Source organism: Algoriphagus terrigena DSM 22685, assembly GCF_000429445.1.
In the GTDB taxonomy this organism is placed as follows: domain Bacteria; phylum Bacteroidota; class Bacteroidia; order Cytophagales; family Cyclobacteriaceae; genus Algoriphagus; species Algoriphagus terrigena.
The window spans coordinates 1-173,128 of record NZ_AUBW01000011.1; the positions used below are offsets into that span (position 1 = coordinate 1).

134 protein-coding genes and 2 tRNA genes are annotated in these 173,128 nt (G+C 48.4%); 87 read left to right on the forward strand and 49 right to left on the reverse strand.

The features are described 5' to 3' along the window. Together G459_RS27270 and G459_RS0111225 are read right to left on the reverse strand one after the other, a co-directional pair. Positions 1 to 295 (reverse strand): hypothetical protein (locus G459_RS27270; RefSeq protein ID WP_026968009.1); only part of this gene is annotated, 295 nt, incomplete at its 3' end. A 36-nt stretch (positions 296 to 331) separates the two neighbouring features. Continuing rightward, positions 332 to 1,054, reverse strand: a complete 723-nt coding sequence (locus G459_RS0111225) for a hypothetical protein (protein ID WP_026967743.1) — start codon at positions 1,052 to 1,054, stop codon at positions 332 to 334. A gap of 220 nt (positions 1,055 to 1,274) precedes the next feature. Here G459_RS0111225 and G459_RS0111230 point away from each other — a divergent pair, with 220 nt between their 5' ends. From G459_RS0111230 to G459_RS0111250, 4 genes are all read left to right on the forward strand, one after another. Then, positions 1,275 to 1,703 carry an Hsp20/alpha crystallin family protein gene (locus tag G459_RS0111230; RefSeq protein WP_026967744.1) on the forward strand — a complete coding sequence of 143 codons (429 nt, stop codon included), beginning with the start codon at positions 1,275 to 1,277 and terminating at the stop codon, positions 1,701 to 1,703. Between the two features lie 171 nt (positions 1,704 to 1,874). Next, entirely contained in the window at positions 1,875 to 3,371 is a 1,497-nt protein-coding gene (locus G459_RS0111235; protein ID WP_026967745.1) for a S1C family serine protease, read from the forward strand. Between the two features lie 99 nt (positions 3,372 to 3,470). After that, entirely contained in the window at positions 3,471 to 4,748 is a 1,278-nt protein-coding gene (locus tag G459_RS0111245) for a serine hydrolase domain-containing protein (protein WP_026967746.1), read from the forward strand. 144 nt (positions 4,749 to 4,892) lie between these two features. Further along, positions 4,893 to 5,576 (forward strand): dioxygenase family protein, encoded by a 684-nt coding sequence (locus G459_RS0111250; protein ID WP_026967747.1) that lies wholly within the window; start codon positions 4,893 to 4,895, stop codon positions 5,574 to 5,576. 50 nt (positions 5,577 to 5,626) lie between these two features. On the opposite strand, the gene G459_RS0111255 is transcribed toward G459_RS0111250, so the two are convergent. From G459_RS0111255 to G459_RS27275, 6 genes are all read right to left on the reverse strand, one after another. Next, entirely contained in the window at positions 5,627 to 7,090 is a 1,464-nt protein-coding gene (locus G459_RS0111255) for a sodium:solute symporter family protein (RefSeq protein ID WP_026967748.1), read from the reverse strand. 100 nt (positions 7,091 to 7,190) lie between these two features. Beyond that, positions 7,191 to 8,129, reverse strand: coding sequence for a dihydrodipicolinate synthase family protein (locus G459_RS0111260; RefSeq protein WP_026967749.1), 939 nt, complete (start codon positions 8,127 to 8,129; stop codon positions 7,191 to 7,193). Positions 8,130 to 8,150: 21 nt separating this feature from the next. After that, entirely contained in the window at positions 8,151 to 9,158 is a 1,008-nt protein-coding gene (locus G459_RS0111265; RefSeq protein WP_026967750.1) for a sialidase family protein, read from the reverse strand. 137 nt (positions 9,159 to 9,295) lie between these two features. Next, complete coding sequence (locus tag G459_RS0111270; protein ID WP_245588166.1) at positions 9,296 to 9,532, reverse strand: helix-turn-helix domain-containing protein; 237 nt, start codon at positions 9,530 to 9,532, stop codon at positions 9,296 to 9,298. A gap of 122 nt (positions 9,533 to 9,654) precedes the next feature. Further along, positions 9,655 to 9,963: a type II toxin-antitoxin system HigB family toxin gene (locus G459_RS0111275; protein WP_026967752.1), complete on the reverse strand. Its 309-nt coding sequence runs from the start codon at positions 9,961 to 9,963 to the stop codon at positions 9,655 to 9,657. Between the two features lie 201 nt (positions 9,964 to 10,164). Further along, positions 10,165 to 11,604 carry a PhoPQ-activated pathogenicity-related family protein gene (locus tag G459_RS27275; protein ID WP_051315176.1) on the reverse strand — a complete coding sequence of 480 codons (1,440 nt, stop codon included), beginning with the start codon at positions 11,602 to 11,604 and terminating at the stop codon, positions 10,165 to 10,167. Between the two features lie 369 nt (positions 11,605 to 11,973). Here G459_RS27275 and G459_RS0111285 point away from each other — a divergent pair, with 369 nt between their 5' ends. Both G459_RS0111285 and G459_RS27280 read left to right on the forward strand, forming a co-directional pair. Continuing rightward, positions 11,974 to 14,355, forward strand: coding sequence for a TonB-dependent receptor (locus tag G459_RS0111285; protein WP_026967753.1), 2,382 nt, complete (start codon positions 11,974 to 11,976; stop codon positions 14,353 to 14,355). Beyond that, complete coding sequence (locus tag G459_RS27280) at positions 14,355 to 15,521, forward strand: PepSY-associated TM helix domain-containing protein (protein ID WP_035455717.1); 1,167 nt, start codon at positions 14,355 to 14,357, stop codon at positions 15,519 to 15,521. The genes G459_RS0111285 and G459_RS27280 overlap by 1 nt, the downstream gene beginning before the upstream one ends. A 488-nt stretch (positions 15,522 to 16,009) precedes the next feature. Here G459_RS27280 and G459_RS0111300 read toward each other — a convergent pair whose 3' ends face one another. Next, complete coding sequence (locus G459_RS0111300; RefSeq protein ID WP_035455719.1) at positions 16,010 to 17,185, reverse strand: sialidase family protein; 1,176 nt, start codon at positions 17,183 to 17,185, stop codon at positions 16,010 to 16,012. Between the two features lie 147 nt (positions 17,186 to 17,332). Between G459_RS0111300 and G459_RS0111305 the strand changes: the two genes are divergently transcribed. From G459_RS0111305 to G459_RS0111320, 4 genes are read left to right on the forward strand one after another with little or no spacing between them, the layout of a single operon-like run. Further along, a complete protein-coding gene (locus G459_RS0111305) occupies positions 17,333 to 17,911 on the forward strand; it encodes a TetR/AcrR family transcriptional regulator (protein WP_026967755.1) in 579 nt (192 codons plus the stop codon). 25 nt (positions 17,912 to 17,936) lie between these two features. Beyond that, entirely contained in the window at positions 17,937 to 19,274 is a 1,338-nt protein-coding gene (locus G459_RS0111310) for a TolC family protein (protein WP_026967756.1), read from the forward strand. A 1-nt stretch (position 19,275) separates the two neighbouring features. Then, positions 19,276 to 20,379, forward strand: a complete 1,104-nt coding sequence (locus G459_RS0111315; protein ID WP_026967757.1) for an efflux RND transporter periplasmic adaptor subunit — start codon at positions 19,276 to 19,278, stop codon at positions 20,377 to 20,379. Between the two features lie 36 nt (positions 20,380 to 20,415). Then, positions 20,416 to 23,589, forward strand: coding sequence for an efflux RND transporter permease subunit (locus tag G459_RS0111320; protein WP_026967758.1), 3,174 nt, complete (start codon positions 20,416 to 20,418; stop codon positions 23,587 to 23,589). Between the two features lie 202 nt (positions 23,590 to 23,791). Here G459_RS0111320 and G459_RS0111325 read toward each other — a convergent pair whose 3' ends face one another. Beyond that, positions 23,792 to 24,643 carry a DUF6624 domain-containing protein gene (locus G459_RS0111325; RefSeq protein ID WP_026967759.1) on the reverse strand — a complete coding sequence of 284 codons (852 nt, stop codon included), beginning with the start codon at positions 24,641 to 24,643 and terminating at the stop codon, positions 23,792 to 23,794. 642 nt (positions 24,644 to 25,285) lie between these two features. Between G459_RS0111325 and G459_RS0111335 the strand changes: the two genes are divergently transcribed. The 8 genes from G459_RS0111335 to G459_RS0111370 all read left to right on the forward strand — a co-directional run bounded on the left by G459_RS0111335 (position 25,286) and on the right by G459_RS0111370 (position 34,721). Next, positions 25,286 to 27,637, forward strand: a complete 2,352-nt coding sequence (locus G459_RS0111335; protein WP_245588167.1) for a TonB-dependent receptor — start codon at positions 25,286 to 25,288, stop codon at positions 27,635 to 27,637. A gap of 14 nt (positions 27,638 to 27,651) precedes the next feature. Continuing rightward, positions 27,652 to 28,887, forward strand: coding sequence for a DUF4374 domain-containing protein (locus G459_RS0111340; protein ID WP_026967761.1), 1,236 nt, complete (start codon positions 27,652 to 27,654; stop codon positions 28,885 to 28,887). A 98-nt stretch (positions 28,888 to 28,985) separates the two neighbouring features. Then, the gene (locus G459_RS0111345; RefSeq protein ID WP_026967762.1) at positions 28,986 to 29,675 is read left to right on the forward strand and encodes a hypothetical protein; all 690 of its coding nucleotides are present in this window, start codon (positions 28,986 to 28,988) and stop codon (positions 29,673 to 29,675) included. Between the two features lie 139 nt (positions 29,676 to 29,814). Beyond that, complete coding sequence (locus tag G459_RS27285) at positions 29,815 to 30,141, forward strand: hypothetical protein (RefSeq protein ID WP_035455721.1); 327 nt, start codon at positions 29,815 to 29,817, stop codon at positions 30,139 to 30,141. A gap of 3 nt (positions 30,142 to 30,144) precedes the next feature. Beyond that, positions 30,145 to 30,426, forward strand: a complete 282-nt coding sequence (locus G459_RS0111355) for a hypothetical protein (RefSeq protein ID WP_026967763.1) — start codon at positions 30,145 to 30,147, stop codon at positions 30,424 to 30,426. A 15-nt stretch (positions 30,427 to 30,441) separates the two neighbouring features. Further along, a complete protein-coding gene (locus G459_RS27290; protein WP_035455724.1) occupies positions 30,442 to 32,058 on the forward strand; it encodes a PepSY-associated TM helix domain-containing protein in 1,617 nt (538 codons plus the stop codon). 263 nt (positions 32,059 to 32,321) lie between these two features. Next, complete coding sequence (locus G459_RS0111365) at positions 32,322 to 34,007, forward strand: sulfatase family protein (RefSeq protein WP_026967764.1); 1,686 nt, start codon at positions 32,322 to 32,324, stop codon at positions 34,005 to 34,007. Between the two features lie 384 nt (positions 34,008 to 34,391). Further along, positions 34,392 to 34,721 carry a DUF6686 family protein gene (locus G459_RS0111370; RefSeq protein WP_026967765.1) on the forward strand — a complete coding sequence of 110 codons (330 nt, stop codon included), beginning with the start codon at positions 34,392 to 34,394 and terminating at the stop codon, positions 34,719 to 34,721. A gap of 112 nt (positions 34,722 to 34,833) precedes the next feature. Here the strand turns inward: G459_RS0111370 and G459_RS30400 are convergent, their stop codons facing one another. Next, positions 34,834 to 34,971: a hypothetical protein gene (locus G459_RS30400; protein WP_245588168.1), complete on the reverse strand. Its 138-nt coding sequence runs from the start codon at positions 34,969 to 34,971 to the stop codon at positions 34,834 to 34,836. After that, positions 34,968 to 35,711, reverse strand: coding sequence for a PIG-L deacetylase family protein (locus G459_RS27295; RefSeq protein ID WP_245588169.1), 744 nt, complete (start codon positions 35,709 to 35,711; stop codon positions 34,968 to 34,970). Before G459_RS27295 ends, G459_RS30400 begins: the two co-directional genes overlap by 4 nt. A 448-nt stretch (positions 35,712 to 36,159) precedes the next feature. On the opposite strand from G459_RS27295, the gene G459_RS0111385 reads away from it, so the two are divergent. The 3 genes from G459_RS0111385 to can are packed head-to-tail and all read left to right on the forward strand — an operon-like array spanning position 36,160 to position 38,727. Further along, the gene (locus G459_RS0111385; protein ID WP_026967766.1) at positions 36,160 to 36,423 is read left to right on the forward strand and encodes a hypothetical protein; all 264 of its coding nucleotides are present in this window, start codon (positions 36,160 to 36,162) and stop codon (positions 36,421 to 36,423) included. Positions 36,424 to 36,477: 54 nt separating this feature from the next. Continuing rightward, positions 36,478 to 38,073, forward strand: coding sequence for a SulP family inorganic anion transporter (locus G459_RS0111390; RefSeq protein ID WP_035455727.1), 1,596 nt, complete (start codon positions 36,478 to 36,480; stop codon positions 38,071 to 38,073). Between the two features lie 12 nt (positions 38,074 to 38,085). Beyond that, positions 38,086 to 38,727: a carbonate dehydratase gene (can, locus tag G459_RS0111395; protein ID WP_026967768.1), complete on the forward strand. Its 642-nt coding sequence runs from the start codon at positions 38,086 to 38,088 to the stop codon at positions 38,725 to 38,727. 205 nt (positions 38,728 to 38,932) lie between these two features. Here can and G459_RS0111400 read toward each other — a convergent pair whose 3' ends face one another. Continuing rightward, positions 38,933 to 39,829, reverse strand: a complete 897-nt coding sequence (locus G459_RS0111400) for an AraC family transcriptional regulator (RefSeq protein WP_026967769.1) — start codon at positions 39,827 to 39,829, stop codon at positions 38,933 to 38,935. A 165-nt stretch (positions 39,830 to 39,994) separates the two neighbouring features. Between G459_RS0111400 and G459_RS0111405 the strand changes: the two genes are divergently transcribed. From G459_RS0111405 to G459_RS0111425, 5 genes are all read left to right on the forward strand, one after another. Then, a complete protein-coding gene (locus G459_RS0111405) occupies positions 39,995 to 41,602 on the forward strand; it encodes a fucose isomerase (RefSeq protein ID WP_026967770.1) in 1,608 nt (535 codons plus the stop codon). 253 nt (positions 41,603 to 41,855) lie between these two features. Next, positions 41,856 to 43,817 (forward strand): FG-GAP repeat domain-containing protein, encoded by a 1,962-nt coding sequence (locus G459_RS0111410; protein WP_026967771.1) that lies wholly within the window; start codon positions 41,856 to 41,858, stop codon positions 43,815 to 43,817. A 134-nt stretch (positions 43,818 to 43,951) separates the two neighbouring features. After that, on the forward strand, positions 43,952 to 45,295 hold the full coding sequence (locus tag G459_RS27300) for a DUF3748 domain-containing protein (protein ID WP_169725020.1): 1,344 nt from the start codon (positions 43,952 to 43,954) through the stop codon (positions 45,293 to 45,295). A gap of 32 nt (positions 45,296 to 45,327) precedes the next feature. Further along, positions 45,328 to 47,004 carry a ribulokinase gene (locus G459_RS0111420; RefSeq protein ID WP_026967772.1) on the forward strand — a complete coding sequence of 559 codons (1,677 nt, stop codon included), beginning with the start codon at positions 45,328 to 45,330 and terminating at the stop codon, positions 47,002 to 47,004. Between the two features lie 167 nt (positions 47,005 to 47,171). Further along, positions 47,172 to 47,711 (forward strand): SRPBCC family protein, encoded by a 540-nt coding sequence (locus tag G459_RS0111425; protein ID WP_026967773.1) that lies wholly within the window; start codon positions 47,172 to 47,174, stop codon positions 47,709 to 47,711. A gap of 167 nt (positions 47,712 to 47,878) precedes the next feature. Here G459_RS0111425 and G459_RS29850 read toward each other — a convergent pair whose 3' ends face one another. From G459_RS29850 to G459_RS0111440, 3 genes are all read right to left on the reverse strand, one after another. Continuing rightward, positions 47,879 to 48,070: a hypothetical protein gene (locus G459_RS29850; RefSeq protein WP_026967774.1), complete on the reverse strand. Its 192-nt coding sequence runs from the start codon at positions 48,068 to 48,070 to the stop codon at positions 47,879 to 47,881. A gap of 119 nt (positions 48,071 to 48,189) precedes the next feature. Continuing rightward, a complete protein-coding gene (locus G459_RS0111435) occupies positions 48,190 to 48,531 on the reverse strand; it encodes a hypothetical protein (RefSeq protein WP_026967775.1) in 342 nt (113 codons plus the stop codon). 532 nt (positions 48,532 to 49,063) lie between these two features. Then, positions 49,064 to 50,464: a glycoside hydrolase family 2 TIM barrel-domain containing protein gene (locus tag G459_RS0111440; RefSeq protein ID WP_169725021.1), complete on the reverse strand. Its 1,401-nt coding sequence runs from the start codon at positions 50,462 to 50,464 to the stop codon at positions 49,064 to 49,066. A gap of 313 nt (positions 50,465 to 50,777) precedes the next feature. Here G459_RS0111440 and G459_RS0111445 point away from each other — a divergent pair, with 313 nt between their 5' ends. Then, on the forward strand, positions 50,778 to 54,437 hold the full coding sequence (locus G459_RS0111445; RefSeq protein ID WP_245588170.1) for a glycosyltransferase: 3,660 nt from the start codon (positions 50,778 to 50,780) through the stop codon (positions 54,435 to 54,437). A gap of 175 nt (positions 54,438 to 54,612) precedes the next feature. On the opposite strand, the gene G459_RS0111450 is transcribed toward G459_RS0111445, so the two are convergent. Continuing rightward, complete coding sequence (locus G459_RS0111450; protein WP_026967778.1) at positions 54,613 to 55,956, reverse strand: Gfo/Idh/MocA family protein; 1,344 nt, start codon at positions 55,954 to 55,956, stop codon at positions 54,613 to 54,615. Between the two features lie 482 nt (positions 55,957 to 56,438). Between G459_RS0111450 and G459_RS0111455 the strand changes: the two genes are divergently transcribed. Further along, positions 56,439 to 56,882, forward strand: a complete 444-nt coding sequence (locus tag G459_RS0111455; RefSeq protein WP_026967779.1) for a GNAT family N-acetyltransferase — start codon at positions 56,439 to 56,441, stop codon at positions 56,880 to 56,882. 78 nt (positions 56,883 to 56,960) lie between these two features. On the opposite strand, the gene nagB is transcribed toward G459_RS0111455, so the two are convergent. Then, positions 56,961 to 57,791 (reverse strand): glucosamine-6-phosphate deaminase, encoded by an 831-nt coding sequence (nagB, locus tag G459_RS0111460; protein ID WP_026967780.1) that lies wholly within the window; start codon positions 57,789 to 57,791, stop codon positions 56,961 to 56,963. Between the two features lie 380 nt (positions 57,792 to 58,171). On the opposite strand from nagB, the gene G459_RS0111465 reads away from it, so the two are divergent. Next, on the forward strand, positions 58,172 to 61,444 hold the full coding sequence (locus tag G459_RS0111465) for an amidohydrolase family protein (RefSeq protein WP_026967781.1): 3,273 nt from the start codon (positions 58,172 to 58,174) through the stop codon (positions 61,442 to 61,444). A gap of 262 nt (positions 61,445 to 61,706) precedes the next feature. On the opposite strand, the gene G459_RS0111475 is transcribed toward G459_RS0111465, so the two are convergent. Then, positions 61,707 to 63,035, reverse strand: coding sequence for an ammonium transporter (locus tag G459_RS0111475; RefSeq protein WP_026967782.1), 1,329 nt, complete (start codon positions 63,033 to 63,035; stop codon positions 61,707 to 61,709). A gap of 349 nt (positions 63,036 to 63,384) precedes the next feature. Here G459_RS0111475 and G459_RS0111490 point away from each other — a divergent pair, with 349 nt between their 5' ends. The 6 genes from G459_RS0111490 (at position 63,385) to G459_RS0111515 (ending at position 72,559) form a co-directional block, all read left to right on the forward strand. Further along, a complete protein-coding gene (locus tag G459_RS0111490; RefSeq protein WP_026967783.1) occupies positions 63,385 to 63,825 on the forward strand; it encodes an SRPBCC domain-containing protein in 441 nt (146 codons plus the stop codon). Positions 63,826 to 64,202: 377 nt separating this feature from the next. Further along, positions 64,203 to 65,192 carry a glycosyltransferase family 2 protein gene (locus G459_RS0111495; RefSeq protein ID WP_026967784.1) on the forward strand — a complete coding sequence of 330 codons (990 nt, stop codon included), beginning with the start codon at positions 64,203 to 64,205 and terminating at the stop codon, positions 65,190 to 65,192. A gap of 44 nt (positions 65,193 to 65,236) precedes the next feature. Next, positions 65,237 to 67,066, forward strand: coding sequence for an ABC transporter ATP-binding protein (locus G459_RS0111500; RefSeq protein ID WP_026967785.1), 1,830 nt, complete (start codon positions 65,237 to 65,239; stop codon positions 67,064 to 67,066). A gap of 277 nt (positions 67,067 to 67,343) precedes the next feature. Beyond that, entirely contained in the window at positions 67,344 to 69,254 is a 1,911-nt protein-coding gene (locus G459_RS27305; protein WP_169725022.1) for a glycosyltransferase, read from the forward strand. A 34-nt stretch (positions 69,255 to 69,288) separates the two neighbouring features. Then, complete coding sequence (locus G459_RS27310; RefSeq protein WP_051315179.1) at positions 69,289 to 71,604, forward strand: glycosyltransferase; 2,316 nt, start codon at positions 69,289 to 69,291, stop codon at positions 71,602 to 71,604. Next, on the forward strand, positions 71,597 to 72,559 hold the full coding sequence (locus G459_RS0111515; protein ID WP_026967787.1) for a glycosyltransferase family 2 protein: 963 nt from the start codon (positions 71,597 to 71,599) through the stop codon (positions 72,557 to 72,559). The genes G459_RS27310 and G459_RS0111515 overlap by 8 nt, the downstream gene beginning before the upstream one ends. 256 nt (positions 72,560 to 72,815) lie before the next feature. Here G459_RS0111515 and G459_RS0111520 read toward each other — a convergent pair whose 3' ends face one another. Next, entirely contained in the window at positions 72,816 to 74,003 is a 1,188-nt protein-coding gene (locus G459_RS0111520; protein WP_245588172.1) for a glycosyltransferase family 4 protein, read from the reverse strand. Positions 74,004 to 74,427: 424 nt separating this feature from the next. Between G459_RS0111520 and G459_RS0111525 the strand changes: the two genes are divergently transcribed. The 7 genes from G459_RS0111525 (at position 74,428) to G459_RS0111560 (ending at position 92,354) form a co-directional block, all read left to right on the forward strand. Then, positions 74,428 to 75,300 (forward strand): hypothetical protein, encoded by an 873-nt coding sequence (locus G459_RS0111525; RefSeq protein WP_026967789.1) that lies wholly within the window; start codon positions 74,428 to 74,430, stop codon positions 75,298 to 75,300. Between the two features lie 5 nt (positions 75,301 to 75,305). Next, positions 75,306 to 75,707 carry a hypothetical protein gene (locus G459_RS0111530; protein WP_026967790.1) on the forward strand — a complete coding sequence of 134 codons (402 nt, stop codon included), beginning with the start codon at positions 75,306 to 75,308 and terminating at the stop codon, positions 75,705 to 75,707. 572 nt (positions 75,708 to 76,279) lie between these two features. Further along, positions 76,280 to 78,844, forward strand: coding sequence for a metallophosphoesterase family protein (locus G459_RS0111540; RefSeq protein WP_026967792.1), 2,565 nt, complete (start codon positions 76,280 to 76,282; stop codon positions 78,842 to 78,844). A gap of 96 nt (positions 78,845 to 78,940) precedes the next feature. Further along, entirely contained in the window at positions 78,941 to 82,510 is a 3,570-nt protein-coding gene (locus tag G459_RS28950; RefSeq protein WP_026967793.1) for a DUF6603 domain-containing protein, read from the forward strand. Between the two features lie 19 nt (positions 82,511 to 82,529). After that, complete coding sequence (locus tag G459_RS0111550) at positions 82,530 to 85,679, forward strand: hypothetical protein (protein ID WP_026967794.1); 3,150 nt, start codon at positions 82,530 to 82,532, stop codon at positions 85,677 to 85,679. A gap of 31 nt (positions 85,680 to 85,710) precedes the next feature. Next, positions 85,711 to 90,582 (forward strand): hypothetical protein, encoded by a 4,872-nt coding sequence (locus G459_RS0111555; RefSeq protein WP_026967795.1) that lies wholly within the window; start codon positions 85,711 to 85,713, stop codon positions 90,580 to 90,582. A gap of 5 nt (positions 90,583 to 90,587) precedes the next feature. Continuing rightward, positions 90,588 to 92,354 (forward strand): hypothetical protein, encoded by a 1,767-nt coding sequence (locus tag G459_RS0111560; protein ID WP_026967796.1) that lies wholly within the window; start codon positions 90,588 to 90,590, stop codon positions 92,352 to 92,354. A 16-nt stretch (positions 92,355 to 92,370) separates the two neighbouring features. Here G459_RS0111560 and G459_RS27320 read toward each other — a convergent pair whose 3' ends face one another. The 3 genes from G459_RS27320 to G459_RS0111580 all read right to left on the reverse strand — a co-directional run bounded on the left by G459_RS27320 (position 92,371) and on the right by G459_RS0111580 (position 93,799). Next, positions 92,371 to 92,784 (reverse strand): hypothetical protein, encoded by a 414-nt coding sequence (locus tag G459_RS27320; RefSeq protein ID WP_051315180.1) that lies wholly within the window; start codon positions 92,782 to 92,784, stop codon positions 92,371 to 92,373. Next, a complete protein-coding gene (locus G459_RS0111570; RefSeq protein ID WP_026967797.1) occupies positions 92,781 to 93,335 on the reverse strand; it encodes a hypothetical protein in 555 nt (184 codons plus the stop codon). The genes G459_RS27320 and G459_RS0111570 overlap by 4 nt, the downstream gene beginning before the upstream one ends. 390 nt (positions 93,336 to 93,725) lie before the next feature. Continuing rightward, a tRNA-Asn gene (locus G459_RS0111580) sits at positions 93,726 to 93,799 on the reverse strand. Positions 93,800 to 94,093: 294 nt separating this feature from the next. Here G459_RS0111580 and G459_RS0111590 point away from each other — a divergent pair. The 5 genes from G459_RS0111590 to ctlX all read left to right on the forward strand — a co-directional run bounded on the left by G459_RS0111590 (position 94,094) and on the right by ctlX (position 101,000). Continuing rightward, complete coding sequence (locus G459_RS0111590) at positions 94,094 to 95,383, forward strand: Gfo/Idh/MocA family protein (protein ID WP_026967798.1); 1,290 nt, start codon at positions 94,094 to 94,096, stop codon at positions 95,381 to 95,383. A 253-nt stretch (positions 95,384 to 95,636) separates the two neighbouring features. Beyond that, positions 95,637 to 96,095 (forward strand): (2Fe-2S)-binding protein, encoded by a 459-nt coding sequence (locus G459_RS0111595; protein WP_026967799.1) that lies wholly within the window; start codon positions 95,637 to 95,639, stop codon positions 96,093 to 96,095. Between the two features lie 21 nt (positions 96,096 to 96,116). Beyond that, positions 96,117 to 98,417 (forward strand): xanthine dehydrogenase family protein molybdopterin-binding subunit, encoded by a 2,301-nt coding sequence (locus G459_RS0111600; protein WP_026967800.1) that lies wholly within the window; start codon positions 96,117 to 96,119, stop codon positions 98,415 to 98,417. A gap of 918 nt (positions 98,418 to 99,335) precedes the next feature. After that, positions 99,336 to 100,064 (forward strand): hypothetical protein, encoded by a 729-nt coding sequence (locus G459_RS28955; RefSeq protein ID WP_157373320.1) that lies wholly within the window; start codon positions 99,336 to 99,338, stop codon positions 100,062 to 100,064. A gap of 3 nt (positions 100,065 to 100,067) precedes the next feature. Continuing rightward, on the forward strand, positions 100,068 to 101,000 hold the full coding sequence (gene ctlX, locus G459_RS0111615) for a citrulline utilization hydrolase CtlX (protein ID WP_026967802.1): 933 nt from the start codon (positions 100,068 to 100,070) through the stop codon (positions 100,998 to 101,000). 66 nt (positions 101,001 to 101,066) lie between these two features. On the opposite strand, the gene purB is transcribed toward ctlX, so the two are convergent. After that, on the reverse strand, positions 101,067 to 102,410 hold the full coding sequence (gene purB / locus G459_RS0111620; protein WP_026967803.1) for an adenylosuccinate lyase: 1,344 nt from the start codon (positions 102,408 to 102,410) through the stop codon (positions 101,067 to 101,069). Positions 102,411 to 102,622: 212 nt separating this feature from the next. Here purB and G459_RS0111625 point away from each other — a divergent pair, with 212 nt between their 5' ends. Next, positions 102,623 to 103,726 (forward strand): ferredoxin--NADP reductase, encoded by a 1,104-nt coding sequence (locus G459_RS0111625; RefSeq protein ID WP_026967804.1) that lies wholly within the window; start codon positions 102,623 to 102,625, stop codon positions 103,724 to 103,726. Positions 103,727 to 103,737: 11 nt separating this feature from the next. Continuing rightward, positions 103,738 to 104,232, forward strand: coding sequence for a hypothetical protein (locus G459_RS0111630; RefSeq protein WP_026967805.1), 495 nt, complete (start codon positions 103,738 to 103,740; stop codon positions 104,230 to 104,232). Between the two features lie 45 nt (positions 104,233 to 104,277). Here the strand turns inward: G459_RS0111630 and G459_RS0111635 are convergent, their stop codons facing one another. The 7 genes from G459_RS0111635 to polX form a co-directional block, all read right to left on the reverse strand. Beyond that, positions 104,278 to 105,204 carry a DUF4097 family beta strand repeat-containing protein gene (locus G459_RS0111635; protein WP_026967806.1) on the reverse strand — a complete coding sequence of 309 codons (927 nt, stop codon included), beginning with the start codon at positions 105,202 to 105,204 and terminating at the stop codon, positions 104,278 to 104,280. An 18-nt stretch (positions 105,205 to 105,222) separates the two neighbouring features. After that, positions 105,223 to 106,041, reverse strand: a complete 819-nt coding sequence (locus G459_RS27330) for an outer membrane beta-barrel protein (protein WP_169725023.1) — start codon at positions 106,039 to 106,041, stop codon at positions 105,223 to 105,225. 149 nt (positions 106,042 to 106,190) lie between these two features. Further along, a complete protein-coding gene (locus G459_RS0111645) occupies positions 106,191 to 107,237 on the reverse strand; it encodes a porin family protein (protein WP_026967807.1) in 1,047 nt (348 codons plus the stop codon). Positions 107,238 to 107,365: 128 nt separating this feature from the next. Further along, positions 107,366 to 108,151: a hypothetical protein gene (locus G459_RS0111650; protein ID WP_026967808.1), complete on the reverse strand. Its 786-nt coding sequence runs from the start codon at positions 108,149 to 108,151 to the stop codon at positions 107,366 to 107,368. Continuing rightward, positions 108,144 to 108,713, reverse strand: a complete 570-nt coding sequence (locus tag G459_RS0111655; RefSeq protein ID WP_026967809.1) for an RNA polymerase sigma factor — start codon at positions 108,711 to 108,713, stop codon at positions 108,144 to 108,146. The genes G459_RS0111650 and G459_RS0111655 overlap by 8 nt, the downstream gene beginning before the upstream one ends. 145 nt (positions 108,714 to 108,858) lie before the next feature. Then, positions 108,859 to 109,146, reverse strand: a complete 288-nt coding sequence (locus G459_RS0111665; RefSeq protein WP_026967810.1) for a hypothetical protein — start codon at positions 109,144 to 109,146, stop codon at positions 108,859 to 108,861. A 216-nt stretch (positions 109,147 to 109,362) separates the two neighbouring features. Next, positions 109,363 to 111,072, reverse strand: a complete 1,710-nt coding sequence (gene polX, locus G459_RS0111670; protein ID WP_026967811.1) for a DNA polymerase/3'-5' exonuclease PolX — start codon at positions 111,070 to 111,072, stop codon at positions 109,363 to 109,365. A 177-nt stretch (positions 111,073 to 111,249) separates the two neighbouring features. Here polX and G459_RS0111675 point away from each other — a divergent pair, with 177 nt between their 5' ends. From G459_RS0111675 to G459_RS0111710, 8 genes are all read left to right on the forward strand, one after another. Then, positions 111,250 to 111,648, forward strand: coding sequence for an EVE domain-containing protein (locus G459_RS0111675; RefSeq protein ID WP_026967812.1), 399 nt, complete (start codon positions 111,250 to 111,252; stop codon positions 111,646 to 111,648). Then, a complete protein-coding gene (locus G459_RS0111680) occupies positions 111,645 to 113,267 on the forward strand; it encodes a hypothetical protein (RefSeq protein WP_026967813.1) in 1,623 nt (540 codons plus the stop codon). Before G459_RS0111675 ends, G459_RS0111680 begins: the two co-directional genes overlap by 4 nt. Positions 113,268 to 113,301: 34 nt before the next feature. Beyond that, positions 113,302 to 113,850 carry a bifunctional pyr operon transcriptional regulator/uracil phosphoribosyltransferase PyrR gene (pyrR, locus tag G459_RS0111685; protein ID WP_026967814.1) on the forward strand — a complete coding sequence of 183 codons (549 nt, stop codon included), beginning with the start codon at positions 113,302 to 113,304 and terminating at the stop codon, positions 113,848 to 113,850. Positions 113,851 to 113,852: 2 nt separating this feature from the next. After that, complete coding sequence (locus G459_RS0111690; protein WP_026967815.1) at positions 113,853 to 114,779, forward strand: aspartate carbamoyltransferase catalytic subunit; 927 nt, start codon at positions 113,853 to 113,855, stop codon at positions 114,777 to 114,779. Positions 114,780 to 115,372: 593 nt separating this feature from the next. Next, positions 115,373 to 116,089 (forward strand): ABC transporter ATP-binding protein, encoded by a 717-nt coding sequence (locus tag G459_RS0111695; RefSeq protein ID WP_026967816.1) that lies wholly within the window; start codon positions 115,373 to 115,375, stop codon positions 116,087 to 116,089. Then, positions 116,082 to 117,719 carry a putative ABC exporter domain-containing protein gene (locus G459_RS0111700; RefSeq protein WP_026967817.1) on the forward strand — a complete coding sequence of 546 codons (1,638 nt, stop codon included), beginning with the start codon at positions 116,082 to 116,084 and terminating at the stop codon, positions 117,717 to 117,719. Before G459_RS0111695 ends, G459_RS0111700 begins: the two co-directional genes overlap by 8 nt. 175 nt (positions 117,720 to 117,894) lie before the next feature. After that, positions 117,895 to 119,262 carry a cystathionine beta-synthase gene (locus tag G459_RS0111705; RefSeq protein WP_026967818.1) on the forward strand — a complete coding sequence of 456 codons (1,368 nt, stop codon included), beginning with the start codon at positions 117,895 to 117,897 and terminating at the stop codon, positions 119,260 to 119,262. Between the two features lie 193 nt (positions 119,263 to 119,455). Further along, on the forward strand, positions 119,456 to 120,112 hold the full coding sequence (locus tag G459_RS0111710) for a DUF2189 domain-containing protein (protein WP_026967819.1): 657 nt from the start codon (positions 119,456 to 119,458) through the stop codon (positions 120,110 to 120,112). Here the strand turns inward: G459_RS0111710 and G459_RS0111715 are convergent. Next, complete coding sequence (locus G459_RS0111715; RefSeq protein ID WP_342664328.1) at positions 120,090 to 120,818, reverse strand: lysophospholipid acyltransferase family protein; 729 nt, start codon at positions 120,816 to 120,818, stop codon at positions 120,090 to 120,092. The genes G459_RS0111710 and G459_RS0111715 overlap by 23 nt on opposite strands. A gap of 424 nt (positions 120,819 to 121,242) precedes the next feature. Between G459_RS0111715 and rpsA the strand changes: the two genes are divergently transcribed. The 3 genes from rpsA to G459_RS0111730 all read left to right on the forward strand — a co-directional run bounded on the left by rpsA (position 121,243) and on the right by G459_RS0111730 (position 124,998). Then, a complete protein-coding gene (gene rpsA / locus G459_RS0111720) occupies positions 121,243 to 123,021 on the forward strand; it encodes a 30S ribosomal protein S1 (RefSeq protein ID WP_026967821.1) in 1,779 nt (592 codons plus the stop codon). Between the two features lie 253 nt (positions 123,022 to 123,274). Beyond that, positions 123,275 to 124,528 carry a hypothetical protein gene (locus tag G459_RS0111725; protein WP_026967822.1) on the forward strand — a complete coding sequence of 418 codons (1,254 nt, stop codon included), beginning with the start codon at positions 123,275 to 123,277 and terminating at the stop codon, positions 124,526 to 124,528. Between the two features lie 62 nt (positions 124,529 to 124,590). After that, positions 124,591 to 124,998, forward strand: a complete 408-nt coding sequence (locus tag G459_RS0111730; protein ID WP_026967823.1) for a hypothetical protein — start codon at positions 124,591 to 124,593, stop codon at positions 124,996 to 124,998. Between the two features lie 5 nt (positions 124,999 to 125,003). Here G459_RS0111730 and G459_RS0111735 read toward each other — a convergent pair whose 3' ends face one another. From G459_RS0111735 to G459_RS0111745, 3 genes are all read right to left on the reverse strand, one after another. Beyond that, positions 125,004 to 127,244, reverse strand: a complete 2,241-nt coding sequence (locus G459_RS0111735; RefSeq protein ID WP_026967824.1) for a xanthine dehydrogenase family protein molybdopterin-binding subunit — start codon at positions 127,242 to 127,244, stop codon at positions 125,004 to 125,006. Between the two features lie 2 nt (positions 127,245 to 127,246). After that, entirely contained in the window at positions 127,247 to 127,717 is a 471-nt protein-coding gene (locus tag G459_RS0111740) for a (2Fe-2S)-binding protein (RefSeq protein ID WP_026967825.1), read from the reverse strand. Positions 127,718 to 127,925: 208 nt separating this feature from the next. Further along, positions 127,926 to 127,996: transfer RNA gene (locus G459_RS0111745), tRNA-Cys, on the reverse strand. A gap of 365 nt (positions 127,997 to 128,361) precedes the next feature. Here G459_RS0111745 and G459_RS0111750 point away from each other — a divergent pair. From G459_RS0111750 to G459_RS0111850, 21 genes are all read left to right on the forward strand, one after another. Continuing rightward, entirely contained in the window at positions 128,362 to 129,621 is a 1,260-nt protein-coding gene (locus G459_RS0111750) for a c-type cytochrome (protein ID WP_026967826.1), read from the forward strand. A 39-nt stretch (positions 129,622 to 129,660) separates the two neighbouring features. Beyond that, positions 129,661 to 132,744 carry a TAT-variant-translocated molybdopterin oxidoreductase gene (locus G459_RS0111755; protein WP_026967827.1) on the forward strand — a complete coding sequence of 1,028 codons (3,084 nt, stop codon included), beginning with the start codon at positions 129,661 to 129,663 and terminating at the stop codon, positions 132,742 to 132,744. Positions 132,745 to 132,761: 17 nt separating this feature from the next. Continuing rightward, positions 132,762 to 134,126, forward strand: coding sequence for an NrfD/PsrC family molybdoenzyme membrane anchor subunit (gene nrfD / locus G459_RS0111760; RefSeq protein ID WP_026967828.1), 1,365 nt, complete (start codon positions 132,762 to 132,764; stop codon positions 134,124 to 134,126). A 2-nt stretch (positions 134,127 to 134,128) separates the two neighbouring features. Continuing rightward, positions 134,129 to 134,659 carry a DUF3341 domain-containing protein gene (locus G459_RS0111765; RefSeq protein WP_026967829.1) on the forward strand — a complete coding sequence of 177 codons (531 nt, stop codon included), beginning with the start codon at positions 134,129 to 134,131 and terminating at the stop codon, positions 134,657 to 134,659. Between the two features lie 13 nt (positions 134,660 to 134,672). Next, positions 134,673 to 135,368: a c-type cytochrome gene (locus G459_RS27340; protein WP_084454472.1), complete on the forward strand. Its 696-nt coding sequence runs from the start codon at positions 134,673 to 134,675 to the stop codon at positions 135,366 to 135,368. A 2-nt stretch (positions 135,369 to 135,370) separates the two neighbouring features. After that, positions 135,371 to 136,666 carry a hypothetical protein gene (locus tag G459_RS0111775; protein WP_026967830.1) on the forward strand — a complete coding sequence of 432 codons (1,296 nt, stop codon included), beginning with the start codon at positions 135,371 to 135,373 and terminating at the stop codon, positions 136,664 to 136,666. 24 nt (positions 136,667 to 136,690) lie between these two features. Next, positions 136,691 to 137,728, forward strand: a complete 1,038-nt coding sequence (locus G459_RS0111780; protein WP_026967831.1) for a cytochrome c oxidase subunit II — start codon at positions 136,691 to 136,693, stop codon at positions 137,726 to 137,728. 11 nt (positions 137,729 to 137,739) lie between these two features. Then, a complete protein-coding gene (locus tag G459_RS0111785) occupies positions 137,740 to 139,626 on the forward strand; it encodes a cytochrome c oxidase subunit I (protein ID WP_026967832.1) in 1,887 nt (628 codons plus the stop codon). Then, positions 139,610 to 140,686 carry a COX15/CtaA family protein gene (locus G459_RS0111790; RefSeq protein ID WP_026967833.1) on the forward strand — a complete coding sequence of 359 codons (1,077 nt, stop codon included), beginning with the start codon at positions 139,610 to 139,612 and terminating at the stop codon, positions 140,684 to 140,686. Before G459_RS0111785 ends, G459_RS0111790 begins: the two co-directional genes overlap by 17 nt. 2 nt (positions 140,687 to 140,688) lie before the next feature. Beyond that, the gene (cyoE, locus tag G459_RS0111795) at positions 140,689 to 141,594 is read left to right on the forward strand and encodes a heme o synthase (protein ID WP_026967834.1); all 906 of its coding nucleotides are present in this window, start codon (positions 140,689 to 140,691) and stop codon (positions 141,592 to 141,594) included. Between the two features lie 3 nt (positions 141,595 to 141,597). After that, positions 141,598 to 142,179 (forward strand): cytochrome c oxidase subunit 3, encoded by a 582-nt coding sequence (locus tag G459_RS0111800; protein ID WP_026967835.1) that lies wholly within the window; start codon positions 141,598 to 141,600, stop codon positions 142,177 to 142,179. Between the two features lie 28 nt (positions 142,180 to 142,207). Further along, positions 142,208 to 142,984 (forward strand): cytochrome c oxidase subunit 3, encoded by a 777-nt coding sequence (locus tag G459_RS0111805; protein ID WP_026967836.1) that lies wholly within the window; start codon positions 142,208 to 142,210, stop codon positions 142,982 to 142,984. Positions 142,985 to 143,004: 20 nt separating this feature from the next. Continuing rightward, positions 143,005 to 143,334: a cytochrome C oxidase subunit IV family protein gene (locus G459_RS0111810; protein WP_026967837.1), complete on the forward strand. Its 330-nt coding sequence runs from the start codon at positions 143,005 to 143,007 to the stop codon at positions 143,332 to 143,334. Positions 143,335 to 143,407: 73 nt separating this feature from the next. Then, the gene (locus G459_RS0111815; protein ID WP_026967838.1) at positions 143,408 to 144,076 is read left to right on the forward strand and encodes an SCO family protein; all 669 of its coding nucleotides are present in this window, start codon (positions 143,408 to 143,410) and stop codon (positions 144,074 to 144,076) included. Next, positions 144,063 to 144,617 carry a DUF420 domain-containing protein gene (locus tag G459_RS0111820; RefSeq protein ID WP_026967839.1) on the forward strand — a complete coding sequence of 185 codons (555 nt, stop codon included), beginning with the start codon at positions 144,063 to 144,065 and terminating at the stop codon, positions 144,615 to 144,617. Before G459_RS0111815 ends, G459_RS0111820 begins: the two co-directional genes overlap by 14 nt. Before the next feature lie 71 nt (positions 144,618 to 144,688). Further along, complete coding sequence (locus tag G459_RS0111825) at positions 144,689 to 144,934, forward strand: hypothetical protein (RefSeq protein WP_026967840.1); 246 nt, start codon at positions 144,689 to 144,691, stop codon at positions 144,932 to 144,934. A 54-nt stretch (positions 144,935 to 144,988) separates the two neighbouring features. Beyond that, positions 144,989 to 148,693: a sensor histidine kinase gene (locus tag G459_RS0111830; protein WP_035455739.1), complete on the forward strand. Its 3,705-nt coding sequence runs from the start codon at positions 144,989 to 144,991 to the stop codon at positions 148,691 to 148,693. 44 nt (positions 148,694 to 148,737) lie between these two features. Further along, positions 148,738 to 152,202: a hypothetical protein gene (locus G459_RS0111835; RefSeq protein WP_035455741.1), complete on the forward strand. Its 3,465-nt coding sequence runs from the start codon at positions 148,738 to 148,740 to the stop codon at positions 152,200 to 152,202. Between the two features lie 63 nt (positions 152,203 to 152,265). Then, positions 152,266 to 152,970: an SDR family NAD(P)-dependent oxidoreductase gene (locus G459_RS0111840; protein ID WP_026967843.1), complete on the forward strand. Its 705-nt coding sequence runs from the start codon at positions 152,266 to 152,268 to the stop codon at positions 152,968 to 152,970. A 3-nt stretch (positions 152,971 to 152,973) separates the two neighbouring features. After that, positions 152,974 to 154,956 carry a (E)-4-hydroxy-3-methylbut-2-enyl-diphosphate synthase gene (gene ispG, locus G459_RS0111845; RefSeq protein ID WP_026967844.1) on the forward strand — a complete coding sequence of 661 codons (1,983 nt, stop codon included), beginning with the start codon at positions 152,974 to 152,976 and terminating at the stop codon, positions 154,954 to 154,956. 87 nt (positions 154,957 to 155,043) lie between these two features. Next, complete coding sequence (locus G459_RS0111850; RefSeq protein WP_026967845.1) at positions 155,044 to 155,238, forward strand: DUF6728 family protein; 195 nt, start codon at positions 155,044 to 155,046, stop codon at positions 155,236 to 155,238. A 16-nt stretch (positions 155,239 to 155,254) separates the two neighbouring features. Here G459_RS0111850 and G459_RS0111855 read toward each other — a convergent pair whose 3' ends face one another. Continuing rightward, the gene (locus G459_RS0111855; RefSeq protein WP_026967846.1) at positions 155,255 to 156,145 is read right to left on the reverse strand and encodes a sterol desaturase family protein; all 891 of its coding nucleotides are present in this window, start codon (positions 156,143 to 156,145) and stop codon (positions 155,255 to 155,257) included. 169 nt (positions 156,146 to 156,314) lie between these two features. Between G459_RS0111855 and G459_RS0111860 the strand changes: the two genes are divergently transcribed. Next, positions 156,315 to 157,391 carry an amidohydrolase family protein gene (locus tag G459_RS0111860; protein ID WP_169725024.1) on the forward strand — a complete coding sequence of 359 codons (1,077 nt, stop codon included), beginning with the start codon at positions 156,315 to 156,317 and terminating at the stop codon, positions 157,389 to 157,391. Between the two features lie 2 nt (positions 157,392 to 157,393). Here G459_RS0111860 and G459_RS0111865 read toward each other — a convergent pair whose 3' ends face one another. The 6 genes from G459_RS0111865 to G459_RS0111895 all read right to left on the reverse strand — a co-directional run bounded on the left by G459_RS0111865 (position 157,394) and on the right by G459_RS0111895 (position 162,565). After that, the gene (locus G459_RS0111865) at positions 157,394 to 158,014 is read right to left on the reverse strand and encodes a hypothetical protein (RefSeq protein WP_026967848.1); all 621 of its coding nucleotides are present in this window, start codon (positions 158,012 to 158,014) and stop codon (positions 157,394 to 157,396) included. A 127-nt stretch (positions 158,015 to 158,141) separates the two neighbouring features. Further along, positions 158,142 to 159,398 carry an LVIVD repeat-containing protein gene (locus tag G459_RS0111870; protein ID WP_026967849.1) on the reverse strand — a complete coding sequence of 419 codons (1,257 nt, stop codon included), beginning with the start codon at positions 159,396 to 159,398 and terminating at the stop codon, positions 158,142 to 158,144. A 171-nt stretch (positions 159,399 to 159,569) separates the two neighbouring features. After that, positions 159,570 to 159,908, reverse strand: coding sequence for an avidin-fold protein (locus G459_RS0111875; RefSeq protein ID WP_026967850.1), 339 nt, complete (start codon positions 159,906 to 159,908; stop codon positions 159,570 to 159,572). 216 nt (positions 159,909 to 160,124) lie between these two features. Continuing rightward, positions 160,125 to 160,745, reverse strand: a complete 621-nt coding sequence (locus tag G459_RS0111880; protein ID WP_026967851.1) for a hypothetical protein — start codon at positions 160,743 to 160,745, stop codon at positions 160,125 to 160,127. A gap of 33 nt (positions 160,746 to 160,778) precedes the next feature. Next, positions 160,779 to 161,198 (reverse strand): GreA/GreB family elongation factor, encoded by a 420-nt coding sequence (locus G459_RS0111885; RefSeq protein ID WP_245588173.1) that lies wholly within the window; start codon positions 161,196 to 161,198, stop codon positions 160,779 to 160,781. 365 nt (positions 161,199 to 161,563) lie between these two features. After that, complete coding sequence (locus tag G459_RS0111895; RefSeq protein WP_026967854.1) at positions 161,564 to 162,565, reverse strand: amidohydrolase family protein; 1,002 nt, start codon at positions 162,563 to 162,565, stop codon at positions 161,564 to 161,566. Positions 162,566 to 162,912: 347 nt separating this feature from the next. On the opposite strand from G459_RS0111895, the gene G459_RS0111900 reads away from it, so the two are divergent. Then, a complete protein-coding gene (locus tag G459_RS0111900) occupies positions 162,913 to 163,527 on the forward strand; it encodes a hypothetical protein (protein ID WP_157373322.1) in 615 nt (204 codons plus the stop codon). Positions 163,528 to 163,580: 53 nt separating this feature from the next. Continuing rightward, a complete protein-coding gene (locus G459_RS0111905) occupies positions 163,581 to 164,327 on the forward strand; it encodes a hypothetical protein (RefSeq protein WP_157373323.1) in 747 nt (248 codons plus the stop codon). A 176-nt stretch (positions 164,328 to 164,503) separates the two neighbouring features. Here the strand turns inward: G459_RS0111905 and G459_RS0111910 are convergent, their stop codons facing one another. From G459_RS0111910 to G459_RS0111920, 3 genes are all read right to left on the reverse strand, one after another. Continuing rightward, positions 164,504 to 165,349, reverse strand: coding sequence for an SDR family oxidoreductase (locus G459_RS0111910; protein WP_026967857.1), 846 nt, complete (start codon positions 165,347 to 165,349; stop codon positions 164,504 to 164,506). Positions 165,350 to 165,386: 37 nt separating this feature from the next. Then, positions 165,387 to 166,211 (reverse strand): 4,5-DOPA-extradiol-dioxygenase, encoded by an 825-nt coding sequence (ygiD, locus tag G459_RS0111915; RefSeq protein ID WP_051315187.1) that lies wholly within the window; start codon positions 166,209 to 166,211, stop codon positions 165,387 to 165,389. Between the two features lie 210 nt (positions 166,212 to 166,421). Beyond that, on the reverse strand, positions 166,422 to 167,000 hold the full coding sequence (locus tag G459_RS0111920) for a Crp/Fnr family transcriptional regulator (protein ID WP_026967859.1): 579 nt from the start codon (positions 166,998 to 167,000) through the stop codon (positions 166,422 to 166,424). Positions 167,001 to 167,287: 287 nt separating this feature from the next. Here G459_RS0111920 and G459_RS0111925 point away from each other — a divergent pair, with 287 nt between their 5' ends. Next, positions 167,288 to 167,680: a GNAT family N-acetyltransferase gene (locus tag G459_RS0111925; RefSeq protein WP_245588174.1), complete on the forward strand. Its 393-nt coding sequence runs from the start codon at positions 167,288 to 167,290 to the stop codon at positions 167,678 to 167,680. A 148-nt stretch (positions 167,681 to 167,828) separates the two neighbouring features. Here the strand turns inward: G459_RS0111925 and tssD are convergent, their stop codons facing one another. The 3 genes from tssD to G459_RS0111945 form a co-directional block, all read right to left on the reverse strand. Beyond that, positions 167,829 to 168,320 (reverse strand): type VI secretion system tube protein TssD, encoded by a 492-nt coding sequence (tssD, locus tag G459_RS0111930; protein ID WP_026967861.1) that lies wholly within the window; start codon positions 168,318 to 168,320, stop codon positions 167,829 to 167,831. Between the two features lie 527 nt (positions 168,321 to 168,847). After that, positions 168,848 to 169,717, reverse strand: a complete 870-nt coding sequence (locus tag G459_RS27350; protein ID WP_051315185.1) for a TlpA family protein disulfide reductase — start codon at positions 169,715 to 169,717, stop codon at positions 168,848 to 168,850. A 193-nt stretch (positions 169,718 to 169,910) separates the two neighbouring features. Further along, a complete protein-coding gene (locus G459_RS0111945) occupies positions 169,911 to 170,522 on the reverse strand; it encodes a transposase (RefSeq protein WP_026967862.1) in 612 nt (203 codons plus the stop codon). A 272-nt stretch (positions 170,523 to 170,794) separates the two neighbouring features. On the opposite strand from G459_RS0111945, the gene G459_RS0111950 reads away from it, so the two are divergent. Together G459_RS0111950 and G459_RS0111955 are read left to right on the forward strand one after the other, a co-directional pair. Next, positions 170,795 to 171,142 carry an MmcQ/YjbR family DNA-binding protein gene (locus tag G459_RS0111950; RefSeq protein ID WP_026967863.1) on the forward strand — a complete coding sequence of 116 codons (348 nt, stop codon included), beginning with the start codon at positions 170,795 to 170,797 and terminating at the stop codon, positions 171,140 to 171,142. Positions 171,143 to 171,551: 409 nt separating this feature from the next. Then, positions 171,552 to 172,511, forward strand: coding sequence for an ABC transporter ATP-binding protein (locus G459_RS0111955; RefSeq protein WP_026967864.1), 960 nt, complete (start codon positions 171,552 to 171,554; stop codon positions 172,509 to 172,511). Between the two features lie 331 nt (positions 172,512 to 172,842). Here G459_RS0111955 and G459_RS0111960 read toward each other — a convergent pair. Beyond that, a partial coding sequence (locus G459_RS0111960) for an integrase core domain-containing protein (protein ID WP_026967865.1) occupies positions 172,843 to 173,128 on the reverse strand: 286 nt, incomplete at its 5' end.

Consider the following 173,128-nt stretch of genomic DNA (forward strand, 5'->3'; position numbering starts at 1 on the left):
GTTTTTGAAGCTCTCTTGGATCTTGCAGGTTGTCTTTGGTGGCCAAAACGGGTTGTTGTTGTCTGGTAAAACCCGAAGATAAATGTCTTTTAACTGGATTTTCGATTTTATCAGAATAACCGAGCATTCGCATCCACTTAAGAATTTTCCCATGTTCTGTAGATTGACCCGTGTACTTGTTCCAAATCTCAACTTTAGAGTAATTCCCCGAAAGATATTCTTTGATCATTTCTTCCCGCTCAGCCCAACTCAGAGACCCTATTCCTCTCGTCTTTTTTTCTTTTTGTCGTTTCATAGTAGTTTACCTGGTGTAAACTCAATTCAGGACAAGTCACTCTTTCTTGAGGAGGTTCTTTTCCAGCTGCGTTCTGCCTGCTCGGACATAGCGGCGAAGCTCCATGATGCCAATGGTGATCGAGCTAAGTTTCGACTGGTATCTAGCTGATTGAAGCTCCTGCCGATAGATGGTGCTGTCGATTCGGTGGATATTGTTTTTTAAGTTTTCGATCTCGACAGAATAGGTGGGGAGGAGGAGGGTGTCCCTGATCTTGTATTTGAAAAAATCATCTTTCTTCATCGTCCCGAGCAAGCTGTCAAGATTTTGGAGCCGGTCAAGCCTGTCCTGAACCAGTTCGTTCAGCTCCTGATTGGACTCCTCCGTGCTTTGCAGGATCCTAAGAAGCGCATTGACGTAGCGGAAGTTGAATTTGGCGTTTGGGTCTTTTGCTCTCTCTCTGATTGAAGCAATCATCCGTTCCATGACGGGAATTTCATCCATTAACCGGCTGGTGTCAAGCGGTTCCTCCAATTCCAGCATGATCTCATTGGCCTGCAGGCTGTAGGTCCGGCCCTTGTAGATCAATACTTCCAAAGAAGGAGGGGCGATCGTCTCCTGCACAGCTTCCTGAATTAACGTAGAATCCAAAAAGATCAGGCTGTCCTTTGCCGAAATCAAAAGGGTATCAATTTTTTTGGAAGCGGGCTGTTCCTGACCGGAAACTTGGACGACAATGAGGAGTAAAAAGGAGAACAGAAGCGAAAAATGTGTTTTCATCGGGTTGGGATCGGTAACTAAAATTAGGGATTAAATCCAGAATTGCAGGAAAGAATGCGGGCGTGATTTTGTCGAATTTTCAGCTCTGATGAATTGTTTTTAGGACAATTTGACTGAATTCGGTGTTTAGAATAATGGCTTCAAGACAAAAAGGCCGAAAAATCCACTTGGAACAAAATTTACAGATAGGCAACCATAACTATCTAAAAATACAACCACTATGAAACTTGTAAGATACAATCACCTCGAAAACCAAAGTCCTGCCACATTCAGTGCGGTGCTTGACCGTTTGTTTAGCGATTCGGTGAATGCCACCAGGAAACAATTTAGTCCTGCCGTGGACATCGCCGAAGACGAAAAATCCTACGAAATCCAGCTTGCCCTGCCGGGGATGAAGAAGTCGGATTTTAAGATTGATTTGGTCGACCGCAAGTTGACGATCTCAGGCGAGCGAAAGCATGAGGAGAAAAAAGAAGGAAAGAATTTCCACAGCGTTGAGACGCAGTACGGTTCCTTCAAGCGATCTTTTTTTGTGCCGGATGACGTGATCGAAGAGAGCGTGGAGGCGAGCTACGAAGATGGGCTGCTCAGCTTGGTACTTCCCAAAAAGGAGAAAAAAGTGAGCAAGGCGACCATCGAAGTCAAATAATTGGGAAGTGGGTTCGCCCACTTCTTTTTATTTAAGGATATCCTTCGAAATCCTCCCAAAAGCGGTTAAATCTTGTTAATTTGAAGGGTTGGATTAATCGCTTTGGTATAGATTGGAGTCTATACTTCCGAATAGTTTGTATTGAGAAAAATTGAAAATCAGAAGAAAATTATGAGCAAGAGACAGTACTTTCTGGGCATACTTCTCGCGGCGATTATCGGCGGAGTAGTAGCCTTGGCAGGCGTGAGTTTTCTGATGAAACCACAAAATGCCGGAAATTTTGACGAAAAACAGCAAGCAAGTTTTGTAAACCTACTTTCGGGTGACGACTTCACCATTCCCGACGGGATCAACTTCGTCGCATCTGCACAGGTGGTAACCCCCGCCGTCGTGCACGTGAAGAGTCAGGTGAGCTATGCCGCCCGGTCCGAGCGGGATCCAGTGGAGGAATATTTTGGATTTCCGGATCCAAGACAAGATCCAAGAGGAGGAGACGGCAATATGCCGATTAGCTCGGGATCTGGAGTGATCATCTCTCCCGATGGCTACATCGTTACCAACAATCACGTAGTCGAGGGAGCCACCAAGATTGATATCTCACTGGATAACAACAAGCGCTACGAAGCTACCGTGATCGGTACAGATCCTACGACAGATTTGGCCTTGTTGAAGGTTGACGGTAAGAACCTTCCATTTGTCAGATTTGGCGACTCGGATGAGACCAAGATCGGAGAGTGGGTTTTGGCGGTCGGAAACCCTTTTGACCTGAATTCCACGGTGACTGCGGGGATTATCTCTGCCAAAGCCAGGAATATCGGCATCCTTCGCGGGGTGGAAAACAACCTCCAGATCGAATCTTTTCTGCAGACTGATGCCGTGGTCAACCCGGGAAACTCCGGAGGGGCTCTGGTTAATCTTGCAGGTGAACTGATCGGGATCAACACCGCCATTGCGACACAGACCGGTACATTTTCCGGTTATTCTTTTGCAGTGCCGAGCACCTTGGTGAAGAAAGTAATGGATGACCTGATGGAGCACGGAGCAGTTCAAAGAGGATTGCTGGGTGTTTCTATCCAAAATGTCAGTCCAGAGCTTGCTGATTACCTTGACAAATCGTTCCCAGTGGAGCAGGGAGTCTATGTAGGCGGCGTAAATGAAAATTCCGCAGGACAGGAAGCTGGCTTAAAAGAAGGTGACATCATCATCGGTATCGATGGCAAGACTGTAAACAGCGTTGCCAACCTTCAGGAATTGGTTGCCCGCAGAAGACCAGGCGACAAGATCGACGTAGAGTACATCCGGGAAGGTAAAACGGTGAAGGCTTCGGCCACGCTGAAGAATTTCGCAGGCGACACGGATATCGTGAAGCGGGTCGTGCCAAAGACTTATACCTTTGAAGGACTTCAGTTTGAAGATGTGAAGGATCAGATCAAATCTCAGCTGGAGTTGTCTGGTGGGGCGGTGATTAAGATGAATGCGAATGATGCCTGGAGACAAGCAGGAGCCAAAAACGGCTTTATCATCACCTCTGTGATCTCTGACAGCGGCCGAACCCGCATCAACAATGCGCAAGAGATGATCGATTTTCTCGAGGCTAATTCAGGCGAAGATATCGTCGTCTTGGGGATGTTCCCCGATGGGACCGAGTACTACTTCGAAGTGAACTAAGTCAAAGTTCAAGAGAATCAGTTGAAAATAGTCGGAGCGATCCGGCTATTTTTTTGACCTCTTTTTCCTACTTTGAGAGCCATTAAACCTAAAATCTCCATGAAGAAAAGATTTGTTACCGGACTGGCGCTCCTGTTAGTTAGCTGCCAGCTGTCGTTTTCTCAGACCATCACCGATCCCGGCAAAAGTCCCGTCGCTGGAATCTCACAGGAAAGGGTCGCCAAGCTAGATGCAATGCTCGAGGAGGCGATGCAGAAAGAGCAAGTCCCCGGTTTGGTCGCCATGGTGGTCAAAGACGGCAAGATCGTCTATCATTCAGCCAAGGGAATGGCCGATGTAGCGTCGGGCAAAGCCATGGAGAAAAACACCATCTTCCGCATCGCTTCGCAGTCCAAAGCCATCACCTCCACAGCTGTGATGATGCTCTGGGAAGAGGGGAAATTCCGGTTGGATGACCCGATTTCCAAATACATCCCTGAGTTCAAAAACCCTCAGGTGCTGGGCACTTTCCGCTATGCAGACACCACTTATAGCACCAAGCCAAGTACGAAAGAAATTACGATCAGACATCTGCTCACCCATACGTCAGGCTTGGGTTATGGGGTGATCGACGGCGATGAGCGCATGAAGATGATCTATCACAAGGCTGGTGTGATGGATCTGTTTACCACCGAAAATATCACGATCGGAGAAAGTGTCAAGCGTCTCGCGGCTCTTCCGCTGCATCACGAGCCGGGAGCGAAGTTTACATACAGCGAAGGCCTGGACGTCTTGGGCTATTTGATCGAAGTGGTGTCGGGCATGCCTTTTGACCAGTTTCTGAAAACCAGACTTTTTGATCCGCTGGGAATGAACGACACCCGGTTTTACCTGGATGATGCGCAGGCTCCAAGACTCGTCACCGTGCATACCCGGAAAGACGGGAAATGGGCTTCTTACCCAGTCACCTTCTACGATCCGGCGTATCCCAAGACCGGCGCAAAAGCCTTCTTTTCCGGAGGTGCGGGACTCTCCAGCACCACGGAGGATTACGCCAAGTTCCTACAGATGTACCTAAATGGAGGAGTCTACAACGGAAAGCGAATCCTCAGCCCTCAGACGATCCAGACCATCATGACCAATCAAGTCGGCGATTTGCTCGGCGATGGGGGCAAAGATTACGGTTTGGCGTTTGGCTTAGTGGATGAAAAGGGAGTAGCTCAGGGAGGAATTGGCAGCTTGGGAACCTTTGACTGGGGTGGCTATTTCAATACCCAGTACTTTGCCGATCCGGAGACCAAGGTGATCGGCCTGATATTCAAGCAGACCTCCGGTGCTGGCAACGGTGACGAGACAGGCTGGAAATTCCGTCAGATGGTTTTCAGCTTATTGGAGTAGAAATCGGCGAGCTTGTCCGCTTCGGAGGATTGGAAAATCAGGACTGCGCAAGGATTGGATCTTTGCGCAGTTTCTTTTTGTGAAGCACTGGGATAAGGTGTTGAAATTCAGTAAATTTTGTAATCCTAAAAAACCCAAAGAGCCATGAAAAAACGTGATTTTCTAAAGAAGACCCTGACCAGTTTTGGCTCCATCGTGGCACTGCCGGTATTGGCGGGCAAGACATCTGCTGATAAGACAGACGACAAGGTTTTGGCTTGTGAAGTGTCACCAAAGGAAACCCGTGGACCGTTTCCGATCAAGTCACCAGCCGAACTGATGCGGGCGAATATCATCGCCGACCGCCAGGGGATTGCCCTACAAATCAACCTCAAGATCCAGGCGCAAAAAGCAGAATGCTCGCCGATGTCCGGAGCGCAGGTGGACATCTGGCACTGCGATGCAGAAGGGCACTATTCGGAATATGGGGGAGTTCGGCTGCAGGAAAAAGACTACACCCGGGTGTCTTTTCTCAGAGGCAGGCAGACTACCGATGAAAACGGCGAGGTTTCTTTTATCAGCATCTTTCCGGGATGGTATCCTGGCCGAGCACCACACATCCATGTGGACGTGTTGGAGGAAGGGAAGATCGTGCTCAGCACCCAGGTTGCCTTTCCGGAGGAGAGTACCGCCGCAGTGTATGTGAGCCGGGGATATCAAGGAAAGGAAGATACACCGAATAAAAGCGACGGAGTGTTCCGAAACAGTCTTGCCGGGAATGTGGCAGATTCGGTGACAGGAAATCCAGCGGATGGCTATACGCTATCCAAAGTGCTCACCGTGGGTTGAGAAGGATTTTTGATTTACGTCGGAGTGAGTGCTTCCCACTTCCTAGAGTCTTACTTTTTCTTTCCCAGCCAAGCCAGTCCAAATCCCACCAAGAAGATCGTCAGCGTTCCCATCACGATCGCCATATTGGCGTGGAGGGGATTTGCCAAAGTTTCTGGAAGCCCGTTTTTGACCAAAAGCGCCGACAGGCTCATCCATCCGATCACCAACACTCCCAGGATTACAGCGAAGACCGCCTGTGGATTTTTTGCTTTGGAAAGCAATCCCAGAAGGAAAAGTCCCAAGATACCGCCGCTGAAGATCGAGGAAAGCGCCCACCATGCATCCAGTGCGCTGGTGACTCCATTGAAGGCGAGACCTACCACAATGCTGAGCAAACCCATGGCCAAAGCGCTGAATCTCAAAACCCGCAAAGAAGTTTTGTCAGAGGGGTCTTTGTGGATGTATTTGCGGAAGTGATCCGAGAGGATAACGGTAGCCGAACTGTTGATACTGGTCGAGATGGTACTCATTCCCGCTGCAAAGATCGATGCGATGAGCAAGCCTGTGAAGCCGACGGGAAGCTGATTGACGATGAAATAAGGGAATACCTTGTCGCCCGGTGTGCCTGCCGGGAGCAATTCCGGCTGAGCTTGGTAGAAGGCAAACAAAGCCGATCCGATAAAGAAGAATAGGAGCGAAACAGGTACGAAGAGCAAGCTTCCCAACCAGGTTGATTTCTTGGCTTCTGCCTCGGTTTTGGCAGTCAAATAGCGTTGCACATAGCTTTGGTCGATGCCAAAATTCTGCAGGTTGATGAATAGGCCATAAACCAAGATCATCCAAAATGTCGAGGTCGTAAAATCCAGCTCGTAGCTGCCGAAGCTGAACTTGTCAGCCTCATTTGCCACGCGGAACACTTCGGAAGCTCCGCCTGGGATCTCGGCAAAGATTACAAAGATGCAAGCCAAGGCCCCGCCGATCAGGATGATCCCCTGTACGGCATCCGTCCAGATGACTGCCTCGATTCCTCCCCACATGGAGTAGATGACCACGCTGATGCCCGTAATCACGATGATCGAGGGGATACTCATTCCGAGAAGTGAGTTCATCGGGAGCGCCAGCAGGTACAGGATCGCGCCCATTCTGGCCAGTTGCGTAAGCAGATAGCAGATCGAAGCATAGATCCTCGCCCATGGACCGAAGCGCTGCTCAAGGTAATAGTAGGCCGACTCGCTTTTCAGATTCCGGTAGAGCGGGACAAAGTACTTGACGGCTACCCAGCCAGCCAGGGGGATGGATAAGCTGAATACGAATCCGTTCCAGTTGGTACTGTAGGCATTGCCCGGGTAAGCCAGAAAGCTGATGCTACTCACAAAGGTCGCGAAGATGGACATCCCAATGGCCCAGGCCGGAAGTCTGCCGCCACCGGTGGTATAGTCTGAAGAAGATCTTTTACGAAAGGAAAATGAAACCCCAAAAGCCACAATAGCAACCATGTAAATCAGGAAAATGGCAAGATCGAGAATCGGCATGGGGGTAACTGGGTCTGGTGGGGTAAGAAGGGATAAAGCAATATAAGGTGCAAAGCGGACATCCTCATGAGAATGTGCTTTGCACCTTAAGATTGTAATTTTAGATCGTCTGAAGCACCGCCTGTTCTACGCGGTCTTTGATGAATTGGAATTTTTCCCGAAGGGCCTCCTGATCTGACTCAGAATACGCATATAGCGGCAGCGCGAGGATACCGTTGCACAGCTCCTCAAATGAAAGGCAAGCCTTGAGGCCTTTGAGGTAGCTGGACTTATAAGTGCCGTTTTGATAGATGTTTGCGCTCAGCAGGAGGATCGTTTCCTGTAGACTTTGAACTTTTTCTGTCTCGTTCTTTTGAAAAGCTTCAAACAGACTGACGTAGAGTTTTGGAAACATGTTGGCGCCGCCTGATACGCCGCCATGGCCGCCCATTTCCAGCGCTTCTGCCAGGATTTCTTCAGGACCGATGAAAAGCCTGAAGTCGGGCTGACCTTTGAAAGCTTCGCAAAGCGCTGCAAAATTGGCCTTGTCTCCGGTGCTGTCTTTCAATCCGAAGATGTTGGGATGAGCCGATAGCTTTACCGCAGATTCTACTTCGATCTTCACCTTGGTGTGCGATGGCATATCGTAGAGGAACAGCGGCAATTTCACCGCATCGGCAAGTTTTTGATAGTAATTGACTACCTCGTCCTGATCGATGTTGATGTAGAAAGGAGTCGCGGCCACCAGAGCACTTGCCCCGGATTCGTGTGCGATAGCTGCGAGATCGAGGCTTTGGACAAAGGAGCTTTCGGTGATTCCGACCAGTACGGGTACTCTTCCGTTCACTTTTTTGCAAGTCAGACGAATCAGATCGCTCTTGACGTCGGGACTGATACTCGCGGACTCGCCGGTGGTGCCGATGATAAAGATGCCATGAACCCCGCCTTCGATAAGGTGTTCGATGAGTTTTTCGGTGCTGGCTACGTCCAGAGAAAAGTCGGGATTCAATGGCGTAATCATGGGAGGAATTATTCCCTGCAGTGATTGGATAGGGTTCATAGGTTGATGTTTGGAAAGGTATTAGACTTTAATTTGGAGGTGCTTCACCTTGACCCTGTTGAATGTGTAGCTGACGTGAACCGTACCGTCCTTTGCCTCGATAATGGCCGGATAGCTGAATTCACCCTCTTTTTCATCTTCCAGAATCAGGAGTTCCTCCCAGGTAATACCGTCAGACGACCCAAAAAGACTAATCTTGTTTCTTCCTTTTTTTATGGGATTGCAGACCAGCAGGTGATAGCCGCTCTTCAACGTCACTCCGTCGATACCGGAATTGTTGTTGATCAACGTGGTCGCTTCCATCTTGCTCCAGCTTTTACCCTGATCAGTGGACCAAGTCGTAGACACCACGCCCTCTTTGGTTCTGCAGAGCATCTGGAGTTTTCCATTGGCGTGAAAAAGCACCGTCGGTTGGATGGCATTGAAGTCAGCATTGTCAATGGCCGTTTTCTTCCAGTTTTTGAGATCGGCATCGGATGTCTCGACGTGGGTTGTCCATCTTTCGGAGGTCTCAAAGCTGCTGGGGTACAGGATGGTACCGTCAGCCAGCCTCACCGCCTTGTCTTTGATTGGGCCGAGTAGATTGTCAGGGATTGCGATCTCTTGCGACCAGGTCTTTCCCTCGTCATTTGATGTCTTGTACACGCCCCACCAATCTCTCGGTGTTGGGCCGACTTTGTAGAAAAGAACCAGTTCGCCGTCGTCTTTTTGGTGGAGTACAGGATTCCAAGTTGGATAGCGAAGGGTATCATTTTTCACGCCGACTGCGGCCATTTGAGGGACAGACCAGATTCCGTTGCTGAGTCTGGCTGTGTAGATACTCACGTCTGGGTTTCGCTCACGGGTGCCACCAAACCACGACGCCATGATTCCCGAGGGAGTTTCGACGAGCGTCGATGCGTGACATTGTGGAAAAGGAGCGGATTCGTAGATGAAGCCGGAAGAAAGGATGATTGGTTCTGGTCTTTCTGTTTTCTGAGAGATAGAAAGCATGCTAAATAATCCTAAAATGCTGATAAATAGATTCATGCGAAATGGAGCTTGGGGTTGGAAAGAATTATTCAACTTGACAAAAAAGCCGGACAAGTCTATAAAACTGTCCGGCTGTGACCTGATGAGCAAGAGATTGGGGCAAAAGGAACGCTAGTCTTTACCTTGTTTACTCTTTAGGATAAAAGAACTTCAGCGGGGATTTTTAATTCCTTGTGGAAGATTTTTGCAATTTCGAGTGTGAGGGGTTTTCTCCTGTTGAGGATGGAGGAAATGTATCCTTTGCTTCCAATTTTTCCCACGAGATCTTGATTTTTCAAACCCAATTCTTGCATTTTAAGTTTTATCGCATCGATTGGGTCGGGGAGTGGGATAGGGTAATTTTCATCTTCGTAATTTTTGATCAGGATCAAGGCGACTTCTAATTTTTTACCTTCGGCCGTGTTTGCTTGAACCTTTCTATCGAATTGTTCATCTACCCAATTGAGAAAAGTCTCGTAGTCTTGCTCAGTTTTTATAACAGATAGTTCCATGATTATTTTTTAAATGATACGGTAGAGACATCTATTTTGTCATATTCTGCGTGTGTTCCGAACCATTTGATTTGTACAGTTTTGTATTCGAAAACCACTCTTACAACCAATCGGTATTTGTTTCCCATAATATTGAAAACCACTCGATCATCTTTTACAATACTAGCATTTCCAAAAACTGTCTTCAACTCGTTAAATGAGTTGAATTCTAGTTTTTGAAACTCGTGATACCATTCGAACAATGCGTTGGCGGCATTTGGATACGCCGCGGCAAAAGCAAGGAGGGTTTTTCTGGTTATGATGTTAAACATAAGTAAAAAATAAAAAGTTTACCAATAGAAAACTAAATTAAACCTTCTTTCAGTAACTTAGAGGAAAAGACTTGGACGTTCCTTGAATACATCGGCGCCAAGTCACCAGAGAAGTTTGGATTTTGTCAGAGAAAGTCAATAGGCGTTTTTGGACCGGATGAGATGAATTCAGGAGGCTTTGTGGGGCCTCCTGAATTGAAATTATTTTATTTTGGCGGGTACAAACGGCTCAAATGGGTACGTTCTCGGCAGGACATCGATGCCGGTAGTGACCTTCAGCGGAGTGGCTCCGGCATAGGTCAGCTCCACGAAGTAGCCTCTGTATCCTTGCTCAGGAGTTTTCATCAGTATTTCCAGTTCGCCATTTTCCGGCATCTTGATTTCCTCGGCTACCCAGTTTGGCCCAAACACATCGATCCGGAAGTCGCGGGAAAGCTGATTGAGTGCTGACCAGAGTTTGACAGATACAGGTGGGTTACTAGGATCTGTTTTAACCAGGATTTTGTCTCCTTCGATCTTCCAGGAATACTCCGGACGAGGGGTTTTGTTCAAGATAGATGCATAGAAGGAGATCAGATTGGGCAATGCGTCTGATTCGCCGACATCGTGTCCGGAGTTGGGAACGTACATCACGTGCTTTTCTCCCGGCAGACTGTCCCAATAGAATTTCCAGCTGTCAGGCTGAAAGAACTCATCGCCCGATGCGCTGATCAATAGCTTGGGTTTATTTACAAATTCCTGTCTGAAACTGTACGGCTCGGTGATCTCCATCATCCGGTCAAATTCCGGCGTGCCCATCCAATTCATGACGCCTTCCCGCTCATAATCCTCGATTGCCGGAGCCCAAAATCCATAGTTTCTCCAATGGTGCTGGAAGGAGGGGACCATATTCAGCAGATCGATGACCACAGGTACGATCGCCACGACGCGGTCATCCACTGCTCCGGTAGTCCAGGTAGTCCAGCCCCGCTTGGATGCTCCGCCCACCACAAAGTGGTCGACATTCTTGCTGTACTCAGATTTTACCACCGCTGTGACTGCGTCCATGGCCAGCTTGGCAGCTTTGGTCATCGGGAGACGAGCCAGCCAGATCGCGTCTTCGTCCTTTGCTCCTCCTTCGAGGAATTTTCTCCAGCCATAGGAGATGATCTCGTCCTCGTACCGCTCCCCAAAGGTGTCATTGGCGAAGGTGATCGGCTGGAAAGGAACATTGTGAATCTTGGCGACTACCGAGTTGGTCTGGGTGGAAGCGGCCAGGATAAGTGGGTCGGGCTCCTCCGGCATCTTGGAGTTGGTGCTGCCGCCGCTGATCCACAGCATACCTGTCTCATGAGGCGTGTCCTTGGGGACGATCATCGACACCCAGTGCCACCACTCGGTTTGGTCCACGATATCCGGAGTCAGCCAATGCTGGGAATACATCTTCAATACCAGATAGTCCGCCTTTTCTCCGGGTACTTTATGGACGATTTCGTAGCGAAAGGTCGAGTCAGGAGCATGAACATAGTCCTTGAGTAGGGTGGAAGATCGGGTCTCAGGCTCGGCGGTTTTCTCTGCGGGCTTTTGGCAGGAAAAAAGCACGCATGTACTAAAAAGCAGGAGTCCCCACTGAAAAGCGGCGAGAGGTTTCTTTTGAAACATAGGAGGTTGGGTTGTTAATTTTTTAAAATGTAAGCAGAAAAGTCTTCTACTACAAAACCCTCAGTGGTCGGGAAAAGACTAGCGGGCTGGGGGAAAATAAGCGATTGACTGTGATCGATTTTAACCGCTCTGCCCGTCCGCCTGCTCAATCACAATTTTCTGATCGTCAGACCGCTGGTCGATGCGGATCTCAATTTTGGCCCTGTTGGAGTCGATTTACAGATGTACGCTCAAGTTTTGCCGTCGATTATAGACCGGGATCAACTAATCAATAATCGGATAAATTTATCTGGATTATTTCTAAACAACTTGTTTGGAATCATTCTACTTAATAGGTTTGCAACGTCAATTGAAAACAAAACCAACCGCATGAATCGTAAATTTCTACTCTATTTTAGTTGCTTTTTTCTCGCCATTGGCAGCGTGTATGCCCAGAATGCAGGCCTCAAAGGCCAGGTAACGACTTCCGACAGCAAGCCCATTGAATTCGTCAACGTCGGTATCAAGGGTGTTTCCAAAGGGAATTCCACCGATAGATTGGGTAACTATGAGATCAAAAATATCCAGCCGGGTACCTACACCATCTTTGCTTCTTTGGTAGGTGCAGAGAAACAGGAGCAGACAGTCACGCTGGCCGCCGGCGAAGTGCTGACACTGAATTTTACCCTGTCAGAGAGCTCCACTGCATTGGAAGAAGTGATTGTCTCGGATATTTCCACCAACAGATTCTATTCGGACAGTACATTCACAGTGGCAAAACTGCCGCTGAAAGACCTGGAGAACCCTCAGGTGTACAATTCCATCTCTTCCAAACTCCTCAAGGAGCAGGTCGTGACCACCATGAACGATGCTTTGAAAAATGCCACGGGTGTCACCCGGCTTTGGGAGTCAACCGGACGCGGTGGCGACGGAGCTGAGTTCTACGCCATGAGAGGATTTGCCGTACAGCCGTCAATGGTTAATGGTCTGCCAAGCGTCAACAATGGCTCTCTGGATCCTGCAAATGTTGAAACGATTGACGTAATCAAAGGCCCATCGGGCACGTTGTTTGGCAGCCCGATGATCTCGTATGGAGGTTTGATCAATATCACTACCAAGAAGCCCATGGACCAGTTCAAAGGTGAATTTGGATTCGTCACGGGCAGCTTTGGCCTGAACAGACTGACTGGAGATGTCAATGTACCGCTCACTGAGCAAGCATCGATGCGTGTAAATACTGCCTACCAATCCCAGAATTCTTTTCAGGATGCCGGCGGGAGAACAAGCTTTTTTGTGGCACCTTCTTTCAAGCTCAAAGCGAGCGAAAGGCTGACATTTTTCATCAACACGGAGTTTTTGAGTTCAGAATCGGCAAATGCCCCCATGGTCTTTTTGAGCCGGTATGCCCCAATTTCTTTCAGTTCTACGGAGCTTTTCGACCGGAATTATGAGAAATCATTCACCAGCGACGAACTCACGATCCAGAACACCACCTATGCCATCCAGGCACAGGCTTTTTACAAACTTTCGGACAAGTGGACCTCTCAGACGGCCATCTCCAGAAGTATGACCAAGACGGATGGCTACTACCAATACCTCTGGGACCAAAGCAACGGCAACGATTTCCTGAGATATATCTCGAATAGAAACGGCCAGACGCTGACCACGGACATCCAGCAAAATTTCATTGGAACCTTTGATCTGGGCTTCCTGAAAAACAAGATCGTGATCGGCGTGGATTATTTCCAGTCTCAGATCAGGAACAGCAGCAGCGGCTGGGTAGGAGACGGGATCGTATCCTTTGAGGATGGCAACGATACCGGCGATCTGACCAAGGCTGGCGTGGATGATCTCCTCATCGGGTCTTTTGAAGGAAACTCTACTGCCGAAAACGAGATTCTGAGTGCGTATGTCTCGGATGTGATCGAAGTGCTGCCAAACTTCTCAGTGATGGCGAGCGTGAGAGTTGACCGATTCAGCGGTCAGACCGCTTATTATTCAACAGATGAAGTCAAAAGCCAAACTGCTGTTTCTCCGAAGTTCGGATTTGTGTATCAGCCGATCAAAGACAAGGTGTCGGTTTTTGGAAACTACATGAACGGATTCGTCAATGTGGCTCCGGCGCAGGTCAGCGATATCGATGGCTCCAATCCAAGAATGATGGCTTTCGATCCAGAGCATGCAAATCAATATGAGTTTGGAGTGAAGACGAACCTGTACCAGGAAAAGATCTCGTTGACTGCCAGCTATTATAATATCACGGTGAACAATCGCGTGATGACTGATCCCAACAATGTCAACAATTCGATCCAAGGCGGTGCGGTAGAGAGCAAGGGCTTCGAGCTGTCGCTTATCGCTACACCGGCCACCGGCTGGAACATCGTGGCGGGATTCTCCAAAAACGATGCTGAAGTCACCGAAGACAATCCAGGGGACGGCTATCTGGGCTTGAGACCTGAGGAAGCCGGTCCTGAAAATCTCGTCAACTTCTGGACGAGCTACACCTTCTCCCAGGGAGCACTGAGAGGATTTGGTTTGGGCTTTGGTGGCAATACCGCAAGCGAGTACCTGACCCTGAACAGAGCCGATACCGGTACGTTCACTTTGCCTGCCTATCAGGTGTTTAACGCCTCAGTCTCCTACGCGGGCGCTCAGTATTTGCTGGCTTTGAAAATCAACAACTTATCTGACGAGAAGTACTACACGGGTTGGTCTACTTTGACTCCTCAAAACCCAAGGAATGTGGCGCTTAGTCTGAACTATCGATTCTGATGGATTTAAAAAAATGGATTGGAAAAATTCACCTCTGGCTCGGACTTTCGTCCGGGCTAGTGGTGTTTATAGTGGCAGTGACCGGTTGTATCTACGCTTTTCAGACCGAGATCAAGGATTTAACCTACTCGTTTCTTTTCGTCGAACAGCAAGAAGGGCCGGTCTTGCCTCCCAGTGAGATCAGCAAGATCGCGTATGAAGCCTTCCCGGAGGGACACCTTCACGCGGTCCTTTACCCTACACGGGATCGATCCGCCCAAGCGATATTTTTCAGCTATGGAGAGGGACACGATCATTTCATGACTGCTTACATCAACCCCTACACAGGCGAAGTACTTCGGCTGAAAGACGAATATGCTGACTTCTTCCGATTCATCTTGGATGGGCATTTCTACCTCTGGCTTCCCATTGAGATCGGTCAGCCGGTGGTTGCTACGTTTACGCTCATCTTTTTGGTGATGGTCATTTCGGGATTGATTCTCTGGTGGCCAAGGAAGAAAAAGAACCTTCAGCAAAGTTTGACTGTAAAATGGGATGCCCGCTGGCGACGAAAAAACTACGACCTCCATCAGGTGTTCGGTTTCTATGTGATGACGTTTGCGCTGGTATTTGCCGTTACCGGTTTGGTTTGGGGCTTTATCTGGTTCAGAGACGGGCTCTACGCTGCTACTACCGGCGGTAAGAAATTCGTCGAGTACTATGCTCCTGTGTCAGACTCTACTAAGATAAGCCCGGAGAATACGCCTGCTTTGGATCGGGTCTGGATGAAGATGGTTGCCGAATACCCGCAGGCCGAATGGATCGAGGTTCACCCGCCCGATTACGAGCATGGGGCAATCGCTGCCAATGCCAACCCGGATGCTTCGACGTATTGGAAGATGGATTACCGGTATTTTGACCAGTACACGCTGGAGGAACTGCCGGTGGATCACGTGTGGGGGAGACTTCACGAGGCTACTTTTGGAGACAAACTCAACCGGATGAACTACGACATCCACGTCGGTGCGATTGCGGGATTCCCGGGCAAGCTGCTGGCGTTTTTTCTCAGTGCAATTATTGCCTCGCTTCCCGTGACTGGATTTATGATCTGGTGGGGGAGAAGGTACAAGGATAAAAAGCCGAAGCCCAAGAAGGCAGCCCTTCAAGAAACCTATGTAAAAGCCTGAGAAATCAGGTTTTTTTTTTGTGAAAGATTCATTTTGTTCTCGCAGATCTGCGCAGATAAGGACACAGATTCCCACAGATTGTTAAATGATAGAGATTGCTTTATGACTATACGGATCTTGCCACTAGCCAAACTAAATTCCTTACGCACCTCGACAAGCTCGGTGGCCGTGGAGATTTGATTTAGAGGAGGGGAGAAAAAGTGCGGCTCCGCCGCACTTTTTCTCCCCTCCTTCTCACCAGCTTAAGCCGGAGGCCGAGCCCGTCGAGGCCATTTGTCAATATATACTACTGGCAAAGAAGCGTATAATCATGAACTGCTTTCAGCACTCGGGATGAGTTTTTCTAATTCACGACTATTTCGTCCCAATCCAAAGTCCGTCTGGGTTTATGATTTTGGTAAAGTAAATCACAACGACGAAAAGGTCTTGAAGCAAGTTTGCTTGAGGAAAGTGAGCGAAAGTTTCTGCGCCTTTTGCCGGAACGAATGCTACTCTCTTTTCCATACCACCGGCTTGAAGATGATTTCCTGATAGTCATCCCGTTCGTAGATAATACCCAAGGTGGATTCGTTGAGATTGACCAAGTCAGAATAGGCCGTCCAAGGGAGTTTGGACTCGTCGCCGGTGTAGTCGATGGGCATTGTCAGTTCCCAGGTTTTGCCTTCGTCAAAGCTGATCTTGACCGTCAGCTGGTTTCGCTCGGTCTCGTTTGCGTTATTCGAATGAGCCAGGATCGTCTGTCCGTCAACTTCTCCCAAGTCCAAGATCGAACCCTGACAGACCGGATCGGGCAAGTCCTCGTCGAAGGCTGCTTCATCCCAAGTTTGCCCGCCGTCGGACGAGTAGGCGAGAATCCGCTGTCTGATGTCCCCCTTTTGATTTCTGACACTCATGATCATCCGATCTGCGGACAGCTCGGCCGCGATGGATTCATTGGAGCCGGGGATCGCGACAGACTCTGAGACACCGAAGCTTTTCCCATGATCATCGGTGAAGAATCCATGCGCCTGATATTCCGCGAAATTGTCCTGGGGATCGCCGACTGAGTGATTGGCGGCGACGTAGATCCGGCCCTTGTATTTCCCTTTTTTGAACTGAAAAGCATGCCCGGGCGTGTTGGCATAGTGCCGCCAATCTGCCGGGTTTTTGTACTTGGGATTGAAGGCAGGGTTGTTGGGCTTGTGAACTTGGAGGGTGATGTTTTCAGGCGTTCCCCAGGTTTTTCCCAGATCGACAGACTTCATCATCCATACCTCCCGCACGCCGCGGTTCATCCGGATGTCGTATTCGTGGTTGTTTCCCGTGTTGTAAAAAAGATAGACCACGCCCTGCGGATGTGCCGGGTCAAAAAGATCTACCACCGGAGCGGGATTGCCGGCCTGAAGCGTGTCAAAGTCCAGCAAAGTCTGGATGCCCGACCAGGTTTTGCCCTGATCCGAGCTTCTCTTCATGACCAGATTCACGTCGCCAAAATCGTCACTTCCGTTGACCCGGCCTTCGGCAAAAGCCAGCAGTTCACCGTTTGGCAGATCGATGATGGCGGGAATCCGGTAGATCGCGTGTCCTTCCTGGCCGCCTTTGAATACTGTGGTCTCCTGCGCGGAGACAAGTTGGATGAGGGAAAAGGCGAAGATAATCGCCAGGATGAGCTGGTTAGGTTTCATGGGATTATAGTTCAAGTGGTCAAACTAGCACAAGCTTGCTGATTTTCAAACCCTGAAAATCCCGCAGAAAAAAAGATTCAAAAAAATGCAAGCGAGCGGGAACCAAGTTAGCCGATCCGTGATTGAACGTTCATTCAGTCATTATCAATGGATCAAATATCAAGTAAGAAAGTCCAGATTCTCGAAAGCGCCCTCGAGCTAATCCGGGAAAAAGGTTTTCACGGGAGCCCTATCAGTCAGGTAGCAAAACACGCCTCAGTGGCTGCAGGGTCAGTATATACCTACTTCGAGAGCAAGGATGAGATGATTTTTGAGCTTTACCGCTATGTCAAATCGGAAGTTTTAAAAGAAATCAGTGAAAAAGATGATCCCAAAAAGAACTTTGAGGACCGTTTTTTTGATTTCTGGAATAACCTGACTTCACTTTATCAGGAAAGAGTGGCATTTCAGAGCTTTTTGGAACAGTTTACCAGCAGTCCCTACAATACCGAGACGATGCAGCTGGAGACGGACCCTTGGGGAAGATGGACTGAGGCTTTTTTTAGAGAGGGAGTTGAGTCTGGACAATTGCGGCCACTGAACCCCAAAATTCTTTCGATGATGGTCATGGGAAGTGTGATTTCCCTGATTCGTTTTAGAACCTATTTCAAAACCAAAACTGCTTCGGCATCCCAAGATCTCCACCTGATTCCCCAAATGGTTTGGGACGGAATCAAATTTCAATAAGAGTATTTTAAACCAACTAATTTTAATGAGACAAAGACGATTTCTACTTTGTGTTTTTTGGCTGATTTCGGTCTCGGGCTTACAGGCTCAGGATCAGCCAATCGACAGTACCCGATTCAATGTGGAGGAGATGGTCAAGTTTGCCATGCTCCACAGTCCTCTGATCCAGATGTCCGAACTGGATGCCGAGATTGGCGACCAGCAGATCAAGTCCAGCCTTTCGGCCTGGTTTCCACAGATCGCTGCCAATACGCAGTGGAGCAACAACCTGAAGCTGCAGACTCAGCCGATCGGCGATCAGCTGATCACCTTTGGGCAGCCGTATTCGGGTAACGTGAACTTTACGGTCGATCAGGCGATCTTCAACCGGGACGTGTTCCTGGCTTCCAAAGGATCGAAGCTGGCGAGAACCCAGCTCAGCCAGACGCTGGAAACCCAAAAGATCGATGCCGTGGTCACTGTGGCTCGGGCGTTCTACGATCTGCTGCTTACGATTGAGCAGATCAAGGTGTTTGATGAAAACATCGTCCGACAGGAAAAGCAGTACAAGGACGCGAAGACCCGTTACGATGTGGGCTTGGTGGACAAGACGGATTATCAGCGGGCAAGCATCAGCCTGGCAAATCTCCAGAGCGAGCGCAACCGTCAGGTATCTTCGCTCGAAGCGAAATATTCCTACCTGAAGCAGGTGAGTGGCTATCCGCTGGATCGCGAGCTGACGCTTCACTACGAATACGGGGAGATGGCCGGAAGAGCAGAGCTGGAGTTTTCTCCGGACTTCCTTTTGGAGAGCCGCGTGGATTACCAGCTCGCCAAGACCCAATATTCGCTGACAGAGCTGGAGACGAGCTATTCCAAGTGGGCTTACATTCCTATGGTGAGGGGATTTTACAATTACAATTTCCTCTTTTTCGACCAGCGGTTTTCGGGGCTTTTGGATGAATCCTATCCGACTTCAGCGATAGGCTTGGCTGCAACGATTCCGATCTTCCAGGGCGGAAAACGTGCGCATGACGTGAAAGTGGCGAAACTGAGACAAGAGCGATCTCAAGTGTCCCTCACTGACTACGAGAAGCAGCTCAACACCGAGTACGAGTCAGCGCTGGCGGCCTACAACAGCAATTACTTCACCTGGCAGACCCTTCAGGACAATCTGGCCCTGGCAGAGGAAGTCTACAACACCATCAAGTTCCAGTACGACGAGGGGGTCAAAGCTTATGTGGATCTGGTGGTCGCCGAGTCCGAGCTTCGAGCCGCCCAAATCAATAATTACAATGCCCTCTACAGTGTTCTCTCCAGCAAGCTGGATCTCCAGCGCGCCATGGGCCAGATTAATCCAACTTCCATCGAATCCTCTTTCTAACATGAAAAAATATTTTAATCCAAGCATCTTATTCTTTGCTATCCTGGCCGTGGTAGTCACTGGCTGTGGAAAATCCGCGCAAGCTCCACCTCCTCCGCCACCAACAGCTGTGTCTGTATATACCGTAGCGAGCAAGTCAGTGAAGGGTGTCGATACCTATCCGGCCACTGTAGTCGCGCTCAATGAGATCGAACTCCGTCCGCAGGTCAGCGGCTACATCACCCAGATCTTTGTCCAGGATGGACAGCAGGTGACCAAAGGCCAAAAACTGTATCAGATCGACCAGAGCAAATATGTGGCGTCAAGAAATCAGGCGATGGCTACGCTTGCTTCCGCAAAAGCGAATCTGGCAAGAATCAAAAAAGACGTAGACCGCTACGAGCGACTCGATCAGAATGAAGCGATTGCCAAGCAGGTATTGGACAATGCGAAAGCTGACCTGTTGGCTGCTGAGGCGCAAGTGCAGGCCGCGGAAGCGCAGGTTTCCTCTGCTGAGACCGACTTGGGATATTCCCTGATTACCGCACCGTTTGCCGGTCGGATCGGCATCTCGCAGGTTAGACTGGGTGCGCAGGTTTCTCCGGGCCAGCCTTTGTTGAATACCTTGTCTTCGACCGATCCGGTTCAGGTTGATTTTGTAATCAACGAAAAAGAGATTCCCCGCTACTACAAACTGGTAAACGCTCCGGACGCTCCGGATTCTCTTTTCTCGCTGAGACTCAGTGACGGAAGCCTTTATCCTCATCCGGGAAAGCTAGCCACCGTCGACCGCGCAGTCGGACGCCAGACCGGCACGATCAATATCCGGGTGGAGTTTCCTAATGCCGACCGGATGCTGGTACCAGGGATGACCGGAACGCTCCAAGTGGTGAACGACGACCACGGAGATCAGTTGGTGATCCCGCACAAGGCCGTGACCGAGCAGATGGGTGAGTATTTCGTGTATGTGGTCGGTCAGGACAGTACAGTCACTCAGCAAACGGTAAAGCTGGGGACTGTTTTTGGTACCGACGTGGCGATCCGCGAAGGGCTTGCCTCTGGGCAGACGATCGTGGTAGACGGGCTTCAAAAACTCCGTCAGGGTTCGAAAGTCCAAATCCAGTAGGAGGCTCTCATTTTTTCTAAACAAGAATTCTAAGAAATGATATCAGAAATATTCATAAAACGCCCTGTGATGGCGATGGTGATCTCCATCGTGATCGTATTGGTGGGTGCGCTGGCGGCGCTTACGCTGCCGGTGACGCAGTATCCCGACATCACGCCGCCGGTTGTGTCCGTGTCGGCGACCTATCCAGGAGCAGATGCCCAGACCGTGGAGCAGACGGTGGCGACACCTATTGAGACTCAGGTCAACGGTTCTCCGGGGATGGCCTACATCAGCTCCAACAATACCAGCACAGGGCAGATGCAGATGAACGTGACCTTTGATGTGGGGACGGACATTGACATCGCTACGCTCGATGTGCAAAACCGGGTAAGTATCGCCGAGCCGGTAGTTCCCGAGGCTGTCCGAAGGCTGGGACTCGTGGTGCGGAAGAGAAATCCGAGCATCATGATGGTGATCAGTATCTACTCGCCAAAGGGTACCCACGATCCAAAGTTTCTCTCCAACTACACCAACATCTACATCAAAGATGCACTCGCACGGGTGCAGGGAGTAGGGGATATCAACGCCATCGGGCAGGATTTCTCCATGCGGGTGTGGCTGAGACCGGACAAGATGGCCCAATATGGCATCTCTACAGCTCAGGTAAACGCCGCGATCCAGGAGCAAAACCTTCAAGTTGCGGCCGGTACAGTCGGCGGTATGCCACAGTTTAACTCGCAGGCCTTCGAGTATCCGATCACGGTCAATGGCCGCTTGGTCGAGCAGGACGAGTTTGAAAGCATCATCGTCCGAACCAATCCTGAGGACGGGTCCTTGGTCTATCTCAAAGACATTGCACGAGTAGAACTGGGTCAGTTTGACTATGGCCGATACTCTACTGTAAACGGACAGGAAGCCGCGATCCTTCTGGTGTATCAAGCTCCGGGAAGCAATGCCCTGGAGACTGCCGAGGGCGTTTATGCAGCCTTGGATCAGCTTAAAACTGCCTTCCCGGCCGATATGGACTATGTGGTTCCTTTCGAATCGGTGTCTGTGGTCGAAGTATCTATCAATGAAGTACTCAAGACATTTGGCGAGGCACTGCTCTTGGTAATCGTCGTCGTGTTTCTTTTCCTGCAAAGCTGGAGAGCGACTCTGGTTCCGATCTTGGCGATTCCTGTCTCGATCGTCGGGACGTTTATCTTCTTTATCCCGCTGGGATTCACTATCAATACTCTTACGATGTTCGGCTTTGTGCTGGCGATCGGGATCGTGGTGGATGATGCCATCGTCGTGGTCGAGGCTGCGCAGCATTATATTGACCGGTTTAAGCTTTCTGCCAAGGAAGCTACCAGACGGGCGATGAAAGACATCACCGCTCCGGTTATTGCCATTGCGTTGATCTTGGCGGCGGTGTTTATCCCGGTAGGATTTATCCCGGGTATTGTCGGAAGGATGTATCAGCAGTTTGCGATCACGATTGCAATCTCTGTATTGATCTCGGCTTTTGTTGCTTTGACTCTGACTCCAGCGCTTTGCAGTATTTTGCTCAGACCGTCAGAAGTCACTCCGGAGGGAAAGGGCCTGAACAAGTTTTTCTACAAGTTCAACAACTGGTTTGAGCGGGTGACTTCCTCGTATTCCAGCGGGGTAAAAACCTGGATCAAGCGTGCGCCGCTGGTCTTGGTGATCCTGGTCTGCATCTTTGCGGGGACTTTTGGTCTTTTCCAATTGAAACCAACCGGCTTCTTGCCTACGGAAGATGAAGGACGGCTTTTCGTCTCTGTCGAGCTTCCTGAGGGAGCTTCAAGTTCTAGAACCCGCGAAGTGATGGCGGAGATGACAGAACTGATCCGAAGCACCGAGGGTATCAACAACGTGACAGGAATCGGTGGACTGAATGCGATCAACTTCTCCTTTAAACCAAACTCTGCCACCTTCTTCGTGCAGATGCATCCTTGGGAAACCAGAAAGGACCCTTCGCTTCAGCTCTTCGGGATCATCGGAGCCCTCAATCAGAAGTTTCGGGTGATCAAAGGTGCCAATATCGTCGTGGTGCCGCCGCCGGCGATCCCCGGACTGGGGCAGACGGGCGGATTTAGCTTTATGCTCGAGCAGCGTGCCGGCGGAGACGTGAAAGAACTCGAGGGAGTTCTCGGACAGTTCCTCCAGGCTGCCAACGCCAGACCGGAGATTGCGATGGCTTATAGCTTCTTTACTGCGAAAACTCCCGGCTATCATGTGGAAGTGGACCGCGAAAAGATCAAGAAACTGGGCGTTTCGATGACCGATGTGTTCAGCACCATGTCTAGCATGATGGGCTCCAGCTATGTGAACGATTTCACCAAGTACGGCCGAAACTTCCGCGTCGTGACGCAGGCTGACACCTCGTTCCGAAGCGGGATCGATGACCTGCAGAAGTTCTATGTGCTGAACAGAAACGGGGAATCCGTTCCCCTGAGTGCCTTGGTGAACTACAAAATCGTGGAGAACGCCCCCGTAATCTCCCACTACAACCTCTTCCGCTCGGCGGAGATCAACGGGAATGCCGCACCGGGATTCAGCTCCGGGCAGGCGATCCAGGCGCTGGAGGAAGTGGCTGCGGAAGTCCTTCCTGACGGATATGGCTATGACTTCTCCGGCTTGAGCCGGGAGGAGATGTCTGCCGGCAACAGCACGATCCTGATCTTCTCGCTGGCGATTATCTTGGTTTCACTCTTGTTGGCGGCCTTGTATGAAAGCTGGTCTGTGCCGTTTTCGGTCTTGCTGGCGCTTCCTCTAGGTGCATTTGGAGCGATCCTGGCCTTGACCTTCCTGCCCAAGCTGGACAACAACGTCTATGCGCAGATCGGTCTGATTACGCTGATCGGTTTGGCTGCCAAAAACGCCATCCTGATCGTGGAATTTGCCAAGGAGCGGGTGGACAAAGGCATGCCGCTGATCAAGGCGACGATTGATGCGGTGAAGCTGCGTCTCCGTCCGATCATCATGACCTCGCTGGCCTTTATCCTCGGCGTGGTGCCGCTGGCGCTTTCCAATGGTGCAGGTGCCGTGGCCAGACAGACCATCGGCTGGACGGTAATCGGAGGGATGCTCTCGGCCACCTTCCTGGCGATCTTCTTCGTGCCGGTCTTGTATGTGGTGATCACCAAGATCGCCTATGGCAAAAAGGGCTTGCAGAAGCTGGAGGAAAATGCGGATCTAAGCGGATTTGAAGAGCATCACTAAGCTCACTGATTGAAAATAGAAAAAGCTGCCCTGATAAGATGGGGCAGCTTTTTTTTGTGGTGATTAGAGATCCCATCCGCCGCCGGGAAAAGTTTAAAAAACTTTCGAGATCTTATCGGGTTTCTGAGTGTCGAAATTGCTTTTTCGCTTTATTTTTTCTTTTGCCAACGGTAAGCTATATGCAATGTCCTACGCAGTTTTTTTATTCAATTTGTTCAACGTTGAATTCGATGTCCCAACGCTTTAAATAGTCTTGTAGTGGCCCAAATCCCATTTCTGCTCTCCTTTTATTTACAGTTTCAGGATTGGATAGTTCATACAGCACCCATTCATTCCCTTCTTTGGTTACTTGAGTTCCGTAAATCTGAGGTTCACCATCCATCATCATTGTTCTATCTTTCAACATAGCGATTTGAGTTGCAGCGAGATCTCCGTTTTTCGCAGATTGTTCCAAGAGCGGTAAGTACTTTTTGCGATTGACATTATCTCCGTGTTGAAAAACCACCCATATCGCACTCATTTGAATATCATCAACTTCGGATAAGGTAGGCATTCCGCATTTTTCTAGAAGGCTAATTACTGTTGTAAGATTTTGAAAGTCAGTTTCAGGATTTATTGTACCGTCTTCTGTGCGCATGCTCTGATCACTTTCAAACACTTTTTGTAAAATTTCTTGCTTCTGCTCACAATCAATATCAACCAATTCAATTGGCGGTTGATATTCAAAGGCTTCTTTTATTTTTTCTCGGAGTTCTTTATCATGAGCTGTGGCTCTTCTTAAAATTAGTTCCTTTACAGTGCCATTCTTGTCAACATAACTATCTGTAGCCCACTCATCGGGATTTTGAATTTTTTGGATGGAATCGAGACTAAGTAATTCTCCTTTTTCATTTCTAAAAACCAAAGTTTCTGAGTCAGGGAACTTCTTTTGTTTTGCTCTCTCAATTAATTCTGTATCGGAGAGTTTGGTTAATCCTTCTGGTTCATATGTTTTGTCTTTACAGGAACTTAAAAACATTATGAAAAGGCTGTAGACGTAGATTTGATATCTCATTTAATGGTTTTCTCAAATTGCATAGAACATCCGAAAAGTACTACCCCGTCGACGAGTGTCGTGTATATCCGTTTTGGATGAAGCGTTGACTTGCGGATTGCTCCTTCAAATTAATCAATTCGGAGATTTTCGCAAGCGGGAAAACTAATTCCGGAAAGCGATTGTCTTTGAGAGTTCTGATCTGAAGGCCTGAGTCATTAAGGCGGGACTTTCCACGATCACTGGTGATTGACATTTCCCTGCTCGGGCTAATTACCGTACTTAGGGATCGATTAGGCCTTCCAAAAACCGCTGACTTTTACCGATTTGAAATTTTTTTGAGGAAAAAAATCAGAAAACGTTTGGCAACCCGAACTCCGGGTGTACATTTGTCTTAATTTAAAATCAATCTAAATAAAAGGATGGTTTTGCGGATTCTTTCGGGACGTAAAAAACACAAGATCAAAATCATGCGCTAGCGATTTTTCCGGCTAGACAAATCAGAGGAAAATCTCCAAAGCTTAAGCGGCTTTCGGAATGAACCTCGAGTCGATAACCGGTCACATATTTCAGTAAAAAAAGAAGCCATGCAGCGGGAACTGCACGGCTTCAGGTAAACACTTTCTAACTCGTCATTACAAAGCCGTGCAATATACGAAGATATTGGCAACAGCATTTTTGTGCTGTCTATTTTTCCAAACCCTGCTAGCTCAGCAAACTCAGATCAGCGGGCAGGTCACCGATCCGGATGGAGCAGCGCTCCCCGGAGTGCTGGTGAGAATCTCAGGTTCCACAAGTGGTGTCGTCAGCGACGCCGAGGGCAATTTCCGGATTCCGGTTGCGAAGCCGGACGGGACGGTTCTCGAGTTTTCGTTTTTGGGTTACGGCATGCGGCAGGTAGCCCTCTCTTCGGCTAGCTTTTCCGAAAAGATAAAAGTCACCCTGGAGACAGAGGCCAGCGAACTGGAGGAAGTCACAGTCTTGGGCAAGTCGGAGCTCGCCGAAATCCGCGAGAAAGCCTTCAACGTTTCCGTCGTGGACGCCCGCAAGCTGCATCACACGAACCTGGATCTGGGGCATGCGCTCGACCGCGTCTCGGGCGTTCGGGTGAGAGAGAGTGGGGGCGTGGGATCACGGATGAATCTGTCGCTAAACGGCTTTTCGGGCAAGCAGATCAAGTTTTTTATCGACGGAATTCCAATGGATGACTTTGGGTCGTCCTTTCAGCTCAACAATATTCCCATCAATCTCGCCGAGCGGATTGAAGTCTACAAGGGCGTGGTGCCGGTCGGCTTAGGAGCCGATGCGCTGGGTGGAGCGGTCAATATCGTGACGAAAAACACTGCGAAAAACTACGCCGATATCTCCTACAGCTACGGCTCGTTCAACACGCATCGCACGGTCGTCAACACCGCCTACGTCGCGCCCTCTGGCTTTACCGTCCAGCTCAACGCCTTTCAAAATTACTCGGACAACAGCTATTGGGTGGACGTCGATGTGGCAGACATCAACACAGGCAAGTACTATCCGAATCAGCGGGTGAGGAGGTTTCATGACACCTATCACAACGAGACAGTGATCGCCCAGTTCGGCTTCCAAAACAAACCCTTTGCTGACCGGCTCTTGATTGGCTTGACCGCGGGAAAGAACTACTCCGAAGTCCAGACCGGAGCGCGTCTGGTGACCGTGTTTGGCGCTTGGCACCGCAAGGGAAATATCTTGATGCCGACGCTGAAATACCAGAAGTCAGGCCTGCTCAACGACCGCCTGACGGTGGCGCTGAATGCGAATTACAACTTTGGCACAGAGCAAAACATCGACACGCTCAATCGCCGCTACAACTGGTTTCAGCAATACAAAGAGTATGACATGCCGGGCGGGGAAAGATCGCGCTCGATGTACAAATACAGCAACAACAACGCCGTCGTATCGGCAAACGCCCGACTGAAAACAGCCAAAAACCAGTTTCTGACGCTGAGCTATGTGTTCAATCACTTCAACCGCGAGGGAAGTGATGAGCTCTATCCGGAAAACAATACCTACGAGCAACCCCGGCAGACCCAAAAGCAGATCACAGGACTTGGCTATGAGTTGAACTTTCGGGACAAGGGGAGTTTCTCGGCCTTTGGGAAATACTATGCCCAGAGCAACTTCCTGGCGCGGGCATACAATCCTACGGGCAACTACGGTGATGTCGCCTACCGCAATCAAGCCGAGACGACGCACGACTTTGGCTATGGCGTGACCGGGGCTTGGTTTGTCACCGGAAATCTCCAGGTGAAAGCTTCCTTCGAAAAGGCGTATCGGCTTCCGGAGCCTGAGGAGCTGTTTGGCGACATGATCAATCTCGCCGGTAATCTTGACCTCAAGCCGGAATCCAGCTACAACTACAACCTGGGCATGAGCCTTTGGAAACAGCTGAAAAAGAACCACCGCATGGATTTCTCAGCCAATGGATTCTACCGTGACGCGCGGGATTTCATCCGGGCGCGACTCAACAACAACCAGGCGATGACCATCATGGACAACCTCTACAATGTCACCAATGCAGGGGTAGAGGGAGAAGTCAGGTATTCTTTTATGGACCGGTTTTCCACCGGATTCAATATGACCTGGCAAAACCTGCGAAACAACACGGAGTATGAGCCGGGACAAAGCATTCCCAGTCTCGTCTACCGTGACCGCATCCCCAATATCCCTTATTTCTTCGGCAACGGAGACGTCCAGTTCAACTTCCCCGGGCTGATAAAAGAGGGTCAGGATCTGTCGCTTGGCTACAACGTCCTGTATGTACACGACTTCTACCTGTACTGGCCAAGCCTGGGCAGTGATAAGTTTGACGTGCCGAGCCAGGTGTCCCAGGATATCAATGTGACCTATACGGTTGGCAAGAAAGCCAAGTGGCAGTTTACCGCTGAGTGCAGGAACATCTTCGATGAAAAACTCTACGACAATTTCAGCCTTCAGAAGCCTGGAAGGGCCTTTTACGGCAAAATCCGATTCTTCATTTATTAATTATTTCAAACTCCATGAACACTAAATTTCAGTCTTTTGCACTATCCGCATTGTTCGGAGCTGGCTTGCTGGTCGGCTGTAGCGATGATCCCAATCCAATTCCTCCCGGCGAAGTCGGCACTTCCCGTTACATCATTGCTTCCACGCCGCAGTCTTCGGACGGGGTGGCCGACTACCTGCTCACGGCTGAGAGTCTGACCGAAGGTACGATCAGTACCTTGGGCAATGGTACCGAGCAGGACGGCACCTATCGCTACTATGTCACCGCGGGCAACAAGTTTTTCTCGATGCTCTATGGTCAGGGCAATCCCGGTGCAGTGACTACCTATGAACTGGATGGCACGGGATCGCTGGTGAAGCTTTCCAATTTCCAGTCGGAGACGGTACATGCCTTTGCAGCAGTGGGAGATGATATCGCGATGGTCAGAGTGGCGCGAAGCGGTGAGCCGATCGGTTCCTGGTTTAGGATCGACACCGAGCAGATGCAGATCGTAGCCGACGGACAGTGGGATCTCGCGGCCATCGCCAACAATGGCGAACGCGCTCATTTTTCATGGATTCACCAAGTCGGTGACAAGCTTTTTGCACCCTATTTCAGCATCAAGGGCTGCTGCGGAGACAGCTTTGGCACCGCTTATCCTGACAGCGCTTGGGTAGCAGTGTTCAGCTATCCTGAGATGGAGTTGGAGAAGGTGATCAAGGACAACCGCACCAGCTTCATCGGGAGATATTTCGTCCCCGGAATGGATGTGGATGAGAAAGGTGACGTCTACGCTTTCTCGTCTTCGGTCGCTACCAGCAACGGCGCGATCACGTCGACTCTGCCTTCTGCTTATGTGAAGATCAAGAAAGGCGAATATGAGTTTGACCAGTCTTACTACTTCAATGTGGAGGAAAAAGCCGACGGCAACTACATCACCTCGCATGTCTACGTCGGCAACGGGAAGTTCATCGCAACGATGAATGACGTGAAGGGAGCCTATGACACCGGAAAAAGATTTGGCGTGGTGGATGTGTACAACAAGACATTCACCTGGATCACCGGAACGCCCGATCCGGCAGTCGTTCAGAGTGTCACCATCAACAATTACAGTCCAAAGGACGGCGTCCATGCCTACATCGGTATCACCACCGACCAGGGCAGCTGGGTCTATGAGTTCGACGCATCTACCGCTCAAGCGACTCAGGGGCTGAAAGTGGACGGAGGCGTCATCACCGCGATCAGCAAGCTGGAAGCACCTACTGAATAAGGAAAACACAAGTCCTGGGGATGCTTCTGTCATTTCTAGGTGGATTTGAAGCAATCCCCGGGCACCAACTCAATCAATTTTATAACCATCCATTCATCATGAAAAATATAAAAACCACCATCCTTAGTCTGCTGTTGATGGCCTTGGTCGTGAGCGGTGTCCAAGCACATGCCCTTTGGATCCACACCGCCTCCAAAGCAGAGCTGGGCAAAGCCCATGAGTTCACCATCTACTATGCTGATTACAATGAAAAAGCCATCGAGAAGGTCGATGACTGGTATTCGGATGTGAGTGATTTTGAGCTCTACGCGGTAAGTCCAAGCGGCAAGAGAAGTAAGCTTTCTTACGAAAAAGGAAAAGAGAATGCCAAAGGCAGCTTCATTCCCGAAGAGGAAGGGGTGTACCGTCTGGAGATCGGCCATAGCTCAAAGACAGAGCCGGGCGAAACGGTCTACCAGTTCAACGCGGTGGCTTATGTCCATGCCGGGAAGGCAACGGGCGCTGCGGGATTTGAGTTGGCGCCGGATTTGGTGTTGGCGCCGCAAGCAGGTGGATATCAAGTATTGCTTTCGGGCGCTCCGTTGGCGGATTCAGAGGTTGGGATATTATGTCCAGACGGTAAATCTGTCGTTTTGAAGACCGATTCCAAAGGATTCTTTGCCTCAGACCTGAGGGCTTCCGGCACCTATTTCATTGAAGCGACGACCTACAAAGAATTGCCTAAAAACGATCCGAGTGGGATGAAAGCCATTTGGCGATGCGCTACCCAAGTAGTGGTGGTCGAATAGCTTGGATTACTTTTTCACTGGCTTTTTGAACGTTGAGCATCCGAGTTTTTCGACTGATTTTTATTTAGGGAAGGGCTGCTGATCAGGGTCAGCAGCTCTGCCTTCTTTTTTGAAGATGAAGCAATATGAATTATAAAAAATGGCAACACTATTGAGTTTTCTTACACTTTTGGGTTTCGAACTCCTGTACTATTCCTCCCAAAAGGCACAATTTGCCCGAAATCCCTGGCTGGACGGCTGGGTGATCAGACTTGGCAAATCCGTCAAGTTCGTCGCGCTTGGGCTGCTGCTGGTGAGCCTTGTCGGATTTCAGTGGTTTTATGGCTTGGGCTCGGGATCGTTCTACTTCCTGGCGGCACTTATGCTCGCGGGCGGACTGGCGTTTCTCTTATCTCCGATCCGGTATTTCGACCTGCAATGGGTGGCGCTCGCCTTCGTGGTTTTCATCACTTTGGAACTGATCTGACCTATGCCTGCCAACAAAAAATACCTATCGAGCCCACTGCAGCGGATCGCGAAGATCACCGCGGGACTCATCGGCGGCTATGCCGTCACGGTCTCGTTTTTCCTCATGCTATCGCTCTGGCTGGACAGGCAATCGACCTTCTTTGCGCTGATATTCGCGGGATTTCTGCTGTGGTGTGGACTTCTGATCCTTGCTTTTTTGGCAAAAAACGGCTGGAAAATCTGGCTCGTCTACCTCGGGATTGCTTCCCTTTTTTCCCTGGTTTTCTATCTCAATCCTGCTTGATAACAACCCGTACTCATGAACAACAGAGTCTATAATATCCTTTTTCACACCCATACTATCAGCGGAATCTTTATCAGTCTGGCGCTGTACGTGATCTTCTTCGCGGGGTCATTCTCCTTTTTCAGGGATGAAATCGTGAGCTGGGAACGGAACGAACCCCTGAGCGAGGACTGGGGAGGGTTGGGCAAGACCGACTTCGACCTAGTCACGGATACCCTGGACAGCCGCAAAGGCCTGCAAGGATGGGATATCTCATTCAATCAGTATTACGACGAGCAGCGGACTTCCGTCAGTTTTTCACCTCCTCCCGGAGTCGAGGTAGAGCGAAAGGGTCGACGCGGGAATTTCATTTATCTGAACACCGAAAACCTCAAAAGCTACGACTATCAGAGTTCTTATTCTTTTGGCGAGTTTCTATACCGGCTTCATTTTTTTGCACAGCTCAATCTCTGGGGCAGATCGGGATATCTCTTGGCCGGGATCGTTGCCTTCTTTTTTCTCTTTGCCGTGATCACTGGAGTGGTAGTCCACTGGAACAAGATTGTCAGCAATTTCTACCTTTTCCGACCCTACAACAGTCTGAAGAATCTCTGGACTGACGCGCACACGGGTTTGGGGATACTGGGATTGCCGTATCAGTTTATGTTTGCGCTGACGGGAGTGTACCTGATTGTCGGCTTTTCGATCATGTCGCCGCCGGTACTTTCTTTTGCCTACGGCGGAGATCAGGAGAAGCTCAACGAAGAATTTGAATTTAATCAGCCCAAGTTTGAACCGGCGGGAAAGCCGCTTGAAGCATCTGTTTCCGTCAATGCCCTGGTCGAAAAGACGCTCGCAATGTGGCCCGATATGGTCATCCGCAATGTGAATGTCTTCAACTACGGGGATCAAAACATGCACGTGAAGATCGACGGACATCCTTCCTTCAGTTCGAAGTTTGCCGGGCTCGGCGGCATCGTCTATCATGCGGCCTCCGGCGAGATGGTATCCAAGCGGGAGTTGATGACCGAGACGTCCTTTTTCAACGGTGCCCGAGCGACGATGATCCGGCTGCATTTCGGGGATTTTGGTGGAGTAGGTTTGAAGCTGATTTATTTCGGATTGGGGATCTTGTCCTGCTTTGTGATCATCTCCGGCGTGCTGATCTGGCAGGTGGCGAGGGACAAAAAACACGTGGAGCCCGCCAAGCGAAAGTTCAACGCCTGGCTGGTGTGGTTTTATCTGGCGGCGGCGCTGAGCATGTTTCCTGTCACGGCGCTCACATTTGTGGGGATCAAATTCTTTCTTGAGCCCGATTCCCTGGACCGGTCGACCTTTATTTATCAGACGTTTTTCTGGAGCTGGCTGGCGCTCACGGTACTTTTCACGGCTTTGCGAAGCAATTGGCTGACGAACAAGCTTTGCCTGATTTTAGGTGGAGCGCTGGGGCTGGTGGTCCCGATTGCCAATGGGGTCAAAAGTGGTACTTGGTTTTGGGAAAGCTTCGCGAATGGTCACTCTGACGTGTTTTTGATCGATGTATTTTGGTTGGGATTGGGGATGATTACGCTCTGGATAGGCTTTTCACTGAGGAGAAAAGACGTAGAATCGCCGGTGCATGAAAAACCCAAGGCAATGGCAAATACAATTTAAGCTAGTACGGGTATTTAGTGTGAAAACCGAATGGGATGTTCCGTTCGGTTTTTTTTGTGAATCATGGGCCGCTGAGCGCATGAAGCTTTTGGGATGTTGACGGACCAGTAGCTCGGTTCAGCGTGCGATAGTCCACGCGTGTTTTTTTGATACTAACCCCGTGGGTTCACTGTGTCTTTTCAAAGCAATTGATCGGCGAAAAACCTTCTCCTTCAGTCGATTTTGTTTTATCCTTGTATATCCAATAACCTCCCGTTTTTATGATGCTAAAGATCAGACCGATCATCGCCGTTCTTTTTGCCTGTCTTTTTTTTTCCTGCGGGGAAAAACAGGCAGAGGAGACCAAGCGTCCGAATATCATCTTTATCATGTCGGATGATCATGCATATCAGGCCATATCGGCCTACAGCGACAAGCTCATCGAGACGCCAAACATTGACCGGATCGCCAAGCTGGGCATGCTGTTCACCAACGCTACGGTGACCAATTCAATCTGTGCGCCTTCGCGGGCGACGATCTTGACAGGAAAGCACTCCCACATCAACGGCAAAGTCGACAACCATTTTCCGTTTGATACTACTAATGTCACTTTTCCCCAGCTTTTTAAGGACGCGGGATATCAGACTGCGATGTTTGGAAAGCTGCACTTTGGCAACAGCCCCAAAGGCTTTGACCAGTTCAAGATCCTTCCCGATCAGGGGAAATATTACAATCCGGATTTTATCACCAAGGATGAAGGAAAGATCACCGTGGAGGGTTATGTGACGGATATCATCACGGATATGACTTTGGACTGGCTGGAGAAAGGCCGGAAAAAGGAAGATCCTTTCTTGCTCTTTTACCTGCACAAGGCGCCGCACCGCGAGTGGCTGCCGGCAGAGCGGCACATCGCAGAGTTTACACAAAGGACTTTTCCCGAGCCTGCGACGCTGTTTGACGACTACTCGGGAAGGGGCCGCGCAGCTCATGAAGCAGAGATGAACCTACTGAAAGACATGCACTGGGCGGGTGACTCCAAGATCTATCCCGAGGTGATGGACGAGCTGGGAATCCAGCCAACTTCCAGCTGGGACAAGGCTGCGTTCGAAGGCGAAGTCGGCAGGCTCAACGCCTCCCAGCGCGCCAACTGGGATGCGGCCTACGGCAAAGTCAATGAGGACTTCAAAAAAGCCTATCCGACCATGACCGAAAAGGAGAAGATGCAGTGGAGATATCAGCGCTACATGCAGGACTACCTGGGTACGATCAAAGCCGTGGATGAAAATGTCGGCCGCGTCCTCGATTACTTGGAGGCGAATGGGCTGATGGAAAATACCATCATCGTCTACACGTCGGATCAGGGATTTTATCTGGGAGAGCACGGCTGGTTTGACAAGCGCTTTGTCTATGACGAGTCTTTCAAGACGCCGCTGCTGGTGGCTTGGCCGGGCAAAGTGGCTGCGGGCTCCAAGTCGGATGAGATGGTGCAGAACCTGGATTTTGCCCAGACTTTTCTACAAGCTGCCGGCATAGAAGCCCCCTCGGATATGCAAGGCGAGAGTTTGATCCCGCTTTTGACAGGGAAGACTGACCAATGGACTCGCAATGCGGTCTACTATCATTACTACGAGTATCCGTCTGTACACATGGTGAAGCGGCACTACGCGATCGTGACCAAGGAGTACAAGCTGGTGCATTACTATTTTGACACGGATGAGTGGGAGCTGATCGACCGGATCAAGGACCCGCAGGAGCTGAAGAATGTGTATGACGATCCTGCGTATGCCAACGTCAAAGCCGAACTGCACCAAAAACTCGACGGATTAAGGAAAAAATACGGGGACAATTCCGAGATATCGCAGCGATATCTTAACGAGTATCTGGACTACCTCGAAGGAAATAACTCCAGAGCGGGCGCCAAAGACACCGCGCTGTTCAACAAGATATTCAGAGACAGGGCAAAGCAGTGATATCGCTCCCAAAACCTGCAAAAACTGAACGTGGATATACAAAAGTCCGGCTCATCAGAGTCGGACTTTTGCGTTTTTTAAGGTTTGCCGGGGCAAGAAGGGAGGGGTAGAAGTCGTTTTAGATAGGATTCCGGTTGGTAAAAAGAACACCGGAAACGCGCTGACAAACCGCGGCAAAAAACTTTCTAAAAAAATCCAAAAACACTTTGCCGGATAAAGATCGAGGCTTAGATTTGCTTAATTTAAAATTAATCTAAATAACAATAGAGCGATTTTTGACCCACAGAAAAACATTAAGTCCTGGGAGATTTGCGGAATTTGGAAACTAAACCACCACTCGTTACATCCCAGGCACCAATTTTTCACTTTCAAATCCAGTCGTGTATGTCATCCTGCCAAGCCGAAATAATCTATCAAATTGAGGATTTTGTTTTTACCCGATGCCAGGACTGCGGACGCATGGGGCTGATGTACAAGCAGGCGATGATTGCCTTCGATGAGCTGAATTTTGACGCGTTTCGCAGGTATATGCTTCGGCTGGATTTTGAGCAGGAGAAGTATCCGTTTTTTGACGGATTGGATCGGGTGGTGATCGAGACCTATCATCCGGACGTTCAATTCACGCTGCTCGAGGAAGAGTTTTACAGGTTAAAAGCTTGCGTAATCGAGGCCAATATCAATCTCCAGCTGATAGACGCAATCCGAAAGATGTGAGGATGTGGAAAAGAGAAGGAAGAATCAAGATGTAAGACAATAGGCGGAAGAAGGAGAAGACCGGAAACGGAATTTTGTGACGGCTTACTGCGTACTGCCTGCTGAAGACTGATCACTGTTTCAGCATCGGAAACAGCCGCTTCAGCTCTTCCTTATCTGGCTGGGTACCATATTCACATAGTTCAAATGCCTCAGCAAACTGTACTGTGGCCGCTTTCTCTCCGCCGTACCATTCTTCCAATGCCTTCATGACTGTTGGATTCGGGGCTGAAGTTCGCTTGGATTTGAGCCAGGCTTTACGGGCCTCTGTTCCTTCCGGGACCGATCGGGGTCATTGGCAATCCAGGGAAGCCATTCGTAAAACTGGGAAACATGCGCGTCAAAAGCATCGATCTTTTTGTCAATCACCGCCGTGATGTCGATTGCAATGTCCGGCTCGAACGGGTTGGGCTTTTGGAAATGGTCCTGATAGTAGAGGAAGACCGGATTTTTGCGGAGGGGAGGAGTATCCGCCGCAATGTTGGGCACGCCGACCATGAAAGCTGCATCCTGTACCAATATCCCCGTGTAGCGATGGTCGGGATGGTAGTCGTTGGAGCGGTGGGAGATGACCACGTCAGCATCCCATTCGCGGATTTTCCGGATGACGTCAAGGCGGATCTCCAAAGTAGGCAGCAATTCCCCGTCGTGATTGTCCAATACGTCGTAGCTGATGCCCAGGCGCTTGGCTACTTCCTGAGTTTCGTCATAGCGCCGCTTCGCCAGCATGCCACCGCCCATCTCCATGTGGCCAGCGTCGCCATTGGTGACTGAGAGAAATTTGACTTCATGCCCCATCGCAACAAACAATGCGGCAGTTCCACCGGCTTTGATGTCGCAGTCATCGGGATGTGCGCCGATCATCATGATTTTCAGCGGTTTTTCTTGGGAGAAAACAAAGGCGTTACTGCCGGAGAAGAGGAGGGTTATTAAGATGAGAGCGGCTTTCATGGGCGTTGATTTGAAAAGAAAAAGCTATGAAATGGAACCGTGAAAACCTATCGATCTTATCGGCGTGAAAAAATCAAAACCCAAATGCCGCTGGATTTTCCGTTTTACGAAACCGAAGGAGCCGGTTTCAAAAGACATTTGCCAAGGGTCTGTTTGCTTCACATTCCTTTTTCTGGATAGAAAAAACGGGTCAAATATTTCCTTTCGCATTTGAGTGTTTTGTAATAAGATACTGATGATATTGATCTTATTTTAAGACGAATATTTTGTGTTCCGCTTTTCAAAAAATATAACCGCACTTGTAGAAAAGAGCCTGATCTCAAAATTTTGAAACCATTTTTGTCGAATCTGGTTATAACGAGTTATAAAAAAGCCCTAACTTCCCAAAAATCCACTTCTCAGAAGAGTAACGCACGTGAAAAAACTACTGATTTTGTTAAGTTTTTCCATGGCAATCCATTTGGTTGCCTGCACGAGCTATAGCGTGATTGTGTTGAACGCAGAGGAACTGGTGGAGAATATCGGCATGCAGCAGTTGCTGGAAGAAGAAGTACTCAAGAAAAGTGATTTTATCCGCTCTTCTTTTACGCTGCAAAACCCTTTTCAAGAAGAATTTTTGACTTTTTACTTCAATGAGAACTCAGGCGGATTTTCCAGCTATGTGCAGGAAATCCACGTACCACCCCCCAACTTTTTCCCGGTTATTTCTTGATTACCGGTCTCAGAATCCAATTCTGGGTTAACATTCTCATTTAAAATTCAAAGTATGACTTCCTTATTTAAGCATGTCGGCAAAGATTTGTCGGCGAGCATTGTGGTGTTTTTTGTGGCACTGCCACTTTGCCTCGGCATAGCCTTGGCCAGTGGAGCTCCGCTGTTTTCAGGACTGATCGCTGGGATCATCGGCGGAGTGGTCGTGGGATCTCTGAGTGGATCTGCACTGGGAGTGAGCGGACCGGCAGCGGGACTTGCCGTCATCGTGCTGACTGCGATCGGCACGCTGGGTAGTTTTGAAAACTTCCTGCTGGCCGTGATTCTCGCGGGAGCTATCCAGATCGTATTGGGTGTATTGAAAGCTGGAGTCATTGGCTACTATTTCCCCAGTGCGGTGATCAAAGGAATGCTCGCCGCTATCGGTATTATCATTGTGCTGAAGCAGATTCCCCATGCTTTCGGCCACGACGCGGACTATGAGGGAGACGAGAACTTCGTTCAATCAGACGGAGATACCACGTTCACCGCGTTGTCCACCATGCTTGACTCGCTTACGCCTGGAGCGATTGTGCTGTCGATTTCGGCATTGCTTATCCTGATCTTGTGGGACAAAGTACTTGCCAAAAAGCACCAGATTTTCAAACTAATTCCCGGCCCATTGGCTGCTGTAATTATGGGTCTGGTCTTCACTTCTGTAGTTCCAGAGGGGTCTTACCTTTACATTGAAGCCACGCACCTGGTCAATGTGCCGATTCCGGAGAACCTAAACAGTTTTCTCGGCCAGTTTACCCTACCGAATTTCGGAGCTATTACCAATCTGGATGTCTGGACCGTTGCTTTTACCCTGGCGGTGGTTGCGAGTTTGGAGACGCTTCTCTCCGTGGAGGCAGCTGACAAGATCGATCCGGATAAGCGCGTGACGCCGACCAACCGTGAACTCTTGGCTCAGGGAACGGGTAATATCCTGTCAGGACTGATCGGCGGTATCCCTGTAACCCAGGTAATTGTCCGTTCGTCCGCGAATGTGATGTCTGGGGGGAAAACCAAACTGTCCACCATCCTCCATGGATTGTTCCTGTTGCTGGCGGTGATCTTGATTCCGGCGTTGCTAAACAAGATCCCTCTGGCTGTGCTGGCTGCCGTACTGCTGATGGTTGGATTTAAGCTCGCCAACCCGGCAATGTTCAAGTCCATGTATCGATTGGGTTGGGCGCAATTCCTGCCGTTCATCGTCACGGTACTCGGGGTTGTTTTCACTGATATTCTCGTGGGTATCTCGATGGGGATGGTCGTTGCGGTAGTTATCATCCTGATAGAAAACTACAAAAACTCACATTTCCTGAATGTGGTGAAGGACTCCAGCAAAGACAATCACGTCTATATGACCTTGGCCGAGGAGTTGTCCTTCCTGAACAAAGGAGCCATCTTGCGCGAGCTGAGCAATCTTCCCGACGGGACTTTTCTGGAGATAGATGTCCGCAAGACTATTCACATGAACTACGACGTGATTGAGATTTTGGAAGATTTCACTTCCAAAGCCAAAGAGCGCAACATCAACATCAAATTAATTTCAACCAGAGGAACCGTCGAAAATCCAGAAAGCTACAGTGAGTTTTTCGGTGTCAACGCTTCAGCTTCTTCACATTAAACAACTACCAAAATGAATGACTCTTTCTATAAAAGCCTGTTAGACAACAATAAAAAATGGGTTGAGACCAAGCTGGCCATCGATCCTGAATATTTTCAACGACTGGCCAACGGACAGCAGCCACCCTTGCTATGGATCGGCTGTGCAGATAGCCGTGTGCCTGCAAACGAGATCATCGGCGCTCAGCCGGGCGAGGTGTTTGTCCACCGAAATATTGCCAACATGGTCATCCACTCCGACATGAATATGCTCAGTGTGCTGGACTACGCGGTAAACGTGCTGAAGGTAAAGCACATCATCGTCTGCGGCCATTATGGCTGTGGTGGGGTAAAAGCGGCTATGGGTTCCGACGCCATCGGTCTGATCGACAACTGGATCAGACACATCAAGGATGTGTACCGTTTTCACCATGCTGAACTCGACTCAATCAAAGATGAGACCGAGCGGTTCGATCGTTTTGTGGAGCTGAATGTGACCGAGCAGGTGCAGGACTTGGCCAAAACATCCATCGTGCAGGGAGCCTGGAGAAACAACGCCGAGCTTACGATCCATGGCTGGGTCTATGGAGTGGGTTCCGGAGTGATCAAGGATCTCGGTGTGAATATCGAGTCCAACGACACCCTGGATGCGGTGTACCAGTTGAAGATCAAGTAAGTATCAAGGTGTAAGACGTCCGTATCAAGACGTTGAAAGTTGGAACATCTGCAATTGAAAAAACTCCGGGACATTGCTTCCGGAGTTTTTTGTTGTTGGGGGCCTAGTTATCCTGCTTCTCCAGAAGCTGGACTTAGATTTCTTTGCCGCTTTCCGCCTCTGTGAGACCCAGCGCGATAGCTCGCCAAGGTGCACGAGAGAAAACTTAGGCCACTTTTCGCGAGATTTTTATACCCGAGGCGACGGTTTTCTTGTAAACGTAGGGAGTCATTCCGGTGACTTTTTTGAAATGGCGATAGAAATTGCTGATGTTTTGAAAGCCGCATTCCGAGCTGATGATCTCCAATGGTACCGTATTTTCCAGCAGCGCTTTGCAGACGTTGGAGACCCGCACTTCCACCAGAAACTCAAAGAAGGATTTGTTGGTCATCTTCTTGAAATACCGGCAAAAACTGGTAACACTCAGGTTGGCAATCGAAGCCATTTCCTCCAAACTGATGTTTTTGCGGAAGTTGCCCATGACGTAGGAATAGATTTTTTCCAATCGCTCCATCTCAGAGAGATTGTGGAGGTGACTGAAGGAATATCCCGGTGAAATGGTCTCAATTTCCTGCGATTCCGCGAGGATATTGAGGATTTGGAGCAGATGGATCAAGCGATCCAGCGGTGAAGCTTCTAGGAGCGCATACAGGAGTTGGCTGATTTTCTCTTTGGTCTGCCCAGTGATCTTTAGGCCTTTTTTGGCTTTTTCAAAAAGAATCGGGATCTGCTTTGCCTCAGGAAGTTCCAGGAAATTTCTACCCAAACAGGAGGGAGAGAAATGAAGCACGACCGCCTCGGCCTGCATCTCGTCATCGCCCCGAAAATACTCTTGGCTGCACCGCCAGGTATGGGGGAGATTTTCACCCAAGAGGATCAAGTCCCCGTCTGAGAATCCGCTGACCGTGTCCCCGATGTATTGGATGCCACGGCCATTGATGATGAAATGCAGCTCCAGCTCGGGATGGAAGTGCCATTGGGTGCCAAAGTTTGGCTTTCGATCATGGCGTATCCCGAATGACTGGGCCAATCCGATGGGGACTTTGTGATAATGTGGCTTCATCGCTGTGTGTAGATTTCTCTGGAATACTCCCAGTCCTGTGCCGAAGGACTAGTGCGGCGGGTGGATTTGTGATAAGATCCTATAGTTTTTTGCTAAAAACTGACAAAACGTCCGTGCTGGATTTATCCACCTTTACTGGATTTATCAGCAAAAATCCAAACAGACATGACTGCAAACAGAACGATCCAAGTGGTGGCCAGCGGTGACCTTCGCCTGTCCTCCAACCGCGTGGGATGGAAATACCAAGAAGCGATGGAAGCCAAGTTGGCGAACGCGCTGCATCAGCTGGGCTACGAAGTTCGTAGAGGGCATCCCATCGATCCTGTAAAACAGCACGGATTTATCGATTCGCAAAAGATGGGTTTGGAGGTTTTTCGCAACCTCGATCCCCACGCCCCGATCATTGTGGCGGAGAGCGTCTGGCAGTATTCTCACCATGTATTGCCGGGATTGACCACACAGAAAGGGCCGATTCTTACCCTTGCCAATTTTGACGGAGCGTCTTCAGGATTGGTTGGTTTGCTGAATCTAAACGGCTCGCTGACCAAAGCCGGAGTTGCCTACAGCACGCTCTGGAGCGTCAATTTTGACGATGACTTTTTCTTAGGGAAGCTGGAAGAATGGCTAAAACATGGCGTAATCACCCACGACGAATCGCATGTGGTGTCTTTGGAGTCCATTGCTGTGGACGCGGCTGTGAAAGCAGAAGCATTGGCTTATGCTGAAGATTTTCAGCGCCGAAAAGCCATCATGGGAGTCTTTGACGAAGGATGTATGGGCATGTTCAATGCCATCGTGCCGGATAAACTACTCAACCGGCTTGGCCTCTTCAAAGAGCGCCTGAGCCAGTCCTCGCTGTATGCTGAAATGCTAAACGTAACGGATTCCGAAGCGGAGGAAATCCTGAGCTGGCTGCTGGAGAAGGGTATGAAATTCAATTGGGGCACGAATCCAGAGATTGAATTGACCCGAGCGCAAACTCTCGAGCAATGCAAGATGTACATCGCGGCGCTTCGGATAGCAGATGAATTTGGCTGCGAAACGATCGGTATCCAATATCAGCAGGGCCTGAAAGATCTGGTTGCCGCCAGTGATCTGGTCGAGGGACTGCTCAACAATGTGAATAGACCGCCGGCATTAAGCCAGGATGGCAAAGAACTGTTTCCAGGCAAATCCCTTCCTCACTTTAACGAGGTGGACGAGTGCGCGGGAATCGATACGCTAATCACCACTCAGCTGTGGGAGAAGCTGGGACTTTCTCCTGAGAATACCCTTCATGACATCCGCTGGGGAGAAGATTTTACGCTGAACGGAAAGTCCGAATTTGTCTGGGTGTTTTTGATCTCGGGAGCGGCGCCACCCGAGCACTTCATCGGAGGCTATGCCGGTGCAGAGAGCGACCGTCAGCCGCCGATGTATTTCCAAAAAGGAGGAGGAAGCCTGAAAGGTGTTTCCAAACCGGGACCGATCGTCTGGAGCCGTGTCTACATCGAAAACGACCAGCTGTGTGCTGACATGGGCGTGGGTGAAGCGGTCTTTTTGCCGGAGGCAGAAACCAAAAGACGCTGGGAAGCCACTACCCCGGCCTGGCCGATCATGCACGCGGTGCTGCCGGGAATCTCCAGAGACCAGATGATGGGACGACATAAGGCCAATCACATCCAGGTTGCTTACGCCAATGATCAGGCATCGGCGGTCCACGCGGCTCAACTCAAGGCAGAAGTCTTCGCTGCATTGGGGATCCATGTTTTTTGGTGTGGCGAGCAGCCGTAATATGTTGGGAAGTATCTTGTCCGCTGACAAGTCCTAATCTCTAGACGACTCCCATTCCGTGGGATAATATTCTCAATGATCAGCCGGGAAAAGAAATTGTTTCCGGCTGATTTGTTTTTGTTCGGCTGGTAGTCTCTTTTATTGTCGGAGACAGTTATTATGAAAGCAGATGATACTGACATTACTTCGGACTCCAACTCTTTTTATTGGCCGCATTCCTTATTTTGCTCGAAAAACCCAAAGTCAAACCAGCATGAAAAACCCAAAAGTCTCTTGTTCTTTCTTTGGATTCTTGCTCTTGGCTTTCAATGTTGGAATCGGTGAGATTTTTTCTCAGGAGATCGGCGAGTTCAAGATCGTCAAATACAATAACCCCGGTGCGACTTCATTTGTAGGGGTGGGTCTTTGGGCTTGGCCCCTGCCGATGGATTACGACGGAGACGGCGATATGGATTTGTTGGTTTCTTGCCCGGATAAGCCGTTTAATGGACTATATTTCTTTGAAAACACGTCGGGAGAAAGCTTTCCTGTCTTCGAGCCGCCGGTTCGGCTAGGCCCGGCGATCCCGCAGGTGCAGGTGTCGCATACAGACGGCAAAGCTAGAGTTTTGGTGCCGGGGTCAGAATTAAAAGACTTTCAGAAAAGCATGGATCAAAGACCGGAAACACTTTTTCCGAAGGAAGAAATCCTGAAAGACTTTGCGAAAAATCCCCGATTCAATCAGTGGAAGATGGTCGACTACGACGGGGACGGCGATCAGGATATCTTGGTTGGGGTCGACGACTGGAGCGATTACGGTTGGGACAATGCGTTCAATGCCGAAGGCAAATGGACGAACGGTCCGCTTCACGGCTATGTCTACTATGTGGAAAATGAAAACAGTGCGTACCAAAATCGGGGTAGAATCCAGGTGAATGGCAGCGATCTGGACGTCTATGGAGCGCCTTCGCCTAATATGGCGGACTTTGACGGTGATGGGGATTTGGACCTGATTACCGGCGAGTTTCTGGACAAGATGACCTACTTCCAGAATACCGGAACCCGTACGAAACCTGAGTTTTCCGCCGGAAAACTCCTCAGCAATCCGCAGGGAATCATCAAGATGGATCTGGAGATGATCCTGCCTGTCGCGGTCGATTGGGATCAGGATGGTTTGGTTGACTTGGTTGTAGGAGATGAAGATGGACGGGTTGCTTTGATAAGAAACACCGGAGAGATCAAAGACGGGATCCCGGTTTTTGACTCGCCGAAATACTTCCGTCAGAAAGCTGAAAACCTCAAATTTGGTGCTTTGGTGACACCTGTTTCATACGACTGGGATCAGGATGGTGACCTGGATATGGTGGCGGGAAATTCCGCCGGGTATATCGCCTGGATCGAAAATCTAAAGGATGGCCCGGCTCCGACTTGGGCCGAACCCGTACTTTTGGAAGTGGATGGAAAGCCCTTTCGGGTGCAGGCTGGTGACAGCGGCTCGATCCAAGGGCCGGCCGAAGCCAAGTGGGGTTACACAACATTATCAGTCGCAGACTGGGATGGAGACGGCAGTGGCGACCTGCTCATCAATTCGATCTGGGGGAAAGTAGAATGGCTCAAAAATGCCGGGAATGGAACACTCCTGGCCCCAATGTCGGTGGAAGTAGCCTGGGGAAATCTACCAGTCCCATCTCCAGCCTGGAACTGGTGGAAGCCTTCAGCGACAGAACTCTCCACCCAATGGAGAACTACTCCCTACGCCATCGACTGGAACAAAGACGGCTTGATGGATCTGGTGATGCTGGATCACGAGGGCTATTTGGCTTTTTTTGAGAGAAGAATGATTGACGGGAAATTGATGCTCACACCAGGTCAGCGGATTTTCTACGGAGAAAATGGGTCGGTTTTTGGAAACAAAAATGAAGTCGTCGATCAAGCTCCGGGGATCTTGAGACTGAACAACCGGGAAGCAGGCGGAAGCGGCAGACGCAAGCTTAGCTTTCTCGACTGGGATGGCGACGGTGACATGGATCTGCTGGTCAACAGCATCAACGTTTCCCTTTTTGAGCAGGTGAAATCCGAGGATGGTAGAGTCTATTTCAAAAACCACGGCCAACTCGCTCCGAATATTCTGGCGGGACATACGACCAGCCCGACCTTTGTCGACTGGAACAAAAACGGAACATGGGACGTCCTCGTAGGCGCCGAAGATGGACATTTCTATTACTTGGCCAGATAGAACAAATGAATCTTAATCAATCAACTAGAGCTCTCAGGTCTTTGCTCTCCAAATATTTCCCGGAGCGCCGAATGATTCTGGCACTTGGCGCCCTTATCCTAAACGCTTGCTCTCAACCAACAAACCAAACTACTGTGAATCTTACTCCCAACCCCAACGCCGAAGAAAGACAACTGACTCAAGGACTTCAGGGACATTTTGTGAACCATCGCCAGGCAATTTCCCCCGATGACCAGTGGGTGGCATTTGACGGCAGGGGAGAAGACCCTAAGATGGGTGAAAACGACCTTATCGGAATGGTCAATCTTCATTCGGGCGAAGTCAAGGAGCTATATCGGGTTCCTGGACAGCAAGTCTATGGCCCAGGTTCCGGAGCGGTAAGTTTCAATCCTCAGGGCGGTGAAGTGGCGTTTATTCGCGGTCTGCTTTCTGCAAGCCCGGAGTATCCGTACGATTTGACGAGAAGATCTGCGATAGGCTTGGACTTGCGAAATATGGACAATCCAGTGCCGCGAAACCTCGATGCAAGGGATATCACGGCACCTTACACCCCCGGCGCGCTGCGGGGCGGGAGCCATGCTTACGGCTACACCGCCGACGGCAAGTGGATCAGTTTCACCTACAATGACGCCGTACTACTGGAGACTGCCAAGACAGATTCGACGGTGAAAGATATCCGTACGGTTGCCTTCTTGATCAAAGGAAAAGCCGTGGAGGTTCAGACCGAGCTTGCGGGACAGGAGTTTTCCGGGACTGGTTTTTCAGTCATTGCGGCGGAGGTAGTTCCTTTTCCCACACCGGGCTCGGATGAGATTCAAAAGGCAGCCGAGGAAACTTGGGTGGGCATGGATGGCTTTACCCGAGCCAACGGCGAAAGGGTTTATCGGGCAATGGCATATCTCGGCGATGTCGTGACAGCGGATGGAAAAGTAGTGACGGAGGTTTTTGTGACCGAGATTCCGGAGGATTGGGAGCAGAGTCTGGTGGATACAGACTTGAATGGCTCGGCGACCAAGATGCCCGAAATGCCAAAGGCTTTCATTCAAAGAAGGGTGACCTTCCTGGCAGATAAGAAATATCCGGGAGTAGAAGGACCGAGACATTGGTTGAGAACTTCCAAAAGCGGAAATCGGATTTTCTTCTACGCAAAGTCTGATGATGGAATCGTACAGCTGCACTCAGTGTCACCCAATGGCGGTGAACCCGTGCAAATTACGCACAATGATTTTTCACCCGAAACAGGCTTCAGTCTGAGTCCGGATGAGAATTGGGTCGTTTTTGGTCACCAAAACCGGATATATCTGACGGAGGTCACCAGCGGCAAGACCACGCTCGTGGGACCTGCCCCGCAAGCCAATCACGGCCAGCTGTGGAACTTCAACTGGTCCTATTCCGGACAAACGCTGGTATATAACAAGAGAGTGGACGAAGCCGGCGGATCATTTTTTCAGATTTTCACCCTGAATCCTTTTCAATAAAAACACTCAGATCAATCGCTTTGCAGCAAATTATGGAACGTAACTATGTCATCGGAGTGGACTTTGGATCTGATTCCGTAAGGTCAATCGTAGTGGATACAGCGGACGGGAGAGTCCTTGCGACCTCGGTTTTTGCATATCCCCGTTGGAAAAAAGGGGCATACTGCAACCCAGCCAAAAGCCAATACCGCCAGCATCCTCTGGACCATTTGGAAGGACTGGAAAAGACCATCGTTGCCGTTGTGCAGCAATCGGGAATTGAGCCAAAGCTGATCAAAGGAATCGGAATCGATGCGACCGGTTCCTCGCCCATGCCTTTGCAAAGGAACGGCGAACCTCTGGCTTTCGCGCCTGAATTCGCCGAAGATCCCGATGCGATGATGGTGCTCTGGAAAGACCACTCTGCCATCACTGAGGCCGAAGAGATCACCCGACTCGCCAAGAGCTGGGGTGGGGTAGACTATACCCGATACTCAGGTGGGATGTACAGTTCGGAGTGGTTTTGGGCCAAAATCCTCTTTATCTATCGAAATAATCCTGCAATTGCACAGGCTCAACCCAATTGGGTCGAGCATTGCGACTACATCGCCGGAGAGTTGACTGGATTGCTGACGCCGGAAAGCATCAAACGCAGCCGTTGCGGCGCGGGGCATAAAGGACTCTGGCACGCGTCCTGGGGAGGATTTCCTTCCGTAGATTTTTTGAAAAAACTTCATCCGGAACTGGCGACCTTGGTCCAGATGATGGGAGATGAAACCTTGACATCTGATCAGTCTGCAGGAAATCTTTCAGCAAAATGGGCGGAGAAACTAGGCCTATCTGCCGATACCGTGGTAGCTGTCGGTACGATCGACGCCCATGCGGGAGCTGTCGGCGCGGGCGTGAAACCCGGCACCTTGGTCAAGGTCATGGGCACTTCCACCTGTGACATGCTTGTGGCAAAGTACGACGAGGTGGATCCTGAGCCGGTACCCGGAATCAGCGGGCAGGTGGATGGGTCGATTCTTCCCGAATTGATCGGCTTTGAGGCTGGCCAAGCGGGTTTTGGGGACTTTCTCGCCTGGTACAAAAGGCTGATTTCCGATCCGGTTTTTGAGCTTATCCAACAGAGTAAATTGCTGGAGCCGCAGCTGAAAGATCAGTTGACTGCCGAGATTTCGGATAAGTTGATGGGCTACCTGAATGCTGAGGCGATGACGATTCCTCTGGATTCTTCGGTGATTGCGGTCGACTGGATCAATGGCCGTAGATCGCCTGGACTGAATGAATCCTTGAAAAGTGCGCTGGCAGGTTTGGATATGGGTGTCGGAAACGGGCATGTGTTTAAGGCGTTGGTGGAAGCGCTTTGCTTTGGCTCCAAACGGATCATTGAGTGGTTTAGGCAAAACGGTGTCCGAATCGACGAAGTGGTCGGGATCGGTGGCATTGCCAAGAAATCCCCGTTTCTGGTTCAGACGCTTGCAGATATTCTTGATATGCCGATTGGGGTATCAGCCTCCGAACAGACCCCGGCCTTGGGAGCAGCGATCTATGCTGCTGTCGCTTCAGGGATTTATCCCCGATTGCAGGACGCTTCCGATGCCATTGCCAGTCCCAAGCAGGAGGAGTATCATCCGATCGCTGCAAATGTTGAATACTTTCAAAGGAAGTATCAGGAGTATTTGGCTCTGGGCGGATTTTTGGAGTTTGGCGCTGATTCGGCGAGCTAAGAGGGGTTTAGCATTCGATCAAAATAGATGTTTAAAGCTCACGGAGTAGACCACAGGTTTTTTTGAATACAGTCTTTAAAGGGCCGTAGCATAGAGATCGATTTGTTGTTGATTGATTTTCAGGTAGATAATTTCTATTTTTCATATCAATCTCAAAAAATCTAGCCATGAAAATTCTTAAAATCCTGGGCATCATTGTCCTCGTTTTGATTGTCGTTCCGCTGATTGTTGCGCTTTTTGTGCCCAAGGAGTATGGCGTTACCAGGACAGTGGTGATCCATCGCCCACTCGATGAGGTGTATGACTTTGCTAAATACCTCAAGAATCAAAACCAATACGGTAAGTGGAACCTGATTGATCCTGCGATGGAGCATTATTATGAAGGAGAGGACGGCACGATCGGCTTCGTGTCCGGTTGGAAAAGTGAGAATCCTCAAGTTGGGCATGGTGAACAGGAGATCACGGGGATTGAGGAAAGGCAGCGGATAGATTATGAACTTCGGTTTCTGGAGCCGTTCCAAAGTACAGACAAGGCGTTTATGACCTTTGCGGAGGTTGGCCCTGATCAAACAGAAGTGGGTTGGGGATTTGACGGGAAGATGGCCTATCCCATGAACCTCATGATTCCAATTATGGGCATGGAGGAGATGCTTGGGGATGATTTTCAGACTGGGCTGGAAAATCTGAAGCAGATATTGGAAAAGTGAAACGGAGGGAGGCCGGCAATTTCCTTCCCAGTTTTTCATCTAGATTCAATAAAATTGACGCAGGGGTGACTTCCTGAAAAAGCAAAACCTGCCGGAACCCATCCCGGCACGTCCACTGAAGTTCTAAACTTCAGTCCTCACCCCAAGGTTCTTTTTTAGCCCGGATCCTAATCTTCTTGTTCGGTCTTGCCGGTCTTTTTACGCTTTTCATGGATTCTGTCGAAGTCCTCCTCCTGAGGAGGTCTGGCTCCCTGATTGTTTCCCGGAGTCTTTCTGTTGGTCCCTTTGTCCACATCGTCGTCGTGTTTTTTGGCCATTCCGAGTCGCGGGATGATATATATATTTAGCGAAGTTTGCATAGTCAAGTGGTAGGTTGGTGGTATGATTGAATCGAGTTTTTGCTCAGTAACTACGAGCGAGAGGTTTGTAAATAGGGGATTATGGAGTCAATTTGGGCAAATATCATCCTTTACCTGCCTTACAGTTCCTTGAGCTCCTCCAAATCGCAGACAGGAACCCGCTTGATAAACTCGTTGTAATACTGATTGTCCTCGTCAGAGTAGGTTCCATACGCGTTCAGGATAAAGCCTTTTTCTCCGGAGTCGCTGTGCAAAAGATAGATCACCGCCATGTCCGAAGGGTCAGATTCTCCTTCGAAGCGATAAGTCTTCACGATCTTGAGCTGCTCGGGCTGTAATATTTCTTGGCCCTCATCAAACTTTGCTCCGGCTCTGCTGATGTTCAGTTCCTTGCCGTAGCCTTTCTCAGGCAACTTATTCAATACCTGCGAGTAGGTAGTCATTTCCTTGGATGTGCTCATGGTTTCTAGGTTTTAGTGAGAAACTAGTCTCTGTTGAACTGACTGTTGCAAGTCCGATTCCATTCGCTCCCTGACGGGAACTTGTTTTAATGTAGATTTCAAAAAGTGCGAAGAGACGACCTAGAAGCTTGTTTTTACAAAAACCAGAGAGTTGGAGTCTAGGGTAGCCATCTGCTAGAAGTGGTAGGTATGCCCCGATGTGTGGCGTTTTTGAAGAAAAGATTACCCGTGCGGTTAAAAGGTGTGAGATGATCCGGAGGTGTAACAGGGCCTCGAGCACCCTTGTCCGTTTTAGGAAATCGGGTTAGTCTGGAGTTGTAGCCTTAATTAATAGCAGGAAATAGGATGCCTACCTATCATCCGTCTTTAGTTTTTCATGAAGTCATTCCCACCAATTTTTGGCTTTTCCTCGCCTTGTCAGCTTGATCGGCGATCCTAATCGCCAGTCCAGATGCGAAGAAAGGGGTTTTTGCGGACTCATTCTGTCGAGTTAAGCGGTGGATCTGATCGAGTAAGGTGGGTGCAAGTTCTTTTATTTTGTGACTACATAAAACGGGATATTATGAGAAGCTACATTTTCAACCCCGTCATAAGCAAAAATAAAAATCCTATAAGGTCCTTCTTCTTCGGGGGCCTTGAACCTTACACTGTTGTCGTCTACGTTCTGAATTAGATTTTCCATACTATAGTCGCTCACAGTGTAGTCATAACCCTCCCGTTCGATAAAGTAATTTCCTTCATGTCTGATTTCCCATCTGTAAGTCAGGGAGTCCCCGTCGGGATCTTCTGTTAATGCCTTGGCAACATATTCTCTGTTGTTTTCCAGATATACATTGTCATTCACAGCACCTTGGTCCGTTTCGATAACCATGTCTGTAATATTCGGCGCTGAATTGTCTGCCCTTTGGCCTGACCATGCATACTTTAAAAAATGCAGTGATTCGGTTTTATATCCCTCTTGGGAGAATAAGCTGAACCAAGTTGGCGTTGCTTCATACTTGTAGCCCCAGTAAAACGCATAGCTTCCCACTAACATGGAAGAGTCTTCGCTGATTTTATCCCAATATTTCTTAGTCAAGGCTCTTTTTTCTGAGCTACTCAATTCCTTTGGTGCCCCCCACTCAGTACCTGTAACCTCCCAGTGGCCATCAGAGCCCCATTCGGATAGCATAAAGGCCTTGCCCCAACCTTTTTCCTCATATACTCTTTCAAAAGCCTTATCGATTTTCTGGAATGCATTAAATCCCAAGATGTCGATATTCGGCATGAGGTGTCTGTAGGATGCGATTCTATTTTGAGAGAAGACATCTACAGCAGTCATGGTCGGGTGATTTGGGTCCACTTCCTTGATCATCTTTGCGACCTTGTCGGTGATGTAAAAAACCACCGGTCGTGAACCTCCCCCGTATTCTTTTACTTCATTGCCTACTCCCCACATCAGCAAGGCAGGGTGATCTTTGTACTTTTCGATAAACGGCCTTAGCTCTTCGATCTTCTCATCAACCTCCCAAAATTTCCCATAGTTGAAATCATTTCCCCAAGCAGGCCGGCCGATTTCAACCCCTAGGGTAACGGTCAATCCCAGTTGGTGGGCCTCATCTAGGATCCTGTCAGCATCATGCAGGCTCCAAGTCCTCACAGAATTGCCCCCGTATTCAGCAACCAGATCCAAATGTTGGATTCCCGCAGCCCCTTTTATCAAGTACGGCTTTCCATGTCGGTAGAGCTTGGCCCGTCCTTTTTCATATCTTACTTCAACAGTGGGAGTCCGATTTTCTGCAACCTCATTGTTACAAGCGGAAAAAAGGATTAAAACAAGATTAAACAGGAAAAATATCCTGTGTCTATAAATAGCACATTCGGACTTAGGTAAGAGTAAGAGATCTCGAACTTGCAAAATTATTTTTGTTTTCTTCTCGGAATGTAAAAGCAAAATAACGTGATTTGTATTTCAAAAGCAAAATAATGTATTTGAAGTTGCTGATCACTTTTGGTTACAGATGAATAGAAAATTATTTTTTGGAAAAATAATTCTGATTTTTGGTGTTTTATCCTTGATCCTGTTTTTATATGGCTTTTTAGCTGAGGTTGGGGTCGGTCAAAGAATTTTGTACTGGCTTCTCACGATTTCCTTGCTTTTCAAATTGTTGAAAGTGGGATTTGAATGGTACCATTACGCCGGATTACCGGAGTTACGAAAAAAACATAGTACACCAAAACCTCCTTCTCACCCTTTTACGGTAGACATGCTCACCACCTTTTGTCCTGGAGAGCCCTTTGATATGTTGGAGCGGACCTTGCGGGCGATGGTGAACGTACGATATCCGCACACTACTTATCTGTGTGATGAGGGCAATGATCCCTTGGCTAAAAGACTTTGCAACGAACTAGGCGTCGTACATGTCAGCCGTGAAACCCATGAGGACGCCAAAGCAGGAAATATCAACAATGCTTTGAAACAGGCAACTGGCGAAATTTGTGTCATTCTTGACCCTGATCACGCGCCTTTTCCGGAATTTCTGGACCATGTCCTGCATCATTTCGACAACCCTGACGTTGGGTACGTGCAGGTGGTCCAAGCATATGCAAATCAATCGGAATCTTTGATCGCGCAGGGAGCAGCTGAGCAAACTTATGTTTTTTACGGTCCTTATATGCAGGCAATGGGTCAGTACGGTACTGCGCAGGCGATCGGAGCAAATTGTACTTTCAGAAGAAAAGCATTGGATTCAATTGGAGGCCACGCTGCGGGCCTTACCGAAGACATGCATACCTCTATGTTGCTCCACGCTGAAGGTTGGAAGTCGGTCTACGAGCCGACGATCTTATCCAGGGGTATGGTCCCGAGTAGTATATCCGCGTACTATAAACAGCAATTGAAATGGAGCAGGGGGACATTTGCCCTGTGGTTCAGACTTTTCCCGAAGTTGTTTACCAAATTTGACTGGAGGCAAAAACTCCACTACGGTCTCATGCCAGTTTATTATTTGTTCGGACTTATTGGAATAGTAGATTTTGTCGTTCCAATTTATTCCTTGTTGACTGGGGAATATCCGTGGCTGATCGATCCCGAGGTGTTTTTTGTTTATTTCGCTCCCTTTTTCCTCTTCAGTTTCGTCTATAGATATATTGCGCAAGCTTGGCTCAACGAAAAAGAGGAAAAAGGGCTACATCTGATGGGTGGTATTTTGAGAGTGGGAACCTGGTGGATATATACCATTGGATTTGTCTATACATTACTTAAAATCAAGGTTCCCTATATACCCACTGAAAAAGAGCATTCTACGAAAGGGGAATTGTTGTTGGGATTGCCTAATCTTTTTATAGCTATAGTTTCGGCCTTAGCAATAGGATACGGCTTGTCCAGAGATTGGCAACCCTACAGTATGTTGATGGCATTTTTTGCCTCGATCAATGCGTTTATTCTGTTTTTTTCCTTTGCCATCGGGCAAACTACTTGGGTAAAACATTCAAAAAGCGAATTTTACAGGTTTCGGGACCGATTCGCAATCCAAGAAAAGCAACTCTCCTATCTTAAATTGAGCCGTTTGGCTTTTCGTTCTTTTTTAATATTGTTGTTGTTCTCAACTTCTTTTTTAATCATTAGTGCCATCAGAATCGAGAATTCGAAACTTCAGACCTCGGCCTTGCAAGCCCCAAATGAAAAACAATTGGGCGGCTTCTATATGGGGATTTACCATGCCCGCTCGGATACCCAGTCGGATCTTTCCTTGATTCAAAAGCTCGAAGCTGAGTCAGGCCAACAATGGTCTGTTGTCTCTACCTATACAGCCTGGGATGACGACCAAATCCCGGCTGAAAAACTAAAAGAAATTATTGCTCATGGGGCCATTCCTATGCTTACTTGGGAGCCATTTTCCAATTTATTTGAGGACTATGCTGACAACGATGATCTAAGAAATAACAGGAGGGTTTTTAGGTACATCCTCGATGGCTATTTTGATGCGTATATCGACACGATGGCCATCACGTTGCGAGACCTACATTCCCCTGTGTTTTTAAGGTTTGCACATGAAATGGAGAACCCTATGTATCCATGGTCAGCATCCGGTAAAAACACATCTGAAGAATTTGTTGAGGCCTGGAAATACGTACACCTGAGATTTGAAAAAGTGGGAGCCCACAATGTTTCATGGGTGTGGAGCCCTTGGTCTACAGAGGGTTTCGAATCTTATTTTCCGTATGGCAGTGATAGCTCTATCAATCAATATGTTGATTGGATAGGATTAACGGCCCTAAATTATGGCATTGCGTCACGGGAAAGGTCTTCTAAATCTTTCGAGGAAATTTTCCGGCCGTTTAAGGAGCAAATCAAACGCAAGGGCTTGGAACTTCCGGTCATGTTGGCCGAGTTTGGTTCGACGTCCTACGGGGACGATGGTAGAGATTGGTTAGACAAATCGTTTCAGAATATCCGCGAGCGCCACGAGGAAATCAAAGCAGTTGTTCTGTTTTACAGCGATTTGGACAAAAACTGGATTACTGCCTGGCGTCCCTCAGAAAATACAGAGTTTATCGACTGGTCTGTTGATCTTAAGGATTTTGGAAAATCCATGTTTGAGTTTGAGCTGTTTCACGAAAGAAATTATTTAACTGAATCAAGCGACAAACAAATTGACATCATTCCTCCCACCATGCTGAAAAGCAAAGATGGAGACCATCAACTTCTGGTTGAGGGTGAACCATTTTACATAAAAGGAATCGCCTACAATAATGGAAGTGACTGGCAGGAAGGGTTTAAGCCGTTATCAAGAAACCAGTTGGACACTGACTTCCAACTTATCAAAAAGATGGGAGCCAACACCATCAGAAGGTATGAGCCCGGCATCTATGACAGAAATATCCTCAATGCAGCAAGGGATCATGATTTGAAAGTCATGTTCGGATTTTGGTTTGATCCCAAGGTGGATTATTTGAAAGATACGGAAAGGTTGAAAACCTATCAAAAGAAGGTGTTGGCAGAGGTGGAAAGGAATAAAGATAACGAGAGCATCATCGCCTGGAATCTTGGCAATGAGACTTGGGGTCTGTTGAAGAAGCACTATGGCCAACCCTACCTGAGTATGGTTAGGAGAAGTTATCTCGAATTTTTGGATGAACTAGCTGTCAGAATCCGACAAATTGACCCAGATAGACCAATTTTCTCCTCTGAGGAACATGACAATGAACGACTGATCGCTGCCATTTACCAGTATAAGGCTTATGCTCCTCATATCGATGCGATTGGTGTCAATTCCTACTATGAGGAAAATATCAGTGAGCTCCACGCTACCATGGAGAAAGCTTATCCCGGAAAGCCCTACGTCGTGTCGGAATTTGGCCCCAAAGGCTATTGGAATAAGGAGCTGGGAGATTACTGGGGAGATAGTTTGTTAATTGAAGTTTCTTCGCTCAATAAAGCGGAATGGTATAAAAACCAATGGTCGAATTACATAGAGAAATACAAAGGCAGAAACCTGGGAGGGGTAGCCTTTAGCTGGACCGATCGGTATGAAGGTACTGCAACCTGGTTTGGAATTACGGATTACAAAGGTAGATTGAAGCCTTCTTACTATTCCCTTAAGGCGGTTTGGCAAAAGGAGGACCAAGGGCCAACCGCTTTTCCGGATATTACGATCACAGGACACTGGCATTTTTTACATCCCGGAGAAAGTTTATGGCTATCTGCGGCTATTACCAACGACTACAAGGGAGAATTGGAGTACACTTGGGAAATATATGACCAGGATTGGCGAATGAGCAGTCCAATTCTTGATACTAAGCTGGACGGAAAGTATGTCGAAATTGAGGTTCCATCTAAACCTTCCAGGGTATATCTATATGCAAAAGACTCTGCAGGAAATACGGTTACAGCTTCCCGGCCTTTGTTGATCTTGGGACAGTAAGCCGTAAAAGGTTTTAAACTTTTCTGGATTTTTACAATTAATCTGGAGTCCGCGTACCGCAGTATCTTTCCGAGACTGGCTGGCGCTTGGCTTGGCATAAAAGCCAACATCTCAAAGAAAAACCCGACGGGATCATTCCCATCGGGTTTTTGCATACATATCAAAATAGCAAAGCTTAGACCGTAGCAGGTACCTCAAAACCCGGTCTATAATCGCGTGTCAGCATCTTGTCTGCCTCGGCGTCATTGACGAAAGTCTCTGTTTTCGGGTCGAAGTGCAACACCCGATCCAGCCTGTAGGCGATGTTGCCTAAGTGTGCTAGTGCCGAGGACAGGTGAGCGGTTTCTACCGGACCATTCAGGATCGAGCTGTCGCGGGCGCGAACTGCCTTGATGAAGTTTTCGAAGTGACCATCGGTGCCTCCAAGTCCACGATCAACGCCGTCTGCCACTGGTCCGCCGTCGGATTTTGACATTCCTGGTTTGTTGTCTTTTCCGAGGAACGAGGTGTACTTGTCGTAGCCGTCAACCACGATGTAGCCTTTGTCGCCGTAGAAGATATTGCCGACTCCGGCGCCGCCTTCCGTGTTGGTCAACCAAGGTCTCACTTCGAACTGGATAATTTTTTCCTGCTCAGGATAGTGATAGATTGAGGTCAGCAGTTCGGGAGTCTCCTTGCTGTCTTTCCACAGGAATTTGCCGCCCATGGAGGTGATCTTCGTAGGCAGACCTACATCCAAGCCCCACTGACAAAGGTCAGTTTCGTGGATTCCCTGGTTTCCGACATCACCGTTGCCATAATCCCAGTGCCAGTGCCAGTTGTAGTGAACCAAGTTTTCGGTAAATGGCGCTTTCGGCGCCGGGCCAGTCCAAAGTTCGTAATCCAGTCCTTCAGGTACCGGAGAAAGACCCTTGTCGCCAATATCACCTCTCATTCGGAATACCAATCCACGGGCCATATAGACCTTGCCGATGTAGCCATCACGCATGAGTTGAACGGCTTCCTGTACAGCTGGAGAGCTTCTCAACTGCACTCCGTGCTGGACGATTCGCTTGTACTTGTGCGCAGCTTCGACCATCCTGCGTCCCTCGGCAATGTTGTGCGACCCAGGTTTTTCGACATAGACGTCCTTGCCCGCCTGGCAAGCCCAAATGGTAGCCAACGAATGCCAGTGATTTGGCATGGCAATACTGACCACATCGATGTCTTTATTTTCAAAGACTTTGCGCAGATCCTGCTCTATGGCGACATCGGCATTGTACTTTTCTTTAAAGCTCACCTGATTTTTTGTAAGCAATCTCATGTCCGGATCACACAGCATGGTCACCTGGAGATCCTTTTGTGCCATGAAGCTAGAGATGTGACTTTGTCCTCTTCCGTTGATGCCCAATACGGCCGCGTTGATTCGGTCATTTGCACCAAAAGCCGACGAAGGGATGAATGTGGGAAGAACAATCGCCGCCGCACCGGCAGCAGCGGTCTTTTTGATGAATGTTCTTCGGGTTGGATCTTTTGACATATTATTCGTTGTTAGGTTATTGTTTTTAGTTCGATGAGGATGCCTTAACACCCGCATCGGATCTGCCCAGATAAACCGGGCGTGTGTACCAAAATGGGTTATTGCGTATTGGATTGAAGTTAAATTTTAATTCGCTAAACACCTTCAATAAAGTGAGTAGCGGTCAAAGTATTAACTCAATCGATTTCGGACGATCTTTTTCCTAATCGGATGGGAATCAACAGCACACCGATCGGAGCCGTGATCTGGACCGTATTTTCCCAAGCTGCCCCGAAGGGATGGATTGAGCATTTACAGCCGAGATTTTTTCCTCGCTATTACTACCCGAATTTCCCCAAAAAGACTAGTCGGCAATGGAAGTTTTTGAGGTTGAAACCTTTTCGGAAGATGCATTTCCTCTAGTCGGAACCGTTGCAAAAAAGGGAAGTAATATCTTTAGCCCGCCCACGAGCTACAAACCCGCTAAAACCGAAGGAACAAGAATGGAGATTATCGAACAGACATTTTCAGAGTATTTGATCACGACAGACAGGAGCAAGATGGACGTGGCCGCAATCCATGATTTTCTCTCAAAACACTCCGGTTGGAGTGACAACATTCCTCTTGAACGGGTGAAAATCTCCATCGAAAACTCGCTGAATTTTGGGCTTTTTCACAAGGGAACGCAGATAGGGTTTGCCAGAGTTATATCCGACTTTTCGACCATCGCATATCTGGGAGATATCTATGTCTTGGAAGAATACCGTGGAAAAGGGCTCTCCAAAAAGCTGATGGATGCCGTGATGAACCATCCCAATTTGCAGGGGCTGCGACGCTGGATCTTGCTGACCTTGACCGCCGACTGGCTGTATGAAAAGTATGGGTTTGCAAAATTGCCCAAGCCAGAAATCTACATGGAACGCTACAATCCGGCCGTTTACGACTGATAACGGAGTCGGCTTTTGACGACGGGTAGGCAATGAATGCGTTGAGATTGATGGGCTTTATTCGTCAGCGTCGGGATATTAAAACAAATATTGATCGCCTTGACTTGCCAGACTTGGATCGATGTTGTCCTTTTCAATATCCTTGAAGTATTTGTAGGTGCTGACCTTCAGCTCGTCGGTTGCTCCTTCGTCGCACACGATCATCGACTTGTGGTGGAGTTGCAGGGCGCTGATGGTCCACATGTGGGACACGCCGCCCTCGACCGCCATGTGGAGCGCGCGGGATTTTTGGTGGCCGTTGACGATGATGACCACTTCCTTGGCGTCCATCACGGTGCCGACTCCCACAGTGAGTGCGAGTTTGGGAACTTTGTTGAGGTCGTTATCGAAAAACCGGGAATTGACCATCCTAGTCTCCGTGTTCAGTGTTTTGACGCGGGTTCTGGAGGTGAGGGAAGAGCCAGGCTCGTTGAACGCGATGTGGCCGTCAACTCCTATTCCGCCCAAAAATAAGTCGATTCCACCCACCTGCTTGATTTTATCCTCGTACCGGAGGCATTCGGCTTCGAGATCTTCAGCGTTCCCGTTCAGGATGTTGATGTTTTCCGACGGAATGTCAATGTGGCTGAAGAAGTGGCTGTACATAAAAGAATGGTAGCTTTCGGGGTGGGATTCTTCCAGCGCCACGTATTCATCCATGTTGAAGGTGATCACATTCTGAAAGGAGACTTTCCCTTTCTGATTGAGCTTGACCAGTTCCCGGTAGGTTCCCATCGGAGAGGAGCCGGTCGGAAGGCCCAGTACGAAAGGTTTGGAGCTTTTCTCCTGGTGCTTCTTGATCTTGCCAACAATGTAGTTGGCGACCCATTTCGAAAGCAAATCATAATTATCATGAATGAGAAGTCTCATCTATTGATTGGATTTATTGTAGATCATTCGATTTGATGGATTCCTGTGGCCTGTTTTTCCTGCGGAAAGCTATCGGGGGGAATCCCTGTCAAGGAGCTGTGAAATACCCGGGTCACGCTTTTACTGATTTCTGGGATTCATTCGAGCTTCTTTGCCTTCAATTATACTCCAAACCCATGAAATAGTACTACGGGGTTCGCTTCCAGAAATGGATTTTTGACGGATTATTTTCGACAATCCGCAATTATAGGATTCAGTCTGGATTTTTCCGTTTTTTTACTAACCCTGATTTCCACTCTCCTTCCGCTCCGAATTGGACGAAGGGAAATTTTCGGGCATTTTTTCATTAATTAGCCCGTTCAAAACCACAAAACCAAACCATGACATTAAAACTACTACTGTTTTCAGCATGTCTGTTGCTTCAGGGGACTATTCCTCTGCTCGCCCAAGATAAATGGGAGGTGAGTAAAGGAGGAAAAGACGCAGAACTCCAATCAGTGGACTTGCAAACTGACGAGGGGACTTGGATGTCCCTCGACATCAGTTCGGACGGGAAAATGATTGTTTTTGACCTGCTGGGGGATATCTACACCATGCCGGCTGCGGGCGGGAAAGCTACAGCGCTCCGGTCAGGCTTGGCCAACGACCTACAGCCGCGCTTCAGTCCGGATGGCAAGAAAATTCTTTTCACCAGTGATGCCGGCGGCGGAGACAATATCTGGGTGATGAACTCGGATGGCTCGGATGCCAGACCGATCACCAATGAATCCTTCCGACTGCTAAACAACGGGGTCTGGTCGCCAGACGGCCAGTACATCCTTGCCCGGAAACACTTTTCTTCGGGACGTTCTCTGGGAGCCGGGGAGATCTGGATGTATCATATCACTGGAGGAGCGGGCTACCAGCTCAGCAAAAGGAAAAATGACCAGCAGGATGTGAACGAACCTTCGGTCTCCCCGGACGGGAAGTCTGTGTACTATTCCGAAGACATGTATCCTGGGGGAATCTTCGAATACAACAAGGATCCGAACAGTCAGATCTATGTGATCCGCCGGTATGATCGGGAAACCGGTGAAACCGAAACGATTGCCGGAGGACCTGGAAGTGCTTCCCGGCCGGTGATTTCCAACGATGGCAAAAAGCTGGCAATGATCCGCCGAGTCAGAACCAAGTCGGTCTTGTTTGTGAAAGACTTGGATACGAAAGTAGAACTGCCTGTTTATGCCGAGCTGGACAAGGATCAGCAGGAAGCCTGGGCGATCTTTGGCACCTATCCTAATTTTGCATGGCATCCAGACAATACCCATATCCTGATCTGGGCTGAGGGGAAAATCAAAAAGGTGAACACTCAAACCTATGCGGTCTCAGAAATCCCGTTTGAAGTCACCAACAAAATCCAGGTTGCGGAAGCCGTACGGTTTCAGAATCCTGTATTCGAGGAGGAGTTTACCTCCAAAGCCGTGAGACAGGCGGTCACGTCTCCCGATGGGAAGTGGCTGGTATTTAACGCGGCGGGGCATCTTTGGAAAAAGTCTCTGCCCAATGGTGCCCCTGAGCGACTCACCCAACTGAATGATCTTGAGTTTGAGCCAGCATTCTCAGCCGATGGCAGCCAGCTTGCTTTTGTCACGTGGAACGATGAGCAAAAAGGAGCCATCTATCTCTACAACTGGATAACAAAAAATGCATCTCCCAAAAAAATCTCTATAGAAAAAGGGATTTTCCGTACGCCATCCTTCAGTCCGGACGGAAGCAAAATCATCTTTAAGCGTCAGGGTGGAAATGGTGTTCAGGGCTCCACGTATACTGGAACGCCGGGTATTTATTGGATGGCAACGGCAGGTGGGACGGAGGTTTTGGTGACAAAGGAGGGAGACTTTCCCATGTTCAACCAAAAAGGCGATCGCGTTTTTGTGCAGACCGGAGGCTATTTCTTTGGCTCCACTACCAAAACGCTGAAGAGCATGGACCTCAGCGGCAACGACGAGCGGGTGCTGGTTTCCTCCAACTACGGCAACCGAATCGTACCTAGTCCGGATGAAAACTGGATTGCATTTATTAACCTACACAAGGTCTATTTGGCACCTTTTCCAAAAACAGGACAGGTGGTCGAGCTCGCTCCGACGGGTTCTTCAGTCCCAGTCACTCAGCTGACCCGGGATGCAGGAATCAACATCCACTGGTCAGCTGATTCCAAAAATATCCACTGGACGCTGGGCGAGGAATATTTCACGAATGCCGTGGAAAACCGATTTACGTTCCTTCCCGATTCTCCGGAGACGCTTCCGGCAATGGATACCACGGGGATCAAAATCGGCTTGAAACTCAAGTCCGACGTGCCAGAGGGAAAGATCGCTCTCACGGGGGCTCGAATCATCACAATGAATGGGGATGAGGTAATCGAAAACGGAACGATCCTGATCGAGGGAAACAAAATCCAGGCGATAGGAATCGACTTGAAACTTCCTGCTGGCACAAAAGTGATCGATGCCAAAGGAAAGACAATTATGCCAGGCTTGGTCGATGCACATGCACACGCCGGACAGTCTTCGAGCGGGCTGAGCGGCCAGAAGCACTGGCAATATTACACCAATCTGGCTTTTGGCGTGACGACCACACACGATCCCTCTACCAACAGCGAGTTTGTCTTTAGCCAGGCTGAGATGATCAAGGCAGGCTACATGGTTGGGCCGAGGATTTTCTCTACCGGCATTATCCTGTACGGGGCAGATGGTGATTTCAAAGCAGTGATCAACAACCTTGAAGATGCCCGCGCTGCTATCCGCCGGACCAAGGCGTTTGGGGCTTTTTCTGTAAAAAGCTACAACCAACCACGGAGAGATCAGCGTCAGCAAATCATCCAAGCCGCTCGTGAAAATGAAGTTTTGGTCGTGCCTGAGGGCGGGTCGAATTATTTTCACAACATGTCGATGATCATGGATGGTCATACCACCATTGAACACAATGTGCCTGTAGCACCGCTTTACAAGGATGTTCAAACCCTTTGGAGCAATAGCAAGACCGCCTATACTCCGACGCTGATTGTGAATTTTGGAGGACTCGCCGGGGAGTATTTCTGGTACCAAAAAGACAACGTATGGGAAAACGAGCACCTGCTCAAATACACCCCGAGATCCGTCATCGACAGCCGCTCTAGACATCGGACTATGGCACCGCTTGAGGAATATGAAAACGGCCACATCCTTGTTTCAAAATCTGCTAAAAAACTGGCGGATTTGGGCGTGATAGTGAACACCGGCGCGCACGGACAGATTCAGGGACTTGGGATGCACTGGGAAACCTGGATGATGCATCAGGGCGGTATGAGCAATCTGGAATCGCTGCGGGCTGCTACACTGAATGGAGCAAAGTCTCTGGGTTTGGATGAACAGATCGGTAGTCTGGAAGTGGGAAAACTTGCGGACTTGATCGTGATCGACGGCAATCCGCTGGAGGATATCTACCAATCTCAAAATGTGAAATTTACCATGATCAATGGGCGGCTGTACGATACGGCTACGATGGATGAGGTAGGAAATCACTCCCATGCACGCTCACCGTTTTGGTGGGAGCTGGCCCCTTACAGCGACACGTTCGACTGGCATGAAGAAGGAGAAGGATTTACGACTCCGCATTGCAGTTGCGGAAGATGAGTTGAGTTGAAAAACAAAAAGGCTGTCCCGTTCCGATCGGGACAGCCTTTTTTTGAAAGACTTTTTTCTCAGAAAAAAATGAGATTTGCCGAACAAAAAGCTTTGTCTTTTTCTTTGTGACCTTGAAAATCGATGAAATAGAAATTCCCGATTGCGGTTCAATTAGAGCTTGCTATTTGCTATTCTTCTCGCTTTCCTTTGCAGTAGAATCTTTTCGGCTGAGTATCTCCATATTGTAAAACAATGAGGCGTCGGTTTTCCCTTAGATCGACTCCCCGTGCTGGGAGATATCCAGGCCGATTTCCTCGTACTCTTCCCGCACCCGCAGCGTGACAAATTTGTTGAGCACGAAGAAGATCAGATAGCCCATTCCAAAGGAAAAGGCACATACTCCGATCAGGACAAGCATGTGTGATCCAAAGACCGACCAGCCGCCGTTCATGAGACTGGAGCCTTCTTTTCCGGCGAAGATGGCCGTCAGGATCATTCCCATGATCCCGCCAATGCCGTGACAGGCAAAGACGTCCAGCGTGTCGTCGATCCGCTTCAAAAACTTGGCATGCATCGCTATATTGGAAACAATGGCTCCCACCGCTCCGAAGAAGAAGCTTTGGGGCACTGTGATATAGCCGGCTGCCGGCGTGATGACCACCAACCCGACCACAGCACCGATACAGGCTTGCATGGCAGAGATTTTTCTCCCCTGAATCCGGTCAAATAAAACCCACGTCATCATCGCAGTTGCTGAGCAAATTGTCGTTGTGGCGAAGGCCAAGGCCGCGGTAGCATTCGCTCCCAAAGACGATCCGGCATTGAAGCCGAACCAGCCAAACCAAAGCATCCCTGTGCCTAAAAGCACGTAGGTGATGTTGGACGGCTCGTGATGCGGTTTTTTTCTTTTTCCCAGAAAAAGTGCTCCTGCTAGCGAAGCCAACCCCGCGCTGATGTGGACGACCGTGCCTCCGGCGAAATCAAGTACTCCAAAATAGGAGCCGATCAGTCCGTTTGGATGCCAGACCATATGTGCGAGTGGCGCATAGACAAAGACGCAGAAGATGCCGATGAAGAAGAGATAGCCGATAAACCGAACGCGCTCCGCGAAAGACCCTGTGATGATCGCCGGAGTGATGACGGCGAATTTCATCTGAAACAGCGCAAAAAGAATAAATGGAATCGTCGGACCGAGCGCTTTGTGCGGTAATTCCGCTACCTGATCAAAAAACATGTACTGAAAAGGATTGCCGAAAATCCCGTATTTGACGCCGTCGATGGTGATGCCGATCGGGTCGCCAAAGGCAATGCTGAAGCCGACGACCACCCAAAGCATGGTGACCACACCCAGTGAAATGAAGCTCTGAAGCATGGTGGAAATGAGGTTCTTCCTGACCACCATTCCTCCGTAAAACAAGGAAAGTCCAGGTGTCATCAGCAACACCAAACAGGAAGCGGTCAACAGCCAAGCAATATCCGCATAGTTCAACTGCTCTTCTGTCCCAAAATTTTCAATGATTGGCTGACTATGTTTCCAAAATAATCCAACGACCGGAGCGGCAATTGTGATTAGAAACGCTACTTTCCATTTGAACTTCATTCCACTTTTTTCCATATGGCAAAAGTAAAATAATAAATGTTTTATGCTGTGTTGTTTCACTATTGCAGAATAAAAAATCAATCGCTATGGAAATTGACGGCAGATAGAGACCGCGAATTGGAGTTGACTTCCTCACTCGGATCGAGCTTGGGCGAACTCTCAGGTGAGGAGGAGTTTTTAAGTAAGGAAAAAGACTGTTCCCATCGATAAGTGCATTGATACCGAGGTCGTTGTTGGATGAACTTATGGGTTGCTGATTTTGTCCAAAAATCGAGAATTGCTATCTTGAATTTGCAGCCTGCTTCTCTCTGCGCTAAGCGGAAGTTGATCGAAAAAAAACAGAACCGACATGAAACTCATCGCCAAGGCAACCATACAAATCCAAAAACCCATCTCAGAAGTTTTTGAAGGAATTGTAAATCCCGAACACATGACGAAATACTTCATCTCTGAGAGTACTGGGCGGATGGAAACAGGGAAAGAGCTGGTCTGGAAATTTCCGGAGTTTCCCGATGAGTGTCCAGTAAAGAACGTTGAGGTCGAGTCCAATCACTCAGTTTCATTTGTTTGGGATGAAGAGACGGTCGTCAGCATTGCCTTAGAGGCGCAGCTGGACGGAAGTACTGTGGTGCGCGTGGTCGAAGACGGGAAGGCTTACAATGAGAATAGTCTGAAATGGGTAATTGGAAACACGGAGGGCTGGGCAAACTTTTTGGCATGCATGAAGGCGTATCTCGAATACGGCATAGAACTCCGCAAAGGGGCGTTTGATTTTATGAGAAAAGATTGACGCCAGCTTATCGGGGGACGGTTTCGAGCTTTTGGTTGATTTTTTAGAAAATAAGAAATCCTCAAGCAGTAGTCCTCTATGATTCATGAGGATATGCGCGAATATCCCATAGTTTTTAGTCAGAAACCTTGAGATCGACTATAGTAAAGCGTGCATCATTTTTGAAAGGTCTGTAGCATTGATGCCCATTCCGACGTTTGACGGGAATGAGGCGGCAGGATTCAGCGTAGCTAGAAGATTTGGCCGAGGAGGGTTGATTCTTTTTCGAATCTCCAATTCGTACCTTTGCGCCCATTGAGTGCTTAGTGTCTGAACAGCCGGATAGCTAAATCAACTGTAGATCCGGGGCCACGCTCAACCGACTCAAACCAACGACGATGTATAAAAGGAAGAGTGTATCCATTATAATTCCCAACTATAATGGCGTTTCCTTGCTTGAAAAATACCTTCCCGACACGCTTCGTGCGATCCGCCATGCCGGGGTTCCCTACGAAGTGATTGTCGTGGACGACTGCTCCACGGATGGTTCGGTGGACTTTATCCTTGCCAACTATCCCAAGACAAAATTGCTCATCAACGCTTCAAATCGCGGCTTCTCCTACACCTGCAACCAAGGAATCAAGGAGGCAGAGATGGAGCTCGTCCTGCTGTTGAATTCGGACGTCTCACTAAGCGAAGATTACTTCGCGAAGCTTTGGCGGTACTTCGAGGACCCGGATACTTTTGGTGTGATGTCGAGGATCATGAATACCGACGGGAAGATCGAAGACGCTGCCCGACTTCTCGCCTTTAGCGGGATGAAGTTCAAGGCGACGCGGTTTTTTTACAGCAATGATCCCACAAAGAAAACCCCTACAGCCTACCTCTCCGGCGCGAACGCGCTGGTCTGCCGGGAAAAGCTGGTGGAACTTTCAGGCTTTGATGAGGTGTTTTCTCCGTTTTACTGCGAGGATGTGGATTTGAGCTTTAGAGCGTGGAGGATGGGTTGGAAATGCTTCTACGAGCATGAGTCGGTCTGCCACCACGAGGTGTCCAATACGATCCGTTCGACCCATTCAAAGAACAAATTGTTGTCGGTCGTTTACCGAAACAAACTGATCCTTCATGCCATTCATCTCGACGGATTGCGGCGGAGGCTCTGGTACGTTCAGATGCTCTTTGTGGAGGTGTTACTCCGCGTGTTGGTGGGGAAGTTCTGGATCTTGACTGCGCTAAGAGAGTTCTATAGACGCAGAGCCGAAATCCGGATTTCCCGGGAAAAGCTAAGCCAACAAATGGTCGGGAGAAATTCAAAACTCAGCCTTTTTGAAGTAAAAAGAAGGTTTTTTGATCCCGTCCGAGCCTGGGATGTTAGCTTTGTACGATAATTAATTGAACCTAAACGAAGCAATCCAATTGCTGTGATACGTTGATGAAAACCTATTTCAGGTTACTGGCATTTGCCAAGCCTATCGAAAAATTTGCCATTCCTTACCTGATTTTCACCGTACTGGGAGTCATCTTCAACACGCTCAACCTGGCACTGCTAGCGCCGCTATTGAGCACGCTTTTCAATAGCGGAGAAGGGGCTGAAGCAGTCGCCACCAAGCCAGAGAATTGGACCGATGTATTTGGTTATCTGAACTATTACGCGCTTCAGGCCAACCAGGAATTTGGGACGTTGGGAGCATTGAAGGCGGTATGTGCAGTGATCATCCTGTCCGTGCTGCTGGGAAACCTGTTTCGGTATTTTTCTGAACGGGTGATGGAAAATATGCGGATTCACACGCTGCTCAATCTACGAAAGCGGGTTTTTGAAAACGTCATGAATCTGCATGTGGGCTACTTCAGCAACCAGCGTAAGGGAGATATCATTGCAAAGATCTCCTCTGATGTGCAGGTCGTCCAATACTCTGTGACCGCGACGCTCCAGGTGGTGCTCAAGGAGCCGCTGCAGCTCATCGCTTATATTTTTATGCTGTTCGCGATTTCCTATAAGTTGACGGTGTTTTCACTGCTGGTCATTCCGGTGTCGGCTTTTTTTATAGCCAAGATTGTCAAGCGGCTAAAGACCCAGGCCGCCCAGGCGCAGCATCTGTATGGGGTGATGATCAGCTATCTGGACGAAGCGCTGTCGGGGATCAAGATCATCAAGGCTTTCAACGCGACCGAGCTAATCAAAGACAAGTTTCACAACGAAAACGTGAAGTACTCGCAGCTGGGGAAAAAGATGGCCAAAAGACAGCAGTTGAGCGCTCCGGTATCGGAATTTCTCGGAGTGACGATGGTGACTGGAATCGTCCTATACGGCGGTTCACTGATTATCAACAATCAGTCTGAGTTGAGCCCTTCCGATTTCATCGCCTACATCGCACTTTTCAGTCAGGTGATGCGACCGGCCAAAGCGCTGACCAATTCCTTCAGTACCATTCACTCAGGACTTGCTGCCGGTGAGCGGGTTTTGGAATTGATCGATGAAAAACCAGATATCGAGGACGTTCCGAATGCCACAGCGTTGGGGACGTTCAAGGACAAGATAGAGATCAAAAATCTTTCATTTTCCTACCCCGGCCGACCGGTGTTAGACAGGATAAACCTGACCATTCCCAAAGGGAAAACAGTAGCATTGGTTGGGCCATCGGGAGGAGGGAAGTCTACTTTGATGGATTTGCTGCCCCGATTTATCGAGCCTCAGCAAGGTGACATTCTGATTGATGGTCATGATATCCGGAAAGTGACTATGGATTCACTTCGCGGCATGATGGGATTGGTCAACCAGGAATCCATCCTTTTTAACGACACGATTTTCAATAACATCGCCTTCGGAAATCCCGCGGCAAGTCAAAGGGAAGTGGAGGAAGCTGCGAAAATAGCCAACGCCCATGAGTTCATCATGCAGATGGAAGACGGCTACCAATCCAATATGGGCGACCGGGGACTGAAACTTTCCGGAGGACAAAAGCAGCGGATCTGTATCGCCAGAGCGGTGCTGAAGAATCCGCCGATCATGCTGCTCGATGAGGCGACATCTGCGCTGGATACTGAGTCAGAGAAGTTGGTGCAAGAAGCGCTGACCAACCTGATGAAAAACAGGACCTCTCTGGTGATCGCCCATCGACTGAGTACAATCCAAAATGCCGACATCATCGTGGTGCTCGAAGCTGGCAGGATCATCGAGCAGGGAAATCACCAAGAGCTGATCGCCCGAGAAGGGCTGTACTGTAAGCTGGTGAACATGCAGCAGTTTAGTGAGATGGATTAAGCCTGACAAAATCTACCCAACGACTTAGCGGATTTTACCGAAGATGAATTCATTTACAAAAAGGATAAACTTTCTGATCGACCACTGCTATGCTAGCGCGGTGAAGCGAGGGCGGCCTTTCAATCCTTTGCGGCAGCCATGGGTGATTGGACTCTACGTCCTGGGCATGATAAGCAGGTTGTTCGCATCGTCAGGATCTTCGGATATTTTAGCTCTTTCCGGTAAGAATCGATTGATGCGTTTTTTGGGACACAGCTTTTTTCCTAATAAGCACGGCATGCCTGAGCTTTCTAAGGACGAAATTTCCAAAAGGGAAGTTGAGTTTTCAGAAGCGGAAAACCCGAAAGTCACGTTTTTGGTAGGGTGTGGAACTGACTTAAGCAATTTGGTCAGGCTGTTGGAATCCATCAAGGCAACGAGTGCGGGGATTGCCATCGAGGTGATATTGCTAGTGGAGGAAATTGAGACGGAGACGGCCCGCTTCATAGAGAATAACATAAGGGGTTTGGCTGCTTGCCACACTTCTGAGTCTGCTGGGTTTTTAACTACGCTGAACCGTGCCGTAGCGAATTCAAGAGGAGAGTTTTTTGCGGTGCTGAAGCCGTCGGTTCTGCTTCGGCCAAACTGGCTAAGAGAACTTTTGAACGGGATTTCCAGAGAGCCGAGAATAGCGATGGTCGATGGAAAAGTTCTCGCTAAGGATGGGCTTCTGGACGAGGCGGGGACTTTCTTGGATGCGGCTTTTCAACTTCAGAAATATGGGGAATCGGATTTTCCCGACCGTCCCAAATACAACTTTATAAGGGAGATGGAATTCAATGTCGGAAGCAATACGCTGGTCAGAAAAGAAGATTTTGAACGAGCCGGAGGATTTGAGAAAGGCCTCTCTTTAGCCGATGCGTTTTGCACGCTTTCATTCACTTTTCGTGAAAAACTTGACAAAAAAATCATCTATCTGCCTCAAGCGGAAGCGATTCGACAGGCAGCTGAAGAAGGTGGGAAGCTTGATGTGTCTGGATTTTTCGTAAAAAGTGGGGGAGGGTCTCTAGAAAGATCCTTCGATGATGATCGCAACGCACGCCTATTGCTCAATTCCCGAAATGTGCTTTTTATCGATATCGGGCTTCCTGAGCATGACAGGGATTCTGGGTCGCTGCGGGCGTTTTACTTATTGAAGCTGTTGAGGGAGCTGGGAAATCACGTGATTGTCGTTCCCCGCAGAGGGCAGGTAGCCTCTCCTTATTTTGAGGAGTTGATTGGTCTTGGAGTGGAGGTACTCTACGCGTTTCCGGATCGCAAAGGGATGAGGAGAGAGTTGACGGCACTATTGCCGTCAGTAGCTGTTGCATGGATTTGCAGGCCGCAGCTAAATCGTGAATTTGAGTGGATATTCAGGATCAATCCCAAAATCAAATGGATTTTTGACACGATCGATTTGCACTATATGCGCTTGGCGAGAGAGGCGGAGGTGTTTAAGAGTACACGATTAGTGAAAAAGTCGGCGCGGTTTAAAAAACTTGAACTGTCCATTGCTTCCAAAGCTGACTTGACGCTCACGGTGACTGAGGACGAGAAAAATCTGCTCGAAGGGCAGGGAATCAGACAGATAGCGGTGATTCCGAATATTCACGAAAGCCACCGGCTTAGCGACTTTCCTAGCTTTTCTCAGCGAGAGGGACTTCTGTTTATCGGGTCGTATCATCATCCTCCCAATGTAGATGCGGTGAAGTGGCTGGTGGAAGAGATTATGCCGATCGTCTGGGAGAAACTGAGGATTCCTGTTACGCTTTTGGGGAATGCACCTGGGAAAGAGGTTCAAGCGCTGAAAAATGAGCTCGTGAGAGTGCCGGGGTACGTGCAGGACATCGCTCCGTTTTTTACGAGTCATCGGGTTTTCGTAGCGCCCCTGAGATATGGTGCCGGGATGAAAGGAAAGATCGGAGAGAGTCTGGCGTATAAACTTCCAATCGTGACTACTGCAGTAGGAGCGGAGGGCGTCGGATTGACCCACGGGGTCGATGTCTTGATCGCCGATGACAAAGAGTCTTTTGCGCAGCAAATAATCCAGGCCTATCAGGACGAGATGCTCTGGAGCGATCTCGCCTCCAACTCAGAGAAAGTGCTCAACAGCTATAGTCCTACCCAGATCAGGGAAAAGTTGAGGATAATACTAGAAGGATTAGGATGATGTTTTTTTTTGAAAGTGTTTCAATAGTAGCTGAATGAAGATATATAAGTGGATAGACAAGTATAACAAGAGATACTGCTACAAGATCAACAACAAGTATTATCGCGGGAGAGACGCCGGAGGCAGTGTGTTTTTTCGACTGCATCCCAAGATCATCCTGTATTATCTGGTGAGGTTACTTATTGTACTTGTGGGTATTATCACGTTCAAGAGAAGTATTCTGGATGAGCTGAAGAAGCCCCTCCAATCCAACCGTTCAGTATTCCTTTCTCCGGACTTTCACAGCAGTTTTTCCATCCGGGTCCAGGAGTTTTTTCTGACGCTGTTTGGCTATCGGTTCTTTGTTTCTCCAGCTACCCTTCCGCAATTGGGGCAAAAGGAAGTGATGCGGCAAAAGATAAGATTCCCCCAAGTTGAGCGCGTGGAGGTCTCGGTGATCATTCCGGTCTTCAATCAGCTGTCCTACACATACAATTGTCTAAAGTCAATCGAGGACAATCTTCCTGAATCAATCAAGCTTGAAATTATTGTGGTGGACGATTGCTCCTCAGACGATACACCGGCTTTTCTCCAAGAGAATGTCACAGGAATCACCTACATCCGAAACGAAGCGAACAAGGGGTTTTTGGTAAACTGCAACGAGGCGTCAAAGCTTGCCAAGGGGAGCTACCTGTATTTTCTGAATAACGACACACAGGTCACTGCTGGCTGGCTGGAGCTGATGCTTGACGTCTTGAAGGACGAACAAGTCGGATGTGTGGGGAATAAACTAATCTATGCTCACGGGCTTTTGCAGGAAGCTGGAGGGATCATCTACCCGGACGCGAGTGGCGCCAACTATGGGAGAAATGACCTGCCTGACCGACCTAGGTACAATTACATTAGAGCCGTCGATTATTGTTCTGGGGCCAGCCTCTTGTTGAGGAAAGCGGATTTTGAGCAGCTCGGCCGTTTTGACGAGCGATATACACCTGCTTACTACGAAGATACCGATCTATGTTTTGCGGTGAGAAATGTGCTGAAAAAGAAAGTTGTGTATCAGCCCCTTGCCGAGATAATTCATTTCGAAGGAGTTTCTTCGGGGAAGATCATCAAGAAGAATACAGTAAAGGCTTATCAGGAAGTGAACCGTGAGAAATTCCAGAAGAAGTGGGAATCTGTATTGCTCGACGTTCACGGTCGGAGAGAGGATGTGTCAGCTGATAGCCGCAAGTTTTTGCCGGCCAAGCGCATGGTCTTTGTTGACAACATTATCCCTGCCCATGACAAGAATTCGGGTTCTTTCAGAGCGTATCAGTTGATCAAGATGCTGACGGAACTGGACTACCACATCACCTTTATCCCCGATGATGCAAATAGGACAGAGCCATATTTTTCTGATTTGGTAAAAATAGGAGTAGAAGTCTTGTATCGCTATCCTAACCGACCGGCGATGATCAGAGAGCTGAATGCAACGCTCGAACAGTGCGAGTTAATCTGGATCAGCAGGCCGGAGATGAACATGGAGTTTCGATGGCTTTTCAAGAAATTCCCTGAGGCAAGATGGGTGTATGACACCATCGATCTGCACCACATCCGCCTGCAGCGACAAGCCGAGCAAGTGGGTGATGAACACTTGATGGCGGAAGCGCAGCGGGTGAAAAAAGATGAGCTGGAGATCGCAGAGGCGGCGGATCTTACCCTGACAGTGACTTGGGACGAAAAGATTTTGCTCGAAAAAGAAGGTGTAAAAAACGTCTCCGTTATTCCCAATATTCATGACCCGGTTGTTTTACGTCAGGATCAGCCTTTTGATCATCGGGAAGGCCTACTATTTATTGGAGCCTATGATCATCCGCCGAATATTGACGCTGCGCAATGGCTGGTCCATGAGATCATGCCCGAAGTTTGGAAGGTGTTGCCATCCCTGAAGCTGACCTTGCTTGGAAGTAAACCTACTCCGGAAATCTCTGCTCTGGCCACTGACCGGGTTTTTGTTCCCGGGTATGTGGCGGATGTGTCAGCTTACTTCCTGAGCCATCGGTTGTTTGTCGCGCCTTTGAGATTCGGAGCTGGAATGAAGGGGAAAATCGGTCAGAGCCTCGCCTACAAACTTCCCGTGATTACGAGCGTCGTCGGCGCGGAGGGGATGAATCTAACCGATGGCGAAAACGTTCTGCTCGCTAACAGCACGGAAGAGTACGTTGCGAAGATACTTGCGCTTTACGGCCAGGAGGATTTGTGGAATACCCTTTACTCCAACTCCCATCAGGCAATCGCGCAATACAGTTATAGTACAATCAAAAAGGATGTGACAACGCTTTTGGATACGTTGTCTCCGGAAAACCCCAACAGACACTCCCATGCCTGATATCTCGCCCAAAGTCTCCATAATCATTCCGACCTACAACTATGGTCGTTATATTGAGGGCCTCATTGCAAATCTTCAACAGCAGTCTTATGAAAACTGGGAGGCGATAATAGTTGATGACGGTTCTACGGATAACACTGAAGAACAAGTGGAGAAATATGGAAAAGGGGACGATAGGATTATTTATTTGAGGATTACGAACCGAGGATGCGCCGGTGCAAGAAATGCCGGCTTGGAGCTCGCGACGGGCGACTTTTTGCATTTTCTGGATGCAGATGATCTGATGAGCAGAGACAAACTTCGGCTACAGCTGGAGCAGGCATTGACACTGCCTCCTGACGTGATCACCTACACCGATCTAGTTTATTTTGAGGATAAATTCCCTGACAGACACTTTCCTGATTTCAATATGAAGGGGATTGAGTGGATGCCAAAATTCGACGGCAATGATCTGAAAATGCTGGAAGCACTGGTCAGAAATAATTTCACAGCGGTAAGCAGTCCACTGGTTTCCAGGAACTTTATCTTAGAAAATAAACTGAGTTTTGACGGGAGACTCGACAGCAAAGAAGACTGGCTTTTTTGGATTGAATGTGCGCTGGCGAATGCGTCATTTCGCTATTTCGGCGACGATAGAGCACAGACACTGATTCGACGTCATGGCAGTAGCCTTACTTTACAAACGAATACTCTGCAATTCGGCGAAGTGATATTTCGAAAGAAGCTAAGCGCCGTGATCGAAACATCCAAAGTTGCCCCTGAGATCAAGCTGAAGTTGAACCGGATGAATAGTGAATTGCACAAATGGTTGATGCTAAGGATTGTCGAAAGAATTAACTTTCGGAATCCAAGGGAAGTTATAGACTGTGTCAAGCGTTTGGGCTTGAAAACTACATTGATTTACTTGTTCAAATACCTCAATTATAAGAGGAAGTCGGGACAGAATTTAAGCTAATGGGTTTGTGGGCCGATAGGCAGCGCAGGATAAGATGAATGGAGACCAGCAACTCCAAACCAGGACCATCCAAATCCCAGTATGCAACGGTGACAACGTCGACATAAAGGACTGTTCCGACGCGTTGAAAGCACGATTTGTATCAATTACCGGCTGCTGGTTTCTCAATAGGGCCGGCAATTCTTTCTTAGACCCTTAAAAGGTCACTCTCGCAGCGGAATGGATAAAATCGCAGCGAAAGGAAACAGTTTGTTTCTCAATGCGCCAAGACCGGTCTTAAGGAAGGCTGCATCACTTCCTCATAGATCTCCATCAATTGCCCGGCAATCAGCTGTTGATCAAAGCGTTTGATATTCCTATAACCTTTCTGGATGAGACTTTCACGTTGGATTTCGTCACTGAGCAAGTCGATGTGGGCTATCAAAGCCGCGGGATCATCCGGTGCACCATATAGAGCGCCATTTCCCCCTGCTTCACGAAAGCACGATCCCGTCGAAGTGATGACGGGTACGCCCATTCGTTGGGCTTCGATGATCGGAATTCCAAATCCTTCAAAGTAAGAAGGGTAAATGAAGACATGGGCCATCTTGTATACTGCAGGCAGGTCATCAAATGCGACATTGTGTAAAAAGAGGACTTTGTCTTGCAGTCCCTGTTCAGCGATGTAGGTTTTCAAATCTGCCAGATAGGAAGTGGGTCTTCCTACGACGACTACCGGCAAACTCCAATCACTTCGTTCTTTCAAGGCTTGGAGAATCAACTGTACGTTTTTTCGTTTGTCAATCGTGCTGACGAAAAGCAGGTAGCGATCCGGGAGATTGTATTTTTGCTTTACCGATTGGCTTTTCGCTGAGCTGACGTCCTGATTGAAGATTTCATGCGCACCTTGATAGACTACTTTGATCTTTGCGGGGTCGATTTGGAAGTAGGAAATAAGGTCCTCTTTTGTTTGTTCGCTCACTGCGATTACCTGATCTGCTGCTCGGCACGACCTCGCCATTTTCAACTTGTAGATCTGCACATCGATCGGATTAAACAGTTCAGGATACCTGCAGAAGAGAAGGTCGTGTACTGTGACGACGTACTTGGTCGATTTACTTTTGAAAAGCGGGATTTCATTGCTTAAGCCGTGGAATATATCCAATTGGCTCTCGCAATGCTTCAAGCCCTGAAAAACACTTCTCCACAGCCCCGCTATACCTGGAAGTTTCCACATATCGGTCGGAGTGATGGTCTTTTGGTTGGTGTTGTGACACGCATAGGAAATCTCGGCGGCTTCTCTTCTGACTTCAGGGGTGAAGAGTAGGTAGTCGTTAGTGGGGAAGTTTTGGCTCAGTGACTTTAAGATGAACCGGCTATAATTCCCTAAGCCTGTAAAATTTTTGTACGCGCGTTTTGCGTCAAATCCGATCTTCATAAAAGTAGTTGGTTGGTCTGTTTTCATATCTCTAACGTTGAGGAATGACATATTGCTACAGGACATTGTTAAACAAAAAGCGTCCCACTCGTCGTGGGTAGGATGTATCTGTCTTGATTGAGTTTAAAAACGGCTTACCGTTTGGGCTATTTTGGGGTCAAGCTGGCCTTGCCGGGGATACTCTTCTATTTTTTTGTAAGTACTTGTTTTAGTGATTTTTAAGAAAATATCTTTAAAAAAACAGGGATGTTTTGTTCCTGATTTGACGGGTTTTCACCCCAGATTCCAAAGGCGTTTGCAAATTTCGGTCCGATCTGTATGAAGATAGTGAATTCCAAAGTATTTCTATTTCTAATTACTGATTTTCAGCGTCTTATTCGTATCTTTTTTAGCTGCGATGTACGCTTGAACGTGATAGATTTTTTTCCAACGATTTTTAAACCATATGCCTATGAAAATGCTCCCGGCGACGATGAGGTTCTGTATTTACCTTTTTCTGTTGCCCTTTTTCTGCTGTTTTTTCAGTTGTGTCAACTTGAAGACTGTCAGCGATTTTTCGGCCACTTCTCTGGTAAGCGTCAATAATTTCGAGCAGATCGATTACACTTTCTCGGATCACTGCATTGATCGATGTGAAGATGAGGCGATTAAAAAATTTGAATTCCAGCGCGCTTTGGCATGTTCCTGCGACTTATACCTAGCGGCGGACAGCGTCACGCAGGTAATGTTTCAGGCAATCGGCGGATACTTCCACGGCTTGGGAAGTCTTGCGCAAAATGAACTGACTACCTATACCACGGATGCAGTGGTCAATTCGCTGACAGCGGCAGAATTGGGACCGCTACGGATCGATGAAAACCTTGCGGGTGCCTATGCGGCGGTTTCCAATGTGATGTTGCGCGCCACTACTGATTTGTACAGAAGGAGAAAGATCGCAGCCTACATCGGTGAAGCCAATGAGCCCATGCAGGTCTTGCTGAGCAGCTGGCAGGTGATCATCCGCACGAACCTCAAAGGAGAGTTGAGATTTAAAAAAGAGCGGCTCTATGCCTATTACATGGATATGAAGATGAATAGTACCCTGCAGTCTGACTACGAAAAGGGGAGTGCTGCAGGAGACTATTACCGGGCACTCAGAGAGATTCAGCGACAAGAAAAGCAGATGGATCTTTTTGCCGAAGGGCTTGGGGAAATCGCCAAAGGGCATCAGGTGTTGTATGAAAACAGGAACAAGCTTTCTGTCAAAAACCTTGCAGTGACGATGTTGGGCTATTCCGGCCAGGTCAAAATCCTGGTATCCGAATTCAACAAACTTAATCAATAGAGACTATGGCCAATCTGACTTCCGAACAAGCAAATCGATTATCCGATGACTTTTTTTATCTGAGCATGGCCATCGCGGACTTCAGGTATGCGCACTGGGAGTCGCTTACCTTAGAGGAAAACAAAGAGCTGAGCGAAATGCAGGGAGCGCTCCTACGGTGTGGGGAGGATATATTGGCCTTCTCGACTACCCTGGTGATGGACGAGGCAGCGGAGTCATTGTCCAAGATCAGTTCCATTACAGAAGAGATTCGCGGAAGCGTCAAGACACTGTCCGCCATTCAAAAAGGATTGAATACTGCCGCTGCATTCTTGATTCTTGGAGTGGCGATCGTAAAAAGGGACCCGATGGCGATAGGAAATTCAATAAAGGACCTTTTTATGACTTGGAAGGGAAACCCGGAATGATTTTGACAAGGCTCACTTCGAGTCATTCCGGCATCTGGCGACTATAAAAATTCTAAGCCTCACGTGTTTCCACTGAATTTTTCTCCTACTCACTCCACACCATGAGTTCCCGGACACCGAGCACCTTCTCGCTTGGTTGGAGAGCATGCTCAAATTTTTTCAAAACGAAATTTCCCCACTGGTGTCTTCGTGGACAGTCGCAGTAAGTTTATACGTACCTGTGGTTATAAGACTAAAATAATTTTCGTTTCGAAAAAAAGTTTAAAAAAAACACGGTTTTGTTAAAAGATCATTTGCTTAGCTTAACATAAGAGTCTAAATTAGAGAGCATTATTTGTTTGATTTTTGCACTTCACTGGAGTCCTTTTTTGAAATCAAACCGGGACTTTTGATTCGGTACTGGATATTCACCTTTTTGTTAGAATGCCTGCTTTTGTTGTTGAGGTGGAGTTTTGTTCAGTTTCTATTGATTCAGCTTTTAGTCTACTTTGACCGGAATCCATCTGTGGGATTTGATTGACAGGTGCTTTTTAACTCAAGGCTTTTAAAACTTACGCATCAAGGATTTTTATATGCCATTCCAGAAAATGATTTGTGGTCCGATCCTCCGTCGCGTGGAGAAAAATAAGGTTTCGGTCTGGGCTGCGTTCATGGCCAACAATCACATTACCCTGAAAATATGGGAGGGTGACAACATCGAGCATTCCAGCGGAACACTTTTCAGCGCCAGCAATACTCCCATTGCTGAGGGAGAGAGCCATACGCTTCAATTTGGAGCAAATCTTTGGATTGCGCTGGTGACGGTTGACGTTCCGAGTCCGGGCCTTGATCCCACCAAAGTGTACAGCTACAATATGGTATACCATGAGATCGATGACCCTCAGGAAACCGATTTTTTAAAGGACAAATTTCTCGAAGATGGGAAGACGGAAGGTGAGCGACCCCAGCTTGCGCTAGGCTACAAAAAGAACGTATTACCCTCGTTTTGTCTGCCGGGCGACACTCCCGATAAACTAAATATTGCTCACGGCAGTTGCCGAAAGATGCATGGCCACGGACAAGATGCCCTGGCACTCTTGGATAAAAAGATCAAGGAAAATGTGGGTGATCCTCTTAAGCGTCCCCAAGCACTCTTCCTGACAGGAGATCAGATTTACGCAGACGAAGTTCCGGGCTTCTTTCTCAGGAGTTTGGGAGCTATGGACGGCAGCTCGATCTTCGGTCCCAATATCGAAAAGATGACGATTAATGCGGACGGAGGCGCTGCTCAGGAGCATGAGGCAGACGTGGTCAATTACCCGCCATATTTTCGTCAAAGGCTTGTAAACAAATTCGCCGGCTTCTCCAGCGAGGCAGCTGCCAATCATCTGCTAAGCTTTGAGGAATATGCCGGAACCTATCTCAAATATTGGAATATAAGGTCCTGGAGCGGTGACATGATTGCAGAGATTAAGAAGATAGCAGATGCCAGCCCAGAGCAACTTTCCGCGAAACTCGATGAAGTGATTACCAAATTCGTCGACGATCCAAGCCCCGCAGCAGATACCAATCTGGTCAATCTCATCCGCGATAATTCCAACATCAGACCTACCGATGCATTTGTCTTCAGCGAAGACAGCATTACCAAGGCTGAATTCCGGAATTCAGATAGCGAAAAGTTCAAAAATTGGCTGAAAGAGACCAAATCCTCCTTGCGTCATGAACTGGTGGATATGGCGGCTTTTATGAAAAAGCTCCCGGAAGTGAGCCGGGTTCTTGCCAATGTGCCCACTTACATGATCATGGATGACCACGAAGTGACCGACGACTGGGCTATCACCAAGCGTTGGAACAATCAGGTCCTTTCTAAGCCTTTTGGCAGAGACATCATCCGAAACGCGATGATGGCCTATGCGGTATTCCAGGATTGGGGAAATAATCCAGATGAATACAAGGAAGCGATCAGTATGATCTTTGACGATATGACTGACAGCACAAAAAAGAAAGCTCAGTTTCTGTTGTACGCTGGAGAATATGCCTTCAGGTATACGAATAGCAGCCATCTCAACACACTTCGAACCGAAGTGATTGACAAAATGGAAACCTTGTTGGGGATGGGCAGCCAACCCGCTTCTTTGAAATGGGACTATAATGTTAAGCTTGGGACAACTCACGCAATCGTCTTGGATACCCGCACTCAGAGACATTACGAAAGTCTGAATACAGTTCCGGAACTGGTTTCAGAAAGTGCGCTCCTTACCCAAACTCCCGAGACACTTACTGACAATCCGCCCTTTGTAATTGTGGTTTCTCCCTGCCCTGTATTGGGCCTTCCCAATTTTGAAGAACTGGTGCAGCCGGCCGCCACTGCAATTATCTCATTGAAGAGCAAAAGTGACGGCAATCCGGGCATTATCGGTGGCAACCTGAACTTTGATTTTGAAGCATGGGGATTTAGCGTTCCGGGGTTTGAACGACTGATTGCAAGACTTGATACCTATAAAAAAGTGGTATTGCTTTCTGGAGATGTCCACTACGGAGCTACTACGGTCATGGACTATTGGAAAGGAACTTCGGCAACTCCCACCAGCCGGATCGTGCAGCTGACTTCCAGTGCCCTTAAGAACGAATGGCTTCCCAATTTACTCATTCTGAAAAGTGCCGTCGTACAGCGGATCCTAACTAGTTTCGGCGATGGACTATCCAAGTTTGGCTGGAAAAACAAGTTGATCTCTACCAACGGTGCAGTAACACCCCGCAACAGACAAAGACTGCGGCATACCACATCCACAATTCCCATTGAAGGTTGGACGCCGGGAAGCACAGTGAATCCCGCCCCGGATTGGAGATGGAAGCTGCGGGTATTAAAAGATAAAAAAGGATTGGAAGATGACCCCGTAGGCACAACTGATCTGGTTATCGGCAACGCCACTTCCATGAAAGATGGTTACTTCAATATCGTTTCCAGACATCAAAAAGCATACATGGAGGGCAAGTCCCCAAGGATAGCCTGGAACAGCAATGTTGGTTGGATCACCTTCACTGCAGACGGAGACAGTTGGAAAGTCAAGCACGAACTATTGGGAGTAAAGATGGAATATGAAGTATCCCTGAAAACCCCTGCGGCCGAGCAGGCAAGACCGGAATTACCGACCTGATTGAAGGCGGTTTTCAACTGGATTAAGGTTCAGAAAAGAAGATTGGTTTGGAATGGAAGTGAAACAAGAATAGGACATCATGTAAACTGAAATAAGATGGCAGAAGACGAGAGCCAGGATTTTTTCCAGCAAATACTGAAGCTTTTTTACGACATCATCAAACCTGGTCTGGATATTTTTTCGGACGATCAGGCAAGGAATGAACTGCTTGGATCCCTGGGACTTCCTCCTACGGGAGCACCAAGCATCCCCATTGGCTCTGGCTTGGAGGAATATGTCAACAAGGCCAGTGATGAAGTGGAGCCCTTTAAGCTGGCGGGTGCCATAGCAGATATGACGGCGATAATAGTTGCAATCGAAGGAGTAGTTCAAGCCGCGATTGCAGCAAGTGACGGGGAAGAGGAGCGGACAGCAAATGAAATCGTCACCGCTATTCTAAACTTGCTTACCCTGGAATACCTGAGACGAAGGATGCCTGCTGTCCATTCGGTTATCAGCCTCCTCAACGCGCTCGATACCAAGATGGCAGCAGCCGGAGGATCCTCCAATTTCATAGTGGATGACATCGGAGGTTTTCTGAAAAGCCTCGGGCGTGGACTGGAGGATGACGAATCAGCAAATGCACTTTCCGACTCGCTTTTTTTGGGCATTGCCGGCGGGCTTTTTTTACTCGATCACTTTTTGAGAAAAGGCGGGGTAGAAGACCTCACTATCGGATCTAATTATGGCTACGAAGGAGTGGAATCCAGCACAACTCCAATCGCAGACCGGATTTCCAACCGCACTTTTACCTACGGTGTTGATGCCAGGATTGCCGGTGAAGTCCCTATGAAGCTTTATAACACCCTGCTATTTGCCCCTAAAGATCATGGTGGTATTGCTTTTGTCACCAAACTCCTCGGCAAAAGTGCCAGGACATTTAATATCGGGGAAGGAGATAAGCACTCCGTGGGATATGATGTCACAGGAGACGGACTCTTCAGGATAGGGACATCACCCGAAGCCAAGGGTGGCCCTGCCAATAAATTTATTGTTTTTTACAGCTACAATACCCCCAATCCCACCAAGATCGCGCTTCTGGATAAGCCGGTGATCAAGTTTGCCTTTGGCACAGCTAAGATGGGAGTGATGGTGCAGCCGGATGACCTTCTGGTTAAGGGGATTCTCAATATTCATTACCAGGTGGGAAAGGGCGGTCTGACGGGATTTCCGTTCAGCCTGATCCCGGATTTGGACGATAAATTTCCATTGGGGATAGGCTACTCGCTCAAACATGGATTTATCGTCGATGGCAACGGAAATATAGGCATTGATGAGCCCAAGAAAACAACACCTGCTCCCGGCGGTGATGCACCATCTGGAGGTGATTCTGCTTTGGCAGCTTCCTCAGGGGGAGATTCCACTTCAAGTTCAGGAGGAGACGCCGAACCTTTAGCCAAAATACTGGGAACCTTGCTCAATGCGCTAAATATGCGCTTACCGATCCATAAAAACCTCGGGGATATCATAGGTCTGGAAGTGCTCACCATCAAAGTGAACGTGAGCGAGGATATGAGCACGATTGAGTTGGAAGTGTCACTGGATTTTTGGATCAAATTCGGTCCTCCAGTTACCCTGACCATCAATAGGCTCGGACTCAATTTACAGGCGAAAAAGCTGGAAGGAAACGGTGGCGTCTTCGGATATGACTTGGTTCCTGCCATCAAGTGGCCAACAGGAGCAGGGATTCGAATCAATGCCGGCGTGGTGACTGGGGGAGGATTTTTATACTTGGATCCAGACGCAGGAGAGTACTTTGGAGCACTGGAGCTCTCCTTTCAAAGTCTATTTGAGCTTAAAGCTGTCGGCATTATTAATACCAAGATGCCCGATGGAAGCGAAGGCTTCTCTCTACTTATTATCATTACCGCGGAATTTTCCCCGGTACAGCTAGGCTTTGGATTCACCCTCATAGGAGTAGGCGGTTTATTGGGTATAAACAGACGAGCAGAAGTCGAAGCCCTCCGCGTTGGTCTGAAAACCAATGCACTGAAGAGCATTCTTTTTCCCGAAGATGTAGTGGGTAATATCACCCGCATAATCAGCGATATCAAGCAGATTTTCCCCATCAAAGAAGACTCCTTCCTCATCGGTCTGATGGGCAAGATTGGTTGGGGAACTCCAACAGTCATTTCCATTGAAATTGGGATAATTCTGGAGCTTCCCGAACCGAAGATCATCATCCTTGGAGTCGTCAAGATGGTTCTTCCGACCGAGGATGCCGCCGTATTGAAGATCCAAGTCAACTTTTTAGGTGTGATAGACTTTCAAAATGGCTTTATTTATTTCGAAGCCAGATTGTTTGACTCCAAGCTGGTTGGCTTTCCCCTTACCGGAAGTTTAGCCTTGGTGGTAGCCTGGGGTGGAAGTTCCGCATTTGGGCTGAGTTTGGGAGGATTTCACCCGGACTTCAAAGATTATCCTACCGTTCCAACACTTCCCGGCGCTTTCCGTGATATGGATCGGATCAGCCTTCAGCTCTTGAGCGGAGATAATCCCCGACTGAGTGTAGAATGCTACTTGGCTGTGACATCCAACTCGGTCCAGTTTGGGGCAAAACTGGAACTCCTGGCGGAGGGCCCTATGGGCTTCAATCTTTATGGAGCACTTGCACTCGATGTACTCTTTATCTTCGATCCGTTCAGCTTTATCGTACGGCTTGAAGCTACGTTGGCCATACGTCAAGGCACGAGCATCCTTTTCGGAATTCATTTTCTCGGAAGGCTTTCCGGCCCTACGCCTTGGAATATCGCAGGTGAAGTTTCCTTCGGTCTGTTGTTTGTGACCGTTACCATCAGCTTCGATGAGACTTGGGGAGATCCTGAGCCGGACGTCGCGTTGGAAACAGAGGATTTGCTTGCACTCTTGACCTCAGAGATCCAGAAATCCACCAATTGGAGGCCGATCATTCCGGAAAACAATCACCTTCACGTAAGTCTCCGGGCTATTCCCGAGGATGAACAAGTGGATTTGTTGATCCAGCCATTTGGCTCGATCTCTTTTAGCCAGCGAAGTCTTCCATTGAACATGGATATCAAAAAGTACGGGAATAGGAAGCCGCTGAAAGCGGATGAATCCAATTTTAAAATTACTGAGGTATCGATAGGTTCCGCCAAACCTTCCCTTGCTTCTGCCAAGGAACTTTTTGCAATAGGTAACTACCAACCCCTGTCGGAGGATGAGAAGCTTTCCAGGAAATCTTTTGAGCAGCTTGAAAGTGGAGTGACGATAAATGATACAGGAGAGCTAAAACTTGCTCTTGACGAGTTGGATTCGGTGACTTTGGATTACGAACTGGACTACACCTATGACGATGACCTTGCTCCCCCACGTCGGTTTATGAAGATTCCTTTGGGTGGATTCAAACATCTGGTGCGGGGAGCAGGGGCTTCTTCAAGCAAGCTTTCATGGAAAAACGAAGCAGCAAAAAGTCTGAATTCTCCGGAAAAAGTGGCTTTGAAAACCACCGGATTTACGATCGCTTCCAATGACGACCTAAAAGAACTCAATCCTTCCTTTAGATCTGACAGTTATGCAGGGGCAGTAGAATCCCTGCGTCAATTCACGGAGAAAAATTCCGCTTTGAAGTCCAATTTTCAGATAGTGGGTATGCACGAATTGGTTTAAATCCTAAAAAGAAACTTTTATGAATTTTGGGCAATACAATTTCTTTTCCTGGTCGCGACGTGGCATTTCGGCCAATGTTATTGAAAAGGATACACTTGGTGTAGTTCCGGGTGCGCAAGTTGAGCGGGCGGAAGTGCCGGTGGACATTAAGCTGAACGGAAGTCTCGCTGTGCCCAGGATTAATTTTACACTTCAGGGCCCTGGCGATATTACCGGGATCAATGCGGATATGGTTGTGCGGACGGAGCCCAGAGACGGAATTTCTAATTTTGAACCTAACTATTTAGCATATATTGAATTTTATGATGAGGATTTTCCTTGGCGCTATACGCCTGCTTCAGCTACCGATGATCAAAGAAGACTGAGGCCATGGCTAAGTCTTATCGTGTTGAAAGAGACCGAATTTGAAGACACAAAAAGGCAAAAGCCACTTCGATCAATAAAAGTTCTGGATGCCGCAGCACTCCAACCGAATGACGAAATTCACCTGTGGGCACACATGCACGCGAATCTGCCCAAAACAGGAAATGTCTTCGAGAACAATTTGGAAGCTTTCCGTCAGGAAATAAAAACCGATCCGGATGGAGTTTATAGTCGAGTGATGTGTCCGAGAAAGCTGGATCCAAATGTCATGTACCACGCGTTTCTTGTTCCAAGTTTTGAGACGGGAAGACTTGCTGGCCTGGAACGTTCTCCAGCGGGAGTCATAGCACAACAAGCTGCGTGGGGTATCGGATCGGATCTTGAGTTTCCGGTCTATTATCGCTGGCATTTCCGAACAGGGGCCAACTTTGATTTCGAATCCTTGGTGAAGTTGATCGAGCCTCGGGTGATGGATCAAAGAGTTGGATCGCGGCCCATGGATTGCTCAGCACCAGGATATTTTCGGGCTGATTCTCCTGAAGAGATTCCTGCACCAAATCCGAAAACCGTCTTATTGGAGGGTGCGGTGATGGCCCCCACAGCGGTTTCGACCGAAATTATTCCCAATGAATTCCAAACAGAAATAGGGAAACTAGTCAACCTGAATAGGGGTCAGGTGGAAAATCCGGAGGAAGACCCCATAGTTACGATGCCATTCTATGGCATGTACCATGCGATGCGCAAAGATCTTAGCAAGCCAGGCGAAAAGGTGGTTCCGGAATTTGATCCTAATTCTGATGTCTGGTACAATGACCTGAATAAGGATCCAAGGACTCGGGTTCCGGCTGGTTTCGGAGTGCAAGCTGTGCAGGATGACCAGGAAAAACTCATGGATCAGGCTTGGAAACAGCTCAATGATGTACTGGAAGCTAACCGCAAGATGCAGTTGGCATTGCTGATGGCTCAAACAATGGAGAGAGCTTTTGCTAAAAACATCGTACCGCAGGCAAAGGAAAATGTCCTGGCATTCAGTCGTAGTGTGTCTTCAAAAATTCTTTCCGGCGGACTCACGGTAAAGAAAACTGTTCAACTGGGCAGGATTCCCGATGCAGTGATTATGTCAGGGTTTCAGAAGTTGATCCGACCCAACACCTCGATCATCCGCGCCATCCAAAAGCAGGCTGCCACACCATCCTTCTCAGTATTGCTTCAAAACACCAACAAGGTAGGAGGGCTGACTGCTGCATCGATTGATAAATTTACTGGTCTTACTTCCCTAAGCGGGATCAATGTTGTCACCCCTCCGGCTAAGCTTGAGAACGTAAAAGTTTGGAGTCTTCAGTCCAATTTGGATAACGAGGCCATTTTCTACCAAAAAACCTATAAGGGTGGACTTCCCGAAGTTTCCACCTGGGATAAGCTCCTCAATAAAGATCTGGTGAAAGCGGTCAGCTTACCCAAGGCTACCATTCCAGCTGCCGGACCGGTTGTTTTTAGACCGATGACACGGATTAACCTTGGTTCTGCGGTAATTAAAGCGAATCCTGTCGCGGTAATCAAGCCAATTGACGTAGTCAAAGACACCGGTTTCGCCGCCAATACAGCTTACAAAACTGCCTTTACGGATTATGATATAAGATATGCTTTTCGGGATGTGCCTCCGTCGCCACCAAACATTGACACAAACAAGTTGGCAATGGATAGCCTTCAGACCTTCAAACCGCTGAATGCCTACAAAAAACTGCTTGACTCGAGGGTTTCCTGGAGCCCGGGTACCCGAAAGCCAAGCGTCGACCCGGACTTTCTTCCGGCGATGGCTTATCCCGACTTTCCAGCCGCAGCCTACAAGTTCCTCGTAGATCGTGACAAAGAGTTGCTGCTACCAAACCTTCATCTGATCCAGCCCAATACGTTTTCACTTTTGAGAACCAATCAAAAATTCATCGAGTCGTATCTGGTCGGATTGAACTTTGAAATGGGCCGTGAGCTCCTCTGGAGGGAATATCCGACAGACATGCGGGGCAGTTATTTCCGGCAGTTTTGGGATGTGACAGGGTTTGTAACGCCTGATAGTACCCCCACTGATGCCGAGTCACTCAAGGATATTGCTCCCATCCACAAATGGAAGAAGGACGCCTTGCTGGGCAAAAACAACGCACGCGACAAAGAAGGTGACGCTGAGCAACTGGTATTTGTGATCCGGGGTGAGTTGCTGAAGAAATTTCCCAATACGGTGATCTATGCCCAAAAGGCATTCAAAGATGATAAAGATAAGTGGTTCATCACCAAAGATCTGGATGAAACCAAGTTCAAGAAAGAAGTGCGTTTTCCAATCTATCAGGCCGAATTACCGCCGGATATCAAGCTACTGGGTTTTGATCTGACGATCGATGAAGCCGCTGGGATAACGACAATGACGGATTTTCCGGGAAATAAAGAGGGCTGGTTTTTCATCATAGCCGAGGTGCCGGGGGAACCGCGTTTTGGAATGGACATCAAGTTTGATCCAGTCGACCCGGAAAAGTTTACCTGGAATGACCTCTCTTGGGAAAATTTTGGTACCGAACCTTTGCCTTTCGCCACAGGAAAGAAGCAGCCAAATGAAACAGACTCTACAGCAGCAAAAGGCGTGTGGGGTCGAAGTTCTGCCGATATGGCTTCGATCATGATTCAGCGCCCCGTGATGGTGGCAGTTCATGCCTCCGAGATGCTAGACAAGGAGATCAACGATGAGAACAAGGGTTCCAAAGATTTCACCAGACTGATCTTCCAGTACAACCTTTACAAGGAGAAATTTTTGAAATAGTACGTTTTGCAACCCCGTAATAAATTTCCCTATGGCAACTTTTCAGGAGCAAATACAAAAAATCAAACAGCTGCGTGAGACTTACACCTCCGCTGAGGAAACGACCTATGCCAGTAAGTTGGGGATAGTGCAAAAGACCAAAAAAACCGCCTCAGTTGCGGTAGGTAGAGAGTTGAAACAAAAAGAGTTGATTTTCAGACAAACGGAAGCCTCCCTAAATGCAGCGATTGCCGGTTTGCAAGTGCTCAATCATCGGACGCTAACTAAAGAACTCAATGGCAATCTGCCAATCATGATGCTTCCGGTAAGGATCGAGACGCGGTTTGTGAATGCTTCAAGTGGTGCTCAGGAATTGTGGATCAGAATCTTTCCGGACGACATTCATACAGATACCCATGAACCGCTTTTGACAAAAAATGAAGTAGAAGCCGGGGAGTTATATTGGGAGAAAAGAGCCGGCTTGCACAGCTTTCCGCCAGGAGAAGAAGCTGAATCAGAAAAAAAACTGGCTTGGGACAAGCTGAAAGCAGTATCAGTAAATCCGCAGCGGGCCATTTGGATTGCAAAAGCAACGAAGCCGCTAAACTGGCTTCAGACCGATGTGCCTCCGCCACCCACTTTGGATTTTCCAAAACACTCGGTTTTCAAAGAACAAGCTTGGACGAGAGCTGCCAGGACTCAGGCGCTGCCTGACAGATTTGTCGTCACCATTTTTGCCAACGGAAAAGCGGTACATGAACAAGTCGGACATGTAATTCCTGATACCGTTTTTTTGGGTCCTGATCCATTTTCCAGCGAACAAGCTTTTACAAAAAAGGAAGATGAGATTGTCTTTCAGGAAGAGATTGCCTGGCTGCAGAATTTTGAAAAAGCAGTGGCAAAGGGCCTTGGAATGAAGGTGAGTCTCAAACCCAATATGTTTTTGGCCAACGGATCAATAGAGCGGATTACCGTCTTGGGTTTACTCCATTCTTCCGATCCGGAATCCAGCAAAAAAACTGTTGAAGGTCTTTTTGAAAGCCATCGTTTTTCATCCAAAGGCCTTTCTTTTTTGCCCCAGGGAACACCGACCAATAATAGCGAAACCGAGACCTCCGGTTTTTCCCGCGAGGATGATCAATTGGTAAAGGGTTATTATGAAGAAAGCGCTTCGACCCCTAACCCTCAATCCGACCTGGATTTATTTGCACAGTCATTGGGGATCAACAGAAATGTCTTGAAGGATTTGCGACATGCGGATCAGATGGACCACCACAATAACCTTATGATGAACCGCGCACTGTACGCTGCGACGCTCAGTTACTACTTTGAGGAATTGATGGAGCCTGCAATTAAGGATGCGACAGCTGCGCAAATCCGAAGTTTTTTTACCGGATTCGTTTCCGCCAGAGGTCCCTTGTCCGCAATTCGAGTCGGTGACCAACCTTATGGAGTATTATTGACCAGTGATCTTTCCCGCTGGAATGAAGCTGTCTCAGGAAAGTTTTTTGTCGGATTTGTAGAGGTGTTGAGGAGGTTGCAGGCGGTTTGGGATCAATTGGTGACAAAGGTGCCGCGGGTGGGAATGCCGGGAGACAGTTGGGAGATTTTGCTGAAGATACTTGGCCTTCAACCGGGATCGGTCAGTTTTCGGCAGCGACTTGGGAATCTTCCAGACTACAGCTTGGCCTCCCCCTCAGTAAATCAGTCTTTTCTCAATATTGAGATAAAAAACCTAAATCAGAGAATTGTGGATTTTCTAACCACACTTGGATTTAATTCACTCGCAGAAGGGAATTTCTATCCCTTGATCTCCAATATGGTTTTTTACCAGTGGACCAATCCGATCAATGCCAACAAATTGGTAGTGTCTGATGTAATAGCCTCCGAAACTGAGTTTCTCCCTAAAATGCCAGCCTCAGGCCTCAACTACGCCCAATACATGGGGACTAAATGCAGTTTGGCAGACTTGGAGTCAGTCAATTTTGGCGGAGACAAACCGCCCAGGTCCTTGCTTTCCCTACTCATGCGCCATGCTTTGTTGACAGAACTCAAACAAGCCGGGACCAAAGCCTATCAGGCAAATAACCTTGCGATTAAATCTGCCATGTTTGAAAAGAGCTTCTTCAACATGGATAAAAACAATCAGGATCTCACAAGTTTTGAATTGCTAAAAGGTGATCCAAAAAAGATCAACGCCAGAGCTTTTGCAGATGTCAATACCAGCTTGGGAGACTTTCTCCTGAATTCAAAGATTAAGGTGACATGGAACCCAAATATCGCACCGATGAGGAGCGCCATGAATTATTTGGGAGGCCTTTCGACCAAGGCCTTGGAGCGAAATTTGGCTGATTTTGTGGATCTCTGTTCCTATCGCCTGGATGCCTGGCAGATGGGGCTTTTCACCAGAAGGATCCAGCAAAACAGAGCGAAGGTTCCTACCGGGATCTATTTGGCATCCTATGGGTGGGTGGAAAATCTGAAACCAGAGCCTAAAACAACCCTGAGTCAGCGAAGTGTTCCGGCTCAACTTTGGCCAAAAGACGGAAAAGCTCCCATCAAGCTTAAGCAAAACGCAGGATTTTCCCACGTCCCTTCTCTCAACCACGCCACAGCGGTTGGGCTTCTTTTGGCTGGATATAAAAATCACTCGAGTCCTTCCAATCCCAGCCTTTTTGCCATGAATCTTTCCAGCGATCGGGCCAGAAGGGCCATGGCGCTTTTTGACGGAATACGAAATGGCCAGCGACTTGAAGTCCTTCTGGGCTATCAATTCGAACGGGGACTTCACGATGCTACTACCAGCAATTCGACGAATAATCTCAATCAGTATATCCAGGCTTTCAGAAACAGGTATGAGATTGAAAATCTGTCCATTCCACAGCAGGGAGCTCCAGAAGCGCAGGAAACGATAGAAAGTTATCCTGTGGTAAACGGGTTGAAGATTGTCAAAGCTTCGGACGCAGAAATTAGCGGGTTGGTCACTGGAAACACCCACAAGCCGTTAGTCTTGGCTCTCAAGAAGGAATTAGAAAACACTCTTGATGCCTGTAACGATTTGTTGGTAACCGAAGCTGCTTTTCAGATTACCCAGGGAAATCGGGACAGGACCTCTGGGGTTTTGAATTCTGCACTTTTGGCGGATACGCCGCCTGAGATTCAGGTTTTGGACACACCAAGATCCAGTCTCTTGACCTACACGCATCGAATTGCTTTGCATTTCGAAACGGATGGGTTTTCTTCTCCAGGAAAAGGCTGGCCGTTAGATGCTTCACCGCGTGCTGCATTTGAGACGGGATTGAACAAATGGATTGCCGAGTTGATTGGAGATCCCCGCAAAATCGTATGCAGAGTGACTTCAATAGTTGAAGAGGGGGAGAATTCAATAACGGAACTGGTGTCATTGGCTGATTTGGAACTTCAACCGATTGACTTGATTTATCTTTTGTCGGAAGACCTGGCAGCAGGCGCGACAGAGTTGGAAAGCAGAATTGCTTTCTTTTTCAAAAAATCAAAAAATATCCCCGGTTCTGTCAAGATAAAGATAGAATTCGCTCCTGAGGTGAAGCCTTCTACTACCTCATTAGCTTCTGCTTTTCCGCTTCTTCGATCCATAAAGATGACCTTGGGACAAACCCGGGTCGCGGATGCTAGGGATTTTGCCAGCAAGCCTAAGGCGGTCGTGAACTCCCTAGACCTGCATGGGATCGATTTCGAGGATTACAGCCAAAGAATTTCCGCTGCGCTCAGTTCACTCCGGACAATTGCTGAAGCGTTTGGCAATCTGATTCCGAGTCCGATTTTGCCGAAGGACGAATTTAACCCAGGTACGATGGAGGAATTGTTCAGCCTAGCAGCTTCTTCTACCGATGCTGCACCCTTATTTCAAGCTGTTGGCCTTTCTGATGAAACATTGGCAGGAATTTCAGGCTTCCAGCAATTGGCGACGTTTTTCGGGGTGCAATTGGCCTACCCACAAAGTCCGGGACCGGATTTGAATGAGAGCCAAGAAGATCTGCTTTCCCGAACTGGTAGTCTCTGGAAAATCATCCTTTCCAAAGTCCAGATCGGTGAGGAAAAATTGGGGAAAGCTGTTACGGAAACCAATGTCATTCCCAAACTCAAACTGCTATCCGAAGCTGCAAAGGCTGTTTTGGGAGATGATTTTGTGCCCATTCCACGTTTTAATTTTTCAAATCCAGACTTGCTTAACAAGTCTTTTGGTGAGGAGGATCAATTAGTGAGTCATATTACTAAGCAAAGTGGATTGACCGGAGAAGTCAACAAAGAGTCTTGGCTACAGTCTGTGGCCAGGGTCAGACCAGCCGTGGCGCGATTTGAGACGCTGCGATTTATGAGCGAAGCTCTGGACAATTCACCTCAGGATCTTTCGATTGCGCAGATTGCTTTTAGACCAAATGACAGTTGGTTGGGATTTGAGTTCCCTAAAGAATACGACGGAAAACCTTTCAATATTTCGGAAGACACGATTTCATTAGCCTATTTGGGTAAACAAGCCTTACAAACAAAAGACTTGCAGTCCGTGCTAATATTAGATGAATGGACTGAAAAAATTCCAATTGATGAGGAAGTTACGGGAGTTACTTACCATTACAACCAACCCAATGCGACAGCTCCTCAGGCGATCCTGATGGCAGTGGAACCTACCAACAGCGGCAAATGGGATTGGGATGTTTTGCAGGGCGTTTTGAATGATACCATTCGAAGATCGAGATCGAGGGCCGTTGAGCCGGATCAACTTATGGAGCATGATGTCCTCAAGATTCTTCTTCCCATGACCATTGCTTCCTTTGATGTCAAGGAGGCGAATGTGTCTCTGGATTACCTGGTTCTAAACGATAAATTCATGAAGGTCGCCGCGAATGCCAATTTGCAACTGTACACCAAGTGGGATAAAAACTAAAGAAGATGCCAACACTCAGTGAATTTTCTAAGCTTAAGGCAAATGTCAACTTGGCAACTGCCGTGGAAAAGCGTTTTTATGAGCCTTTCATATCCAACCGTAACCGGCTTGAGGGACTGCCTAGACAGGCAGAATTTGAAAAAAGCTTAAGGGCAGAGACAGCGGATCCCATGTGGATGCTGACACGACAGTGGCAGTTAGGGGAGTTTCAGGGTGAGGATGCCGGCACAGCCTGTCAGGCAAAGATTCTTTCAGAGGAACAGCGACCCGGGGTGTTGACCTTTGGGAATAAAGCATCAAAGGCCTATGACCCTTTTCAAACCCCGCTGGAGCCTGAAGTGGAAAGCGAAGCCGTGGAGGTAAATCTTTATTTGCAGGTTCAGATGGGCAGGCAGTTTTTTAGGATTCTTGGAGAAAGTGGCAAATCAGGTTATAAAGAGATATTTCTTGGAAAGTATCCACTGACATCCGAACCTAATGAAAAGGACAGAGAAGGTGTGTTGTTTGCACAGACCGTTATGGGCAAGTTTTCCGACGGAAGCGCCATTCTACAGGATATTCAAAGCGGCGCATTTGCCGATTGGGTAAATGGAGAGGCAGGATTTGAAGATGCCGACCGGGAGTTACTTGCCAAAGAGATTTCCACGCAATTTGACACTTGGTTTAAAAAGCTCTACAATCAGGCTGGAACTGGACAAAGCGCTTGGATTCCTGATCGAATGGAGTATAATTTCAGTCTCGAAATGCCCCATCCCGAGGCGAGCAAATCGGTTGTTTTGGAAGCAGATCAGTATGCCTCAGGCAAACTGGATTGGAGCAGTTTTGATGAAAATGTAAAAAACTCTCCAGTTGAGATCGAACAGGAAGACAACCTAAAGGAGACCGTACAAACCTTTATCCCTGCACCACTACACTATTCTGGGATTCCGAATCCGAGGTTTTGGCAGATGGAAGACGGACAAATCGACTTTGCAAAGATCCAATCGGGTACCACCGGCCTGCTTTCCATGTTGATTACCGAATACGGGATCACCTATTCCAATGACTGGTTTATATTGCCCTATCCGATGAAGATCAACACCTATTGTGAGGTAAAAAATATTCTGGTCACCGACGTTTTTGGACAGCATATCCTGATCTCGCCGACCTTTACTGATCCGGAAGTTAGCTGGCATGAGTTTGCTGTGTTCCGTCACTCGGAGCGCAAAAATCTGACTTCGCCCAGAAACCGTTTTTACCTTGCGCCTTCCATCCTAAAGCTCCAACAAGGTGAGCCTTTGGAAAAGGTAAATTTCATGCGTGACGAGATGACCAATATGGTCTGGGCCATTGAGAATACTGTCCCTTCTATTGCCGGTGGAGGTAGAGAAGTGAAGTTGAACAAACCCAGATTTGACCCTCTCGGTGAGCCGGACAATCCTGAATCCAAGATCCGCTATCTGGCAGGAACCTCAGTTCCCGAAAACTGGATTCCTTTCATACCTGTACACAAAGAAAACAGTGTTCAAGAAATCAGACTCCAGCGCGCCCGGATTCCCAATGCGCCTCCTCCATGCAGTCTCCTGCTAACGGAAAAACAGAAGGTTCACTTCATCGAGGAGGAGGAAGTGCCAAGGGCAGGAGTAATAGTCAAACGGAACTTCAAGAGAACACGCTGGATTGACGGAAAAACAATCCTTTGGGTCGGACGAACCAAGACAACCGGCAGAGGTGAAGGCTGGAGCGGACTGATGTTTGACAGACTATTACCGATAGAAAATACGAAAACCTAAAGCTCGTATCAGACTGTTACTTTGATCTTACTGCTTTTTTTGTGGCGTAACGGGTCCTTTTGATGAATTTCCTCCAGCTGATTGCTGTCAAGACGGAGATACAGGCAGAAGTCCCTAGCGCCCCTCCAAACCCTTCGAAAAACTGGCTGGAATGGATGAATATCAGTCCAAAGATGAGACCTGCCAAGACTACCGATTCGAATCCTTTGATATTTTTTTTGGTGCTCATCCCGATGAACGAACCACCAATCGCCGCGTAGGGAATGGCCTCAACCCAGTCGGAAGAGTTAAAGGGTTGCACCGCAAGAGCCACGACCAGTGTGACTGCAGAAGAGGCCAAGATGGGGCTAATTCTAAAGCGCGTGTGCAGCCAGTAGGTGCAGATCGCGCTCAGGACAGCGCTGAGAATCCAGACGAGTTCTTCAATCATAGCAGTGCGACGCCATATTGTACGACATAGGCCATCACCACGCCAATGAAGGCCATCGTGCCTAATCTGCCGCCGACCCCATGCAGGATCGACTTGCTGACAAAGAAGATCAGGCAGGTGAAAACGGAGGAAAGCAGGATAAAGCCAGCATCATTGCTGAGGTTGGTCATGGAGATAAATGCGCCGCAATAAATCGCCGACGGCACTTGTCTAAAATAGGCGTTCGACTTGAAGCCCAGCTCCAGCAGTCCTCCAAACAAGCCCAACGCTGCAGTAGCAATCACGGTGTCGCAACCTAAATTTCTCAAACCGAAAGTGGCGAATGATCCGAAAAACACCCACACTGCCACACGCCAGCGGTCAAACTCCACTGTAAATCTCTGGCTCGAATAGGTCTGAAAGTGCGAACCGAGGACTAGCAGAAATACCAGCACGAACAAGCCGACCTCTAGGTGATTGGCTCGCTCAAAGATGATCGTACCCAAAAACAGGCACTGAATCGAAGCGAACAGCAGTAGGAGTGGGGGAAATATCCGTTTGGGGTCTTTCATTTCTAAACGAGGACGCAAAAATAGCGGAAGGCGTCATTTATGACCTCGTTTTTCGAAGGAAAATGCGTGTCAGCTCCTTGTAGTGAGCTGATTGAATATTTTGATTGGCTCGTATATGGATTGATTTTTCGGGCTGGAAATTTGATTTGAGTCCCCGGATTAGGCATAGTTGGTTGAAAAAATACCTGAGCTTCTGTTGAAAATCAGCAGTCGTTGACTTATTCCGTGTGAAAGCCACCCGTGAAAAGAATTGCAAAAAAGTCAATGATTAGGCCCTCCCCAACTGAAAAGTTCACTTCTTCGCCTTAGCAGTGACAGTTTGTCGATCAGATGTGAACAATCTAAAAAACAAAAAAGCCTCTGGAAATGATCCAGAGGCCGTTTTACCTGCTCCCCCTCTAGGGCTTGAACCTAGGACCCCATGATTAACAGTCATGTGCTCTAACCAACTGAGCTAAGGAGGAATTTGATGGTTTTGACTCCCCTTTGGGAAATCGTGTTGCAAATGTAGAGGCATATCCCATTTTTTCCAAATCGCTCTCTGAAAAAATCTTGCATTTATCCATGGCAAGCTTACTTCTGATTCTGGGTCAGGGACTTATTTTTTGGAAAAATTCTATGAATCCGATCCTCGTGGCTTCATTTCTTTAGAATCTGGGGAAAATCACGACGAAACAATCCCATAGAGCGGATGTTTTGCAAGGCTGTTGCCAATTCCGGCATTTTTACCTAACTATAAGTTGTAACCACTTGCGCTTATGAACTCGCAACTCAATCGCCGGGATTTTCTCCGGTACTCCGCCCTTACCACGCTCGGACTGCAATTTTTGCCTTATACCGGTCTCCGGGCGGCTCCTTCTGACAGGGTTCGGATTGCCCATATCGGTTTGGGAGGGATGGGGCTTTCCCACATGAACTGGTTTGCCAATCTGCCCGAGGCGAAGATTGTAGCACTCTGCGATGTCGATACCAACCGCACCAGTGAAGCTTTACGGGCCCTAAAGAAGATCCACCCCGATACCAAGGCGGAGCTTTTTCATGATTTCAGAAAAGTCCTTGAGCGATCCGACATCGATGCTGTGACCATCGCGACGCCGGACCACTGGCACGCTCAGATTGCTATCTTGGCTTTCCAGGCCGGCAAGGACGTGTATGGGGAAAAGCCGCTTTCCTATTCGCTCCGTGAGGGGCAGCTGATGCTGAAGGCCCAACAGGAAAGTGGTAAAATATTCCAGTTGGGAACCCAGATCCACGCGGGGGACAATTACCACCGGGTGACCGAACTGATCCAATCCGGCGAGCTTGGGAAGATCAAAACCATCCGGCTTTGGAAAACCGGTGAACCGCCCCTGATTCCATCCCTCACCTATCAGGCGCCGCCCGCTAATCTGGACTGGGACATGTGGCTGGGTCCAGCTCCCATGGCAGACTATGCGCCGGAGAAATGCCATTTCAACTACCGCTATTTTATGGAATACTCCGGTGGAATTTTTCAGGACTTCTGGTGTCACATCGCAGACGTGGTCTGGATGTCTATGCCGCCCCAGGGACTGAAAAGCATCACCGCAAATGGGGAGAAATCCGAGGGGATGGGGGACACGCCCAAGTGGATTGATGCCGACTTTAAGTTTAAGAATCTCGACCTACACTGGACTTCCGTCCCTCCGGATGTACCTGGAGCAGCAGCAAGGGGAATTGGGGCCTATTTTGAAGGAAGTAAGGGGACTCTGATCTGCGATTACGACAGTCGGGAAATCCGAATCGACGGACAGGTCTTGAATGATATTCCAGAAATTCCCAAGACTATTCCCCGGTCTCCCGGTCACCAGCAAAACTTCCTGGACGCTGTCAAATCGCGCACTCAACCTGAATCCAACCTTCAGTATGCAAGAGCGATGACAATGCCAATGCATTTGGCCATGGCTTCTTTTAAGCTTAAAAGGCCATTGAAATGGAACTCTAAAACAGAGTCATTTAAAAATGATCCGGAAGCCGACGCATTGCTCTGGAGACCCTATCGGGAAAAATGGAATTTGATAGGCACCTAACTTGAAAACTGATGAAATAGAAGAGGATATCCGCCAGATTTTGCTTAGATAGTTTCATCTCCCATTTTCCAAAGCTGAGCGGCTTTTCCGGATTCCGTTCAGCGGATACCGCGTCTAGATTTCCAGTTTTCCTGTGAAGAAAAGTAGTGCCTCGTGCCTTTTGACAGTGAGGAAAAATCGGAATCATTAAACTTCTGATTCAGACTCATTTCTTTTCTCTAACTTAATAATTCAAAAAAAAATCCTTCAATCGATGGAAAACTATAAGCTCTCAATTAACGGTAAAACCCAGGAGGTCACCGCGCCGGAAGATATGCCCCTGCTGTGGGTGATCCGGGATTTGTTGGATATGAAAGGCACCAAATTTGGCTGCGGGCAGGCCTTATGCGGGGCATGCACCGTTCATCTGGACGGTGAGGCGGTTAGATCTTGCAGCTTGCCTGTTTCCGAGGTGGGGAGTGGTAAAGTCACCACGATCGAAGGTCTCTCTGAAGACGGCAGTCATCCGCTCCAGAAGGCTTGGGTGGAGCATGTTGTCCCGCAATGTGGCTACTGCCAATCGGGCCAGATCATGAATGCGGCCGCTTTGCTGACCAAAAACCCCAGTCCATCAGAATCTGACATAGAAGCTGCGATGCAGGGAAACCTCTGTCGCTGCGGCACCTACAACCGAATCAAGGACGCCATCCTTACCGCTTCTCAATCCCTCTAACCTCCCTAAATCAGCAACAGCATGATGCCAAAATTGCCATTTTTGAAAAAAGAGAAGTCAGCGACTTCAACTTCTCTCAGCACAGGGGATCGCAGTGAGATCTTCCGGGCGTCCAGAAGGGATTTCCTGAAAATCGGCTCACTCGCCACCGGCGGATTTGTCTTGGGGATCAATTTCCAATGCAGCGGACCCAAGGGAGAACTGATCACCTTTGCTCCCAACGTCTTTGTCAGCATCGGATCGGACAATATCGTCACCATCCTGGCGCACCGCTCCGAGATGGGAACGGGGATTCGCACCTCGCTTCCGATGATTGTCGCAGACGAACTTGGAGCGGATTGGAGCAAAGTGAGAATCGTCCAAGCCGAAGGAGATGAAGAAAAGTACGGCAACCAGAATACAGATGGGTCTTTCTCCGTGAGGATGTTTTACGAGCCGATGAAAAAGGCCGGAGCCACGGCCCGCTACCTGCTAGTGCAGGCTGCCGCAAAGGAGTGGGGCGTGGATCCGTCAGAATGCGATACCGAGGCCAGCCATGTTATCTTGAAGGGTGGAAGTAAGAAGATTCCCTTTGGTGATTTGGTCGCTCAAATCCAAACCATGGAACTGCCAAAAGATGAGCAGCTGACTTGGAAGGAATTTTCCAGCTACAAATTGGTGGGAACCGATGTTCCCATCTATGATGCGCAAGATATTGCGACGGGCAAAGCTGTCTTTGGTGCCGATGTGAATCTGCCCAATATGTTGATCGCGGTGGTTAGGCGGAGTCCGGTGGTGGGCGCAAAAGCTGTTTCTTTCAACGATGAAAAGGCTTTGGCAATACCGGGTGTGAAGAAAGTTGTAAAGATCGACGGTGCGGGACTTCCGACTGCCTTGGATAAGCCGCTTGAAGGAATAGCCGTATTGGCAGAAAATACCTGGGCAGCAATCAAGGGCAGCGAGGCACTCGAGGTTGAGTGGGATTTGGGCCCCAACCAGACTTATAATTCCAGCGCGCAGCTTCAGGAAATGCTGAAAAGTACTGCGTCTGCAGGTACTGTGAAGAGGCAACGGGGAGATTTTTCCAAGGCAAAGTCTTCCTCAGGAAAAGTAATTGAAAAGACCTATCTGGCGCCATTCTACGCGCATTCTACCATCGAGCCGCCTGCGGCTATCGCAGATGTCAAAGCTGATGGCTCGGTGGAAATCTGGGCGCCAAGTCAACATCCCCAGTGGGCAAGGGGTGCGGTGGCAGGCGCTTTGGGAGTGGAGCTTCCAAAAGTAAAACTCAATGTTACGCTGCTGGGTGGGGGATTTGGGCGAAAATCCAAACCCGATTATGTGGTGGAGGCGGCGCTGCTTTCCAAAGCAGCTGGGGTCCCGGTACGGGTGCAATGGACCAGATCTTGTGATCTTCATCACGATTACTACCATTCCCACAGTGCTCAGCGAATCGTGGCTACCCTAGATGATTCTGGAAATCTAAGCGGTTGGAATCATCACACGGTGTTCCCAGCGATCGGTGCGGGGCTCGATGCTGCGCCTCCTTCTGACGGTGAATTGGATCTTGGCTGCCGCGATTTCCCATACGATGTTCCAAATATTCGCATCGAGTCCCACGAGACTACCGCACATACCCGCATTGGATGGCTGCGTTCGGTGAGCAATATTCATCATGCCTTTGCGATCGGTTCGATGTTGGATGAGATCGCAGAGTCCAAAGGGGTCGATCCAGTTGATCAGGCGATTGCGCTTTTGGGTGAAGATAAAGATCTGGTCTTTGCTGGTGAGATGGTCGGAGACTATGGCAACTACGGAGAGAAAATCGAAGACTTCCCGTGGAGTACTGCACGTATGAAAAAGGTGATCGAGACCGTAGCAGAAAAATCAAATTGGAAGGCTAATCTCGCCGCTGGCAAAGCCATTGGATTTGCTGCCCATAAGAGTTTCTTGACCTACGTGGCCTGTGTAGTCACGGTGGAAAAGGATGCCGCTGGTAATCTTCTCATTCCTGAGGTCCACTATGCCGTGGATTGTGGTATCGCTGTGAATACCGACCGGGTTCGGTCGCAGTTTGAGGGTGGGGCGCAGTTTGCAACCAGTTTGGCGACCACTTCTGCGATTACTTTGGAAAATGGCAAAGTGGTCCAAAACAACTTTGACACCTACCAGATCATCCGAATGCCCCAGGCTCCCAAAAAGATCCATGTGCACATCGTGCCGAGCAAGGAGAAGCCGACAGGAGTGGGTGAGCCGCCGGTGCCGCCCTTCATCCCTGCATTGGCCAATGCGGTGTATAAGTTGACGGGTAAAAGGAATTACGAATTGCCGTTCAAGGCGTAATAAGTATTTCCAAAAGACAGTCAGATCAAAGCCCGGGACAGTTTGTTAGTTCTCCACTGGTTTCGGTTTGACTGTTTTTTTTAGACTGGATTTCTGATTTTCAGTTTGCGGATTCATCTCGCTTTCCAACTTCAGAACTCTATTTTTTAAGGGCAAGTCCGACCGCAGGGGACTTATCAATTGATAATTATCAGGTCCAACAAAAAAAACCGGGGAAGAATATCTCCCCCGGTTTCGGACTAACAATTACCCAATCTATCTATTAATTTATTTTTAACCCAAGCCAATCGGTTCAGCCCGGTTGTCTGGTGGACTTTCTCCAACTGCTTATTCTTTCAAATTTGTGCTGCTTATCATTGGCGTTCAGATGCGCTTTGCTGACTTGGCTTACCGACCTCAAGACGGGTTAGTTCCTTTAGAACTCGAATTAGGTGTTTAGAAAATTTAATACAACAAGTAGAATCTGACGCTTTATTTTTGTGTTTGTCGGCTCAACTTTACGAAAAAAAATAATTAAGTATACTTGATTATCGGTTTTTATTTTGGGTAAAGGAGATTTTGAAAAAATAATTTTAGGAAAGTCGGTTTTAATCCGGTACTGCGGCATTTTTTATCTTTGTATTAGATGAAGATTTTTCAACCATATTTATCAGCTGATGAGGTCGAGCAGATCAATCCTTGGGGATCGCTCCTTTTTCGCGGTCGTCTGCTTGGGAATAATCTGAATTTTACCTGTATTTAAGTCGACAAAATCTTTTCTCGTATTTTTGACTTACTCAGATAGTCATGTGTAAACTATTTCCGCTCCTGTTTTTTCTTTCCGTTTCAACTTTTGCCCAGCAGACCTCCGACTCTCTTTATTTGCCAGGAATACTAATAGGAACGATAGGAAACCCGATTTTAGAAGAAATGAGCGGTATGGCATTTTCAAAAAACCATCCGGATAAATTCTATACTCATACCGACAGTGGAGGAGAGGCTGCGGTGTATGTCTTGGACTCTCTGGGGAATGAGCTCGGGAAAATAACGCTAGAAGGCGTGGAAAACCGGGACTGGGAAGATATCGCGGTGGGCCCGGGCCCCGGAGGAAAGTCGTATGTCTACTTGGGCGAAATCGGCGACAATTTGGGTGTTCATCAGGCGGTCGAGGTCTATCGGTTTCCCGAGCCCGACGATCTTTCAAGAAACGTAACGATTAAACCTCAGGTGCTAACGTTTACCTATCCGGAGGGCGCCAGAGATGCCGAAAGTTTGTTTGTGGACCCGATTTCAGGAGACTTATTTGTGGTGTCCAAAAGGGACAAACAAAACACGCTTTTTCGCATCAAATCGACTGATTTTGGTAAGGACGACGTCGTGGCGGAACGGTTGGTCCAGCTTCCGCTCACGAGTGCAACAGCGTCGGACATCAGTCAGGATGGAAGCCGGATCCTGATCAAAAATTACTTTAAGGTTTACTGTTGGGACAGAAAAGCTGGAGAAACGATATTAGAAGCACTTTCAAGATCTCCAAAGGAACTTCCCTATGTGCCGGAACCGCAGGGCGAGGCAATTGGGTTTCGTCCAGACGGAAAGGCATATTATACGATCAGTGAAAAGCGGTTTGACATCAAGCCCGTGTTGTATTTTTATCCTTCGAAAAACTGAGTCATGCAAACCAGCGCCACTGTTCTTATGGTTCGTCCCGCCAACTTTGGGTTTAATCCCGAGACTGCGGAAAACAACTTTTACCAGCGAAAGGATGATCGCGGCGCCGGGGAAATCCGGGAACTGGCAAGAAAGGAATTTGACGGTTTTGTGGCTTTGCTCAGAGATCAGCGAGTAAATGTATTCGTCGTTGAAGACTCGGAAAGTCCAGCAAAGCCTGACGCAGTGTTTCCCAACAACTGGTTTAGCACCCATCCTGACGGCAAATTGATCCTGTACCCGATGTTTTCTCCAGTCAGACGGCTGGAGCGTAGAAAAGACATTGTGGAGGGCTTGATCCATTCCGGGTTTAGGGTAACCGAGATTCTGGATCTGAGTTTTTTCGAAGAAAGCGGACAGTTTTTGGAGGGAACGGGTAGCATGGTCATGGATCATCAGGCAAAGGTGATTTATGCCTGTTTTTCGCAACGGACGCATCGGGTGCCCTTGGACTATGTCGGCAAGCTATTGGGGTATAAAGTAATCGGATTTCATGCGGTGCAGGAAGTTAATGGTGAGTTTGGTCCGATCTATCACAGCAATGTAATGATGCACATCGGGACGGACCTGGCGGTGGTCTGCCTGGATAGCATTCGCAAAGCCTCCGAAAAACAACGGGTTCAAGAGTCCTTGACCAAGTCAGGCAAAAAAGTCATTCCCATTACGCTGAAACAAAAATCGAACTTTGCGGGGAATATGCTGGAGGTGAGCAATGACGGCGGAGAGCGGTTTACGGTGATGTCTCAAGCTGCTCTTGACTCGCTGTCCGTGGGGCAGATCCAGTCTATCGAACGCTATACGACGATCATCAGTCCCGAGATCCCAACCATCGAAAAGCTTGGCGGAGGCAGCGCCCGCTGCATGATGGCGGAGATTTTTTTATCGAAAGGTCAGTAGCCAGCGCACAAAAAAAGCCGTGAGAGCGGACACTCACGGCGGTGGAGACTGATTGATCGCCAATATTTAAATCCCCGTGTAATTAAACGGAGTAATCTGACTCAATTCGGCCTTCAAAGCATCCGAAATCGGCAAGTTTGCGATGAATTCGCGGATCGAGGTTTCGGTGATTTTGGAATTGGTGCGCGTCAGATCTTTCAGCGCTTCATACGGCTTCGGAAAGGCTTCTCTTCTTAGGATGGTTTGGATCGCCTCGGCTACAACTGCCCAGTTGTCTTCCAGATCGGCGTCGATTGCCGCACGGTTTAGCTCAAGCTTGCCCAGTCCTTTTTGCAAAGACTCCAGGGAGATGAGCATGTGTGCCAAAGGCACCCCGATCACCCGCAACACCGTACTGTCGGTCAGGTCACGCTGCAGTCTGGAGATCGGAAGTTTGGCGGCCAAGTGCTCCAGCAGGGCATTGGCAATGCCGAGGTTTCCCTCCGCATTTTCGAAGTCAATTGGATTGACCTTGTGTGGCATCGCGGAGGAGCCGATCTCTCCGGCTTTGATCTTTTGCTTGAAATAGTTCATGGCCACGTATTGCCACACGTCCTTGGACAGGTCGAGCAGAATGGTGTTGATACGCTTCAGCCCATCAAAAGTCGCGGCAAGATTGTCATAATGCTCAATCTGAGTAGTTGGATACGAACGCTCCAGCCCGAGGAAATTCTCCACGAATGTGAATGCAAATTCGTTCCAATCCATCTCCGGATAGGCCACCTGATGGGCATTCATGTTGCCGGTTGCCCCGCCGAACTTGGCGGAATAGGGAACTTGCTCGAGGAGCTCCAGTTGTTTTTTCAACCGAACCACAAAGACATTGATTTCTTTGCCCAGTCTGGTTGGGGAGGCAGGCTGTCCATGGGTCTTGGCAAGCATGGGAATGTCACTCCACTCTTCAGCCAAGTCTGTCAATCGCTCGATCACCTCACCCAAAAGCGGTAAAATCACCTCCTGAAGCCCATTTTTCAGCATCAGCGGTGTTGCGGTGTTGTTGATGTCCTGAGAAGTGAGTCCAAAGTGGATGAACTCTTTGTAAGGCTCCAGACCCAGCCCGTCAAACTTTTCCTTCAGAAAGTACTCCACAGCCTTGACGTCGTGATTGGTTGTACGCTCGGTGGTCTTGATCCATTCGGCGTCCTCAATGCTAAACTGCTTGACCAAGTCACGGAGCTTTTGAAAGAAAGAGTGGTCAAAGTCTTCCAGTTGCGGAAGTGGTATCTGACTGAGCGCGATGAAATACTCCACCTCCACATGTACTCGATATTTGATCAGGGCAAATTCAGAGAAAAAGGCACGTAGTGGGGCAGTTTTGCCGGCATAGCGGCCATCTACCGATGAGACGGCTGTCAGGGCATTTAATTCCATTCTGTTTTAATTTGGCGGAGCAAAGAATTTGGGTCCGATTTTCGGAAGCCGCAAAGTTAAGCCATTGCCCTCAAAATCGGGATTTAACCGCGATAATTATCCGTCTCAGACAAACTTACTTTTCACTTTTGGGGTTTAGAGTGGAAATTCCGCTGCGAATGCCGGTTTTCCCAGTTTTGGGCTTAATTTTGCAGCCAAATCACCAAGTTCAGATGTTCAATTTCTTCAAGAAAAAGAAAGAAGAGGTAAAAGTCAATCCGTTTTTGCCGCTTAAAGTAAGAGAAGTAGTACGAGAAACTGCCGACACAGTCACGCTGTATTTTGAGCAGCCTGAGCCATTTTTAGACTACAAGCCCGGCCAGTTTTTGACTTTGGTGATGGAGTTTGAGGGCAAAGAGCAACGCAGATCTTACTCGCTTTGCACCTCGCCATTTGTGGATCCGTTTCCCGGTATCACGGTCAAGCGAGTCCAAGACGGACTTTTTTCCAACTTTCTGAACGAGAAAATCTTCCCTGGAAAGACCATAAACGTCTTGAAACCGCTGGGGCATTTTACGACGGATTTTCATTCCAAAAACCGCAGACATTTCTTCCTGATCGGAGGAGGCAGCGGCATCACGCCCTTGATGGGGATACTCAAATCAGTCCTTGTAAACGAGCCCAATTCGATCATAACGCTGATCTACAGCAGTCGGAATGAAGAGCAAATCATCTTCAGAGACCAGCTTAATCTGCTGGAAAAAGCCAATCCCGAACGGCTGAAGGTAATCCATAACCTCAGCCAGCCTTCTGAAAGCTGGACTGGCCGGAAAGGGAGACTTTCCGTTGGCGTGCTGAAAGAACTCATCGCCCGTGCGGAATATGAACAGCGATACGAGGAAGTCTACTTCATGTGTGGTCCTGACGGGATCATGAGCGCGGCGAAGGAAATCCTCCAGGAACTGGGAGTTGACAAAGAGCGCATTCATCAGGAAAACTTCTTCTCGGCTGCTGCCCATCTGGCACACGAGGAGGCGCTGGCAGGAATCAGCCACGGCATCCTTTCCCGGGACGTTACGATTGTATTAGAAGGGGAGGAAAATCTGGTCACGGTCGACCCCTCCAAGACTGTATTGGAAGCGGGACTTGCAGCGGATTTGAACATGCCTTACAGCTGCCAAAGTGGACTTTGTACCGCCTGCCGCGGAAAATTACTGAGCGGTGAGGTGAAGATGGATGAGGACGCGGGACTGAGCGAAAAGGAAATTGCCTCCGGATACATACTTTGCTGCGTGTCCAGACCGCTCACCGACGACGTCAAAATCAACATCGAATAAACCGCGACATCTTGGAACTACAGGAAATCCGAACCATCTACCGGGACACAGAGCGACTCACCGTTCTACTGTTGATACTTGCTTTGCCGGCATTTGCGATGGTGTATCTCTACCAAAGTTCTGGCAAGATCGATTGGGGATTGCCGCAAGTTCCCGAGTTTTTGGAATGGGCGTTGGCAGGCTTTTCGGCGATGATCCTAGTGGCTCACTATGTGATCTTCCAAGGGAAAATCAAATTAGCCCTTGACCAGCCTGAACTTCTTGAAAAAGTAAAAACCTATTGTCAGGCCACGAAACAGCGCTTTTGGATACTTTTTTTGGTTTCTCTCTTGGCTACGCTGGGGTTGCTTTTGACTCAAAACCCAATCTTCACCCTGACCTTTGCGGTGACGATGGTTTTCTTTTCGCTGGGTAAGCCGAGTCCCGACCGGATGGCTCGCTTGATGAAGCTGAAAAAAGAAGACCGGGAGCTCATCAGAGAAGCGTCCCGGCCGGAGATCAGTTAGAAATTTGAGATTATACTCAATCTCAAACCTTAGATTTCAAATCTCTCAATTCTCAATGGTAATGTTTCCTGAGGAGATATTTCCGCGGATCCAGTTGGGCGATCCATTGTCTATCTCCAGGCTTTTGCCGGTATTGACACTGCCCACTTTCAGATTTCCTGATGAAGCCTTCAGCGAGAAGTTGTAGGATTTCAGATCGGAGCTAGTCTGCACACGGAAATTGCCCGAGGTACCGCTGAATTTCGTGTTGGGACCCAGGTCAACATTGGTAGCCCTCACGTTGCCAGAGGTGAACTGGAGCGTTCCCAATGGGCCGGCATTGTTGATTTTGGCATTGCCGGAGGTGAGTTTTACATTGATCTCTCCATCCACTCCGTCAGCGTCGAGCGAGCCGCTGGTGGATTCGTAGTCGAGGTTTCCCTTCACTCGGTAGAAGTTGCCGTTGCCGGAAGTCAGCCCGCTGGAGACATTTCCTGAAACTCCGTCAGCGGTGAGGTTACCGGAAGTCGCACTGATAGACAGATCGCCAGTGATGTTGGTGGCGGTAATATTTCCCGAGCTGACTCGCAGGGAGGTGTTGTCATTGGAGATATTCTCCACGATGACGTTTCCTGAACTGCCCCTGACATCCAGCGCAATGCCTTCCGGACCGGTGATATTGAGGTATCCCTTGTTTTTGGTGTTCCAGTTGTAGTTGTTTTGCTTGCGGGCATGGCTGATCTTCAGCACATCGCCGACGGTGACAAATACTATGTCCTGATCCGAATTGTTGGACTCGAGGTAGGCTTCGACATTGACGTCGGAGGCAGCGCCGCCCTTGTAGGTGACATTGAGCCAGCCGCTTTCTATTTCGATTCTCTTGATTCCTGAGTAGGCCTTTTTGGAGTCTACCAGCACGTTTTGGGCAAACGCTGCCATGCTCATGACCGTCAGGGTCAGCGCAAGAAATGATTTTCTAAGTGTAGTGTTCATAGCAATTGAAGATTGTGATTAGTCTACTCTGATACCGAAGCTCATGGCTTGGAGCTCTGGCCCCAATCCCGCTTGGAAAAGATCGTTTAAGTCATAATTGAAGAAAAGAGTCACATCGCCGATTCCGATTTCGGATCGAAGGCCGTAGCGGAAGTTCTCCACGTACATGTTGGATTTGGTGAAGTCCTTGACTTTGTCACCCTCTGAGTCGTAGACAAACTTGCCTCGGCCGCCCAGTCGATAGCCGGCATACCCGCCCGCTCCGAAACGCATCTTACCGTTGTTTGTCCGGACGGTAGGGACGATGGTAAGCGTGGCGTAGGACGCTGAGATCTTGGACTTGATCGGATCGGCATTAGGATCGTCGATGACTTCGGTGTAGTCCACAAACTCCAATCCGTCAGAAGTCTTGAGCGCGTAGATCTCTTCGTCCTCAAACTTGAAGTTGTACCAGCTGACGCCGATTGTGGATCTGAGGTGGAAGTTTTTGCTGGCTTTCCATGTGCCCACAGACTGGAGAGAGACAAACCAGCTGCCCCAGGGTTTCACCTGTGGCGCACCTTTGCCTTCCGGCCAGATGTTGATACCGACTTCGGATTCGAGGAAATTGTATTTGAATTTCGAGGATTTTTCTGAATGATAGTTGTTGTATTCGTTCTCGTCGATCTCCCATTCGTAGGACTTGGAGCCGTCTTCGTACTTGATGACCTTCCAGGATTTCCCCATCATGGTGTATTCTTTTTCTTTGGAGACAACTTTGCTCGAATCGGTACTCTGGGCAAATCCTCCCAAAGTGAATAGCATCAGAAAAACTGCGGTTAGCTTAAGTTTTTTCATATGATTATAATTTTTTTTGACGGCCATATGGAATCTTCGCATGTTTTAAAAACCACCCGCTGTGTGACGCCTGGGGCATGCTCGATTTCATCGTTGGCTTGGTTTAAAAATGGTTTGAAAAAAGGGGAGAAGGCTCTCCCCTGAGAGGATTAGAAAACCACTCCGAAAGTGATGGGGTTGAGCTCGGGGCCTTTTCCCTCTTGGAAAAGCTCGTTGAGATCGTAGGCAGTGAAGAACTTCACCCGTCCGAAACCGATCTCACCGCGGATGCCGTAGCGGAGGTTTTCCAAGTAAAGGCCGGTGTCTTGCTTGTCCTTGCGTCTGCCGGAGCCTTCCAGTTCATGATAGACATACTTGGACTGTCCGCCCAAACGATAGCCGACATAGGGGCCAGCGGCTACTTTGAGGCCTTTTCGGCCTTGGTCATTCATCTTGCCAAAGTCCAGCTCCAGCATGGTCATGGCGGTCAGATAGGAGGAGGAAATCTTGCTCTTGAAGCCGTCCACGTCGGTTCTCTGGACGAACTCTATCTCATCTTCGCCACGCACGGCTTGGTAGTCGCGGTTTTCGAATTTGAAGTTGTAAAACTGGAATCCGATCCCGAAATCCCAATAGAAGCCCTTGGAGATTCGCTGCGCTGCCATCCAGTTGAGGCCGACCATCCAGCTGCCCCATCCTTTGACGGCGTAGGGTTTGTCAGACGTCGGGAAGCTTCCCGTTCCGTCCAGGTAGTTGTTCACCCCAAGATCAAATTTGAAAAAAGATCGGAAGGGTGGGTCAGAGTTCTTTTTCGTGCCGGTTTCAAATTTCACCCTGGTATTGTCTCCCGACTCATCGACGTAGACCCGCATCCCGGCCACGTTTACTTCGGTCTGTCCCGAGTCCTCATAGACTTTGACCACTTCCTTGATGGTTCCGTCTTTTTTGCGGATCTCCACGATGGTCAGTTCACCGGTTTCTTCGTTTTTCTCCAAGTCCAGCTCGCTGATGATCTGGTTGATGTTCATCAGTTTGAGTTTATCAAAATCCTCCTTGGAGTCCACGGTGATGACTACTTTTCCGGATTTGCCAAATTCGATCACGACGCTGTCTTGCAGTACGGTGTGCTTGGTTTGGATCGGGAAGTCTTTCAGGTCACTGGCAAATGCCACCTGAACCAATGCCATTAGGCAAAATAAAAGCAGGTATTTTTTCATGTCTATTGGATGTTTTTTTAACGCCTCATGGAATCTCGCTTTTCTGACATTCACACCGCTGTGTGACGTTTTTGTCAGGCTCGATTTCATGGGATGGTGCGTGTTAATGCTTGTGTTGGTTTAGTTTTCTATCGTTCAGCGCGGTCTTTTTTGATGGCAAGTCCTCCGGCAAAGAGGTTGTCCTTTCTGTCTTGGATCTCCGCAAATCCTTCGTCCACTTTGCCCAGAAGGCCTTCGACATGTCCGACAGTCTTGCCCAATTCGGTGATCAGGTTTTTGTCTGTTGGTTCGCCCTTTTTGATCCCGTTGGAGTAGATGCTCACGCGGTACAGTGGCTCTTCCTCGGTCGTAGTAGACGCCTGAGCGACGGTACGTTCCATTTCCGGAGCTTTCAATTCAGGCATCGCTGTCGGAAGCTCTTCGGCCTTGAGTTCAGGCAGCGGCACTGCTACCGGGGACTCGCTGGACTTGATCTCCGATTGGGCGATCAGGTTTTGAGGAGTTTGGGACTGAATCGGAGCAGGAGCTGGCTTGGTCTTCGGCGCAGTTTCTACTTTTTTCTCAGGTAGGTTTTTACTGGTGACAGGCTCGGTTTCCTCTTTTGATTCGATGATTTCCGGGGAAATCACAGAGGTATCCGGCTCAGTCTGTGTTTGGGGCTTGGCAGGGATTTCGGTCTTTTCTGCTACGAGTTTTTCTGTAGGAATTGCGTCTTCACTTGGCCAAAACGAATAGCCTGCGACCAGCAAAGCAGTCACCGAAGCAGCAATCGCCCACCAAACACCGAGTTTCGGGTTGGATTTTTTGGGGAGCTGGCTTTCTAGCCGATCCCAGGCGAGTGCACTTGGTTTTTCCCGATGTCCGTCCAGCTTTTCCTTGAAATGCTGATCGAATTGTTCGTTTGTCTTAGCCATGGTTCGTCTTGGTTTTTGGTTGCAGACTGGCAATTTTTTCTTTGAGCGCTGTTCGTGCCCGATTCAATTGTGACTTAGAAGTGCTTTCGGTGATTCCCAGCAGGTCCGCGATCTCCTGATGGGCATAGCCTTCGATTGCATACAGGTTGAAAACCGTGCGGTATCCGACTGGAAGTCCTTGCACCAGCTCCATCAGTTCGGCGGCCTCGAGATGAGTCAGCTCGTAGTGATGGTTGCTGTATTCGTACTCGGGTTCCAGGTTGACTTCCATCATGAGATGGCGGTTGCTGCGCAAAGTCATCAACGCCTGCGTGACCACGATCCGCTTCATCCAGCCTTCGAAGCTTCCCTTGTGCTGAAACTGGGGCAGTTTTTCGAAGATTTTCATAAAGCTCTCGATCATCACATCCTCGGCATGTTCGCGGTCTTTGAGGTACCGCATGCAGATGGCCAAAAATTTCCCCGAATAGGAATCATACAAGTGACGCTGGGCTGACCGCTCACCCTTGAGGCATCCTTTGATAATTCCTTCTTCGGTAGAAAAATTGGATCTGTTAAACATTCCGGTTGGTTTTCAAATAAGGAGATGCAGGGCTGAAAAAAATGGTTGCGTGTGGATCTAAAAAAAAGTTAAATATTTTCTCCCATAAAATAAAAGGCCTGAAAATCAGTTGATTTCCGGCCTTTGAAATTGGCACCTTTTAAGGTCAAAGCGAAAACAGGAAGAAAAGCAAGGCCACTGTCTGCACGAGGATCAAAATCTGAGCTTTCTCTTTAAATTCCTGGGCGATTTTTCTTTTTCTCAAAACCAAGATCGCCGTACCCAAGCCTGCAAACTGGAGAAATATGCTTACGCCGTTCAGCGGGCCCATAGGAGCGGCAACGTAATGGATGTTGGAGTTTAACACCGATAGCGCGCCGAGGATGATGCCCGTGATTCCAAAGAGGAACGATCGCTGGAGCAGCACGGGTTCGGGGAGGTCAGACCATTTCATTATTTAGTATCAAGTAGTTAGTGTTAAGACGTTAGACGCAAGAAGTAAGAATCAAGAGCCAAGAAGCGAGAAGGATAGTATCTAGTATCTAGATATAAGTATCAAGAACGGAGGAGACAAGAATCTAGAGTCAAGAAGTGACCTCACATGCCAGGAAGTTGTTATGGCCACTTGATACTTGATACCTTGTACTTTTTACTACTTACCACCTACTTTCTATACTTTTGAGACGCCTGCTTTTCGCTCCGCAAAGTAAGCCGCTATTTCTTCACTGCTGAGTGCATTGAGGGTCATTTCTTTGGTCAGGCCGCCTTTTCTGCCCACGAGCACGCCGTACTTCATGTCGGCGTAGCCTTCCATCTCGTGCGCATCGGGATTGATCGACAGCTTCACTCCCTGGTCCATGGCATAGCGAACCCACCTCCAATCCAGGTCGAGTCTCCAGGGATTGGCGTTGATTTCGATGACCACATTGTGAACAGCGCAGGCGTCGATGATGGTTTTGTGATCGATCGGGTAGCCTTCCCGTCTGAGCAAAAGTCTTCCCGTGGGATGTCCAAGGATCGTGGTGTAGGGATTGGCAATGGCCTGGAGCAACCTGTCCGTCGCCCGCTTGATGTCCATGTTCAAGATGGAATGGACCGAGGAGACGACAAAGTCAAAGCTCGCCAGCACATCGTCCGGATAGTCCAGACTTCCATCTCCAAGGATGTCACTTTCGATGCCTTTGAAGATCTTAAAGGGAGCCATCTCGATGTTTAGCTGATCGATCTCTGCCTGCTGCTTGATTACTTTTTCGATATCCAGTCCACCGGCGTAGCTCGCGGTGCGGCTGTGATCGGAGATTCCGAGGTATCCGTAGCCCATCGCTCTGCAATGTTCGGCCATCTGTCTCAGACTGTGTTTGCCATCGCTGTAGGTGGAGTGGTTGTGGAGGATGCCTTTCAGGTCAGATTCCTCCAGCAGCTGTGGGATTCGGTTTTCCCGAGCCTGCCCGACTTCTCCAAATCCCTCTCTCATCTCCGCAGGGATGAACTGGAGGTTGTTTTGGGTGAAAAAAGCCTCCTCAGATTCGTAGTCTTTATTGATCAGCTTTTCGGCGACTGTTTCGGTGTCCGTGACAAAACTCAATAAGTGCGCTTTGGATCCAGTAAACGCCATCCTTCTCCAGACGAAGTCACTTGGCGGGCAGAAGTGCACTAGGATATGCAGGTCGAGATCCGGCAGTTTTCCTCTCCAGGTAGCTGGGCTGGCTTCTTTCCATTTCCACTCGATCAAGGTCTGGGTTTTAAGCAGTGTCTTCAACTCAGGCAATCTCGCCGAAGCAATCAAAAATTCGGCCTCGGAGATGATCTCCATCTTCCGTGCAAAATCTCCGACCACTGCCAGCTGAGCATCTCCAACCAGACTTTGGAGGGAATTGGCAAGGTGATCGATGGTGTTTTCTATATCGGCATAGAGCCATTTTCCGGTATTGGAGGCCTTGAACTCCAAATTTTGAATGATCGTATCCTGGGTCTTTTGTCCAAATCCCTTGATCAGGGCGACTTTTCCGGCTTGGCAGGCTTCCATTAGTTCGTGCGTGGACGTGATTCCCAGTTCCTCCCAGAGTGTTTTGACTTTCCTCGGGCCAAGACCTTTGATTTGGAGAACTTCGAGGATGCCGGTTGGGGTTTTTTCCAGGAGCTGAACTAAGAGCGGAAAAGTCTCCGCAGCCTTCATGCTTTGGATCGCTTCGATGATGCTTTTGCCCACTCCGTTGATCTTTGCGAGTTCTTCATCGCTGAGCTCCATGATATCCTCATCCATCCGCTCCAGCGAGATGAGCGCGCTTTGGTACCCGCGGATTTTGAATGGATTCTCGTCGTGGAGTTCCATCAGCTGAATGGCCAGCTTCAGTTTCTTTAAAATTGTTTTATGATCCAAAACAGTCGTTTTTTCGTGTCAGTCCTTAGGCAAATGTCTTCAATTATTGTTTCAATTTAAAGTTTGATAGGGTATCTTATGCAGGAAGTTGGTCAGTGATCAGTGGGCAGTTTACAGTAGGTAGTTTACAGCGCAGTGATCAGTAGACGACAACCCAATAACCAAACAACAAAACCTATGAATTACTGGATGGTCAAGACGGAGCCCAACTCCTATTCTTGGGAGGATTTTGTGAAAAAAGGGGAGGATGTATGGGACGGAGTACGAAACTTTCAGGCTAGGAATTTTCTCAGAGAGATGCATATCGGCGATCCGGTGCTTTTCTACCACAGCGGAAAGGACAAAGCGGTGGTCGGGGTGGCCGAAGTAAGTCGGGAGGCATTTCCCGATCCCAAGGACGAAGCTTGGGTCGCTGTGGGTCTCAAAGTAAAGCAGGCGCTTGACAATCCCGTAAGTCTGGAGAAGATCAAATCTGAGGATCGGCTTTCGGCGATGCTGATGCTCCGTCAATCGAGACTCTCGGTCATGTCGGTGGCTAAGGACGAATTCAACCTGATTTTAGCAATGGGCAAATGAGAAAGCTTCTTATACTCTTGATGGGAGTTTTTTTGGGTGTAGCGTCGGAGGCCCAAGTGAAGTCTATTGCCAGATTTGAGGTGCTCGGGGCGCAATATGACCCCACCTTTGAGATGATGCGAATTCCGGATGGACTGGTGTCTTTTCGCACTTTTCAGGAGAAAGGCTTCACGGGCAATAAGGCGTTTCAGTTTTTCGTCAGTGACCAAGATCTAAAAACCAAAGGGTTGATAGAGCTGAGTATGAGACCCGGATACGACATGATCGGGTACGATATTGATGGAAACAGTCTTTATGTCCTGATGACAAAGGGCCATTCTACCAATGCAGACAAGTACATCCTGCAGGTAGATCTTGAGTCAAACCAAGGATATGAATTTCCTGCGGAAAACTTGCTAAGCATCGATTTGGTGGAGTTCCTAGTCCAAAATCGCAAGGCGGTCTTCATGGGGAATTCGGAAGGAAGGCCGGTGCTTCAGATTTTCGATCTTGATAATAAAAGCATCCACACCGTCCAGGGAGTGTATGGCAACAATACGCAGGTGTTGCAGATTCGTAAGATGCCGGCATTGGAATCCCTGGAGGTCGTCATCAGCCGCAGGGGGCAGTATAAAGACCGCGAGACTTCGATCGTCACATTTGACATGTTGGGGAATTTGATCCGCGAGATCAAGGTCGATCAATTCGGGACGCCCGATCAGGAGATATTGGAAGGCTTGCTGTTGGCGGATGAGGACTACCAGCAGGTGATGATCGGCTCGTATGGGCTGGACAGCAGGAGCGCCTATCAGGGACTGTATATTATGGAGATCAATGAATTCGGTGAATACGAATTTAAGCTTTACACGCTTGAAGATTTTCCGAATTTCTTCAACTACCTGCCGGAAAAGCAAAAAATAAAAAAAGATCAGGAGGTTCTGAAGGAACTTGAGAAACCCAAAGTGCCAATCATCAGAAACACCTACTCGATCCGCGACGTCAGGGAAGTGGGAGATGCCTACTATATCTACCTTGATCAGCTCAATATTGTCAGTGGCAGGGGAGGACGGTCTGGTGGTTGGGCTACGTCCAACACCTATCGCTATGACCGCATGAATCGGATGGGATATGCTCCCTCTTACTACACAGATCCCTTCACTACCCCGGGCAATCCTCCAGCGCAGATGGTCACAGCGACCAACGAGTATCAGTACGAATCAGCTCATTTTGTGAAAGTTTCTAAATCAGGACAGGTGCTTTGGGATAATTCGGCGACGTACGGAGGGTTTTCCACGTACTATTCTGCAGCTTTTGGAGAAATCGCGGTCGTGGGAGATGACCTGTATCATCTCTATGCCGAGGACGATGTGATCAAAGCCAGTTTTTTCAGAAACGGGGAAAAGGTATTTGAGCAGATGAGCTTTGAGCTGGAGCTGCCGGACGAAAACGACCGGATAAAATACACGGACATCGAGACACTCCGGTTGGTGCATTGGTACGATCGCTACTTTATCCTGACCGGTCTGCAGTCGATCAGCTTTCTGAATTCCCAAAATCAAGAGGAGGTGCGGGACGTGTTTTTTATGAGCAAAATTTTGGTGGACGGGGATTTGTACCAGCCTGAGGAAGCTCAGGACTAGTTTTATTTTCTATATTTACGCCCAAATCCAACCCATGCAAAAGCGGCTTGTACTCGATCAGCAGCAGATCGCCATCACTCTGAAGCGATTTTGCTATCAACTCATCGAAAATCACGACGATTTCGAAAACACAGTACTTCTTGGACTTCAACCCCGTGGCACCATACTTTTGGACAAAGTCGTCACCCTGCTGGAAGAGATCTCCGGAGTCAAAGTGCCCTCGGGTTACCTTGATGCGACATTCCACCGGGATGACTTCCGAAGAAGGGACTTTCCGCTTAAGGCCAATGAGACCAAGATCGATTTTTTGGTAGAGGGGAAAAAAGTTATCCTCATCGACGACGTACTCTACAAAGGCAGATCGGTCCGCGCCGCAATGGACGCCATGATTGCTTTTGGCCGACCTCAAAAGGTCGAACTGATGGTGTTGGTGGATCGCAGGCTGACGCGGGACTATCCGATCATGCCGGATTATTTTGGGATGAAAGTCAATACCCTGGACAGTCAGTATGTGGTGGTGGAGTGGGCCGGTCCGGATCATTCCGAGGATGCAATTTGGATCACAGAGAAAGTTAAAAGTTAAACATGTCGCAACTCAGCACCAGACACCTGCTTGGAATCAAGGATATCACTGAGACAGATATTCGCCTGATTCTCGATACAGCTGCCAATTTTAAGGAAGTGATCAACCGACCGATCAAGCGGGTCCCTTCCCTTCGCGACATTACCATTGCCAACATTTTCTTCGAAAATTCCACCCGCACCCGCCTTTCCTTTGAGCTGGCGGAGAAGCGCCTCAGCGCCGACGTGGTCAATTTTTCATCCGCTAACAGCTCGGTGAAAAAAGGGGAAACGCTCGTGGATACGGTCAACAATATCCTGGCGATGAAGGTGGACATGGTTGTCATGCGCCATGCAAGCCCCGGAGCACCGCATTTCCTATCCAGAAATATCACCGCCAATATTGTCAATGCCGGAGATGGCACACACGAACATCCGACGCAGGCCCTGCTGGATGCCTTCTCGATGAGTGAGAAGCTCGGCGACCTGACCGGAAAGAAGATCGCCATCATCGGCGATATCCTTCACTCCCGAGTCGCGCTATCAAATATCTTCTGCCTGCAAAAGCTTGGAGCCGAAGTCATGGTCTGTGGACCGATTACATTGTTACCAAAATACATCGCCAGCCTGGGAGTAAAAGTGGAGCTGGATGTCATGAAGGCCCTCCAATGGTGTGACGTCGCAAACGTCCTAAGAATCCAGCTGGAGCGTCAGCAGATCAAGTATTTCCCGAGCCTGAGAGAGTATTCGCTCTACTACGGAATCAACAAGAAGATGCTGCAGTCACTCAACAAAGAGATCGTGGTGATGCACCCAGGACCGATCAACCGAGGCGTGGAATTGAGCTCAGACGCAGCAGATTCCGAGCACTCGATCATCCTCAATCAGGTCGAAAACGGCGTAGCCGTCCGAATGGCGGTCTTGTACTTGCTGGCGGGGATAAAGGGGTAGGATTCAGTGACCAGTAGCAGTAGGGTCACCTCGGAAGCTAACTTTTTATCCTCGGAAGCAGGATAGTTTACCTCGGAGGGTAACTTTTTATGCTCTGAGGTAGGAGAGTTCACCTCGGAGGCTAACTTTTTATGTTTTGAAGTAAGATAGTTTACTTCGGAGGCTAACTTTTTATCCTCGGAAGTAGAAAAGTTCACCTCGGAGGGTAACTTTTTATGCTCCGAGGTAGGAGAGCTCACCTCGGAGGCTGACTTTTTATCCTCGGAAGTAGGAGAGTTTACTTCGGAAGGTAACTTCTTATGCTCGGAAGAGACTGAGGCTTGTTTCGGTTTATTCTGGCTCTCGATCTCAAATCCCCCTGTCCCCTTTGACTGCGATCAGCATTCCACACTGGGATTCGGGACCAAGGGGGAGTTGGCCCGAAGTAGCCAGTTTCCCGATTTTCAGCACTAATTTTTCAATCTTGAAATTTTACAATCTTTCAATTCCCAACACCCATCATCCGACACCGGACATCCGACATCCTCTACATTTATTCCCTGATTTCTTGCAGCAGGACGATATAATGCTGAAACTCGCAAAACGAATTTTTCATGCTCACAGTAACGAATCTGATCAAGAAGTACGGCAAGCAAAATGCGGTCGACGACATTACATTTCATCTGGATGGAGGCGAAGTCGTGGGCTTGCTCGGTCCAAACGGAGCAGGGAAAAGCACCACGATGAAGTGCATTGTGGGTCTGCTTCGCAAAACCTCCGGCGAAATCACAATCGGCGGCTTCGATCACTTGAGCGTGGAAGCCAAGCGCTTTTTCAGCTACATCCCTGAGACACCCTATGTCTATGATCTGCTGACTGTGAAGGAACACCTGCAGTTCATCGCTCAGGCATACGGCGTGAAGGATTGGCAGGCGCGGGGCAATGAGCTCTTGGAGCTTTTTGAAATGGACGACAAAGCAAACAAACTGGGAAGGGATCTATCGAAAGGAATGCGCCAGAAAGTGTCCATCTGCTGTGCGCTCTTGCCGGATCCGCAGCTGTTGTTTTTTGACGAACCGATGATCGGGCTGGATCCCAAGGCAATCAAGAATACTAAAAAAATCTTCAAAAGTCTGAAGGAAGCAGGCAAGACCGTGCTCGTCAGTACGCACATGATCGACAGCGTGGAGGCAATCGCGGACCGGATTATGATCCTCAAAGATGGTCGCATCATCGGTAACGACACCATCGCAAACCTGAAACAACAGGCTGAACAAAGTGAGGGATCGACCTTGGAAGATCTGTTTCTAGAAATGACAAAAGATGCTTGAGATTAGACTTTTGCTCAAGAAGGACTTTTGGATTCTGATCAATAACCTCAAGCTTATCCTTCGCAATCCCCTCCGGCTGATTCCATACGGGATATTGGTGGGATACTTTACGTTTGTCTATTCTCAGGGAACCAAGAAAAGGGAATCTGGGGATTTCGATCAGCTTCAGGACTTGGGCGCTGATGGCTTGCCTGAGACGAATTTTGCCATGCAAAATGTAGTCGGAGGGATCACAATCCTGGCGCTGGGATTTTTGGTGTTTCAGCTGTACCGGGCGACCAAAAGCAACGTGAGTTTTTTCAAGATGGCGGATGTCAACCTCCTTTTCACCGCTCCGGTCAAGCCGGAAAACCTGCTGCTCTACTACATGGCGAGATCCATCATCCCGTCGCTGGGTGGAGCCATCCTTTTTGTGATCTATGGCGCAAGTCAGTTAACCAGCCAGTTTGAACTGACGCTTGGGAAAGGGATTTTTATCATCCTGGGGTTTGCTCTTTTCATGTTTATGGTCTTTCCCATCCGTTTTTTGATTTACACGCTCCATACCAAATATGGGGTGATGGACTACATCCGCGGGGGTGTGATCGGACTCGGCGTCGCCTTGGGCTTGATCATCCTGATCCCCGGATTTCTTGCTGACAAGTTCTGGCAGGGGATGTTTTCCTGGGTGGCATCGCCGTGGTTTGACTTGTTTCCCCTCGTCGGATGGAGCCGGGGGATTATTAGTTATGCCACACATGAAAATCTGCTTTTAGCATTTGGCTATCTGGGTTTGTATGGACTTTCCTACTATACCGTCGTGAAGTTGGTCATCCGCTTTGCGGGCTATTACTACGAGGATGTGTTGGAAGCGACCAAGACGAATGAGGATAAGCTGGAGAAAGTGAGGGGCAAACAAGGCGTGGATGAGGGAAGCTATAGCCTGAATACAAAGAAACAATTGGCTTTGCCGGATTTCGGCGCCGGAGCAAAGGCGCTTTATTGGAGAAATTACATCCACAGCAGTCGTCAGGATTTTCATCCGATCATCGGGATCTATACGATCAGCATGGCAGTGATTGGGATTGTCCTGGCCGGGCTGTCCAACTTCGACTGGTTTTCGCACAAAGTGCTGTATTTCTACCTGCTTTTCATGCTCTTTTTCTACTTCATGGCAGGGATCGGCAGGGCAAATATCGGCGATCTGAAGAAGCCATTTTTCATCCTTATTCCGGCGACTTGGACTTCGAAGTTCTGGAATATGATCAAGCTGGATATCGTGCAGACAGTGTTGTTTGCGGTAATCCTGATCGTGCCGTCCGTATTCTTGGCACATGTGAGTATCTGGCTGATTCCATTGTTTGTGGTCGGGATTGTCGTCTGCTATTTGATCGGTTTCGCCATTAATATCATTCCCCAGGTCGGCTTGGACGAGGGCTGGGACCGCAAATTGATCAAGCCGTTTATGATCGGAGGCATCATCTTTTTTGGAGTTATTCCACCTGTGATCCTGAGCATAATCGTGTTTCTGATCACCAGGCAATTCGTATGGACACTGCTTACCGGAGTCGTTGGGTTGTCGTTCGTCGCGGCGATCTTACTTCATGTGACGCTGGATGTGCTGAAGCGGATTGAGTTTAAGGAAGTGTAGGTTTTCAGGAGGCAGTTCGCCGGTTGGCTCCAACCGCTTCGACTACCTGATAGCTCGAATCGGAACTCCCGAAATGACGAGGGTTGTTAGCAAAATATAATTTGGTATAAAAGTTCGAGCCTCGCCGCTAGCCGGAAAATTCGTTTAATTTTGATCCAACCAAATGTAACTGACCATGATCTATAACTCCATCATCGATACCATCGGCAATACGCCGATGATCCGCCTGAATAAGCTCGCCAAAGACATCAAAGGCGAGGTGCTAGTAAAGGTGGAATACTTCAACCCGGGCAATTCCATGAAAGACCGGATGGCGATCAAGATGGTGGAGGATGCAGAAAAAGCCGGGCTATTGAAGCCGGGCGGTACGCTCATCGAAGGCACGAGCGGCAATACCGGGATGGGTTTGGCGCTGGCCGCAGTCGCCAAAGGCTACAAGTGCATCTTCACCATGGCTGATAAGCAGTCCAAGGAGAAGATTGACATCCTCCGGGCTGTGGGTGCGGAAGTGGTCGTCTGCCCGACCAATGTGACACCTGACGATCCGAGGTCTTACTATTCGGTTGCCAAGAAGCTGAACCGTGATATTCCCAATTCTTTTTACCCCAACCAATACGACAACCTGTCCAATTCGCTCGCTCACTACGAGACGACCGGGCCGGAAATCTGGAACGATACCGATGGGAAAATCACCCATTATGCAGCCGGTGTGGGCACTGGCGGATCCATGTGCGGTACCGCCAAATACCTCAAAGAGCAGAACTCTGCCGTTGTAACCGTCGGGATCGATACCTACGGTTCGGTTTTCAAAAAATACAAGGAGACCGGGATCTTCGATGAAAAGGAAGTTTATCCTTACCTGACCGAAGGAATTGGAGAGGATATCTTGCCTAAAAATGTGGATTTCAGTCTGATTGACCACTTTATCAAAGTGACAGACAAAGATGCTGCAGTGATGACCCGTCGATTGGCTAAAGAAGAAGGGCTTTTTGTGGGTTGGTCCTGCGGATCGGCGGTACATGGAGCGCTGGAATATGCCAAAGAACACCTGAAAGAAGGGGACCGAATGGTGATCATCCTGCCCGATCACGGCACCCGATACCTCGGAAAAGTGTACAATGACGAGTGGATGAGGAATCACGGCTTTTTGGAAGACAAGTCCTTCTCGACCGCAAGAGATATCATTGCGTTGCGAGCAGGAACTTATCATTTGCTTTCTGTGAAAAAAACCGATTCTGTCAAGGAAGCGATTGCGCTGATGAACGAGCGAAGCATCTCCCAGATTCCCGTGCTGGAAGGCGAGGAAGTCGTGGGCTGCCTGACAGACAACAAGCTTCTGTCCAAGATCATCGAAAATCCAACGCTGAAGGATGCGACAGTCGCTGAGGTGATGGAAAGCTCCATGCAGTTTGTAGCGCTGGATTCTACCTTGGACGTGCTGTCCTCGATGATTGAAAAAGAGAAGGCGGTCTTGGTCCGTGATAGCCTGGATAATATTCACATCATCACCAAGCACGACATCCTGGAGGCGTTTACGAAGTGAGTGGATTGAAAAATTTCAAGATTGTAAGATTGAAAAATGGCTACAAGCGGCGCGGTAAGGTGTTCAGCACCGGCTGAAAGCCCGTAAATTGTAAACTTGTGCTGAGCGTAGCCGAAGCATCAAAAATCTAAAATATCGGGAGTTCGGAAGTCCGAAATGTCCGTTACTCGATAGAAAGCGTACATCAGTAGCAATGACACCATCACAGATTCAAAAGCTGTTTCAGCAATACCCCGAGTTCAGTATCCAAGAAAGTCTCAAAAAGGGCTGGGAAATATTCAAGGTTCAGCCCCTAAATTCGGTCGCCTTTGCGATGTTGATTTTCTCCATTCAGGGGCTTTCGACTTTATATCTTAAAGATTTCAGTCTGCTGATCAGTATTATCATTTCCCCAGCCTTGACAGCGGGATTTTTCCTCGTAGCCAACCGAATCAGCCGCGGTGTGGAGGTTCAGTTCTCCAATTATTTCGACGGTTTTTCCTATTGGGGGATCTTGATTGTCACCTCTTTGGTGTCTGGAATTATCATCTTTTTTGGAATTCTGTTACTGATCATTCCCGGAATCTACCTGGCCGTGGCATTTACTTTTGCCATTCCCTTTGCCTTATATTCCGGTACAGATTTTTGGACTTCCCTAGAGCTGAGCCTTAAACTGATCACCAAGAATTGGTGGAAGTTCTTTGGCTTTGTGATCGTGCTGCTAGTCTTCAACATCCTAGGATTCTTGTGTTTTTTTATCGGGATTTTGGTGACAATCCCGGTGAGTTATTTTGCGATTTATGCAGTTTTTGAGGAGTTGACGCGGGATGCGCTGGCGGAGCCGGAGGTTATTCATGCGCCAGAATCATAGCCTCCAGCCGGTTTCTGCTTTTATCAGCGAGGTCATTTACAGCTGTGTCTGAAGGAAGGGGAGGAGTGATGGCACCTGAGAAATAGACCCTGACTTTGCCCGGAGCAAGCAAAAGAGAACCCCGAGCCATGATCTTGTCCGCACCGATGATCGCCATCGGAAGGATGGGGATTTGGGTTTCGACAGCAAGGCGAAAAGCACCTTTTTGAAAAGGAAGCAAAGTCTCTGCTGAATTGTTTCTGGTGCCTTCCGGAGCCACCACGATGGAGATGCCCTGATTAAGAAAACGGACGAGCTTCTCCACACTGATTCGCCTCGATTCCGCATCACTGCGATCTACCCACACGGCCAGCATGCCGACCACCGTGCCGAAAACCGGGATTTTTGACAGTTCCTTTTTACCGATGGAACGGACTTCCTGAGGGATCATCAGCGGGATCACGGGTGCGTCGACGAAGGACCGGTGATTGAAGATGTAGATGTAAGGCTTGCTTCGATCGATATTCTCTAACCCATGTACTTCGTAGCGGACGCCCGAGAGGAAGGACCAAATTCCCGCCCAAAGGCGGATAAAGAAAAACGATACCTTGTCACCCCGCTCGCTGATCAGTAACGGAACCAGGATAAACAAGCTGAAGACCAGCATCAGTGCGACAAACAGCAGCACTGAATAAATGGTATAAATCCACTGGAAGAATTTGATCATCCGGAATATTCGTTATTTTTGGGTTCGTAATTAACCTTCAACTCTTTGTTTGCAGGCCTCGTTCCGATCCGTCGGGGCGAGGCTTAATTTTTTCTCGTAGGCAGTTTTAGCCCGAAGGCCCCTGAGAATGGCTTTTCATACATGAACTGAGTTATTGGATTTTTATACAACCTCTAATTTTTTGTTGGTACGACAGGCCTTTTTCAAAGAAACAACAGCTGATGAGTGGTCCTAAATCGCTGAATCCTTGATCAAAGCGGTATGCATTATTTCAAGTTCGGCATTCCTTATTTAACATTATTTTCCTACTTTTGCAGTCCGTTCGAGTGAGCGGTGTGCTTTGGAGTATTCAAGGTGCTGATTTCTAACCACAAAACTTCAGTCCGATGACTCTGGGACTGAGGCTAATCAGAGTCGAAAAACTATGTCTAGTACAAAAGAATTTGATTGGGACGCGTTCGACACCAAAGGTTTTGGTGAAGGCTATTCCAAAGAGCAACGTGAGCAAATGGTCGCAATGTACGAAGGTACATTGGGCGAAATCACTGAGAAAGAAGTCATCAAAGGTACCGTAGTAGGTGTCAATGAGAAGGATGTAATCATCAACATCGGCTTCAAATCTGATGGATTGGTTCCACTTTCTGAATTCAGAGATTTGGAGTCCATCAAGCCAGGTGACACTGTTGAGGTGTTCATCGAGGAGCAGGAAAACGCGTTGGGTCAGTTGATCCTTTCCCGTAAGAAAGCAAAAATCGTCCGTGCTTGGCAGGATATCGAGAGCGCTCTTGAAAACGACAGCGTGATCGAAGGTCTTGTGAAGAGAAGAACCAAAGGTGGTCTGATCGTAGATATCTACGGTGTAGAGGCTTTCTTGCCAGGTTCTCAGATCGACGTGAAGCCTATCAGAGATTTCGATATCTATGTAGGTAAGAAGATGGAAGTGAAAGTGGTGAAAATCAACCACGCAAATGATAACGTAGTAGTTTCTCACAAAGTGCTCATCGAGAAAGATCTCGAGAAGCAAAAAGCTGAGATCCTCAACAATCTTGAGAAAGGTCAAGTGTTGGAAGGTGTGATCAAGAACATGACCAACTTCGGTGTATTCATCGACTTGGGTGGTGTAGATGGTCTACTTCACATCACAGATATCTCTTGGGGTCGTATCAACCATCCGGAAGAAGTATTGCAGCTTGATCAGAAAGTTCAGATTGTGGTTCTTGACTTCGATGATGACAAGAGAAGAATTTCTCTGGGTATGAAGCAGTTGACTTCCCATCCTTGGGATTCTTTGGCTTCTAGCCTTGAGATCGGCTCAAGAGTACAAGGCAAGATCGTAAATGTAGCTGACTACGGTGCGTTCCTTGAATTGGCTCCTGGCGTAGAAGGTCTGATCCACGTATCTGAAATGAGCTGGTCTCAGCACTTGAGAAACCCAGCTGACTTCGTGAAAGTCGGTGACGAAATCGAAGCAGTAGTCTTGACTTTGGACAAAGACGATCGCAAGATGTCTTTGGGTATCAAGCAACTGACTGAAGATCCTTGGACTAAGAACGACATGAGCACCAAGTACGCGGTAGGTTCTAAGCACAAAGGAGTGGTAAGAAACCTGACCAACTTCGGTCTTTTCCTTGAATTGGAAGAGGGTATCGACGGCTTGGTTCACGTATCTGACCTTTCTTGGACTAAGAAAATCAAGCACCCATCTGAGTTTGTAAAAGTAGGTGACGAGCTGGCAGTAGCCGTGCTTGAGCTTGACGTAGACAACAGAAGATTGGCACTTGGTCACAAGCAGTTGGAAGAAAACCCTTGGGATACTTTCGAAACTGTGTTCCCAGTAGGATCTATCCACAAGTGTACTGTAAACTCTAAGAACGACAAAGGTGCGGTTCTTGAGCTTCCTTACGGTTTGGAAGGCTTCGCTACTGTGAAAAATCTGGAGAAAGAAGACGGCTCTCAAGTAGAGGTTGGCGAATCTTTGGATTTCAGAGTGACCGAATTCTCTAAAGACGATAAGCGTATCGTTCTTTCTCACACTGCTACCTTCAGAGAAGAAGCAAAAGCTCCTAAGAAAGCTGCTGCTCCTGCAGGCCCAGGTAAAAAGAAAGAAGATTCAGTAGAGATGCCTGCTCAAGCTGAGAAATCAACCTTGGGTGACATCGATGCTCTTGCTGAGTTGAAAGAGAAAATGGAAGGTAAAAAGTAAGATTAAAGACGCAAGACTTTAAATCTTAGACAATAGAGAAACGCCGGCTGCAGAGTCGGCGTTTTTTTGTTTTGGAGCTGCTTATCCGGAAGCTGCGTTTTACACAGTAGCTTCACTTGACTAAAGCGTTTGTAGCATTTTCGCTTGGTGTTTCGTTAGGCTTTGGGTACTTTTCCAAAACCCTTTTCTCTCAATTTATCTAATTACAAACCAATGAGCCAGTTAACTTTCCAGGATTGACTCAGAACAAACCATGAAAAATTACACACTTTTACTTTTGTTGGTTCTCGTTTTTTCATCCTGTGAGAGCTTTGATGATCCCATTCCGGAGGGGTCTTCGCTTGAGGTACCCATGTTGATTTCTGAGATCGTCAGTCCGACTGAAGTGTTGCTCACTTGGAATTCCGCTCAAATTTGCGCCGGGTTTTGTCCGTCGGTTGTGCCGGCCAGCTATTACGAGATATGGGCAAAGTCGCTTACTTCCAGCATTGATTATAAGCTAGGGGAGGCTCCGGCTGGATCGACGACCTATCAGATAGAGGGCTTGGAGCCTGGCGTGGTGCAGGAGTTTTTTGTGATTGCAAAAAGAGCAAATGTCCGGAATCCGAGCAATAGTGTGATGGTCGCCCCCAACGAGCTTCCGGCTGCGGAGGCTGTTTTTCAAAAAGAAGGATTTGACTACATCACTCACCCGCAAGTCTCACCCGATGGCACTGAAGTAGTATATGCTTTGTCCGACGCCGGTGCTGCTGGAAGTTCCCAGAATGTGTTTTTGTATGACTTGACAAGCAAGTCGGAGCGGTTGGTTCGGGAAAATGGCCAATATCCATCCTGGTCGGCAGGCGGAGAAAAGTTGGTGTTCGTAAGTGAAGAAGCGAATTCCTCGGTTCTTAGTGAATTTGCACTCGCAACTGGAACAGCGACCCAAGTCATGGATAATTCCTACAAGATGCATTACCCACTATTCGGGGAAGACGATGAGACTTTGCTCTATTTCTTAGACAGTTTGGAGGCAGGAGAATCAGGTTTTATGGAGCTTACGGAAACGGATACGGCTTTTCTTCACCCAGTAGAATATCCAGAGAATGCAAGACCCACAGTATTGGGGATAAGCTATTCGGCGGAATCCAGCCAAGTGGTCTACAGCACTTCCTTCCCCAAAGACACTCCAAGTGGTTTTTCTTATGATTTGGTTGGGTTTAGGTTGGATAATACGGAAGCCGTGATAGACTTGGAGGTGTCTGATTGGAATGATACTAATCCGTCTTTCGGTCCCACAGATTCGGATTTGCTGGCCTTTGTCTCCGACAGATCGGGAATGGAGCAAGTGTGGGTCAAAAATACCACGACGCAGCAGCTAGTCCAGGTTACTGACTTTCAGGACGGTGAGCAGATCATTGTCGGCGTGGTAGGTTTGAGTTGGAGTGGGCAGACTTTGTTTGTCAATATCGCCAACGCGCAGGGGACCACCACGCTCTTAAGTATCGACGTTTCTTCGTTGTTGTAAGATTGGCGGTGTAGCGAACGGCAGGTCGATTCCGTTTTTTTCATAAACTGACACTGATGAGTATGAAATATTTTTGGATTGGGATTGTTGCGCTTGTCTCTTTTTCCTCCTGCGACCGGGAAGATGACCTGCCTTTTGAACTGACTGCCGAGGGCCTAATCGGTACCTGGGAGCACTTTCAATCTCAGGGGAATACCGGCGGGGGTGACTATTGGACTCCCTATGAGGCTTCCGGCCGGACGATTACCTTTCTTCCAGGTGGAAAATTCAAATCTGTCGATTATTTCGTTTGTGGTGAGGGTGATTACACAGTCGCCGACCGAACCGTGACGTTTCTGTTTGATTGCGAAGAAGAGGTGCCCGAGCGAAATTACTTCCTGGGAGAAAAAGAAGGCGATCTCGTCCTCTCGCCAGGCTTGCCCTATATGTGTATTGAAGGATGTTCTTATATATTCAAGAAGATTGAATAAGCAGACTAGCTGATCGCGTCCCAATCAATCTTTTCAGCCTTCAGCGGCAAATCTCTGATCCGGCTTCCGGTTGCGTCAAAGATTGCATTCGCAATCGCAGCAGATACCGGTCCCATCGCAGCTTCTCCGGCCCCCATCGGTGGCGTATCTGGACGGTCAATGAGATGAACTTCAATCTCGGGTGTCTGAATAGTCCGTAGGATCGGATAGGAAGTCCAATCTGTGCTTTTGATCCCATCCTGATCGTATCGGACTTCTTCGATCATGCTCCAACTGGCGGATTGGATCATTCCGCCTTCCGTCTGGTTTTTGAGTCCGTCGGGATTGATGACCAGCCCAGAGTCGATCACACCTGTGAGTTTTTTGAGTTGGTAAGTTTTGGCTTCCCGGTCGATTTCCACCTCGGCCAAGACAGCAAAGTAGGACGTGGAATTTTTATAGCGGGAGTAAGCAATACCAAAACCGTAGCCAGCGGCTTTTTGTCTGGACTTCCATCCGGTCTTTTCTGCCAGCGTTTCCAGCACCGCCTTCGCCCTTGGATCTTCCAGATTCCTCAGCCGAAAGTCAATCGGATCATTTCCTGATTTTTGGATTAATTCATCCAAAAATGACTCCATTGCAAAGGTATTTCCGTACGCTCCCAAGCCCCGCAGAGAGGAGGTGCGAAGTGGGCCTGAATAGTTGTAGAGGTGAAGCTGCTTTGCCGCAATCGTATATTCTGGGATTCCATTTCGGTAAGAGCCTCCAGAAAAACCGCCTTTTTTGAACGGAAAAGGAGGGGCCAAGTGTCTTGCCGACACGAAACTTGCCGCTTGGCCATTAGGTCGGGTGCTGTGCGAGTCTGACCAGACGTTGGTGTCCCAAGCCAGGATTTTTCCATCGGAATCCATCCCTGCCGAAAGCTGGAAGCTCATCGCCGTGCCGTAGGGTTCCCATTTGTGTTCATCCTCCCGCATCCATTGGAGGCGAACGTGCGTGCCGGGCATTTCTTTGGCGATCAACGCCGCCTCGCCAGACACATCATCGGAACCGTTTTGCCCATAGCAACCGGAGCCAGGCACTCCGATGCAGCGGATTTTTTCTTCCTCCAGCGAAAAAAGGTCGGCCAAGGTTCCGCGCACAGGATAGACACCCTGCGTGGCAGTCCAGACGGTGAGGAGATCCGCTTCCCAAAGTGCCACCGCGCAGGATGGACCCATAGAGGCATGCATCGTGTAAGGCTTGAAGTATTCCGCTTGGTGATTGATCGGCGCTTTTGCGATCACATCCGCGATCCCCGGTGAGAGTTTGACTTCCTCAGGTTTGCCGGCCGTACTTTTCATCGAATCAAAGAGTTGATCGGAAGGAGTTTCAATCGGGGCCTTGTTCCAAACTGCCAGCGATTTTAGCTTTTCACGAGCTTTTACTGCCTGATATTCCCGCTCAGCGACTACCGCCAGGAAGCTTCCGTTTTTGATGACTTTCAATACGCCGGGCATGGATTCTATCCCACTGAGATCGATTGAAGCCAAGCGGTCTTGGTAAGACGGCGGGTGAAAAATTCTGGCGTGAACCGTCCCCGGCATTCTCAGATCGTGGACGAAATGCGATTCGCCCTTGACCATCTTCTGGATGTCGTCTCGTTTGACCGACTGGCCGACGTACTTGTATTGACTTGGATTTTTTGGGACGGCCTCTCCGGTGATTTTTTCTTCGATGAACTTTCCCTCCAGAAGCTGCCAATAGCTGATCTCGTCGCCTTTGGGTGATTTGATGATCCCGTTTGCCACGGTTAGCGACTCAGGAGAAGTGTTCCATTTTTGCGCGGCTAGCTTGAGCAGGTAAAGCCTTGCTTCTGCAGCGGCGTTGCGGATGGCTTTCCCGCTTCCTTCCACGGAGTTGCTCCCCGCAGTGAAACCCTCATTCGCAGTCTGTCCCGTGTCAGAGTTGATGATGCGGCAGCGGGCGGGTTCGATGTCGAGTTCTTCAGCGGCGATCTGGATCAAAGCGGTTTTGATTCCCTGCCCGAGTTCCTGCTTGCCGGACAGCACAGTCAGATATCCCTCGGCATCCAGTCGAATCCAGGAGTCGATCAGCTTATTGTCGATATGTGGTCTGAGTGGAGTTCCCTCATAAGGCGGGATTTCGAGGGACGCGCCTTTTGTTTCGCAAGATGCAAATGGGTAAAGGCTGAATCCGATCATCAGATGTCCGGTGCTTTTGAGGAAAGACCGCCGGCTTGCGTTGGCTGTTTCTAACTCTTTCATGCTTATTGATTTAGCGTTTGAGAGGCCAGTTTCACCGCTTTGATGAATCGTGAATGGGTGCCGCATCGGCAGATTACTGGGTCTAAGGCTGTCCGGATCTCGTTCTCAGAGGGTTTTGGATTTTCTTCCAAAAGAGCGACAGCCGAAATGATCATGCCGTTTAGGCAATAGCCGCATTGTGCCGCTTGGGTGTCGATGAAGGCCTGTTGGACGGAATGGAGTTTGCCATTTTTTTTTAATCCTTCGAGGGTCGTGATTTCTGTATTTTCAAAACTGGAGCAGGGTCGGAGACAGGTCGGCTCGGCTTTGGAATCGGCGATTACCATGCAGGCGCCGCACTGGTGCAGTCCGCAGCCGTATTTTGCGCCGCTGAGCGCAAACTCATCTCTCAGAATGTAGAGAAGGGGTTCTTCGGGGTCGGCAGAGATAGTTTTTGTTTCACCGTTTACACGCAGCGTGATATTTTGGGGCATGACAATCAATCGTTTGGATGATAAACTAGGGAATGTCAGGCTGAAAAGCAATTGGGAATTGACGAACTGCCTACATCAAGACGTGAGCAGCGGGTATCAAAAACCAGGACTCAGAACGTCAAAGGCGGGTCAAAGGTGTCTGGAGTGCTGTAAAAATGAAATCAGCGGCAACAAAAAAAGCATTCGCTGAGGCGAATGCTTTTAAGTGAGGTCGCGAGCGGATTCGAACCGCTGTACGAGGTTTTGCAGACCTCTGCCTAGCCACTCGGCCACGCGACCATGATTTTCGGAATGCAAATGTAGGATTAATATTCGCCTCTCCAAACAAGGGTTTTAGAAAAGTGTCCCATTCTTCAAATAAAATTTGCTTTCTACGGGATAATTTTCAAGGGGTTTAGATATAGAAATGCTGATTATCAGCACTGTGCGAAAATGGTGCAAAAATCTAATTATTTATAACCATTCTAAATTGATATTTCTTCAAAACAGACTTCGTAAATAGATGGTTTACAGATGTTTATATGGGTAAAAATGAGGTTGCAAGTCGATTGTCCGCTCCTGTATTCATGTTTGAAAAATTGGGTTCCGATAGTACCTTTGCAGGGGTTAAAGAGAACCTTAAAAACTATTTAATTAGCAAAAATATGTTATCCAAACGCTCGTTAGTAGGGATTCGATTGAGTTTCCAGACACTGGCAGTGCTGCTTTTCATGCTGATTGGGGTTTCGGCTTACGCTGCAGACCCTGCAGTGGCAAGCAGCGACGAAGCAATTGCAGCAGGTAAAACTGTCTTCAATGCCAATTGCAAGCAGTGCCATAAGCTAGATCAAAAGAGTGTCGGCCCTGCATTGAGAGGAGCTACCGACAGACAGAGTGCTGATAAGGTCAAAAGCTTCATCAAGAACTCTACTGCTGTAATAGCTTCCGGGGATGCCTACGCTGTGGCGCTTTTCAAGGAGTATAATTTGCAAATGCCGTCTCACGAGTTTTTGTCTGACGACGATCTCAACAATCTCCTTTCTTATATAGAGCATGGTGACAAAGTGGATCCGGCAGCTGCTGCAGCTGTAACGGCTGGGGGTGAAGCTGGGGCCGCTACAGGCGGAGGGATTCCGAGCGAATACCTGACGGTCATCCTTGGTGTACTTGTTCTTGTCTTGGTGCTGATCCTGGTGGTCTTGGGATTGATTATCTCTGTATTGACCAAATATATCAACAAGCAGGATCTGCCTGAAGACGACAAAGAGTTCGTGTCTCAGAAGACAGACTACGGAAAGATTTTTAAGAGTGACGGCTTTATTATCGTCGTGACTGCCCTGGTGATTGCGCTGGTGGCAAAGACTGCGCTTGACGGACTTTACTCAGTAGGTGTGCAGCAAGGATACGCTCCCGCTCAGCCGATTGCTTTTTCTCACGCGCTGCATGCCGGTGACAAGGAAATTGCCTGCCAGTATTGCCATACCGGTGTTGAAATCGGAAGATCTGCTAACATCCCTTCTCCAAACATCTGTATGAATTGCCACACGCACATTCAGAACGTGGGAGGCAAAGAAGGAGTCTCTCCAGAGATCGCCAAGATCTACGCGGCGGTGGAAAACAACCAACCCATCGAGTGGGTGAGAGTTCACAACCTTCCTGACTTGGCTTACTTCAACCACTCCCAGCACGTAGCTGTCGGTGGTATCGAATGCCAGACCTGTCACGGTCCGATTCAGGAGATGGAAGTGGTGAAGCAACACAGCGCGCTGACGATGGGCTGGTGTATCGATTGCCATAGACAAACTGAAATTGCTACAGAAGGCAATGCATACTACGATAAGCTGGTCCAACTTCACTCTGACTCCAAAGATGCTCTGAAAGTAAAAGACATCGGTGGCTTGGAGTGCGCGAAGTGCCACTATTAATTCCTTATCCTTTTAGCTAATTCATTCCTAGAAATAAAAATGAAGGAAAATAAAAAAACCTACTGGAAGGGGCTCGAGCAACTCAGCAACGATGCGGAGTTTGTGAAGCATGCCGACAAGGAGTTTGCGGAACTACCCACCGTACTCAATGAAGAAGGCAGTGCGTCCCGAAGAGATTTTCTCAAAGTAATGGGTTTCAGTTTGGCGGCAGCTACACTGGCGGCTTGTGAGGCTCCGGTCAGAAAAGCCATTCCATACGTAAATAAGCCGGTTGACATTAATCCGTCAATTCCAAACTATTACGCTTCTTCCTACTCAGCCGGAGGTGACTACGCGTCAATTGTGGTAAAAACAAGAGAAGGTCGTCCGATCAAGATTGATGGGAACGAGCTTTCTCCTATTAATGGAGGAGGAACCAGCGCCATCATGCAGGCAGCGGTTCTTTCGCTTTATGATAAAGAAAGATTGGCAAGCCCGATGGTGGGAGGAGCCAAGTCTGACTGGAAGACAGTCGACGAGCAGGTGAAATCCAAACTTGCTTCTGCAGGTTCCATCAAGATCGTAACCAATACCATCTTGTCTCCCTCTACTGAGAGAGCAATCCAGGATTTTGCGACAGCATTGGGAACTGTCGAGGTGATCACTTACGATCCCAGATCTAACTACGGGATCGCCAAGGCAGCGGAGGCCACTTACGGCCAGGCCATGATCCCTGATTATAGATTTGATAAAGCCAAGGTGATTGTATCATTTGGCGCTGACTTCTTGGGTACTTGGATTTCTCCTACTGAATACTCTGAAGGCTACACTGCCAACAGAAAAGTGACCAAAGAGAAGCCGGAAATGTCCCGTCACTACCAGTTTGAGTCCAATCTTTCGCTCGCAGGTGCCAATGCGGACTACAGAACCCCCATCAAAGCTTCTCAAAGCGGCTTGGCGGTTTTGGCCTTGTATAATGCCATTGCCAAAAAAGCCGGAGCACCGACTCTTTCCGCACCTGCGGTAGAGATCGCGCATTTGGAGCAGGCTGCAAATGACCTTTGGGCTGCGAAAGAGCTGGGTCTGGTCGTCTCCGGTTCAAATGATCCTAATGTCCAGATGGGCATCAATGCGATCAACGACCTCCTAGGCGCCAACGGTTCCACAGTCGACTTCTCCAATCCTGTGTACTACAGAAAAGGAGACGATGCCAGAATGAATCAATTCATTACTGAGCTGAAAGGCGGACAAGTTGGAGCAGCGATTTTCTACAACTGTAACCCAGTGTACGATCATCCACGCGGAGCTGAAATCGCTGAGGGCATTGCCAAAGCAAAAGTAAGTATCGCTACCAACGGAACTCTTGACGAAACAGCCTCTTTGGTACAGATCGTTGCTCCGGATCATCATTTCCTGGAGTCTTGGAATGATTTCAATCCGAAAAAAGGCCAGTATTCTTTGGCTCAGCCTACGATTTCTCCTCTTTTTGACACAAGACAGGCGCAGGACTCTTTCCTGACCTGGGCTGGAAATACAACTTCTTATTACGATTACCTCCAGGCCAACTGGACTGAGGCGTTCTTCCCGGCTTACGGTGCAGAGGCAGCTTCTTTCCAGGAGTTTTGGGATGGAGCGCTTTACAAAGGCGTCATAGGCACTACTGCTCCTGCGGTGGGCGTACCTGCGATTGCAGACACTTCAGCATCGGCGGCTGAGGTTGCCAAAAGCTACAAAGCAGACAATGCAGGAAGTGAGTTGGTGATCTATACCAAGATAGGTATGGGAGACGGCACGTTTGCCAACAACCCTTGGCTACAAGAGATGTCCGATCCGATCACCAAAGCTACTTGGGATAACTACCTGACCGTTTCTCAGAAGTGGGCCAACGACAACGGCGTTACCATGGTGGAGGAACATACCAAAAAGGCTCAGTTGACCGTAAATGGCAAAACCCTCGTCGTTCCGATCTTGGTCCAGCCAGGTCAGGCTAACGGTACCTTCGGTTTGGCGATCGGATATGGTAGAACCCACGCTGGCAGAGCCGGCAATGGAGTAGGGGTGAATGCCTACAATCTCCTGGATGTCTCCAAAGGATTTGTTCAGACCGACCTGATTGCTGGAGTTGAAGTAGCTGTGACAGGTGATTCTTATAAGATCGCCCGTACGCAAACCCACCAAACTTTCATGGGACGTGAAAACGTTATCCAGGAAACTACGCTTGGTGAATACAAAAAAGATGCTTCTGCAGGCAGATACAAGCCTGAAATCTACAAAGACGGCGAGTTTGTCAAACCATCCAAGATTTCCCTTTGGGGTGGTCACAAATACAGCCAGCATCACTGGGGATTGGCTGTCGATATGTCGTCCTGTACCGGATGTGGCGCTTGCACCATAGCGTGTCAGGTAGAAAACAACGTCGCGGTAGTCGGCAAGCAGGAAGTTCTCAACAGAAGAGAGATGGCCTGGATCCGAATCGACCGCTATTATTCTTCAGATGCTCCTGCCGACGATCTCGCCGGAATGGAAATCGCCGCAGAAAATCCTGAGGTGACCTTCCAGCCGATGATGTGCCAGCAGTGTAACAACGCTCCTTGCGAGACTGTATGTCCAGTAGCTGCAACGACCCACTCTTCTGAGGGTCTAAACCAAATGACTTACAACAGATGTATCGGTACGAGGTATTGTGCCAACAACTGTCCGTATAAAGTGCGTCGATTCAACTGGTTTAAATACCACGACAACAAAGACTTCGCTGTAGCCAACATGGCTCAGAATGATGATTTGGGCAAGATGGTCCTCAACCCTGACGTGACAGTACGTGCCAGAGGGGTGATGGAAAAGTGCTCCATGTGTGTGCAGCGTATCCAAGCCGGTAAGTTGGAAGCTAAGCGTGAAATGCGCAAAGTGAAAGATGGCGACATCAATGTGGCTTGCGCTCAGGCTTGTCCGGGTGGAGGACTTGTATTTGGTGATTTGAACGATCCGGAAAGCCGCGTGTCCAAGTTGCTGAAGATTGAAGAATCTGATGCCGCAGCTAAGGAAGTGGGTGAGGAGAGAGCATACCACGTTTTGGAAGAGATCAACGTGAGTCCAAACGTTTGGTACTTTACCAAAATCAGGAATAAAGAAAAAAACGAAGCGTAATCAAAATTTTATAAACTATGCAGGTTACTTCATCCGTACGCGATCCGTTAGTTACCGGGGGTAAAACCTACCACGACGTGACACATGACGTGTCGCGCCATGTAGAAGCAAAGCCAAATATCAGATGGTTTCTTGCTTTCCTTACTTCTGCCGGTGTTTTGGCTTTGGGATCTATCGCAGTAGTTGCTACTGTTTGGGAAGGCATTGGTATGTGGGGTCTTAACAAGACCGTCGGCTGGGCTTGGGATATCACCAACTTCGTGTGGTGGGTAGGTATCGGTCACGCCGGTACACTGATCTCAGCGGTATTGTTGCTTTTCAGACAGAAATGGAGAACGTCCATCAACCGTGCTGCTGAAGCGATGACGATCTTCGCGGTTATTTGCGCAGCGATGTTCCCGGTACTTCACATGGGGCGTCCATGGCTGGGAGCTTATTGGGCACTTCCGCTTCCAAACACCTTTGGTTCGCTTTGGGTAAACTTCAACTCCCCGCTACTCTGGGACGTTTTTGCAATCTCTACCTACTTTTCAGTTTCCCTGGTTTTCTGGTACATCGGTTTGATTCCAGATTTTGCTACCATCCGAGACAGAGCGACTGGTTTGAGAAAAGTCATTTATGGCGCTCTTTCGTTCGGATGGGATGGCGCTGCCAAATCTTGGATGCGTTACGAGTCCGTTTCTCTGATTCTTGCTGGTTTGGCTACTCCATTGGTACTTTCAGTTCACACGATTGTATCCTTTGACTTTGCTACGTCTGTGATTCCGGGATGGCACACCACGATCTTCCCTCCATACTTCGTTGCGGGAGCGATCTTCTCAGGATTCGCGATGGTGTTGACGCTGATGATCGTGACCCGTAAAGTTTACAAACTGGAAGATTACATCACCATCGGTCACATCGAGCTGATGAACATAGTCATCATCATCACGGGTTCGATCGTAGGTATTGCCTACATCACCGAGTTTTTCATCGCTTGGTATTCAGGAGTTGAAGCTGAGCAATACGCTTTCATCAACCGTGCAACCGGTCCTTACTGGTGGGCGTACTGGTCCATGATGACCTGCAACGTGATTTCTCCGCAGCTTTTCTGGTTTAAGAAAATCCGTACTTCCATCGTAGCAACCTTTGCTTTGTCTATTGTGGTGAATATCGGGATGTGGTTTGAGCGATTTGTAATCATCGTGACCTCTCTGCACAGAGATTACCTGCCATCTTCTTGGGCGATGTTTTACCCAACTTGGGCTGATGTCGGAGTTTACTTGTTCACCTTCGGCTTATTCTTCACCCTGTTCTTCCTTTTTGCGAAGTTCTTCCCGGTGATCAACATGGCAGAAGTGAAATCTGTACTTAAGTCTTCATCCGAAAAAGTGAATAAATAATCATGGAAAAGGATACACATTTTATTTTGGGAGTTTACGACGATGAGGACGTATTGCTCCATGCAGTAGAGGAAGTAAGAGGCACGGGTGTCAAGATCCACGAAGTGTATTCTCCGTATCCGGTTCACGGATTGGAGCATGTGTTGGGTTACAAGCGGAGCAAGCTTCCGATTGCGGCATTTCTTTTCGGATTGCTGGGGACTACGCTGGCTTTGACCATGCAGTTTTACATGATGAAATTTGACTGGCCGATGATCATCGGTGGTAAAGATTACGGGGCCTTCCCTGACTTTATACCGGTAACATTCGAATTGACGGTCCTTTTGGCGTCATTCGGAATGGTCAGTGTATTTATGATCGTCTCTAATTTGAAGCCTTGGGCTCAACCAAGAATCTTCGACTTGAGATCAACAGATGATAAGCACATCATGGCGATCGACATCGCTAACAACAGCGGTTTGGAGCTGGACAGAATCAGAGAAATCCTGAGATCTTCCGGTGCTACTGAGGTGAATAATAAAAGTTTTGAATAGAAAATCCGGATATATGAAAATTGCAAAAGCATTGATTTTCGGAGGTTCTGCACTGGCCATTTCGTTACTGGCTGGATGTAAAGCCGGTGGTGATAACCAAGGGCTTGAGTATGCGCCTCAGATGTATCATTCCGTAGCGTATGAGCCTTTGACTCAAATCCAAGACGAGACGACCAAAGGAAACCTCATCTCTACCCGTGAGGATGGCAAAGGAGAATATTTTAACTCCAACATCAACAATCCAAACGGGATGAATATGAGAGAGCCTGTGGCTAACACAGTGCCTCGAAACAAACAGGGATATCTTCCTTACAGACTGAAAGCATTTGAACTGGAGCAGGCTGCTGTGATCAAAAACCCGGTTGAATCTTCAGAAGAAGTTTTGAAGCGGGGTGAAGTTCTTTTCCTACAGTACTGCAGCGCTTGTCACGGTAAAACGGGCCAGGGCGACGGAAAAGTAGGAGAAGTCATCGGCGGTGTTGCTAACCTTACAGGCGGCGCGTATGTCAATCTGCCCGAGGGCCATATCTTCCATGTGATCACCAAAGGGAAGGGCAGAATGGGAGCTCACGGTTCTCAGATTCCTGAGGAAAGCAGATGGAAAATTGTTCACTATGTCAAACAAGTTATTCAAGGTCAGGCCACAGCGGCTGCTCCGGCACCTGCTGCAGACTCCACCGCGGTAGCACAAGTAACCCCAGCTAACTAATCATGGCGCATCACGGCGAACAACACTATAATCTGGAGCAGCGATTTGTTTTTGGCGCTGCAACCAAGAAGTCCATCATGACCGTTTTGGTCATTGGAGCCATTCTTTTGGGAATCGGAATCATCCTTGCGATGACAGGCGGTGGACACCATGAAGCAGCGGAAGCTGAAGCTCATCCGTTCCACTGGTACGAGCGTCTCTACGCAAACCTGTGGATCAATAACGTGTACTTCACAGGTATTGCGATCATCGGCGTATTCTTCTTTGCAATTCAATATGCAGCCCAAGCTGGATGGTCTTCGGCCATTGTACGGGTCATGCTTTCCCTTGGCAACTGGTTGCCGATTGCAGGGGTATTGATGATTGCGACTTTCTTCCTTGCAAATCACGATCTGTTCCACTGGACTCACGCTTATCTTTTTGACAAAGCTTCCCCGGAATACGACAGTATCATCGACGGCAAAGGATCGTTCTTCTACTGGCCGATGGCAAAGGGAACATTCCCGATATTCTACATCTTTAGAATGGTCTTGTTCTTCGGCTTCTGGGTGTTCTTTTTCAAGAAATTCCAGGCCTTCACCTACAACGAAGACCTGATCGGCGGAACTTCTTCCTGGTATAAAATCAGAAAGTGGTCTGCTTTCTTCCTGATCTTCTTTGCGGTGTCTTCTTCTATCTCTGCATGGGATTGGGTGATGTCAATCGACACACACTGGTTCTCTACCCTCTTCGGATGGTATGTATTTGCTTCTTGGTTTGTCGCTGGGTTGTCTACGATCACGTTGATCACAATCTTCCTGAAGAGCCAAGGCCTTCTGGAGATGGTCAATGAGAATCACGTACATGACTTGGGTAAATTTGTCTTTGGCTTTACTATCTTCTGGACATACCTGTGGTTCTCCCAGTTCTTGCTGATCTATTATGCCAACATTCCTGAAGAGACTGTATACTTCTTGGAGAGATTGGACAGCGATATCTATGGACCATTTCTCTTTGTCAACTTGGGTATGAACTTCGTTCTTCCTTTCCTGTTGTTGATGACCAGAGACGCAAAGAGACACGGCGTTTTTTTGAAGTTGGTTTGTTCATTGATCATCGCTGGTCACTGGGTAGATTTCTTCCTGATGGTGCAGCCAGGTACTTTGGGTCACAATGGTGGAGTCGGATTTATGGAAATAGGGATGTTCCTGGTATATGGTTCATCGTTCATTTTCGTGGTTCTCTCAGGTTTGGCTAAAGGGAATCTGGTTCCTAAAAACCACCCGATGCTTGAGGAAAGCTATAATCATCACATCTAATTATTTATCCGAAAAAACTAAGTTATGTACGGATTTCTTATAGGAGTAGGGGTTCTTCTGGTACTGTCCATCATCTGGATGGTGTACAGAATTCAAACCTTGGTATCTGTTGTAAAGGGTTCAGATAAGAAGATTGCTTCTGGAAGCAATAAGGTCAACGCCATTCTTTTTGTCCTGTTCCTGATTGGTACCACCATCTTGATGTTCTGGTATTCGATCAAAGAATTTGACAACTACGAATTGCCTGTGGCGTCGGAGCATGGCGTCATCACTGACCAGTTGTTCTGGATTACCATGGCGGTCACCGGTGTTGTATTCCTGATTACCCACGTCTTGCTTTTTGTATTTCCTTACAAGTATCAATACAAAGATGACAGAAAGGCTTCCTTCTATCCGGACAACAACAAGCTTGAAATAATCTGGACTGCGGTACCTGCTGTAGTTTTGGCGGGATTGGTTATCTCAGGTTGGATGGCTTGGTCTGATATCACAGCACCGGCTCCTGAAAAAGCACACGTAGTCGAAATCATGGGCTACCAGTTTGCTTGGGAAGTGAGATATCCGGGCAAGGACAACGTACTGGGCGATTACGATTATCGCCTGATCACAGCTTCCAATTCCCACGGAGTTGATTTCACTGACAAAAATGCCTTGGATGATTTTCCATCTCCAGTAGTGGTCATCCCTAAGGGAGAGCCTGTGCTTTTCAAAATCAGAGCAAGAGACGTACTACACTCTGTCTTTGCTCCACACATGAGATTGAAGATGGATGCTGTGCCGGGCATGCCGACTCGCTTCTGGTTTGTTCCTACCAAGACAACCGCTGAGATGAGGGAAGAGACAGGAAATCCTGAGTTTGAATACGAGATCGCTTGTACAGAGATCTGCGGACGTGGACACTTCGGTATGAGGAAGGTTATAGAAGTGGTGGAGCCTGCGGCCTACCAGAAGTGGTATTCTGAGCAGAAATCTTTTATCCAGCAAAATCCGGCTTTGACCGCTGGACTGAAGTCTGACGTAAAAGAGCTGGCAGAGATTCAATTAGTTGAAAGCAAAAAATAAAATTATAGGATATGGCTACAGCATCTGTCGCACATCATGACGCAGCTCACGATGATCATCACGATCATGAGCATCATGATAATTTTATAACAAAATACATCTTCACCCAAGATCATAAAATGATCGGTAAGCAGTTTCTGGTTACCGGGATGTTTTGGGCGCTTATCGGTGGCTTTTTATCTGTACTGTTCAGATTACAGCTTGGTTTCCCGGATTTGAGTCTGGAGTTCCTTCGCCCATTGTTGGGTGGCTGGATCGATGAAACCGGAAAACTGGATCCGACTTTCTATCTGGCCTTGGTTACAATGCACGGTACCATCATGGTATTCTTCGTGTTGACGGCTGGCTTGAGCGGGACATTCTCCAACTTCCTGATTCCACTTCAAATCGGTGCCCGTGATATGGCGTCCGGCTTTATGAACATGCTTTCCTACTGGTTTTTCTTTATCTCCGGTGTGATCATGTTTATTTCCCTGTTTATCAAAACAGGTCCTGCAGGTGGTGGCTGGGTAGTTTATCCTCCGCTGTCAGCCTTAGAGCAGGCGGTTCCAGGTTCCGGCTTGGGTATGACGCTTTGGCTGGTTGCCATGGTTTTCTTTATCGCTTCATCCCTGATGGGCGGTATCAACTACATCACGACAATCATTAACCTAAGAACAAAGGGTATGTCTTTTTCAAGACTTCCTTTGACGATCTGGTCTTTCTTCCTGACGGCAGTAATCGGTTTGTTGTCTTTCCCGGTATTATTTGGAGCGGCATTGTTGCTTGTCTTTGACAGAAGCTTCGGGACGTCTTTCTATCTGGCGGACATCTATGTAGCCGGTGAGGCACTTCCAAATACCGGTGGTAGCCCGGTTTTGTTCCAACACTTGTTTTGGTTCCTGGGTCACCCGGAAGTTTACATCGTGTTGTTGCCAGCTTTGGGGATTACCTCCGAGGTGATTGCAACCAACTCCAGAAAGCCAATCTTCGGCTACAAGGCGATGATTGTTTCCATGTTGGGTATCACAATCTTGTCATTCGTGGTTTGGGCTCACCACATGTTTGTGTCTGGAATGAACCCATTCTTGGGATCGATCTTCATGTTCCTGACGCTGATCATTGCGGTGCCTTCTGCGGTAAAAGTATTTAACTACCTGACCACACTTTGGAGAGGTAATCTGATCTTCACGCCTGCGATGTTGTTTTCAATCGGACTGGTATCCTTCTTCATCTCAGGTGGTTTGACTGGTATTTTCCTTGGAAACTCAGCTATTGATATCCAATTACACGATACGTATTTCGTAGTGGCCCACTTCCACTTGGTGATGGGTTCTGCATCGTTCTTCGGAATGGTGGCCGGTGTCTACCACTGGTTCCCTAAGATGTTTGGCAGAATGATGGATGCCAAATTGGGCTACATCCATTTCTGGTTGACCTTTACGGGTGTGTACTTGGTGTTTTTTCCAATGCACTACATCGGTATCGCCGGTTTCCCAAGAAGATACTACAACTGGACTAACTTCGCTTTCACTGAGCACTACACAGATCTGAACATGTTCGTATCTACTGCTGCGATCGTGACGTTTGCGGCTCAGTTTATCTTCTTGTTCAACTTCTTCTACAGCATGTACAGAGGAAGAAAGACCACCGCGAACCCTTGGAGATCCAACACCTTGGAGTGGACTACTCCAATCGAACCTGGACATGGCAACTGGCCTGGAGAAATCCCGACCGTATACAGATGGCCATACGATTACTCTAAGCCAGGAGCAGCGGAGGATTTTATTCCTCAGACTGTGCCACTTTCTCAGACACCGGAGTCCAACCTTCCTCACGAGCAGGAAATGGTCAAACTAGAAGTCGAAATCATGAGAGAAGAGGCTGAGGTTTTGGTAGCTAATGAATCAAAGCACTAATACTGAGGTAAACAGCTTTCGCCGGGTTTCCACTTGGACGGTGATAGCTGTTTACTTCCTGATTTTGGTCGGAGGGATCGTACGAAGTACCGGCTCAGGAATGGGCTGTCCTGATTGGCCAAAATGCTTTGGTAGTGTCATCCCTCCCACACACATAGATCAGCTTCCGGCTAACTACCAGGAGATCTATCTGCAAAAAAGACTCGCTAAAAACGAACGGTTTGTAGCAACGCTTGAAAAATTGGGCTTTACTGAGAAAGCCAACGAGATCGCCAACGACAAGTCAATCTTGGTAGAGGAGGAGTTCAATGCGACCAAGACCTGGATTGAGTATCTCAATCGACTTACCGGTGTATTGATCGGCTTGCTGATTATGTTGACGGTTTGGAAGTCCTTCAAACTCTGGAAGATTGATCGAAAGATTCCCATCTATTCAGTGGTAGCATTGATCTTGGTGCTTTTCACGGGGTGGATTGGATCGATCGTGGTTTCGACTAACCTGCTGCATTGGATGATCACCTTCCACATGCTGTTGGCTTTGGCACTGGTGGCTGTGATGTTGTACATCAACCACCGCGCCGAGAGGCTGTCGCCACGTCACGGCGTTTCTGTGGACGTGCCTACGAAGGTTCAATACATATTGATCGCCGGAGCCATCCTCACGCTGGTTCAAGTCGTGTTGGGGACTCAGGTTCGTGAGGAGATAGACCAGATTTCCTTTGCACTGGGAGATTTGTTGAGAGAAGAATGGATTGGTCGGTTAGGGATAGATTTTCTTATCCATCGGTCTTTTTCGATCGTCCTCTTGGGAGTACACTTGCTGTACTTCTATTGGGCGTTTAGGTATTCGGTCCGAAAGTCAAAGGTCAATCTTTGGTCTCAGGTGTTGATGTTAGTGTTGCTGGTAGAGATTGCAACGGGAATGGCAATGGCTTACTTCGGTATTCCAGCTTTCCTTCAGCCTTTACATTTATTGCTTGGATCTTTGATTTTGGGTGTTCAGTTTATGATCATCCTGCAGTTGAAAGACCATGTACAGTTTAAGTTAAATACAAATTGAGAATGAGGACAGTTGAAGTAACTGACCATGCTATATCGACTTTGATCACTGGACGGATCAGAGCTTACGCAGATCTAATCAAACTGAGGCTGTCTGCCTTGGTTACGTTTTCGGCTGTTTTCGGGTATATCCTCGGAGACACCGGATCCAGCTTTGGGTGGTCTGGTTTTGTCGGTCTTGCGCTGGGCGGCTTTTTGATCTCAGGCGCCTCAGGTGCTGCCAATGAAATCATGGAGCGAGACTTGGACAAGCTGATGAAGCGAACCCAAAACCGTCCACTTCCCCTTCAGCTTATTTCCCTTCAGGAAGCGTACTGGTTTACCTCTTTGGTAGCGGTATTGGGAGTAGCCTTGCTTTGGGCTTTTACCAATCCACTGACTACCTGGCTGGGTATCCTGAGCATGGTACTGTATGTGTTTGTGTACACACCGTTGAAGAGAGTCGGCCCTATCGCCGTTTTCGTTGGTGCGATTCCCGGAGCTATGCCTCCTTTGTTGGGATGGACTGCGGCCACCGGGTCGATTACCTACGAAGCCCTGATCATCTTTGGGATCCAGTTTATCTGGCAATTCCCGCATTTCTGGGCGATTGCCTGGGTGAGTGACGAGGATTATAAGAGAGCGGGATTCAAGCTTCTCCCAAGTGGGGGAGGTCAGGATCTGAACACAGCGATTCAGATCATGATTTACACGCTTTTTCTGTTGCCTTTGGGATTATTGCCAAGTTACTTTGGTTTGACCGGCCTTAATTCCGGAATTGTAGCGACGATTTGCGGCGTGCTCTTCTTGGCGCAAACTTTCTCGCTGATGCGGGATTGCTCGAGGAAATCTGCCTTGAAGATTATGTTTGGTTCTTTTCTTTACTTACCGATCGTCCAGATTGCCTATCTGCTCGACAAATTGCCCTAAGCCATGGAAAGAGAACTGAAGTATATTGACATGGAGGATCAGCCGATCGCAATGCATCCCAAGAAGTTTGCACTGTGGTTGTTTATGGTGACTGTCGTGATGGTCTTTGCCGGATTGACGAGTGCCTATATCGTGCGGCAATCCGAAGGAAACTGGCTGGAGTATGATCTGCCGGGGATCTTCTGGGTAACCTCAGGAATTGCGGTTCTGAGCAGCTTGACGCTTCAATGGGCTTATTATTCTGCCCGCAAGGATAACTTCGTCAACATCAAAATCGGTATGGCACTGACGGTATTGCTGGGAATTGGTTTCTTGGTGGGGCAGTGGTACAGCTGGGTAGCCATGGTGGACCGAGAGGTCTTTTTCGTAGGAAACCCTTCCGGTTCCTTCCTGTATGTTTTCACAGGATTGCATGCCGCACACCTGATCTCAGGTGTGATATTTCTGATTATTGTATTAATTTCGACCTTCAGACTGAAGGTTCATTCCCGTGATATGACTGCGATGGAGATGGCCACGACCTATTGGCATTTTCTGGGGGGCTTGTGGCTATATCTGTTTATGTTTTTGCTTTTGAATCATTAAAATAAAACCTGGTACAAATCAATAAATTATGTCTGCGCATTCTACTGCTATTGGAGTAAGCTCGAAAAGAGGCGTTTGGGGTGGAGGAAACGAACCCATGAAGGCCAGTTATGGAAAACTCATGATGTGGTTTTTCCTGCTATCCGACATCTTCACTTTTGCGGCTTTTCTGATTACTTACATTTCAATCAGGGTAAGTTATCCAGCTTATGCAGGTTCTGCAGAAGCATTCGTTGGTTCCAATGAATATTGGCCTGTGCCGGAACTGGTTTTCAAAGCCCTTCCTTTCCTACATGGAGTGAACGCCCCCTTGATCTTCGTAGGGATCATGACTTTCATCTTGATTGCAAGTTCCGTGACGATGGTGTTGGCGGTGGAAGCCGGACACAGAAACGACCGAAATGACGTCGTTAAGTGGATGCTTTGGACCTTGGTGGGAGGTATTACCTTCTTGAGCTGCCAAGCTTGGGAGTGGAGTCACTTTATCCACGGCACAGACGGTGGCACTGTCATGACTTATGTTAACTCATTGAACAAGGTGGTGACCGAGACAGTTTTTGGAGCGAATCTAAACGTTAACGAATACGGTCCAGCAGGCTTTGCCCAACTGTTTTTCTTCATCACAGGATTCCACGGATTCCACGTGACTATCGGTGTATTCCTTCTTTTCCTTTGCTTCTACCAAGCTGCAGTAGGGGTTTACGACAGAAGAGGTCACTACGAGATGGTTGAGAAAATCGGCCTTTACTGGCACTTTGTAGATTTGGTGTGGGTATTCGTATTTACTCTCTTCTACCTGATCTAAACATTTAAAATCTCTGAAATATGGATATTCAAGAAAACAAGTCAACGCTCGTAGTTGAAGTACGCAACGAAGAGAAGATCAAGAAAATCTGGAAAACTGCAGGCATTCTTCTTGCAATCACGGTCGTAGAATTCATCATGGCTTTCACCATGGGCAGAGGAATTCTACTTTACGGACTCTTCATCGCTCTGACGATTTGGAAGGCCAAATACATCATGTTGGAGTTCATGCACTTGGGTGATGAGGTCAAAGGATTGTTTTATTCCATTATTGCTCCGCTGATCTTCCTTGTTTGGTTGATCATTGTGCTGGTGAAGGAAGGTTCTGAGATCTTCCTGATGCGTTGGTAGTCAAATAGTTTAATTCAGTAAAAAAGAAGGTTGAGGTGAATCACTTCAACCTTCTTTTTTGTTAACAGATAGTATGAGAAGATTGAGAATTTTGCAGGGAATGGTGCTGGTTTGCATGTTGCTGATCCCTGTATTGATATTTATGTTTTTGAAGGGATTTGGAAAAAACGAATACAACCTTCCGATTTTTTTTGAAAAAGGGGCAGACAATCCATTTATGGAATGCCCCGCAACGGATACGACCCAACACTACATCCCTGAGTTTTCTTTTCTAAATCAAGAAGGCAAGCGCATCGGCCGGGCTGAAATGGAAGGGAAAATCACAATCGTGGACTTCTTTTTCACCTCCTGCCCGAGTATATGCCCCGTGATGTCCAAAGAGATGGAGCGTGTCAATGACATGTTTCGTGACCAACCTAATGTACAAATCATGTCCATCAGCATCGATCCGGAATACGATACACCTGAAATCCTGAAAGTATATGCTGAGGAGCACAATGCGATTCCCGGCAAGTGGCATTTTCTATCGGGACCCAAAGAAGAGACCTACCGCTTGGCAAAGTGTGGCTTTATCATCCCATTAGTCGATGGCAATGGTGTGGCGGATGACTTTGTGCACACGGATAAATTTATGCTGATCGACGAGTTGGGCAGAATCCGGGGCTACTACAGCGGAACCAATCGTGAAGATGTGGACTTATTGATCTTGGAAACAAAAGTATTATTGCATGCTGGAAAATAATTCTCCTTTGCTTCCGCAAGAAGCAAAAGTAAAGAACTGGATCATCGGAATCTCTATTGTCATTCCGTTGGCTGTGGCCGTGTTGATTTTCATGCCAGCGAAGATTACTGCCTTGGGAGATTGGGTGTATTTCCTCCCACACCTAAATGCCGTGGTTAACACAGCCGCTTCCCTTGCGTTGATAATGGGACTGGTTTTCGTCAAGAATAAGCAATATAGCTATCACGGTGCAGCGATGACCGTAGCGTTCGCGATGGGAGCATTCTTCCTCGTGTCCTATGTGATCTATCACAGCGCGGCGGAGAGCACTAGTTTCCAGGGTGAGGGCATGATCCGTACGGTTTACTACTTCCTGCTGATCACGCATATCGTGTTGGCGGCCGTGGCTTTGTTCCCGATTCTGTTTGCATACTACTATGGATACACTGATCAGCGTGTTAAACACCGAAAAGTGGTTAAATTTGCCTATCCGATCTGGCTGTATGTGTCTGTAAGTGGAGTGATCGTGTATCTGATGATCAGCCCGTATTATACGCACTAGGAAGTTAACAGCCAGTCGCAGTCTCGTAGACTCGAATCGGGCTGTCATATTCAGCTACAAAAAGGTTATTTATGAAACTTAAGCTTCTTCTTCTCGCCTTCTTCTTTTTGGGAATTCAGCTAAACACATGGGCTCAATGTGCGATGTGCCGGGCCTCCGTTGAAAACAACGTGGCAAACGGGGAAACTTCCATCGGCGCGGGATTGAATACCGGGATCATTTACCTTTTTGCAATGCCCTATCTTTTGGCGGCAGTAATCGGGTTTTTCTGGTATCGGGCGGCCAAAAGGCGAAAGGCAAAATTCGCACTTCGTTAAGAGATCGCAGAGCAAAGTTTGATACCAGACTTTGCTTTTTTATTTTTAAGCTGCATGAACTTCCAAACCCGTCGGCTGGTCATTTTGATCAGCATTATTTCCCTTCTGATAGTTCTGGTTTTGAATTTTTTCGTCTTTCAGAAGAGCGAGGAGGAGAAGTACTTTGAAGCCATCCAAAACAAGATTCAACGGGTGGACCGTCAGTTTGACGAGGATTTTATACAGGTCTTGATGGAAGTGCGGCCGGAGGACTCGATCACCTTTGACCGGGTGAGCAGCCCCGATCACAGGCATCCGTTCTTTCTTTTGGACACCTCGGGTAAATTGCTCTTTTGGTCTGACTTCACGGTGACGCTTGATTTTTCTGAGCTCGATCTGGATCAGGAATATCAGCTACTGGAGGACCCGTTTGGGACATTTTTTGTAAAAGTCCGAAAGGTCAAGCGAAATGCTTCCGACTATTATCTCGTTCAGGCCTTGCGTCTGATCTGGCCCGGATCGATCGAAAATGACTATCTCAAAACCGGCCCTAACCCGGATTTCTTTGGAAACGATCGATTTCAGCTTTTTCCCAATCCTGCTGACGGTGCCTTTCAGGTAAAGTCCGAAGCGGGAAAAGCTGTCTTTGGAATCAGTTTTCAACTGGGATATGAGCCGGTGGGAAGGGTCGCCAATACGGCCTTGCTGATCTTTATCTGCTCGGTTTTTCTGTTGTATTTCCTGTTGAGTTTTGATTTCCTGCGGAAAAAATGGATAAAGGGATATCCCTGGCAAACCATCGGCTATGGTGTCGTGATTCTGGCGGTGATCAGGGGGTTGATGCTTTATTTCAATTTCCCTGGGGAGTTTTTCGAGTTTTCCCTTTTTGATCCGGTGAACTATGCGTCCTCGTGGTTGAATCCCAGCCTAGGCGATCTGTTGCTCAACACCGTTTCCGTCAGCGTGATCTTGGGTCTGACGATCTCCCAACTCTATTCCAAAAGTGCATTTCAAAAAATCAACGTCTTGAATCAGGGACGAAACTTTCAGCTCGGGCTGATCTTGGCAATTCTCGTCAGCACAGCCTTCTTTATGCTGACCTGGTACCTTCCCCGAAACCTGATCTTCAATTCGCAGTGGGTGCTGGACATTCGCTCCATTCCGACTTTTGATTGGTTCAAGGGACTCAGTTTTCTGATTCTGTTTTTGTTTGGCTCAGTCTACGTGCTGCTTTCCCTGACCTTGTTTAATCTGCTCCTGAGCGTCAGGAAAGACAAGCGGATCTACTACCAATACCTGCTTGGAATCGGACTGCCGATCTTGGGAATTGCTTGTTATTTCAGTATTTGGCTCGGCCTGGTCTGGCTGATCCATCTTTTTTTCTTGTTCAGCATCATTCGCTTCGAGCTCTTTCAGAACGTCTTCCGCTTGGGGTTGGACACATTCTTGACATTTTTCTACGCCTGTTTGGTCACGGCTATCATCATGGGGATCAGTACCCTGAAGTCCGAAAAGGAACGGCTTATTGTCTCCAAAACCCGCTTTGCCAATCAAAACCTCATCGAAAATGATGTCATGACAGAGTTTTTCTTGGGGGATATCTTTAACCGGGTAAAAAGTGACCTGTTCGTTCAGAATCGAATGGCCGATCCGCTACTGTCCAAGGAGCCGGTGGAAACCAAGATCCGCAGGATCTATCTCGACAACTATTTCGATCAATTTGAGGTGGTAATCCGGATTTTTACAGCCTCGGGACAGCAGATTCACGGCCCTGTCGAGGGACAGGAATTGAAGGACTTGAGGCAGGAGTATGTCAAAAGTGACTTTGCCACCGGTGTCAGAGATCTTTATTTTATCCGGGGAAAGGAGACCACCGCCAGCAATAAGTTTGTGGCCTTTATCCCGATCCTGCGGGAGGACAACCTGCTGGGAACACTCTATCTGGAGCTGAACCAGCTGCGGATCCAGCCGGGCAGTGTGTACCCAAAGCTATTGCTGGATCGCAAATATGCCGAAAAGCTAGACCCGCTTAACTACGACTATGCGGTGTTTCGGGATGATGAACTGCTCCGGAGCTCGGGGACGTTTAATTTCAACCAACGGGAATTTCTGAAAATCCTGGGTCGGGAGCAACTGTTTGCAAATGGGGTGCAGTTTGATGGATATCATCATTTTGGAATGAAAAATGGCGAGGAGGTCATTGTACTTTCATCCCCCACGATTTCACTGTCGCAGTTTTTCGGAAACATCTCACTCTTTTTTGTGGCGTTTGTTTTCATGACTTTCCTGGCGATTTTGCTCAATACGCTCTTCAAAGGTTATCGGGATTTCGAGCTCAACTATTCCACCAAGCTTCAGCTGTACCTGAATTTCGCCTTCTTTTTTCCCATCATTATCATCTCGATCATCACGATCGGTCTGTTGGGAGGAAGCTACCGCGATGACCTCAACAGACGGTATGTCGAGAAGGCGAGCCTGATTCGGAGCAATCTCGCGACGTTTTTGAACAACCAAAACCCGGCGAGCGTTGACCGTGACTTGCTCAATGAGGAGATCAACTCCCTGGCCAATACCATCGCCAGTGACATCCAACTGTACACCCCCTTAGGCTATCTGGAATCCACCAACCGTCCGAATATTTTTGACAAAAAGATCCTCTCTCCCTGGATCAATCCTGCTGCCATGGCGGGTGTCATGGAAAAAAACCAAATACAGCTCTTGCTCGACGAACGGATCGGACGATTGAAGTATCAAACCGTCTACCTGGCGGTGCCTTCTCAGGTGGATCAATCGAATATCGGGATCTTGGCAGTGCCGTTTTTTGAATCCGAAACAGAACTCAACTCGCTGATTTCAGACGTCTTGAGCAATATCTTCAATGCCTTTGTGGTCATCTTCATCCTCTTTTTGATCGTGTCTTCTTTTGTGTCCAAAAACCTGACGCTGCCATTCAAGCTACTTACCCAAAAGCTAAAGGCGACCAATCTCGAAAACAACGAGCCGATGCACTGGGCCTCCAAAGATGAGATCGGGCTGCTGGTCAATGAATACAACAACATGCTGTTCAAGCTGGAGGCTAGTAAGAAGGTACTCGCGTCCACAGAAAAGGAATCTGCCTGGAAGGAGATGGCCAAGCAAGTGGCCCACGAGATCAAAAATCCCCTGACGCCGATGAAGCTGACGCTTCAGCATTTGCTTCGCCTGGAGCAGGAGGGCAAGCTGGACGATCAGGAAAAGCTGCGTAAATCGCTGGAAACGCTGATTCACCAGGTGGATGCCTTGAGTGGGATCGCCTCTTCGTTCTCCACTTTTGCAAAGATGCCTCTGCCCAAAAATGAGCTCATGAACTTCAAAGTGGTCGTCAACAAGGTGATGGAATTGTTTAAGAATGACGGTCGCCTACGACTGGATTTTCAGGATGATTCATTTACCGACGAGATCACGATCATGGGGGACGACAAGCTGTTTGGGCGGGTGATCTCCAATCTGATCATCAACGGGATTCAGGCGGTGAAGCCCGGAGAGTCCCCGTACATCCGCATCTGGCTTTGGCTCACGGCGCAGTCAGTCTTCTTGGAGATCACGGACAACGGCAAGGGCATTCCTCCAGAATTGAAGGACAAGATCTTTATCCCCAATTTCAGCACCAAGTCCACCGGTTCTGGGCTTGGATTGGCGATAGCAAAAAGCGGCGTGGAAACGGCCGGCGGGAAGATCTGGTTTGAGACCGAGGTCGGCAAGGGAACGACGTTTTATCTGACCTTTCCGCTCGTTCAATAGACCACGCTTTTTATTACCTTCAAAGAAATAGGCTGCTGATTTCAATGCGTTTTTGGATCATTTCCTGGGTTTTGCTTCTTGGCGTGACTTGGTCTGCTCAGGCTCAGGAGAAATGCCGCTGGTTTCCGGCTTCGGCATTTGAGACGGGATTGGAATTGGATTCGCTTTCGATCCTACCGGAAAGCATCCGCGTGCTGGACGAAGCGGGAAAAACCTATCCTTTCCAGTTCAATTTTTCCAACCGAACACTTCAATTCGTCATTGACCCTTCGGGAAAAGTCGATTCGGTGCAAGTCTGCTATCGAACCTTGGCGATCCGAATGGATCAGACCTTCTATAGGAGAACTTTGGCCGCGAACTACGATTCCACGGCAATGTTCAAAGACAACCGACCGCAGGCCGTCACGGATTTTGACATTCGCGAGGAGCTTTTTCCCAGCACGAATCTGTATAAGACCGGCAGTCTGACCCGCGGAGTTTCCTTCGGAAATACCCAAAATGTGTTTGTTAATTCGGCCTTGAATCTCCAGCTAGAGGGAGATATTGGCGAAAATCTGAAGATCCGGGCCAGTATTACGGATCAAAACGTCCCGTTTCAGCCCGAAGGAAATACGCAGCAAATCCAGGACTTTGACAATGTACTGATCGAGCTATACAATGAGAACTTCAGTCTGGCGGCGGGGGACGTGGTGCTGCAGCAGCGCCAATCGGAGTTTCTCCGCTACTACAAGAATGTCCAGGGATTGCAGTTCACTTCCAAGTACAAATTGAAGAACGACTGGGAGGCGAGCTCGCAGGGTTTTGTCTCTGTGGCCAAAGGGAAATTTGCATCTATTCAGCTTCCCATCCTCGAGGGAGTCCTTGGGCCGTACCGCATCAATGGTCCAAACAACGAGCGCTATGTGATCATCATGGCCAATTCGGAGCGGGTTTTCCTCGACGGAAAGCAGCTTCAGCGAGGCTTCAATGCCGACTACGTGATTGACTACAACCAGGCAGAGATCACCTTTACGCCTAAAGTTCTGATCACGCAATATTCCCGGGTTCGCGTCGATTTTGAATATGCCGAGCGAAACTATTCCCGGTCAATTCTCGGAGCAAATCACCTCCAGACCAATGGAAAGGTCGATTTCTACGTCAATTATTATCAGGAGAAAGACAACCGAAACCGGCCGCTTTTCACAGAATTTACCCAAGAGGAACAAGCCTTGCTAGCATCGGTTGGCGACTCGGTTCAGAATGCAACGATTCCGAGGATCGATTCGGTGGCTTTTGACCCAACGCGCATCCTGTATGAAAAACTAGACGACGTAGACCAGTTCGGAAATCCGCTGACTTATTACCGTTATTCCACCGATCCCGAACTGGCTCATTTTGCGCTGTCTTTTTCCCAAGTCGGTGCGGGCCAGGGGGACTATCGCCGTGCCAATCAATTGGCCAACGGAACGGTGTACGAATATGTGAACCGCTTGAATGGACAGCCACAGGGAGACTACTCAATATTGACGCAACTTCCGGCGCCGGACAGCAAACGGATGACGACGGCCGGCACCCGGATCAAGTTGGGAGAGTACGAAAAGGTGTACACGGAAGTCGCGCTTTCGTCGGTCGACAAAAACCTCTTTTCTGAGTTGGATGATGACGACAATCAGGGCGTGGGTTGGAAGGTTGGTCTGCAATCCGAAAACCGTGAACTCGGCATCTTCAAGGGTTACCGCTTCAAAGGGCTGACTGAGTTTGAATACAACTCGACCAACTTCAACTTTATCGACCGGTTCAGATACATTGAGTTTGACCGGGATTGGGGGCTGTCGCCGGAGACCTTGCAGGAAGCTGCTGCTGAGCGGTTTTTCCTCGCCCAGGTTGGCTTGGAAAAGGACGCCTTGAATACCTTTAATTACAAGCTTTACCTCCGCAACCGGGAGAATGTACTCAGCGGTTCACAGCATACAGCCAATTGGAACACCGAGATCGGGAAAAGACTTCGACTACGGCAGGAGTTTTTCAAGTTGCAAAGTGAGCAGGACACCCTGACCTCCGACTGGATCCGATACCTGGGAAATGTGAATTATCAATCCAAGATTTTGGTGCCTGGCTATCAGTTTTCCATTGATAGGAATGCTCTGAAGAATTCAGAAAACGATTCTATCGTCAGCACGGCAATGAACTTTCAGGAGCATCTGGTCTTTCTGAAAAGCAATGATTCGCTCAGCTATGCCTTCTCTGCGGATGCCGCCTGGCGACAAGACCGACTTCCGGTAGCCGGTCAACTGATCGACGATACGCAGGCTTTCACGTCTAATTTTACCTTCCGGAAGCAATGGACGAATCACAGTCTCGGCAGCACCTTCACCTATCGGGAATTGGAATACGTCAACCGCGATCTGCCGACAGAGTTGACACTTTTGGGAAAAGTCGACTACTCGGGCAGTCTGGGCAAGAATCTCATCCGCAATGAAATCAGCTATGCCATCGGAAACGGCCGGGAACTCCAGCGGGAATTCGTCTTTCTGCCCGCTCCAAACGGCGACGGAACCCACACTTGGCGCGATGACAACGGTGACGGAATCCAGCAGTTGAATGAGTTCTACATCGCCATCAATCCCGAGGAAAAGCAATATATCAAGATCTTTGTGCCGACCGACACGTACGTGCAGGCCTACACGAGTCTGCTGAATTATCGGATTCAGGCGAAGTTTCCCGATGGTTGGAAGGAGTCCGGCGGATTGCGGCAGTTCTTGCACCGGTTTTCAAATACCTCGAGTTTGAGCGTCGAGAAGAAAGTCACTTCGGATGACTTTTGGGATCGGGTGAATCCGTTCATCGGTTCGGTGGAGCGGGATCAGATCCTTTCGCTCCGGCAGATCATCCGGACGAGTTTCTTTTTCAACCGGGCTTCCGCTAAATATGGCTTTGATCTCTCACTCTTTGACTCTCAGTTGAAGCAATTGCTTTCCGGAGGTTTCGAAGATCAAGTCCAGCAGGACTGGAAGCTCAACACGCGCTACAACTTCAACTCGGTGATGACCTTAAGGATTCTTGGCAGCACAGGTGAGCGGGTGTCGGCTTCGGATTTCTTGGAAAACAGGAATTATACCATCGATCAGTCCACAGTCGGGCCGGAACTCACCTGGCAGCCGACACCTTTTTTCAGAACGACCGGCATGTATTCTTTCACAGGGAAAGAGAACACCCAAAACCAGGAGTTTGACGAAAAAGCTCAAGTCCATCAGATGGGACTTGATGTGCGCTTTGCGAAAGCAATTAAAACCACATTGACCGGTAATCTGAAATACATCCAGATCGCCTACAACGGCGAAGTCAACTCGCCCGTGGGTTATGAGATGCTTCAGGCGCTGACACCTGGCACCAACCTGACCTGGTCGCTCAGCTGGCTTCAGCGGATTGGGGAGGGACTGCAACTCAACCTGGTCTACGAAGGCCGCAACTCGGAGGGACTTGACCGGATCGTCCACGTGGGTCGCATGCAAGTCTCCGCGCTGTTTTGATAAAAAAATGTAACTTTGCTCGCTGTAGATAGTTGTCATACTAACTATTAAACTGCTAATCAAATGAGTAAAAGTATCCTCGTCACCGGAGGCACAAAAGGTATCGGCAGAGCCATCATCGAGCGCTTCGCCAGAGAAGGTTTCGACATCTTCACCTGTGCCCGAAATGAACAGGATCTTGCCTCATTGAAGGCCCATTTGGAAGAAATCCATCCCGGAATCAAGGTCCTGGCTATAGCGGCTGACCTTTCGGTGAAAGAAGAAGTAGGCCGGTTTTCCGAAGCCGTGAAGGCAATCGGAACGCCGGATGTCTTGGTAAACAATACCGGAGTTTTCCTTCCCGGATCGCTTTACAACGAGCCAGATGGGAACTTTGAGTTTATCATGCATACCAATTTATTCTCGGCGTATCACCTCACAAGGGCTTTTGCGCAGCAAATGATCGAGCGGAAATCAGGGCACATTTTCAGCATGGGCTCGATTGCCGGGCTGACTGCCTATCCCAACGGCGGCAGCTACGCAGTATCGAAATGGGCCATGCTCGGGATGACCAAGTCGTTCCGCGAGGAGCTGAAGCCACATCATATCAAGGTGACATCGATCCTGGCCGGAGCGACATTTACGGATAGCTGGGCAGGTGCTGGGATTCCGGAGGATCGCTTTATGAAAGCGACGGATGTAGCCGAAAGCGTGTGGGGCGCTTACAACCTTTCCCCGCAAACTGTTGTTGAAGAAGTAATTGTACGCCCCCAACTTGGAGATATATAAGCTATGGAATCACTGATCAAATCCCTCGATTCTGGCTACTGTGACAGCCTGACGGGCTATTCCCGGAGAAAAACCATCCCTGTGAGAGTGGGCGACGTGCTCATCGGAGGAGACAATCACATCGTGGTGCAGTCCATGACGACGGTCGATACGATGGATACGCTCGGCTCTGTCGAGCAAAGTATCCGGATGATCGAGTCCGGTTGCGAACTCGTCCGAATCACAGCTCCGAGCATCAAGGAAGCCGAAAATCTCCGGCATATCAAGGCTGAGCTGCGCAAAAGAGGGTATAAAACTCCCTTGGTTGCAGACATCCATTTCACCCCGAATGCGGCCGAGCTTGCCGCCAGAATAGTGGAGAAGGTCCGCATAAATCCGGGAAACTACGCCGACAAAAAGAAATTTGAAGTCATCGACTATACCGATGCCAGCTATGCCGAAGAGTTGGATCGTATCCGCGACCGTTTTTTGCCTTTGGTGAAAATCTGTAAGGAAAACGGCACGGCGATGCGAATCGGAACCAATCACGGTTCGCTTTCGGATCGGATCATGAGCAGATATGGCGATACGCCGCTCGGAATGGTGGAGTCCGCTTTGGAGTTTTTGAGAATCTGTGAGGACCAAAACTACTTCGATATCGTCATCTCCATGAAGTCATCCAACACGCAGGTGATGGTGCAGGCTTATCGACTTTTGGTGCAAAAATTGAATGAAGGTGGATTCAAACCTTATCCGCTGCACCTGGGAGTGACTGAAGCTGGCGAAGCGGAAGATGGTCGGATCAAGTCTGCGGTCGGGATCGGGACACTTTTGGAAGACGGATTAGGAGACACAGTTCGGGTTTCTTTGACCGAAGATCCGGAGTTTGAGGCCCCCGTGGCCAAGTCGCTGATCGACCGATACACCAACCGGGAAGGTCATGCTCTGATTCCTGAGATCACCCATTATCCGATTACCCCCTTCGAATACAACAAGCGACATGTCACTGAGGTCTACAACTTCGGCGGACACAATGTGCCGCGCGTGATCACCGATATCTCCAAGATCGAGAATGTCACTGACCGCGAGATGAAGACGGTCGGCCATTTCTACCTGCCCGAACTCGACAAGTGGAAGATGAACGATCAGGGCTGCGACTTTGTCTATTCGGGTTCCAACCCGATCCCGTTTATGCTGCCAAACGGCATGAAGGAAATCCAGAATCTGGCGGTTTGGTGCTTGGCTCCCGATCAGGTGAACAAATTTCCACTGTTCAAGCTGGAAGAATATCGAAATGCCGAGCGCTTTCACGCGGAACTGAATTTCCTTGAAATTTCAGACTTGGAAATCGACGCGACAATCCAGTTGATCGAGGACCGCAAGGATACCATTCTGATCCTGACTTCTGCGAACACGCACGCGATGCCGGCTTTGAGAAGAGCTTTTGTGAGTCTAATGGAAGCGAAAGTGGAGATTCCGGTCGTGGTAAAAGTCAGCTATCCGGATCAGGCTGCTGATTTGACCACGCTATATGCGGCTACTGACGTGGGAGGTTTGTTGATCGATGGACTCGGAGATGGGATTTTGATTTCTTTGGAGAAAGAAGCCGACCACACCCGCGAAGAAGTCCTGGATCAGATCAAACTCCACAATTCGGTGAGTTTCGGCGTGCTTCAAGCCGCCCGAACCCGAATGTCCAAAACCGAGTACATCTCCTGTCCATCCTGCGGCCGAACGCTCTTTGACCTTCAGGAGACCACCGCAATGATCCGGAAGCGTACCGATCACCTCAAAGGTGTGAAGATCGGGATCATGGGTTGCATCGTGAATGGGCCGGGAGAGATGGCTGACGCAGATTATGGCTACGTGGGCTCAGGCAAAGGAAAAATCACGCTCTACAAAGGCAAGGAAGTGATGAAAAAATCCGTTTCTTCTGAGAAGGCCGTGGACGAGTTGATCAATATCATCAAGGAAGACGGCATGTGGAACGAGCCGGAGACGATCTGATTTAGTTTAGATTCAAGATTTAAGACACAAGAATCAAGACACAAGACAAGTCAGCTATTGCTTATTGAAAATTAGATTTGAAAAGAGATGTCAGAGAAAAATAAAACCCAGGAATTCTTTAAGCTTGGTGAAGTGGGTAACTACTTTATCCGTGTTTTTCAAAAGCCCGATCCCAGCAAACCCACCAATATCAACCTTCGGATGATGCACGGGATCAACAAGATCTCGATCATCATCTTTTTGATTGCCATTGTCGTGTGGACTGTCAAGAGGTTTATTTGATTCAATCTCGCGAGGGTCAATCCTTCTTTTTCTCAAAAATACGCCGAAACGGCTCGGTGTTTTGACGGACAAAATCCTCCGGAAAATTCTCTTCGTCAGGCAAGCCAACAGGCAGGTTTTCGTCATCCGACGGCCAGTGATTTGTGCGAAAGATAAAATCCCAGACGCTGAGCGTAATCCCGTAGTTGAAGCCGTTTGGTTTATCGGCGGGCAGATTTCTGACATGGTGCCAAAGGTGCATCTGAGGGCCGTTTAGGATGTATTTTAAGGGGCCAAGCGGAATTTTTAAGTTAGCATGACCGATCTGTCCAGTCACCAAGGTGAAGATATGGACGATGAAAAAGTCGGTCAGTCCCACGCCGATCATTGCCAGAGGAATGTATTCCAGCGTGCGATAGATCACATTCTCCATCCAGTGATAGCGGAGCAGCGCTGCAAATCCCATCTGCCGGGTGCTATGGTGTACTTTGTGAAACTCCCACATCCAGCCCACGTGATGGTACATCCGGTGGATGTTCCACTGCATAAAATCCCTCACCACGAATATCAGGACCAGCCGCGCCCAAAAAGGCCAGGATTCAATCTGGATTGCCACGATATTGGTGATGCCAAACAGTCCGAGGAAATCTTTGAACAACTCCACTGCAACCATCGAGAGCGCGTTGTAGGCGATCAGCGCAAACAGGAAATAATTCCAAAACAGGTAAAACAGATCCATCCAAAAGTCCTGACGGATGGCCGGTTGATCCTTTCTCCAGGGAAAAATCAGCTCTAAGATCCAGATCACCAGCGAGGCACCGACCAACCAATAGAAGTAGTTGTGCCAACTCGGGTGGGTGATTTCATTGAAAAGGTAATTGGCGTAGCCGTAGTAGCCATCGACAAGTGCCTTGCCGTATTTTTCCATAATTCAAAGATGAAAAATCAAAAAGGAATAATTGACAAATCTGAAATCTGATTGAGAAATTTGGAATCCAACGTCCCGGCCCAAAGACCGGTCCTTCGGCCTTCCGTCTCCCGTCCATAAATCTCACCTCTCTCTAGTATCTTGCATCTCACATCTTACGTCTAAAATGATGATCGATCTGATTTTCCCACTTTTCGTCGCAACATTCGCGCTCTTTGCCCAATCTGGAGAGGAGACTTATTATGGCTTGGATGACTTTCAGAAGGTGAAAAAGGTCGATACGCACACGCATCACAATTCCGAAAGCAGTGCCCTGACGGAGGCAGCCAAACTATCGAATTTTTACCTGCTCACGGTGAGTGTCGACGTACCAGACTATCCTTCCTTGGAAGAACAAGTCAGGTTGGCATTGCTGCAAAAAGCCCGAAACCCCGACAACATTGCTTTCCTCTCAACGATTTCTCTCGAAAACTGGAGTGATCCAGACTGGGCGCAGAAAGAGATCGCGCGGATCAGGGAGACCTTTGACCAAGGTGCGCTTGGGATCAAAATCTGGAAAAACATCGGGATGACATACAAAGATGAAAACGGTGCTTTTATCATGGCCGACCATCCGAGATTGGAGCCAATCTTTCAGTTTGTCCAAGACGAAGGCAAGACCTTGATGGCGCATCTCGGCGAACCCAGGAACTGCTGGCTTCCCATCGAAGAGATGACGGTCAACAGTGACAGGTCTTACTTTTCAAGACATCCCGAGTACCACATGTACCTGCATCCGGAGTTTCCCAGCTATGAGCAACAGGTGGAGGCCCGCGATAGACTTTTGAAGAAATTTCCGGACCTGCGGTTTGTAGGGGCACACCTGGGAAGTGTCGAATGGAACGTCGATGAACTCGCCAAGCGACTGGATAGCTTTCCCCATATGGCCGTGGATATGGCTGCCAGGATCGGCCATTTGCAGCTTCAGAGTCAAAAAGATCGGGATCGGGTGAGGGACTTTATGATCAAGTATCAGGATCAGCTCATCTATGGGACGGATCTTGAAATCTCAGGCGATCCAGATCCAGAAGAGGTCAAGTCCAGGGCAGTCGCCACCTGGCAAAGGGACTGGACGTACTTAGTCAGCGATGAATGGATGGAAGTAGGCGACGTAAATGGGAGATTTCAGGGACTCAAGCTCCACAAAGAAGTCGTGGATAAGATCTACTACCACAATGCCGTGAAGTGGTTTGGAGTCGACTTTTGAACTCAAAAACTCAAGCCCACGCGGAGAACCAAGCTTTGGAGAGAGTAGGCGGTTTCTGTGAGGGAATTGTAACCGGGAGGAAGTCCGGAACTGGGAAAGGGCCTGGGATTCACTTGGTCAAACGAGCCGTTGAATAATGAGAACTCCTGCAGCTTGTAAGCCAAAATGATTGTGAAAGCTGTCTTTTGCTTTTTTCCCGGAAAATACGCGCCGATCGATGGGCTTACCATCACACCGCCTTCGTACCAGCTTTTACCCCATTCCGTTTCTGTCTTTTCCGTCAAAACTGTTGAGCCAGCTCCAATGTCAAAACCTCCGATCAGCTGAGCCTTGTCTTTTGGTCCATGAAAACCTCTCCAGCCCAAAGCAAACGGAAGGATGTCAATCGACGGATAGTGGTCCAAGCCCACGGAAACACCGACGACGTGGTGCTTGGCGAACCTGACGCCATGAAATGTAATCATGGAGAAACTAGTCCTAGGCTCCGACTCGCCGTTCCAGTTGTCCTCACTTTGACCAAACATCGCCCCAAATTCCGTCTGGTTGTAGTAGACCTTCTCCTGACCATATCCAGAGGCTATCGTCAACACACAAATGCATACAATCAGGAAGCTAATTTTCATTTTCTGTTTTTAAACGAAACCTTACTATAGCCAAATTCCTCAACTCGCCGGAGGCTTCGTAAATCGTAATTTTCAAAAAGCAACCTATCTATATCCAACCTCCTCGACTCGCCCAAGGCCTTTTAAATCACTTAACCACCACTGGGTTTTTTACATCGATGCAGCTCAGTTTGACCAGCTTGGACGGCGTGCTGTAGTCATACTGACAAACTCCGTCTGGGCCGATTACGATCAGCGATTTTGGGCCAGGGATCAGATCTACAGACTTCATTGATTCGATAAATTCCATCTGGTTTTGGTCGATGGTCATGACGTCAGTCACTTTGAAGCTTTTCAATCCATGCGCTCCTTCTGCGACATAAAGATTGTCACCGGCCAGCCCAAGCCCATGTGGATTAAGCATCGAATAAGCTTTTTTCAGATAGGGGTTGTAGGGGTCTTTGATGTCGATGACCTCTAGTTGGTTGACGTTATTGAAGCAGGAGTTGCCGTTTCGGAGGGTGACAAAGGCAAAGTCCTCGTTGACGACTACAGGATCACAAGCCACGATGTGTTCGTAAACAGCCATTCGTGTTGGGCTCGCCGGAGTCGAAGCATCATAGATATGCATCCCACGGTTTGAACCGATAAAGAGTTTGTTCTGAAAAGGAAAGATCGTTTCGATGCCCCAGCCCAGATCGATCGGCTTGATAAACTTGGGATCTGCCGCACTTTTCACATCAAATACCCGCATGGTAGACTCATCCACCGCATAGAGGTGCTGATTGGCTAGTGTGAATCTCGCCATAGATCCGCCAGTGCCATAGCTCTGCGCAGCTGCGGAGTAGTTTGCTGCAAAGCTTAAGCTCGAATTCACAGCGAAGAATTCACAGTTTGGACATCCCCAGTTGGCAGTTTCGGAGGTAAGCACGGTATCTTTGTACGTAATGACTTGTCCGGTTGCGTGGTTGTACATGTGCGTAAACACGTCCTCGACTCGCTTGATGAGTTGGATGTTATTCAAGTTGCTGATGTCAAAAGCCAGCAGATCGACGTAGTTGTCAGCATAGAGGATGTTGCTGTTTACAGCCAGATCCACGTTGCCTTCGATAGGGATAAAGTTCTTGTTGATGGGGTTCGACGGGTTGGTATTGTCCAGGATATGGATTCCCTTCGTGGGCTCGTTGATGAGCAGGTAGTCGCCGTAGATGTAGATTTTTCCCGGACTTTCCAATTCCTGGGGAGGTTCTACGGATATGGTTCTGGCTCGGACGTCACTCATCTCCAGGTAAACTGGCATCATCGTCCGGTAAGTGTGGCTCGTGGTGACTTCATCCTGGCAGGAAACGGCGAGAAATGAGATCATCAAAACCCAAAGCAGCTGTGGTAATCTTGAAGTTGTCATAAGCGAAAAGTTTGGTTGAGGAAAAATCCGAGGTTAACGACCAGACGGGAATAGCTTTCCAAATGCTACAACTATGAAATTTAATTTTGGAAAAGAAGAAAAATTTCTCAGAAAGATCAAGTGTTTGAGAGGATTTAAAGTACAAATCACATCTTTCCCAAAGGGCGTCTTTCAGATTTCCTCCAACACCGAGTTTCCCTCGGAAAAGTCTCCCGAAGTCCATTGCCAGGTCTCATGCAGCCGGATCTTTCCGTTGGGAAGGATTTCCGGAACTGAGCGGCAGATTCCGGTCATCAGTTCATTGCTGCTGTTTACCTGGTGGTAGCGCATCTCGATCTTGCCATCTTCATCGACCAAACCGATCAAATGGCCCTGCAGGATCTTGCCTCCGGAATACTCAGAAGTAAGAATATTCCCTTGCTGCTGATAGTGAAAGACAGTTTCTGCGGAGGTTTCCCCGTTTTCTGAGTTGAGGACGGGGTGGAAGGTTTTGCCGTGGTAGTTGATCATTGGGTTAAAAAAAGAACATTTTTTTCTGAGCACAAAGAAGCTCTTCAGAATTGAGACTTTGGATATCAAAGAATAAAAAGAATAAGTCGGGTCCAGCTTCTGGAGAGGCTGGACAAGTGCAATGATTTTTCCAGCAGAGTGTAAGGCTGTGGAGGTAAAAAACTTTCACAAAAAAAACCTTTGAAAAACAGGCTTTCAAAGGTTCTTAAATAAGATTTAATTCAGATTTTCAGTTGAGATAGAATTCTGCTTCTGGAGTGTCTTGGAAGCGAACAGGATTCCCTGAACCATCAATCCGAGGATGATCACCAGGCAGATTTCAAACTGCGAACTGATCGAACTGGACTTGAAAAGCTGCTGCGATTGTGTCAAGAGCGATTGACCTTCGCTGATCTGGATTTCCGACAGAAGGCGAAGATCCATCAGCGCTTCCTCAATCTTCGAGTTGGCGCCTTCGATCTTGCCGTCTAGCAGCGCTTTGTCGAGCTCCCAAGTGAGTTTTTCGAAATGCTCAAAATGCATCTCCTCAGCTTTGGTTAGCTCAGTGTTCAGATAGAGGAGATTGATTTGCTCGATTTCCGACAGTTTCCTTTGGAGGTTTTCGGTTTGACGGACGACTGGATTCTCCAATATTTCCTGGATTTGGTGCAGTTCTTCCGACAGTCGGAGGATGTAGCTCTCCACCATCAGCCGGTCTTCATAGATAGACTCGAAGGCAGTTTTCAGCCGCTCGGAGTTTGAGCGATCTCTGAGATTGTTTGCTAAAACCAACACCAGCACGGTCAACAGTAATAGAGCCGTGCCCGTTTTTCTGGGAATACTGTACGTCCATTTCATAATCAAAGGAGTTTTGGGTTGTGATCCGGTTGGTTAAATCTTTACTGGCGCTGTATCATTGACGACTTTCAGGATCTGGAGTTTTTTGAGTCCGCCGGGAAGCATCCATTCGACCAGCATCCCTTCACTGAAGCCAATCAACGCTACGCCAAGAGGACTCAATATCGAGATTTTTTGCTGACTTAGGTCGGCTGCTTTTGGCATGACCAGACTGAGTTGAAGTGTTTTTCCGGTAGCGACATCCATCACTTCAAAATAAGAATTGAGGCGAATAACGTTTGCTTCGATCGTGTCGTCAGGCACTTTCTTGGCTGTATTGAGTTCTTTTTGCAGCTGACCCATTTCTTTGGTACGCTGGGAAGCGGGCATATCATGGATCAGGGAATAGATCGTTTTATAGTCAGTAGTTGAGATAATCGGTTGCATATCAGTAGTGTGTAAATAGATTTTCACCTCTGGGGGAATTACCAAAGGTGGGTGGACATAGAAAAAAGACGGGTAAAAAGCCCTCCGTTTAAGTACCCAACGGAGGGTTAGCTGATAAAGGCCTTGCTATGAGACACAAGCATCCCCTGCGCTGCACGGCAACTAGTGCCATCAGCTACCAAAAGTCCGGTAAGGGGGATGTTGTAAGAGAGGATCATATGGAGTCTAAAATAGGCAAAGTATTCGCCTTGGACAAGTGTATGACGAAGCCTGAAGGCAAAAGGTTCCAGAAGCGGGGACCGGGGGTGGGTTTTGGGATGGGACTGGAAAAAAGCGGCCCACAGGTACGTGGGCCGCGGGATAGATAGGGTAACAGTAATTGAGGGTTGAGTTTACTCAAATTTTTTGGGATCCCAGTTGAAGAATCGGATGGCATTGTTGAAGAAGATATCCCGCTTCTGGTCTTCGCTTAGGTAGTTTGCGTTTTCGATGACGCCGATGGAAGTCTCCAGAAGCTCCGGCCACATCATCAGATCCGTGCCATAGAGAATCCGCTTTCCAAATCCGGCCTGCACCAGTCTTCTCAGGTACATGTGGATTTCCTCGAGTGGATAGCTCCAGATAAATCCTGCCAAATCCACATACACGTAGGCATTGGCTCCCATCAGAGCGATCATCTCGTCGATCATCGGATAGCCGGCATGCATGACCCAGATCTTCAGATTGGGATGCTTGGCCAGGACATCTTCCAGTAGGAAAGGTCTGCCCATCGACGCCCGATATTTAGGAGAGGAGAGATTTGCCATCCCATTCCCGCCAGTGCCCATGTGGATGCCAACCGGGATGCCGAGTTTCTCAGCCACGGCAAAATACTCATCCAGCGATGGATCTGCTGGCGACATTCCCTGATACTGGGGAGCGATCTCACCCATGACTTGGTAAAATCCATTGCTCAGTGAATCCTCAAATGCCTGGACACTCATGCCCTGGGAGATTCCGATGGAGGGGATCACACGATCTGGGGCCGCTTTTTTCCAGCGATGTAAGATCTCTGCATCACCGCTGGCCACAAAGGTGATGTTGAGCCGCTCGGCAGTTTCCATCAGCTTCTGCTGAAACTCCTCGTCGGACTTGGCGGCTTTCAGCGGATGTGCGCAGTCGGTGGAGATAAAGGAAGGACCTGGCTGACCCGGGATGCTTCCAGGCATGCTGCTCAGAAACCACGGACACATATCGGAAGCAAAGGCAGGATTGACTTTCATCGCATGGACATGCACATCGATGATGGGCTTGGCTTTCGGTTTGTCTTGGGCCATGCCCGTTGTCGCCTGGAAAATCAGGATCGGAAGTACAAGGAAACTCTTCCAAGAGAGATGGGAAAAGATAGGTTTCATGGGTTGGCGTTGAAGTCTAGGCAAGATTTGCTTCGCCAAAGTAAATGAGAAATTCTATTTATCCAAAAAGAGACAATAGAGGAGTAGATATCTAGATCGTCGAAGCTTTTTAGGGGAGAGGATCTCCGAACCTGCTTTTTCATAAAAGAGGATCGAAGACTAGCACAGGATATGAACTTTAATCAAGTATCACGCTGCAAAAAGGCGCTTTACTGATCTCAGAGCGGCATTGAGGCAAAGATTCTACAGTTTTGGAGTGTGTCTCAGCCGGTCGAATTGAGGAGGTTTGCATCTAAAATCATCAGCGTGTCGAACCTTTTTTGAACCTAAAATTTAAAATGGAGCCCATGAAAATCTTTTCTAACCCTTTTTTTAGACCTGTTTTTTTGATTGGGCTCCTTTCAGTTTTTGGAGGCTGCGATCTGATACAGGATACCTTTCCGGAAAGTGATGAAAAGGGAAAAATCACCTGCAAGGTCAACGGAGAGGAGTTTGCGGCAGCCGGCAACAAGAGCATCGCTGCGATGGATTTTATTGTGGCGGAGATGGAGCGCGAGGGCGACACTTTTCTATTGACTGTCGTCGGAGTCAGTCAGTACGATGGAGGAGGAGCTTTGGCAGTGGGCTTCAAGATTGGCGGCCACTCCCTGGCAGATATCCAGCCCGGCACGACGCTGACGGAATGGAACTATGATGAAAGTATCATCGGAGACTTTCAGGGCGCGATGGGAGGAGTGGAGGAAAGGACTTCGGTCAATTCCGATGAGGCGAAGTATAAGGCGAGCTCCAACCATGCAGACCTGATGAGTCTGACGGTGACGGAGTTTGATACACTCCAAAAGAAACTCTCGGGGACTTTTTATTTCAAAGCCAAAGATCAATACAACGGGACTGAGATTGAGGTGACCGAGGGGGTCTTTTCCAATCTCGAGTGGACTGACAAAGCTCCTGTAACGAATTAAAAATCAGCAATACAAGTCAAAATTCAACCATTTACTAACCAAAACTATCTACCATGAAAACAATGAAAAGTTGGAAGTCTATCTTCCTGGCAAGTTCTGCCGCTGCAATGCTTATCTCTTGTACGGAGAACAATGACGATCAACCGGTCTTAGGGGAAAGTGAAGTGACTATCTCTGCCACAGTCGGCAACAGTGAGGAAAGTCCCAATGCACGTACCAACAGCCTGATCTATGGCAATATCGCCATCACGGATGTGCGAATCTCGGTGGATAACATCAAGATGCACCTGAGGACAAAAAGTGAGGATAGCAAGAAGCCCGATATCGCCCACATCAAAACCAACCAGCCGATGACCGTTACCTTGGTCAAGGATGGTCAGGTCCTGGTGGCTCCGTTGGCGAGTAGCATGGTCGCTAACGAAATCTATGGCAAGGTGGATTTTGACTTGGTCAAAGCCGCTGACGTGCCCGAGACGGATGAGATGTACGGCTATTCGGTGATTACTAAGGCGACTTGGTTTGATATTCCAGCCGTGATGTACCTCGATCTCGAAGACGAGGTGAGTATGCAGTTTAATAAGGGACTGGAAGTGAATGGTGCGCAGAATCTTTTGCTGACGCTATACATGGACAAGTTTCTCGAAGGTGTAGCTCCGTCCCTGGTGGCAGATGGCAACAGTGATGGGCTGATCGAAGTCGGCCCTAACGATGAGGACGGAAATGCCGAAGCCTATGCGGCGATCAAAGCAAACATCAAAGAAGCCCTGGTCTTCAAAAACGGAGAATTCAAAAACAATTGATCGAAAGTGCTGAATTTTGACGGGTAAGGTTCCGACAGCTTCCGCTTGTCGGGTATTATTCAGATAGCATCGGAGGATTCTTCCGGTGCTATTTTTTTTGTCAGGAGTGTAAAAGCAAAAAGACAAAACCATCGGTTCTGCCTTTTTGTAAAATCAGGTGTGTTAAGTTGTACTGGTTACTGCATTGCTTCTTTGACGGTTCCGGCCATTGGAGTGGTCGGTCTGCCGATCAGCTGTGACAGTTGTTTGGAGTCATCGTAGAGGTCGCCTTTGGCCATACCGGTATCCCAACTTGCAATCGCTTCAGCCAGTCCGCCCGGCAATCCCACACTCTTCAGGATGTTTGCATATTCCGTCTCGGGCAGGTCGGTGTAGGGGATATTCTTCCCGCTGTTTTTGCTGATCTCTGCTGCGAAATCGGTCAGCGTATAGGCTTCGTCACCCGCCAGTTCATAGACTTTTCCAATATGCTTCTCGTCCAGAAGGACTGCTGCTGCTGCTTCGGCATAGTCCCGACGGGCAGCTGCTGAGATCTTTCCGGCACCTGCGCTGCCCACCAAAGCTCCCGCATCCAGCGCACCTGAGATGGATCCTGCTTGGTTTTCGGTGTACCAACCGTTGCGGAGGATGGTATGGGGGATCCCCGATTCTTTGAGCGCTTGCTCCGTTGCCACGTGCTCACCGGCAAGGCTGATTGAAGAATCTGTCGCATGAAGCAGGCTGGTGTAGACAATCCATCTCACGCCGGCCTCTTTGGCGGCTTGGATGACATTGGAATGTTGCTCAGTCCGTTTGCCGACCTCGCTGCTGGAGATGAGGAGAAGACGGTCGATCCCTTCCAGGCTTGCCGCCAAAGTTTCCGGCTTGCTGTAGTCAAAGACGCGGACTTCAGTGCCCAGACCGGTTACTTTTTCAGGATTTCTCACCAGTGCGACTACACCTTCAGAAGCTACTTTGTTTTTTAATTCGGCGATGACCAGATTTCCCAATTGGCCCGAGGCGCCTGTTACTGCGATTTTCATTGTGCTAAAATTTAGTGGTAGTTATTTCAATTGATTGTTATCCGATCTTGACTGAGGTCATGGTCAGGGAGCCTCCGAGCGGCTCGTCGTTGAAGAGACTGACCGGTTCGTCTTTGTCCTGCAGCGCCAGTGTGTAGAGAAGCGGGAGGTAATGCTCCGGTGTGGGAATGGCCAGTTCGAACGCCTTCCCAAGTCTGGAGTAGTGGATGAGGTCCTCGTGATTTCCGCTCAGGATGTCCGCCTTGATCTTGTCGTTGGCCTCTATCGCCCAGTCGTATCCGTAGGGTTCGTTGAGTTTTTGCCAGTGAACCATGCGGAGGTTGTGGACGACATTGCCGCTGCCGACGATCAGGATGCCTTTCTCTCGCAAGCGGCTCAGTTCTTTGGCTAGCTCATAGTGCTCCTGAGGTGTCTTGTAATAGTCCAGACTGAGCTGCACCACGGGGATATTTGCGTCAGGATACATGTGGCGGATGACCGTCCAAGCTCCGTGATCCAGACCCCACTGATCGTCCAGATGAATGTCGGTCGAGTGGACAGACGACTTGATCTCGGCTGCCAGCTCAGGCATGCCGGGGGCAGGGTACTGCACTTGGTAGAGCGCAGGCGGAAATCCCCCAAAGTCGTGAATCGTCTTCGGGTTTTTCATCGCTGTCACCTGAGTGCCTCTCGTCTCCCAATGTGCCGACACCACCAGAACCGCCTTGGGTATCTCGATCTGGGCGGAGACGTTTCTGAATCCTTTCACAAACTGATTCTCTTCGATGGCATTCATCGGGCTGCCGTGTCCCAGGAAAAGCACCGGCATCTTTGGGGTGTTTTCCAAAGGACCTAAGATGGATTTTAAGCTGGATAAGTTCATGGCTCCATAAGTTGACGCAGCGATCAGTGCTAGCGATTTAAGAAATGAGTTTCGGTTCATGACAGCTGAGGAATGGATAGGATATCACTCCCGGATGACCGTCGTAGATAGATCACGATACAAAGGTAGACCTGCCTAATACTCCATACCCTTGATGTAGGTTAAGAAATTGGGTTGATCTTGGGTAAGATTCGGAGGAGGGATGCAGCCTTACTTCTTCTTGCGGATGCGACTCAGGCTCTCGGGCGTGATGCCGAGGTAGGAAGCAATGTAGGTCTGGGGGACGCGCTGCAGGATGGAACAGTTTTCCTTGATCATGTCATTGTATCGCTCCTCAGCCGTGTCCCACATGGTGGAATTGAGCCGTTGAAGCGCATTGAGATAGGCTCTCTGAAACAAGATCCGGAAGTAGCGCTCCAACTTGGGAACTTCAGCGTAGAGCGTTTCCAGCCGCTCGTAGGAAATCCGCAACAGGGTAGAGGGCTCGATGGATTCGATGTAATAATTAGAGGGTTTTTGGGAGAAAAAGCTCTCCAGATCACTGATCCAGCTGTTTTCCAGGCTGAGCTGGAAGATGTGTTCTACTCCCTTTTCGTCCACGTGGTAGGATCTGACTGCTCCGGAGGCGATGAAATAGACATAGCGACAGACGTCACCCGGCACCAGAAGATCCTTCTTCTTTTTGACGGCAATCGGCTCGAATGCATCCAAGATCAGGCTTTCTTCAGCTTCATTCAGTTCCACCCATCGTTGGATGTAGTAGATCAACTTGTGGTCGGGTATAGTCATCGGTCTAGAAACAAAACTGAGACGGAAAGATTCCCGAATTGGGGTACGTCAGGAGGCTGTAAATTCCGTGGAAGTGGAGGCCTCTATATTTTATCAAGAGAGCTCCTGACTTGAAGCTATCTTTCGAGGAACGAGCCGGCTAGTAGACCTGGAAAAAACAGGTTGATTATCAGCTTTTAAGTGTGGACTTTTATTGAATCTCTGGCCTTTAACACCAAGCACCTCACCTTGATCCCTTGATGGAACTCCTTCCAATATCCCGAACAGTTGATGAAAATCCCCGCTTCATGGCTGATGCATCGGCTGCACCGATTTGTCAGATGATGGAGGATTACTATGAAAAAATCGGTTTCAGCCCGCCTTGGATCGGGTATTTTTCTTTTGAAGAAGGAGAACTGACGGGCACGGGAGGATTTAAAGGTCAACCTGTCAACGGCGCCGTGGAGATCGCCTACGGCACTTTTGAGCCTTTTAGGCAGCGGGGAGTCGGAGCAGCTATCTGTCGGCAACTCGTCCTCCTGGCTCAAAAGTCTGATCCAAGCGTAAAGATCACCGCCCGGACGCTTCCTGAAAACAATTTCTCAACCAAGATCCTGGAGAAGAATGGATTTGAATTTTCCGGAACAGTGCAGGATCCCGATGATGGGGAAGTTTGGGAATGGGTTTATAGAAAACAGTAGAGACAATGATCATCGGTAGCGAATTGCCTTGTTGACTCCTTGAAAAAGATGCCGTCGGTCCTGCAAATCATTGCGACTAACCGTATCACCTGCACCGCAGCTCATGTATGTAGAAGAACGGCAGACAGCGAGGCCCATCAAAAGTGCATTACCAGTTATCTGCTACACTTCTGTTTCCAAGATACCAGTGGAATTCAATTTGTTCATACACAAAGGATAGCTCTTCCGTGCGCTCATAGCGAGTGAGTTCCGGGTTTTTGTTGTTCAGCATGGCGCTTTTGATTCCCACGATTCGTGCGTTGGTTAAAGTGATGCTGTATGCAAGCATCTCCTTCGCCGAGCCACCGGCTGTTCCCAACTTGTTTGGGGTAAAATTCTTCAGTTCCACCGTGGTCAGTATTTCATTTTGGATCAATGCCTGAAATAACGGGATAGTGCTCTGGTCAATCTCCTTCACCACGGTCAGCGGGTGGTGCAGTCTTTTGCCGGTAGCCAATCCGCTGGAAGGGTCGTAAGCCGACATGATTTCATGGTTGTAGGCGACAATCTCTATCCAGCCTTCCCGCCCTCTTTGGATACTTCCTCCTCTGATTGCTCCCTGGTTTTGTCCTTGTACGATGAGGTAACTGCTAAGTGCCATAAGCGTTTTTTTACACTTAAGATAAAAAAGGCATCTCCAAAAAAAGCACCCTTGGCAATATTATTTTCTCAAAACTTTTGTGTTTCCTGCTGTAAGTCAGGCTGTTTTGGGCAGTGCTGGGTTTAATGATGGGAAAGGCAGCGATTCGGTTTGGTGAGTTTGTTGAACTTTTCCGATCTGGGATAGAACTATTACAGCTAAAAGACTCAACGTCCGAGTAAAAAGTATCAACGTTTATACAAAAAGACTCAACGTCCGAGTAAAAAGTATCAACGTTCATATAAAAAGACTCAACGTCCGAGTAAAAAGTATCAACGTTCATATAAAAAGACTCAACGCCCGAGCTAAAAGTATCAGCGTTCATACAAAAAGACTCAAAGTCCGAGTAAAAAGTATCAACGTTCATATAAAAAGACTCAACGTCCGAGCTAAAAGTATCAACGGTTATACAAAAAGACTCAACGTCCGAGTCAAAAGTATCAACGGTTATACAAAAAGACCCAACGTCCAGAAAGGTTGCTTGGCTTTTACTTTGGTGTAGTTGGCGAGGGTGATGGCGGCGGAGGTGGTGGTAGCGATTGATTGTTTTCGGCCAGTTCCGTCTCCCCTTCCAGATACGAGATCATCTCCGAGGCTTTGGTGACGACTTTTGCAATAGATCCATCTTGATTAATGATCAGATGGGTGGGGTAGAGCTGCAAGTCCAGTTTCCCCTGGATCAGCTCCTTTTGTGACGCGACTACCTGATAGTCAAACTCCCTCTTCTTTAAGAATTCCTCCAATTCAGATTGGGAATCCAAAGCCAGACTGATGAAGACCAGGTCATCCCGCGTGCTGTACTTCCCGACCAGTTCGTTCAGCATGGGCATCTCTTCTAAACAGGGTTTGCAGGCGATAAACCAAGTCTTCAGGATCAGGGTCTTGCCCTTTGTACTTTGATTGGTGTAGTGATTCCCCGCAAGATCGGTCAAGTCAAACTCAGGAAAGGCCGTTCCCTCCATGTTGAAATGCTTCAGGTTGATCAGCGATTGATTTTCAATCGTGGGAGCAATGTCCTTGTGGGCTGATCCCTCAAGCTTGAAAAGTTGGTAAGTCTCTGGCTTCTTGTCAGAGGCCAGCCTGACCGGAATGTACTTGCCCGTACCCAATTTTTCCAGAAACTGCTTCTTCCCAATCGTGCCCGAAAGCTCATCCATCCCCACGAAGTCCGATGAAAGAGAAATCGTGCGGGAATGGTACGTCCACCACTTCATAAAGTCGGTTTGAAGTGTCTTGACGTCCACGTTGGGATCAAGGCTCGCGGCCTTGCCGGTGACGGCGCTGTCCTCCGACTTTCCCCCACAAGAAAACAGGGCTGCCAGAAGAACTAAGATGAAAAGGGGCTGATGGTTTCTCATGGGTTTGGAATTGTCTCATGGTTTGCAAAAAGTCAGAGTTATGAACTACAATATAAGAGATAAAGTATTTATATGAAAAACAGGTAATTGACAAGGATAGGAGGGGAGGAATTGCAAATCCCAGCCAGCATCATCCTGAATTCCAAGACTCAAAAAGACAGAGTGCGTTGAGAAGGGGGTATTTGATGTTTTTTTAAGAGAAAAATCCATCATCCTTCCAATTGGCAGGATTGTTTTTGATGTATTCTGAAATTCGCTGAAATGATTCATCATTTCGGATGATGTGGTCATGAAACCGTGTTTGCCATGCAAATGGTAATCCCAATCGATTACAGGATTTGGTAACGGCAGATTTGTACGATCCTATAATCGATGAAATGGTATTATTTCCCTGATTTTGAAACCGTTGTTGGCCGGGGGTGGGTAGGGACAACGCATGCGTTGTCCCTACGTCATGCGTTATTCCCACGTCATGCGTTATTCCCACGTCATGCGGTAGGGACAGGGCATGCCCTGTCCCTACGACGTTGTTCCCATTCAAAATCAAAATCCCATGTACGTGATTTGGCATCACGACATATTCCCCCAATTCGATATTTTTTGCATGGTTTTTAATTTCAAACCATAGCACCTCTGCTATGGCACCGGCAGGAGAAACCTGAATTTTTCCTTTCTGTATTTCACCGAAAAAGTGTTGTCGATCCTTTGTAAAAAAGGTAATGAAATAGGCTGCATCACTTCCATAATCCCAATCTTGCTTTCGGGCTGATTCGCTTCGATATTTCCCTTTGAATTTCTCGGACATTAGGCAGAAAATTTATCCAGGTCAATCTAATCTTTGATGTAATCAGGATTCTCTTCCTTGTCCTTGTTGGCTGGAATCCACTACTCAAAAATCCTTAGTCAATTTAATCTTGGACTGGCCTTTTACCAAACCATTCTCCTAGTTTCCTGCATTTATTTTAATTTGAGTTTCGTTTTCTTGTCTTTCTATCGGGAATTCTGAAATTTGGAGGGATTGCTCCAGCCATCCAGCACCCCACATCCTACTTCCAACCTCCAACTTCCAACCTCAACATGACTTTAGAATACTTCCGCGACTATTGCCTTGCCCTTCCGCATGTGACGGAGGATACGCCCTTTGGCCCAACCACGCTGGTATTTCGGGTGGGCGGGAAGATCTTTGCGCTGATGGATATCGATAACTTCCCCTACGTCAATCTCAAGTGCGATCCCGAGCGGGCGGTCGAGCTGCGGGAGCAGTATCCGGGAATCACACCGGGTTATCACATGAATAAGACACTCTGGAACTCGGTCAGCACGCATGGGAATGTACCGGATACGCTGATCCTGGAGTTGGCAAGAGACAGCTATCAGCTGATTCGGGATTCGCTGCCGAAGAAAGTGAGGGATAGTTTGGAGTAGCAGTTTGCAGTGAGCAGTCTGGGGAATTACGATTTACGAAATACGAATTACGAGGCCTTCGGGCGAGGTGAGGAGATTAGGGATAGTTAGGTTTCTCTTTGGAAAATTTACGAATTACGATTTACGAGTTACGAAGTCTTTGAAGATGGAAAGGTCCAAGACAAAGGTGAACTTTACCACGTTTTAACCCTTCGAGTTCGCTCAGGGCGACAACGCCAACTTCCCACTTGTTCAATTAAATATTGAATGATGAAGTTTCGTTTGTGGCCAATTTTTCAATCTTTCAATTTTCAAATTTTTCAACCTTAGAGAATCTCCCAATTTTTCAACCTTTCAGAATTTTTCAATTAATATCGAACATCGAATGTCGGCTACTGCCTACTGAGACTGCTCACTGAATACTGAAAAAATGCCTTTCTTCTCCATCCGCCAAGTATCCAAATCCTACGAATCACAGACGGCCCTGCATCCCTTCTCTTTGGAATTGGCAAAAGGTCAATTCCTCTCGATCGTAGGAGAAAGCGGTTCAGGCAAGAGTACGCTACTGCGGATCGCTGCCGGACTGATGACCCAAAGCAGCGGAGAGGTCTGGTTGGGTGACATGCAGATCCAAAATCCCAAGCAAAAGCTCGTGGCCGGATACGATGAGATTAAGCTGATTCATCAGGATTACCACCTCTTTCCCAATGCGACGGTGGAGGAAAACATCTCGCGTCCGCTGATGAATTTTGATCCCGAATACAAGAAGCTTCGGATGAAAAGGCTGCTGGAGCAGCTGGGACTGGAGAAGTACAAGGACCGTCTGCCGCGACAGTTGAGCGGTGGACAGCAGCAGAAGGTGGCAATTGCGCAGGCTTTGGCCGTGGAGCCGGAGGTTTTACTCCTGGATGAGCCCTTCAGTCATCTCGACACCATCCAAAAGCACAAGTTGATCCTCGAGCTCAAGGAGGTGCTGCGGGAATCCGGCACGACGGTGATCTTTGTGACGCATGATCTGGACGATGCGCTGCGGTTGACCGATTCGGTCCTGATCCTGCAAAAGGGCAAGGTCATCCAAAAAGGAAATTCACAGGATCTCTGCGAGCATCCGAAGACCCGGTATGTGGCGCGGCTTTTTTCCCCGATCAATCTGATTCCGGACCGGTTTGACAGCTATATCCGTCCGTCAGATGTGCGTCTCCGCACCAAGGGGGAAGTCCTCGGTCATGTGATTGATCAGCGGTTTTTGGTGCATTACAATTCACTGTTGGTGAAGCTCAAGAACGGTAGCGAAATCTGGGAAGTCGATGATCCCGCCCGCAAGTATCACATCGGAGACCGGGTTTACCTGCATTTCGATGAGGAGCGGGTGTTGGTTTTGAGGAGTTAGAGTTGGAAGATTGAAAAATTGGCCTCAAGACTCTTCATTATTCGAAATTCAACATTCGATGTTTGATATTGAAATTTGAGATAAATCCCCCCGACCCCCTTTAGGAAAGGGGGAGTTGCGCAATCGGAACCTCAGAACTATTTCCAATAATTCTGAATTTTTTTTCCTCCTTAACCTTGATTCTTCTCTTTCAGGATTGGAGTACCCGTTGACCTGATTCCCCCTTGAAAAGGGGGTTAGGGGGATTGGTTTAAAAATGACTCGTCCTAAAAACAGTTTACAGGTTATAGTTTAAATCCTGATACTGATTGACTGTTTTTGGTTCGTCCTTTTATAGGTTTACAAGTGTACGATTTTTGGCATAGTAGTTTTTCCACAACCGATCTGTTTTTTGATTGGTTTGGTGGATTTCCTCAGGTGTTTTGTTTCCTATACTCATATGAGGTCGTTCTTGGTTGTAGAGGTTGACAACGTGGGAAAGCAACTCGTTTGCCTCTTGTATGGAATTTACTTCATAGCAATCCAGGTATTCTCCTTTGATAATTCCATTGATCCGTTCAGCCAATGCATTTTCCAACGGATCTCCGTTTTCGGTCATGCTGATCGCAATATTATGG

Bases quoted from the DNA above. Each gene is read 5' to 3' on its own strand.
- G459_RS0111225 (WP_026967743.1), bottom strand. From the start codon at position 1,054: ATGAAAACACATTTTTCGCTTCTGTTCTCCTTTTTACTCCTCATTGTC.
- G459_RS0111230 (WP_026967744.1), top strand. From the start codon at position 1,275: ATGAAACTTGTAAGATACAATCACCTCGAAAACCAAAGTCCTGCCACA.
- G459_RS0111235 (WP_026967745.1), top strand. From the start codon at position 1,875: ATGAGCAAGAGACAGTACTTTCTGGGCATACTTCTCGCGGCGATTATC.
- G459_RS0111245 (WP_026967746.1), top strand. From the start codon at position 3,471: ATGAAGAAAAGATTTGTTACCGGACTGGCGCTCCTGTTAGTTAGCTGC.
- G459_RS0111250 (WP_026967747.1), top strand. From the start codon at position 4,893: ATGAAAAAACGTGATTTTCTAAAGAAGACCCTGACCAGTTTTGGCTCC.
- G459_RS0111255 (WP_026967748.1), bottom strand. From the start codon at position 7,090: ATGCCGATTCTCGATCTTGCCATTTTCCTGATTTACATGGTTGCTATT.
- G459_RS0111260 (WP_026967749.1), bottom strand. From the start codon at position 8,129: ATGAACCCTATCCAATCACTGCAGGGAATAATTCCTCCCATGATTACG.
- G459_RS0111265 (WP_026967750.1), bottom strand. From the start codon at position 9,158: ATGAATCTATTTATCAGCATTTTAGGATTATTTAGCATGCTTTCTATC.
- G459_RS0111275 (WP_026967752.1), bottom strand. From the start codon at position 9,963: ATGTTTAACATCATAACCAGAAAAACCCTCCTTGCTTTTGCCGCGGCG.
- G459_RS27275 (WP_051315176.1), bottom strand. From the start codon at position 11,604: ATGTTTCAAAAGAAACCTCTCGCCGCTTTTCAGTGGGGACTCCTGCTT.
- G459_RS0111285 (WP_026967753.1), top strand. From the start codon at position 11,974: ATGAATCGTAAATTTCTACTCTATTTTAGTTGCTTTTTTCTCGCCATT.
- G459_RS27280 (WP_035455717.1), top strand. From the start codon at position 14,355: ATGGATTTAAAAAAATGGATTGGAAAAATTCACCTCTGGCTCGGACTT.
- G459_RS0111300 (WP_035455719.1), bottom strand. From the start codon at position 17,185: ATGAAACCTAACCAGCTCATCCTGGCGATTATCTTCGCCTTTTCCCTC.
- G459_RS0111305 (WP_026967755.1), top strand. From the start codon at position 17,333: ATGGATCAAATATCAAGTAAGAAAGTCCAGATTCTCGAAAGCGCCCTC.
- G459_RS0111310 (WP_026967756.1), top strand. From the start codon at position 17,937: ATGAGACAAAGACGATTTCTACTTTGTGTTTTTTGGCTGATTTCGGTC.
- G459_RS0111315 (WP_026967757.1), top strand. From the start codon at position 19,276: ATGAAAAAATATTTTAATCCAAGCATCTTATTCTTTGCTATCCTGGCC.
- G459_RS0111320 (WP_026967758.1), top strand. From the start codon at position 20,416: ATGATATCAGAAATATTCATAAAACGCCCTGTGATGGCGATGGTGATC.
- G459_RS0111325 (WP_026967759.1), bottom strand. From the start codon at position 24,643: ATGAGATATCAAATCTACGTCTACAGCCTTTTCATAATGTTTTTAAGT.
- G459_RS0111340 (WP_026967761.1), top strand. From the start codon at position 27,652: ATGAACACTAAATTTCAGTCTTTTGCACTATCCGCATTGTTCGGAGCT.
- G459_RS0111345 (WP_026967762.1), top strand. From the start codon at position 28,986: ATGAAAAATATAAAAACCACCATCCTTAGTCTGCTGTTGATGGCCTTG.
- G459_RS27285 (WP_035455721.1), top strand. From the start codon at position 29,815: ATGGCAACACTATTGAGTTTTCTTACACTTTTGGGTTTCGAACTCCTG.
- G459_RS0111355 (WP_026967763.1), top strand. From the start codon at position 30,145: ATGCCTGCCAACAAAAAATACCTATCGAGCCCACTGCAGCGGATCGCG.
- G459_RS27290 (WP_035455724.1), top strand. From the start codon at position 30,442: ATGAACAACAGAGTCTATAATATCCTTTTTCACACCCATACTATCAGC.
- G459_RS0111365 (WP_026967764.1), top strand. From the start codon at position 32,322: ATGCTAAAGATCAGACCGATCATCGCCGTTCTTTTTGCCTGTCTTTTT.
- G459_RS0111370 (WP_026967765.1), top strand. From the start codon at position 34,392: ATGTCATCCTGCCAAGCCGAAATAATCTATCAAATTGAGGATTTTGTT.
- G459_RS30400 (WP_245588168.1), bottom strand. From the start codon at position 34,971: ATGAAGGCATTGGAAGAATGGTACGGCGGAGAGAAAGCGGCCACAGTA.
- G459_RS27295 (WP_245588169.1), bottom strand. From the start codon at position 35,711: ATGAAAGCCGCTCTCATCTTAATAACCCTCCTCTTCTCCGGCAGTAAC.
- G459_RS0111385 (WP_026967766.1), top strand. From the start codon at position 36,160: ATGGCAATCCATTTGGTTGCCTGCACGAGCTATAGCGTGATTGTGTTG.
- G459_RS0111390 (WP_035455727.1), top strand. From the start codon at position 36,478: ATGACTTCCTTATTTAAGCATGTCGGCAAAGATTTGTCGGCGAGCATT.
- can (WP_026967768.1), top strand. From the start codon at position 38,086: ATGAATGACTCTTTCTATAAAAGCCTGTTAGACAACAATAAAAAATGG.
- G459_RS0111400 (WP_026967769.1), bottom strand. From the start codon at position 39,829: ATGAAGCCACATTATCACAAAGTCCCCATCGGATTGGCCCAGTCATTC.
- G459_RS0111405 (WP_026967770.1), top strand. From the start codon at position 39,995: ATGACTGCAAACAGAACGATCCAAGTGGTGGCCAGCGGTGACCTTCGC.
- G459_RS0111410 (WP_026967771.1), top strand. From the start codon at position 41,856: ATGAAAAACCCAAAAGTCTCTTGTTCTTTCTTTGGATTCTTGCTCTTG.
- G459_RS0111420 (WP_026967772.1), top strand. From the start codon at position 45,328: ATGGAACGTAACTATGTCATCGGAGTGGACTTTGGATCTGATTCCGTA.
- G459_RS0111425 (WP_026967773.1), top strand. From the start codon at position 47,172: ATGAAAATTCTTAAAATCCTGGGCATCATTGTCCTCGTTTTGATTGTC.
- G459_RS29850 (WP_026967774.1), bottom strand. From the start codon at position 48,070: ATGCAAACTTCGCTAAATATATATATCATCCCGCGACTCGGAATGGCC.
- G459_RS0111435 (WP_026967775.1), bottom strand. From the start codon at position 48,531: ATGAGCACATCCAAGGAAATGACTACCTACTCGCAGGTATTGAATAAG.
- G459_RS0111445 (WP_245588170.1), top strand. From the start codon at position 50,778: ATGCTCACCACCTTTTGTCCTGGAGAGCCCTTTGATATGTTGGAGCGG.
- G459_RS0111450 (WP_026967778.1), bottom strand. From the start codon at position 55,956: ATGTCAAAAGATCCAACCCGAAGAACATTCATCAAAAAGACCGCTGCT.
- G459_RS0111455 (WP_026967779.1), top strand. From the start codon at position 56,439: ATGGAGATTATCGAACAGACATTTTCAGAGTATTTGATCACGACAGAC.
- nagB (WP_026967780.1), bottom strand. From the start codon at position 57,791: ATGAGACTTCTCATTCATGATAATTATGATTTGCTTTCGAAATGGGTC.
- G459_RS0111465 (WP_026967781.1), top strand. From the start codon at position 58,172: ATGACATTAAAACTACTACTGTTTTCAGCATGTCTGTTGCTTCAGGGG.
- G459_RS0111475 (WP_026967782.1), bottom strand. From the start codon at position 63,035: ATGAAGTTCAAATGGAAAGTAGCGTTTCTAATCACAATTGCCGCTCCG.
- G459_RS0111490 (WP_026967783.1), top strand. From the start codon at position 63,385: ATGAAACTCATCGCCAAGGCAACCATACAAATCCAAAAACCCATCTCA.
- G459_RS0111495 (WP_026967784.1), top strand. From the start codon at position 64,203: ATGTATAAAAGGAAGAGTGTATCCATTATAATTCCCAACTATAATGGC.
- G459_RS0111500 (WP_026967785.1), top strand. From the start codon at position 65,237: ATGAAAACCTATTTCAGGTTACTGGCATTTGCCAAGCCTATCGAAAAA.
- G459_RS27305 (WP_169725022.1), top strand. From the start codon at position 67,344: ATGCCTGAGCTTTCTAAGGACGAAATTTCCAAAAGGGAAGTTGAGTTT.
- G459_RS27310 (WP_051315179.1), top strand. From the start codon at position 69,289: ATGAAGATATATAAGTGGATAGACAAGTATAACAAGAGATACTGCTAC.
- G459_RS0111515 (WP_026967787.1), top strand. From the start codon at position 71,597: ATGCCTGATATCTCGCCCAAAGTCTCCATAATCATTCCGACCTACAAC.
- G459_RS0111520 (WP_245588172.1), bottom strand. From the start codon at position 74,003: ATGAAAACAGACCAACCAACTACTTTTATGAAGATCGGATTTGACGCA.
- G459_RS0111525 (WP_026967789.1), top strand. From the start codon at position 74,428: ATGAAAATGCTCCCGGCGACGATGAGGTTCTGTATTTACCTTTTTCTG.
- G459_RS0111530 (WP_026967790.1), top strand. From the start codon at position 75,306: ATGGCCAATCTGACTTCCGAACAAGCAAATCGATTATCCGATGACTTT.
- G459_RS0111540 (WP_026967792.1), top strand. From the start codon at position 76,280: ATGCCATTCCAGAAAATGATTTGTGGTCCGATCCTCCGTCGCGTGGAG.
- G459_RS28950 (WP_026967793.1), top strand. From the start codon at position 78,941: ATGGCAGAAGACGAGAGCCAGGATTTTTTCCAGCAAATACTGAAGCTT.
- G459_RS0111550 (WP_026967794.1), top strand. From the start codon at position 82,530: ATGAATTTTGGGCAATACAATTTCTTTTCCTGGTCGCGACGTGGCATT.
- G459_RS0111555 (WP_026967795.1), top strand. From the start codon at position 85,711: ATGGCAACTTTTCAGGAGCAAATACAAAAAATCAAACAGCTGCGTGAG.
- G459_RS0111560 (WP_026967796.1), top strand. From the start codon at position 90,588: ATGCCAACACTCAGTGAATTTTCTAAGCTTAAGGCAAATGTCAACTTG.
- G459_RS27320 (WP_051315180.1), bottom strand. From the start codon at position 92,784: ATGATTGAAGAACTCGTCTGGATTCTCAGCGCTGTCCTGAGCGCGATC.
- G459_RS0111570 (WP_026967797.1), bottom strand. From the start codon at position 93,335: ATGAAAGACCCCAAACGGATATTTCCCCCACTCCTACTGCTGTTCGCT.
- G459_RS0111590 (WP_026967798.1), top strand. From the start codon at position 94,094: ATGAACTCGCAACTCAATCGCCGGGATTTTCTCCGGTACTCCGCCCTT.
- G459_RS0111595 (WP_026967799.1), top strand. From the start codon at position 95,637: ATGGAAAACTATAAGCTCTCAATTAACGGTAAAACCCAGGAGGTCACC.
- G459_RS0111600 (WP_026967800.1), top strand. From the start codon at position 96,117: ATGATGCCAAAATTGCCATTTTTGAAAAAAGAGAAGTCAGCGACTTCA.
- G459_RS28955 (WP_157373320.1), top strand. From the start codon at position 99,336: ATGGCATTTTCAAAAAACCATCCGGATAAATTCTATACTCATACCGAC.
- ctlX (WP_026967802.1), top strand. From the start codon at position 100,068: ATGCAAACCAGCGCCACTGTTCTTATGGTTCGTCCCGCCAACTTTGGG.
- purB (WP_026967803.1), bottom strand. From the start codon at position 102,410: ATGGAATTAAATGCCCTGACAGCCGTCTCATCGGTAGATGGCCGCTAT.
- G459_RS0111625 (WP_026967804.1), top strand. From the start codon at position 102,623: ATGTTCAATTTCTTCAAGAAAAAGAAAGAAGAGGTAAAAGTCAATCCG.
- G459_RS0111635 (WP_026967806.1), bottom strand. From the start codon at position 105,204: ATGAACACTACACTTAGAAAATCATTTCTTGCGCTGACCCTGACGGTC.
- G459_RS27330 (WP_169725023.1), bottom strand. From the start codon at position 106,041: ATGAAAAAACTTAAGCTAACCGCAGTTTTTCTGATGCTATTCACTTTG.
- G459_RS0111645 (WP_026967807.1), bottom strand. From the start codon at position 107,237: ATGAAAAAATACCTGCTTTTATTTTGCCTAATGGCATTGGTTCAGGTG.
- G459_RS0111650 (WP_026967808.1), bottom strand. From the start codon at position 108,151: ATGGCTAAGACAAACGAACAATTCGATCAGCATTTCAAGGAAAAGCTG.
- G459_RS0111655 (WP_026967809.1), bottom strand. From the start codon at position 108,713: ATGTTTAACAGATCCAATTTTTCTACCGAAGAAGGAATTATCAAAGGA.
- G459_RS0111665 (WP_026967810.1), bottom strand. From the start codon at position 109,146: ATGAAATGGTCTGACCTCCCCGAACCCGTGCTGCTCCAGCGATCGTTC.
- G459_RS0111675 (WP_026967812.1), top strand. From the start codon at position 111,250: ATGAATTACTGGATGGTCAAGACGGAGCCCAACTCCTATTCTTGGGAG.
- G459_RS0111680 (WP_026967813.1), top strand. From the start codon at position 111,645: ATGAGAAAGCTTCTTATACTCTTGATGGGAGTTTTTTTGGGTGTAGCG.
- pyrR (WP_026967814.1), top strand. From the start codon at position 113,302: ATGCAAAAGCGGCTTGTACTCGATCAGCAGCAGATCGCCATCACTCTG.
- G459_RS0111690 (WP_026967815.1), top strand. From the start codon at position 113,853: ATGTCGCAACTCAGCACCAGACACCTGCTTGGAATCAAGGATATCACT.
- G459_RS0111695 (WP_026967816.1), top strand. From the start codon at position 115,373: ATGCTCACAGTAACGAATCTGATCAAGAAGTACGGCAAGCAAAATGCG.
- G459_RS0111700 (WP_026967817.1), top strand. From the start codon at position 116,082: ATGCTTGAGATTAGACTTTTGCTCAAGAAGGACTTTTGGATTCTGATC.
- G459_RS0111705 (WP_026967818.1), top strand. From the start codon at position 117,895: ATGATCTATAACTCCATCATCGATACCATCGGCAATACGCCGATGATC.
- G459_RS0111710 (WP_026967819.1), top strand. From the start codon at position 119,456: ATGACACCATCACAGATTCAAAAGCTGTTTCAGCAATACCCCGAGTTC.
- G459_RS0111715 (WP_342664328.1), bottom strand. From the start codon at position 120,818: ATGATCAAATTCTTCCAGTGGATTTATACCATTTATTCAGTGCTGCTG.
- rpsA (WP_026967821.1), top strand. From the start codon at position 121,243: ATGTCTAGTACAAAAGAATTTGATTGGGACGCGTTCGACACCAAAGGT.
- G459_RS0111725 (WP_026967822.1), top strand. From the start codon at position 123,275: ATGAAAAATTACACACTTTTACTTTTGTTGGTTCTCGTTTTTTCATCC.
- G459_RS0111730 (WP_026967823.1), top strand. From the start codon at position 124,591: ATGAAATATTTTTGGATTGGGATTGTTGCGCTTGTCTCTTTTTCCTCC.
- G459_RS0111735 (WP_026967824.1), bottom strand. From the start codon at position 127,244: ATGAAAGAGTTAGAAACAGCCAACGCAAGCCGGCGGTCTTTCCTCAAA.
- G459_RS0111740 (WP_026967825.1), bottom strand. From the start codon at position 127,717: ATGCCCCAAAATATCACGCTGCGTGTAAACGGTGAAACAAAAACTATC.
- G459_RS0111750 (WP_026967826.1), top strand. From the start codon at position 128,362: ATGTTATCCAAACGCTCGTTAGTAGGGATTCGATTGAGTTTCCAGACA.
- G459_RS0111755 (WP_026967827.1), top strand. From the start codon at position 129,661: ATGAAGGAAAATAAAAAAACCTACTGGAAGGGGCTCGAGCAACTCAGC.
- nrfD (WP_026967828.1), top strand. From the start codon at position 132,762: ATGCAGGTTACTTCATCCGTACGCGATCCGTTAGTTACCGGGGGTAAA.
- G459_RS0111765 (WP_026967829.1), top strand. From the start codon at position 134,129: ATGGAAAAGGATACACATTTTATTTTGGGAGTTTACGACGATGAGGAC.
- G459_RS27340 (WP_084454472.1), top strand. From the start codon at position 134,673: ATGAAAATTGCAAAAGCATTGATTTTCGGAGGTTCTGCACTGGCCATT.
- G459_RS0111775 (WP_026967830.1), top strand. From the start codon at position 135,371: ATGGCGCATCACGGCGAACAACACTATAATCTGGAGCAGCGATTTGTT.
- G459_RS0111780 (WP_026967831.1), top strand. From the start codon at position 136,691: ATGTACGGATTTCTTATAGGAGTAGGGGTTCTTCTGGTACTGTCCATC.
- G459_RS0111785 (WP_026967832.1), top strand. From the start codon at position 137,740: ATGGCTACAGCATCTGTCGCACATCATGACGCAGCTCACGATGATCAT.
- G459_RS0111790 (WP_026967833.1), top strand. From the start codon at position 139,610: ATGAATCAAAGCACTAATACTGAGGTAAACAGCTTTCGCCGGGTTTCC.
- cyoE (WP_026967834.1), top strand. From the start codon at position 140,689: ATGAGGACAGTTGAAGTAACTGACCATGCTATATCGACTTTGATCACT.
- G459_RS0111800 (WP_026967835.1), top strand. From the start codon at position 141,598: ATGGAAAGAGAACTGAAGTATATTGACATGGAGGATCAGCCGATCGCA.
- G459_RS0111805 (WP_026967836.1), top strand. From the start codon at position 142,208: ATGTCTGCGCATTCTACTGCTATTGGAGTAAGCTCGAAAAGAGGCGTT.
- G459_RS0111810 (WP_026967837.1), top strand. From the start codon at position 143,005: ATGGATATTCAAGAAAACAAGTCAACGCTCGTAGTTGAAGTACGCAAC.
- G459_RS0111815 (WP_026967838.1), top strand. From the start codon at position 143,408: ATGAGAAGATTGAGAATTTTGCAGGGAATGGTGCTGGTTTGCATGTTG.
- G459_RS0111820 (WP_026967839.1), top strand. From the start codon at position 144,063: ATGCTGGAAAATAATTCTCCTTTGCTTCCGCAAGAAGCAAAAGTAAAG.
- G459_RS0111825 (WP_026967840.1), top strand. From the start codon at position 144,689: ATGAAACTTAAGCTTCTTCTTCTCGCCTTCTTCTTTTTGGGAATTCAG.
- G459_RS0111830 (WP_035455739.1), top strand. From the start codon at position 144,989: ATGAACTTCCAAACCCGTCGGCTGGTCATTTTGATCAGCATTATTTCC.
- G459_RS0111835 (WP_035455741.1), top strand. From the start codon at position 148,738: ATGCGTTTTTGGATCATTTCCTGGGTTTTGCTTCTTGGCGTGACTTGG.
- G459_RS0111840 (WP_026967843.1), top strand. From the start codon at position 152,266: ATGAGTAAAAGTATCCTCGTCACCGGAGGCACAAAAGGTATCGGCAGA.
- ispG (WP_026967844.1), top strand. From the start codon at position 152,974: ATGGAATCACTGATCAAATCCCTCGATTCTGGCTACTGTGACAGCCTG.
- G459_RS0111850 (WP_026967845.1), top strand. From the start codon at position 155,044: ATGTCAGAGAAAAATAAAACCCAGGAATTCTTTAAGCTTGGTGAAGTG.
- G459_RS0111855 (WP_026967846.1), bottom strand. From the start codon at position 156,145: ATGGAAAAATACGGCAAGGCACTTGTCGATGGCTACTACGGCTACGCC.
- G459_RS0111860 (WP_169725024.1), top strand. From the start codon at position 156,315: ATGATCGATCTGATTTTCCCACTTTTCGTCGCAACATTCGCGCTCTTT.
- G459_RS0111865 (WP_026967848.1), bottom strand. From the start codon at position 158,014: ATGAAAATTAGCTTCCTGATTGTATGCATTTGTGTGTTGACGATAGCC.
- G459_RS0111870 (WP_026967849.1), bottom strand. From the start codon at position 159,398: ATGACAACTTCAAGATTACCACAGCTGCTTTGGGTTTTGATGATCTCA.
- G459_RS0111875 (WP_026967850.1), bottom strand. From the start codon at position 159,908: ATGATCAACTACCACGGCAAAACCTTCCACCCCGTCCTCAACTCAGAA.
- G459_RS0111880 (WP_026967851.1), bottom strand. From the start codon at position 160,745: ATGAAATGGACGTACAGTATTCCCAGAAAAACGGGCACGGCTCTATTA.
- G459_RS0111895 (WP_026967854.1), bottom strand. From the start codon at position 162,565: ATGAAACCTATCTTTTCCCATCTCTCTTGGAAGAGTTTCCTTGTACTT.
- G459_RS0111900 (WP_157373322.1), top strand. From the start codon at position 162,913: ATGAAAATCTTTTCTAACCCTTTTTTTAGACCTGTTTTTTTGATTGGG.
- G459_RS0111905 (WP_157373323.1), top strand. From the start codon at position 163,581: ATGAAAACAATGAAAAGTTGGAAGTCTATCTTCCTGGCAAGTTCTGCC.
- G459_RS0111910 (WP_026967857.1), bottom strand. From the start codon at position 165,349: ATGAAAATCGCAGTAACAGGCGCCTCGGGCCAATTGGGAAATCTGGTC.
- ygiD (WP_051315187.1), bottom strand. From the start codon at position 166,211: ATGAACTTATCCAGCTTAAAATCCATCTTAGGTCCTTTGGAAAACACC.
- G459_RS0111920 (WP_026967859.1), bottom strand. From the start codon at position 167,000: ATGACTATACCCGACCACAAGTTGATCTACTACATCCAACGATGGGTG.
- G459_RS0111925 (WP_245588174.1), top strand. From the start codon at position 167,288: ATGGCTGATGCATCGGCTGCACCGATTTGTCAGATGATGGAGGATTAC.
- tssD (WP_026967861.1), bottom strand. From the start codon at position 168,320: ATGGCACTTAGCAGTTACCTCATCGTACAAGGACAAAACCAGGGAGCA.
- G459_RS27350 (WP_051315185.1), bottom strand. From the start codon at position 169,717: ATGAGAAACCATCAGCCCCTTTTCATCTTAGTTCTTCTGGCAGCCCTG.
- G459_RS0111945 (WP_026967862.1), bottom strand. From the start codon at position 170,522: ATGTCCGAGAAATTCAAAGGGAAATATCGAAGCGAATCAGCCCGAAAG.
- G459_RS0111950 (WP_026967863.1), top strand. From the start codon at position 170,795: ATGACTTTAGAATACTTCCGCGACTATTGCCTTGCCCTTCCGCATGTG.
- G459_RS0111955 (WP_026967864.1), top strand. From the start codon at position 171,552: ATGCCTTTCTTCTCCATCCGCCAAGTATCCAAATCCTACGAATCACAG.